Here is a 227,640-nt window from a genome sequence, read left to right as displayed (position 1 = left end):
CGCCGATCTCGGTGACGAGGGTCGTGAGGTCGTCGAGGGCCCACGGGCTGTCGAGCGCGTTGATCCGCGTCCAGAGCTGCGTGTGCTCCCCGAAGTCCGTCGCCTTCGCGATCTCGACGAGCCCGGCGCGGGCGGCCTCCTTGCGGTCGGCCTTGACCGCGTCCTCGAGGTTGCCGAGCAGCACGTCGACGGTGCCGACCATGGCCGGCACCTTCGCCGCCATCTTGGCGTTGCTCGGGTCGAAGAAGTGGATGACTCGGGACGGGCGGGCCGGGACCTCGGTGATCGGGGTCGGCGCACCCACCGCCAGTGGACGGAAGAAGTCCTTCGCGCTGCGCATGGGCTGCAACGTAGCAACGCCCGGTGCGACCCGGTTATGACGACAGTCACGCCCGCCCGTCCTGAGGCATGGATCACTAGGGTGGTGCCGTGACCGCCCAGCCCGCCGAGCCCGTCGCGACCGCCGGACCAGCCGCGTCCGGCGACTCCGCCGCGACCTCCGCGACCTCCGCAACCTCCGCGCCGGCGGTGGTCGCGTTGCTGGGCGAGGCGATGACGAAGTCGGGGCTGCTCTGGATCGACGTCGCCGGCGACCGGGCGTGGCCCGCCTGGCACGTGTGGGACGACGGGGCGGCATACGTCGTCAGCGGACCCGGCGAGCAGCCGCTGCCCTGGTTGCCCGAGGAGGTGCGGCTCATCCTGCGCAGCAAGGACACCGGTGGCCGCCTCCTCACGCTCCGCGCGCACACCCACGTCCTCGAGCCCGGAACCCCGGAGTGGGCCACGGCCGCCGAGCTGCTGCGGGCTTCGCGCCTCAACGCCGTCGACGACTCGCTGACCCGCTGGGCCGACACGTGCACCCTCACGGCGCTGGTCCCCTTCGACGCACCGCTCGAGGCGCCGGGGGCGTATGCCGCCGACGACGCCCGCTCCGCGCCCGCACGGACCGCTGCGACGACGACGTCGTGGCGCCCCTGGCACTGGCGTGGCCGGGGTGAGGAGAAGGCAGCCCGGAAGCGGGCCAAGGCTGCCGAGCGGGCGACGCGCAAGGCCGCGCGGGAGCGCGCGAAGCTGCGGGCCAAGCGGCAACGTCGTGGCGGCCGTCGGCGCAGCGGCTGACCCCATAGCCTTGCCTCATGAGCGCAAGCACCCGCGTCTTCGTTGCGCGCCTCACCGGCCTCGCGGTCTTCGACCCGCTGGGTGACCAGGTGGGCCGCGTGCGCGACGTCGTGGTGATGTTCTCGTCCAGCCGCCCCCAGCCTCGTGTCATCGGTCTCGTCGTCGAGGTGCCCGGGCGCCGTCGTGTCTTCGTGCCGATGACGCGGGTCACCTCGATCGACGCGGGCGCCGTCATCACGACGGGCCTGGTCAACATGCGTCGCTTCGAGCAGCGCACCAACGAGGTCCTCGTCGCGGCCGAGCTGTTCGACCGCACCGTCACCGTCACGGCGCCCGAGGCGGTCGAGGCCGGCTTCGCGTCGGCGCTCGTCGAGGACCTCGCGATCGAGCAGGGGCCGCGGCGCGAATGGCTCGGGGTCAAGGTCTTCGTGCGGCAGGCCGCGACGGGCGTCTCGTCGGCGTCCAAGGCGATGTCGCGGCTCACGCGACGGCGCTCGGGCAAGACGATGCTCGTCGACATCCGCGACGTCGTGGGCCTCCACGAGCAGCTGGGGGCCCAGAGCGCCGAGCGCCTCCTCGAGACCTACGACGACCTCAAGGTCGCCGACCTCGCCGAGGTCATCCACGACCTCAACCCGAAGCGGCGCGCCGAGGTCGCGGCCGCGCTCGACGACGAGCGCCTCGCCGACGTCCTCGAGGAGCTGCCCGAGGACGACCAGGTCGAGATCCTCGCGGGCCTGGCCAACGCGCGAGCGGCTGACGTGCTCGAGGCGATGGAGCCCGACGACGCCGCCGACCTGCTCGCCGACCTGCCGCCCGAGCAGGCCGAGCAGCTCCTCCAGCTCATGGAGCCCGACGAGGCCGCCCCGCTGCGTCGCCTCCTCGCCTACGACGAGAACACCGCCGGCGGCATGATGACGACCGAGCCGGTCATCCTCGGGCCCGAGGCGACGATCGCCGAGGCCCTCGCGACCGTGCGCCGCGAGGAGCTGGCGCCCGCGCTCGCCTCGATGGTCTACGTCTGCCGGCCGCCGCTCGAGGCGCCCACCGGCCGCTACCTCGGGCTCGTCCACATCCAGCGGTTGCTCCGCGAGCCGCCGCACGCGGCGATCGGGTCGATCATCGACAAGGAGATCGAGCCCGTGGCAGCGAGCGACTCCCTCGAGCGGGTCACCCGCACGCTCGCGACCTACAACCTCGTCTCGCTGCCCGTCGTCGACGACAACGGGCGCCTCATCGGGGCCGTGACCGTCGACGACGTCCTCGACCACATCCTCCCCGAGGACTGGCGTGAGGAGCGGCACGAGATCGGGGTGCGCCCGTGAGCGAGCGTTCCGAGCGCCGCAGCGCCGCCCGCGCCGGGCACAGCGACAAGCTCGACCAGCCCCAGGAGCAACGCGCCCGGGTGCTGCCGCGGATCACGCTCTCACAGGAGGCCTTCGGGGTCCTGTCCGAGCAGTTCGCGCGCCTCATGGGCACGGCCGGCTTCATCATCGGCATGACGGTCTTCGTCGCCGTCTGGGTCGTCTGGAACATCGCCGCGCCGGTCAACCTGCGCTTCGACGAGTTCCCCTTCATCTTCCTCACGCTGATGCTCAGCCTGCAGGCGTCGTATGCCGCCCCCCTCATCCTCCTCGCGCAGAACCGCCAGGCCGACCGCGACCGCGTGACCCTCGAGCAGGACCGCGCCCGCGACGAGCGCAACCTCGCCGACACCGAGTTCCTCACCCGCGAGGTCGCCTCGCTGCGCATCGCCCTGCGCGAGCAGGCGACGCGAGACTTCGTCCGCTCCGAGCTGCGCAACCTTCTCGAGGAGCTCGAGGAGCGCTCGCTCATCCGCGGCGAGGACGAGGCCGCCACGGAGCGCTGAGCGTCGTCGCCGGGGGTGCACGGGGGCGCAGGACGCCCGCGGCCGTGAGCCCCCGTGGGTCGGCCTACGATGGAGGACATGTCTGTCCCCGCACTGCCCAGCCGTGACGCCCTGCTCACGGCACTGTCGAAGGTCAACGACCCCGAGATCCGCAAGCCGATCACCGAGCTCGGCATGGTCAAGTCGGTCGAGATCGACGACGCCGGCAAGGTCGACCTCGCCATCTTCCTCACCGTCTCCGGCTGCCCGATGAAGGAGACCCTCACCCGCGACTCGAGCAACGCGCTGCTCGCCCTCGAGGGCGTCACCTCCGTCGAGGTCGAGCTCGACGTCATGAGCGAGGAGCAGCGGGCCGCGCTGCGCTCCCAGCTGCGGGGCGGGGCCCCGGAGAAGGAGATCCCCTTCGCCAAGCCCAACAGCCTCACCCGCGTGTATGCCGTCGCGTCCGGCAAGGGCGGCGTCGGCAAGTCGTCGGTGACCGTCAACCTCGCCGCCGCGATGGCCGAGCAGGGCCTGCGGGTCGGGGTCGTCGACGCCGACGTCTACGGCTTCTCGGTGCCGCGGATGCTCGGGGTGGAGCAGCGCCCCACGCAGGTCGACGACATGATCCTGCCCCCCATCGCGCACGAGGTGAAGGTCATCTCGATCGGGATGTTCGTGCCGGGCAACCAGCCCGTCGTCTGGCGTGGCCCGATGCTCCACCGGGCGCTGCAGCAGTTCCTCGGCGACGTCTTCTGGGGCGACCTCGACGTGCTGCTCCTCGACCTGCCGCCGGGCACGGGTGACATTGCGATCTCGGTCGCACAGCTCATCCCCACCGCCGAGATCCTCGTCGTGACGACGCCGCAGCAGGCCGCCGCGGAGGTCGCCGAGCGTGCCGGCTCCATCGCCCTGCAGACGCACCAGCGGGTCGCCGGCGTCATCGAGAACATGTCGTGGCTGGAGCTGCCCGACGGCACCCGTCAGGAGATCTTCGGCTCGGGTGGTGGTCAGGCGGTCGCCGACTCGCTGACCAAGAGCATCGGTGCGCCCGTGCAGCTGCTCGGGCAGATCCCCCTCGACACGCGCCTGCGTGAGGGCGGCGACAGCGGCACACCGGTCGTGCTCGGCGAGCCGGACTCGGCCGCCGCGGTGGCCCTGCGCGGCATCGCCCGCGGCCTCGGCACCCGCGCCCGCGGCCTCGCCGGCCGCTCGCTCGGCCTCACGCCCGCCGGGCGCTGACCGCGCCAGCCGGGCTCCCGGCCGACGGTGCGCCGGGACGGGCGGGGCGGCATACGGACGCTGAGACGGCCGGAACGAGAGGTCGTTCCGGCCGTTCGGCACGTCAGGTGGCTTCGGCGTCCCAGGGCGTCGGCAGCGCGGGGTCGTGACCCCGCGGGGTGCTCACCGGCTTGTCGTATGCCGCCGGGGCCTCGTCCTCGTCGGGCGGGGAGTTGAGCGCGTCGCGGACGATCTTGCGCGGGTCGTACTGCCGCGGGTCGTACGCGCGCCAGTCGATGTCGGAGAACTCCGGACCCATCTCGTCCTTGAGCTGCTCCTTGGCCCGGTCGGCCATGCTGCGGGCCTGGCGCACGAAGCGGCCGAACTTCGCGGCATACTCCGGCAGGCGCTCGGGACCGAGCACGAGGATGGCGAGCAGACCGAGGAGCAGCAGCTCCCAGCCGTTGATGTCGAACACACGTCCTCGCTTCCCTGCGACCCTGGCTGCGTCATCATACGGATGTCGCCGGAACGTCAGCTGTCCGGATCAGCCTCGAGGGTCATCTGCAGGTCGATCTGCTTGCCGTCACGCTTCACGGTGAGCGTCACGGTGTCGCCCACGGCCCGCGAACGGATCGAGACGATGAGCTGGTCAGGGGTGCGGATGCGCTTGCCCTCGAAGCCGGTGATGACGTCGCCGGGCTTGACCCCCGCCTTGTCGGCCGGGCCTCCCACCGTGACTGCCGTCGACTTGTCGGACACCTGGGCGCCCTCGCCGCTGAAGGTCTGGTCGAGCTGCACCCCGATGATCGGGTGGGTCGCCTTGCCCGTCGAGATGAGCTGGTCGGCAGTGCGGCGGGCCTGGTCGCTCGGGATGGCGAAACCGAGCCCGATGCTGCCGCCCGTCGTGCCACTCGCCCCCGGCACCCGCGCGATCGCCGAGTTGACGCCGATGACCTTGCCGTTGAGGTCGAGCAGCGGACCACCCGAGTTGCCGGGGTTGATCGCCGCATCGGTCTGGATCGCGTTGATGTAGGAGGTCACGTCTCCGCCCCCGGACCCGGGGGTGACGGGACGGTTGAGAGCGCTGACGATGCCTGTCGTGACGGTCTGGTCGAGCCCGAGGGGCGCCCCGACCGCGATCACCTGGTCTCCGACGACGACCTTGCTCGACGGCCCGAGCTGCAGCGGCGTGAGGCCGGGACGGCTGACCTTGAGCACGGCGAGGTCGTAGCTGGCATCGCGGCCGACGATCGTGGCCTTCTCGGTGTCGCCGTTGCTCAGCACGACCTCGATGTCGCCGGCGGCAGCGCCCTCGACGACGTGGTTGTTGGTGAGGATGTGGCCCTTGGCGTCGATGACGAAGCCCGACCCGGTGGCCGCCCCCTCCGCCCCGCCGTCGACCTTGATGGTCACGACGCTGGGCAGGGCCGTGGCGGCGATGCTGGCGATGGAGCCGGCGGGGCGGTCGGTCGCACCCGGGCCCGGCTCGGGCAAGGTCGAGCCGGCGAGGTTGACCCGGTCGTCGAGCAGCTGACCCGCGACTCCGCCGACGAGGCCCGAGAGCAGGCACAGGCCGACGACGCCGGCCACGAGCAGCCCGGACCGCGAGCGCCGGCGCCGGCGCCGGGTGGGCGACGCCGCGTCGGGGTCACCCGGCGCGCCCGGACCGACGGGGGCATCCCTGAAGGTCACGGCCGCACCGGACGGGGCGGGCCACGCGAAGCCTCCACCTGAGCCGCCGATGGCTCCGGGCGCCGCCTGCCCCGGCTGCGTGGGGTCCTGCTGCATGCCCGCGCCATCGGCACCAGGAGCGCCGGACGCGATCACGGGCGGCGCGTAGGACGCGCGGTGGGCCTGCTCCGCGAGGGCGTCGGCCCGGTCGCTCCCCCATGCCTCGTCCGCGCGCGCCGGCACACCCGGGCCCTGCGTGGGGTGTTCGGGGCCGAAGACGTCGAACCAGGCGTCGTCGCGGGCATCGGACTGCTCCTGCGCATCCGGACCCGAGGGAGTCGCCTCGGTGCGAGGCACCGGGCGCGTGTGCTCGAGGTCGATGATGCCCGTCTCGTCCGGCTGGGCGTCGCGAGGGATCCCTGCGCCGGGCGTCGACTCGTTGGTCATGGCCCTGATTGTGCCGAACGTGCGACCGAGAGGCGCACCGGGCCCACCTCGGCGACGAGCGCGCTCGCGCGGTTGCGCACGACCCAGTAGGGGGTGGCGACCGAGCCGCGCGATGCGGCCGAGCCGGGAGAGCCGCTCGAGCCGGTCGAGCCGCTCGACCCCGCCGAGCGCGAGGAGCCCTCCGACAGGCCCGGACCGGCGACGGTCTGCCCCGTCGGAGCGGACGGCGCCGGGAAGGTCGTCGTCGCCCCGAGGGGTGCGGAGCCGAAGCCCGCCTCGCCGAAGCTGGCGACCGGCACCCGGGCGGTGGTCGTGCGAGCCCCCGGCAGCGGCGAGATGGCCAGACCCCACGCCGCCGCGACCGACGCCCCCGCCGCGATCGAGGCCACGACAGCAGCCCGCATCGGCGAACGGTGCAGCGGAGGAGCGGTGGGGCGCACGGTGGGCACGGGGTCGTGCGACGGGCCGGACGGCATACGGGAACCGAGCGGTGGGACGGGGATGCGCGGGCCGCTCGAGCGGATCGGCTCCTCCATCGGCGGCGGAGTCGCCGCGAGGCCCATGAGCGAGGAGCGCAGGCTCATCGGGACGCCGGTGTCCGAGCGGAGGGCCGCGACGATCCGGCGCTCCTGGTCGGCCGCGTGACGGCACATCGTGCAGCACACGAGGTGCTTGTCGTAGAGGTGCAGCAGTGCCGGGGGCAGCGACCGGTCGACGTAGGCCCGCACCTGTCCGCGTAGGTGTGGCGTCACGGCGTCACCTCCGGCTGCATCAGCGAGTCCCTGCTGCCACTCGTCGGCCGGGGAGGCGCAGACCCGGGCGGGTCGTGCGGGCCTCGGGCTTGCCGCCCTGCGACGAACCGGCGGCGACGACCTCAGGAGCGCGGTGGGCGAGCGCCTCGCGCAGCTGGGCGCGGCCACGGTGGATGCGCGAGCGCACGGTGCCGAGCTTGACGCCCAGGGTCGCGCTGATCTCCTCGTAGGAGAGGCCCTCGATGTCGCAGAGGACGACGGCCGCCCGGAACTCCGGCGCCAGGGCGTCGAGCGCACGCTGGACGTCGTCGTCGAAGCGGGAGTCGTGGTAGGTCTGCTCGGGCCCCTTCTCGAGGCTCGCGAGACGGCCGGCGGCGTCCTCGGGGAGGGCGTCGAAGCGGATGCGCTGCTTGCGACGCATCTTGTCGAGGAAGACGTTCGTCGTGATGCGGTGCAGCCAGCCCTCGAAGGTGCCGGGCTGGTAGGAGTGCAGGGAGCGGAAGACACGCACGAAGACGTCGTGCGTCAGGTCCTCGGCGTCGTGGGGGTTGCCGGTGAGGCGGTAGGCGAGCCGGTACACGCGCGCCGAGTGCTGCTCGACGATCTCCTCCCACGTGGGGGGAGTCCAGGCCGCGTCGGGCTCACCCGTGGCGGGGAGCTGGCTGCTGGTCACGCTGGAGGTCACGATGGGCTCACGCCTTTCACGGGGGCTGTGAGGTGGAGAACGTCGTCTCCCCCTCTTTCGTTCCCGATCAGCCTCTCGATGTCACCCATGAGTCCGCACATCGGAACCTGTCAGGAACCTGTGAATCCTGTGTGGGGGCTACGTCTCGGGGTTCTGCGGGGAGCGGGCCGCCGCGGACCCGCCCGGCACGGCCTCGTGGTGGGCGCGTCCGCGGGTGCGGCGGTCCTCCTTCATCTCCGCCTCGAAGAGGTGGCGGCGGCCACCCACGAGGTCGCCGCGCGCCTGCTCCTCGAGCCGCTTGAACGTCGCGTAGTAGTCGTCGTCGTACTCCTCGACGATCTGGAACGTCCAGCGGCCCTCGACGACGTTGCGCCCGACGAGCTCGCTCTCGAGGCGGTCGGCGAGGCCGTCGTGGCCGGCCGCACGGAACAGCTCGACGGCCTCCCCGAGGGTGAGGTCGGCCATGCCGGAGAGCCGGTGGAAGCCGTAGAGGTGGCCGCGCGCGTCCTCGACCACCTCAAGGGCCTCGGACAGCTTGCCGAGAGCCTCGACCGTCTTGTCGTCGACGCCACTCGGTCGGCGGTGCTCGGGGATCGGCTGGTCCGGGTGCTCGGTGCCCTGCGTGTCATCCATGACGAGATCCTTACACTCCACAGGCACGGCCCTCCCCGGCCCGTCCCATGCGTCACAGTAGGCTGGCGAGCATGAGCACCCAGAAGGTGGCCGCCTGGTCGCACGCCGAGGAGTTCGTCACCCCGGGCGCGCACGTCGAGGAGGCGTTGCGCCACGGCGAGGAGCTCGGAGCCCGCCCCGTCGGCAACGGGGTCGGGGCCGCACTGCAGCTGCTCGCCGCCGCCACCGGAGCCAAGGCGGTCATGGAGATCGGCACCGGCGCGGGCGCGTCGGGACTCTGGCTCCTCGGCGGCATGCCCGACGACGGCATCCTCACGACGATCGACCTCGAGACCGAGCACCAGCGCGCCGCACGCGACGCCTTCGCCGCCGCCGGCTTCGCGCACCAGCGCACCCGGGTCATCGCCGGGCGGGCGCTCGAGGTGCTGCCGCGCATGACCGACGGCGCCTACGACCTCGTCGTCGTCGACGCCGACCGCCAGGAGTATCCCGACTACGTCGAGCAGGGCGCCCGCCTCCTGCGCAAGGGCGGCACGCTCGTGCTGACGTGGTCGGACAAGGAGGCCGACCCGGCCAACCGCGACCCCGAGACCCGCACGCTGCGCGAGGTCGGCCGGGCGATCCGTGAGCGCGACGACTTCGTCACCGCGCTGCTGCCCGTCGGCGAGGGCCTGCTCGTCGCGGTCAAGCGCTGACCCCACCCTGACGGGGGCCGCCGGTGAGCCGCGGCCCAGCGGGCGGCATACCTGTCGGGCTGTCGGCACCCTGTGGGCGCACCCCTCAGGGCCCTGACGGGCCACCGCAGGGGTATGCCGTGTGCTCGGGGACATGCGAACGGCCCCCGACCGTGTGGTCGGGGGCCGTCGCCAAGCTGGATGGCCGGAGAGGTCAGCTGACGCCGGCGCAACCCTGGATCGCGTCGCGAAGTGCCGCGGCCTCGTCGGGGGTCATTTCGACCACGAGACGCCCACCGCCCTCGAGGGGCATGCGCAGCACGATGCCGCGACCCTCCTTGACGACCTCGAGCGGGCCGTCTCCGGTCCTCGGCTTCATTGCTGCCATGGTTCCCCTTCCCTAGGAATCCTCGGTCCTTCAAGGGACATTATTCCGTGTCTGTATTGCCAGACCTAATCCGGGATGTGACGGAGGGCACGCAGAGGGCGCTGCGGCTTCCGCAGGCGCCGCAGATGGGCCAGAGTTGCGGCCATGACCGAGTCACCCGCGACCGCACCCACCCGTCCCGACACCACCGGAGCCGCCGCCGCCGGGGCGCAGCCGCTGCTCGTCGAGGTGGACGGCGGCGTCGCCTGGCTGCGGCTCAACCGGCCCGAGGCGATGAACAGCCTCGACAACGCCCTCAAGGACGCGCTCGTGGAAGCGCTCTCCCGCGTCGGTGAGGACCCGGCCGTGCGATGCGTCGTGCTGACCGGGTCCGGTCGGGCCTTCTGCGTCGGGCAGGACCTCAAGGAGCACGTGCGCAGCCTCTCCGACCCCGACTCGACCCTCGCGACGACCGTGACCGACCACTACAACCCGATCGTCATCGCCCTCTCGACGATGAACAAGCCGGTCATCGCCGCCCTCAACGGGGTGGCGGCCGGCGCCGGGCTCTCCTTCGCGCTGGCGTGCGACTTCCGCATCGCGGCCGAAGGGGCGGGGCTCAACACCTCGTTCGCCGGCATCGCGCTCTCGTGCGACTCGGGAGCGTCGTGGAGCCTGCCGCGGCTCGTCGGTCCGGCTCGGGCGAAGGAGCTGCTCCTCCTGCCGCGCACGGTGCCGGCTGCCGAGGCCCTCGCCCTGGGGCTGGTGACGAAGGTCGTGCCGGCCGACGAGCTCGAGCAGACCGTGGGGGAGCTGGCGCGGACGCTCGCCGACGGTCCGACGCTGGCCTACGGCTCGATCCGCCGCGCCGTCGCCTACTCGGCGGGGACGGACCTCGCTGACGCCCTCGCCCACGAGGCCGAGCTGATGGCCCTCACCGGAGGCAGCAGCGACCACCGGGCAGCGGTCGACGCGTTCCTCGCGAAGGAGAACCCCACCTACAGCGGCCGCTGAGCCGGGTTCCCCACGACGACGATCGGGACAGCCGCGTTCTCGGCGCGTCACAGGAGCGTGCGAGCACCCTGGCCGCGTGGAGCGTCACGGTGGGTAGTCGCTCGGGGGGACGAACCGCCACAGCTCGTCGGTCCACCAGTACTGGCAGGCGATGAAGACGACGAGCAGCGGCACGGCACGCCACAGCAGCCGCCGCCAGCCGTTGCCCCGGGCGTCGGCCCAGCCCGCGCCGAGCATGACGACGAGCAGCGGGAAGAGGGGCACGAGGTAGCGGAAGATGCTCGTGTACGGGTCGAGCACCACGGCGAGGTAGGCCGGATAGGCGAGCGACCACGTGCGCAGGTCGGCGCCGAGCCGATCAGCCCAGGGTCCGGCCACCATGGCGATGAGGACGAGCGGGACCACGACGAGCCACACCGGCCCCCACGTGTCACCGAGGAAGTAGCGCGCCTTGTCGAGCCACGGCGTGAAGGGCTCGACGGTCGCGTAGCCGCGCCACGCCGCCATCGTGTCGGTGTAGGCGGTGCTCACACCCGTGCGCCACCAGGCGATCGCCGGCCACAGCAGCCCGGCGACGCCGCACCCGACAAGCGAAGCGGCCATCGCGGCATACTCGCGGGCGGGGATCGGTCGCTCGGCGCGCTGCCGCCAGCGGATCGCGAGCACGACGAGCGTCACGACCCCGAGCGGCACGGCGATCGGGCGCGAGAGCCCGACGAGCAGCGCGACGACCGCCGCGACGAGCCACCGCTCCCTCGACAGCGCGTAGAGGTAGCCGACGAGGAGCAGCATCGCGAGCGACTCCGTGTAGGCGAGCTGCAGCGTCACCGATGCGGGGAAGCTCGCCCAGAGCGCGACGACGAGGTATGCCGCCGGGTCGCCGATACGGCGGCGGAGGAGCAGTCCCATGATCACCGCGGCAGCGAAGCCACAGAGCAGCGCGATCGTGGAGGCGACGACGGGGAAGCCGAGCCCCGTCACGGCCATCACGCCGCGCGCGATGAAGGGGAAGAGGGGGTAGAAGGCCCACGGGTTCTCCCCCACCTTGCCGGAGTCGGTGATCGGCAGCGTCGAGGGGTAGCCGTGCTCGGCGATGAGCTGGTACCACTGGCCGTCCCACAGCGCCGTGAACGGGAAGTAGGTGACCGGCACGTCCTCGCCGCCGGTCATGCCGCTCGGCACCTGGTGTCCCATGACGACGACGAGGATCGTCGTCGTGACGACCCGCGCGAGTGCATAGATCGCGAGCACCCACAGCACGAACTCGCGGCGCGGCCGCAGGGAGAGAGCCTCGGTCATGGACGGGGTTCGGCGCCGTCCGGACCGTCGCTCGGTGCCGACGGACTGCTCTTTCGATCGGGAGTGGTGGCGGTGCCCGCCTCGCCGCGGAGCACCGCGATCTCCTCGTCCTTCTCGCGCAGCTCGCGCCGGAGCCGGTCGACGACGCCGTCGACCTGGCTCATCCGGTAGCCGCGCAGGCCGACGTCGAAGACGAGGTCGTCGAAGTCGGAGTCGACGATCGGCTCGTCGGGCAGCGGCTCGTGCGAGAGACTCCGCGTCTCGCCGCCCAGGCCGCCGACGGAGCCACCGCCGATGAGACCGAGGACGAGCGCCGCGATGAAGCACACGACGACGACGCCGACGAAGAGGATGAACCAGGTCACGGGGCGGGCTCCTCGTAGGCCGTGATCGCAGCGACCGCCTCGGCGGGGTCGTCGGTGAGGATGAGGCGGTCGAGGTCCTCCGGGCCGATCATGCCGTCCGCGAGCACGGTGTCGCGCAGCCAGTCGATGAGGCCCTGCCAGTACGAGGTGCCCATGAGCACGACGGGGAACTCGGTCACCTTGCGCGTCTGCGCGAGGGTCACCGCCTCGAAGAGCTCGTCGAGGGTGCCGAAGCCGCCGGGGAGCACGATGAACCCGTGCGAGTACTTGAGGAACATGACCTTGCGCGCGAAGAAGTAGCGGAAGTTGATGCCGAGGTCGACGAACTCGTTGAGGCCCGTCTCGAAGGGCAGCTCGATGCCGAGCCCCACCGACGTCCCGCGGGCCTCGAAGGCTCCGCGGTTGGCCGCCTCCATCGCACCCGGCCCGCCACCGGTGATGACGGCGTAGCCCGCCTCGGCGAGCAGGCGACCCACCTCGACCCCCATGGCGTATGCCGGGTCGCTCGGTCTCGTACGCGCCGAGCCGAAGACCGCCACCGCCGGACCGAGCTCGGAGAGCGAGCCGAAGCCCTCGACGAACTCCGACTGGATGCGCATCACCCGCCACGGGTCGGCGTGCAGCCAGTCGACGCGGGTCGGGCCCTGAAGCAGTCGCTGGTCGGTCGTCGTCGTGGGCACCCGGCCGCGCCGCAGGGTCACCGGGCCGGTCTGGCGCCGGTCGCCCGCGTCGGGTCGGGCCGCGCCCGGCTGCTCGTCACTCACAGCGTCACCCTATGCGTCCGGGGTGAGCCCCAGACCTCGCAACCCCGTGCCGGCCTCAGGCGAGCCAGCGCAGCAGGGCGGCCTCTGCGGCGGTGTACTGCTCGACGGGGCAGCTCTCGTCGTCCATGTGGGCGAGGTTGGGGTCGCCCGGGCCGTAGTTGACGGCCGGGATGCCGAGTTCGGAGAAACGGGCGACGTCGGTCCAGCCCTCCTTGGGGTTGACCGGCACCCCGAGCGCCTCGACGAAGGCCTGGGCGGCCGGCAGGTGCAGACCGGGGCGGGCGCCGTCGGCGGCGTCTCCGAGCGTCACCTCGAAGCCGTCGAAGACCTCGCGCACGTGGGCGAGGGCCTGCTCGGTGTCCTTGTCTGGTGCGTAGCGGTAGTTGACGGTCACCGTGCACCGGTCGGGGATGACGTTGCCGGCGATCCCGCCGGTGATGCCGACCGCCTGGAGCGCCTCGTGGTAGTCGAGACCGTCGACGGGGACCGTGGCCGCTTCGTAGGCTGCGAGGCGCGACAGCACCTCGGCGGCGTCGTGGATCGCGTTGTGGCCCTTCCACGGCCGCGCCGAGTGGGAGGCGACGCCCTTCGTCACGACGTCGACGCGCAGCGTGCCCTTGCAGCCGCCCTCGACCGCACCGTCGGTGGGCTCGAGCAGGACCGCGAAGTCTCCGCGGAGCAGCTCGGGACGGTGCTCGGCGAGACGGGCGAGACCGTTGAAGCGGGCGTCGATCTCCTCGCACTCGTAGAAGAGGAAGGTGAGGTCACGCGTCGGCTCGGTGACCTGGGCGGCGATGCGGAGCATGACCGCGACGCCGCCCTTCATGTCGACGGTGCCGCGGCCCCAGAGCAGCCCGTCGACCTGCCTCGTCGGCAGGTTGGGCGCGGCGGTCAGCGGCACGGTGTCGATGTGCCCGGCGAGCACGACGCGCTCAGCCCGGCCGAGCGAGGTGCGCGCCACGACCGTGTTGCCGTCGCGCTCGACATCGAGGTGCTCGAGCGGACGCAGAGCCGCCTCGATCGCGTCGGCGAGCGCGGCCTCGTCCTGGCTGACCGACTCGATGTCGCACACGGCTGCGGTCAGCGCGACGACGTCGGCAGAGAGGTCGAGAGCGGTCACGGAGGTGGCCTGGGCGGCATCGGTCGGGGACGGCATACGGGGAAGGCTAGCGGCCAACGCCGCCCGCCGGCCGCCCCGCTCGCGCCCAGCCCGCGAGCCGGGTTGGGCGGGCGCGAGCGCCCACCCCTACCCTTGGGCGCATGTCTGAGCAGCGCGGTGCATGGGGATTCGGCCTGGCGACGGTCACGGACGGCGGGCAGGTGCTCGACACCTGGTACCCCGCCCCAGCGCTGGGGACGACGCCGGACGACGCGACCGCCCCCGACGCGCTGCAGGCGCTCGCCGGGAGCGACCCGCTGCGCGGGGTGCGCACCGAGGTCGTGCGCCAGCAGATCGACCTCGACGCCGCGCCCGTCGGCACGTCCGACGCCTACCTGCGCCTCCACCTGCTCTCGCACTGCCTCGTGCGGCCGAACGAGCTCAACCTCGACGGCATCTTCGGCGCCCTGCCCAACGTCGTGTGGACGAGCGCGGGCCCCTGCGCCGTCGACGGCTTCGAGCAGACGCGGCTGCGGCTGCGGGCAGCCGGCCACGTCGCCGTCTACGGCGTCGACAAGTTCCCCCGCATGACCGACTACGTCGTGCCGCAGGGCGTGCGCATCGCCGACGCCGACCGGGTGCGGCTCGGCGCCCACCTCTCCCCCGGCACCACGGTGATGCACGAGGGTTTCTGCAACTTCAACGCCGGCACGCTCGGCACCTCGATGGTCGAGGGCCGCATCGTGCAGGGTGTCGTCGTCGGCGACGGGTCCGACATCGGCGCCGGCGCCTCGATCATGGGCACGCTCTCCGGCGGCGGCACGGAACGCGTCAGCATCGGTGAGCGTTGTCTGGTCGGAGCCAACGGTGGCATCGGCATCGCGCTCGGCGATGACTGTGTCGTCGAGGCGGGGCTCTACGTCACCGCCGGCACCAAGGTGGCGCTGCCCGACGGCTCGGTCGTCAAGGCACGCGAGCTGTCGGGATCGAGCAACATCCTCTTCATCCGCAACAGCGTCACCGGGGCCGTCGAGGCTCGCGACCGCGCGGGCACCGGCATCACGCTCAACGCGGCCCTGCACGCCAACGACTGACCGACTGCCGCCGGCCCCGCCGCCGGCACCCGACGAAAGACGCCCCTCCACCATGTCGAAGACCCGACCCGCCCCGGACCGGGCCGGGCCGAGCCGTCCCGTCACCCGGCCGCCCGCACGGCGCCGCCGGCGGGCGATCACGCTGCTCGTCGTCGCCGCCCTCATCGCGACCGCAGGCTGGTTCGGCGCGCGCTTCCTGCTCGACAGCGTCATCAACCCGCAGTGCACGATCACCGCCGGTGGCATGACCGAGACCTTCGACCCCGAGCAGGCCGGCAACGCCGCCCTCATCGCCGCCGTGGCGATCAAGCGCGACCTGCCGCCCCGTGCCGCGACGATCGCGCTGACGACGGCCATCCAGGAGAGCAAGATCCGCAACCTGCGCTACGGCGACCGTGACTCGCTGGGCCTCTTCCAGCAGCGACCGAGCCAGGGGTGGGGCACCGAGAAGCAGATCCTCGACCCCATCCACGCGACGAACGCCTTCTTCGACGCCCTCGTGAAGTACAAGGGCTACGAGACCGCCGACATCACGAAGATCGCCCAGCGGGTGCAGAAGAGCGGCTTCCCGGAGGCCTATCGCGACCACGAGGGCGAGGGCCGCGTGCTCGCCTCGACACTGACGGGTCACTCCCCCGGTGGCCTCGTGTGCCGGCTCGACACGGCCAAGACCCACGCGAGCCCCTCCGCGGTCGCCGCCGACCTCGAGAAGCAGATGGGGGTGACGACCTCGACCGTCGGCGACGGCGTGCTCACGGTCGAGGCGGCCGACGTCACGACGGCCTGGGCCGTGGCCCACTGGGCCGTCGCGCGGGCCGAGCAGTACGGCGCCACCGCGGTCACCATCGGCGATCGCACGTGGGATCGTTCCGACCGCGAGCCAACGTGGTCACCGGGCGCCGACGGCAAGACCGTGAGGATCACCCTCGCCTGACGCCGGAGCGTCCACGGAGTTCAGGTCGAGTGCCCACTTCTCCACCGCGCGCGGGCCCGCCTGAGCGAGGGGAAATGGGCACTCGACCGGGACGAGGTACGTGGCCATCGACCCCGCATGTCCCAGCCCGAGCCGGCCGGACGGCATACGGGCTCGGGCATGCGAACGGCCCGCCCCGCAACCGCGGGACGGGCCGGATGCCGCCGGGCTCAGCCCGGGTAGTTGCGCTCGGGGGCGCCGGTGTAGATCTGGCGCGGGCGACCGATCTTGGTCTCCGGGTCGTTCATCATCTCGCGCCACTGGGCGATCCAGCCCGGGAGGCGGCCGATGGCGAACAGCACGGTGAACATCTTCGACTCGAAGCCCATGGCCTTGTAGATGAGGCCGGTGTAGAAGTCGACGTTCGGGTAGAGCTTGCGCTCGACGAAGTAGTCGTCGGCGAGCGCGATCTCCTCGAGGCCCTTGGCGATCTCGAGCAGCGGGTCGTTGTGGCCGAGCTTCTCGAGGATGTCGTCGGCAGCCTTCTTGATGATGGCGGCGCGCGGGTCGTAGTTCTTGTAGACCCGGTGCCCGAAGCCCATGAGGCGGACGCCGTCCTGCTTGTTCTTGACCTTCTCCATGAAGTGCTTCGGGTCATCGCCCGAGGCGTGCAGCTTGCCGAGCATCTCGAGGACGGCCTGGTTGGCGCCGCCGTGGAGCGGGCCCGAGAGGGCGTGGATGCCGGCAGAGACCGAGTTGAAGAGGTTGGCGTGGGCCGACCCGACGAGACGCACCGTCGAGGTCGAGCAGTTCTGCTCGTGGTCGGCGTGCAGGATGAAGAGCAGGTCGAGGGCCTTGGCGACGGTCGGGTCGACCTCGTACGGCTCGACCGGGTAGCCGAACGTCATCCGCAGGAAGTTCTCGACGAACGACAGCGAGTTGTCGGGGTACATGTAGGGCTGGCCGACGCTCTTCTTGTGGGCCATCGCCGCGATCGTCGGCAGCTTGGCGAGCAGGCGCACCGTCGAGATCTCGACCTGCTCCTGGTCGAAGGGGTCGAGGCTGTCCTGGTAGAACGTGCCGAGCGCCGAGACGGCCGAGCTGAGCACGGGCATCGGGTGGGCGTCGCGCGGGAAGCCGTTGAAGAAGGCGCGGAGGTCCTCGTGCAGCATCGTGTGCCGGCGGATGAGGTCCTCGAAGCGGCCGAGCTCGTCGGGCGAGGGGAGCTCGCCGTAGATGAGCAGGTAGGCGACCTCGACGAAGGACGACTTCTCGGCCAGCTGGCCGATCGGGTAGCCGCGGTAGCGCAGGATGCCCTGGTCGCCGTCGATGTAGGTGATGTCGCTCTTGCACGACGCGGTGTTGACGAAGCCGACGTCATAGGTGACGCGCCCCGTGTCCTTGAGAAGCGACCCGATGCTGACCCCGTCGTTGCCGTCGACGGCCTCGACGCCCGGGAAGGTGACTTCCTTGTCTGCGACCCTGAGTGTCGCGTCCACTGCCTTCGTCACTGTTCCTCGCCTCCTGTCGATCCGGCCAGGGGTCGCCGGACGTGTCCGCGTGCGACGTTACCCCAGCGGCGGGTCCGAGGACCAAACAGGGTCCATCCCTGAAGAACCGGTCGACGAGCACCAGCCGCAGGCCGGGTGGCGGGTCGAGGCGCCGGTCAGGATGCCGGTGCGAGCCGGGAGCACGCCGCGGCGATGCGCTCGTCAGTGGCCGTGAGGGCGATGCGCACGTGCTGGCCGCCGGCAGCTCCGTAGAACGAGCCGGGAGCCACGAGGATGCCGAGGTCCGCGAGCGCGGAAACCGTTGTCCAACAGTCCTCTTCGCGAGTCGCCCAGAGATAGAGGCCAGCCTCGGAGTGGTCGACGCGGAGGCCCGCCGCGGTGACGGCCGCGAGCAGCCGCTCACGCCGTCGGCCGTATGCCGCCCGCTGCGCATCGACGTGGGCGTCGTCGCGCAGGGCGGCCGCCATGGCGTGCTGCACCGGTGTGGGCATGATCATGCCGGCGTGCTTGCGCACCTCGAGGACGGACCCGATGATCTCGGGGTCGCCGGCGACGAAGGCGGCCCGATAGCCCGCGAGGTTGCTCTGCTTGGACAGCGAGTAGACGGCGAGCAGGCCGCGGTGGTCGCCGTCGCACACCTCGGGGTGCAGGACGCTCGGTGTCGTCGTGCCGAGCTGCCCGTCGCGCCAGTCGAGCTCGGCGTAGCACTCGTCGCTCGCGACGACGACGTCGTGCTCCCGGGCCCACTCGACGACCTTGCGCAGGTGGGCAACTCCGAGCACCTGGCCGTTGGGGTTGCCGGGACTGTTGAGCCACAACAGTTTTGGCGTTGTCGCCGCCGTCAGCGGGCCGAGGCTCGTCAGCGACTGGGCCACGACCGAGGTCGCACCGGCGAGCCGGGCACCGATGTCGTAGGTCGGGTAGGCCACGGCGGGGATGCCGACGAGGTCACCTGCCCCGAGGCCGAGGAAGGTCGGCAGCCACGCGACGAGCTCCTTGCTGCCGATCGTCGGCAGCACCGCCTCGGGCTGCAGCCCACTGACGCCGCGACGGCGGGCGAACCACTCGCAGATGGCTGCCCGCACGTCTGCCGTGCCGACGGTGAGCGGGTAGCCGGGCGCGTCGGCGGCCGCCACGAGGGCGTCGCGCACGACGGCAGGAGTGGGGTCGACCGGGGTGCCGACCGACAGGTCGACGAGGCCCCCCGGATGTGCGCTCGCCCGCGCCTTGTAGGGCGCGAGCGAGTCCCAGGGGAAGTCCGGCAGCGCCGGTGGCGAGAGCCTGGGGGCCACGCGTCAGCTCGCTCGGCTCACTCGTCGTGCTCCTGCGGCGGCAGGGCTGCGATGAGCGGGTGGTCCTTGTCGATGACGCCCATCTTGGCCGCACCGCCGGGGCTGCCGAGGTCGTCGAAGAAGTGGACGTTCGCGTCGTAGTAGTCGGCCCACTGCTCGGGGACGTCGTCCTCGTAGTAGATCGCCTCGACGGGGCACACCGGCTCGCAGGCACCGCAGTCGACGCACTCGTCGGGGTGGATGTAGAGCGACCGCTTGCCCTCGTAGATGCAGTCGACCGGACACTCCTCGATGCACGCCCGGTCCTTCAGGTCGACGCAAGGCTGGGCGATGACGTAGGTCATGGGGTGCGGACCTCCTGCTGTGGAGCGTTCGGGGCGAATGCGTGCACCGCTTAGTATGCCGGACATGACTGGCGACCCCACGCATGACCCCGCCGCTGAGACGCCCGACGAGAGCGCCCGGCTGAGCGCGGTCCCCGCCTCGGGCGAGGGGTCTGCTGCACCGGCGACCGACACCCCCGGGCACCGGCTCTCGGCGGGCCTGACCATCGGCAGCAGGGTCGTCGTGCGCTACCGGCTCGAGGAGGGGTCGCGGGCGCGCGCCACCGACTTCATCGGCGAGCTCATCGCCCGCAACGACGACTTCCTCATCGTCGACACGAAGAAGGAGCGGGTGAAGCTCATCCGGGCCGACGTCATCGCCGCCAAGGACGTGCCGCCGCCGGCGAGCCGCCCGGGACCGGCGCACGAGCGGGTCTCGGCAGACGACCTCGAGAAGCTCATGGCCAAGGGCTGGGTCGCCATCGACACGGCGGGACTCGGCGACTGGGTGCTGCGGTCGGCCAGCGGCTTCACGGGTCGGGCCAACTCCGCCCTCGTGGTGGGCGACCCCAGCCTGCCCGTCGACCGGGCCATCGACTACGTCGAGCGGTGGTATGCCGAGCGCGACGCCCCGCCGCTCTTCCAGGTCCACGGCGAGCCGGGCTTCGCCGTCGAGGACGTGCCCACCGGGGCAGCCCTGCTCGAGCGGGGGTATGCCGCCGGCGGTGGCCGCCCTGACTGGGCACGGGTCCTCGTCATGACGGGCCTCAGCGCGAACGTGCCGCCCCTGACGACCGAGTCGGTGCCGGTGACCGCCGACGCCACGCTCTCCCCGGAGTGGCTCATGACCTACGGCCGCAGCCGTTCGGTGGTGCCCGGGGCGACCGAGGCCGTGCTGACGGGCAGTGACGGCCAGCTCTTCCTGTCGGTGCGCGACGAGGCCACCGGCCAGATCATCGGCATCGGCCGCATGGCGATCCACCCGGGGTGGGCCGGCATCTTCGGGGTGTGGGTCGACCCGGAGCACCGCCGCCGCGGCATCGCCTCGACGATGGTCTCGGCCGTCGCCATGGTGGCGCGCGAGAACGCCATGCCGGCGATCTACCTCCAGGTGTCTGGCGACAACGCCCACGGCGTCGCCTTCTGGCGGGGCCTCGGCTTCGGCGTCCACCACGAGTACACCTACCTCGCCCAGCCGTCGGCCTGACGCCGGGCTCGCACGCCGGACCCACAAAGCCCGGTGGAAGCGTCCGGCCGCCGCACAGCACCGCCGACCCGGAGGCACATCGTGGGTCTGGCGGGCCTCGAAGGCTCGCTTCGCGGTCGGCGGCGGCGGATCAGGCGAGGAGCGAGGTCCGGCGCTCGGCGACGGGGACCGGCTGCCAGGTGCGCGGGTCGACGCGCCGGAAGCCCTCACGCCCCGTCGTGCGGGCAGCGACGAGGTTGGACAGCGCGTGCACGTCGTCGCTGACGACGAGCACCTGGGTGACGTGCGCGCGCAGGGCGTCGTTCTTGACGGCCCGCGCGGCGTCGTCGGCGACGACGTGGGTCACGAGCGCGTCGTCGACGACCGACGGCGGGTAGGCGTCGTCGTCACCGAGGAGCACGAGCGGCCAGGCCTGCTCGCCCGAGGTGTCGCGACGACGCGCGTGCTCGCTCCACCACGACGCGCTGCGGTATGCCGCCGGGTCGGCTCCGCGCAGCCAGGCGCGGTCCTCGCGGGCCCAGCTCGCCGGAGTCAGGATCTCGTGGACCCGCGCCGGCAGGACCTCGTCGGGCACGAGCTCGAGGGCCCGACGGGTGACCCGGTGTGCCTGGATGTGGTCGGGATGGCCGTAGCCGCCGTGCTCGTCGTAGGTGACGACGACGTCGGGGCGCACCTGCGCGATGACGTCGACGACGAGCCGCGCGGCCTCGTCGAGGTCGGCGGCGGTGAACGCCTCGGGCCGGGCCGCGGCGGCCGATCCCACCATGCCGGAGTCGCGGTAGAGCGAGAGCCGCTCCGAGTCCGCCCCGAGCACGTGCATCGTCGCGCCCACCCGGCGCAGGGCCTCGGCGAGCTCGCCGTGGCGGAACGGCCCGAGCGCGTCGTCGGGCGCGGCCTCGAGGTGGGCGAGTGCGGGCGGGATGACCTCGCCCTCCTCTCCGAGCGTGCACGTCAGCACGTGCACCTCGTCACCGCGCGCGACGTGGTGCGCCATGGCGATGCCGCAGGTGAGCGACTCGTCGTCGGGGTGGGCATGGACGAAGAGCAGGCGTGCGGGCCGGCCCGACGCAACCGCCTCGCATGACTCCTGTGTCACGGATCGCTCCTCAGCGCACGGCGACGGTGGCGAGGTCGACGATGCCCCCGACCGCGTGGTCCTCGTAGTGGCGCACCCCCGCGCCGTGCAGGTAGAGCGCCTTGGTCGCCGAGAGCGCGACGTAGCCGCCCTTCTCACGGATCGCGTCGTCGACCTGGGCCCACACTCGCCCGCGGGCAGCGGGGTCGACGGTGCGGTCGGCCTTGTCGATGAGGGCGGCGACACCGTCGTCGGTGAAGTAGCCGACGTCCTGGCCCGGCCCCGAGGAGTCGATGTTGATGCGGGAGTCGAAGAGCGCCGGAAGCACACCGCTCGGCGAGGGGATGTCCGAGGTCCAGACGCCGCGGAAGACGTCGTAGCGCTCCACGGACGACTTCTGCTCGATCGTCTCGTAGTACTTCTCGGGCGCCACACCGGTGAGCTGCACGTCGAATCCCGCGCGTTCCCACCCGGCGGCGAGGGCGGCATACGCCTTGTCGATGAGGCCTGACTTTGCGTGCACGACGCGCACCGTGACGGGCAGGCGCACCCCGGCGTCGGTGAGCACCTTGCGGGCGGCCTCGGGGTCGCCCATGACCGACGAGCCCCGCGGCGGCTCGACCCCGCTCGGGTCGATGCTCGGCGCGAGGATCGACCACGAGGGCGCGCCGGCACCCCCTCCCCCGTTGGCACTGACGTAGGTGGCGCGGTTCGTCGCCATCGCGAAGGCCTTGCGCACGGCAGGGTCCGACATGACGGTGCTGCGCATGTTGATCGCGAGGTAGTCGACGTTGCCGGTGAAGGGGAAGGTCAGCCGGGCCTGCAGGTCGGTGCCCGCCTGGTTGCGCAGGGTGGGCGACGCGGCGACCCATGACACGGCATACGTGTCGTCGTCCTGCTGGTTGAGCAGGCGCTGGATGACGGTGGCCTCGCCCAGCCCCGTCGTCACCTCGATGCGGTCCGGCAGTGCCTCACGGATGGGGTCGGTGCGGGGGTCCCAGTGCTCGTTGCGCACGAAGGTGCCGCCCTGCCCGACGACCCACGGCTTCTCGAGGCGGTAGGGCCCGCTGCTCACGACGTCGTGACCGGCCTTGTCGTCGTCGGTGTCGGCCGAGGCCTTGCGCGGCGCGAACTCCGGCAGGGCCACGATGTGGGCGAAGTCCGGCTCGGGCTCGCGCAGGAGGAAGGTGACGGTGCGGCCCTTGCACGAGACGGCACGGTCGAATTCGCGCTGGTGGCGCTTGTCGGACGGCCCTTCGTAGACCGGCTTGTCGAGCCCCTCGGGCGTCACCTTCGTCGGCACGTCGAGCAGGTAGGTCGCGTAGTTCGTGCCGCCGATGTGGGTCGTGCGGTCGAAGGTGCGGGCCACCCCGTGACGCACGTCCTCGCACGTGATCGGCGACCCGTCCTGCCACGTGAGACCGTCGCGGAGGGTGAAGCTCCACGAGCGCGAGTCCTTGCTCGCCCGTCCGGTGTCGGTCGCGAGGTCGCCCTCGAGGTCGCGCTGCCGGTCACCGGTGCCGTATGCCGTGAGGCCGCGCACGAAGGTGCGCTGGGCGAAGAAGGCCTCCGGGCCGACGTACATCAGCTGGGGGTCCCACGTGTCGATCGTGCCGGCGACGAGCACGCGCAACGTGCCGCCGGGCTGGCCGCCCCCGGCCGCGGCAACCCCGACGACGGGGTTGCCTGCGGCACCGGTGTCATCGGGCGGGGTGGCCGACGTGCACGAGGCGGCCCCGGTGGCCAGCGCGGCGGCGACCCCTGCGGTGAGGAGGCCGACGCCGAGCCGGCGCGTGGCACGGGGCCACCGCGACAGCACTGATCGCGCGCGCTCGAACCCGCGGCTCACACCCGATCAGCCCTCGGCCTTCGCCGCCGACCGGGCTCGCGCGGCCGAGCGGGCGCGCACGGTGGCGTCGAGCTCGACCTTGCGGATGCGGACCGCCTCGGGCGTCACCTCAACGCACTCGTCCTCACGGCAGAACTCGAGGCTCTGCTCGAGGCTCAGCTTGCGCGGCGGCACGATCTTCTCGAAGTTGTCGGAGGAGGAGGCGCGCACGTTGGTGAGCTTCTTCTCCTTCGTGATGTTGACGTCCATGTCGTCGGCGCGGGAGTTCTCGCCGACGATCATGCCCTCGTAGACCTCGGTCGTCGGCTCGGTGAAGAGGGTGCCGCGCTCCTGGAGGTTGACCATCGCGTAGGCGGTCACGACGCCCTTGCGGTCCGAGACGAGCGACCCGCTCGTGCGGGTCGTGATCGGGCCGAACCACGGCTCGTAGTCCTCGAAGACGTGGTGGGCGATGCCGGTGCCACGGGTCTCGGTGAGGAACTCGGTGCGGAAGCCGATGAGGCCGCGGCTCGGCACGAGGAACTCCATGCGGATCCAGCCGGTGCCGTGGTTGGTCATCTGCTCCATGCGGCCCTTGCGGGCAGCCATGATCTGCGTGATCGCGCCGAGGAACTCCTCGGGGGTGTCGATGGTGAGGCGCTCGACGGGCTCGTGGACCTTGCCGTCGACCTCGCGCGTGACGACCTGGGGCTTGCCCACGGTCAGCTCGTAGCCCTCGCGGCGCATCTGCTCGACGAGGATGGCGAGCGCCAGCTCGCCGCGGCCCTGGACCTCCCAGGCGTCGGGGCGCTCGGTCGGCAGGATGCGCAGCGACACGTTGCCGATGAGCTCCTTGTCGAGGCGGTCCTTGACCATGCGGGCCGTGACCTTCGAGCCGCGCACCTGGCCGACCATCGGGCTCGTGTTGGTGCCGATGGTCATCGAGATCGCAGGCTCGTCGACCGTGATGAGCGGCAGCGGGACCGGGTTCTCGGGGTCTGCGAGGGTCTCGCCGATGGTGATCTCGGGGATGCCGGCCACGGCGATGATGTCACCGGGGCCCGCCTGCTCGGCGGGCTTGCGCTCGAGGGCCTCGGTCATGAGCAGCTCGGTGATCTTCACCCGCTGCTGCGAGCCGTCGTGGCGGCACCACATGACCTGCTGGCCCTTCCTGATCGTGCCGTTGAAGACACGGAGCAGGGCGAGGCGGCCGAGGAAGTTGGAGGCGTCGAGGTTGGTGACGTGCGCCTGCAGGGGCGCCTCGTCGTCGTAGGTCGGGGCGGGGATGGTCTCGAGGATCGTCTCGAAGAGGGCCTCGAGGTCCTCGCCCTCCGGCAGGCCACCGTCGTCGGGGCGCTCGAGCGAGGCGCGACCGGCCTTGGCCGAGGCGTAGACGATGGGGAAGTCGATCTGCTCCTCGGTGGCGTCGAGGTCCATGAAGAGCTCGTACGCCTCGTCGACGACCTCGGCGATGCGCGAGTCGGGGCGGTCGACCTTGTTGATGCAGAGGATGACGGGCATCTTCGCGGCGAGCGCCTTGCGCAGCACGAAGCGGGTCTGGGGCAGCGGGCCCTCGGAGGCGTCGACGAGCAGGACGACACCGTCGACCATCGACAGGCCGCGCTCGACCTCGCCGCCGAAGTCGGCGTGGCCCGGGGTGTCGATGATGTTGATCGTGACGCCGTCGGTGAGGCCACGGTCGGCGGCCGCCTTGCCCGTGTAGTGCACCGCGGTGTTCTTCGCGAGGATGGTGATGCCCTTCTCGCGCTCGAGGTCACCGGAGTCCATGGCCCGCTCGTCGACGTGCTGGTGCTCGCCGAACGCGCCGGACTGCCAGAGCATCTTGTCGACGAGGGTGGTCTTGCCGTGGTCGACGTGAGCGACGATGGCGACGTTGCGGATGTCCGCACGGGTCTTCAAAGGCATGAGGGACATTCTCTCAGGGTTTTGGGGTGCCTTCGTACACGGTCGCCCGGCTCTCGCACGATGCGTCCTACCCGTGCTGCGCGACGAGCCGGTCCATCCGCGCGTCCATCCGCGCGTCGACGTGCTGCCTCGAGGGGTCGGCGTCGAACCAGTCGACGATCTCGGCGGCGCCACGGTGGAAGGGCACGATGGCCGTCCAGCCCGGCACGACGCGCTTGACCTTGGAGTTGTCGAAGACCATCGAGTGCGCCTTGTCGCCGAGGAGGGCGGCGCCCCAGTCGGCGTCCACGGCGGCGATGGCGTCGGAGCTCACGTGCACGAGCCGCGGCGTCACACCGGCTGCGGCGGCGACGGTCTCGTAGACCTGGTTCCAGCTCAGCCACTCGTCCGAGGTGATGTGGAAGCTGTCTCCGATGGCGGCCGGGTTGCCGAGCAGGCCGACGAACGCCCGGGCGAAGTCGGTGTGGTGCGTCAGCGTCCACAACGACGTGCCGTCGCCGTGGACGACGACCTCGGCACCCCGCCGCATCCGCTCGACGACCGTCCAGCCACCGTCGAAGGGCGGCGCCGTGTGGTCGTAGGTGTGCGAGGGGCGCACGATCGTCACGGGCAGGCCCTCCTCGCGGTACGCCCGGACGAGCAGGTCCTCGGCCGCGATCTTGCCGCGCGAGTACGCCCAGAACGGGTTGCGCAGCGGGGTCGACTCGAGCACCGGGAGCCGGGCCGGCGGGGTCTGGTAGGCCGACGCCGAGCTGATGAAGACGTACTGCCCCATCCGTCCGCGCAGCACGTCGAGCCGCGATGTCACGTCGCCGGGCCCGAAGGCACGGAAGTCGGCCACGACGTCGAAGTCGCGCTCGCCGACCGCCGCGCGGAACGACGCCGGGTCGTCGAGGTCGCCGGTGAGCAGGCGGCAGCCCTCGGGCGCCGGCCTCGTGGCGGTGAGCCCGCGGCCGAGGACGAAGACCTCGAAGCCCTCCTCGATCGCCCTGCGCGTGCAGGCCGAGCTGATGATCCCGGTGCCGCCGAGGAAGAGGACGGAGGGCGCGGGCATGCCAGCACCGTAGCCCGCCGGGGGCCACGACAGGGCGTTGCGAGCAGACGGACCGGGCCCCGCGGAGTCAGGACAGGACGGTCTCGAGCGCGCGCACGATGGGCAGGTCCGCGGGGAGCCAGGGCACGGCATACAGCTGCGACGGCTCCAGCCAGCGCAGCTCGTCGTGGTCCTCGAGCGGCGCCGGCTCCCCCTCGGTCACCTCGACGAGCCACACGAGCATCTCGTAGCGGTCACCGAGCGGCCAGGTGGTCCCGGGCAACGGCCCCGGCAGGTGGGGCCCGATGCGCACCTCGACGCCGAGCTCCTCGACCAGCTCGCGGCGCAGGGCCGCGAGCGGCATCTCGCCCTCGTCGACCTTCCCTCCGGGCAGCTCCCACCCGCCCGCGAGCGTCGACGGCTCCGTGCGACGGGCGGCGAGCAGGCGCGTGGGCCGCTCGAGGTCGTCGACGACGGCCGCACCGACGACGAGGCGCACGCTGGGACCGGCGGGATCGGGGAGGGTGGTCATGGCGGCCAAATCGTGCCACACGTCGCGCGGGGCGGCCCGCCGTGAGCCATCGACCGGTTGCCGGGTCGAGGTCGGGTCGAGGTCGGGTCGAGGTCGGGTCGAGGTCGGCAGGGGCCTCGCGCGCGATCGATCACTTAGGATGACTTTCATGCGATCGCACTCACGCCTCGACTCGCGCGCCGAGTCCCAGGAGGGCCATAGTCCCGAGCCGGACGGCCCCACGGCTGCCCGGCTCCCCCAGCCCCACTCGCTCGTGCGGGTGGTGATCGCATGAGCATCGCCCTCGGGATCGCGCTGATCCTCGCCCTGACGGCGGCGACCGGCTACTTCGTGGCGCAGGAGTTCGCCTACGTCGCCGTCGACCGCAACGCCCTCAAGGACCTCGCCGCCCAGGGCGACGAGCCCGCCGAGCGGGCCCTCCGGGTCACCTCGAGGCTCTCCTTCACCCTGTCGGCCGCGCAGTTCGGCATCACCGTGACGGCCCTGCTCGTCGGCTACATCTCCGAGCCGCTCGTCGGCGCCGGCCTCGCCGAGCTGCTCGACCCGTCGATGTCGTATGCCGCCCGCCTCAGCCTGTCGGTCACCGCCGTGCTCATCTTCTCGACCGTCGTGCAGATGGTCTTCGGCGAGCTGGCCCCGAAGAACCTCGCCATCGCGCGCACCGTGCCGCTCGCCCGGGCCCTGTCGCGCTCGACGCTCATCTACCTCACCGTCGCCGGGCCGGTCGTGCGGCTCTTCGACCGCGCCTCGACCACCCTGCTGCGCAAGGTCGGCATCGAGCCCGTCGAGGAGCTCGAGCACGGAGCCACCGCCGAGGACCTCACCCGCATCATCGACGAGTCCCACGCCGGCGGCCTGCTCGACGACGACCTCTCGGAGGTGCTCGAGGGCGGTCTGCGCTTCCGCGAGCTCGACGCCGGCGATGTCATGACCCCGCGCGTGCGGGTGCAGACCGTGCACGCCGACGACCCGGTGAGCCGGCTCGTCGAGCTGCTCGACACGAGCTGGTCGCGCTTCCCCGTGACCGGCTCCGACGGCGATGACATCGTCGGCGTGGCGGGCATCGCCGAGGTGCTCGCCGTCGCCCCCGAGCTGCGCGCGAGCACGCCGGTCGGCTCCGTGACGCCCGAGCCGACGGTCGTGCCGACGAGTGCACCGCTCCCCCGGGTGCTCGAGCAGATCCGTGCCGACCACCAGCAGATGGCGATCGTCGTCGACGAGCACGGCGGCTTCGCCGGCATCGTGACCTTCGAGGACATCGCCGAGGAGGTGGTCGGCGACATCCTCGACGAGGACGACACCGAGGTCCCTGCCGTCGAGCCCGACGGCACCGACGCCTGGGTCGTGCCCGGCCACCTGCGGCTCGACGAGCTCGACACCGCCACCGGAGTCCGGCTCACCGCCACCGACGAGTACTCCACGATCAGCGGCCTCATCCTCGAGCAGCTCGGCCGCACCGCCCAGGTCGGCGACGTCGTCGAGGCGCAGGGGCGCCGCGAGACCGACTCCGACGGGTATCGCCGCGACGACGTGGAGGCCGGGCCGTCCGAGACGGACGAGTCCGCCGGGTCAGCGACTGACCCGGCAGGCGGTCAGGGCGACCCCGAGCCCCGCGCCGAGCGGCAGAGTGCGCGTCACCGAGGCGAGGAGGGCGACGACCACCACTCCCCGCGCCCGCACGTCACCGTGCGCCTCACCGTGAACGCCGTCGACCGCCACGTGCCGGCCTCGGTGCGGGTCGAGGTGCTCGACCTCATGAGCGAGCTCGAGCTGCTCGACTCCGATAACTCCGACTCCACCTCAGATGCCGCTGACCATGTGAATGCCGCTGTGGGTGCCGGCTCCGGCTCCGACGACGATGACGAGCGTGAGTCCGTGTCCACCGCCGACCGGGTCCCGGCCCGCAACGAGAGGAGCGCCCGGTGATCACCGCCCTGCTCCTCTCGCTCGTCCTGCTCGTCCTCAACGCCTTCTTCGTGGCGGCCGAGTTCGCTCTCGTGGCGAGCAAGCGTCACCGGCTCGACGACCTCGCCGAACGCGGCAGCCGTGCCGCGGCCGCCGCTGCGGCCGGCAGCCGCGAGCTGTCCCTCATGCTCGCCGGAGCCCAGCTCGGCATCACGCTCTGCACGCTCGGGCTCGGCTCCGTGGCCAAGCCCGCGGTGGCTGACCTCCTGGCACCCGTCTTCACGTTCCTGCGCCTGCCCGACACGGCGGCATACGTCGTGGCCGTGGTGCTGGCGGTCGGCATCGTCGTCTTCCTCCACATGGTCGTCGGCGAGATGGCACCCAAGTCGTGGGCGATCGCCCACCCCGAGCGGTCAGCGGTGCTGCTGGCGCTGCCCTTCCGCGGCTTCGCGTGGGTCATGCGCCCGGTCCTCAGCCTGCTCAACGCGATGGCCAACGGCTGCCTGCGTCTCGTCGGGGTGCAGCCGCAGAACGAGCTCGCCCAGGTGCACGGGCCGAAGGAGCTCGCGCTGCTGCTCGAGAGCGCCCGCGAGCAGGGACAGCTCGAGGAGTCGGAGCACCGGGTGCTCGCCGGGGCCATCGACCTCGACACGACCCGACTGACCGAGGTCATGGTGCCGCTCGAGCGGGCCGTCGTCGTCGCAGGGTCCGCGCCGGCGCTCGAGGCCGAGCGCATCTCGCGCGACTCGGGCCGCTCGCGCCTCGTCGTCACCGACGGCGGTGTACCGGTCGGCATCGCCCACGTGCGCGACATTGTGCGCGCCCCGCGGGAGGCGCCGGTCACGACGCTGACGTCGGCGGCGATGCGGGCCTCGCAGGAGCTCTCGCTCCTCGACGCCATCAGTGCGATGCGCGCCGAGCGGGCTCAGCTCGTCCTCGTCGAGGGCCCCGAGGGCCCGGTGGGGCTCGTCACCATGGAGGACCTGCTCGAGCGGGTGCTCGGGCAGTTCGACGACGAGACCGACGCCGCGACACACCGGGCGTCCGTCACCACCTGACCGCTGGCCCGGAGCGCAGCCGGGTGTCGGCGCGCTGCGCCGTGAACGCCGCTCGGGGGGCGGCGACCGTGCGGGCGAGAGGCCGCTGACCGAGAAGTGTCACGCCGCGGGGGACATGTCGCCGGAAGATATCCGCCGAGTCACGATTCGGCATCGTCGGTTGTGAGTCGTGGTGAGTCGCAGAAAGATGGGGGCGCGGAGACGCCGGGGGGCCTAGGGTTGCGCCTGCCGCAGCGCATCGGAGGCTGACCCCCAGCCTTCGGCCCCGATCTCACCCGGAGGTGACGGCACGTGAGTTCACCCGTGGAGCTCGAGCCCGGTGGAGCGATGGCCCCTCCGGAGGCCGTGCTCGAGGGGGCGAAACGCATCGAGGGCCGATCTCTCGGCCAGATCGCGTGGATGCGCCTCAAGCGCGACAAGGTCGCGCTCGCGGGCGGAATCTTCGTCATCTTCCTCGTCGTCGTCGCCATTCTCGCGCCGGTCATCGTCGGGCTCCTCGGGCACCCGCCGGACGAGTTCCATCAGGAGCTGGTCGACGCCAACACCCAGATCCCGATCGGGCCCTACGGCGGCGTCTCGTGGGACTTCCTCTTCGGGGTCGAGCCCGTCAACGGGCGAGACCTCTTCAGTCGCGTTCTCTACGGCTCGCAGATCTCCCTGCTCATCGCCTTCTTCGCCACTCTGGTCTCGGTCGTCATCGGCACGACGCTGGGAATCATCGCGGGCTACTTCGGCGGCGGAATCGACAGCTTCATCAGCCGCCTGATGGACATCTTCCTCGCCTTCCCCCTGCTGCTGTTCGCCATCGCCCTCGTCGGTGTCATCCCCGACCAGGCGTTCGGCCTCAAGGGCGACTCGCTCCGCATCGCCGTCATCGTCTTCATCATCGGGTTCTTCAACTGGCCCTACATCGGCCGCATCGTCCGCGGTCAGACCCTGTCGCTTCGCGAGCGCGAGTTCATCGACGCCTCCCGCAGCCTGGGTGCCCGGGCGACCTACATCCTGCGCAAGGACCTGCTGCCCAACCTCATCGCGCCGATCCTCGTCTACGCGACCCTTCTCATCCCGACGAACATCCTGTTCGAGGCGGCACTGTCCTACCTCGGTGTCGGTGTCCAGGCCCCACGGGCCACCTGGGGCGGCATGCTGTCCGACGCCGCGACGTGGTACCAGATCGACCCCTGGTTCATGATTCCCGCAGGCATGGCCATCTTCGTGACGGTCCTCGCCTTCAACCTCTTCGGGGACGGACTGCGTGACGCCCTCGATCCTCGGACGCGGTGACCACTGCGACCGCATGCACCACCTGAAAACACAAGGGAGCGCAAAGCACATGAAGAAAACGCGCATCATGGCCGTCGCAGGTGCGATGGCCCTGGCGCTGGGGTTGACCGCCTGTGGCGGCAGCAACACCAGCGGCACCGGGACCGGCAGCTCTGGCGGAAGCGGAGGTGGCGCTGCCGCGGGGGGCGCCAACGCGGCGATCGGCAAGATCTACAACCCGTCGGATGCCAAGGGCGGCACGCTTCGCTTCGGCGCTGCGGGCGACTGGGACTCCGTCGACCCCGGTGACACCTACTACGGTCTGTCGTGGAACTTCCTGCGCAACTATGCGCGCACTCTCGTCGTCTTCAAGGCGGCACCGGGCAGTGAGGGCACCAAGCTCGTCCCCGACATGGCCACCTCCCTCGGCAAGGCGAGCGACAACAACCAGACGTGGACCTACACGCTCCGCGACGGTCTGAAGTACGAGGACGGCACGCCGATCACGTCCAAGGACGTGAAGTACGGCATCGCGCGCTCGCTCGACAAGGACACCTTCCCGAACGGCCCGACGTACTTCAACGACTTCCTCAAGGACGTCCCCGAGGGCTACTCGGTCTACAAGGACAAGGACCTCGCGAACCTCAAGTCGATCGAGACGCCGGACGACAAGACCATCGTCTTCCACCTCAACAAGCCGTTCTCCAGCTTCGACTACTTCGCGCAGCTCGCGTCGACCGCTCCCGTGCCACAGGCCAAGGACACCGGCACGAAGTACAAGGAGCACGTCATCTCGAGCGGTCCGTACAAGTTCACGACGTACCAGTCCGGCAAGCTCCTCGAGCTCGACCGCAACCCCAACTACGACCCTGCGACCGACCCCGACTCGGGCCGCAAGGCGCTGCCGGACAAGCTCACCGTCCAGATCGGCATCAACGCGGCCGACCTCGACAACCGGCTCATGTCGGGTGACCTCGATGTCGACATCGCGGGCACCGGTGTGCAGGCGGCCGCCCAGGGCAAGATCCTGGCCAGCCCGGACCTGAAGAAGAACACCGACAACCCGACGTCCGCGCGCAGCAACTACACGCAGATCAACACCGACGTCGCGCCGTTCGACAACATCGACTGCCGCAAGGCTGTGCTGCTCGCCTACGACAAGACGGGCTACCAGCGCGCCTACGGCGGCTCCATCGGCGCCGACATCGCCACCAGCCTGATGCCCACCGTCGTCCCGGGTCACCAGGACATGGATACGTACGGTTTCAAGGCGAAGCCGCAGGGCGACCCCGAGGCCGCGAAGGCCGAGCTCACCAAGTGCGGAAAGCCCGACGGCTTCGAGACGACCGTCGCCTACCGCAACGAGCGGCCGAAGGAGAAGGCCGTCGCCGAGTCGCTGCAGCAGTCCCTGGCCAAGGCGGGGATCAAGGTCACCCTCAAGGGCTTCCCGAGCGGCGACTACTTCAAGCTGTACGCCGGCAAGCCGGACTACGCCAAGGCGAACGGCCTCGGCCTCCTGGTGATGAGCTGGGGCGCTGACTGGCCCGACGGCTTCGGCTTCCTGTCGCAGATCGTCGACAGCCGCGTCATCCGCGCGGCGGGCAACACCAACCTCGGTATCAAGCTGCCCGAGGTCGACAAGCTCATCGACCAGGCGCTCGGCGAGAACGACACCTCCAAGCGAGAGACGATCTGGGGTCAGGTCGACAAGACCGTCATGGACAACGCTGTCGTCCTGCCCGGTGTGTGGCCGAAGGCGCTGATCTACCGGCCCGACTACCTCACGAACGTCTTCGTGACCGACGCGTACAACTTCTACGACTACGCGGCGATGGGCACGTCCAAGAAGTAAGCGGTCCCGCTCCGCCCACCCCATCCACCGAAGGAAGGTGAAGGCGTGGCCCTGGTGGCAGCCGACCACATGGTCGGCTGCCACCGGTGGGGCTGCCGACCACAGTGTTTGCGTACCTCGTCAAGCGACTCATCAGCGCCGTCGTGCTGCTGTTCATCATCACGGCAGTAGTCTTCGCCATCTTCTTCCTCCTCCCCCGCCTCGGTGGCGCCAGCGCCGACGACCTCGCGTCTCGCTACGTCGGCAAGTCAGCCGGGGCTGCGCAGATCCACGAGACGGCCGTCCGCCTCGGTTTCACCGACCCGATCTGGGTGCAGTACGGCCGCTTCGCCAAGGGCCTCGTGGCCGGCAGCGACTACTACACCGGAGCCGGCTACGACCACTGCCCGGCCCCGTGCCTGGGCTATTCCTTCATCACGCAGAATCCCGTCCTGCCCGACCTGCTGGACCGGCTGCCCGTGACGATGTCGCTTGCTGCGGGTGCGGCCTTCCTGTGGCTGCTCGGCGGTATCTCCACCGGCGTCGTGTCGGCCCTCAAACGCGGTAGCTTCATCGATCGCGCGGCCATGACCACGGCCCTCGCCGGCGTCTCCCTCCCCATCTTCTTCACCGGCTTGCTGTCCCTGTCGATCTTCAGCTACGGCCTGGGCTGGACCGCCCCAGGAGGCTCCTACACCCCGTTCCAGGAGAACCCGCTCATGTGGGCCTACGATTTGCTGCTTCCCTGGATCACGCTCGCCTTCCTCTACGCCGCCGCCTACGCGCGCCTGACGCGAGCGGGCATGCTGGAGACCATGAACGAGGACTACATCCGCACCGCCCGGGCCAAGGGCCTCAGGGAGCACGATGTCGTCGTGCGGCACGGTCTGCGTGCAGCCCTCACCCCCATCGTCACCATCTTCGGGCTCGACCTGGGCCTGCTCCTCGGTGGCGCCATTCTCACAGAGACCACCTTCTCCCTCCCCGGCATCGGCCAGTACGCCGTGCAGGCCGTGGCCAACAACGACCTCCCGAAAGTCCTCGGCGTGACGATCCTGGGTGCCCTCTTCATCGTCATCGCCAACCTCGTTGTGGACCTGCTCTACGCCGTCGTCGACCCGAGAGTGCGCACCGCATGAGCCAGCCCAGCAAGCCCACCACCGAGGCGTCCGTCGCAGCCCAGCCCGACACGTCCGAGACCGGCGACCGCGCAGGTCGCCGCCGCCGCAAGAGCGCCGCCACGGTGAACGCGCTCGACGGCATCGGCGGACTCGGCGCGCCGGCGCCCGACAGCTTCCTGTCGGTCCGCGACCTGCGCGTCCACTTCCCGACCGACGACGGCCTGGTGAAGTCGGTCGACGGCCTGTCGTTCGACCTGAGTCGCGGCAAGACCCTCGGTATCGTCGGCGAGTCCGGCTCGGGCAAGAGTGTGACGAGCATGGCGATCATGGGTCTCCACAAGCCGGGCACGGTGCAGATGACCGGCTCGATCCGCCTCGACGGCCAGGAGCTCGTCGGCTCCAGCCCCGAGGCCGTGCGACTGCTGCGCGGCAAGAAGATGGCGATGATCTTCCAGGACCCGCTCTCGGCGATGCACCCCTTCTACACCGTCGGCCACCAGATCGTGGAGGCCTACCGGATGCACAACGACGTCAGCACCTCGGTGGCGAAGAAGCATGCCGTCGAGATGCTCGACCGGGTCGGCATCCCCCAGGCGAGCAGCCGCGTCGACGACTACCCGCACCAGTTCTCGGGCGGTATGCGCCAGCGCGCCATGATCGCGATGGCGCTCTCGTGCTCGCCCGACCTGCTCATCGCCGACGAGCCGACCACCGCGCTCGACGTCACGGTCCAGGCGCAGATCCTCGATCTCGTCCGCGACCTGCAGAGCGAGTTCAACTCGGCCGTCATCATCATCACCCACGACCTCGGCGTCGTCGCCGAACTCTCCGACGACATCATGGTGATGTATGCCGGCCGGGCGGTCGAGTACGCGGCGGCGGAAGAGGTCTTCGAGCGGCCGAAGCACCCCTACACGTGGGGCCTGCTCAGCTCGATGCCACGCCTCGACCGGGCGCGCATCGACCGCCTGAGGCCCATCCCGGGCGCCCCGCCGAGCCTCATCAACGTCCCGTCGGGCTGCCCGTTCCACCCGCGGTGCGCGTATGCCGATCGCACCGGGGGACTCTCCCAGAGCCAGCGGCCGCCGCTCGAGGAGAAGGCGCCCGGGCACTATGCCGCGTGCCACCTCACCCCGGAGCAGCGCACGGCCATCTGGGAGACCGACATCAAGCCGACGCTGTGATGACTCCCACGACGACCGCTGTGATGACCATGACGACTTCAGGAGCACCCTCATGACGGCGTCGACCGCCCCCTCCCCCGATACCGCCGCCACGCGCGGCGACGCGCTGCTGCGGGTGACCAACCTGACCAAGCACTTTCCGATCCGCCGCGGCCTGCTCCAGCGGACGGTCGGTGCGGTGCAGGCTGTCGACGGGCTCAACTTCGAGGTGGCCAAGGGCGAGACCCTCTCGCTCGTCGGCGAGTCAGGCTGCGGCAAGACGACGACAGGCCGCATGCTGACCCGTCTCATCGAGCCGACCGACGGCCTCCTCGAGTTCGAGGGCAGGGACGTCACCCACATCTCGATGAGGCAGCTGCGCCCGCTGCGTCGCGACGTGCAGATGATCTTCCAGGACCCCTACGGCTCGCTGAACCCGCGCCACACCGTCGGCACCATCGTCGGTGCGCCCTTCAAGCTGCAGAACATCAAGACCGAGAAGGGCATCAAGCGCTCGGTCCAGGATCTGCTCGAGCTCGTCGGTCTGAGCCCCGAGCACTACAACCGCTACCCGCACGAGTTCTCGGGCGGCCAGCGTCAGCGCATCGGCATCGCCCGGTCGCTGGCCCTGCGCCCCAAGCTCATCGTCGCCGACGAGCCGGTGTCGGCCCTCGACGTGTCGATCCAGGCCCAGGTCATCAACCTCCTCGAGGACCTGCAGAACGAGTTCGACCTCACCTACGTCGTCATCGCCCACGACCTGTCGGTCGTGCGTCACATGTCCGACCGCGTGGCCGTGATGTATCTCGGCAAGCTCGTCGAGGTCGCCGGACGCGACGAGCTCTACACCCGCCCGATGCACCCCTACACGACGGCGCTCATGTCAGCCGTGCCGGTGCCCGACACGAGCCGGCGCACCAAGCGCGAGCGGATCCGGCTCACCGGCGACGTGCCCAGCCCGATCAACCCGCCGCCGGCCTGCCGCTTCAACACGCGGTGCTGGAAGGCGCAGGAGGTCTGTCGCACCATCGAGCCCCCGCTCGTCGAGCTGGCACCGGGCCACCAGGTCGCGTGCCACTTCCCCGAGAACCCCGACGGCCCGGCCGCAGGCCCGGTGCTGCTCGACACGCCCCGCACGCGCGACGACGACGCAACCGCCTGAGCCTGCCGGTCTGGGCACCGCGGTGGAGGAAGGATGGAGCTACCAGCTGGACCCGATCTGCTGCACCTCGCCACGGCGGGAGGCGTGCGCGATCTGACCGCGGCCGCCCCGAGTCAGGCCGTGGCCGCGACGAAGCGCGCGACGGGACTCAGCTGGAGCACCTCGTCGAGCCGCCTCGTCACCGTCGTCGGCCCCTGCACGGTGACGCGACCCGCCCGCAGCGCTACGGGCAGCGGCACGTGGCCGAGCCACACGGCATACAACGACGCGACGTCGGAGGAGATCGTGAGGTCGACCGGATAGCCCGGGTCGGCCATGCAGACCGACGGCACGCCGCGCTCGACGAGGATCCAGAAGCGGCGCGCGTCATCGGCGAAGCGCACGTGCAGGACGTGGCGCTCCCCCTCGAGGCTCGAGGTGTCGACGCGCGTGTGCATCCACCAGACGAGCAGCTGGGCGTCCAGCTCGTCGGGCTCCGGGTCACCGAACGTGAAGCGGGCGCCCCACTCGGCCATGCCGAAGACGATCTGCTCGAGGGCGCGGCCCGACGGCGTGAGCACGTAGTGCTGGCCCGTCCGCGTGACGACCCCCGCGCGCTCGAGGTGCCGCAGCCGCTTCGTCAGCAGGCTCCGCGAGAGGCCCGGGAGCCCGCGCGCGAGGTCGTTGAAGCGCGTCGTGCCCACGAGCAGGTCACGCACGATGAGCAGCGTCCACCGCTCCCCCACGACATCGAGCGTGCGTGAGACGGGGCAGTACTGCCCGGCGCCGGGATCGTGTCGGCCCATGGTCAACCTCCTGTCGGTCCTCTCATTGTCGGTCTCGGATCTGGACCGCGTCAGTCCACTTTCAGGACTGGGGTGCACCGGAGTGCGGGCGGATGCTGGTGCGACGGGCAGGCAGCGAGGGGCTGCCGACAGTCGCCCGGACCAGGGAGGAAACCCGCATGACCACACAGACCCAGACCCCGCCGACGGCCGACGACACGGCCCTCAAGGCGAAGCACGCCGCGATGTGGGCGCTCGGCGACTACGCGGCCGTCGCCCGGGAGCTCATCCCCGAGCTCGGCCACGTGCTCGTCGACGCCTGCGCCATCGGGCCGGGCCAGCGCGTCCTCGACGTCGCTGCCGGCACGGGCAACGTCGCGATCCCCGCCGCTCAGGCGGGCGCCGAGGTCGTCGCCTGCGACCTCGCGCCCGAGCTGCTGGACATCGGCCGCGGGCTTGCCCGCGAAGCCGGCACATCGCTCGACTGGCGCCGCGCCGATGCCGAGTCACTGCCCTTCGGCGACGGGTCCTTCGACGTCGTCACCTCGTGCGTCGGCGTGATGTTCGCCCCGCACCACCAGCTCGCCGCGGACGAGCTCGTGCGGGTGCTGCGCCCCGGGGGTCGCCTCGGCCTCGTCGCGTGGACGCCGGCAGGCTTCATCGGCCAGATGTTCGCCACGATGAAGCCGTATGCCGCACCGCCGCCTCCCGGGGCCCAGCCCCCGCCGCTGTGGGGCGACGAGAGCCACACCCGCGAGCTGCTCGGCGGGCGGGTGGAGGACATCGTGACCGAGAAGCGCTCTCTGACAGTCCATTTCGACCAGCCAGAGGACTTCCGCGACTTCTTCAAGCGCACCTACGGGCCGACGATCGTCACCTATCGCGGCATCGCCGACGACCCCGCCAAGGTCGCCGCCCTCGACGCGGCTCTGACGGAGCTGGCCCGCGAACACATGGACGGCTCCGGGCGCATGGGCTGGGAGTACCTGCTGCTCACCGCGCGCCGCACCGCCTGACCCCGCCGCCCTCCCGCCGCTGGGGGTGGCGGGAGGACCGAGGTCAGATGCGGCTCTCAGCGGCGTCCGCCCCGGCGAGACGCTGCGCCAGCCACACCGGCACGATCGAGACGATGATGAGCACCACGGCCACGACGTTGACGACGGGCGCCTGGTTGGGCCGGAAGAGGTTGTTGAAGATCCAGATCGGCAGGGTCTGGCTGTCGGGCCCGGCCGTGAAGGTCGTGACGACGATCTCGTCGAAGCTGAGCGCAAAGGCGAGCAGTGCCCCGGCCAGCAGGCTCGAGCGCAGCAGGGGAAAGGTGACCCGGCGGAACGTCGTGAACGGCCTCGCTCCGAGGTCGGCCGACGCCTGCTCGAGCGAGCCTCCCATCCGACGCAGCCGCGCGGTCACGTTGTTGAAGATGAGGACGATGCAGAAGGTCGCATGGCCGACGATGATCGTGAAGAGTCCCGCGCCGATGCCGAAGACGGGGGTGAGGAGGTTCTGGATCACCGACTGCAGCGCGATACCGGTGACGATGCCGGGCAGCGCGATCGGCAGGACGACGAGGATCGAGATCGCGTGCTTGCCGAAGAAGTCGAAGCGGCTGAGGGCGAGGGCGAGCAACGTGCCGAGCACGAGCGCTATCGCCGTCGCCCCGAGGCCGGCCTTGACGGAGACGAGCAGCGCATCGCGCGGACCCTGCGCCTGGAGGGCGAGGTTCCACCACTGCGTCGTGAAGCCCGGCGGCGGCCAGCCGAACGTGCGGTCGCTGTTGAAGGAGTTGAGCGTGACGACGAGGATCGGCACGTAGATGAAGGTGAACACGACGGTGGCAAAGGCGGTCAGCGCGATCTTGGCGCCGCGTCCGAGTCTCATCGCCGCCTCCGGCCGGTTGTCGGGTTCACAGGTTGTCGAGCGCGCCCGTGCGGCGCACGGCGAGCAGGTAGAGGACCATGATGAGCGCCGACACCGTGCCGAGGGCGGCGGCGAAGGGCAGGTCGAGGGTGATGTTCTGCAGCACGGCCGTCCCCAGCACCTGGAGCTTGCCGCCGACGATCTGCACCGCGATGTAGTCGCCGAGCGACAGCGAGAAGGTGAAGATCGAGCCCGCAGCGATCGCCGGCAGCAGCGCGGGGACGACGACGCGGCGGAAGGTCGCGAGGGGACGGGCCCCGAGGTCGGCGCTCGCCTCGAGGTGGGTCTCGGGCAGCCGCTCGAAGGCGGCGTAGACCGGGAGCACCATGTAGGGCAGCCAGAGGTAGGTCAGCGTCAGCACGAGGGCACCGAAGCCGTAGCCCGGCGTCGCGCCGAAGGCGTTGTCGAGCACGCCGTCGGGCTGCACCATCGTGCGCCACGCGTACGCCTTGACGAGGTAGCTCGCCCAGAGCGGCACGAGCACTGCCGCGAGGAGCAGCCCCCGCAGCCGCCGCGGCGCCACGCGCGCCATGAAGAACGCCAACGGCACGGCGATGGCGATGCAGAGCACCGTGACGAGCGCGGCGATGAGCAGCGTCCGGCCGATGATGCGCAGGTAGGTCGGTGAGAAGAGGTCGGCGAAGTTCTCGAGCGTGAAGGTGCGCACGACCTGGTTGGTGAACGGGTCGGTCGTCCAGAACGCCGTCGCGAAGATCACCGCCAGAGCACCGAGGTAGGCGACGACGAGCCACAGCAGTGGTGGGCCCAGCAGGGCAGCGAGCCCTCTGCGTCGGCTCATGCGTCGCCTCCCTCGGTGGTCTGGATCAGTCGGTGGGTGAAGTGGTGGGTGCAGTGGAGCCGCCGGTCAGGGCGGCGAGATCAGCTGTTGCGGATCTCGGTCCAGGCCTTGGTCCACGCCGCGTAGTCGGTGCACTTGACGTCCGTCCGGCCGTCGAGGCACGTGGAGATCGGGGTGTTCCAGTAGCGCACCTTGGAGAAGTACTCCTCGTCCTCGGCGTGGAAGACGGTGCAGTGGTTCTTGTCGGCCGTCTCGGCGCACGCCTTCTTGTTGGCCGGGGCCTCACCGAAGTACTCGGCGATCTGGGCGTTGACCTTGGGCGAGACGATGTGGTCGATGAACTTGTAGGCACAGGTCTTGTGCTGCGACTTCGCGCCGACCATCCACGTGTCCGACCAGCCGGTGGCGCCCTCCTTGGGCAGCACGGCCTCGACGGGTGCCTTCTCGCCCTTGGCGACGTTGGCGATGACCTGCCACGTCGTCCCGATCGTCGACGAGCCGCTCTTGAAGGCCTGGACCTCCTTGAGGTAGTCCGACCAGTACTCGCTGATATTGGCCTTTTGCGCCTTGAGCAGGTCGACGGCGGCGGCGAGCTGGGTCTCGTCGAGGGCGTAGGGGTCCTTGATGCCGAGCTCGGGCTTGGTCGCCATGAGGTAGAGCGCGGCGTCGGCGATGTAGATCGGCGAGTCGTAGGCCGTCACCTTGCCCGCCTGCGCTCCCGCCTTGTCGAAGACGGCACCCCACGAGTCGGGGGCGGGCTTCACGAGGTCGGTGCGGTACATCAGCAGGTTGGCCCCACGACCGTGCGGGATGCCGTAGGGGACGCCGTTGACGGAGTTCCACGGCTTCATCTTGAGCGACTCGAAGATGTCGGGGTAGTTCGTGACGAGCGAGGTGTTGACCGGCTCGACGTCACCTGCGGCGATGAGGCGCAGGGTCGCGTCGCCCGAGGCCGAGACGGTGTCGTACTGCCCCGTGCGCATGAGCTGGACGGCCTCGTCCGAGGTGCCGAAGGTCTTGACGTTGACCTTGCAGCCCGACGACTTCTCGAAGTCGCTCACCCAGTCGACGGCAGGGTCGTTGCTGCCGTCCTCGACGTAGCCCGGCCAGGCGAGGACGTTGACCTCGCCCTCCGGCGTGCCCAGCTTGTCCATGGCCTTGAGGTTCGGCACCTGCATGCCCCCGGGTGCGGCGCTGGCCCCGGTGGAGCCGGAGTCGGCCGAGCTGCCGCAGCCGGCGAGGGCCAGCACGGCCACGGCGGCAACTGCTCCGAAGCCCTTGATCTTTGACGAACGCACGCCAATCTCCTTCATCTGCTTGCTGATTCGGGCACGTCGATGACGTGCTCCGGGTTCCACTGGATCCGGACACGCTCGCCACGGCGCAGGTTCGCTGCGGCATGGCTCGCTCCGGTGTTCTGCTCGAGCGCGGTGAGTCGCGCGCCGGCGTCGAGTGCGACGACGTAGCGCGTGATGGGGCCGCCGTAGACGACCTCCTCGAGCACCGCTTCGGCCCCCATGAGCCCATCGCCCCGCTGTGTGTCCCCCGCGGGAGCGATGAGGAGCTTCTCCGGGCGGATCGCGAACGAGCCCTCCCGGCCGATGACGGCCCGCGCGGCGTCGCCGGCGAGCAGGTTCGACGTGCCGACGAAGCCGGCGACGAAGGCGGAGGCGGGGCTCTCGTAGACCTCGCGGGCGGTGCCGACCTGCTCGATGCGGCCGGCGTGGAAGACGGCGACCCGGTCAGAGAGGGTCAGCGCCTCCTCCTGGTCGTGCGTGACGAAGAGGAAGGTGATGCCGACGTCGCGCTGGATGCCCTTGAGCTCGACCTGCATCTGCTCTCGCAGCTTGAGGTCGAGGGCGCCGAGCGGCTCGTCGAGCAGCAGCACCGTGGGCCGGTTGACGAGGGCCCGGGCGAGGGCGACCCGCTGGCGCTGGCCGCCCGAGAGCTGGGAGGGCTTGCGCTTGCCGTGGTCGCCGAGCCGCACCTGCTCGAGCGCCTCGGCGACGCGGGTCCGGCGCTCTGCTCGGCTGACCTTCTTGACGAGCAGGCCGTACTCGACGTTCTCCGCGACCGACATGTGGGGGAAGAGGGCGTAGTCCTGGAAGACCGTGTTGACGTCGCGGTCGAACGGCTGGCGCTTCGTGACGTCGGCGCCGGCGAGCTCGATGCGCCCGGAGGTCGGCTCCTCGAAGCCGGCGATCATGCGCAGCACCGTCGTCTTGCCGGACCCCGACGGGCCGAGCATCGAGAAGAACTCCCCCGCGCGCACGTCGAGGTCGACGTCGTCGACGGCCACCACCGGGGGCGTCCCGGCGAACTCCTTGCGCAGCGACGTGAGCCTGATGGCCGGGGTGCCCGGCCCTGCCGGCCCTGTCCGCTCTGCCATGGTTCTCCTCGACGACGTGTGGTGTCCTACCTCTGGACGCAAAAGGTATGGCTCCATATGTTTAAGCGCAAGGGATTCGTCGAAACTGATGCGGAGGCTCCATGGCGGACCGGTCGTTGCCCCTCGGCCCGTATGCCGCCGTGTTCGCCCCGCTGCCCGTCGAGGGGCGCGCCGAGACCGTCCGGCGCCGGCTCGGCGAGGCCATCACGCTCGGCCTGCTGCCGGACGGGAGCATGCTCCCGCCGGAGAGCGACCTCGCCGACCGCTTCGGCGTGGCGACCGTCACCGTGCGCGAGGCCCTGGGCGCCCTGCGCGACGACGACCTCATCGTCACTCGCCGCGGACGCGGTGGCGGGTCGTTCGTCAAGGCCCCGAGGGACGGCGGCCGGGCCGCCCTGCTCTCCCGGCTCTCACGCGTCGGCCTCGGCGAGCTGCGTGACCTCGCCGACCACTACTGCGCCATCAGCGGGCACTGCGCGGCGCTCGCGGCCGGTCGCGCCGACCCCGACGACGTCGCGCGACTGCGCCGGCTCGCGACGGCACGACCTGCGCCCGACGACGCCAGCGGCATACCGCGGCACGAGGGCACCTTCCACCTCGAGCTCGCCGCGACGGCGCAGTCCGCGCGGCTGACGCGCGAGGAGATGGTGCTCCAGCGTGAGATCGGGCCGGTCCTCTGGCTCGCCGACGCTGAGGCCGGCGAGGGATGGGGGGCGCTGCGTCAGGCCGACCCGCACGGGTCGATCGTCGAGGCCGTGGCACTCGGCGAACCGGTGACGGCCCGGGCCCGCGCGGAGGATCATGTGCGAGAGCTCTTCGACGCGGTCAAGTCCCTGCACCGCGTCGCCCGATCGCGGAGGCGCCGATGACGACCACGACGACGGCCACCGATGTGGCCGGCTGGGTCGCGAACTTCGGTGCGCGGCTCTTCGACCAGCTCGACGAGCTCGGGGCCTGCCTCGCCGAGTCCCTCTCCGGCGAGGCGCCCCGTCGCTCCGACCTCGACATCGAGGAGCGCTGCCGCGCTCTCCTCGCCGACCCGACGACGCCCATCGCGGGTGCCGGCGCGGTCATGGCACCCGGTGTGCTGGCGGACGCTGCCTACTGGCTCGAGTGGTGGACGGTCGAGTCCCGCGGCGGGTCGGTGACGATCGCCAAGCTGGCCGCCGAGACCGACCCGCGGGCCGTCGGCTTCCGCGACTACACCGAGCTGCCTTGGTACACCAAGCCCTTCGAGACCGGCGGGCGGCACGTGACCGGCCCCTACGTCGACTACCTGTGCACCGACCAGTACACGCTGACGTTCACCCAACCGCTCCTCGTCGGGGGGACGTTCGCCGGCGTCGTCGGCCTCGACGTGCTGGTGGCGTGGTTCGAGGAGCACCTGCTCGACGTCATGGAGGGCCTCGAACGCGGCTGCGTCCTCGTCAACGCCGCCGGCCGCGTCGTCACGTCGTCCGACCCGGCCTGGGTCACCGGCGACCTCGTGCGCGACCTCCCCCTGGAGGCGTGGCGTGCCGGCGCCGACGACGCGTCGCCGCACTGGCGGGCGACGCCGTGCGACGGGTTGCCCTTCTTCGTCCTGACGCCGCGCTGAGCGCCTGACCACGGCGCACGCCCGAGGGCCAGCCACCGGCGTGTGCCGCGGGGCCCGGCTCCGGACATGAGGAGAGGCGCCACTCGCTCGGGGGTCCGAGTGGCGCCTCTTCACCCCCTCCATCGTGCGAGCTCCGGGAAGCGTTACAGGCCCTGACAAGAAATCTTCAGCGACCTGTCGTCGTCACCCGGAAGCCGCTGAAGACGCCTGTGGCGCCCTGACCGAACGCGCGCTCCTCCGGCGAGATCGACACGCTGTAGGCCGCCGACTCCGGCGCGCAGGAACCCGCCCCGGGCAACGCCCCGGGCGGCGTGCAGCCGTACTGGAACGGGAAGGCATCGAGCAGGCTGAACAGGCCGTGGCCGATGGAGAACGAGGTGATCTGGTCGGCGAGCTTCTCCCCAGCGCCCAGGGACGGGTAGGTGCCGGACCATGCGACACCCTTGCCCTGACGGTCCAGCGGGATACCGACGTTCGTGACTGCAGCCACCACCTTGCCGTCGAGCGCATAGCTGACGGTGGCCTGACCGGGGCTGCGGGAGAAGGTGATCGCGACGTGGTGAGGCTCGCCAGGGCTGACCGGGATGTTCTTGATGATCTGGGTGTAGGCCCTGTCGAGGCCGACCTCCGTCGCGCCGGGGCACGAGGGGTTGCTCGTGTTGCCCGTGACCGTCGTGGGCAGTCGCTCGATGAGCGGGAAGGCCGAGTTGCCGGCGACGAACCAGTCGAAGAGCTGTCCGGTGCAGAAGTCGATCATGTTGAGCACGACCCCGGCCTGCTGACCTTCGAGCACCGTCGCCGTGTACGGGCGCGCCTGCGGGTCCGCGAGGCTCCACGACCCCGGCGGACCGTAGACGCCGTTCACGACGTGTCCGGCCTCGGCGCCCGGGGTGCTCGCGGCGATGTCGACCTCGAAGGTCACGGTCCCCACCTTGGGCACCGCGAATGTCTGGGTGCTCACCCCGATGTACTTGAGGTGGTCGAAGACACTGAAGTCCGTGCCCGGCTTGAACGGCACGTCGCTCAGGGTGACCGCGCCCGACGGCGCGACCTGGGGCACCACCCCGTCGAGGGGGCCGTACGGGTTGGCCCAGCGGCCGGCATACTCCGCCGCAGTGTGCGAGTCGTAGTCGACGACCGCTACGGGTACCCCGGGGGGTGCCACCGCGCCTGCCTGCGGCGGGCCGAGGACCACGAGCGCTCCGGCTGCTCCCGCGGCAGCCGCAGACAGGAGGACGCGGCGCGCGCGCCGCGATCGGGAAAGGGGAGGCATGAGCGGACTCCTTCACACGATGGCTGAGGTCGCAGCGGGCGTATGCCGCGGGCCTGGGCGCCGCCGCCGGGTGGTCCCCCGGCCCGGGCGCGTCCGCAACCATGCTTCGCCGCTGTGGAGACCGCCGACAATGGTCACCGGTGGCCAGGGCTGACTAGTCCCTCCGCGGCGGCCGAACGACCCACGCCACGGGCGGTGCGTGGCGAAGGACACGAACCGATCGTGGAGGCACATCGCCGCCGTCGGGCTAACCTCGACAGAGGAGCCCAACCGACCCGAGGAGGTGTCGTGATGTCGCTGACTCCTCACGTGATCTCGCTGCGCGGCCACGCGCTGTCCTACGTCGAGAGCGGCGAGGGCGAGGCCGTGCTCTTCGTCCACGGCCTGCTCGGCTCGCACCGCAACTGGGCGCACCTCATCCACCGGCTCGACGACCGCAACCGGGTCATCGTGCCCGACCTCTTCGGCCACGGTGCCTCCGCAAACCCCACGGGCGACTACTCGCTGGGCGCACACGCCGCGACCCTGCGCGACCTGCTCGACCGCCTCGGCATCGACCGCGTGACCCTCGTCGGGCACTCGTTGGGCGGCGGCATCTCCCTCGAGTTCTGCTACCTCTTCCCCGAGCGCGTCGAGCGGCTCGTGCTCGTCGGCAGTGGTGGCCTCGGCCCCGAGGTCATCGCCGCGCTGCGCGCGGCCACGCTGCCCGGAGCCGAGTGGGTCCTCCCCGCGCTCGCGTCGGGGTGGGTCCGCGGCCGGGTCGAGACCGTCGGCAAGACCCTGGCGAAGGCCGGCTGGCGCGCGAGCAACGACATGCGCGCCGTGTGGGAGGGCTTCGCGAGACTGAGCGACGCGGACAGCAGGCGAGCCTTCCTCGCGACAACGCGCGCCGTCATCGACGCCCGGGGCCAGAGCATCACCGCCCACGACTACCTCCCCGACCTCGTCGACATCCCCGTCCTCGTCGTCTGGGGCACCAATGACATGGTCATCCCCGCGACGCACGCGGCGCGGGCCAAGGAAGCCATCCCCGGCTGCCGGGTCGAGCTCTTCGAAGGGGCCGGGCACTACCCCCACCTCGATGATCCCGACCGCTTCGCCGACCTCATCCGCGACTTCATCCGCTCGACCGGACCCAGCGAGGGTCACGGCCACGAGGTCACGGAGTCAGCGAGCTGACGAGCCCGCCGGGATCACACCGGTCTCACACCGGGCTGACACTTGCGCTGACACCCGGACCGGGACCTTGGTTGGTGCCGGGCGGCCAGCGACTCGTCGTGTCGTCGGGCAGGAACGACGATGCGAAGATGCCGACCCCGTAGGCGAGGATCGTCGCCACGACGACACCGGTGAAGATGCCCTTGCTGATCGACTCCGGGTCGAAGACCGCCGCGATGCCGACGATGCCGGTGGCGTTGAAGCTGACGTTGGCGGCAACGCTCACGATCGTCTGGACGCTGGTGTTGTGCGACAGCGCCCAGATGGTCGGAACCATCCAGGCCGTGCTGATGACGTACTCGACGAAGGGCGAGGCCTCGGACCAGAAGGTGAGGAAGGCGCCGTTCTGGCCGCCCTTGACGAACGTGAAGAGGCTGATGTCGACGAGCGCCTTGACGATGCTGATGCCGGTGATCGCCTCGTTCATGATCTGGTCCCAGGTCTGCGCCGACGCGATGCCGAAGTCGGGCGAGCAGTACGGGATGTAGCACAGGGCGTTGCCGATCGACGCGACGGCGTTCGTGGGGTAGTAGATCTTGATGGCGGAGAAGGTCGAGACCCCGAAGCTCGCCGCGAGCGCCAGCACGTTGGCCGAGAACTTCCACCTGTCGCCGGCGCTCCCGAGCGCCGGGGCCACCAGGGCGCCGGCTGGGTCCACTGAGCCCGAGAGCGTGGCCCGGACGGCCGCGTTGGCCGGCTCCGCCGCCGGCTGGGCGAGGATCGTGCGGATCGTCGCGAAGTCCGGAGCGTCGATGAGCGCGGTCGTCGTCGCGTCGTCGGGGAAGGGGGCGGTCCCGTGGGCGATCTTGTAGATGACCGTCGCGGGGATGGCCGTGATGAGGCACGCGAGGTCCATGAAGCTGAGGGGCGCATGGGCGAACTTCTTGTACATCCACGACAGCACCGGGATGTCGATGGTGGCGTCCAGCGTCGACAGCACCCCCTGCACCACGGCGGCGAGCACGTCGATGACGGCGATGACGATGTTCTCGAGGCTCTCGACGACGAGGTCGGCGATGATCGCGAAGAGCCGCTCCATGATGGTCTCGACGCTGAGGGTGGCGAGCTGGTCGACGATCTGCGTCTTGATGGCCGTGTAGGCGGCATGGATGTCGTCGCGCTCCCGGTCGATGGCAGCGAGGATGTCCTCGAAGACGGCGGCGAAGCCCGACACGTCGGGCTCGTCGGTCGAGGCGGTCGTGGTGGCTCCCGACGCGTTGCTGTGCAGCTGGTGGGTGCCCCAGTTGGCGGCCGGGCTGCTCTGGCCGGGAGGCGACCCGGCTGCGGCGACCTCGCCGCCGAGTGACTGGCTCGGCTGGGGCAGGCCGGCCCAGGTGTTGATCGTGTCCTGGAGGGTGGTGCAGAGGGTGATGAGCCCCGCCTTGTAGGTCTCGAGGTTGTCGATCGAGTAGGTGATGTAGCAGTTGAAGAACGTGCGGATGACGGCGTGCGTCCGGAGGATGTCGTTCCACGAGAAGATGAAGCCGAGCCACTGCACGAGCTTGTCGAACGCGACGCCGATCTTCTGGAAGACGAACTGCACCCCACGCATGACGTCGCTGACGCACGTGAGGATGAAGTGGTAGATGTCGTCGCCGAGCGTCACGAAGAAGTGGGCGACGTCGTCGGCCACCTGGACGACGAACTTCACGACGTCGTCGACGACGCCCTCGATCCAGCGCAGCACGTCGCCGGCGAAGGCCTCGATGGCCCCGGTCACGTCGCCGACCTCGGTGATGAACTGCACGTCCGCGTCGGCGAACGACAGCCCGAAGGCACCGCCCCCTCCCCGCGCGGTGAGGGCTGACGGCCGGTATGCCGCCGCGCTGGTCACGCTGCCGTCGCTCGGTAGCGACTGGGCGACCTGGGAGAACTGCTGGACGCACTGGGCCACGGCGTCCTGCTGGGCGGGAGTGACACCGGCGGGCACGAGGGGCGCGGTGTTGCCGAGCTCGTCGGTGACCGTGACGTCGAGGTCGGTGCCCGTGGTGACCCCGCTCAGGGTGGCGAGCGGGCCGGTCATCGGGTTGATCGTGGCCGTCGTGCCGTCGTCGGCCACGATGGCGTAGCAGACGGCCCCGATCGTCTGGGTCTCCTGGACGATGGTCACCGTGCCGACGTCGGTCGCCGCCACCGTGAGGGGCGCTGCGTCGGTGAGGGTCGTGTAGACGTCATTGAGGTAGACGGCGACGGGACTCGTCGCCGTGATCGTCACGGGTGACGCCGCGGCAGGCATCGAGGAGGCATCGAGCACGTTGATGTGCGTCGTGAAGGTGTAGGCCTCGTAGACGTCATCGGTCGCGAGGGGCGGCAGCAGCAGGGGCCGCGAGCTCCACTGGGTGGTCACGGGGTCCTGCGCCAGCTGCTGCAGGTTCTCCCCGCTCGTGTGCAGGAAGAGCGAGCTCGCGCCGGTCACGAGGTTGAGCGACGAGGCCACCTGGTCGGCGCCCTGCCCGATGGGGATGGGTGCCGACCACGCCGCGGGGTCCGCCTGGCCCTCGACGGTGCAGCGCGAGTAGAAGACGGTGCCGTCGCTGTTGCGGGCCCACAGCGTCACGAGGTCGCCGACGACGTTGACCTCGACGAGGTCGACCCCGGTGACGAGCGCGTCGGTGATGACCGCGACGGAGGTGCCGGTGTTGGTCTGCTGTGCGGGCGCGAAGAGGTTGATCGAGCCCTCCGCGGCGACGTAGAGGTTGGTGTGCCCTTGCGCGTCGACGGGCAGGACGGCGATCGCCGAGGCGCCGCCGGGCGGGTCGAGCTTCGTCACGACGACCGGGCCCGGGCCGTAGAGCGAGCCCGAGGGCGTGAAGGTGAGGCTCGTGTTGCCCGAGAGCGTGTAGAGCTCGTAGAGGCCGAAGACGAGGGAGGACTGCGGCATGCCCAGCGCCATCCCGAGCAGCTGCGTGTAGTTCTCGGCGGTGACGTACTCCTGCCACACCCCCGTCGTGACCCCGGGGTCGAGGCTCACGAGGTAGTTCGAGACGTAGGACGTCTGCGGGGCGAGGACGCCGGCCACGAGGTAGGGCACGAGCTGGGTGTCCTGGCTCGACTCGAGCCTCACGTAGGAGAGGGTGACGGGGTCGAGGGGGTTGGCAGCGTCGTCGTAGGCGCGCGGGACCCACGTACGGTTCATGGAGGAGGCCAGCCACGGAGCGTCCGGCGCGTACGAGAGGCCGGTGAGCACGAAGAGGCGGTCCTGGCCGTCCTCGGCGGTGTGGACCACCTGGGCCACCACGATGTCACCGGTCGACGACGCCTGCGAGACCGCGAAGGTCTTGGCCGACACGGTGAGGCCCGGCAGCAGCGCCGAGAGCTCGCTCGTGAGGTCGACCGGGGTCCATCCCGTGGTGACGCTCTGCTGCTCCTGGGTGACGTAGAGGATGCCGGTGTCGCCGATGCCGAAGAAGAGCGCATTCCCGTCGGAGGTCTGGAGCGCGTCGAACTCGGACTGGTCCGAGAGCACCTGCGCCGCCTTCTGGTTCTTCATCAGCTCGGTGGAGACCTGGAAGGTGGTCATCGTCGCCCCTAGGCCGTGTAGGTGATGTTGGCCGCGAGGTCGTCCGACGGGGCGAACTGCGGGTTGGCGAAGAGGAAGGTCTGGGCGCCGGGGAAGACGAAGTGGTTCGCGGAGGCGAGGCTCCCCTGGAGCGCTCCGAGGATGTTGTCGACCACCTGTGTCTCGACGGCCGCCCTCAGCTGCGTCATGCCGGTGGCATAGTTCTGCACCTGCCCGGCCAGGCCGCTGAGGAAGCGGTCCCACCCGTCCGGCGGCTTGCCCGTGACGACGGGCGGACTCGTGAAGTCGGTGTTGCCGAGGACGAGGTCGAGCTGGCCGTTGTTGGCGAGGTCGGCCTGCACGAGCAGCTCGGCGAACCACGAGTAGGTCGTGTCGGGGATCGTCGTGTCCTGTCCACCGCCCATGGTGCTCGACTGGATGTCACCGCTGAAGGTCGCGGTGCCGCTGACGAGCACGGTGGAGGGGCTCGCGGCTCCGGCGCCGTTGACGCCGACCTGCACCTGGCACGTGCTGGCGTACTGCGCCGAGACTCCGGTCGACCCCCCGAAGAAGCCGACCTCGTCGCTGACGGCAGCGGGGGCGTAGCTGTAGGTCGCGACGACGGAGCCGCTCGGGCTGGGCAGCACGGTGAAGGTCGCCGGCTGACCGGGGTTGACGTAGATCGCCCCGTCGTCGCCGTCGGCATGGGCGTCGGCCTGCAGCACCGGGCTGATCGTCTGCAGGATGCCGTTCAGCTCGGAGACGACCTGGCCGATGATGAAGTCGTGGCGGATGGCGATCGCCCCCGACACCGTGATGTCGTCGACGAAGTTGAAGCCGAAGCTCGTGGGCGGGTAGGCCGGCAGCGGGTTGCCCTGCACCATGACGAGGTAGTTGAGGGTGTCGAGGGGCGCAGAGGTCGACGTCTGCGGGCTGTAGGGCGTGACGCAGAAGTTGAGCGCCGTCGGCATGAACGTCGGTGCGAGCGCCGTGCCGCCGGTGAACTGGGCGGCGTAGCCGAAGACCATCGCTGCCGCAGCCTGCTGCTGGAGCAGGTACTGCTTCATGACGCCTTCGACGATGGCCGACCCGAGCGCCGAGAGGCCGTCGAGGCCCTCGAAGGAGGCCAGGGCTGCGGTGTTGAGGTCGACCCACAGCTGCTGGATCGAGAACATGTCGGGCCCGAGGTTCTCGACCTCGGTCTGGATCTGGGTCTGCACGTTCGCGGGCAGCGCGTCGATCGTCGTCGCCTGCAGTGCGAGCTGGACCTCGAACTGCATGACCCACGGAGTGCTGCCCTGCACGAGGTGGATGCCGAGCTGGCTGGCGGAGAAGACGCCGTTCTGGAAGGTGGCGTTGTACTGCACCATCTGCGGCCCGGCCTCGGTGTAGAGGGTGATGAGGTCGATGGGCTGCCGGGTCGTCGGGTCGAGGGTGGGGGCCAGCGTCCCCGTGAAGACGATCGTCGCCGTCTCGGCCGTCGCCTCGACGTAGTTCCCGTTGGAGTCGGTCGTGTAGTAGAGCGCGACCTGGGGCTCCTGCTGCAGCAGCCATCCGTCGAGTGCGACGTTGAGCGCTCGTTCGGTGACAGCGACGACAGTGTCGTAGTCGGTCAGGTTGATCTGCTGCAGACCCATGACGTCGTCTCCCTGCTGACCGCGTCTGGGACCGCGCGCCGTGGGGACGCCCAGACGAGAACGAGATCGCACCTACCCGAGGAGAGCCGAGGCTCATCCCCACTGTCGACCTCGGGCCGTCGGGTGTCAACGGGTTCGAGCGCGGAGCGGGTCAGGCAGCGGCGGCGTCGTCCACCGTCCGGCGGGTCGGCACGGGCAGCATCGGCAGCACCTTGGCCCGCGCCTTGCGGCCGAAGTTGTTCGGCAGCGAGAGGCGGATGACCTTCTTCCACGCCGAGGCCACCTGCCGCGGAAGGGAACCCGTCGTGTAGGTGAGACCGTACTTCTCGAAGAGCGCCTGCACCTGCGGCGCGATCTGCTGGTAGCGGTTGCTCGGCAGGTCGGGGAAGAGGTGGTGCTCGATCTGGAAGCTGAGGTTGCCGGTCATGAAGTGCATGGCCTTGCTGCCGCTGATGTTGGCAGAGCCGAGCATCTGGCGCAGGTACCACTCACCGCGGGTCTCTCCCACGATCGACTTGCGCTCGAAGGTCTCGACGCCCTCGGGGAAGTGGCCGCACATGATGACGGAGTGCGTCCAGAGGTTGCGGATGAGGTTGGCGGTCGCGTTGGCGGCCAGCGTGTTGAGGAAGGAGGGCCCGGACACGAGCGGGTGGATGACGTAGTCCTTCGTCATCTGGTTGCGGATCTTCTTCAGGGTGACCTTGGCGCGCGCCCGGAACTCCGGGTCGTTGCGCCGCTCCTTCGTCGCGAGGTTCTTGCCGAGCTCGAGGTCGTAGGCCGCGATGCCGTACTCGAAGAAACACGCGTTGACGAAGTTCCAGAGCGGCTGAGCCGTGTAGAACGGCACCCACCGCTGGTCCTCGTCGACGCGCATGATGCCGTAGCCGAGGTCGTTGTCCTTGCCGATGACGTTCGTGTAGGTGTGGTGCAGCTCGTTGTGCGAGTGCTTCCACTGCTCCGAAGGGCTCGCGTTGTCCCACTCCCACGTCGTCGAGTGGATCTTGGGGTCACGCATCCAGTCCCACTGGCCGTGCATGACGTTGTGGCCGATCTCCATGTTCTCGATGATCTTGGCGACCGCGAGGCCCGCCGTGCCGACGACCCAGGCGGGCGGGAACATCGAGATGAGCAGGATGGCGCGGCTGCCGAGCTCCAGCTTGCGCTGGGCGTCGATGACCTTGCGGATGTATGCCGCGTCGTCGGCTCCGCGCGTGTCGATCACCGACTGCCGGATGGCGTCGAGCTCGACACCGAGCTGCTCGATGTCCTCGGGCGTCAGGTGGCCGATGGGGTTGTGGGCCTTCTTCTGCAGGACGGTCATGGCACTTCCTCAGGTCGTCGTGGAGCGGGGTGTCCGCGAGCGGTCGCGGTGGTGGTTGTCGGGGGGTGGCGCGGCGGCGTCAGTGGTCGATGACGCAGGCGCCGGCGGCGGCAGAGATGCAGGTCTGGATCGGCACGCCGCTGCCCTCGGTCTCGCCGGGCGTCGCGGTCGTGACGGCGCCGGTGCGCAGGTCGCGCACGGCGCCTTCCTTGAGCGGCAGGACGCAGCCGAAGCAGATGCCCATCCGGCACCCGGACGGCATGAGCACACCGGCCGCCTCGGCGGCGTCGAGGATGGGAGTCGCGCCGTCGGCGTCGACCGTGGTGCCGGCGCCCGAGCTCGAGCCGGTGAAGTCGACGGTGCCGCCTTCGCCGACGACGAGCGTGGTGACGCGGAACTGCTCGGTGAGCAGGTCGAGCCCACGGGCGTCGTGGTGGTCCTGGAGCGCGTCGAGCAGGCCGCCGGGACCGCAGGCGAGGGTCGAGCGCTCGTGCAGGTCGGGCACGAGCGTCTCGAGGTCGGCGACGTCGAGGACGCCGTGCTCGTCGTCGTAGCGGGCGACGAGCCGGATGAGCCCGGCGGCATCGAGCGCGCGCAGGTTGTCGATGAAGATCGAGTCGGGCTCGCTGGGTGCCACGTGGAGCACGACGATGTCGTATGCCGCGGCGCGGGCGAGGCGCACGACGCCGCCGTCGGCGACGGGATAGAGGTTGCGCAGCATCCCGATGACGGGCGTGACGCCGGAGCCGGCCGTGACGAAGAGGAACTTGCCTCCGTCGGTCGGCAGGACGAACTCGCCCTGGGCCTGCTCGAGGTGCACGAGCGTGCCGGGGCGAGACTCGCGCACGAGGTGAGTGCTGACGAGGCCGCCGGGCACCGCCTTGACGGTGATGGAGATGAAGCCGTCGGGGCGCGGACCGTGGGTGAGCGAGTAGGCCCGCCACTGGCGGATGCCGTCGACGTCGACACCGATGCGGACGTACTGGCCGGGCACGTGACCCGCCCAGTCGGCACCCGGTCGGATGACGATCGTGGCGGCGTCGGCGGTCTCGGGGTGGACCTCGACGATGCGCCCGCGCAGGTCGGCGCCCGGACGCAGGGGGTCGAAGAGGTCGAGGTAGTCGGCCGGCAGCAGCGGCGTCGTCGCACGCTCGGCGAGCCTGACCAGTCGTCGGCGCAGCGACGGTCGGTCCGGTCGGGTGGAGGGTGCGGTCAGGCTCATGTCTTCAGCATGACTGACAGGCAAGGGTAATATCCTGACCGCTGAGCGTGAAGTGTCCGGGAACTCTTGTGCGGAGGGAACAGTTATGGCCGCGAAGGTGACCAGCGCCACAGTGCGCGGGGCTGCCGCCCTCCAGATGGACGACGCGGTGCTCCGTGTCCTGCGCGAGCGACTGCCTGCCATCGCGACGACGACGATGGCGGCGGTCGTCGACGAGGTCCCCGACTACGCAGGCGCCCTGGGAGGCGCCGCCGGAGACACCATCGAGAAGGCCGTGCAGATGGCGATCGCCGGCTTCCTCAAGCTGGCCGGCGGTGGTCGCGACGTCGACCCCAGCACACCGCTCGGCCCGACGCGCGAGGGCGCCTACGCGCTCGGAAGGGGGGAGGCGCGGGGCGGGCGTTCGATGGACAGCCTGCTCGCGGCATACCGCGTCGGGGCGAGGGTGTCGTGGCGCGAGCTCGCCCGGACCGCTGCGGAGGCGGGCACGCCCGCGACGACCATGGCGAAGTTCGCCGAGCTGCTCTTCGCCTACATCGACGAGCTGTCGGCTGCGAGCGTCGCCGGCCACACCGACGAGCTGACGACGAGCGGGCGCGTCCGTGACCGCTACCGCGAGCGCCTCGGCCAGCTGCTGCTCTCCGGCGCCGGCGCCGACGTGCTGACCGCTGCCGCGGCGCGGGCCGAATGGACTCCCCCGACCTCGCTCACCGCAGTGCTGCTGCCGGCGGCCGAGGCCCGGCGCGCGCTCGCGCCGCTCAGTGTCGACACCCTCATCGTGGGCGAGGACCTCCAGGGGATCGAGGAGGTCGACCCCGACCACCCCCTCACCCTCCTGCTCGTCCCCGACGCCGACGGGCCGGGCCGGCGCCACCTGCTGCGAGCGCTTGCAGGTCGCCATGCCGTTTGCGGTCCGCCCCGTCCGTGGATCGACGCACGGTCGTCCTTCGACCGGGCGGCACGCGCCCTCGCGCTCCACCCGGTGTCTCGGGGCGGCGAGCCGATCGACAGCGAGCGGCATCTCGCCGACCTCGTGCTCACGGCGGACCCCACCGCGGTCGCCGACCTTCGCGGCCAGGTCCTCGAGCCGCTCGCCGAGCTCGCCCCCGCGACCCGCGACCGGCTCGCCGAGACGCTGCTCTCGTGGCTGCTCCACCAGGGGCGTCGCGAAGAGGTGGCGGCCGAGCTGCACGTGCACGCGCAGACGGTGCGCTACCGGATGGCTCAGGTGCGCGAGCTCTTCGGCGACAGCCTGGCCGACCCCGCGGTCGTGCGCGAGCTCGTCATCGCCCTGTCGGCTCCGAGTGCGGCGCCGGCGACTCGGCGCTGAGGGCGTCGGGCCCATCCGGCGGCGGGTGCGCACAAGAGTGCTCCGTTGTCGTCTGCCTGCACCGGGTCGTGGCTACGCTGCACAGCATGGCCATCGAGCTGATCGAACACCGGATCACCGCGCGCGTGCCCGAGCTGACGAACCCCACGAACACCCTCGAGGTGCCCCTCAGCATCCGGGTCGACCCGCTCACCGGGCACACCTCACGCATCGTCTCGGGCACCAAGCTGTCGCCGACGGAGCGCCCGGACCTCACCGAGCTCACGGCCGACCCCCCGTTCTGCCCGTTCTGCGCCGGCATGATCGAGCGGGCCACGGGGACCTTCCCGACCGAGGTGGTGCCACAGGGTCGCGTCCGCCGCGGCAAGGCTGTCGTCGTGCCCAATGTCCTTGCGTACTCAGAGTTCTCGTCGGTCGGTCTCTATGACACGACCCGGCACTTCCTCGACCTGCCGGACCTCACGGCGTCACGCGTCGGCGACCTGCTCGGCGCCCTTGTGGAGTACACCTCGGCGCTGCACCGCATCCGCCCGATGTGGTCGTCGATCAACGCGAACTACCTTCCCCCGAGCGGGAGCTCGCTCATCCACCCGCACGCGCAGTCGGCCCACGACGACATCGGCACGACGCTGCAGCGGCTGCTCGTCGAGCGGTCGGCGGCCTGGCGCGGCGATCAAGGAGGCTCCGCGTCGGGCGCGGGCTCGTTCTGGGACGAGCTGCTCGCGCAGGAGCAGGGCGGGCCTCGATGGGTGGGCCGGGTCGGGCGCGTCTCGTTCCTCACCCCGTTCGCCCCGATCGGGTTCCACGAGGTGTGGGCGGTCGTCGACGGGTGCCGAGACGTCGACCAGCTGACCGACGCCGACTGCGCCGACCTCGGCACGGGGATGTCGCGAGTCTTCGGCACCTACCGGGACCTCTCGCTCACGTCCTTCAACTGGGCGCTCTACGGTGGCGGTCCGACCCCGCCCGACGGCTGGTCGACGCTGCTGCGGATCGTCAGCCGCAGCAACGCCGAACCCATGTATCGCAGCGACGTCACCTACTTCGAGAAGCTGCACGCCGAGGCGATGATCGACCTCACGCCCGAGGATCTCGCGACGACCCTGCGCCCGCACTTCGGCGGCTCAGCGACGTGACTGACCGGATCTCAACACGTCGCCGGAGCAGGCCCCGCGGCGGACTCGCGCGGGGCGTGCCGGTGGCGCTCGGGGTGGCGGCGCTGTTCTTCGCCCTCCTGCTCTGCCTCGCGCTGCTCGGCGAGCTCTCCGCCATCGTGCTGGCCGTCTACGGCGTGCTCAGCCTCGTCGCGTTCCTCATGTACCGAGCAGACAAGTCCGCTGCGACACAAGGACGTCGGCGCACGCCGGAGTCGACCCTGCACACGATCTCCCTCCTCGGCGGATGGCCGGGCGCACTGGTCGCGCGGCCGGCCTTCCGGCACAAGACGAGGAAGCAGCCGTTCCGCAGCATCTTCTGGGGAACGGTGGTCGCCAACTGCGTCGCACTCGCTGCGATCGTCTGGTCCGGGCCGATCCTGCTCCTGAGCGCGTCGAGTTCAGGCCGCCGGGGAGAGCCTGACGGTAGGCCGATTGCTCAGGTCGTCGGGATGAGCCCGCCGTCGATGGTGACATCGGCTCCGGTGATGTTGCCGGCAACGTCACTGGCGAGGAACGCGACCAGGTTGGCGACCTCGTCCGGGCGCGTGAAGCGTCCGGTCACGGAGTCCCGCGCGGCGGCGGCTGCGACGGAGGACGGATCGGTGCCCTCTCGCGCGGCCACGGCGGCCGCGACCCCCTCGGTTCCGAGCCACAGGTCGGTGCTGACCGGCCCGGGGCTGACGGTGTTGACCCGTATGCCGTGTGGTCCGAGCTCCTTGGAGAGCGACTTGCAGAAGCTGCGCAGTGCCGCCTTGGCAGCGCTGTAGTCGATGACCAACGGGTCGGCGAGAGTCGCGTTGACCGAGCTCGTCGAGATGATGACGCCCCGACCGCGGGCGAGCATCATCGGCAGCGCCGCGCGGGTGGTGCGCACCGCCGCCATGAGGTTGAGGGTGTAGGACATGGACCACTGCGCATCCGTCACGGCCATGAACCCGTCGAGTCGCGGCGCGACCGCTCCCACGTTGTTGACGAGGATGTCGAGCCGGCCGCGTCCGGCGGCCGCGTCGACGAGGTGCCCGACGCCGTCCGGCCCGCTGAGGTCGGCGGCGACCCAGGTGACCGCGCCGGACCTGCTGAGGGCGTCGAGCTCAGCGGACGTGTCACGAGCTCCTGCGACCACCGTCACACCCTCGTCGGCGAGCACCCGGGTGATCGCGAGGCCGATGCCCTTGCTCGCCCCGGTGACGATGGCGACTCGCCCGGCGAGACCCAGGTCCATGGTCAGAGCCCGTGCTCGTCGAGCCAACCGAGCACGGCGGTGGCGACCTCGCTCCACCCGCTGTCGATGGTCAGCGAGTGGCCGCGACCCTCGAACTGGCGCAGCTCGGTGACAGCGGTGGACGTGCGGTACTGCTTCAGGGTGGACCTGGTCACGACGTCAGGCACCGTGTGGTCCTCGAGGCCCGAGATGAGCAGGAGTGGTCCGCGCGCGCTGTTCTTGGTGTCGACGGCTGCCTCGGAGTGCATCGAGAAGTTGGCGGCGGCCGCCTGGAAGAGGGGCCTCGCAGGAGACGGGATGGTCCACTTCTCGTACAACGCGTCCGACTCCTCCTGGGTGAGGGCATTGCCGAAGCCGTAGCGGAACTCCTTGGAGGTCAACGAGACTGCCTTGTTCCGGTTGGCGGGGTTGCCCAGGGCAGGGAGTCCTGCGCGGAGCTGCGCGAGCGGCAGTGGCAGGACCCCCTTGATCTGCGCGGGGTCGATGGCCACGGCTGCTGCGCCCTTGCCCTGGCCGAGCAGCTTCTCGGCGATGAGCCCGCCGAACGAGTGCCCGACGAGGACGGGCGCGTCCGGGAGCTTCTCGATGATGGAGGCGTAGTGGTTGGTGACGTCGTCGATGCCCAAGCCGGCGACGTCGTCAGCCTGCTGCCTCGCGAGCTCGACGGTCTCGCCCTCCCGGGGCCACCCGGGCGCGCTCGGGGCATAGCCGGTTTCACGGAAGGCCTCCACCCAGGGACCCCAGCTCGAGGAGTGGAGCCAAAGGCCATGGATGAAGACGACGGGACGCTGTGCTGCAGTCATGACGAGCCTTTCGACGAGGGGTTCGACCGGCCCACCCACGAGGCCGACCAAGGTGTCGCACGAGGCGACGCACTCAAGGCTGACGTGGCCGGGCGAGCGGTGTCCAAGACCTGTTGGGCCGCAATCGATAACCACGAGGCCTCCTCATGAGGCGGTCTGCTCACTACGGTGGGCCCACAGGGCTCGCGGAGGGCTGGCACCCGTCCGGTGCCTCACACCACGGAGGGTCGGATGGAGCTGGACCTGCGGTTGGTGCGCTACTTCGTGGCGGTCGCCGACGAGCTGCACTTCGGGAGGGCCGCCGCGCGGCTCTACGTGAGCCAGCCGGCGCTGTCGAAGCAGATCCGCAAGCTGGAGGACCAGCTCGGGGAGACGCTCCTCGTCCGCGACAGCCGCCACGTCACCCTGACCGCCCGGGGGGAGCACTTCCTCGAGCATGCCAGGCGCCTGCTGGCCCTGGCCGACACGATGTCGCAGCCGGCCCGTCAGGAAGGCGTGAGCATCGCCCACGTCTTCGAGCTGTCGACGAGCCGGCTGGTTGCCGACGCCTTCAGCCGGGCAGAGCCCGACATCCAGCTGCGGGAGCATGCGATGGACAGCATCACGCAGCTCAACGCACTCATGCAGGGACGCCTGGACGTCGCCATCCTCCGGGTCACCCCTCGCATGCGCATCGCACACCCGAGCGGGTGGCGGCACCGGCTGCTCCGCCTGGAACCCTTGGTCCTCGTGGGGTCGGAAGCCGGTGACGGAGCATCGACGGCCTCGTTCCACGAGCGACCTCTCAGCGTCTTCGCCGACCCACCCGACTCCGGCAGCTACAACGCCCACGGGCAGTACCTCACCGCGCTCGAGCACCGCGTCGGTGTCACCATGCGATGGCTGGGCACTCCCGGCGCCTTCAGCCACTGCGTCGCCCACGTGCGGCGTGCCCCCAGCTCCCACCGTTACCTCGAGTTCCTCAGCTACGCAGAGAAGTACGTCGAGGTCGGGCTGCCGATGTTCTGGCCCGAGGAGATCCAGCCCTACTACCCATGGTCCCTGGCATGGCGCAGCGACGACGTCGCTGCCACGACGACCGCGCTCATCGAGGCCGCCGTCGGACTGGCCGAGGAGCTGGACTGGCTGACGCTGGAAGGGGGCGCGCCGCATACCCCTGCGTGGATGCCCGACGACGAGCCCGCGTGGCGCGACGTCCCGCGGTGACGCACACGGCCCGGGAGCAGCTCAGGCGTCCGTCCCCGCACGGCTGTGCCACCATGAGAGGAGACAGGGACCACCGCATGAGGAGCAGGCCATGAGCTCTACCCGGATTCCCGCGTCCGACGTCCCGCCCGGCTCCGTCACCGGCTCCGGTGACTATGCCGTCGGCAACAACGGCGAGTACTTCGCCGTTGGCCGCAAGTGCCGCCACCTGCGAGCGGACCTCGCCGAGGGCAGCATCGACGAGAACGGCTGCCTCGTGTGCCCGTGGCACCAGGCGGCATACGACGTGAAGACCGGGCAGATGACGCGTGGACCCCAAGGCATCTTCGCCAAGATGCCCGGCCTCGACTCGTTCTACCTCGCCCTCACCAAGCGGTGGCCCTTGCGCCGCGGCAGGGTCACCGTCGACGGTGACGACCTCCAGGTCGACTGACGTCGACGCGTCATGATGTGGCCAGGCCTCAGCCTGGCCACACCGTGGCCTCTCACTTGGTTGCCGTGACCGACGTCGTCACCGTGCTCGCCGGACAGTAGGAGCGCAGGTTCCCCGAGCTACCGGCCGCCGTGTAGGGGCTCGCCACTGTCAGCGTTCCCTTCCACGAGGTGACCGACCAGATGTTCGACTCGAGCGCCGCCTTGGTCACGGTGAGGTTGAGCCGGATCGTGTTCTTGACGTCCACGGTGCCGCTCAGGCCCTCGCAGTGCGAGACGTGCACCTTCGTGGAGCCCTTGTAGGTGCCGTTCGACGGGCTGACGGTCACGGTGAAGGGGTGCGAGGCGAACACGCCGGACACCACGGCGGGGCAAGGCCCGACCGTGCACTTGGAGGCGAAGTCCCATGTCCACTCGAACGTCTGACCTTTCGCGGCAGACCCGCCGAGAGTGACGCCGCCCGACACCTTGGTGACCTTGCCGTTGACCGGCCACGAGCCCGCGAGGTGTGCGCTCGATACGGGCGGCGTGCGCGTCTTGACCTTCAGCGCGGCCGGCGGGTCGGAGCGAACGCCGGCCTTGATCGTGAGCACGGTGTAGGCGTAGGTCGTGGCCGGCGTCAGACGGCGGTCCGTGTAGGAGAGCGTCGACGCGGGGACGGTCCTGATCTCGGTGCCGTCACGCACGACGGCATACCCGTCGGAGGGTGGACCCGCTGTCGGAGCCGACCACTGCAGCGTGACCGCGTCCGGCGTCACCGAGCTCGCCCTGAGCCCGGTGGGCGGCGCCGGGAGAGTCTCGGCGAAGAGCTCCGCCGACGGCTCCGAGCGGCCCGCGCCCGACACCGCGACCACGACGTAGCCGTATGCCGTGGCGGGTGTGAGGCCGACGTCCACGTAGCTGGTCTGCGCGCCGGGCACGGACCCCACCTCGGCACCATCACGAGAGATGACGTACTGCTCGGGCGCGATGCTCTGGGCCGGCGACCAGCCGATCGTCAGGCTCGTCGCGCCGCTCAGGCTCACCGTGAGGTCTGCGGGGGTCGCCGGCAGGGTGCGCACGACGACCTCGGCGGACGGCGCGGAGCGCTTGCCCCCCGACGCCCCGATGACGACGTAGCGGTACGAGGTGTCCGGGGTGACGGTGTTGTCCACGAAGCTCGTGACGCCCGCGTCCACCGAGCCCACCTGGGTCCCGTTGCGCTGGATGAGGTACTGGTCGACGCTCGGGCCCGATGTCGACGGGCTCCAGCTGAGCTGGACCGAGGTCGCGGTGATCGTCTGGCTGGTGGGGGCCCCGGGGGCCGAGGGGACCCAGTTGCGCCACACCATCCAGCCGACGAGGGCAAGCACGACTGCGAGACCGGCGGCAAGGGCCACGAACCACCACCGACGCCGGTGCGTGGGCTGGCTCGGAGGACTCGGCGGAGGGGCAGACGAGAAGGTCGCAGGTGGGGTACCTGCGACCGGGAGGGCGAGCGTGGGCTCTGACGGCGGGGGTGAGGCTGCGGGCCCCGCTCCCCCAGAGCTGTCCGGACCACGGGGCTCGGCATCGGAACCCGGAGGGAAGATCGTCGGCGTTGTCATGACGCACCTCCTGCGGTGGGCCGCCCTGCACGGCTCGTGAGGGGCCGCGTCTCGCTGCCACTTCCAGACCACTGCCTGCAGCCTCCCGGCGCCAGAGGAGAAGGTCCCGGAGGCCGCGGCGCGGCTCAGTGAAGGGAGGAGTCGGGCTCGCCCGTCCGGTATCCGGTGAAGGTGACCACGAGGCCCGAGCGCGTCGGGGACGCGCAGTAGAGACCTCCGGTGACGGTCGCGTCGGGGTCGAGGTGCGCGACGCGGACCAGACGCCAGGCGTCCCCGTCGACGCGAGCCCGGACGGTGATCGCGTCACCGCTCCGGCTGGCACGGATCGTCACCTCACGCCCGGCCCACTCCGGAACGGGCGCGACCGACCAGTCGGAGGTGCCGTGCGTGACCACGGCGCCGACCTGCGGCAGCCCGTCGGACACCTCGACCCCGGCCTTGATCCACTCCGTCGGCGACTCCCTGATGAGCAGACCCGCCTGGTCGAACTGCTGGTCGTAGTCGAGGACGAAGGACACCTCGATGGCGACCTCCGTCGTCATCGGCGCGAGGAGCCCGTGCTCCGTCTCGTGCACGAAGCCGTATGCCGTGTGGCGCCAGGCGTCGCTCCCGCGGGCAGCGGTGACGAGAAGTCCGCCGGCTCCCCACTCGACACCGACCGGGCGCGTGGTCCAGCTGCCGAGGGCGGCGAGGCTCTCCAGATCGGAGATGGTGGCATCGGCGGGCGTCATGGTCTCTCCCTCGTCAGGTCGCTCAGCGGTCGAGCCGGTCATGCGGTCCAGGACAGATCCTGCTGAACGCAGACAGGTTCTGCCAGTGACCTCCGCCTCAGAGCCCCAACAGCTATGCGCCGGCGAAGATGGCGAGCCAGAGCAGCAGCACTGCGAGTCCGGCCAGGGCGAGGGAGAGCAAGCCGGGGAACGGTCGGCGCTTCTCCTTGCGGTCCAGGATGATCGACGTCACGGCGACGGCGATCGCGGGGGTCGCCACCACCACCGGGATCAGCGCCTCCTGCAGCCCCGGGGCGTAGTCGGCTCGGATCCGGGAGTCGGCGATCCCGATGAGCATCATCGGGGCGACGTAGCAGGCCGTGAACGCAGCCAACCCGATGGCGATGTTGCCCCAGACGCGATATCGCTGCGAAGGAACCGGGACCCACGAGACGCCATCCCACCATGCCTTTCCGTCGGGGCTCAGGTGCGGCGCCGGCACCCACTCATAGCCGTTCCAAAACCTTGGGACACCGGCGCCCATGACGAGCGGCGGTTCCCGCGAATCGATCTCTCTCTGAGCCGCATCCTGCGGTCGTGGTTCCCGGCGGCGTCTCCGGCCGGGAGCCGGCGGCGGAACGGGGTCCGGATATCGATAGGTCATCCCCATCACCCCTTGGCGCAGGCCCGATCGGTCTTCACGTCGTGTGCGCCTTGATCAGCCCGTTGAGGAACGACTCGGCCTCACGTTGTGAACGGCCGACGACGAGGGCGGTGGTCTCGTCGCCCGGCCAGACCAGGGCAACCCTCTCCTGTCCGTCCACGGTGACGTGAGCGGCGCCGACCCACTGTCCGGCAAGGGTCAGCTCGCTGAACTGCGGGGTCGCTGAGCCCACCGCCCACTGAAGCAGGCCCTCCGCGAACAACGGGCGCTGAAGGTCGCCCGCGGCCGCCTTGTTGACCTTCAGGAGCAACATGTTGAGCACGTGCTCGCCATCCTTGAGCACCTTGTGCTCCGGGGTGGACTGGTTGATCGACTCGACGAGGGCCTTTGCCATCCCCGGCAGGGCGCTGTCAGCCTCGACGTCTCCGTAGGAATAGCCAGCGACCTCCGGGGGCACAGGAAGACTGGTTGAGGCCGGTGACGTCGGCGAGGCGGTTGGCGTCGGAGCGGTGACGGACACCGCCGCGGTCGGCGTGTCCCCCGCCGAGCCCGACACGGCAGTGCCGCAGGCACCCAGAACGGCCACGAGGACTCCTGCTGTGACAGCCGCCGCAGCCTGCGTCGGTGATCGCGATTCTCTCCTCATGGCCGCCTCCCGGACCGTTTCCTCGATGCCTGACCCGACGCTATGAGGCTCGCCGGGTCACCCGTAAGAGGCTTAGGTCCCCGCATCCGGGGCTCTAGGAAACGGTTGCGACGGCTGCGGATCAGACGTTGAAGCGGAACTCCACCACGTCTCCGTCGTGCATGACGTAGTCCTTGCCCTCGATGCGCACCTTGCCGGCCGCCTTGGCCGCCGCCATCGACCCGGCCTCGACGAGGTCGTCGAAGCTGACAACCTCGGCCTTGATGAAGCCGCGCTGGAAGTCGGTGTGGATGACGCCGGCGGCCTGCGGGGCGGTCCAGCCCTTGCCGATCGTCCAGGCCCGCGACTCCTTCGGGCCGGCCGTCAGGTAGGTCTGCAGGCCGAGGGTGTGGAAGCCCTGCCGGGCGAGCTGGTCGAGACCGGACTCCTCGGCACCGAAGCTCTGAAGCAGCTCGAGGGCCTCCTCGGGCTCCATCTCCATGAGGTCCATCTCGAGCTTGGCGTTGAGGAAGACCGAGTCAGCCGGCCCCGCCAGCTCGCGCAGCGACGCCTGCAGCTCGGTGTCGGCAAGCTGGTCCTCGTCGAGGTTGAAGACGTAGATGAACGGCTTCGTCGTGAGCAGCCCCAGCCCCTTCGCCTCGGCGAGGTCGACCCCGGCGGCCGGTCCGGCGGCATACAGCGTGTGGCCCTCCTCGAGGACCTTCTGCGCGGCGACGGCGTTGTCGAGGGCCGCCTTCTTGTCCTTGTTGATCCGCGCCTCCTTCTCGAGGCGGGGCACCGCCTTCTCGAGCGTCTGGAGGTCGGCGAGGATGAGCTCGGTGTGGATCGTCTCGATGTCGCTCGCGGGGCTCACCTTGCCGTCGACGTGCACGACGTCGCCGTCCTCGAAGGCGCGCACGACCTGGCAGATCGCGTCGGCCTCGCGGATGTTGGCGAGGAACTTGTTGCCGAGCCCCTCCCCCTCCGACGCGCCTCGGACGATGCCGGCGATGTCGACGAAGCTCACCGTCGCGGGGAGGATCTTCTCCGATCCGAAGATGCCGGCGAGCACCGCGAGGCGCGGGTCGGGCAGCGGGACGACCCCGACGTTCGGCTCGATCGTCGCGAACGGGTAGTTCGCGGCGAGCACGTTGTTCTTGGTCAGCGCGTTGAAGAGCGTCGACTTGCCGACGTTGGGGAGCCCGACGATTCCGATGGTGAGTGCCACGAGGACAAGAGTTTAGTGGCGTTCGGCGGCCTCTCCGACCACGCTGCCGTATGCCGTCCGCCCGGGTCTCACCGCAAGGTCCACTCCCAGCCCGGTTGCCAGTCGAACGGGGCGGTGACCGCGTCGGCCAGCGGCGTGCCGTCGAGGAGGTGCTGGAGGGCCCAGCGGTTCGCCGAGTGCGCGACGAGCAGGACCCGGCCGCCGTCGAATTCGGCCCGGATCTGGTCGAGCAGGTCACGGGTCTGGTCGACGACCTGGGCATAGCTCTGTCCGCCCGGGAACGGCTCGTCGACGTGCCGCAGGCGCTCCCGCTCGAGATCGCTGACGCGGCACCCATTGAGCTCGCCGTAGTCGCACTCGCGCAGGCGGGCGTCCTGCCGGATCGGCACGTCGGAGCCGACGAAGGCGATGGCCACCGTCTCGACAGCCCGGGCGAGATCGGAGACGAGCACGGCGGCATACCCCTGCGGTCGTCGTCGCTCGCCCATCAGGGCGGCCTCGCGTCGACCCCGCTCGGAGAGCCGGCCCGGAAGCCAGCCGGTGGCGACGCCCTGCTCGTTGTCCTCTGTCGTCGCGTGCGTCTCGTAGGTCAGCCGGACGGCCACGGGCTCAGCCGTTGCGGCCGGTGGAGAGGCGGACCCCGCAGAGCTGCCGAGACTGGGCGACGAGGGCTCCGGTGCTGTCCCAGATGCTCGCGTCCTCCTCCATCATGCCGCCGCCGACGTTCTCGCTCGAGAGCGACACCTGCAGCCAGCCCGGGGCCGGGCGCCGGCGGATGTGACCGGTGAACTCCAACGTCGGCGTCCAGCCGAGGATGCCGAGGTCGAAGGCCACGGGCGGCAGCGCGTCGAGCGCCATCATGAGCATGGTCGTGTCGGGCTCGCGGGCGTCCTTGAGGCGCAACCACCCTCGGATGACGCCCTTCATCGACGGCTTGCCGAGTGCCCAGCCGGCCGTGGCCGGGTCGAGGCGCAGGTCGAGCCGCTCGAGGAAGCGCATGTTGGCGAGGAACTCCGGCGGGGCCTGCTCGGACGACACGCACTGCTCCGGCGGCGGCATGTCGGGCGGTGTCGACTGCTTGAATGTGTCGACCTGCTCGAGGTTGCCGAACGAGGCGATGGCGCGCATCCGCTCGACGGGGGTGCCGTCGGAGCCCGGCTGGCTCAGCGAGATCTGCCCGGTGGAGAGCATCCGCCCGCACCGCATGAGATCCGTGGTGACGGTGAAGGGGCCCGGCGCCGAGGCCGTCATGAAGTAGGCGGACATGACGACGGGGTCGCTGTGCTTCGTCTCCTCTGCCGGGTCCGCGGCCAGGTGCTCACCGAGCGCCTGCAGCCCGGCCGCCATGACGAAGCCGCCGTTGACGGCGTTGCCGATCATCCAGTCCTCGGTGAAGGTGCCCGTCCTGCGCGTGGGGCCATCGCCCGGCTCGAGCCGGATCGCGTCGTCGTACTCGCTCACGGGCTAGGTGTAGCACGGGTGTCGCACCCGGGCGCTTCCGAGCCCGTCGAGTGCCCACTTCCCGACGCGAGGGAACTGAGCACTCGACCACCCCCGCCACCCCCTCCCCGTCGAGTGCCCACTTCCCGACGAGAGGAACTGAGCACTCGAGTGCTGGGGTGTCACGGGTGTCGCACCCGGGCGCTGTCGGTAGGGTCTGCGACGGTTGCCCCATGGATGCGACCGCGCTGCTCATCGGGCTCCTCGTCGGGGCCGTCATCGGGGCAGTCATCGCCGGTCTGTGGGCTCGCTCCAGCCTGCTCGGCCGGTCGGCAGCCGCCGAGGCCGAGCGCGACGTGCTCCGCGAGCGCGTCGGCGACCTCGAGGCCAGCCGTGCCGGCGAGGCCGAGACGGCGGCGCTGCTCGCTCCGCTGCGCGACACGATCAGCCGTGTCGAGCGCCAGGTCGGCACCCTCGAGCGGGACCGCGTGCAGCAGTTCGGCCAGCTCGGCGAGCGCCTCACCGAGGTGAGCCGGTCGACCGAGTCGCTGCGCTCCGAGACCGCGACGCTCGCCACCGCCCTCAACGCCTCGACGGTGCGTGGCGCCTGGGGCGAGGTGCAGCTGCGCCGGGTACTCGAGCTCTCGGGCCTGCTCGCGCGCTGCGACTTCGACGAGCAGGTCACGCGGGTCAGCAGGCACGGTGCCACGGTGCGGCCCGACGCCGTCATCAACCTCCCCGGCGGCCGTAACGTCGTCGTCGACAGCAAGGCGCCGATGTCCCACTTCCTCCAGGCGCACGGCGACACGGTGTCCGAGCTCGAGCGCGGCGAGCTGCTGGCCGCGCACGCGACCGCCCTGCGCCGTCACGTCGAGAGCCTCGCGGGCAAGGCCTACTGGACCGCCTTCACCCGCTCCCCCGAGGTCGTCGTCTGCTTCGTGCCGGGCGAGGCCATCCTCGCCACCGCGCTGGCCGACGACCCCGGACTCTATGAGCACGCTCTGTCGCGCAAGGTCGTGCTCGCCTCCCCGGGCACGCTCTATGCCGTGCTGCGCACCGTCGGGGCCATCTGGCAGCAGGATGCCCTCGAGCAGAACGCCCGTGAGCTGCTCGCCATCGGGCAGGAGCTGCACGCCCGGCTGGCCACCCTCGGCGGGCACGTCACTGCGATGGGACAGTCGCTCACCCGCTCGGTCGAGCAGTACAACCGTTTCGTCGGCACGCTCGAGTCACGGGTGCTCGTCACCGCCAGACGTATGCACGAGCTGCACCTCACGAGCGAGCGGCCGCCGACCCTCGCGCCCCTCGAGGTCGCACCGCGCTCGCTCAGCGCCCCGGAGCTCGCCGGCGAGCCCGAGTCGGTGCAGCAGCACGTCGCTGAGCACGACGACAGGCTCGACGACGGGTTCGGACGCGACGCGCGCGACACGGCATACCTCGAGGGCGAGCGCCCCGGCGCGAGCGCGCTCGCCCGAAGGGCTGACTCGGCCACCGGTTGACGTTCACCCGACCTTGGGCAGCAGGGTGGTCAGGGCGGCCGAGGTGAGCGGGGCGAGGATGAACACGGCGGCCTGCAGCTGTGACCCGATGGTCACGTTGGCTTCGGTCAGCGTGTCAATGCGCTTGCGGCCGTTGAGCCAGGTCTCGAGCTCGGCTGACGTCGGCGGCGGCATGCCCTCCAGCGGGAACGACGCCTCCCGGATCTCGGTGCACAGCCGCCTGAGCGACAGGTGTGCCGGCACGTAGACCACGATGAGCAGAGCGCTGAAGAACGCCCCGTAGAGCAGCACGCTGATGGCCGGGAAGGAGGTCGCGGGCACGAAGGCGGGAACGACTGCGAGACGCAACGACCCGGAAGCCAGCACCGCCAGACCTATGACCGCACCGGCGGAGCCCAGGAAGCGGCGGATGCGACTCCGCGACACGAGCGCCATCTGGATGGACTCGGTGTCGTCACTCCTAGGCACCGTGCGACGGACCAGGTCCTGCACGAGGCCGATGCCGAACACCGCGGGAAGGCCCACGCCCAGGGCGGCCAGGGCGGTCAGCAGCCAGACCTTGACGTGGTGCCCGACGAGAGGCCAGTCGAAGCCTGCGGCCGGCGAGAACACGGCGAGCATCACGAGTGCCAGCGCGACCACCGCCGGGATGGCCCACACCGTGCGCCCGACCGCGTTGTGCCGCACGAGGTCGACGATCTCCGACCACAACGGCACTGCCACCACTGCCCAGACGGCCACCTGCACAGCCATGACAGAAGCCCAAACGATGAACCCCGACGTGTGAATGAACTGGAGGCTGCGCGGATCCGACCCGGCCCCCACGAGAAGCACCCCCGCACCGGCGAGAGCCCCGCCCAGGGCCAAGAGGATCACGACCAGCGGATTCCAGCGCTCCAGACGACGGTCCCAAGCCTCTTCGAGTCCGGGCGGAGGGGACGGGTGCGGGCTCGAGGGTTGACGACTCACGGGCACCTCCCGAGATCGGACGGGCCGACGCGGTCCGGACTCCCAGCGTCGCACAGGAATGGACACCGGGACACGCGCAACGGACAATACGCCGCGTGAGATTGGGTAGAGCATGACCGGGGTTGGGGGTCCGGATCAGCAGGGTCAGCAGGCTCCGCCGCCGAGCAGCACCGGCAGGCGGATCGGTCCGTACGAGCAGAGCCTCATCGACTCGCGTGAGCGGGTCGAGGCGCGGGCCCGTGAGCGAGCACGGCGGCAGCGCCGCACGCGGACGCTGGCTGCGGTCCTCGTGGCCGTCCTCGTCGCCGGCGCGGGGTATGCCGCCTGGCGCATCGTCGGACAGCCTGACGTCGCGACCTCGGTGCCCGAGTCAGCCGCCCAGCCCACATCGTGCGCCGAGCCGACCACCGTGCGCCTCGCTGTCGCGCCCGTGGTGGCACCCGTCGTCGCAACCGCGGCGGAGGCCCTGAGCAAGCACGCCGACGGGCCCTGTGCGGCCTACGAGATCGAGCCCGCCCAGGCGTATGCCGTCGCCGGCTCGCTCAGCGGTTCGGCCGTGCCGGACGGCTGGGTCACCGACTCGCTCGGTCTGCTCGACCGGGTCGAGCAGACCTCGGGCAGGAAGCTGACGGCCACCGAGCCCTTCGCGTCGACCGGCCTCGTCGTGGCCATGCCGGCAGCGGCCGCCGATGCCGTGGGTGACGACCTCAGCTGGGCGCGCCTGCTCACGACCTCCACGCCCGTGCGCGTGCCGGACCCCAACCGCACGACGATCGGGCGCCTCGCGCTCGGGGCAGCGGCCTCGACCCTCGACGAGGCCAAGCTGCGGGCAGCCTTCTACGGCAGCGCCCGGGGCGGCATCGCCACCGTCGCGCTCGACGGGGTCGCCACCTCGGCGCAACCCGTCGGCGCCGTCGTCACCGAGGCCGAGGTGAGCGCCTGGAACGCTGCCCACCCCGAGGAAGCCCTCACCGCGATCGCGCCGCGCGAGGGCTCCGCCGCCGTCGAGTACTCCTTGATCCCGGTCGCGACCACCTCCGCCACCCGCTCGCTCGTCACCGCTCTCGGCGACTACCTCAAGAGCGATGAGGCACGAAAGCTCTTGCAGGACAGCGGCTTCCGTATGCCGTCCGGTGGCGACGCCAAGGCGCCCACCCCCCTCATCGGCACCGTCTCCATCGTTGCCACGCCGAGCCCCGCCGCCATCGCCAAGGCGACGGCGGCGTGGAACGCCAGCGCGCCGAAGGCCCAGACGCTGCTCGCCCTCGACGTGTCGGGCTCGATGCTCGAGCGCACGAAGGAGGGGACCCGGCTCGCTGTCGTGCAACGCGCGACGGCGCGGGCACTCGGCGCCGCGGCACCCCAGACCCGCACCTCGTTGTGGGCCTACTCGCAGCACATCGGCACCAAGGGTGACGACCAGAAGCAGCTCGTCGGCTACGACACGCTCGGCGACCCGGCTCAGCTGACCGCGATCGAGGACTCACTCGCCAAGCTCAACAAGATGGTGGGCGGGGGCAGCGGGCTCTACGACACAGTCGCCGCGGCCTACGACCGCGCCAAGGGCACCTTCGCGCCCGGGCACACCAACTCCGTCGTCATCGTGGCCGACGGTCCGAACGAGGACGACTACGGCCTCTCGCTCGACCTGCTCAAGCAACGGCTCGCGAGCGCCAAGGACCCGGCTCGGCCGGTGCGCGTCGTCATCATCGGTCTCGGGACCGCGGTCGACGAGAAGGCGATGAAGGACATCGCCGCGACGACCGGCGGCTCCTACCTCGCGGCGCCCACGGTCGACGACCTCGAGCCGGTCCTGCTCCGGGCCCTCGGGGGCTGAGGCACCGTCTCAGTCAGCGACCCGCAACCTGCGTGCGACGGACCTAGGGCTCGGGAGCCGGCGACCCGCCAGCGGCGGGGCCTGGCAGTCAGTGCAGCGAGCCGGCGTCCTCGAAGGAGCCGTCGTGGCGCAGGGTGCCCGCGTCCTCACCCTTGCGGGCCTTGAGGTCACGGCGCAGCTCGGTGGGCAGGGAGAAGAGCAGCGACTCCTCGGCGGCGATGACGGCCTCGACCTCGCCGTAGCCGCGCTCTGCCAGCCAGGCCAGCACGTCGCGCACGAGCACCTCCGGCACGCTCGCGCCGGAGGTGACACCCACGGTCGAGACACCCTCGAGCCAGGCGTCGTCGATCTCGTCGGCGAAGTCCACGAGGTGACCGTCACGGGCACCGTGCTCGATGGCCACCTCGACGAGGCGCACCGAGTTCGACGAGTTGCGCGACCCGACGACGATCATGAGGTCGGTGTCCTTCGCCATCTGCTTGACGGCGAGCTGGCGGTTCTGCGTGGCGTAGCAGATGTCGTCGGACGGGGGGCTCTGCAGGGCCGGGAACTTCTCCTTGAGGCGCGCCACCGTCTCCATCGTCTCGTCCACGGAGAGGGTGGTCTGCGAGAGCCAGACGACCTTCTCCGGGTCGCGCACGGTGACGTTGTCGACGTCGTCGGGCCCGTCGACGAGGGTGATGTGCTCGGGTGCCTCACCGGCCGTGCCGACGACCTCCTCGTGGCCCTCGTGGCCGATGAGCAGGATGTCGAAGTCGTCGTCGGCGAAGCGCACGGCCTCGCGGTGCACCTTCGTCACGAGGGGACACGTCGCATCGATCGTCTTGAGGCTGCGGGCCTTCGCCTCCTCGTGCACCACGGGAGCCACACCGTGGGCGGAGAAGATGACCGTCGCGCCCTCGGGCACCTCGTCGGTCTCGTCGACGAAGATCGCGCCGCGCTTCTCCAGCGTGTTGACGACGTGCTTGTTGTGCACGATCTGCTTGCGCACGTAGACGGGCGGGCCATAGAGCTCGAGCGCCTTCTCGACGGTCACGACGGCCCGATCGACACCTGCGCAGTAGCCGCGCGGTGCCGCGAGGAGGACCTTCTTGACGGACGTCTGGTCGGCTGGCTCACTCATGGCCCCCATCGTACGTGGCGGGCCACCACCGCCTGCTCCCCCGCTCGGCTCGCGGCGCACGGGCCGTGCGGAGCATAGGGTGACCCGGGTGAGCATGACGAGCCCGCTGCCGGAGAAGGCCGCTGACACGACGGCCGAGCAGCCGTGGCCGGTGCGGGTGCTCAGCCTCAAGATCAGCGACTACGTCGACCGGATGAGCCAGCTCTGGGTCGAGGGCCAGGTCGTGCAGTTCAACCCGCGCGGCGGCACGGCGTTCCTCACCCTGCGTGACCCCGACGTCGACATGTCGCTGTCGGTCTCGGTGCCGATGAACGCCGTCAACGCGATGCCGATCCCCCTCGCGCAGGGCTCGCGGGTGGTGCTCCAGGCCAAGCCGACCTTCTGGACCAAGCGCGGCACCCTCCAGCTCGAGGCGCGACAGATCCGCCCCGTCGGCATCGGCGACCTCCTCGCCCGGGTCGAGATCCTCAAGCGCACCCTCGCCGCCGAGGGCGTCTTCGCCGCGGAGCGCAAGCGCCCGATCCCCTTCCTGCCCAAGCGGGTCGGACTCGTGACCGGGCGCAGCTCCGCTGCCGAGAAGGACGTCGTCGAGAACGCCCGCAGGCGCTGGCCGGCCGTGCGCTTCGAGATCCGCGAGGTCGCCGTGCAGGGCACCACCGCCGTGACCGAGGTCATCGAGGCGCTGCGCGAGCTCGACGCTCATCCCGAGGTCGAGGTCATCGTCATCGCCCGCGGAGGCGGAGCCCTCGAGGAGCTGCTGCCCTTCTCCAACGAGGCCATGGTGCGAGCCGTCGCTGCCGCGCGCACCCCAGTCATCAGCGCCATCGGCCATGATGTCGACCAGCCACTGCTCGACCTCGTCGCCGACTGGCGCGCCTCGACCCCCACCGACGCCGGCAAGAAGGTCGTGCCGGACGCCCAGCGCGAGCTCGCCCTCGTCGACGGCGGGCGCGACCGCCTCCGTCGCGCCGTCGGGCGTCGCCTCGAGAGCGAGCGGGCAGGTCTGCGGGCGCTCCTCAGCCGGCCGGTGATGGCCGACCCCGTTGCCCTCGTGCGCGTGCGGCGCCAGGAGATCGCCACCTTGCGCAGCCGCGCCGCGATGCGCCTCGAGACGCGTCTGCACCGGGCGGCCGACGAGGCCGAGCACCTGCGACGTCAGGTCGTCGCGCTCTCGCCCCAGTCGACGCTCGAGCGGGGGTATGCCGTCGTGCAGCACCGCGACGGACGCATCGTCATGGACCGCGACGAGGTGGGCATCGGCGAGCTCCTGCGGGTGCGGGTCGCGCGCGGCGACTTCGGTGTGAGGCCGGTCAGCGACGGCATCGCCGACGACCCCGCTGCGGACGCTGGCGACCCTCCGGTGAAGGCCGCGCCGAGACGCCGGGCGCCACGCACGGCCAAGGCCACCGCGCGCCCGACGACGAAGAAGTCGTCGTAGGGTGGCGGCCATGCCCGACCCCGTTGCCTCGACCGACCCGTCGCAGAGAGCCGCCGAGGCGGCCGGTGGCACCGAGGTCGCCTTCCCCGACATCGCCGGGATGCGATACGAGGACGCCCGCGAGGAGCTCGTCTCGATCGTCTCGCGTCTCGAGACCGGCCAGGCACCGCTCGAGGACTCGATGCAGCTGTGGCGGCGTGGAGAGGCTCTCGCCGCGCACTGCGCCCGGTGGCTCGACGACGCGCAGACCGAGATCGAACAGGCCACCCGACCGGCGCCGCCCGCAACCTTGCACGCCGACGACGAGATCTTCGACGAGTCCTGACCCGCGGCCTCTGATCGGGCCGACGTGTCCGGCCCCGCTCGACCTGGATCTACCTGCAGATCAGTCTGCGTCTGCTGCTGCCCCGACAACCAGGAATGCAGACTGATCCGCAGTCAGACGCTTCAGCCCGATCAATCCGCGGATCAGTCTGCGATGGAGGTCGTGCGCCCAGATCTGTCTGCGGATCAGTCTGCGATGGCGGTCGTGCGGCGGATCAGTCTGCGGATCTGTCCGCGGATCAGTCTGCGGTTGGGGTCGTGGGTTGCGCCTCGGGTCAGGGCGCGGTCGGAGTGACCGGCTTGAGGGCCGCGACGAAGGTCTTGAGCTCGTCCTCGCTCGCGTTCGTCGTCGCGACGAGGGTGAGGCCGCCCGAGGCGGAGGGGCGCACGACGTAGCTGACCTGCGCGGTGCGCCCACCGGCATACCGCTCCACGGTGCGGCCGCCGACGGCGACAGTGCCGGCCATGGGGTTGTCGGTGACCGACGTCGAGAGCCAGGTGTCGCTCGGCGCGGCGGCCTGCTTGAAGGCGATGTCGCCACCGGCAGGGGTCTTCCAGACCGTCGTGAAGGTGGGCACCTTGTCGGTGCCGGGCGCGTAGGTCGCCGTCGTCGGCACCCAGCCCGAGCCGAGACCGGTCGGCATCTCGATCGGCCAGCGTGTCTGCGCGGCGACGCTCGAGGCCTTGCCCGCTGCGTCGACGGCCGGCCGCTCGACCTCGCTCATGCGCGGCACGATCGCGACGAGCACGAGCAGGAAGAAGCCGATGACGAGGAGCGAGCGCAGCATGTTGGGCATCGAGCCCAACGAGTAGCGGCTCGCGGGGGCTGCGGGCGGGGGCGCTGAGCTGCCCGGTGCGGTCATGGCCCCATCGTCCCCCGCCGTTGGACGCGCGTCCAAACCGCCTCTCCCCGCCCGATAGGCTGTCGCCCACTCGCGACAGTGCAACGGAGCCTACGGAGGACTCGATGAAGCACAGCCAGCCCGACCGCAACCTCGCTCTCGAGCTGGTGCGGGTCACCGAGGCGGCCGCGATGGCCGGAGGCCGATGGGTGGGCCGCGGAGAGAAGAACAAGGCCGACGGCGCCGCGGTCGAGGCGATGCGCGCCATGATCTCCACCGTCAGCATGAACGGCGTCGTCGTCATCGGTGAGGGCGAGAAGGACAACGCCCCGATGCTCTACAACGGCGAGCACGTCGGCGACGGCACCGGCCCCGAGGTCGACGTCGCCGTCGACCCGATCGACGGCACGACCCTGACGGCCAAGGGCATGAACAACGCGGTCGCCGTCATGGCCGTGGCCAACCGGGGCGCGATGTACGACCCGTCAGCCGTCTTCTACATGGACAAGATCGCCACTGGCCCCGAGGCGGCCGACGTCGTCGACATCCGCCTGCCCGTGGCCGAGAACATCCGGCGAATCGCCAAGGCCAAGAAGGAGACTCCCGCTGACGTCACGGTCGTCATGCTCGACCGGCCACGGCACGACGCCCTCGCGCAGCAGATCCGCGACACCGGCGCCCGCATCCGCTACATCGTCGACGGCGACGTCGCCGGCGCGGTCATGGCCGCCCGACCCAACACCGGCGTCGACCTGCTCCTCGGCATCGGCGGCACCCCCGAGGGCATCATCGCCGCATGCGCGATCAAGTGCACCGGCGGTGTCATCCAGGGCCGGCTGTGGCCCAAGGACGACGACGAGCGCCAGCGCGCCCTCGACGCCGGCCACGACCTCGACCGCGTGCTCTCCACCGACGACCTCGTCGTCGGCGACTGCTTCTTCGTCGCCACGGGCATCACCGACGGTGAGCTGCTGCGTGGCGTGCGCTACGGCGCGAAGTCGGCCCGCACCAACTCACTCGTCATGCGCTCGCGCAGCGGCACCATCCGCACGATCGACAGCGAGCACCGCTTCGACCGACCCGGCTGGTTCGGCAGCACCGACATGATCGAGCCCTGAGGAGAGCCGCCATGAGCCCCGTCCCCGTGCGCACCCTCGTCATCGGCGAGGCCCTCGTCGACGCGGTGACCGACGCGTCGGGCACCGTGACCGAGCACGTCGGCGGCAGCCCCGCCAACGTTGCCTTCGGGCTCGCGGCGCTCGACCACCCCGTCGACCTCGCCACGTGGATCGCGACCGACGAGCGCGGCCGCCGCATCGAGGCCGTATGCCGTGAGCGCGGGGTCGCCCTGACCCCCGGCTCCCAGGACGCTCCCTTCACGACCGTCGCCCACGCCACGCTCGACGCGACCGGGGCGGCGACCTACGTCTTCGACATCGACTGGCGGCTGGCGCCGATCGCCGACCTCACGGCATACGGCCACGTGCACACGGGGAGCATCGCCGCGGTGCTCGAGCCCGGCGGCGCGGACGTGCGCGCCGCCCTGACTGCCGCCAGGGCGACGGGAGCGACCGTCTCCTACGACCCCAACGCGCGACCGAGCCTCATGGGCGCCCCCGCCGACGCGCGACGCCTCATCGAGGAGGCCATCGCGAGCGCCGACGTCGTGAAGCTGAGCGACGAGGACGTCGAGTGGCTCTGCCCCGGTGAGCCGCTCGAGGACGTCATCGCGACGTGGGGCACCCTCGGCCCGGCGCTGCTCGTCGTCACGCTCGGCGGGGCGGGTGCGGTCGTCAGCGTGCCGGCCACCGGTGAGGTGGAGTCGCTGCCGGCCCCCGTCGTCGACGTCGTCGACACCGTCGGCGCCGGCGACTCCTTCATGGCGGGGCTCGTCTCGGGTCTGCTCGACGCAGGCCTGCTCGGGGGTCGCGCCCAGCGCGAGTCGCTGCGGGCAGCCGCCCTCGCGGACGTCGCCCCGGCCGTGCGGCGCGCCCTGCGCACCGGCGCACTGACGGTCGAGCGCGCCGGAGCGCACGCCCCCCACCGGGCCGACCTGGCCGAGACCGGCTGACCCGGCCCGTCCGGGAGCACCGCCAACGGTGGTGCGTCACAATTCGGGCATTCGACAGAACGGTCAGGGGTCAGGCACCATTCTGCGCGGCCCGCCGGGTACCTTTCACCGGTGGATCATCCTGACGCCCCGGGCTGCCGGGGAGTCCACATGTGAGGAACCCCGTTGACCAGCCCCACCCCTCCACAGCGCCCGGTCGGCCCGTACGAGAAGAGCCTCGTCGAGAGCCGTGCCGCGCGAAAGGCTCTCGAGGCCAAGCTCGCCGCACGGCGCCGCAACCGCGTCATCGCGTCGATCCTGGGCGTCGTGCTGCTTGTCGGCGCCGGCGTCGGCGGCGCGATCTGGTGGACGGGCCGCGACACGGCGATCCCGCTCTCCGCCCTCCCGTCGGTGACCGGCAAGGCCTGTCCTGACCGCACGCCCGTGACCCTGTGGGTGTCCGAGGCCGCACAGCCGGCGACCCTCGCGCTCGCGAAGCAGTACCAGGCCGACCCGTCGTCGCCGTGCGTCGACTACCTCGTCAAGGGCAAGACGCCGATCGAGGCCATGATCGGCCTCGGCCAGGGCCAGCCCAACCGGCCCGACGGCTGGATCCCCGACTCCCCGCGCTGGGTCGAGCGGGTCAACCAGACGGCCAAGATCAACGCCAAGGTGGCGCAGCCCTTCGCGAAGAGCCCTCTCGTCATCGCGATGGACCCGACCGAGGCGACGTCGCTCGAGGGCCAGCCGCAATGGCTCGACCTCGTCGCCTCCGATGCGCCGATCCGCCTCAGCGACCCCCGTACGACGACGGCCGGCATGCTCACGCTGGCGTCGGCCCTGCCGCAGCTGAGCGCCGAGCAGGGGCGCACCGTCATCCCCAAGCTCGCCCAGGGCGCGGCGGCCTCCATCGACGACCTCTTCGCGACCTACAACGAAACTCCTGACAAGGCGCGGGCCTTCCCCGTCGCCGAGGCCGACCTCATCGACCACAACCGGCTCTACCCCGACCACAAGATGGTGTCGGTGACGCCGGCCGAGGGCACCCCGGCCTTCGAGTTCTCGCTCGTCAACGTCGCGACCGACCCGGTGCGCGACCAGGCCGTCGAGCTGCTCCGCGCCTACCTCCAGGGGCCCAAGGCGGCGACCATCTTCGCGCAGTACGGGATCCGCTCGACATCGGTTCCCGTCACGATGCCGACTCCTCAGGGCAGCATCGGCGACGTCAAGGTGGGTCCTCAGCCCGACGCTCCGACCGTCGCCCGGGCCACCGACACCTGGCAGTCGGCCACGACCGACTTCTCGCTGCTCGCCGTCTTCGACGTCTCCGGGTCGATGAACGAGAAGGTGGGCAACACGACCCGCGTCGCCATCACCCAGGAGGCAGCCGGCATCGCCCTCTCCGCGCTGCCCAGGAGCACGAAGCTCGGGCTGTGGTTCTTCTCCATCGGCATCGGCGCCGGGGGCACCGACTACAAGCAGGTCGCGCCCATCGGCCGCCTCGACGACCCGGCGCACCGCGCCACGGTCGCCGCCGGCGCCGCCGCCCTCAGCAAGAACGTCGGGGGCGGGACGGGTCTCTACGACACGATCTGGGCGGCATACCAGACCGCGATGAAGAGCTACGACCCCGACCGTGTCAACGCCGTCGTCGTCATGACCGACGGGCGCAACGACGACCCGAACGGCATCTCGCTCGAGCAGCTCAAGGCCAACCTGCGCGCGGCGAGCAACCCGGCGAAGCCGATCGCGATCACGACGATCGGCATCGGGCCGGACGTGGACCCCAAGGCGCTCACGGCGATCTCCCGGATGACCTACTCCGACTTCTACTCGGCGCCGAGCCCGGGCGACATGACGACGGTGCTCGCGCGCGCCCTCTTCGACCACGAGTGCAAGGACGGTCGCTGCGTCTGAGCGGGTACGGGACGACGGCAAGGCAGTTCGTCCCTTTCACACCGCTTCACGAAGGCCCGCCGAACCGCGGGCACGCCCGCTTCGCGCCCGCTTGACGTCCGTTCCTGCCCGAAGGTCACGCACTGGTCACTGTCGCGTGTCTGTCACTGGACCGGCCCCCGGCGACGCGGTAGGAATGGTCTAGTCCGCGTGACCGTGGTCACGTTGATCGGTGGGGATCGACGCACAACTCAACGACGAGGAGCGACCATGAGTGGAATTCCCAGACGTGCACTGAGGGCTGGCGGGGTGGTCGCCGCTGCGGCTCTCGTGCTCACCGGATGCCTCCAGAACCCCAACGCCGGTGGCGGTGGATCCGGCGCGGCCGGTGCTGCGGGCGGCTTCATCGACGGCGGCACCGCCGACGGCGACAAGGTCGTGACGATCCTCGGTGCGTTCGGCGGCGACGAGGAGAAGAACTTCAACGCCTCGCTCGCCGACTTCGAGAAGAGCAGCGGCATCGATATCCAGTACACGTCCGACCAGGACTTCACGACGACGATCAAGCAGAAGGTCAACTCCGGCGACGCCCCCGACATCGGGCTCTTCCCCCAGCCCGGCGGCATGCTCGAGTTCGCGAGCCAGAAGAAGGTCTGGCCGATCGACACCTACCTCGACTACGACAAGCTCCAGAGCACCCTGCTGCCCGGCTTCCTCGACGCTGGCCGCTACAAGGGTCGCGTCTACGGCGCGCCGATGCGCAATGCCGTCAAGAGCATCGTGTGGTACCCCAAGGCCGCCTACGAGAAGGGCGGCTGGACCACCTCGCCCGAGACCATCCAGCAGCTGCAGACCGATGTCGCCGACAAGATCATCGCCACGGGCGTCACGCCGTGGTGCATCGGCTGGGGCTCCGACCAGGCCACGGGCTGGGTCGGCACCGACTGGGTCGAGGAGCTCATGCTTCGCATGTACGGCCCGGACGTCTACGACCAGTGGACCTCGCACCGCATCCCCTTCAACGACCCCCGTGTCGTCAAGGCCCTCGACGAGGCGGCGAAGTTCAACAAGGACCCGAAGATGGTCCTCGGCGGCACGAAGGGCGTGCTCAACACCCCGTTCGGTGACGCCATGACCCCCGCCTTCTCCAACCCGCCGAAGTGCTACCTGCACCGCCAGGGCAACTTCGCGACGACGTTCTACCCGAAGAACGTCCAGGCGGACCTCGACAACCAGGTCGGCATCTACGTCTTCCCGAAGTTCGAGGGCGGCTACGACGGCCAGGCGATCCTCGGTGGCGGCGACCTCGCAGCCCTCTTCAACGGCACCGACCCCGACGCCCAGAAGGTCATGCAGTTCCTCACCTCCGACCAGTTCGGCGGTCCGTGGGCCAAGGCCGGCGGCTGGCTCTCGCCCCACAAGACCTTCGACCTGAGCAACTACCCGAACGAGACGACGAAGAAGATCGCCGAGATCGCCAACAAGGCCAACGTCCTGCGCTTCGACGGCTCCGACCTCATGCCCAAGGCCGTGGGCTCGGGCACCTTCTGGACCGAGATGGTCAAGTGGGAGAGCGGGCAGAGCTCCAAGCAGACCGCAGACAACATCGAAGCCTCCTGGCCCAAGTCATGACCGCCGACACGAGCGCGGCAGCGCCGCGCCAGAAGATGCGGGTCGACGATCCGAACGCCGCCCTGCGGGCCCACCCCGCGAAGATGGCGCTCGGGCTCGGCGGCATGGTCGTGGTCATCTGGTTCCTGGCGAACCTCTTCCTCGCCTTCGGCTACTACCCCGAGAAGTTCGGGAGCAAGTTCGTCATCGCCGTCCTCGCGATCATCGGAGGGGTGGGCGGCGCCGCGCTGATCTTCTACTTCCTCAACATGTTCGTCGAGGCCCTGCCACGGCGGCTCTCGGAGGGCGTGATCCCCTACGCGTTCCTGCTGCCGGGGCTGCTCCTCGTCGGGCTCATGCTCATCTACCCGACCTTCCAGACGATCAACTACTCGTTCGCGAACTCCGACAGCACCGCCTACGTCGGGTTGCAGAACTACAAGACGATCTTCAGTGACCCCGAGTTCTGGCAGTCCGTCGTCAACAACATCCTGTGGCTGCTCATCGTGCCCGCGGTCGTCGTGGCGTTCGGTGTCATCGTCGCGGTGCTGTCCGACAAGCTGTCGGCCGGTGGTGAGAAGGTCGCCAAGAGCATGATCTTCCTGCCCATGGCCATCTCGGCCGTCGGCGCGTCGGCCATCTGGCTGCTGATCTACGCGTACAACAACCCGGGCCAGCCGCAGACCGGCCTGCTCAACGCGATCTGGGTCGGGCTCGGCGGCGAACCGCAGACGTGGCTCGCCATCGACACGCTCAAGCTCAACTCGATCCTGCTCATGGTGATCCTCATCTGGCTGCAGGCCGGCTTCGCCATGGTGCTGCTCAGCTCGGCCATCAAGGGCGTGCCCGAGGACACCGTCGAGGCCGCACGCATCGACGGCGCGACCGAGCTGCAGATCTTCTGGAAGGTCATCATCCCGCAGATCAAGGGCACGATCATCACCGTCTTCGTGACGGTCTTCATCACGGTGCTCAAGATCTTCGACATCGTCTACGTCACGACCAACGGCGCCTACGGCACCAACGTCATCGCGAACCTCTTCTTCAACAAGCTGTTCGCGGCGAGCGAGGCCGGCCAGGCGACGGCCATCGTCGTCGTGCTCCTCATCGCGGTGACCCCGCTCATCTGGTACCAGATCAAGCACTTCCGCGACGAGGAGGCAGGGCGATGAGCCGCAAGCTGATGAAGGACGGGCGACCGAGGAGCCCGTTCTCGATGGTCACCATGACGATCCTCGCGATCCTCTGGACCATCCCCACCCTCGGCCTGCTCGTCACGTCGTTCCGCACGCGCGACGACGCCGCGACGTCAGGTTGGTGGACGGCCCTCTTCCACCCGTTCAGCTCCGAGTGGACGACGGCCAACTACTCCGGCGCCTGGACCGGGGCCGACCTCAGCTCGGGGTTCATCAACAGCATCGTCGTCGCCATCCCGGCCACGGTGATCCCCATCATGTTCGCGGCGTTCGCCGCCTACGCGTTCACCTTCATGGACTTCCCGTTCAAGGAGTTCTTCTTCCTGCTCATCATCGCCGTCATGGTGGTCCCCATCCAGGTGGCCTTCCAGCCGATGCTCAACATCCTCGGTCCGCGCGGCCTCGGCATCAGCGGCCAGTACATCGCGGTCTGGCTGCTCCACACCGGGTTCGGCATGCCACTGTGCATCTACACGTTGCGCAACTACATGAGCACCCTGCCGCGCAGCGTCGTCGAGTCGGCAAAGATCGACGGGTGCAGCCACTTCCAGACCTTCTGGAGGCTCGTCGCGCCGATGTCCATCCCGGCCATCGCGGCCTTCGCGACGCTGCAGTTCCTCTGGGTCTGGAACGACCTGCTCATCGCCAAGCTCTTCCTCAAGAGCGAGAACACGACGGTGATCGTCAAGCTCCAGCAGCTGCTCGGCACGCAGGGTCAGGGCCAGGAGCTCCTCACGGCCGGCGCGTTCATCACGATCATCGTGCCGATGATCGTCTTCGTCACGCTCCAGCGGTTCATGATCCGCGGCATGACCTCGGGCGCCGTCAAGGGCTGACCCGCCCCACGTCCGTCCACCGGCGTCCGTCCGCGGACCTGCGACCCGTCCCCTCCCAGCCGTTCACTAGGCTGGGAGGGGTCTGTCGTATGCCGCGGGGCTCGGCGGCATACGGCCCTCACCTCGAGCCCACCCGTGATCGCAAGGAGCGTGTCGTGGCCGACTTCGCCTACGAGGACCTGCTGCCGATCGGCGCCGACGAGACGCCGTACCGGCTGCTGACGACCGAGGGCGTGCGCGCCGTCGACGGGCCGGGGGGGCGCACGTTCCTCGAGGTCGACCCCGAGGCGCTGCGGCTGCTCACCGAGACCGCGATGCACGACATCGCCCACTACCTCCGGCCCGGCCACCTGCAGCAGCTGCGCAACATCCTCGACGACCCCGAGGCGAGCAACAACGACAAGTTCGTCGCGCTCGACCTGCTCAAGAACGCCAACATCGCCGCCGGTGGGGTCCTGCCGATGTGCCAGGACACCGGCACGGCGATCGTCATGGGCAAGCGCGGCCAGCACGTGCTCACCGCGGGCACCGACGAGCGGGCCATCAGCGAGGGTGTCTACGACGCCTACACCCGCCTCAACCTGCGCTACTCGCAGATGGCACCGATCACGACGTGGGAGGAGAAGAACACCGGCTCCAACCTGCCGGCCCAGGTCGAGATCTACGCCGACACCGCCGAGGGCCACGAGGCCCAGTACAAGTTCCTCTTCATGGCCAAGGGTGGCGGCTCGGCCAACAAGAGCTACCTCTACCAGGAGACCAAGGCCATCCTCAACGAGGACGCGATGATGCGCTTCCTCGACGAGAAGCTCCGATCGCTCGGCACGGCTGCGTGCCCGCCCTACCACCTGGCCATCGTCATCGGCGGCACGAGCGCCGAGTTCGCCCTCAAGACAGCGAAGTACGCGTCTGCGAAGTACCTCGACACCCTCCCGAAGTCCGGCTCGATGACCGCGCACGGCTTCCGTGACACCGAGCTCGAGGACAAGGTGCTCGAGCTGACCCGGCAGTTCGGCATCGGCGCGCAGTTCGGCGGCAAGTACTTCTGCCACGACGTCCGGGTGGTGCGACTCCCCCGGCACGGCGCGAGTCTGCCTGTCGCCATTGCCGTCTCGTGCTCGGCCGACCGCCAGGTGCTGGGCAAGATCACCGCCGAGGGCGTCTTCATCGAGCAGCTCGAGTCCGACCCGGCCCGGTTCCTTCCCGATGCGGGCGCTGTCGACCTCGGCGAGCACGAGGACGACGCAGTGGGTGTGAGCTCGATCAGCAAGAACGTCGTCGTCAAGATCGACCTCACGCAGCCGATGGACGACATCCTCGCCGAGCTCTCGAAGCACCCGGTCAAGACGCGCCTGTCGCTCACCGGCCCGCTCGTCGTCGCCCGCGACATCGCGCACGCGAAGATCAAGGAGCGGCTCGACGCGGGCGAGCCGATGCCGCAGTACCTCAAGGACCACCCGGTCTACTACGCCGGTCCCGCCAAGACCCCCGCAGGTATGCCGTCCGGCTCGTTCGGGCCGACCACCGCGGGCCGCATGGACTCCTACGTCGACCAGTTCCAGGCAGCAGGCGGCTCCAAGGTGATGCTCGCCAAGGGCAACCGCAGCACGCAGGTCACCGACGCCTGTGCCGCCCACGGCGGCTTCTACCTCGGCTCGATCGGTGGCCCGGCCGCCCGCCTCGCCCAGGACTGCATCAAGCACGTCGAGGTGCTGGAGTACGAGGAGCTCGGCATGGAGGCGGTCTGGAAGATCGACGTCGAGGACTTCCCCGCCTTCATCGTCGTCGACGACAAGGGCAACGACTTCTTCGCCGAGGTCAGCAAGCCCATGGCCTTCACCATCTCCAAGAGACCAGGACTCCAGTGACCGAAAGGACAGCAATGACTGAGAACGCCACTGCCGGCAAGGGTTTCGACGACCTCATCGCAGCCAACCGCGCCTACGCCGAGGCCTTCGACCTGTCCGGCTTCGACGGGATCGCCAAGGCCGGCGTCGCGATCGTGACGTGCATGGACTCGCGCATCGACCCGCTGCGCCTCGTCGGCCTCGAGCCCGGGGATGCCAAGATCTTCCGCAACCCCGGCGGCCGCGTCGGCAGCGATGCCCTCGAGGCGCTCGTCCTCGCGACCCACCTGCTCGGCGTCGACCGCATCCTCGTCGTGCCGCACACCCGGTGCGCCATGGCGTCGAACAGCGAGGCCGAGCTTCGCGAGCGTGTCGGCGCGAGCGCCGGCGAGGACGCGTCGTGGATGAGCTTCCACGCCATCGCCGACCAGGAGCGGGCCCTGCGCGAGGACCTCGCCCGGGTCCGCACCCACCCGCTCATCGCGAAGGGTGTCGAGACCGCGGGCTTCATCTACGACGTGGACACGGGCCTGCTCCGCCGCGTCGACTGACCCGATCGAGAGAGCACTCCGTCGGGCTCCCCACCCATCGAGAGAGCAATCCGACGGGCTCCCACCCATCGAAAGAGCAATCCGTCGCCCACATGTGCGAACCCGCGGGGTCCCACGGTCATGGCGACGGATTGCTCTTTCGATTGGGCTGGGGGTGGTCAGGCTGCGCTGACGGCGCCACGCTCGGACCACACGTGCTGGGCGACGGCGAGGGCGAGCAGGATCCCGATGAACAGCACCGTGGCCCCCACCGACGTGCTCACCGCCGCGATGCCGATCGCCACGGCACCGACGACTCCCCCGATGAGGCGCTCGCGTCGCTCGCCGTCGACGGCTGCGTGCAGCACGGCGAGCGACCAGACGTAGACAGCGACCGCCCCGGCGAACGCGAGCCCGACCACCCGGGCGGTGGTGTGGGCGTCACCCTGCACGACGTCGACCGCGGCTGCGAGCGCCGCTCCGGTCGCCGCGACCGACGCGAAGATCGCGTAGTGCCCGTATCCGACGGCGAACGTGACCCGGGTCGAGCCCGCGAAGAGCACGGCGTGGTCTCGCTTGAAGTAGAGCCACCACATGGCGAAGACCGTCAGCAGGCCTCCGAGGATGACGAGCACGAGCCCGGGTTGGCGCCCCTGCCCCAGCGCACCCTGCACGGCCTGCACCGACGCGAGGATCACCTCCCCGAGCACGATGATGGTCAGCAACGCATAGCGCTCGGCGATGTGGTGCGGGTGGAAGGGCGTCACACCGTGCCGCTCGGCCAGCACGGGCACGAGAAGCTCGAGCACGACGAGCGCCCAGAACGTCGTCATGAGCACAGCCGGACCGTCGAGCAGCAGGCGGCCGATCCAGAGCACCTGCACGGCCGCGATCCCACCGGCATACCACAGTGCCGTGCGACGGCCCTCCGGGTGGTTCGCCGCGGCGCGCAGCCACATCGCGACCATCGCGAAGCGCATGACGGCATACCCGGCGACGACGAGGCCCGACTGGCCTGTCGCGAAGAGGGCGGGCGTGCCCGCAGCGAGCAGCAGCGAGCCCGACATGATCGTGAAGGTCAGCAGGCGGTAGACGACGTCGTCGCAGTCATAGGCCGAGGCGAACCACGTGTAGTTCATCCACGCCCACCAGATGGCGAAGAAGACCATGAGGAAGCCGACGAGGTCGCCGAGGTGGCCCTCCGCCAGACCGTGGTGCCAGCCCGCCGCGGCGCTGGCGATCGCGACGACGAAGACGAGGTCGAAGAACAGCTCGAGCGGCGTCGCGACCCGGTGCGTCTCACGGGGGTCGCGAGGCCGCATCCGGCGACGGAAGGGCACGACGTTGACGTGACTCACGGGGACGAGTCTGCCAGCCCCCTCGGGGCCCGACGGAGTGCTCTCTCGACTGCGCGGTGAGGGCGCCCTGGGCCGACGGAGTCCTCTCTCGACTGCTCAGCCGGCGACGTGGATCTGGGGGCGCCTCGTGTCGTCGGGCTCGGCCAGCCGGAGGATCTCGTGGGTGAGTGGCGGCACGTCGCCCTCCCCGGCGATGAGGAAGCGCAGCGCGTTCTCGCCCGGTCCCTTCTGGCTCCACTCGAAGTAGGCGTGGGGCGGGGCGGGCATGCGGTCGCGCACGTCGAGCAGGATGGCGGCGAGGACGTTCGGCACCGAGGGTCCGGTCGCCCGGAGCACCCGGTAGCCGTCGACGACGTCCGCCGTGACCGCCACCGTGGTCTCGAAGTCGCTCGCGTCGCTGATCGCCACCTCGAGGAAGATGGCGCCGGGGGCACTGAGGTGGTTGCTCGACCGCACGACCATGAGCTTGTTGCGGTACTCGTCCTCGTCGCCCGCCTGGCGCTTGTTGGCGATGAAGCGCACCGGCTGCAGCCCCGCGGCGGCCTCCTCGAGCAGGGTCAGCGCGGCGTCGTCGTAGGTGACCTGCTGCACCCGCAGCTCCGTGGAGCGGGCGATGCGCGACCAGACGCTGATGACGACGATGATCGCGATGAAGATCGAGGCGATGATGAGGCCACCCGGCCGCTCGATGACCGTGACGCCGAAGGTGTAGATGAAGATGGCGCTGACGACGGCGAAGAACGCGCCGGCGCGGTGGTGTCCCCGGCGCCACTCCGTGAGGAAGACCGCGATCGCGGCCGAGGTCATGAGCGCGAGCACACCCGTCGCATACGCCCCCGCCTGGGCGTCGACGCTCGCGCCGAAGGCGAGCGTCACGACGGCAGCGATGAACGACAGCACGAGCACGAGCGGACGGGTCGAGCGGGCCCAGTCCGGGGCCATTCCGTAGCGCGGGAGGTAGCGCGGCACGATGTTGAGCAGCCCCGCCATGGCGGACGCGCCGGCGAACCACAGGATGCCGATCGTCGAGGCGTCGTAGACCGTCCCGAAGCCGTCGCCGAAGAGCCCGTGCGCGAGGTAGGCGAGAGCGCGGCCGTTCGCCTCGCCGCCGGGCTCGAACTGCTCGTGCGGGATGAGCAGCGTCGTCACGAGCGAGCTGCCGATGAGCATGACGCTCATGATGAGCGCGGCGGCGGTGAGCAGCTTCTTCGCGTTGCGGATGCGGCCGGTCGGCGCGGCCTCGGTGTCCGTCGGGTCGCCCTTGACGAGGGGCATGACGACGACGCCGGTCTCGAAGCCGGACAGACCCAGTGCCAGGGCCGGGAAGACGAGCAGCGCAGCGCCGATGATGCCGAACGGCGCCGAGTGCTCCAGCGTCATGGCCTGGGTCCAGTCGCCCAGCAGGCTCGGCTGCCGCACAACCTCGAGGGCGGCCCGACCGATGACGACGAGGCTGAGGCCGAGGTAGAGCACGACGAGCACGACCGCGACCCCGATGGCCTCCTTGAAGCCCTTGAGGAAGACGGCCGCGAGCATGACGAGCAGCAGCAACGTCACCGGCACCTGCCGGCCGGTCAGCGCGTCGTGCAGGAAGGGGTTCTCCACGAGGTGCGCGGTCGCGTCGGCCGCCGACAGCGTGATCGTGATGATGAAGCCGGTCGCGACGAAGCCGATGAGCGAGAGCACGAGCACCTTGCTCGGCCAGTAGGCGAGCAGGCGCTCGAGCATCGAGAGGCTGCCGTCGCCGTGCGGGCTCTCCGTCGCCACGCGCCGGTACATCGGCAGCGCCGCGAAGAGGGTGATGAGCACGAGCACGAGCGTCGCGATCGGAGAGAGCGCACCCGCGGCGAGCGCTGCGATGCCCGGCTGGTAGCCGAGCGTCGAGAAGTAGTCGACACCGGTCAGGCACATGACGCGCCACCACGGCTGCACGTGGCGGTTCGCGACCGCTTCGCGCTCGCCCTCGTAGTAGCCGCCCGGGTCCGGCTCCTCGGCATCCAGGAACCAGCGCATGAACGGGGTACGAGCCCCTCGGGTCACAGTCACGTGGGAGAACTCTAGGGCCGCGGGGGCCGCAACTCACATTCGCGCCGGCCGTCGGCCCACCCCGTTGCCGTATGCCGTCCGGCGGGGTCCCCCGTCAGAGCGCGAGCTCGGAGCGTACGACGCCCACGAGGCGGTCGGCGACGGCTCGTGCCTGGTCGGTGTCGGCGGCCTCGACCATGACCCGCACCACGGGCTCGGTGCCCGACTTGCGCAGCAGCACCCGGCCGCTGTCGCCGAGCTCGCTCTCGGCCGTGCGCACGGCGTCGGCGACCGCCGCGTTGTGCTCGAGGGCGCCCTTGTCGACGTCCTTGACGTTCACGAGCACCTGCGGGAAGCGGGTCATGACGCTGGCGAGGTCGGCGAGGGGCCGGCCGGTGGCGGCCACCCGCGAGGCGAGCATGAGCCCGGTGAGCGTGCCGTCACCGGTCGTGCCGTGGTCGAGCATGACGACGTGACCCGACTGCTCGCCGCCGAGGGTGAACCCTCCGTCGCGCATGCCCTCGAGGACGTAGCGGTCACCGACGGCCGTCTGGAGCACCTTGATGCCGTGGCTGCCGAGGGCCTGGATCATCCCGAGGTTGGACATCACGGTCGCCACGAGGGTGTCTCCGGGCAGCGTGCCGTGCTCCTTGAAGGCCACGGCGAGGATGGCCATGATCTGGTCGCCGTCGACGAGTCGTCCGGTCGCATCGACGGCGAGGCACCGGTCGGCGTCGCCGTCGAGGGCGATGCCGAGGTCGGCGCCCGCCTCGACGACGGCCGCCTGGAGTGGCTCGATGTGGGTCGAGCCGTAGCCGTCGTTGATGTTGAGACCGTCCGGCTCGCCGCCGATGAGGGTGACGCGGGCGCCGGCCTCGCGGAAGGCCCGGGGAGCGACCTCCGACGCAGCACCGTGGGCGGCGTCGATGACGACGTGCAGTCCTTCGAGGCGGTGTGGCAGCACGGACAGCAGGTGCGCGACGTAGCGGTCGGCCCCGTCGGTGAGGCGGGTGATGCGCCCGACATCCGCGCCGGTGGGGCGGTCCCACTGCTCGCGCAGGCGCCCCTCGATGCGGTCCTCGAGGTCGTCGGCGAGCTTGTGGCCGCCCCGGGCGAAGAACTTGATGCCGTTGTCGGGCATGGGGTTGTGCGAGGCCGAGAGCATCGCGCCGAGGTCGGCGTCCTGCTCTGCGACGAGATAGGCGATGGCCGGGGTCGGCAGCACGCCGGCGTCGCGCACGTCGACGCCCGCCGACGCCAGACCCGCGACCGTCGCCGCGGCGAGGAACTCGCCCGAGGCTCGGGGGTCGCGCCCGACGACCGCGACGGGACGGTGACCGTTGAATGCGCCCACCTCGGCGAGCACGTGGGCCGCCGCGACCGAGAGGTCGAGGGCGAGCTCAGCCGTGATGTCCTGGTTTGCCACACCACGGACGCCGTCCGTGCCGAAGAGTCGAGCCACGCTGGTGTGCCTTCCCGATGAGGCGCCGCGGTCGGCCGCCCGGAACATGTGCTCGGACGACGATACCCCCACGGCACCTCCGAGCCACCTCGGCGGTCCGTGAGAGCCGCCTGTGGGCGAACACGCGCATTTCGCTCACTGCTGGACACTTCCGCCCATGACGCACCCCGGGAACTGGCAGGTCGCACACATCCCATTCCCAGACGGTCGGCACGACGATGAGCCCATTCCCCCGCACGCATGCGGGGCTCTTCGGGAAGGACCTTCATGAGCTCTCGATCCCGGCGGATGACCGCCGCTGCCGTCACCGCCTGCACCGCCCTGTCGCTGGCAGCGACCCTGACGGCGACCCTCGCCACCACCGCCTCGGCGTCGCCGGCGAGCACCGGCAGCACGACGGCCGGCGCCGTCACCAACCCCTACTCCCCTGCCTACGGCCACCCCTACCGGCACGGCGTCGTCCCGACCCGCGAGCTCAACACCCAGATGCAGCGCTGGGAGGCCCAGACCAAGGGGGCGAGGCCCACCGCGTCCAAGACGCTCTCCTACGGCGGCGGCGTCGACGGCATCGGCGTGACGAGCGGCGGCACCGAGAAGGTCTACCTCGTCTTCTACGGCAGCCAGTGGGGCACGCAGGGCACCGATGCCGGGGGCAACCTCACCTTCACCGGCGACCCGAAGTCCGGTGCTCCTGTGGTCCAGAAGCTCTTCAAGGGACTCGGCACCGGCGGCGAGGCCTGGTCCGGGGTCATGACGCAGTACTGCGACGGCCCGCTCGTGACCAAGGGCATGACCTCGTGCCCGACCGGCGCGGCCCACGTGCTCTACCCGACCGGCGGCGCTCTTGCCGGCGTCTGGTACGACAACGCTGTCCCCTCCCCGGCGAACGCGACGGCGAAGCAGCTCGGTGACGAGGCGGTGAGGGCCGCAGGGCACTTCACCAACACGACAGCCGCCAGCAACCGGGACGCGCAGTACGTCATCCTCTCGCCCACCGGCACCCACCCCGATGGCTTCAACACGGCGTCCGGGCAGTTCTGCGCCTGGCACGACTACAACGGTGACCCCTACGTCGGCTCGACGAGCCCCTACGGCGACATCGCCTTCACCAACATGCCCTACGTCATGGACATGGGCACGAGCTGCGGCCAGAACTTCGTCAACACCGGCGCTGCCGGCACCGACGACGGCTACACGATCGTCGAGGGCCACGAGTACGCCGAGACCATCACCGACCAGAACCCGGCCGGTGGGTGGACGAACACGACCTCGCGCACCTACTCCGGCGAGGAGAACGCCGACGAGTGCGCGTGGATCTCACCGGGCAGCGCCGGTGGCGCCGGGAACGTGACCATGGGCAACGGCAGCTACCCGATGCAGGCGACGTGGTCGAACGACACCAACCGCTGCGACCTCAGCCACCCGACGGTGAGCTGAGCGATCGGCGACCCCGCCTGACGGCACACCCCGCCTGACGGCATACCGCGTCGGAGAAGGGCGAAGGCCCCCGAGCAGTGCTCGGGGGCCTTCGCGCAGACTGCGGCAGCAGCCAGGTCAGCGCTTGCTGTACTGGGGAGCCTTGCGGGCCTTCTTGAGACCGGCCTTCTTGCGCTCCGGGACGCGGGGGTCACGGGTGAGGAAGCCGGCCTTCTTGAGGGCGGGACGGTTGAGCTCCTCGTCGATGCCGTTGAGCGAGCGGGCGACGCCGAGGCGCACCGCGCCGGCCTGGCCGGAGGGGCCACCGCCGTGCACGCGCACGAGCACGTCGTACGAGCCGTCGAGCTCGAGGAGCGTCAGCGGCTCCTTGACGATCTGCTGGTGCACCTTGTTGGGGAAGTAGCTGTCGAGCGTGCGGCCGTTGATCTTCCACTCGCCGGTGCCCGGGACGATGCGCACGCGGGCGATGGCCTGCTTGCGTCGGCCGGTGGCGGCACCGGGGGTCGAGACCTCACGGGCGCGCCGCGGCTCGCCGGTGACGGAGGAGTCGGACTCCGAGGTGTACTCGGTCAGCTCGGGCTCGTCGGTGTCGAGGACGTCCTCGTTCACGATGTCAGTCACGTGTCTTGTCGCTTTCTACGCAGCAGCCGGGGGCTTACTGCGCCACCTGGGTGATCTCGAAGGGGACGGGCTGCTGGGCCGCGTGGGGGTGCTCGGCGCCGCGGTAGACCTTGAGCTTGGACAGCTGCTGGCGGGCCAGCGAGTTCTTCGGGAGCATGCCGCGGATGGCCTTCTCGACGGCCTTCTCGGGGCTCTTGGCGAGCAGCTCGGTGTAGGAGGTGGACCGCAGACCGCCCGGGAAGCCCGAGTGGCGGTAGGCCTTCTTCTGCTCGAGCTTGGCGCCGGTGAGGGCGACCTTCTCGGCGTTGATGATGATGACGAAGTCACCGGTGTCGACGTGCGGGGCGAACTGCGGCTTGTGCTTGCCGCGGAGCAGCACGGCCGCCTGGCTGGCGAGCCGGCCGAGCACGACGTCGGTCGCGTCGATGACGTGCCACGTGCGAGTGACCTCGCCGGGCTTCGGGGTGTACGTGCGCAATGGAGTCTGCCTTCGTTGCTGGTGTGGTCGAGCTGGTGTGTATGCCGTGGGGCCGGGCCCGCGCCGATCGTCCGTCTCGCTCCGGCTGGGTCAGCACGGAGGTCGGGAGGCGGGGCGCTCGTTGCCGGTATGGCACAACAGTGGTCAAGTTTACGGGTCCGGCTCCCCGCACCCAAATCGGCGAGGCGAGGGCGCAAAATGCAGTCTGACCTGCAAAGACTTGGCGCCGGAGCGGACGTGCACAACTCTTGTGCAAACGTAGTGTGCAGAGGTATTATGCACAGTATGGCTGCACGAGACACCGCAAAGACCCCTGCACCACCCCCGTCGCAGGCGCCCGACGACGACAACCTCTGGCTCACGCCGGAGAGCCTGCGGGTCCTCGCCCACCCGCTGCGCTCGCGCCTGCTCGGCGCGCTCCGGCGCGGCGGGCCGGCGACGGCCACCGACCTTGCGGCGACGCTCGGCACGAACTCCGGCGCGACGAGCTACCACCTGCGCAAGCTCGAGTCCGTCGGCCTCGTGCGCGACACGGAGGAGGGCGAGGGCAAGCGGCGGCTGTGGCGAGCGGCGTCGGAGTACCACTCGTGGCACCCGAGCGACTTCGACGGCGACGAGGACTCCGAGACGGCCCTCAACTGGCTGACCCGCGACTACGCAAGGCACTTCAGCGAGCAGTACGACAAGTGGCTCGATGTGTCGACGACGTGGCCCACCGACTGGCAGGACGCGTGCGGCTCGAGCGACGCCTCGGTGCTCGTCACGGCGGAGGCCCTCCAGGAGCTGCGCGCCGAGATGTGGGAGCTCATCGAGCGTTATCGCCGCGTCGGGCAGGGCAATCCCCAGGCCCGCCGCATCGCCGTCTACGCCTTCGCCTACCCCCTCGATCTCGACCGGCCGCCGACACGGGGGGCCCGCTGATGGCCGCCGAGCATGGGTATGCCGTCCTCTCCCCCGCCGCGGCGCGCCGGGTCTTCCTCACGCTGAGCTTCACCCGCTGGTTCCCGGTCGGTCTCGTCGTGGGCCTGCTCACCCTGTGGCAGCTCGAGCGGGGGCTGTCCGTAGCCCAGTCGCTCACGGTGTCCTCGGCGGCAGGGCTCACCGTCTTCTTCCTCGAGCTGCCGACGAGTGGGTTCGCCGACGCCTTCGGCCGACGGCCGGTCTTCATCACGGCGGCGGCCGTCAACGTCGTGGCGAGCGCGATGCTCATCGTGGCGCAGTCCTTCTGGGCCTTCCTCGCGGCGGCCGTGCTCACCGGGGTCTTCCGGGCGCTCGACTCCGGACCCCTCGAGGCGTGGTTCGTCGACACGGTGCACGTCTCGACGCCGGGAGCCGACGTCGACGGGTCGCTCGCGGCCCAGGGCACCGTGCTCGGCTCGAGCATCGCGGCCGGGGCCCTCGTCTCGGGGGCGCTCGTCTGGTGGCACCCCTTCACCGGCGCATCCGCACTCCTGCTGCCGGTGCTCGTCTTCGTCGGGCTCAACCTCGTGCACCTGCTCGCCACTATCGTGCTGCTCAAGGAGCCTCAGACGAGGGCCGGCTCCTCGGCGCTGGCTCGCGCGGCCGCCTCCGCGAAGGAGGCGCCTACCGTGGTCCGTGACGGGCTCGGGCTGCTGCGCTCGAACCGGGTGCTGCGCGGCATCATCGTCGTCGAGGTCTTCTGGTCGGTCGCCATGATCGTCTTCGAGACCTTCCAGCCGATCCGGCTCGCCGAGCTCGTCGGCAGCGAGGAGCGGGCCGGCGCGATCATGGGCCCGGTCGCGGCCGGAGGCTGGGCGGTCTTCGCCATCGGGGCCGCGCTCGCCGGCTGGACGAGCCGACGGGTCGGCGCCGCCCGCACCGCGATCCTGGCCCGCGTGCTCAACGGCGTGGGCGCCGTCGTCATGGGGCTCGTGGCCGGTCCGGCCGCCCTCATCGCCGCCTACTCGGTGACCTACCTGCTGCACGGCTCGGGTGGCCCGATGCACGCCGCCCTACTCCACCGCGAGGCGAGGTCTGGCAACCGCGCCACCGTGCTGTCGATGAACTCCATGGTCGCCTTCGCGGCCTTCGGGCTGTGCGCACCGCTGCTCGGCCTGCTCGCCGAGCAGACGTCGACGCAGGTCGCCATGGTGGCTGCCGGCGCGGTGAGCATCGTCGGCGCGCTCTTCTACCTCCCGGCCCGCCGCGCCGAACGCGCCCACTCCCCCGCTGACGGCGCCGTGGCAGTCGAGACCGCTACCCCCTGACCCGGCCGCCCTCCCTCACCGTCGAGTGCCCAGTTCCCGACGCAGGAAAATGGGCACTCGACCACACCCACCCATCGAGTGCCCAGTTCCCGACGCAGGAAAATGGGCACTCGACCACACCCACCCATCGAGTGCCCAGTTCCCGACGCAGGAAAGTGGGCACTCGACGACACCTCAGGGTCGTCGGCGAGGGCGGGTCAGCCCTGCTGGGTGATCTCGTCGAGGGCGGCGAGGTCGGAGACGCTCGGCTGCCACGAGCCGGCGCGCACGTTGTCGAGCACCTGCTCGGGGGTCGTCGCCCCGGCGATGACCGAGGCCACGGCCGGCTGCGCCGCGAGCCCGCCGATGGCGACGTCGATGGGGCGCAGGCCCCGCTCGGCGGCATACCCCTCGAGGCGCTCGATGGTGTCCCAGTCGGCGGCCTCGAGACGCTCGCTCATCGACGCGAGCCGGCTGCCCTCCGGCGCCGCCTGGCCCCGGCGGTACTTGCCCGTGAGCAGGCCGGACGCGAGGGGGAAGAAGGGCAGCAGCCCGACCCCGACGTGCTCGCACGCGGGCACCAGCTCGTCCTCGACGTCGCGCTCGAGGAGGGAGTACTCGTTCTGTGCCGAGACGAACCGCTCGGTGCCGGCGCTGCGGGCGGTCCAGTCCGCGTCGACGACCTGCCATCCGGTGAGGTTGCTGCTGCCGATGTAGCGCACCTTGCCCTCGCGCACGAGCTCGTCGAGGGCGGCGAGGGTCTCCCCGATCGGGGTGTGCGGGTCGGGTCGGTGCAGCTGGTAGAGGTCGATCCAGTCCGTGCCGAGCCGGCGCAGGCTCGCCTCGACCGCCGTGCGGATGTAGCGCCGTGAGCCGCGCACACCCCAGTCGGGCCCGTTGGCGCCCTGCATGTCCATGCCGAACTTCGTTGCCACGACGACGTTCTCGCGCTGCTTGCCGAGGGCCGCGCCGAGCAGCTCCTCACTCGCACCGAGTCCGTAGATGTCGGCCGTGTCGAAGAGCGTCACGCCGGCGTCGAGCGCCGCGTTGACGACTGCGGTGGTGCCCTCCTGGTCGAGACGTCGCCCGAAGTTGTTGCAGCCCAGGCCTACCGCCGAGACCGTCAGGCCGCTGTCGCCGAGCTGTCGATAGGTCATGTCGTTCGTCGCACGTGTCGTCACCCGACCAACGTATGCCGCCTCGCCACCTCGCGACAGATGGGGGCTCGACGCTCCGCAGCGTCAGAAGGGGCGGGCGCAGGTCTGCGGCTCGGTGACCCGTCGCGCGAGCCCGAAGCCGGCCAGGGCGAGCGCGAGTGAGGCCGTGCCCGCGTCGAGTGCCGAGGTCAGCGCGAGCCACGCGCTGCCGACGGCTGCGAGCCCTCCGACGGCCGCGCACGGCCCGCACCCGAGGTGGACGTGCAGGCCCTCTCCCGGCAGCGGCACGAAGGTCGCCAGGGCGACCGAGGCCGCGGCGAGCGCTCCGAGCGTGAGGACCGACCAGAGCGGTTGGGTGGTGAACGCCCAGCCCGGCCCCGCCGCGACGAGCAGGACGAGAGCGGCCAGGAGGCCGACGCCCGACCAGACGCGGCGCGCGGGCCACCGGCCCGGCGGGGAGGAGACGACCCCGGGGTCCGCGCCGCCGAGGCGGGGCTCCTGCGAGATGCCTGTCACCCGGCCACCCCACACGCTCCGTCGACGCACGGACGGCGCCGGACGGCATACGCCACCGAGCCGAGCAGCGCCATGAGGGAGACTCCGGCGAGCCATGGGGCGGCAGAGGCAGGCAACTCGAGCTCTGGCATACCCCCGAGGGTATAGCACGGCCCTCGACTCCCGGGAGACCGGGAGCCGAGGGCGCGCGTGAGCCAGCCGATGAGCCTCAGTTCGGCTGGACGAACACCGCCACCGAGCGTGCCGGCACCTTGAGGGCCCCGGCGCCGGCGTCGTATGCGGCCTGCTTGACGACGCTGTCGGCCCCGTTCGCCTGCACCGGGCTGAGGCGCACCTGCCCCGTGAGGCCGGCCACCTTCTGGGAGACCGCCGACGGCGTCGCGTTGAACACGACGACGGCGCCTCGCAGGGCGGGGTCGACGTCGGCGCCCACGGTGTCGTCGATGCGCATGACGATGACGCCCTGGTGCGCGTCAGCCGTGCCCGACACCGGGAAGCTGACCTTGGCGTTGATCGCCGCGGCGCTGCCCAGGCGGAAGAGCGGCGAGCTGAAGCGCAGCTTGAGCAGGTCCTCCGCCATCGCGCTCGCCTCCTTGACGTCACCGGACGCCGGCTTGAGGGCCGGGTTGGCGAGCAGCGGCTTCATGAACGACCACTTCGCGGAGTTCTGCGCCTCCGGCGGCAGACCGTGGCCGAAGCCGTTGTCGGCGCCCGTCCAGTCGAGCCGGTTGAACCAGTCGCCGCTGTCGTAGCTGTCGCGGTTGAGCGACTTGCTGCGCAGCAGGTCGGCGCCGGCGTGCCAGAACGACGGCGTCTGCGCGAGAGCGGTCGTCGCGAGCGACAGGGTGTTCATGCGCACCCGGTCCTTCATCGTCGTCGCGACGGGCAGCTTGTACGTCAGCGAGTCGAAGAGCGTCTCGTTGTCGTGCGCGTCGACGTAGGTGACGACCTCGTCGGGCTGGTCGGCATAGCCGGCCGGCGACCCGTTGTAGTCGACCTCGGTGCCCTTGACGACCGAGCCGCTCGCCTGGCTGCGGAAGGTGAAGGTGCGCAGGTTGCCGGCGAGACCGAGCTGCACGAGGTCGGTGTCGTGAGCGAGGCGCGCGGCCGCGTCGACGTTGACGGGCTTGCCGTCCTTGTCGATCGCACCGTTGTCGTCGGTCGCCTCGCCCGAGCCGAAGCCCTGCTTGCGCGGGTCCTCGTCGAACGGGCCACCACCGCGCACCGCGTCACGCAGGCGGTCGCTGAAGGTGCCGATGCCGGTGCCGCCGAGCTGGCCCTGCGTCGCCTGGACGAAGAGGGCGTTGTTCGCGACCTCGCCGAAGTTCCAGCCCTCGCCGTAGAGATAGATGGCCTTGCCGTCGACCCCGTCCTTCGAGGGGGTCAGGGCGTCGAGGGCCGACCGCACGGCGAGCATGTTGGCCTTGCTGTGGTGACCCATGAGGTCGAAGCGGAAGCCGTCGACCTTGTAGTCCTTGGCCCACATCACGACCGAGTCGACCATGAGCTTCTGCGCCATCGCGTGCTCGGTGGCGACGTTCTGGCAGCACGTCGAGGTCTCGACGGTGCCCATCGCGTTGAGCCGCTGGTAGTAGCCCGGCACGACCTTGTCGAGCACCGACTTGTCGGCCTGGCCCGAGGCCGCCGTGTGGTTGAAGACCTGGTCGAGCACGACGCGCAGGCCGTCCTCGTGCAGGGCGCCGACCATTGTGCGGAACTCCGCGATCCGCGAACCGCCATCTGCCGCAGCGGCGCTCGAGGCATACGAGCCATCCGGCACGCTGTAGTGGTAGGGGTCGTAGCCCCAGTTGAAGGCGTCCTTGCTCGCGACCGCACCGACGCACTTCTGCTGCTCGGTGCTGTCGGGGGCATACGACGCGAGGTCGCACTGCGGCGTCTGCTGCTTGGCCGGGTCCTCCTCGATCGAGGCGATGTCGAAGCTCGGCAGCAGGTGCACCGTGTTGAGGCCCGCCTTGGCGAGCTCCTTGAGGTGCGTGCGCCCGTCACCGTTCTCGGCGAACGCGAGGTAGCTGCCGCGCTTGGCCGCCGGCACCTTGGCATCGCTCATCGAGTAGTCGCGGATGTGCAGCTCGTAGATCGTCGAGTCGACGTCCTTCGCGAGCGCGGGCGCCTTCGCCGTGCGCCACACCGAGGGCATGTATGCCGTGTCCTTGAGGTCCACGGCCACCGACCTCGTCGAGTTCAGCGTCAGCGCAACGGAGTTCGGGTCGGTGACGAGGTTCGTCTCGACCTTGCCCGTGCTCGGTGCGTAGACCTTCACCTCGTAGAGGTAGCGCACGTTGCGGGCCGAGGACGGCAGCGACGCCGACCACGAGCCGTCGCCGGCGCGGGTCATCGGCACGCGCTGGGCAGCACTCGCAGGCTGGTCGGGTGAGCCTGCCGGCCAGGTCAGCAGCGTGGCGGACTGCGCGGTCGGGGCCCAGAGGCTGAAGCCGACCTTGCCGCCCGTGAAGCTGACGCCGTAAGAGCGCGTCGCGGCCTTCGCGGCATACAGGCTGTCGAGCGCGATCGCGGTCTGTGCCCCGGTCGCGTCGAGCAGCTTGCCGGTGGAGTCGTACATCGCGACCGCGACCTGGCCCTTGAGGATCTCGGGCAGCTGCTGCGCGGTCTTCTTGTCGAGCCGTAGTGCGACGGCGCCCTTGAGCTCCGGGTGGTCGGCCACGAGCGAGGCGGGCAGCCCGGCGGGGTCGCGGGTCAGTGACGCCACGGAACCGCCGGTCACGGCCTCGGCGTCGACGGCGAGACCGCCGTCAGCCGACCAGTGCAGCCGCCACTTCAGCGTCGCCGGGTCGACCCCCGCAGGCAGGGCCGAGGCCGGCCAGGCCACGAGGTCGGGGCCGACGATGAAGGCCTTGGCCTTCGTCAGGTCGGGAGCGGCCCCGGCCTTGGACGTCTTGACGCTGACCTCGTGCGTCGAGCTCTTGTAGGTGATGGTCGTGACCACGCCGTCCGCTGGCACCGAGAAGGCGACGTTGTTGGCGGGGTAGGCCTCGGCCCAGCTCAGGCCGACCGCGACCTTGAACTCGTAGTTGCCGGCCGGGATCCGGTCGGTGCTGAAGGTGTAGGTGCCGTCACCGTCGGGGTCCTGCAGCCACGAGCGCATGCAGTCGGGCGCCCAGTCGCCGGGGCAGCCGAGCTCGCTCTGGAAGCTGCCCGGAGCCGTGATAATCGGGCCCTGCGCGGTGCTCGTCACCCAGTGGGTGCGGTGGTCGTAGTAGAAGCTGACCTGGCCGCCCGGAGCCTTGTAGGCGATGTTGCTGCCGTTGGCGGCTCCGCCGGCGCCGTAGTTCTCGTCCCACGTCTTGTCGATCGCGGCCTTGTACTCGTAGTCGCCGGCCGGGATCGTGTAGGTGCCCTTCCAGATGTCGTCCTTGGCGTCGAGGGCCAGCTGGGCCTCGGGGCAGGCGGGCTGCCAGTCGCCCGGGCAACCCATCTCGGAGTTGTGGTTGCCGGGGACGCTGACGGCGCCCGGCTGCGTGACGGGACCGACGCCGCCACCGCCGCCACCACCCGAGGTCTGCGGCTCGCCGACGATGCCGTAGGTGGAGGTGGCCGAGACACGGCCCGAGAGGTCCTTGGCGACCATGCGGTACTCGAGCAGGGTGCCCTTGGCGATGCCGCTGACGTCGTGGAAGACGCGGTAGGGCGCGTTGTCGTCGGTGCCGATCGGGGTCCACGTGCTCGTGCCGACCGGACGGTAGAGGAAGCTGACCTCGGCAAAGGTGTTAGCCGGCACGGCGGCACCGATCTCGGCGCGGCCGCCGACGACGCCACCGGCGCTCGGCGAGGTCGGGTAGATGGCCGGGGCGGCCGACGACGAGGTCATCGTGGCGTTGGCGCGGTAGACGGCGACCGACAGCGGCGGCAGCGTGACCGTGACGCGGCCGGCCTTGTCGGCGCGCAGGTCGCCCGAGCCGCCGAGCAGGGGCACGAACTTCGCTCCGGCAGAGTACGTCTCGAAGGTCGCCGACTTCGGGGTCGTCGCGTTGTTCGTCGCGACGACGTACTCGCGCTTGGCGGCCTTGTCGATGCGGCTGAAGGCGTAGATGCCGGCTGCGTCGGAGGCGTAGCGGTGGATCTGCGCGCCGTCGGCGAGCGCCGGGTTGGCCTGACGCAGGGCGGCGAGCTGCTTGATGTGCTGGTAGAGCGGCACGTCGGTCGAGTAGTGCGCACCGGTGCCCTGCAGGGCGGGGCTGCCGATGACGACGTCGTCCTGGTAGATCGAGGTCTTGGTGCCGAACATGTCCTGCCGGGCGCGCTTGTCGTCGAACCCGCTCGCCGGACCGGTGAAGCCCTGCTCGTCGCCGTAGTAGACGACGGGGTTGCCACGCGTGAGGAACATCAGGGAGTTCGCGAGCTCGGCGCGGTCGAGCAGGTTCTTGCGCTGCCCGGCGTCGGCGTTGTCGTAGCTGCCGCCGAGCAGCATCGCCCCGACGCGGCCCATGTCGTGGTTGCCGAGGAAGGTCGGCAGCTCGTAGGCGTTGGAGTCGGTGTCGGTGTAGTAGTCGTCACCGGCGAAGAGGTCGCGCACCCCGGTGGTCGCCTTGCCCTGGGCAAAGCCGAGCGCCGCGCTCTGGAAGCCGAAGTCGAGCGTCGCAGGCAGCTTGCCGGTCGTCGTGAACTGGCTCATGTAGGCCGGGTTGCTGTCGAACACCTCACCGAACATGTTGAAGCCCGGCTTGCCGATGTCCTTGGCGTGCTTGAGGATCGCCGGTGAGAACGCCTGCCAGAACTGCATGTTGACGTGCTTGACCGTGTCGATGCGGAAGCCGTCGATGCCGAAGTCGACCCAGCTCTTGTAGATGTCCTCCATGCCGGTGACGACGTCGGAGCGCTCGGTGAAGAGGTCGTCGAGGCCGACGAAGTCGCCGTAGCTCGAGGACTCGCCGGCGAAGGTCGAGTCACCGCGGTTGTGGTACATCGTCGGGTCGTTGAGCCAGGCCGGCACCTTGACGGTCTTGTCGGCGTCGGTGCGGAAGACCGGCTTGTACGGGAAGGACGAGGTCGCCGACAGCTCGGGGAAGCAGTCGGGGTATGCCGTCTGGGTCACCGCGCACATCGGCTTGCCCGCCACCACGGCGTCGTCGAAGACGGTACCGTCAGCCGCCTTGTAGGGGGCGGCCTCCTTGGAGATGTAGCTGTGCGCGCCACCCTCGTAGTCGACGACGTCGGCGGTGTGGTTCGTGATGATGTCGAAGTAGACCTTCATCCCCTTGGCGTGCGCCGCGGTGATGAGCGCCTTCATCTCGGCGTTCGTGCCGAGGTGCGGGTCGATCTGGGTGAAGTCGGTGACCCAGTAGCCGTGGTAGCCCGCGCTCGCGTCGGATCCGCTGCCCTGCACGGCGCGGTTCTTGAACGACGGCGTCAGCCAGATGGCGGTGGTGCCGAGGCCCTTGATGTAGTCGAGCTTCTGGGTGACGCCCTTGAGGTCACCACCGTGGTAGAAGCCCGCGTCGGTGGGGTCGTAGCCCGTCTCGAGCCGGCTGCCGGTCAGGCCACCCTGGTCGTTGCCCGTGTCGCCGTTGGCGAAGCGGTCGGCCATGACGAAGTAGAAGCGCTCGCGGGTCGCCAGCTGGCGCAGCGAGGCCGAGGCGAGCTTGGCGTCGGCAGGCGTTGCCGGTCCGGACAGCTCGAGCGGCGTGATCCCGATGGCGTGCGTCGCATCGTCGTAGGTGAAGCGCAACGTCGCGTCGCCACCGAGGACGAGAGGCAGGTTGGCGCTTCCCTGGCCGTAGCTCTCCTCCCACGAGTGGTTGATCGCGACCTTCAGCTCGTAGGAGCCCTTCGGCACGGTGAAGTCACGCGTGTAGGTCGTCGTGTCGCCGACCCTGGTGAGGTCGGTCGCCGTGCACTGGGGCTGCCAGTCACCCGGGCACCCGAGCTCGTCCTGCAGCGATCCGACGAGGGTGGCCGTGCGAGCCGGCTCCGCGGCCCGGGCGACCGTGGCGGTGATCGGCACCGCCAGTCCGGCGAGGACGAGGGCGGTGAGACTGACGGCGGTCGTGGCCGGGCGACGGCGCATGCGCACTCCTTCGTGCAGGGCGTGGTGCAGGGGATGGACGGCACCGTGGAGGCACACCGACCAGAGGGAACCGTATCTCCCCTTTTGCACCCTGCGCCAGATCTGGCTGCAAGAATTTTCAGACTTGGCCCACTTCTTGCGGATTCGCGGCCGCTTCTTTGCGCTCGACGCGCAAGGAAGCCCCAGCTCGGGCGTCGCTGCGTCGCGTCAGGACCGAGCCACCGGCACGATGTTGCCGACGGCGGTGCCGAGGTCGGTCGCGTGCACCACCGTGGCAGCGCCGCGCGTTCCCGTGACCTCGGGCGGCCATCCCGGGCCACCGATGACGACGGTGAGCGGCCAGTCGAGGGACTCGACCATCTCCCACAGCGGCTCCGTCGGCAGCCTGCGCAGCGACGCCCAGATGAAGACGGCCGGCGGTCGTGCCCTGTCGAGGGCCTTCGCGAGGGCTCGAACCGGCACCCGCGGACCGAGGAGCAGGCTCGCCACCCCGTGGCGGGCGAGCTCTGCCTCGACGGCGAGCAGGGGCAGGTGGTGCTGCTCGTCGTCCGCGCTGCCGAGCAGCACCGGCGTGCCGGACATGCGGAAGCGGTTGGCGCGCACGACCCCGCGCAGCTCGCCCTGCAGCAGCTCGCTCGCAAGGTGCTCGGACTCGATGCCGAGGGACCCCTCGCCCCACCGCTGCCCGATCGCGCGCAACGAGGGCACGAAGACGTCAGACCAGGCGTCGGCGAAGTCGAGGCGGCGCAGCGTCTGCCGGTAGAGGTGCACGAGCCCCGTGGCGTCGAGCTCGCGCGCTGCCGAGAGGATCGCGTCGACGGTGCCCTCGTCGGTGGTCGCGCGATCCCCCGCCAGCGCAGCGGCCCGCACCGGCCCGAAGACGCTGTCGACGCCGCCGTCCGTGGCGCCGCCGTCGATGCCGTCGAGGTCGCCATCCGCCGCTGTCTGCCGTGCTGACGAGGGCGCCTCGGATGCTGCACCGCCGACGCCGGACCCGAGGCGACGCGCGAGCTCCTCCGGCTCCATCGTCGTCACGCTCTCGGCAGCGGCCTGGGCCGGGATGCCTGCGGCCGTGAGGCGCGCCATGAGCTGCACGCGCTGCAGGTCGACCGGGCCGTAGCGCCGATGGTTGCCACCCGTGCGATGCGTGGGGCCGAGACCGTAGCGCCGCTCCCAGGAGCGCAGGGTGGAGGTCGAGACGCCGAGGCGGTCGGCGACGGCGCCCACCGGCCAGCTGAGGACGGGCACGGTCTCCGTCGCCGTGTCCGTCCGCTTCGCGGCATACGGCGAGTCGTCGGCGTCGCCACCGTGTTCGTGGTGCTGCCCGTCGCGCGCCCCACCCACGTCGTCAGTCATCCCTCATCACCACTTCTGCAGTCGCCCGCGGGGATCCTCGGAAGGCACGACTGTGCGTCCCGATTCTCTGCAGGCAAGCCCCACCATAAACTTGTGCAGGCATCTTGCGCAATGGCACCAGTTCTGCGTAAGTTCATTGCACAAGATCACTGCACAACTTCAGCGCAGGGTCGCCGCTCCGGTTCACGTGGAGGAAGCCATGACCGTCACTCGTCTCCCCCGGCCCGTCTACAGCTCCTACGAGTGGCAGGAGCAGGGCCTCTGCCGTGGCAAGGACGCCGAGCAGTTCTTCGTCGACGACCCCGAGATGGGCCAGATCCAGCGTCGCGAGCAGACCGAGGCCGCCAAGGCCGTCTGCAGCGACTGCCCCGTCGCGCGCGCCTGCCTCGAGCACGCGATGCGGGTGCCCGAGACCTTCGGCATCTGGGGCGGCACCACCGCCTCCGAGCGTTCGCGCCTGCTGTGGGACGTCGCGGGCTGATCGGAGCTGCTCTGCCGGGGGCCCAGATCGGCCCCCGGCTCAGGTCATGGCGAGCTCGAGCACCACGGCCCCGGGCAGCTCGGCGAGCGCCGAACCGTGCACGAGCAGCTTGGCGCCCCGCACCCCCGCGCCGATGACGACCGGCCCCGCCGCGACGACCCTGGCATCGACGAGCACCGGCCAGCCCTCCGGAAGCCCGACCGGGGTGATGCCCCCCTGCTGCATGCCGGTCAGCTCCTGCGCCCTCGCCTGGTCGGCGAAGGAGATCTTGCGCACCCCGAGATGACGCCGCACCACCCGGTTGATGTCCGCCCGGTCGGTCGCGAGCACCATGACGGCAGCGATGGTCACCTCGTCTCCGCGGCGGCCCTCCACCACCACGCAGTTGGCCGAGGCTTCCGGGGCGACGTCGTAGGCCGCGCAGAAGGCCGCCGTGTCGGCCAGCTCCGCATCGATCTCGGCGACTCGCGCCCCCAGGACGTGGTCGAGCGCAGCCGCGACGGGCTCCGCGAGCAGGTGGGGCCGGTCGGTGGCGAGCTGCCACGTGAGGTTTCCTTGGGCTGAGGGCATGGGGCACACCGTATGCCGCCAACCGTGCCCGTGGGAGGCCTGCCGTCCGATGTGTGTCCTGGCGTCAGCTGCTGCGGGCGACGCGCAGGCTGCTCAGCGGGCCAGCCCGCTCACGACGGTCGCTGCCGGCACCGCGCGCGCAGCACGCCATCCGGTGCCCGCCCACAGGGCGACGACATCGGGCTTGTCCGCCTGGGCGGACGCACGCCGCAGCGGCACCGTGACGTGGTGGACCTCGGGGTAGGCCGCCGGCGCCTCCTCGTCGTGCCGGCGCACGAAGTCGGTCTCGAGGCACCGCCCCAGGCGCCCGGAGAAGGCGCGGGTGACCCGGGTGCTGCCGTGCGCCGCATCGGCGAGGGCACGCCGGTAGGCGAGGCCGGTGCCCGCCTCCGGGGTGAGCAGCAGCGCCGTGCCGACCTGCACGGCGTCGGCGCCCGCCCCGCGCACGGCATCGGCACGATGACGCGTCGTGATGCCGCCCGCCGCCATGATGACGACGTCGGCCCGACCGAGGTCCCAGGCCGTCTGGCGCACCCGCTCGACGACGGCGGCGAGGTCGGAGTCGTCCGGCACCGTGGTCGGGTCGAGGGTGCCCCGATGACCACCGGCCTCCACCCCCTGCACGCAGAGCCCGTCGACCCCGGCCGCGAGCGCGGCGCTGGCCTCGTCGACATCCGTCACGGTGACGACGCTCTCGATGCCGGCGCGGGCCAGCTCCCCGAGGACGGCTGCGGACGGCAGCCCGAAGGTGAAGGACACGGCCGTCACCCGCTCGCGCACGACGAGGTCGAGCTTGCGCTCCCAGTCGTCGGTGTCACCCGGGCGTGGCTCCCCCGGCTCGACCCCGAGCGCCGCGGCGTCCGGTGCCAGCGACGCCTGGTAGGCGGCAACCGCGGCGGCGCGGTCCGCACCCTGCAGACCTCCGGGCCGGACGGCATACACGTTGGCGGTGTCGGGGACGAAGAGGTTGACCCCGAAGGGCCGCGACGTGAGGTCCCAGACGCCTGCGACCTGGGCCGCGAGCTGCTCCGTGGTCAGGTAGCCACCGGCGAGGAAACCGAAGCCACCCGCCTCGCCGACGGCGGCGACGAGATCCGGGGTCGAGGCTCCGCCGGCCATCGGGGCCGCGACCACACCGGCGTCGATCGAGCGCAGGGTCATCCTGCGACGCTACTCCCGCCGGAGCCCCGCGTCAGCGGGGGCGCACGACCCGCTTCTCGTCCCAGACCGGCTCGGGCGACTCGTAGACCCGGCCGTCGGAGCCGAACACGAGGAAGCGGTCGAAGCCCCGGGCGAACCAGCGGTCGTGGGTGACGGCCATGACGGTGCCCTCGAAGCGGTCCAGCCCCTCCTCGAGCGCCTCGGCCGACTGGAGGTCGAGGTTGTCGGTCGGCTCGTCGAGCAGCAGCAGGGTCGCCCCCGACAGCTCGAGCAGCAGGATCTGGAAGCGGGCCTGCTGCCCACCCGAGAGCGACTCGAACGTCTGCTCACCCGACCGCGCCAGCTCGTAGCGGTCGAGGGCCCGGGCGGCCTCCTCGCGGGGCTTGCCGTCGCGGTGCTCATCGCCCCGGTGGAGGATCTCGAGGAGCGTGCGGCCGAGCAGCGTCGGGTGCTCATGGGTCTGGGCGAACCATCCGGGCCGCACACGCGAGCCGAGCCGGACGACGCCGGTGTGCTCGACGGGGGTCGGGCGCACGTCACCGACCGGCTGGTGCTCCCGCTCGGGGTCGGTGCCGCCCGACGCGAGCAGGCGCAGGAAGTGCGACTTGCCGGAGCCGTTGCTGCCGAGGATCGCGACGCGCTCGCCGTACCAGACCTCGAGGTCGAAGGGCTTCATGAGGCCGGTGAGCTCGAGCCCGGTCGCGACGATCGCCCGCTTGGCCGTGCGACCACCGGTGAGGCGCATCCTCACCGACTGCGTCATCGGCGTCTCCTCCGGCGGCCCGGCCTGCTCGAACTTCGCCAGCCGGGTCTGGGCCGCCTGGTAGCGCGAGGACATGCCGTCGTTGTACTTCGCCTTGACCTTGAGGGTCTGCACGAGCGTCTTGAGCTTGACGTGCTCCTCGTCCCAGCGGCGGCGCAGCTCCTCGAGCCGCGCGTTGCGGTCGTCGCGCGCCTGCGCGTAGGTCGAGAAGCGTCCGGGGTGCACCCAGAGCGTCGCGCCGGCAGCGCCCGGCTCGAGGGTCGCGATGCGCGTGGCCACCCGGTCGAGCAGCTCGCGGTCGTGGCTGATGAAGAGCACCGTCTTGGGGCTCGCGACGAGGGCCTCCTCGAGCCAGCGCTTCGTCGGCACGTCGAGGTAGTTGTCGGGCTCGTCGAGCAGCAGCACCTCCTCCGGCCCGCGGAGCAGCGCCTCGAGGACGAGCCGCTTCTGCTCACCGCCCGAGAGGGTCGTCACCGCGCGCCACTGGGCCGACTCGTAGGGGATGCCGAGCGCCGCCATCGTGCACTGGTCCCAGAGAGTCTCCTGCTCGTAGCCACCGGCCTCGCCCCACTCGACGAGGGCGTGGGCGTACGCCATCTGGTCGGCCTCGGAGTCGCGCTCCATCATGAGCAGCTCGGTGCGGTCGACCTCCTCGGCGGCCTCACGGATGCGCGCGGGCGCCACCGAGACGAGCAGGTCGCGCACCGTCGTGTCGTCGCGGACCTTGCCGATGAACTGCCGCATGACGCCCAGTCCGCCGGAGCGGGTCACCGCACCTTCGTGCGCGTCGAGGTCGCCGGCGATGATGCGCGTCAGCGTCGTCTTGCCGGTGCCGTTGGGACCGATGAGCGCCACCTTGGCGCCCTCACCCACCCGCACGGAGACGCCACCCAGCAGCGGTCTGCCGTCCGGCAGGCTGAAGGAGACGGAGTTGACGTCGACGTGGCCCACGAGGGTCAAGCCTGACGTATGCCGGGTGCACCCGTCACGCCGTTAACGCGCGCTCGCGACGGGGCTGGGGTCCACGGCGTCACGACCAGGTCCACGAGGCGAGGATCTCGTCGAGCTCGGTCATCGCGTGGTCGGCCTCCTGCTCGGCCGAGCTGAGGGTGAGCAGGTAGACCTTGCCGCCGCGGGTGAGGCCGTAGGAGCGCGCGACGACCTTGACGCCCTGTTGCTCGAAGGCGGTCTGGAAGCCCGTGGCGGTGGACCCGGCGACCTGCTTGTCGGGCGTCTCGGTGACGGTGCGACCGGCGGCGCCCATCTGCTCGCGGCCCTTGGCGATCTCGGCCTCGAGGGCGGCGTCGTCACCGGCCGACGTGAGCACGACGAGGTTGGTGCTGAAGCCCCCGACCTTGCGCGACGAGAGCAGGACCATGTCGAGGCCCTGCACGTCGCCGGCCCGGTCGGTCGCCTCGGCCCAGGCCTCCGGCGGCACGACCCCGAAGTCACCGGAGCGGGCGCGAACGACGTCGCTCTCGGAGGTCTCCGGTGCCGTGACGCCGGTCGACGGCGAGGTCGACGCGGCTGCGGGGGCCGTGGCAGCGGCGGTGGGCGCCGTGGTCGCTGCCGGGTCCTTCGAGCAGCCGGTGAGCACGAGGGCGACGGTGAGCACCGAGACCGCCGACCAGCGGGTCCGCGCGGAGGTCCGGGTGCGTGAGGGTCGGCGCCTCGACCGAGGACCCGGCTGGCGACGTCGGGACGATCGCTCAGGCATGGGAGGAGTCAATCACAGGCCCTGCGACCCGCCGACCACGCCGTTCGACGCCTCCACGCTCGCGACCTGGTTTGGGCCGTCGCGTCGCGACCGGGCGACGCGGGCGCGCTCGCCGAGCTCGTCGTCGGCCGGGTAGAGCACCTCCTCGAGACTGAGCCCGTGGGGCGGCATGACATGGATCTCGGGAGCCCGCACGGCGCGCTCCTGGAGCACCTGCGGCCAGGCCACCTCACGACGGCCCTCCCCCACCGGCACGACGGCCCCGACGAGGGAGCGCACCATCGAGTGGCAGAAGGCATCCGCCCGCACCGTCGCGGCAAGCACCCCGTCGTCGAGCCGCTGCCACGAGAACTCGAGCAGGGTCCGGGTCGTCGTCGCCCCCTCGCGGCGCTTGCAGAAGGCCGCGAAGTCGCGCAGGCCCACGAGGCCCCTCGCCGCCTCGTCCATGGCGGCCACGTCGAGCGGGCGGCGCCACCACACGGTGTCGCGTCGCCGGAGCGGGTCACGCGGGCCGTCGACCCCGACGAGGCGGTAGAGGTAGCGCCGCTCCAGCGCGGCGAAGCGCGCGTCGAAGGCACCCGGCGCCTCGGTCGCGCTCCGCACGACGACGTCGGTGGGCAGCACGCCGGCAAGGCGCGAGACGAGTGCGGCGGCCGGTGACCGGTCCGAGCGGCCCGGCACCGCCGCCCAGGCCGGCGCAGGCACGTCGAGGTGCACGACCTGACCGCGTGCGTGCACGCCCGCGTCGGTGCGTCCCGCCACCGTGAGGCGGGCCGGCTCCGGCAGCCGCAGGACGGTGGCCAGGGCCGCCGACAGCGTGCCCTCGACGGTGCGCAGCCCCGGCTGCTCCGCCCACCCCGAGAAGTCGGTCCCGTCGTAGGCGAGGTCGAGCCGCACGCGCAGCAGCGGGGAGCTCGTCTCACTCATGCCGCCGCAGCCTAACGCTCACCCCGTGGCCGACGAACTGCAGAGCAGTTCCTCGGCACTCACCCGCACAACAGAGCAGCCCGCCCCCAGGGGGACGGGCTGCTCTGTCGATGGTCGCTCAGGCTCAGGAGCCGGAGCCGGCCTTCGTGAAGCCGGCCTTCTCGGCGTCCTCGGCGGACGCGAACCAGAACTCGGCGATCGTCTGGTCGTACCACTGGCCGTCGGGCTCGTGGTACTTGCCCGAGTCGGCGTTGCCCTTGACGGTGTAGGCCTCGTCGGGCGACGAGCCGTCCTCGTTCGCGGCGACGGCGCCCTCGGGCAGGGGAGCGGCCTCGGTCGCCTCGGTCTCGTCCGTGGACTCGACCTTCTCGGCATCCTCGGCGGCCTTGGTCTCCGCAGCGGCGGCCTTGGCCTCCTCCTGCTTGGCGGCACGACGGGTCGCGCCCTCGGCCTCCTTGACCGTCGCCTTCTTGGCCGACAGCGGCTCGCGGACGAGCTCGATGACGACCATGGGGGCGTTGTCACCCTTGCGGGCGCCGATCTTCGTGATGCGGGTGTAGCCACCCTCGCGAGCCGCCATGTCGGGGGCGATCTCGGCAAACAGACGGTGGACGACACCCTTGTCACGCACGACGGTCATGACCCGACGACGAGCGTGCAGGTCGCCGCGCTTGGCGAAGGTGATGAGGCGCTCGGCGAGCGGACGAAGACGCTTGGCCTTCGCCTCGGTCGTCGTGATGCTGTCGTGCTCGAAGAGCGACGTCGCAAGGTTCGCGAGGATGAGCCGCTCGTGGGCGGGGCCGCCACCGACGCGGGGACCCTTGGTGGGGGTGGGCATTTCGTTTCTCCTAGAAGGTCTGACCTCGCCGCTGCTGGCATCAGGCTGCGTTCAGGCTGCGCAGTGCGACTGGGTCAACAAGCGGTCGGTCAGAGCTGCTCGTCCTCGAGCGACGCCACGTCGTCGAGGTCGGTGTCGTCGTAGTCGTAGTTGTCGACGAGAGCCGACGGGTCGAACCCGGGAGGGCTGTCCTTGAGGGCCAGACCCATGCCGACGAGCTTGGCCTTGACCTCGTCGATCGACTTCGCACCGAAGTTGCGGATGTCGAGCAGGTCGGCCTCGCTGCGGCTCACGAGCTCACCCACGGTGTGGATGCCCTCGCGCTTCAGGCAGTTGTAGGAACGAACCGTGAGGTCGAGGTCCTCGATCGGCAGCGCCAGGTCGGCGGCGAGCGCCGCGTCCGTCGGCGACGGGCCCATGTCGATGCCCTCGGCCTCGACGTTGAGCTCGCGCGCCAGACCGAAGAGCTCGACGAGCGTCTTGCCGGCCGAGGCCATGGCGTCACGCGGGGTCATCGAGTTCTTCGTCTCGACGTCGACGATGAGCTTGTCGAAGTCGGTGCGCTGCTCGACACGCGTCGCCTCGACCTTGTAGGTCACGGTGAGCACGGGCGAGTAGATCGAGTCGACCGGGATGCGGCCGATCTCCTGGTCACCGGACTTGTTCTGCTGCGCGGAGACGTAGCCACGGCCACGCTCGACGGTCAGCTCCATCTCGAGCTTGCCCTTGTCGTTCAGCGTCGCGATGTGCAGGTCGGGGTTGTGCACCTCGACACCAGCCGGAGGCGTGATGTCGGCAGCGGTGACGGCACCCGGGCCCTGCTTGCGCAGATACATGACGACCGGCTCGTCGTGCTCCGAAGAGACGACGAGGCCCTTGATGTTGAGGATCATCTCGGTGACGTCCTCCTTCACACCCGGCACGGTCGAGAACTCGTGGAGCACGCCGTCGATGCGGATGGAGGTGACCGCCGCGCCCGGGATGCTCGAGAGCAGGGTGCGACGGAGGGAGTTGCCGAGCGTGTAGCCGAAGCCGGGCTCGAGCGGCTCGATGGTGAAGCGGCTGCGGTTCTCGACCACGACCTCTTCGGAGAGCACGGGACGCTGTGCGATGAGCACTGTTCATTTCCTTCCCACGGGCGACCGCCATATGACGCCTCGTGAAACTGCCCGGTCGCGATCCGGGCGGGCCGGCTCGGCTCTGTCTGCGAGCCGACCCCACGCGCAAGCGGGGCGTATGCCGTCCGGCTGGGCCGGACGGCATACGCCGTCTTGCATCAGTTCTTCGAGTAGAGCTCGACGATGAGCTGCTCGGTGAGCTGGCTGTCGATCTGGGCGCGCACCGGGAGCTGGTGGATGAGCACCTGGAGCGAACCGGGGACGACCTGCATCCAGGCCGGGACGGGACGCTCGCCGAACGTCTGGCGAGCCAGCTCGAACGGGAAGGTCTCGACCGACTGCTTGCGGACCGTGATGATGTCGTACTGCTCGACGCGGTACGAGGGCACGTCGACGCGCACGCCGTTGACCTCGAAGTGACCGTGGGTCACGAGCTGACGGGCGTGACGACGCGTGCGGGCCAGGCCCGCGCGGTAGACGACGTTGTCGAGACGGGTCTCGAGGATCTGGAGCAGGTTCTCACCGGTCTTGCCGGGGCGGCGGGCCGCCTCCTTGTAGTACCGGACGAACTGCTTCTCCATGACGCCGTAGGTGAAGCGGGCGCGCTGCTTCTCCTGGAGCTGGGTGAGGTACTCCTTCTCCTGGATCCGGCGACGGCCGTGCTGGCCGGGCGGGAAGGGACGGAGCTCGAAGTTCTTGTCGCCGCCGACGAGGTCCATCTTGAGGCGGCGGGACTTCTTGGTGATCGGGCCGGTGTAACGAGCCATGTGTCTAGTTCTCTCTCTCGCTCAGGCCGGGATCAGACGCGACGGCGCTTGGGCGGGCGGACACCGTTGTGCGGCGTGGGCGTGACGTCGCTGATCGCGCCGACCTCCAGGCCGGTGGCGGTGAGCGAACGGATCGCCGTCTCGCGACCCGAGCCCGGGCCCTTCACGAAGACGTCGACCTTGCGCATGCCGTGCTCCATGGCGCGGCGGGCAGCAGCCTCGGCGGCCATCTGGGCAGCGAACGGGGTGGACTTGCGCGAGCCCTTGAAGCCGACCTGGCCGGCAGAGGCCCACGCGATCACAGCACCCGTGGGGTCCGTGATCGAGATGATGGTGTTGTTGAACGTGCTCTTGATGTGAGCGTGCCCGTGGGCAACGTTCTTCTTCTCCTTGCGACGAACCTTCGTCACACGAGCCTTGGGAGGCATTTTTCTCCTACGTCAGAACTGAATGTCGGTGAGACCTGATCGCGTCGCGATCAGCGTCACTTGGCCTTCTTCTTGCCGGCCACGGTGCGCTTCGGGCCCTTGCGGGTGCGCGCGTTGGTCTTCGTACGCTGACCGCGCACGGGGAGACCACGACGGTGACGGAGACCTTCGTAGGAGCCGATCTCGACCTTGCGGCGGATGTCGGCCTGCACCTCACGGCGAAGGTCACCCTCGAGGCGGTAGTTGCCCTCGAGGAAGTCACGAAGCGCAACGAGCTCGGTCTCACCGAGGTCCTTGACGCGGGTGTTGGGGTCGACGCCGGTCGCAACCAGCGCCTCCTTGGAACGGGTGCGACCGACACCGAAGATGTAGGTCAGTGCGACCTCGACGCGCTTGTCACGCGGAAGGTCGACTCCAACAAGACGAGCCATGTTGGTGGTTCTCCTGGATTCTGTTTCGCGGAGGTCTGGAACAGTCACCGATCCGGGTTCGTGGACCGCCGCTCAGAAGGGCGGTCCTCCGGTCCCCGGCCTCCGTGCCGGGGGTGACGTCCTGCGCCGACACGACGGTCGGTCATCAGGGGCCGGGTGCTGCTTTCATTCACTTGTGGCGTGCTGTCGAAGTTCTGTCGACGGCAAGGGTGGTGGGTCTGCTCAGCCCTGGCGCTGCTTGTGGCGCAGGTTCTCGCAGATCACCATGACCCGACCGTTGCGGCGGATCACCTTGCACTTGTCGCAGATCTTCTTGACGCTCGGCTGAACCTTCATCTGCCTGCTGTCTTCAGATCGCGCACCTGTCCACCACGGGCCGGGGCCCGGACGAGCAGGAGCTGGGTTTTGTCAGGAGGTGCTTTCCACGCATGCCGGTCCGCTCCGCGTGTGAGCGGGGCGAGCCGGCCTCGTGGTCAGCGGTAGCGGAAGACGATCCGACCGCGGGTCAGGTCATAGGGCGAGAGCTCCACCACGACCCGGTCCTCAGGGAGGATCCGGATGTAGTGCTGGCGCATCTTGCCCGAGATGTGTGCGAGCACCTTGTGACCGTTGGAGAGCTCCACCCGGAACATCGCGTTCGGGAGAGCCTCGACGATCGTGCCCTCGATCTCGATGACACCGTCCTTCTTGGCCATATCCTCCGTCAATCTGTTGGTGGCCGACCCGGAGTGGACCGGCCTTGGGGCGTGCCGTAGTTGCCCGTGCACGCACAGGCGTGAGCTGGGCGCCGCGGCACACGACACCCAACGCACAAGAATACGCCACCGAGGGCGCTTCCCTGAAATCGGGCCGGGCGCTATCGTGAGCGCCCGTCCCCGGGGGTCAGCGCTCGATCTCGGCGCGCCTCAGGTCGACGACCCGCTCGACGACGCCGTCGGGCAGCGGCTGGTCCACCGTGAAGCGGATCGTGCCCTTCGACAGGCTGTAGCCCTCGAGGTCTGCAGCGACCGCCTCGACCACAGCGGGGCTGAACGGGAAGAGCGAGAGGTGGCGCGCCGATGCCGTCACCCCGACGAGCGGCTTGCCCGCGAGCCGCAGCGCCGCCATGCCGTAGCTGCGCCCCTCCTCCGCGTCCGGCGCCGCGCGCCGGGCCGCGTCGACGACGTGCTGGAGCGCCTCCCGCTGCGGCGAGGCCAGTGACTCCAGGTATGCCGTGAGCTCACCCATGCACCGATCCTCCCACCCGCGCGCGCCCGGGTCACGACGGACGCGGGACTCCGCCGGACGGCATACTGGCTCGATGAGCGACACGGGCGACGACACGGTGCGGGCAGACGCGGTGCGGGAGGATCCGGTGCTGGCGCAGGCCGAGAGCCCCGAGGACTACCACGCGCGCATCCTCGCCGCAGCCGATGCCGACGGGCGCCTGCCGGTCGCGGTGGAGGAGATGCCGGGCTGGGACATCTTCCCCTACGAGGTCGACAGCCTCCGCCTCAAGCCGCTGCAGCCGCTCGCCGCCGAGGAGCCGGCCCGTCGCGGCGAGGACGCGCGCGACTGCTGGTGCGCGACGGGGTTCGGCCCCGACGACGGGACGACGGTGTGGTCCAACGCCCGCTGGCGCCTCGGGCTCGCCGACCAGACGGGCCTGCCGGTGCAGCTCGTCCTCTCGCCGCTCGAGCACCACGACCTGCCGAGCCTGCCGGCCGCCCTCGCCGCGGAGATGGGCCAGCTCGTCGTCTCGATCGCGGACGCCGTCGAGCACGTGCCGAGCGTCGGTCGGGTGCACGTCGCGAAGTACGGCGACGGCAGCGCCCACCTGCACGTGTTCTTCTTCGGCCGCCCCGCGCGGGTCCCGCAGTTCCGGGGCTCGCCGCTGCTCGACTGGGAGGAGAACCTCCCCCGCGTGCCGCTGCCCGTGCTCCAGGCCAACGCCCGCGTCGTCGCCGAGCGGCTGCTCGTGCACGTCGGCGGCCAGGCCGGATCCCTCGGCCACTGAGCACTCGACCGGGACTCCGCGTCGAGTGCTCACTTCCGCACGGGAGACCCTTCGTCGACAACTGGGCACTCGACCGGGACTCCCCCGTCGAGTGCTCACTTCCGCAGGGGACCCCCTCGTCGAGAACTGGGCACTCGACACAGAGGTCAGGTGGCCCAGCGCGTCGAGAGCCAGAGCGGGTCGTCGCCGGTCAGCGGCACCATCCGCCACGTGAGGTCGGCATCTCCCCCGCGCAGCCGGGCCTCGACCCGGAAGCGGTGGGGCGTCTCGATGGCGATGACCTCGGCGCGGAAGACGTCCTCGTCGACCCAACCGCCGCTGCTGACGACGGGCAGGGTCGCGCCGCCGGCGACGAGGGCCGACTCGACCCACGCCCCCGAGGCCACCGACACCCGCAGCCACTCCCCGCGCCGCTCGAGCCCGAGGACGTGGCCGCCCTCCTCGCGGGTCACCGAGACGGCGGTGTAGTCACCGGACAGGTCGGAGCCCGACGACCGGGTGAACTCGGCGTGGTCGGGCCCGAGGGCACCGCCCGCCATCGCCGGGATCTCGCGGCCGGCCAGCACCGCCGCGAGCTCGGCGTCGGCCTGCTCGGAGCCGGGACGGTCGACGGCAGGCACGACGTGCTCCCACAGGGCGTCGAGCGTCGCCTGCATGTCGGGCTGCTCGGAGGTGATGGCGACGACGACGTCGTGCTCGGGCAGCACCGCGAGGAACTGGCCGTAGGCGCCGTCGCCGCGGTAGCCGTGACGCTGCATCCAGAAGGAGTAGCCGTAGCCGCGAGCCCAGTCGGGCGGGGTGAGGGGGTCCTCGTTGTGCGGGCCGAAGGCGACCGTCGCCTCGGCCACCCACGACGGCGACAGCAGCTGGCGGCCCTCCCAGCGACCCCGGTCGAGGTAGAGCTGCGCGATCGACGCGATGCCCTCCGTCGTCAGGTGCGCGCCGCTGAAGCCGAGCTCACGACCGAGCGGGTCACGGTGCCACGGGATGTCGGGCAGGCCGAGCGGCGCCAGCAGCCGCGGCCGCAGCATCTCGGACACGCCCTGACCGGCCACCCGGCCGACGATGACAGACAGGAGGTAGGTCGCGACCTGGTTGTAGGCGAAGACGGTGCCCGGCTCGCGCGTCGGTGCCGTCGCGAAGACTCGCGGCACCCAGTCGTCCGGTGCGGCGTAGTCGGTGCCGGCGCTGCGGTCGAACACCCTCGCCCACGCGTCGTCCTCGTGCCCCACGGTCATCGAGAGGCAGTGCTTGACCCGTACGTCGTGCCATCCCGAGGGCACCGAGCCGCGGTCGATCTCGGGGAAGTGGTCGAGCACCCGGTCCTCGAGCGAGAGCCGACCCTCCTGCACGAGGAACGCGACGGCCGTGGCCGTCACCGTCTTGGAGAGGGAGTAGGCGAGGTGGACCCGCTCGGCGGTATACGGCCGCCACCACCCCTGCGCGATGACCTGGCCGTGGCGGGCCACGATGAGGCTGTGGAGGCCGAGGCCGCCGCGCTCGGCGGCCTCGACGAAGGCGAGCAGCCCGAAGGCGTCGACGCCCTGGGCGCTGGGGGTGCTACGGGGAAGCGTCACAGCGCGAGGCTACGCGCCGCGCCCGACAGTCCGGGCGCTACGCCCCTGGTGACCTCGAGCGAACGCTCAGCCCAGCGGGGCGTATGCCGCGCCGTGGGCTGCCAGCGCCGCCTCGCCGCCGTCGATGGCCGTGAGGATCCACAGGCCCGCGTCGCGCACGGCCACCGAGTGCTCCCAGTGGGCGGCGCGGGTGGCGTCGGCGGTCACGACGGTCCAGTCGTCGGCAAGCACCGTCGTCTCGGTCGTGCCGAGGGTGACCATCGGCTCGATCGCCCCGGTGAAGCCGTTGACGAGCTTGGGGCCGGCGTCGCGGACGGCGTAGTTCGGGATCTGCGGATCCATGTGCATCTGCGTGCCGATGCCGTGACCGACGTAGTCCTCGATGATCCCGTAGACCCGACCGTCGCGCTGCGCCGCAGCTTCGATGCTCGCCTCGACCGCATCGCCCACCGCGTAGAGACGGTCGCCGACGCGCATGGCGGCGATGCCGGCATACAGGCTGGCCTCGGTGGCGGCGATGAGGGCGAGGTCCTCGGGTCGTCCGGCCTCGGGGCCGCCGACGACGGCGGTGAAGGCCGCGTCGCCGTTCCAGCCCGCGACCTCGGCGCCGCAGTCGACCGAGACGACGTCACCCTCGCGCAGCACCCGGCTGCCGGGGATGCCGTGCACGACCTCCTCGTTGACGCTCGTGCAGAGCGTGTGGCTGTAGCCGGGGACGAGCTGGAAGTTGGGGACGCCGCCGTGGCTGCGGATGAAGTCCTCGGCGAGGCGGTCGAGCTCGAGCGTGGTCACGCCCGGCCGCACCTCGGCGGCGAGCATCTCGAGGGTGCGCCCGACGAGCAGCCCCGCCTCGCGCATGAGGAGGAGCTGCTCGTCGGTGCGACCCTGGAGCTTGGTGCGGCGTCCGAACACGGTGTGGGCGCTCAGGGGCTCGGGTGGGCCGGCAGGGCCTCGACGAGCCGGTCGGTCACCTTGTCGAGCTCGCCCATCCCGTCGACGCGGACGAGCAGGCCGACCTCGTCGTAGTGGTGGCTGAGGGGCGCGGTCTCGCGGTAGTAGATCGCCTGGCGCTCGCGGATGACGTCCTCGGTGTCGTCGGAGCGACCCTCGGTCTCGGCCCGCTTGAGGAGGCGCTCGACGATGGCGTCGTCGTCGACCTCGAGCGCGAGGACGGCGTCGAGCCGGTGGCCGTGGCGCGCGAGCATCTCGTCGAGCGCCTCGACCTGACCTGCGGTGCGCGGGTAGCCGTCGAGGAGGAAGCCGCCGGCTGCGTCGGGCCAGTCGAGCCGGTCCTCGACGATCTCGTTCGTCACTTCGTCGGGGACGTAGCCGCCCGAGGCGAGGATGTCCTTGACCTTGAGACCCAGCTCGGTCTCGTCCTTGATGTTGGACCGGAAGATGTCGCCGGTCGAGATGGCCGGGATGGAGAGGCGCTCGGCGAGGCGGGCGGCCTGGGTGCCCTTACCGGCACCGGGCGGGCCGAGGATGATCAGTCGCATTTAACGGAGGAACCCTTCGTAATGACGCTGCTGGAGCTGCGCCTCGATCTGCTTGACCGTCTCGAGACCCACACCGACGATGATGAGGATCGAGGTGCCACCGAACGGGAAGTTCTGGTTGGCTCCGACGAGCACGAGTGCCACGAGCGGGATGAGCGAGATGATGGCGAGGTAGATGGCACCCGGCACGGTGATTCGGGTCAGGACGTAGTTGAGGTACTCGGCCGTGGGTCGCCCGGCGCGGATACCTGGGATGAAGCCGCCGTACTTCTTCATGTTGTCGGCGACCTCGGTCGGGTTGAACGTGATCGAGACGTAGAAGAACGTGAAGAAGAGGATGAGCGCGACGTAGATCGCCATGTAGATCGGGTGGTCACCACGCACGAGGTTCTGCTGCACCCACGTGACCCAGCCCGGGTTGTTGCCGTCGGCGCGCGTGTTGAACTGCGCGATGAGGCCCGGCAGGGCGAGCAGGGAGCTCGCGAAGATGACGGGGATGACGCCGGCCATGTTGACCTTGAGCGGGATGTAGGTCGAGGTGCCGCCGTACATGCGGCGACCGACCATGCGCTTGGCGTACTGCACGGGGATGCGGCGCTGAGACTGCTCGACGAAGACCACAGCAGCGATGACGAAGATGCCGAGCAGCACGATGCCGAGGAAGGTGCCCCAGCCCTTGTTCTCCTTGATCGCCCAGAGGGAGGCCGGGAAGCCGGCCGCGATCGAGGTGAAGATGAGCAGCGACATGCCGTTGCCGACACCCTTGTCGGTGATGAGCTCGCCGAACCACATGATGAGGCCGGTGCCGGCCGTCATCGTGAGGACCATGATGAGGATGGTCACCATCGAGTCGTCGGGCATGATCGTCGGGCAGCTGCCGCCGAAGAGGCTGGAGGGGTTGCGCGCGAAGGTGACGAGGGTCGCCGACTGGAGCACGGCGAGGCCGATCGTCAGGTAGCGGGTGTACTGCGTCAGCTTCGACTGGCCGGACTGGCCCTCTTCCTTGAGGGCCTCGAAGCGCGGGATGACGACGGTGAGCAGCTGGATGATGATGCTCGCCGTGATGTACGGCATGATCCCGAGCGCGAAGACCGACAGCTGCAGCAGCGCGCCACCACTGAAGAGGTTGGCGAGGTTGAGGAACCCGCTCTGGTCACTGCCACCGGCGGCCTGGCCAGCCTTGAGACAGTCCTGCACCAGCGTGTAGCTGATGCCCGGGGTCGGCACGTGCGAACCGAGCCGGAAGAGCGCGATGATGCCGAGCGTGAAGAGCAGCTTCTTGCGCAGGTCCGGGGTGCGGAACGCGCGGACGAAGGCGGCGAGCACTGGGTCCTCCTGGGGCCGCACGGGTGGCGCGGCGTTGGTCAAGCAATCCGTGGAAGGGTAACGCAAAGACGCAGCGCCCCGAGCATCCCGGTCCGGTGGCCGACGTCACGTCGGCCCTCGGAGCGGGCGCCCGGGGCGCTGCTCACACGAGGTGTGGGGTGGTCACGAGGACCGGTTCATGCAGCGACCCGGGTCAGGCGTCGAGCGCCGTGACCGTGCCGCCGGCGGCCTCGATCTTCTCCTTGGCGGAGGCGGAGAACTTGTGGGCCTCCACCTCGACCTTGACGGAGATGTCGCCGGTGCCGAGCACCTTGACCGGGAAGCCGTCGCGGACGGCACCCTTCTCGATGAGGTCTGCGACCGAGACCTGCCCGCCCTCGGGGAAGAGGACCTGCAGGCGGTCGAGGTTGACGACCTGGTACTCGGTGCGGAACGGGTTCTTGAACCCACGCAGCTTCGGCAGGCGCATGTGGAGCGGCATGGAGCCACCCTCGAAGCGCTCGGGAACCTGGTAGCGGGCCTTGGTGCCCTTGGTGCCACGACCGGCGGTCTTGCCCTTGGAGCCCTCGCCTCGACCCACGCGGGTCTTGGCGGTCTTGGCTCCGGGGGCCGGACGCAGGTGGTGGACCTTGAGGGCGGACTCGCTCTGGGCGTTGGGCTTCTTGTCAGCCATGGTCAGTCAACCTCCTCGACGGTCACGAGGTGCGTCACCGTCTTGACCATCCCGCGGATCTCGGGACGGTCCTCCTTGACGACGACGTCGCCAATGCGCTTCAGACCGAGGCTGCGCAGCGTGTCACGCTGGTTCTGCTTGCCACCGATCTCGGATCGGGTCTGGGTCACCTTGAGACGAGCCATCACGCACCTGCCTTCTCGGCGGCCTTGGCCTCGGCGAGACCGGCAGCGCGGGCGCGGAGCATGGCGGCCGGAGCCACCTCCTCGAGGGTCTTGCCGCGACGTGCGGCGACCGACTCGGGGCGCTCGAGCTCACGCAGGGCCTGAGCCGTGGCGTGCACGATGTTGATGGCGTTGTCGGAGCCCAGCGACTTGCTGAGGACGTCGTGGATGCCGGCGCACTCGAGCACCGCACGCACCGGACCACCGGCGATGACACCGGTACCGGGAGCGGCGGGACGGAGCATGACGACACCGGCGGCGGCCTCACCCTGGACGGGGTGCGGGATGGTGCCCTGGATGCGCGGGACCTTGAAGAAGTTCTTCTTGGCCTCCTCGACACCCTTGGCGATCGCCGCGGGGACTTCCTTGGCCTTGCCGTAGCCGACACCGACGGTGCCGTCACCGTCACCGACGACGACGAGAGCGGTGAAGCTGAAGCGACGACCACCCTTGACGACCTTGGCGACGCGGTTGATCGTCACGACGCGCTCGACGTACTGGTTCTTCTCGGCGTCACGACCGTCACGGTTGTCGCGGCCACCGCGGTTGTCACGGCGGTCGCCACGCTCGGTGCGCTCGCCGCCACCGGCGGGGCCGGTGCCTCGACGCTGCTGTCCGGGCATCAGATGTTCCTCATCTCAACAATTGCGTTCACGAAGTGCTTGGTCACAGGGACAGCCCACCTTCACGGGCGCCCTCGGCGATGGCCGCGACCCGGCCGTGGTACTTGTTGCCACCACGGTCGAACACGACGGACTCGACACCGGCGTCCTTGGCCCGAGCGGCGACGAGCTCGCCGACGCGCTTGGCCTTGGCCGTCTTGTCACCGTCGAACGCACGCAGGTCGGCCTCCATCGTCGAGGCGGACGCCACGGTCTTGCCGACCGTGTCGTCGACGACCTGGACGAAGAGGTGCCGGCTCGATCGGGACACGACGAGGCGAGGACGGGCCGGGGTGCCGGCGATCTTCTTGCGACCGCGCACCTGGCGACGGATGCGGGCGGCAGCCTTGCTCTTGCCGCGCTTGATGATCATTGCCATGGCTTACTTACCGGCCTTTCCAACCTTGCGACGGATCTGCTCGCCCGCGTAGCGAACACCCTTGCCCTTGTACGGGTCGGGCTTGCGCAGCTTGCGGATGTTGGCCGCGACCTCGCCGACCAGCTGCTTGTCGATGCCCTGCACCGAGAAGCGGGTCGGGTTCTCGACGGCAAAGCTGATGCCCTCGGGAGCCTCGATGGTGATGGGGTGGGAGTACCCGAGCGAGAACTCGAGGTTGCTGCCCTTCGCGGCGACACGGTAACCCGTGCCGTGGATCTCCATCTTCTTCTCGTAGCCCTCGGTGACCCCGAGGACCATGTTGTTGATGAGGGAGCGGGTCAGGCCGTGACGCGAGCGCGAGTCGCGCTCGTCGTCGGCACGCTTGACCTCGAGGTTGCCCTCGGCCACCTCGACGGTGATGGGGTTCGGGATGGTGAGCGAGAGCTCGCCCTTGGGACCCTTGACGCTGACGTCCTGGCCCTCGACCTTGACGTCCACACCCGACGGGATGGAGACCGGAAGTCGTCCGATTCGCGACATGTCAGTCTCTCCTTACCAGACGTAGGCGAGGACTTCCCCACCCACGCCCTTCTCGTGTGCCTGGCGGTCGGTCAGCAGACCGTTCGACGTCGACAGGATCGCGACGCCGAGGCCACCGAGAACCCGGGGAAGGTTCGTCGACTTGGCGTAGACGCGCAGACCCGGCTTGCTGACGCGGCGGACTCCGGCGATGGAGCGCTCGCGGTTGGGGCCGTACTTGAGGTCGATGGTCAGGGTCTGGCCGACCTCGGCCTCCTCGATCTTCCAGCCGGCGATGTAGCCCTCGGCCTGGAGGATCTCGGCGATGTTCTTCTTGAGCTTGGAGTACGGCATGGAGACAACGTCGTGGTGCGCCGAGTTGGCGTTCCGGACGCGGGTCAGCATGTCCGCAATCGGGTCAGTCATGGTCATGTGGGCTCTCCGCCCTTCCTCACCGGGGTTTCGACCTTCGGTTGCTGCGTGCAGCTCCCGCTCGGCGTATGCCGCGTGGCCGACCTACGGTGTCAGAGGTTTGCTTGGTCTGGGGTTTGGTGTCCGGCGGTGCCGGTCACCACGAGCTCTTGGTCACGCCCGGCAGCTGGCCCGCGTGAGCCATCTCGCGAAGGCAGATGCGGCAGAGGCCGAACTTGCGGTACACCGAGTGCGGACGACCGCACTTCTGGCAGCGGGTGTACGCACGGACCTTGAACTTCGGCTTCCGGTTCGCCTTGTTGACCAGTGCGGTCTTGGCCATGTCAGTTCTCCTTGAAGGGGAAGCCGAGCTGCTTGAGCAGCGCGCGACCCTCGTCATCGTTGGTCGCCGTGGTGACCACGGTGATGTCCATCCCACGGACCCGGTCGATGCGGTCCTGGTCGATCTCGTGGAACATCGACTGCTCCGTGAGACCGAAGGTGTAGTTGCCGTTGCCGTCGAACTGCTTCGGCGACAGGCCGCGGAAGTCACGGATGCGCGGGAGGGCGATCGTCACGAGACGGTCGAGGAACTCCCACATGCGGTCGCCGCGCAGCGTCGTGTGCGCGCCGATCGGCATGCCCTCGCGGAGCTTGAACTGCGCGATGGACTTGCGGGCCTTCGTCACGACCGGCTTCTGGCCGGTGATGGCGGTGAGGTCGCGGACGGCACCCTCGATGAGCTTGCTGTCCTTGGCGGCGTCGCCGACACCCATGTTGACGACGACCTTGACGACGCCGGGAACCTGCATGACGTTGGCGTAGGCGAACTGCTCGAGGAGCGCGCCCTTGATCTCGTCCTGGTAGCGCTGCTGGAGGCGCGGCTTCGCGGCAGCGGACTCAGTCACAGTGTTTGTCATTATCAGAGGTCCTTGTCCGACTTCACGGCGACCCGGACGCGAGCCGCCTTCGTGCGACCGTTCCGCTCCACCGTCTCGACGCGCGTCTTGATGCGCGTCGGCTTCTTCGACTCGGGGTCGACGATCGCCACGTTGCTCACGTGGATCGCGGCCTCGGTGTGCACGAGGCCACCGGTGCGCGTGCCGCGAGCGGTCGCGCCGGCCTTGACGTGCTTGGTGACGCGGTTGATGCCCTCGACCAGCACGCGCTGGGTCTCCGGGTACACCGCGATGACCTTGCCCTGCTTGCCCCGGTCGCCGCCGTTCTTCTGGCTGCGGCCGGAGATGACCTGGACGAGGTCACCCTTCTTGATCTTCATCTTGGCGTTCGCCATGTTCACAGCACCTCCGGGGCCAGCGAGATGATCTTCATGAACTTCTTCTCGCGCAGCTCGCGGCCGACCGGGCCGAAGATGCGGGTGCCACGGGGGTCCCCGTCGCCCTTGAGGATCACGGCGGCGTTCTCGTCGAACTTGATGTAGGACCCGTCGGCGCGGCGGCGCTCCTTGACGGTGCGAACGATGACGGCCTTGACGACGTCACCCTTCTTCACGTTGCCGCCCGGGATCGCGTCCTTGACGGTGGCGACGATGGTGTCGCCGATGCCGGCGTACCGACGGCCCGAACCGCCGAGAACACGGATGCAAAGGAGTTCCTTGGCACCGGTGTTGTCGGCGACGCGCAGTCGCGACTCCTGCTGAATCACTGTCTAACTCCTGTCGTCGTGCTGGTTCTCACGAGGAATCCGCGCTCAGCGCGCCTTCCTCGTGAGCCTTGCCGAACTGGATGGGGTGTGGTCGTGGTGCGAGCCGGACGGCATACGAGCACGTATGCCGCGGGGCCCGCTCCCCCAGCCACGCGGGCTTGTCGGGGGGGCAGTCGGGGGGCTGGCCCGCCAGGGCCGAACCCCCCGACCGGTTACTTGGCCTTCTCGAGGATCTCGACGACGCGCCAGTGCTTCGTCGCGGAGAGCGGACGCGTCTCCATGATGAGCACGCGGTCGCCGACGCCGGCGGTGTTCAGCTCGTCGTGGGCCTTGACCTTGCTCGTGCGACGGATGACCTTGCCGTAGAGGGCGTGCTTGACGCGGTCCTCGACCTCGACGACGACGGTCTTGTCCATCTTGTCGCTCACCACGTAACCCTGGCGGGTCTTGCGGTAGTTGCGGTCGCTGGTCTTGGTCTCGGTGGCCGAAGCGGCCTTGTCCTGCTCGCTCACGCGTCAGCCTCCTTGTCAGCCTTGTCAGCCTTGTCAGCCTTGTCGGCCTTCTTGGCCTTCTTCTCGGCCTTGTCAGCCTTGTCCTCGGCCTTGTCGGCCTTCTTGGCCTTCTTGTCGGCCTTGGTGTCCGTCACCACGGGCTCGGGCTCGGGCACGGGGGCCGAGCCGATGCCGAGCTCGCGCTCACGCATCTCCGTGTAGATCCGGGCGATGTCGCGCTTGACGGCGCGGAGACGACCATGGTTGTCCAGCTGGCCGGTGGCCGACTGGAAACGGAGGTTGAACAGCTCCTCCTTGGCCTTCTTCAGCTCGTCGGCCAGCTTGGTGTCGTCGAGACCACGCAGCTGGTTGGAAGCCAGGTCCTTGGTTCCGACTGCCATCAGATGTCACCACCCTCACGCTGGATGAACCGGCACTTCATGGGGAGCTTGTGCATCGCGAGACGCATGGCCTCACGAGCCACCGGCTCGGACACGCCCGACAGCTCGAACATGACGCGGCCCGGCTTGACGTTGGCGATCCACCACTCGGGCGAACCCTTACCGGAACCCATGCGGGTCTCGGCGGGCTTCTTCGTGAGCGGACGGTCCGGGTAGATGTTGATCCAGACCTTTCCGCCACGCTTGATGTAGCGGGTCATCGCGATACGAGCGGACTCGATCTGGCGGTTGGTGACGTAGGCGGGCTCGAGAGCCTGGATGCCGTACTCACCGAAGGCGATCGTCGTGCCACCCTTGGCCGCACCGTGGCGGTTGGGGTGGTGCTGCTTGCGGTGCTTGACTCGGCGGGGAATCAACATGGTCAGGCCTGCTCATTCTCGGTGCTGGCGGGGGCCGGGGCCTGCTCAGCAGCGGTGTCGGTCACGGCCGGCGCACCGGCGTTCTCGTTGCGGTCACCACGACGGGCGCGGTTCGGACGGTCACCGCCGTCACGGCGCGGGCCACGCGACGGGCGCGGGGCAGCGGCCTGCTGGGCAGCGAGCTCCTTGGCCGTCATGTCGCCCTTGTAGATCCACACCTTGACGCCGATGCGGCCGAACGTCGTACGAGCCTCGTAGAAGCCGTAGTCGATCTGCGCGCGCAGCGTGTGCAGCGGGACGCGACCCTCGCGGTAGAACTCGGTGCGGCTCATCTCGGCGCCGTTGAGACGGCCCGAGACCTGCACGCGGATGCCCTTGGCGCCGGCGCGCTGGGCGGACTGCATGCCCTTGCGCATCGCGCGACGGAAGGAGACACGAGCCGAGAGCTGCTCGGCGATGCCCTGGGCGACCAGCTGGCTGTCGATCTCGGGGTTCTTGACCTCGAGGATGTTGAGCTGGACCTGCTTGCCCGTGAGCTTCTCGAGCTCGCCGCGGATGCGGTCGGCCTCGGCGCCGCGGCGACCGATGACGATGCCCGGACGCGCGGTGTGGATGTCGACGCGGACGCGGTCACGGGTGCGCTCGATCTCGACCTTGGCGATGCCGGCGCGCTCCATGCCCTTCTCCATCAGGCGACGGATCGAGACATCTTCCTTGACGTAGTCGCGGTAACGCTGACCCTGCTTGGTGGAGTCGGCGAACCAGCGGCTCTTGTGGTCGGTGGTGATGCCCAGACGGAAGCCGTGGGGGTTGACCTTCTGACCCATCAGCGGGCTCCCTTCTTCTTCTCGGTCTGGGACACGACCACGGTGATGTGGCTCGTGCGCTTGTTGATCCGGCCGGCGCGACCCTGGGCCCGCGGACGGAATCGCTTCATGGTCGGGCCCTCGTCGACGAACGCGGCGCTGACGACGAGCTCACGCTCGTCGAAGGCGACGGACTCGCGGTCGGCCTTGACCCGGCAGTTGGCGATGGCGCTCTCGAGCACCTTCTTCACCGGGTCGGACGCCGACTGCGGCGCGAACGTCAGCGTCGTGATGGCGTCGGTGGCGCCCTTGCCGCGGATGAGGTCCACGACACGACGCGCCTTCTGGGGGCTGACCCGGACGTGCCGGGCCGAGGCCTTGGCTTCCATGGCTGCTTCCTTGGCTTCTTCGATTCGAGTGGCCATCAGCGACGACGACCCTTCTTGTCGTCCTTCACGTGACCCTTGAACGTGCGGGTCGGCGCGAACTCGCCGAGCTTGTGGCCGACCATCGACTCGGTGACGAACACCGGGACGTGCTTGCGGCCGTCGTGGACGGCGAAGGTGTGACCGAGCATGTCGGGGCTGATGACCGAGCGACGCGACCAGGTCTTGATGACGGTCTTGGTTCCCGCTTCGTTCTGGGCGTCCACCTTCTTCTGAAGGTGGTCGTCGATGAAGGGGCCCTTCTTCAGGCTACGAGGCATTCCAAAGGCTCCTTATCAGCGCTTCTTGCCAGTACGACGGCGACGAACGATGAGCTTGTCGCTTTCCTTGTGGCCCTTACGGGTCCGGCCTTCGGCCTGGCCCCAGGGGCTGACGGGGTGACGTCCACCGGACGTCTTGCCCTCACCACCACCGTGCGGGTGGTCAACCGGGTTCATCGCGACACCACGGACGGTCGGGCGCTTGCCCTTCCAGCGCATGCGGCCGGCCTTGCCCCAGTTGATGTTGCTCTGCTCGGCGTTGCCGACCTCGCCGACGGTGGCGCGGCAGCGCACGTCGACGTTGCGGATCTCACCGGACGGCATACGCAGCTGGGCGTAGGGGCCGTCCTTGGCGACGAGCTGCACGCGAGCGCCGGCGGAGCGGGCGATCTTCGCGCCGCCACCGGGCTTCAGCTCGATGGCGTGGATGACCGTGCCGACCGGGATGTTGCGCAGCGGCAGGCTGTTGCCCGGCTTGATGTCGGCGCCAGCGCCGTTCTCGATCGGGTCGCCCTGCTTGAGGCGGTTCGGCGCCAGGATGTAGCGCTTCTCGCCGTCGGCGTACTGGACGAGCGCGATGCGCGCCGTGCGGTTGGGGTCGTACTCGATGTGAGCGACCTTGGCGGGCACGCCGTCCTTGTCGTGGCGACGGAAGTCGATGACACGGTAGGCGCGCTTGTGGCCTCCACCGATGTGACGCGTCGTGATGCGACCGGCGTTGTTGCGGCCACCCGTCTTGGTGAGCGGGCGGACCAGCGACTTCTCCGGCGTGGAGCGCGTGATCTCGACGAAGTCGGCGACCGACGAGCCACGACGGCCCGGCGTGGTCGGCTTGTACTTACGGATTCCCATTGTGGTTCAGTCCTGTTCTTCGTCGGTCTCAGGCGCCCGCACCGAAGATGTCGATCGTGCCCTCGCGGAGGGAGACGATCGCACGCTTGGTGTCCTTGCGCTTGCCGATGCCGAAACGGGTGCGACGGCTCTTGCCCTGACGGTTCAGGGTGTGGACCTTGTCGACCTTGACGTCGAAGATCGACTCGATGGCGATCTTGATCTCCGTCTTGTTCGCGCGGGGGTCGACGATGAAGGTGTACTTGCCCTCGTCGAGCAGACCGTACGACTTCTCCGAGACGACCGGCGCGATGAGGATGTCGCGGGGGTCCTTGGCGTGGATGCTCACTTGGCGTCCTCCTTGGCAGCAGCCTTGTCAGCCTTCACGGGGCCCGCGACGAACGCGTCGAGGGCGGCCTGGGTGAAGACGATGTCGTCGGCGCAGAGCACGTCGTAGGTGTTGAGCTGGTCAGCCACCAGGACGTGGACGTTCTGCAGGTTGCGCACCGACTTCATCGCGACGTCGTTGCCACGCTCGATGACGACGAGCAGGTTCGGACGCTCGGTCAGGCCGGAGAGCAGGGCGGCGGCGTCCTTCGCCGAGGGCAGGTCGCCCGAGACGATGGAGTCGACGACGTGGATGCGGTCGAAGCGCGCCCGGTCGGAGAGGGCACCGCGCAGGGCGGCGGCCTTCATCTTCTTGGGGGTGCGCTGCGAGTAGTCACGCGGCTGCGGGCCGTGGACGACGCCACCGCCGGCGAACTGCGGCGCGCGGGTCGAGCCCTGGCGCGCGCGGCCGGTGCCCTTCTGGCGGTAGGGCTTGCGGCCACCGCCGCGCACCTCACCACGGGTCTTCGTCGAGTGCGTGCCCTGACGGGCGGCCGCGAGCTGGGCCACCACGACCTGGTGGATCAGCGGGACGTTCGTCTGCACGTCGAAGATCTCGGCGGGCAGGTTAGGGGTCTTGGTTGCCATCTGGATCATGCACCCTTCGCGGCCGTGCGGATCAGGACGATGCCGCCACGGGGGCCGGGAACGGCACCCTTGATGAGCAGCAGGCCCTTCTCGGCGTCAACGGCGTGAATCGTGAGGTTCTGGGTCGTCTGGCGGACGCCACCCATGCGACCGGCCATGCGCATGCCCTTGAAGACACGGCCCGGCGTGGAGCAGCCTCCGATGGAGCCCGGCTTGCGGTGGTTGCGGTGCGCACCGTGCGAGGAGCTGACGCCGTGGAAGCCGTGACGCTTCATGACACCGGCGAAGCCCTTGCCCTTGGTGGTGCCCGTCGCGTCGACGCGCTGGCCGGCCTCGAACAGGTCGGCCGTGATCTCCTGGCCGAGCTCGTAGTCGCCGGCGTCGGCCGTGCGCAGCTCGACGAGGTGACGGCGCGGCGTGACGCCGGCCTTCTCGAAGTGCCCGCTCATGGGCTTGTTGACCTTGCGGGGGTCGATCGCGCCGAAGGCGATCTGCACCGCGTCGTAGCCGTCGGTCTCGTCGGCGCGCACCTGCGTCACGACGCAGGGGCCGGCCTGGACCACGGTCACGGGGATGAGTCGGTTGTCGGCGTCCCACACCTGGGTCATGCCGAGCTTCTCGCCGAGCACGCCCTTGACAGTCTTCTGAGCAACAGTCATCTCAGTCACCGCCTCAGAGCTTGATCTCGATGTTGACGTCCGCCGGCAGGTCGAGACGCATCAGCGAGTCGACGGCCTTGGGCGTCGGGTCGATGATGTCGATGAGGCGCTTGTGCGTGCGCATCTCGAAGTGCTCGCGGCTGTCCTTGTACTTGTGCGGCGACCGGATGACGACGAAGACGTTCTTCTCCGTCGGAAGCGGCACCGGGCCCACCACAGTGGCACCGGCACGCGTCACCGTGTCGACAATCTTGCGCGCCGAGTTGTCGATGACCTCGTGGTCATACGACTTCAAGCGGATGCGGATCTTCTGTCCCGCCATCTCCGTTACGTCTCTCTCTCGCCGTACTCTTCCAGCCGGTTCCCTTGGATCACCGACCCCCGAGGTCGGGCGTGTCGCGCCCGCTTCGCGGTGAAAGTGCGCACCGAAGTGCCACTCTCGTCGTGGTGATCCCGGCCGAACCGGGTAACTTGCGCTTCCCTCGGGCCTCCGAGAGGAGTCCGGGCGAGTCCCCGTCAGGAGGCTCTCAAGGGGCGGCGCCACCGACATGGGTCAGCGACGCGCGACAAGCAACCTGAACAGTGTGCCAGAGGCGGCGACGCACTATCAAATCGACCCGGTCCGTTGCCGCAGGCCAGCGCCCTGCGGCGCGTCGCCAGGGCCGGCTCACCCCACCCCGGGGTATGCCGCCCTCCCGCCGAATCGAGGTGATCGCGCCACCCAGGCGGGGCTCGGGATCACCTCCACCCAGCCGGACGGCATACCGCATCGAGGTGATGCCGCCAGTCACGCGGAGCCCGGGATCACGTCGAACCGGCGGGGGCCTCAGGCCGGGGCGAGGAAGGCAGCCAGCGCGGCGGCATACATCGCGGGGTCCTGCGCGCCCATGAGCTCGCGGGCGCTGTGCATCGACAGGGCCGGCGCGCCGAAGTCGACCGTCGTCGCACCGGTCAGCGACGAGGTCACCGGGCCGACGGTCGAGCCGCACGGCAGGTCGCTACGCGTCACGAAGGTCTGCATCGGCACCCCGGCCTGCTCGCACGCGAGGGTGAAGGCGGCCGCGCCGACGGAGTCCGTGGCGTAGCGCAGGTTGGTGTTGACCTTGAGGACGGGGCCGCCGTTGACGCGGATCTGGTGGAGCGGCTCGTGACGGTCGGCGTAGTTGGGATGGGTCGCGTGGCCCATGTCTCCCGAGGCGATGACCGTGCCGGCGAGCGCGCGCCAGTAGTCCTCGCGCGTGCCGCCGGCGGCGATGACGATGCGCTCGAGGACCGACGGCAGCAGCGTCGAGGTCGCCCCGCGCTCGGAGGTGCTGCCGATCTCCTCGTGGTCGAAGAGCACCAGGACCGGCACCCGGGCGGGCTCGGTCGACACGGCGTCGAGCAGGGCCCGAACGCCGGCATACGACGTGGCGAGGTTGTCGAGGCGGGGCGCGGCGATGAGGTCGCGCTCTCGGCCGATGCGGGCCGACGGCTCCACGGGGTGGGTCATGACGTCCCACGCGAGCAGGTCGTCGTGGCCGACCCCGACCTGTGCGGCGAGGTAGCGGCGCACGTCACCGGGCCGGTCACCGACGCCCCAGAGCGGCACCATGTGCTGCTGCCGGTTGAGGGTCAGCTCGTCGTTCTGGCTGCGGTCGAGGTGGATCGCGAGCTGCGCGACCCGCAGGATCGGCGCGGTGTCGTGGAAGAGGCGTGACTCGATGCCGTCCGCGGTGCGCACCGTGACCCGGCCGGCGAGGCCGAGGTCGCGGTCGAGCCAGGAGTTGAGGATGAGCCCGCCGTAGGGCTCGACGGCGAGCATCTGCCACCCGGCCTTGACGTGGTCGGCGTTCGGCTTGAGGCGCAGGTTCGGGCTGTCGGTGTGGGCCCCGACGACGCGGAAGCCGGCCGCGGGGCCGTCCCCGGAGCCGTGCGCACCGGTCGTGTCCCAGGCGATGAGCGAGCCCCCGCGCACGAGGTAGTGGCGTCCTGGGTCGGTCGGCCACGGGGCGGTCTCGACGACCTCGGTGAAGCCCTCGGCGGCGAGGCGCCGGGCGGCCTGCTCGCAGGCGTGGAACGGTGTGGGGCTCGCGTCGACGTAGTCGATGAGTCCCCGGGCTTCGGTGTCGGTGTCGAACGAGTGCGCCATGGCCCACGACCCTATCCGCCGGCCTCCACCCGGGGCTGACAGGATCGCGACCATGCCAGACGCCACGCTCCGGGCGCTCGTCGACGACCTCGCCTCCCCCGACCCGGCCGTCCGCGACGACCGGGCGTATGCCGCCCTCGCCGGACTCGTGCGTGACGGCGGGCTGGGTGAGGACGACCGCAGGTGGCTCGGCTCCGCCATGGTCGATCGGCTCGAGCACGAACGCATCGAGGCCCGGCCCTTCGCTCCCCTCGTGCTCACCGGCCTCGTCGCGGCCGGCCACTCCACCACGTGCGCACGATGTTCGCGTCCGGGTCGCCCGGCCCTGTGCCCGCCGAGGCGAGCAACACGATGCGCACCCTCCGCTCGCTGCACGTGGCCCTCGGCGAGCAGGTGCTGCACGGGGCGAGCCGGTCACCGTCGGCGTCTCCGCCGCGGAGCGGGTTCGGAGCGAGCTTGCGGCCGTGCTGGCCGAGGTCACTCCGTGGTTCTGGCGGCCACGCGCCAGCTGAGGTCGCCGCTCGCGTGTGCCCACCTGGGTCTCCCCACGGACCTGCGCGCGCAGGGCATGCTGTCGCCATGACGATCGTGGGCCGAGGAGGTGACGTGGTGGGCGGCTCGGTGGAGCCCGGCTTCGAGCCGGTGCGCGAGGTCTTCCAGGACGTCGTGGCGCAGCAGAACGGCACCGGGGCGGCGGTGGCGATCTGGCACGACGGCCGCTGGGCCGCGGACCTCTGGGGCGGGTGGGCCGACTCGCGCCGCACCCGGCCGTGGCAGCGCGACAGCATCGTCATGCCCTACTCCGTCACCAAGGCCTTCACCGCCACGGCCGCCCTCGTTCTCGTCGACCGGGGCATCCTCGATCTCGACGATCCGGTCCAGCGCCACTGGCCCGAGCTGCGCGCCCCGGCAACCGTGCGCCAGCTCCTCTCGCACCAGGTCGGTCTCGTCGCCCTGTCCGAGCCCGCTCCCCCAGACCTGCTGCTCGACTGGAACGCCCTCTGCGACAGGCTCGCCCGCGAGGAGCCGCTGTGGCCCAGCGGCACCGCCATCGGCGAGAGCGCGCTCTTCTACGGGCACCTCGTGGGAGAGCTCGTCCGACGGGTCGATGGCCGAACCCTCGGCGCCGTGCTTCGCGACGAGGTCTGCAGGCCAGCGGGCCTCGACTTCCACATCGGCCTCGATGAGGAGGCAGAGGCACGCGCGGTCGACCTCACGGGGGTCGCCTCGCTCGTCGCGAGTCTCGACGACGGCGACCGCCCGACCCTCCTGCGTCAGGCCCTCCTCAACCCGCCCGGCGCCCTCGACGAAGCCACCGTCAACAGCCCCGCCTTCCGCCGCGCCGAGGTCCCAGCGGTCAACGGACACGGCACCGCTCGCGCCGTCGCGGGCCTGTATGCCGCCCTGCTCGCCGGACACGTCATCTCCCCGTCCCTGCGCGACGAGGCTGCGACCGCACAGGCCCACGGCATCGACCGGGTCATGGGCGGCCCGGAGCGGGCCTGGGGACTCGGCTTCGGGGTCGACGACGAGGGCTTCGGGATGGGCGGCATCGGGGGCAGCGTCGGGTGGGCCTGCACCCGTGACCACTATGCGTTCGCCTTCGTCACCGGGACCATGGGCGACCACGACCGAGCCGACGCTCTCGAGACCGCCTTCCGCGACGTGCTCGGGCTCCCACCCCTCTGACGCCCGCACGAGGCTCGGGCACGTCGGGGCGCACGAGCCGGCAGGACGGCATACCCCTGAGCGGCGGCTGCCGCCGGAAGGCCGAGCCCGTTCAGTCTGCAGATCAGTCGGCGTTCACTGCTGCCCTGACAACCCTCGGCGCAGACTGATCTGCAGCGTGATGGCAATCTCGGATCAATCTGCGAATCAGACGGCGCCTGGTGTCGTGGAAGCGGGGTGCGGGTGGTGATGCGGGCGGAATCGGGTAAAGGGGCGGGGCACCGCGACCGCAGCCCGCCTCACGTAACCGCTCGCCGGCGCGACCGAGCCACCTCGAGCGCACGAGAAAGGGCCCGGACCGCCGAAGCGGACCGGGCCCTTCCGAAGTGCTGCGTCAGCGGCGTCAGATCACTTGATGATCTTCGTGACGCGACCGGCGCCGACCGTGCGGCCACCCTCACGGATGGCGAACTTGAGGCCGTCCTCCATGGCGATCGGCTGGATGAGCTCGACCGTCATGTCGGTGTTGTCGCCGGGCATGACCATCTCGGTGCCCTCGGGCAGGTGCACGACACCCGTCACGTCCGTCGTACGGAAGTAGAACTGCGGACGGTAGTTGTCGTAGAACGGCGTGTGACGGCCGCCCTCGTCCTTCGAGAGGATGTAGACCTGAGCCTCGAAGTCCGTGTGCGGGGTGATCGAGCCGGGCTTGACGACAACCTGGCCGCGCTCGACGTCCTCGCGCTTGGTGCCACGAAGGAGCAGGCCGACGTTCTCGCCCGCGCGACCCTCGTCGAGGAGCTTGCGGAACATCTCGACACCGGTGACGGTCGTCTTCGCCGGCGGGCCGGTGTGGATGCCGACGATCTCGACCTCCTCGTTGACCTTGAGGACGCCGCGCTCGATACGACCGGTGACGACGGTGCCACGACCCGTGATCGTGAAGACGTCCTCGACGGGCATGAGGAACGGCTTGTCGATGTCACGCTCGGGCGTCGGGATCGCGGTGTCGACGGCGTCCATGAGGTCGAGGACCGACTGGCCCCACTCCGGGTCGCCCTCGAGGGCCTTGAGCGCCGAGACCTTGACGACCGGGAGGTCGTCGCCGGGGAACTCGTAGCCCGAGAGAAGCTCACGGACCTCCATCTCGACGAGCTCGAGGATCTCCTCGTCGTCGACCATGTCGGCCTTGTTGAGCGCCACGACGATGTAGGGAACGCCGACCTGCTTCGCGAGCAGGACGTGCTCCTTCGTCTGCGGCATCGGGCCGTCGGTGGCGGCGACCACGAGGATCGCGCCGTCCATCTGAGCCGCACCCGTGATCATGTTCTTCACGTAGTCGGCGTGGCCCGGGCAGTCGACGTGGGCGTAGTGACGACCCTCCGTCTGGTACTCGATGTGCGCGATCGAGATCGTGATACCGCGCTGGCGCTCCTCGGGAGCCTTGTCGATGTCCTCGAACGCGAACTGGGGGTTCAGGTCGGGGTACTTGTCGTGCAGAACCTTGGAAATCGCAGCCGTCAGCGTCGTCTTGCCGTGGTCGATGTGACCGATGGTGCCGATGTTGACGTGCGGCTTGGTCCGCTCGAACTTTGCCTTCGCCACTGTGGTGTCCTCCTCAGGACTTTATGTGTGACGCCTAACGACCAGGGCAGGACGTGGCGCTGTGGGTTGATTCCGGAGTAGAGACTACGGGATAGCCGGAGTGCGGCAGACCGCGGTCACTCTCCCCGGGTCTTCTTGATGATCTCCTCGGCGACAGCCTTGGGGACCTCTGCGTAGGAGTCGAACTCCATCGAGTAGTTGGCACGACCCTGGGTCTTCGACCGCAGGTCACCGACGTACCCGAACATCTCCGACAGCGGGACGAGGCCCTTGACGACCTTGGCACCGCTGATGTCCTCCATGGCCTGGATCTGGCCACGGCGGGAGTTGATGTCGCCGATGACGTCGCCCATGTACTCCTCGGGCGTGCGCACCTCGACGGCCATCATCGGCTCGAGCAGGACCGGGTCCGCCTTGCGGATGGCCTCCTTGAGCACCATCGAGCCGGCGATCTTGAACGCCATCTCGGAGGAGTCGACGTCGTGGTAGGCGCCGTCGACCAGGGTCGCCTTGATGCCGACCAGCGGGTAGCCGGCGAGCACGCCGTACTGCATGGCGTCCTGGATGCCGGCGTCGACCGACGGGATGTACTCACGCGGGACGCGACCACCGGTGACACCGTTGACGAACTCGTACATCGAGCCGTCCTCGGTCTCACCCAGGGGCTCGAAGGTCACCTGGACCTTGGCGAACTGGCCCGAGCCACCGGTCTGCTTCTTGTGCGTGTAGTCGTACTTCTCGACGGCGCGACGGATCGTCTCGCGGTAGGCCACCTGCGGCTTGCCGACGTTGGCCTCGACCTTGAACTCGCGCTTCATGCGGTCGACGAGGATGTCGAGGTGCAGCTCGCCCATGCCGGCGATGATCGTCTGGCCCGTGTCCTCGTCGAGGTGCACCTGGAAGGTGGGGTCCTCGGCCGAGAGCTTCTGGATGGCCGTGGAGAGCTTCTCCTGGTCACCCTTCGTCTTGGGCTCGATGGCGACCTGGATGACCGGGTCCGGGAAGGTCATCGACTCGAGCACGATCGGGTCGGCGATGTCGGACAGGGTGTCGCCGGTCGTCGTGTCCTTGAGGCCGATGGCCGCGTAGATGTGGCCGGCCATGGCCTCGTCGACCGGGTTCTCCTTGTTGGCGTGCATCTGGAACAGCTTGCCGATGCGCTCCTTCTTGCCCTTCGTCGAGTTGACGACGCCGGTGCCCGAGCTGATGTGGCCCGAGTAGACGCGGATGAAGGTCAGGGTGCCGAAGAACGGGTGCGTGGCGACCTTGAAGGCGAGGGCCGAGAACGGCTCGTCCTTGCTCGGCGCGCGCGTCAGCTCGACCTCCTCGTTGCCCGGCTTGTGGCCGATCATCGGGGGCACGTCGAGCGGCGACGGCAGGTAGTCGACGACGGCGTCGAGCATCGGCTGCACACCGCGGTTCTTGAACGCCGAGCCGCAGAACACCGGGTAGAGCTCGGAGTTGACCGTGAGCTTGCGGATGCCCGCCTTGAGCTCCTCGACGGTGAGCTCCTCGCCACCGAGGTACTTCTCCATGAGCTCGTCGTCGGCCTCGGCGACACGCTCGACGAGCGCCATGCGGTACTCGTCGGCCTTGTCCTTGAGGTCGGCCGGGATCTCGGCGATCTCGTACTTGGCGCCCATGGTCACGTCGCCCTTGGCGTCACCGGGCCACACGAGGGCACGCATGTAGATGAGGTCGATGACACCGACGAAGTCGTTCTCGGCGCCGATCGGCAGCTGCATGACGAGCGGCTCCGCACCGAGGCGGTCCTTGATCGTCTGCACGGTGAAGTAGAAGTCCGCGCCGAGCTTGTCCATCTTGTTGACGAAGCAGATGCGCGGCACGTCGTACTTGTCGGCCTGGCGCCACACCGTCTCGGACTGGGGCTCGACACCCTCCTTGCCGTCGAACACCGCGACGGCACCGTCGAGGACGCGCAGCGAGCGCTCGACCTCGACCGTGAAGTCCACGTGTCCGGGGGTGTCGATGATGTTGATCTGGGTGCCCTCCCAGAAGGAGGTCACGGCGGCAGACGTGATCGTGATGCCGCGCTCCTTCTCCTGCTCCATCCAGTCGGTCGTCGACGCACCGTCGTGGGTCTCACCGATCTTGTGGTTGACACCGGTGTAGAAGAGGATGCGCTCCGTCACCGTGGTCTTGCCAGCGTCGATGTGCGCCATGATGCCGATGTTGCGGACCTTCTTGAGGTCCGTCAGGACGTCGAGTGCCACGTCAGGTTTCTCGTCTCATTCGTCGTGGAGTGAAAATCGTGGGCGCCGTGAGCCACGTCGTGCGACGGGCGGGGCGCGTGCCCGGTCGGTATGCCGCGAGGCGGGCTCCCGGCATACCGACCGGACCGCTGGTCACCAGCGGTAGTGCGCGAAGGCCTTGTTGGACTCGGCCATCTTGTGGGTGTCCTCGCGGCGCTTGACAGCGGCACCGAGGCCGTTGCTCGCGTCGAGGATCTCGTTCATGAGGCGCTCGGTCATCGTCTTCTCACGACGCTGGCGCGAGTAGCCGACGAGCCAACGCAGGGCGAGGGTGGTCGAGCGGTTGGGCTTGACCTCGATCGGCACCTGGTAGGTCGCGCCACCGACGCGACGGCTCTTGACCTCCATGGCCGGCTTGACGTTGTCGAGCGCACGCTTCAGCGTGGCGACGGGGTCGGTGCCGGTCTTGGCGCGGACGCCCTCGAGGGCGCCGTAGACGATCATCTCGGCGATGGACTTCTTGCCGTCGAGGAGGATCTTGTTGACGAGCTGCGTGACGAGCGGGCTGGCGTAGACCGGGTCGACGACGAGCGGGCGCTTCGGAGCGGGTCCCTTACGAGGCATCAGCTCTTCTCCTTCTTCGCGCCGTAACGGCTACGAGCCTGCTTGCGGTTCTTGACACCCTGGGTGTCGAGCGTGCCGCGGACGATCTTGTAACGAACACCCGGGAGGTCCTTCACACGACCACCACGCACGAGCACGATCGAGTGCTCCTGCAGGTTGTGGCCGACGCCCGGGATGTAGGCCGTGACCTCGATGCCGCTGGAGAGGCGCACACGGGCGACCTTGCGCAGGGCAGAGTTCGGCTTCTTGGGGGTGGTGGTGTACACGCGGGTGCACACGCCACGACGCTGGGGCGAGCCCTTGAGCGCCGGGGTCTTGGCCTTCGTGGCCTTGTCCTGGCGGCCCTTGCGGACCAGCTGGTTGATGGTAGGCAACCTGGTTACTCCATAACGTTGCTCGTTGTCGGTCGTCCGGTCGGACGGCTCCTTGGCTGTTCGCTCCCACGACCCCCGATGTCGGGCGTGTCGGAACGGTGCTCCCCCCTGCACTCCCCACGCGTGCGATGGTCTTGCGACCAGCTGGTGGTGGGTTGCCCGGCGGGAGGTTCGCTCTGGACCTCAGTGATGTCGTCCGGTCAGACCGGGCGGACAGGGCACCAGGGCCGTCATCGCGCATGCGAGAGGGCTGCGCCTCAAGCACAGTGTTCAAGCGTACCGGGGCGCGGCACGCCGACCAAATCCGTCACACCCCGCCCGAGTCCGGCCGTGCCCCGGCGTGGAGCGGCGCCCGGCAGCGGCCGGGCACCGAGCACGCCCGGGGCACTCCGGTCAGCCGAGGCGCCAGTCCCCCGCGTACATGTGCAGCACGGGCAGGCCGAGGCTCTCGCGCGCCTTCGAGGCCCAGTCGCGGTGGAAGGTGTCCTCGACGGCCTGGGGCTCGGTGACGACGACGACCTCGCTCGCACCCAGGCGGGCGACCTCCTCGACGAGCGTCGGCAGCGGGTCGTCGGCGGTGATCTCACCCGTGGCCGGCACGCCGTGCGCCGCGAACTCCGCCAGCGTCGTGTCGAGGGCGCTCTGGGCGTCGGCGTGCGCCTCGTCTCGGTCGACGGGGCGCAGGCTGTCGAGCGCCTCCTTCATCTCGAAGAGGCTGAGGTGGTTGAGGAACGAGGAGAGCATGTTGCGCTCGGTGTCGGCCGGCACGAGCACCCGGTAGGTGGCCGACTCCTCCTCGTGCAACGCGATGATCTTGTCGACGTCGACGGGCTTGAGCGGCTCCTCGGTGACGACGAGGATCACCGTGGGGACCGGCGGGTTCGACTCGTCGCCGGCGCCGGCCTCACCCTGAGTCGCAGCGTCGGCCGCGGCGGGAGTCTCCGCAGCGGTCTCGGCGTCGGTGTCGGCGTGGGTCTCGGGGAGGGCGGGCACGTCCGCCGAAGGCTCGGTCATGGCTTCACCCTAGCGAGCCGGGCAGGTCCTCATCCCGCAGTCCCCCGAGGCGGGTCGACTCACCGCCGGATGTCATCGCGGCGCGACGGCGACCCAGCGACGGCGCCCGAGACCACGCCGTCCGGCCGAGCACGCCGCAGGGCCGACCCCCCTCTCGGGGAGCCGGCCCTGCGGCATACGGCGTGGTCAGCGACCACCGCTCACGCGGGGCCGCGACCGGTCAGAACTGGTCCAGGCCCAGCGCCTCGTCGTCGAGGCGGATCGCCTCGCCGGAACCCGTGCCGAAGCCCGCGTAGTCGTACGCGTCGTAGTTCGGCAGCGAGTACATGGCGGCCTTGGCCTCCTCGGTGGGCTCGACCTTGATGTTCCGGTAGCGGGGCAGGCCCGTGCCGGCAGGGATGAGCTTTCCGAGGATGACGTTCTCCTTGAGGCCGAGCAGCGGGTCGGACTTGGCCTCCATGGCGGCCTGCGTGAGCACGCGGGTCGTCTCCTGGAAGGACGCGGCCGACAGCCACGACTCGGTGGCCAGCGAGGCCTTGGTGATGCCCATGAGCTCGGGACGACCAGCAGCCGGGCGGCCACCCTCGGCCATGACGCGACGGTTCTCGTCCTCGAAGCGGCCGCGCTCGGCGAGCTCGCCCGGGAGGAGGTCCGCGTCGCCGGCCTCGATGATCGTCACGCGCCGCAGCATCTGCCGCACGATGACCTCGATGTGCTTGTCGTGGATCGACACACCCTGCTGGCGGTAGACCCGCTGCACCTCGTCGACGAGGTGCTTCTGGGCAGCCCGCGGGCCGAGGATGCGAAGGACCTGCTTGGGGTCGATCGCGCCCTGGACCAGCTTGTCGCCGACCTCGACGTGGTCACCGTCTCCGACGAGCAGGCGCGAACGCTTGCTGACGGGGTAGGCGTGCTGCTCGGAGCCGTCGTCGGGCGTCAGCAGGATGCGACGCGCCTTGTCGGTGTCCTCGATCTCGATGCGGCCGGTGGCCTCGGCGATCGGGGCCACACCCTTGGGGGTGCGGGCCTCGAAGAGCTCGACGACACGCGGCAGACCCTGGGTGATGTCGTCGGCCGCGGCCGCACCACCGGTGTGGAAGGTACGCATCGTCAGCTGCGTGCCGGGCTCACCGATCGACTGGGCCGCGATGATGCCGACGGCCTCACCGATGTCGACGAGCTTGCCGGTCGCGAGCGAGCGGCCGTAGCACTTGGCACACGTGCCGACCTTGCTGTCGCAGGTGAGCACCGAGCGGATGCGCACCTCGTTGACACCGGCAGCGAAGAGCGCGTCGATGACGACGTCACCGAGGTCGATGCCCGCGACGGCGAGCGTCTCGCCGTCGACGACGACGTCCTCGGCCAGCGTGCGGGCGTAGACCGAGGCCTCGACCGCGTCTCCGAGCGACCGGGTGCCGGTGGTCTCGTTGATCTCGGCGATCGGCAGCTTGAGCCCGCGGTCGGTGCCGCAGTCGTCCTCACGGATGATGACGTCCTGCGACACGTCGACGAGACGACGCGTGAGGTAGCCCGAGTCGGCGGTACGAAGCGCCGTGTCGGCCAGACCCTTGCGGGCACCGTGCGTCGAGATGAAGAACTCGAGCACCGTGAGGCCCTCACGGAAGTTCGCCTTGATCGGGCGCGGGATGATCTCGCCCTTCGGGTTGGCCATGAGGCCACGCATGCCGGCGATCTGACGGATCTGGAACCAGTTACCACCAGCACCCGAGGACACCATCCGGTAGATGGGGTTCGTGCGCGGGAAGTTGGTCTCCATCTCCTTGGCGACCTGGTTGGACGCCTGGGTCCAGATCTCGACGAGCTCCTGACGACGCTCGTCGTCGGTGATGAGACCGCGCTCGTACTGCGTCTGGACCTTGGCGGCCTTGGTCTCGTAACCCTCGAGGATGGCCGTCTTGTTGTCCGGCGTCGTGACGTCGGAGATCGCGACGGTGCAGCCCGAGCGGGTCGACCAGTGGAAGCCGGCCTCCTTCAGGGCGTCGAGCGACGCGGCGACCTGCACCTTGGAGTAGCGCTCGGCGAGGTCGTTGACGATCGCCGAGAGCCGCTTGCGGTCGACCGGGCGGTTCTCGAACGGGTAGTCGATCGGCAGCGTGTCGTTGAAGATCGCGCGGCCGAGCGTCGTCTCGAGCGTGATGCTCGTGACGATGCCGTCCTCGCCGGCCTCGACACCCTCGGGCAGCTCGAAGCCGGCCGGGGGCACCGCGTCGGTGAGGCGCAGCTTGATCGCCGAGCCGAGCTCGATCTCGCCACGGTCGAAGGCCATGCGGGCCTCCGACGGCGACGTGAAGGCACGACCCGCACCGATGCCGCCACCGTCGATCGCGTCGGTGAGGTGGTAGATGCCGGTGATCATGTCCTGCGTCGGCATCGTCACGGGACGACCGTCGGCAGGCTTGAGGATGTTGTTGCTCGACAGCATGAGGATGCGGGCCTCGGCCTGCGCCTCTGCCGACAGCGGCACGTGGACAGCCATCTGGTCACCGTCGAAGTCGGCGTTGAAGGCCGAGCAGACGAGCGGGTGGATCTGGATGGCCTTGCCCTCGACGAGCTGCGGCTCGAACGCCTGGATGCCGAGACGGTGCAGCGTGGGTGCGCGGTTGAGCAGCACCGGGTGCTCCGTGATGACCTCTTCGAGGACGTCCCACACGACCGGGCGGGCCCGCTCGACCATGCGCTTGGCCGACTTGATGTTCTGCGCGTGGTCGAGGTCGACGAGACGCTTCATGACGAACGGCTTGAAGAGCTCGAGCGCCATCTGCTTGGGCAGACCGCACTGGTGCAGCTTCAGCTGCGGGCCGACGACGATGACCGAACGGCCGGAGTAGTCGACGCGCTTGCCGAGGAGGTTCTGACGGAAGCGGCCCTGCTTGCCCTTGAGCATGTCGGAGAGCGACTTGAGCGGACGGTTGCCGGGGCCCGTGACCGGGCGACCACGACGGCCGTTGTCGAAGAGGCTGTCGACGGCCTCCTGGAGCATGCGCTTCTCGTTGTTGACGATGATCTCGGGCGCGCCGAGGTCGAGAAGCCGCTTCAGGCGGTTGTTGCGGTTGATGACGCGACGGTAGAGGTCGTTGAGGTCCGAGGTCGCGAAGCGGCCACCGTCGAGCTGCACCATCGGGCGCAGGTCCGGCGGGATGACCGGGATCGCGTCGAGGACCATGCCCGACGGGTGGTTCGTCGTCGTCTGGAAGGCGTTGACGACCTTGAGCCGCTTGATGGCGCGGGTCTTCTTCTGGCCCTTGCCGGTGGCGATGATCTCCTGGAGGATCTCGGCCTCGGCGTCGAGGTCGAAGGACTCGAGGCGCTTCTGGATCGCCGCGGCGCCCATGCCGCCCTCGAAGTAGAGACCGAAGCGGTCACGCATCTCGCGGTAGAGGATCTCGTCGCCCTCGAGGTCCTGGACCTTGAGGTTCTTGAAGCGGTCCCAGACCTGCTCGAGGCGCTCCACCTGCTGGTCGGCGCGCTTGCGGATGTTGTTCATCTCGCGCTCGGCCTGGTCGCGCACCTTGCGCTTGGCGTCGGCCTTGGCACCCTCGGCCTCGAGCTCGGCGATGTTGCGCTCGAGCGTCTGGGCGCGGGCCTCGACGTCGGCGTCGCGTCGGTTCTCGATCTCCTTCTGCTCGGCCTGGATCTGGGCCTCGAGCGAGGGCAGGTCGGTGTGACGCTGCTCGTCGTCGACGGACGTGATCATGTAGGCCGCGAAGTAGATGACCTTCTCGAGGTCCTTCGGGGCGAGGTCGAGCAGGTAGCCGAGGCGGCTCGGCACACCCTTGAAGTACCAGATGTGGGTGACGGGCGCGGCGAGCTCGATGTGGCCCATCCGCTCACGACGCACCTTGGCGCGCGTGACCTCGACGCCACAGCGCTCACAGATGATGCCCTTGAAGCGGACACGCTTGTACTTGCCGCAGTTGCACTCCCAGTCGCGGGTCGGACCGAAGATGCGCTCGCAGAAGAGGCCCTCCTTCTCCGGCTTGAGGGTGCGGTAGTTGATGGTCTCGGGCTTCTTGACCTCGCCGTGGCTCCACTGGCGGATGGAGTCCGCGGTGGCGAGGCCGATGCGCAGCTCGTCGAAGAAGTTGACGTCGAGCACGTGGTTCCTTCTCTCGTAACTCTCGTTAAGTCTTTGGTCTGAGTGGTGGTCGTTGACGAGGGGGCGTATGCCGCCGAGCGGGCTCAGCGGCATACGCACCGCCTGTCGTTAGGGGGCCTTCTCAGACCTCTTCGACGCTGGACGGCTCGCGCCGGCTCAGGTCGATGCCGAGCTCCTCCGCTGCGCGGAAGACCTCCTCGTCGGATTCCTTCATCTCGATCGTCGTGCCCTCGGAGTTCAGGACCTCGACGTTGAGACACAGGGACTGCATCTCCTTGAGGAGGACCTTGAACGACTCGGGGATGCCGGAGTCCGGGATGTTCTCGCCCTTGACGATCGCCTCGTAGACCTTCACGCGGCCCGGGACGTCGTCGGACTTGATCGTCAGCAGCTCCTGGAGCGTGTAGGCAGCGCCGTACGCCTCGAGGGCCCAGACCTCCATCTCACCGAAGCGCTGGCCACCGAACTGGGCCTTACCGCCGAGCGGCTGCTGGGTGATCATCGAGTAGGGACCCGTGGAGCGAGCGTGGATCTTGTCGTCGACGAGGTGGTGGAGCTTGAGGATGTACATGTAGCCCACCGCGACCGGCTCCGGGAACGGCTCGCCGGAGCGGCCGTCGAAGAGGCGGGTCTTGCCCGAGGCGTCGATGAGTCGCACGTCGTCGCGCGTCTTGAGCGTCGAGTCGAGAAGACCCGTCACGACGTCCTCCGACGCACCGTCGAAGACCGGCGTCGCCACGCGCGAGCCCGGAGGGGCCTCGTGCGCGTCGAGCGGGATCTGGTCGGCCCACTCCGGCTTGCCCTCGATCTTCCAGCCGCGGCTGGCAGCCCAGCCGAGGTGCAGCTCGAGGATCTGGCCGAGGTTCATGCGGCGCGGCACGCCGTGCGGGTTGAGCACGACGTCGACGGGGGTGCCGTCCTCGAGGAACGGCATGTCCTCGACGGGCAGGATCTTGGAGATGACGCCCTTGTTGCCGTGGCGGCCGGCGAGCTTGTCACCGTCGGTGATCTTGCGCTTGTTGGCCACGTAGACGCGCACGAGCTGGTTGACGCCCGGGGGCAGGTCGTCGCCGAGGTCGGAGCGGAACTCCTTGACCCCGATGACGGTGCCGGTCTCGCCGTGGGGCACCTTGAGGGAGGTGTCGCGGACCTCGCGCGCCTTCTCACCGAAGATCGCGCGGAGCAGGCGCTCCTCCGGCGTCAGCTCGGTCTCGCCCTTGGGCGTGACCTTGCCGACGAGCAGGTCGCCGTCGCGGACCTCGGCGCCGACGCGGATGATGCCGCGCTCGTCGAGGTCGGCCAGCACGTCCTCGGAGACGTTCGGGATGTCGCGGGTGATCTCCTCCGGGCCCAGCTTCGTGTCGCGCGCGTCGACCTCGTGCTCCTCGATGTGGATCGAGGAGAGCACGTCGTCCTGCACGAGACGCTGGCTGAGGATGATCGCGTCCTCGTAGTTGTGTCCCTCCCACGACATGAACGCGACGAGCAGGTTGCGCCCGAGCGCCATCTCGCCACCGTCGGTCGCGGGACCGTCGGCGATGACGCCGCCGGCCTCGAGGCGGTCGCCCTCGTTGACGACGACGACCTGGTTGTAGCTCGTGCCCTGGTTGGAGCGCGCGAACTTCGCGATCGGGTAGGTGCGGTAGGTGCCGTCGTCGTTGGCGACGGTCACGAGGTCGGCAGCGACCTCCTGCACGACGCCGGCCTTCTCGGCGCGGACGACGTCGCCCGAGTCGAGGGCCGCACGGAACTCCATGCCGGTGCCGACGAGCGGGGCCTCGCTCTTGACGAGCGGGACCGCCTGACGCTGCATGTTGGCGCCCATGAGCGCGCGGTTGGCGTCGTCGTGCTCGAGGAAGGGGATCATCGCCGTCGCGGCCGACACCATCTGGCGCGGCGAGACGTCCATGTAGTCGACCTCGTCGCCGGGGACGAGCTCGACCTCACCGCCCTTGGTGCGCACGAGCACGCGATCCTCGGTGAAGTTGCCCTCGAGGTCGATCGGCGCGTTGGCCTGGGCGACGACGTACTTGTCCTCCTCGTCGGCGGACAGGTAGTCGATGTCGTCGGTGACGACGCCGTTCACGACCTTGCGGTACGGCGTCTCGATGAAGCCGAACGCGTTGATGCGACCGTAGGACGCGAGCGAGCCGATGAGGCCGATGTTCGGGCCCTCAGGCGTCTCGATCGGGCACATGCGGCCGTAGTGCGACGGGTGGACGTCACGGACCTCCATCTGGGCGCGGTCACGGGAGATACCACCCGGGCCGAGCGCAGACAGGCGACGCTTGTGCGTCAGACCCGCGAGCGGGTTGTTCTGGTCCATGAACTGCGAGAGCTGCGAGGTGCCGAAGAACTCCTTGATCGACGCCACCACGGGGCGGATGTTGATCAGGGTCTGCGGCGTGATGGCCTCGACGTCCTGGGTCGTCATGCGCTCACGCACGACGCGCTCCATGCGCGACAGGCCGGTGCGGACCTGGTTCTGGATGAGCTCGCCGACGGAGCGGAGACGACGGTTGCCGAAGTGGTCGATGTCGTCGACCTCGACGCGGACGTCGATCTCGTTGCCGTTCTTGACGCCCTTCATCGAGTCCTGGCCGTCGTGCAGCGTGACGATGAACTTGATCGTCTTGACGATGTCGTCGACCGACAGCGTCGAGTCGCTGATCGGCGCGTCGACGCCGAGCTTCTTGTTCACCTTGTAGCGACCGACCTTGGCGAGGTCGTAGCGCTTGCCGTTGAAGTAGAGGTTGTCGAGCAGGGTCTGCGCGGCCTCCTTGGTCGGCGGCTCGCCCGGACGCAGCTTGCGGTAGATGTCGAGCAGCGCGTCGTCCTGGCCCTGCGTGTGGTCCTTCTCGAGCGTCAGGCGCATCGACTCGAACTCGCCGAACTCCTCGAGGATCTGGGCCTCGGTCCAGCCGAGGGCCTTGAGGAGCACCGTGACCGACTGCTTGCGCTTGCGGTCGACGCGGACGCCGACCATGTCGCGCTTGTCGATCTCGAACTCGAGCCACGCACCTCGGCTCGGGATGATCTTGGCCGTGTAGATGTCCTTGTCGGACGTCTTGTCGGGCGTGCGCTCGAAGTAGACGCCCGGGCTGCGGACGAGCTGCGAGACGACGACACGCTCGGTGCCGTTGATGATGAAGGTGCCGCGCTCGGTCATGAGCGGGAAGTCGCCCATGAAGACCGTCTGGCTCTTGATCTCACCGGTGACCGTGTTCATGAACTCGGCCGTCACGAAGAGCGGTGCGTCGTACGTCTGGTCGCGCTCCTTGCACGACTCGATCGTCTTGCGGGTCTCCTCGAAGCGGTGGTCGCGGAACGACAGCGACATGGAGCCGCTGAAGTCCTCGATCGGGGAGATCTCCTCGAAGATCTCCTCGAGACCGGAGCGGTCGGGGACGTCGGTGCGCCCCTCGGACTTCGCGGCAGCCACGCGGGCCTGCCAGCGCTCGTTGCCGAGAAGCCAGTCGAAGCTCTCCGTCTGGAGTGCAAGGAGGTCAGGGACCTCGAGGGGTTCGCGAATCTTCGCGAAGGACAGACGTCCCGAAGGGGTCTGTGCGGTGGACATGTTCGTCGCAGAACGCGCGGCAGCCAAGGAGGGTCCTTCCACGGGCCTTTTTTCGAATCTTCAGATCCGCGCTGACGCATGGCTCCGCTCGCGGGTCCCCGGGTCGTGGTCGTGCCGTTGAGCGGCACGGAGAGTCGGACCGGGGTCGCGAAAGGTGGGCATGGGCAGCGCAAAGGCCTAGCCTACCCCCAGAGGGCAGGAGTGTCCAGCCGGGTCAAGAGGCGGAGTTCGTCACCGAGGCACTCATCCGGCCTCAACAGGCCGGATGTCCTCGGCGTGACCTGCCACGCCCCCCGGACCGGGAGCTCGCGATGCGAACGCGACGAATATGGACCCTCGTCGGGCCCACGTCAAGAGCCCGCCCCCGATCGGCGCGTTCACCCGGGGTCGAGGCACCCCCCGGACCTAGGCTGGGCGTGTTCGGCTGCGGGCGTTCGAACCCGCGCCACCACCGCACAGAAGGAGATCGCACGATGTCCGACCAGAACCCCCCGGAGCAGGGCTCGTTCGGGTCGCCGCCCCCGGGCTCTGACCCCCTCGGCGCCGGGCCCGGTGCCACGCCGCCCCCCGGCGGCTCCACTCCTCCCCCGCCGCCTCCCGCGGCGGTCAGCCCGGCGGGTCCGCCGTCGCAGCCCGCCCAGCCGTCAATGGCGTCGTCCGCCGTGTCATCGGGCGCCGGGGCGATCGTCGACTCGTCGACGGGCTTCTTCCCGGCCCTGTTCGACTTCAGCTTCAACAGCTTCGTCACCCCGAAGATCGTCCGGTTCGTCTACGTGCTGGCAACGATCTGGGCGGCCGTCATGTACGTCATCGTCGTCATCTCGGCGTTCACCCAGAGCGTGACGTCCGGCCTCATCGCCCTCGTCTTCGGCCCGCTCGTCGCGATCATCTGGCTCGCCGTCGTGAGGATCGGCCTCGAGTTCGGCATCTCCGTCGTGCGCATGAGCGAGGACGTCCACAAGCGCCTCCCCCAGGCCTGAGCTCACACACCCCATCGAAAGAGCAGTTCGTCGGGAGGCCGCTCGCGGCCGAGCCGACGGACTGCTCTTTCGATTGAGGTCAGAGGGCGGGCTGCTGCTGCGTGATGCAGTGGATGCCGCCGCCGCGGTCGAAGAGCGGCCGGGCGTCGATGCCGACGATCCGCCGGCCGGGGTAGGCCTCGGCGAGGACCCCGAGCGACGCCTCGTCCTGCTCGTCGCCGAAGGTGCAGGCGATGACGCCGTCGTTGACGACGAGGTGGTTGAGGTAGGACCAGTCGACCGGACCCTCGTCGTCGGCCAGCGTGCGCGGCGCCGGGACGCCGACGACCTCGAACCGCTCACCGCGGGCGTCACGGGCGTCCTCGAGCACCTCGCGCAGCTGACGCGAGACCGCGTGGTCGGGGTGTGACGGGTCCTGCTGGTCGTGCAGGAGCACGACCCCCGGGCTCGGGATCGTCGCCACGATGTCGACGTGGCCGCGGGTGCCGAACTCGTCGTAGTCGCGCGTGAGTCCCCGCGGGAGCCAGACGTATGCCGTCGCCCCGATCGTGCGCGCCAGCTCGGCCTCGACGTCGGCCCGGGTGAGGCCCGGGTTGCGACCCGGGTCGAGCTGCACGGTCTCGGTGAGCAGCACCGTTCCGAGGCCGTCGACGTGGATGCCCCCGCCCTCGTTGACGAGCGGCGAGTCGATGAGCTGCGCCCCGGCCAGGCCTGCCACGAAGGCGCCGACCTTCGCGTCGTGCTCCCAGGACGCCCAGGACTGGGCGCCCCACCCGTTGAAGACCCAGTCGACCGCCCCGAGCGTGCCGTGGTCGGAGACGACGAAGGTCGGACCGATGTCGCGCATCCAGGCGTCGTCGAGGGCCGTGGGCACGAGCTCGACGTCACCGCGCAGGTAGCGCTCCGCGACCTCGAGGTCGGCCGGGACGACGGCCATGCGCACGGGCTCGAAGTCCGCGACGGCGTTGGCCACGGCGGCCCATGTCGTGCGCGCTCGCTCGACCTCCTCGGCGGTCTCGCCGAGGGTGTAGCCCTGACTCGGCCACGCCATCCACGTCGCGTCGTGGCGCGAGGTCTCGGACGGCATACGCCATCGGTCGGGGGCGCCGGCGGGGCCCGGCCGGCCAGCGGCCTCGCTCATCGCCGGGCCTCAGTCGGCCACGACGCGACGGTGCTCGTCGCGCACGGGCTCGGCCAGGGCGGCATACGAGTCGGGACGCCGGGTCGCGAGGAAGGGGAAGAGCTCGAGCCAGTCGTCGCGCTGCGCGAGGTCGAGGTCGGCGACGAGCACCGCAGCCTCGTCGCGCGGCGCCTGCACGAGGATGCGACCGTAGGGGTCGGAGATGAAGGAGCTGCCGTAGAAGGTGATGAGCCCTTCGGTGCCGTAGCGGTTGGGCACGACCATGAAGAGGCCGTTGGCGATGCCGTTGCCGACGATGACCTGCTGCCACAGCGGCTGGGTGTCGAAGTCGGGGTGGTCGGGCTCCGACCCGATCGCCGTCGGGTAGCAGAGCACCTGTGCGCCACCGAGGGAGTAGAGGCGCGCCACCTCGGGGAACCACTCGTCCCAGCACGTCGGGAGCCCGAGCCGCACCGACGGATCGTCAAGCGCCACAACGGGATACGCATCATCGGGCGGTCCTGGGCGGAAGTACTTGTCCTCGTAGTAGCCGGCGGTCACGGGGATGTGCGTCTTGCGGGTGCGGGCCACGATCTCTCCGCTCGGCGCGACGACGACGGCGGTGTTGAAGCCGAGCCCGTCGTCACTGCCGTCGGGGGCGGCGGCCCGCTCGTAGAGCGAGGCGTGCACGTGCACGCCGAAGTCGGCGGCCGCGGCCCGGGCGAAGGTGACCGTCGGACCGCTCTCGAGGTCCTCCGCGGTCGCGGACGGCGTGCCCTCGGGCAGCGTGTCTGCCGGGTAGCGCGACAGCGTCAGCTCGGGGAGGAAGACGATGCGGGCTCCGGCCTCGGCGGCCGTGCGGATGCCGTCGCGGAGCGTCTCGCGCAGCGCCTCGGGGTCGTCGACCCAGGCGTGCTGCACGAGGGCGACCCTCACGGGAGCATCTCCGGGCGCATCTCCGGGCGCATCTCCGGGCGCATCTCCGGGCGCATCTCCGGGCGCATCTCCGGGGGCGTCGACGCGGGCGAGGGACTCGAGGACGGCTTCGGCCTGAATGAGTTTCACGAGCGCAGTATGCCGCAGTGGCGCGAGGTCGGTCCCGGGCGCCGTGTCGGGCGCCCGGGACCTCCTCCCCCTGCGAGGGCGAGCACACACGAACCCGCGGCCCCCCGCCACGCGCTCGGGCCCCCTGCCGTGCCATGCCCTCGACCGATGCACGTCGGTCATGAGGTGAACGACGCGCGACCGGTGGGGTTACGCCTGGGCGTCGTCGTTCTTGTCGATCACGACCGAGTCACCCTCGACCCGCACGGTGAAGCGGCGCGCACCACGGGAGGCGTCGTCCTGCCCGGAGGGGTCGGGCGGCGCTCCGGCGGACCCCTCAGGGAGGCCGTTCAGACGCGCCAGGACCCTGTTGAGCTGCTCGAACGTCTCCGGTGTGGGCACGGGGGCCTCGCCGTCGGCGTTGCCCGACAGCCCGGCCAGCTGGCGATCCGCGCCGACGACGAGCGTCGCGCTCAGCCGTCCGACAGGGCGTCCGCGGTGAGCGGCCACGCCGTCGCGCAGCACCCGCGCGGCGTCCGCGACGACATCGTCGACAGTGGGCGCGGGCTCCGCCGTCGCGGGCTGTCCGTCGGCAGACGTGGCACCGCCCGCGTGTGCCTCGCTGAGGAAGCCTACGGCCGCGACCTCGATCTTCGAGAAGTCGACGACGGCGTCACGGGCGAGCGAGTTGTCGATGACGTAGGCGATGTTGACCGCAAGGTCGCGCATGCCCGGCTGCAGCTGCTGGCCGACGAAGCGCGCGCAGACGAGGAGGGCGTGCACGCGCACCATCGGCCGGCCCTTGCGGTCCTCGACGCGCTGGTCCGCCTCGACGCGCCCCAGGTCGAAGCCGGGAGCCGGGTAGAAGTGGAGCGGGCGCTCGAGGACGAGCAGCGAGTAGTCAGGGCGGTCGGACCCGGGGATGAGGCGGTAGAGCTCACCATCGAGGGGCAGCTGCCACTCGAGCTCCCTCGGCGCCGAGTCGAAGCGGGTGATGCTCACCAGCGGCCCGTACCGGCCCATGGGGGTCGCCGCGCTCGCCGGACCTGAGGCGCTCGCGGCGCCTGCGGAGCCCCGAGGCGCGGGGGCAGCCGGCTCCTGGTCGTGTGACACCGATCCCATGGCGGTCAACCTACCGGGCGGCACCTCGGCCGGAGCCGTCACCTCCCGGCTCGTCACCGGCCCCCTCTAGAGCGACCCCGTCACCGTCACCGTGAGCGGGTCCTCCTGAGCCGTGGCACGCATGGTGGCTGCCGCGCCCCTGCCGGACCGCGCGGTTACGGTGGGACCGTGACGACCGTGAGCAAGGACGCTCAGTCCGCCGACCAGACTGCCACCGCCCCAGACCCCTCCCCCGACCTCGCCGCCCTCGCGGCGGCGCTGGCGCCCGGGGCACTGCTCACGGACCCCGCCGGTGTCGCCGCCTACCGCTTCGACTTCACCGCCGACGAGGACGCCGGTATGCCGCTCGCCGTGGTCCGCGCCTCGTCCGCGGCCGACGTGCAGGCCACGGTGCGCTGGGCGGGGGCACACGGCATACCGCTCGTGCCGCGTGGGGCGGGCAGCGGACTGTCGGGGGGCTCCAACGCCGTCGACGGGTGCGTGGTGCTCAGCCTCGAGCGGATGCGTGCGGTCGAGATCGACCCGAGCACCCGCACTGCGGTCGTCGAGGCAGGCGCGCTCAACGTCGAGGTCAAGCAGGCTGCCGCCGAGCACGGCCTCTGGTATCCGCCCGACCCCTCCTCCTACGAGATCTGCTCGATCGGCGGCAACGTCGCGACCAACGCCGGCGGCCTCTGCTGCGTGAAGTACGGCGTCACGACCGACTACGTGCTGGGGCTCGACGTCGTGCTGGCCGACGGCACGCTCGTGCGGCTCGGGGGCCAGCGGATCAAGGACACCGCCGGGCTGTCGCTGCTCAAGCTCTTCGTGGGCAGCGAGGGCACGCTCGGGGTCGTCACACGGGCGACGCTGCGTCTCGTTCCGGCCCAGCAGCCGCCCGCCACCCTCGTGGCCACCTTCGACGACGTCGCGGATGCCGCACGCGTCGTCGTCGCGATCGGCGCCCGGCTGCGCGCCTCGATGATGGAGCTGATGGACCAGGCCTCGATCAACGCCGTCGAGGACCACAAGCCGATGGGCCTCGACCGCGACGCCGGGGCGATGCTGCTCGCGCAGTCGGACGCCCCCGGGGCCGCGCGCGGCGAGGAGATCGCGCTCATGGAGCAGCTGTGCTCCGAGGGCGGCGCCCGGGAGTGCTTCACGACGACCGAGCCCGATGAGGGCGAGCTCTTCGTCGCCGCCCGCCGGGCCGCGATCTATGCGATCGAGCGCCGCGGCACGATCATGCTCGAAGACGTCGGCGTGCCCGTGCCCCGACTGCCCGACCTGCTGACCGGCATCGCCGAGATCGCGCGGGCCTGCGACGTCGAGATCCCCGTCGTGGCGCACGCCGGTGACGGCAACACGCATCCGGTCGTCGTCTACCCTCCCGGTGACGCGGAGGCGAGAGCCCGTGCGGCACAAGCCTTCTCGCAGGTCATGAGTCTCGCCATCCGCCTCGGCGGCACCATCACGGGCGAGCACGGCGTCGGCCGTCTCAAGCGCGACGCCCTGCCCGAGCAGCTCGGCCCGGACGTCATGGCGCTCACCCACCGCATCAAGCACGCCCTCGACCCACAGGGCATCCTCAACCCCGGAGCCGGATTCTGATGACCTCTTCGAGCACGCCACCTCCCGCCACGACCCGGCCGATCGCCGAGCGTCACCTCTTCGGTCCGGGGCCCTGCAACCCCTACCCCGAGGCCACCCTGGCGCTGGCGTCGCCGCTCCTCGGTCACCTCGACCCCGACTTCCTCGCGATCATGGACGAGACGTGCGACCTCCTGCGCTACGTCTGGGGCACCGACAACCGCCGCACCCTGCCGCTCTCGGCCACCGGTTCGGCCGGCATGGAGGCGGCCTTCGTCAACACGGTCGAGCCCGGCGACGTCGTCGTCGTCGCCGTCAACGGCCTCTTCGGTGAGCGCATGGTCGACGTCGCCGGACGGCACGGCGCGCAGGTCGTGCGGGTCGACCACGAGTGGGGCCGGCCCGTCGACGTCGAGCGCGTCGTGGCCGCCCACCCGTCGCCGAAGATCATCGCCGCGGTGCACGCCGAGACCTCGACCGGAGTCCGCTCCGACATCGCCGCCCTGGGCGCCGCCAAGGGCGATGCCCTCCTCCTCGTCGACGCGGTCACGAGCATCGGCGGCATCGAGCTGCGCGCCGACGACTGGGGCATCGACATCGGCTACGCCGGCACGCAGAAGTGCCTCGGTGTCGCGCCCGGGCTCGCGCCCTTCACCATCAGCGACCGGGCCTTCGCCCGCCGCGTCGAGAAGCCGTCGTCGTGGTATCTCGACCTCGGCCTGCTCGGCGGCTACGTCGGCGAGGCGGCGGGTGCGGGCAAGCGGACCTACCACCACACCGCCCCGACGGCAATGGTCGCGAGCCTGCACGCCGGTCTGCGCCGCATCGCCGACGAGGGTCTCGAGAAGGTGTGGGACCGCCACGCCGAGGCCGGCCGGCTCCTGCAGGACGGGCTCGAGGCGATGGGCCTGACCCTCTTCGCCGAGGAGGGCTCGCGCCTGCCCGAGCTGACCACCGTCCGGGTGCCCGAAGGTGTCGACTCGGCCGCCGTGCGCGGCTACCTCCTCGAGCGACACAACCTCGAGATCGGTGCCGGCGCAGGCGCGTTCGCCTCGAGCGTCTGGCGCATCGGCCTCATGGGCCACAACGCCAGGCCCGACCGCGTCGCCCTCATCCTCGCCGCCCTCGAGGACGCCCTGGCCCACGCCACCTGAAGCAACTGAGCGCTCGATGCTGAAGGAAGCACGCCGCCGGAGGAAGTGAGCACTCGACGAGAGGGAGTGGGGTGCGGCGGTGGGAGCGGCATCGGCGGCGGCCAACGGCATACGGAACCGAGCGGTGACGCGGGAGCGGCCGCCGTCGCTCCACGCCGCGAGCGCCGTCGCGCCCACCCAGCCACAGATCGCCCCGCGCCCACCCAGCCACAGATCGCCCCGCGCCCACCCAGCCAGCCACATTCCGAGACCGACGTCCGGGCAAGCGAAAGGCGGGCCCGACCAGTGGTCGGACCCGCCTTCGCGGTGATGCTGGAGTCCCGGACTAGCCGGGACGGCTCACTTGAGCTCGACGGACGCGCCGGCGGCCTCGAGCTGCTCCTTGGCCTTCTCGGCCGCAGCCTTGTCGACCTTCTCGAGGACGGGCTTGGGGGCGCCGTCGACGAGGTCCTTGGCCTCCTTGAGGCCGAGGCTCGTGAGCGCGCGGACCTCCTTGATGACCTGGATCTTCTTCTCGCCCGCGGCGACCAGAACGACGTCGAACTCGCTCTGCTCCTCGGCCTCCTCGGCGGCGGCGCCGCCGGCGGCGCCACCAGCGGCCGCAACGGCGACCGGGGCGGCGGCGGTGACCTCGAAGGTCTCCTCGAACTGCTTCACGAACTCCGAGAGCTCGATGAGGGTCATCTCCTTGAAGGCGTCAAGGAGCTCGTCGGTGCTGAGCTTCGCCATGATGGCTTCCTTCCTGTTACTTGCCGTGAGTGGCTGATTGATGAATCGAGCGAACGCCAGCAGGCGTCAGCTCTCGTCGCCACCCTCGGCGACGTCGGTGGTTGCCTCGGCGGCCGGAGCCTCCGTGGCGGGGCCCTGCTCCTCGCGCTTCTGACGCAGAGCCTCGACCACACGGGCCGTCTGCGACAGAGGAGCGTTGAAGAGGTAGGCGGCCTTGGTGAGGGAGCCCTTCATGGCCCCCGCCATCTTGGCCAGGAGAACCTCGCGCGACTCGAGGTCGGCGAGCTTCGTGATCTCCTCGGTGGTCAGCGGCTTGCCGTCGAGGACGCCAGCCTTGATCACGAGGAGGGGGTGTGCCTTGGCGAAGTCACGCAGGCCCTTGGCCGCCTCGACCGGGTCACCGGTCACGAAGGCGATGGCGCTCGGGCCCTGGAACTGGCCGTCGAAGGCCGTGATTCCGGCCTCCTGAGCAGCCTTCTCCGTCAGCGTGTTCTTGACCACGGCGTAGGTGGCGTGCTCTCGGATCGAGTTGCGCAGCTGCGAGAGCTGGGCCACGGTCAGCCCGCGGTACTCGGTGAGAACGGCCGCGCCGGACTCACGGAACTGGTCCGCGATCTCGGCGATGGCGGCAGTCCTGTCGGCCTTTGCCATCTGGGCCTCCTTCCCTTGCGTGGTGCCACCGGAGAAGGGCCCTCACGAAAAAGGCCCCGGCGCAGGGCGCTCGGGGCACGAGACGGCATACGGTGTATGCCGTGTGGCTGAGGTCCTGCGCTGGCTGCCCGCATCGTGCGGAACCTTCGGGACTCTGCGTCAGCCACAGAGCCCAACCGGCGGTCATTGGTCTCCGCAAGAGTACGGGCTCTGGGGTGCCATGACCAAATCGGTCCTCGCGGGTCGCCCGTCGCCTCCGTGACCGCAACGGGTAGGTGGCCTAGCGTGGAGCACATGCGCAGGGGTGGCGGAGCAGGCGGACCTGCTGACTCTCGACGTCAGCAGGTGCACCGGCGTCGCGTCGTGGCGGCGGCCGCCCTCGTGGGGTGCCTCGTCGCCGACGTGTGGGCCGTCGCCGCAGCGGGCGCCGGTGAAGTGTCCGAGAGTGCGCTGTCCTCCGCGTCGCGCATCGCGATGACCGCTGGGTTCGCCGCGTCGGTGCCCCTCGGCGACGTCGAGCGAGTCCCGGAGACTGCCGCGACTCCCACCCCGGGCAGCACCGGCTCCTCCGCGAAGGGTGCGACCGCCACCACGGTCGTCGAGCGTGGCAGCGGCACCATGACCGCCGTCGCGGTGCCGGCGAAGGCGCTCGGCACCGCGCCCCGCAGCGGACGCACCGTGCGCTGGACCCTCGAGACCGAGGGAGGCCTGGGCGTCGACACCACGGCACTGGCCACGACGGTCGCCACCGTCCTCGCGGACCCCCGCGGCTGGCAGACCAAGGACGGCGTGCACTTCGTCAACGTCCCCCCGGCGGAAGCGGCGCAAGGGGCCCCTGTCGACCTGCGGATCACCCTCGCGAGCCCTGACACCACCGACAAGCTGTGCGCCCCCTTGCAGACCCGCGGACAGGTGAGCTGCCACAACGGCGGCCGCGTCGTGCTCAACGCGCGCCGATGGATCCTGGGGGCGCAGGCCTACGGCACCGACCTCGCGGGCTACCGCACCTACCTCGTCAACCACGAGGTCGGCCACGGGCTCGGCCACGGGCACGCCTACTGCGGCGGAGCCGGCAAGGTCGCGCCGGTCATGATGCAGCAGACCTACGGGCTGAAGGGCTGCACCGCCTGGCCGTGGCCGACCGCCAAGGCGAGCTGACCGCAGCGCCGGCAGCCTCCGACCGGACCCGAGGGGCGGGCCGCAGGGGGCACTGCGACAATCGGGGCATGACCACGCGGCGCGGCGACGGAGCACGATCGGGTCGCGGGCGGCCGCGCACTCCGGTCGCGTGGCCCCGCAGACGCTCGCTCGTTGCTGCGGTGGCGTCGCTCGCCCTGCTCGCCGGCTGCACGGGCTCATCGGGCCTGACGAGCGAGCAGGCGAGGGCGGAGTACGACCCGGTCCTTCAGGACGTCGCCAAGGCCGCGGCCGGCCCGCTCGGCGCGAAGTGGAAGGACGGCACCGGGGGCGGCACCAACCTCACGACGGAGGGCTGCCGGTGGTTCACCAAGACGATGACCGCCGAGCTCGACCCGACCGAGACGCCGGACTGGGATGCCGTGATCGCCGACACCAAGGCGGCGCTGGCTGCGCACGGCTTCCCGCCCGCGCAGCTGTCGCAGCTGACCGGCGGCTTCACCGGCATCGAGGCGCACGACGACAAGGGTGCCCGGGTCACGATCCAGTCGAAGGGCACGACGAACATCCGGGTCTCCGTGCCGGTCGCCGGCCCCTGCTGAGCGGGCCCCACCCGGGCACGCCGTGCCAGATGTGACGGAGCGGCCACTCGACGATCAGACGTCGAGTGGCCGCTCCGTCTCTGAGTCAGCGGTCGGGTCGTGCCGATCAGCGCTGTGGCTGGACGACCATGGCCGAGCCGCCGCCGCGGCGCACCGTCTCGGCAGCGGCCTCGAAGAGCCCGCCGTCCAGGCTGCGGATCGCCGTCACCGCGCCGATCTCTCCGGCGTTCGTCAGCCGGTGGCCGAGCGACGTCAGTCCGGCGGCGACCGGGCTCGCGAGCAGCGCCGGCTCGGCCCCCTCGGTGCCGTTGCGCGAGCTGAGGCGCGGGGCCGCGATGGCGTCGACGAGCGGCAGACCGCGGTCGAGGTAGCCCAGGATCGTCTGCGACACCGACGTGATGATCGTCGCACCGCCGGGCGAGCCGACCGCAAGGAACGGCCTGCCGCCGTCGAGCAGGATGGTCGGGCTCATCGACGAGCGCGGCCGCTTGCCCGGGCCGGGCAGGTTCGGGTCCGGGACACCGGCCGACAGCGGCACGAAGTTGAAGTCGGTGAGCTCGTTGTTGAGCAGGAAGCCGTAGCCCGGCACCGTGATGCCGGAGCCACCGGTCTGCTCGATCGTCAACGTGTAGGACGCGACGTTGCCCCAGCGGTCCGTCGCCGTGAGGTGCGTCGTCGACAGTCCCTCGTAGGGCTCCTGCTGAGCCTTCACGCCGGGGACGCACGACGTGTAGCTGCCGTCGGGCGAGCCGAACGGGATGGGTCGCTGCTGCGCCCGGGTCGGGTCGAAGAGGCAGGCGCGCTCGGCCGCGAAGGCCGGGCTCACGAGCTCCGACACGGGCACACCCGGCACGTCGCCGACGTAGCGGTTGCGGTCGGCGAACGCCGTCGCCGAGGCCTCCGAGAAGCGGTGGAGGTAGTCGACGTCGGACACCGCTGAGGTCGCGGTCCCCGTGCGGTCCTCGTAGGCCTTCATGAGGTTCAGGATCTCCGCCACGGCGATGCCACCCGAGCTCGGCACGGGCATGCCGTAGACGTCCAGACCCTTGTACTGCGAGTGGATCGGCGCCTTCGTGAGCGCCCGGTAGGCGGCGAGGTCGCCCAGCGTCATCTGACCACCCATGACACTGACCCCGGCGGCCGTGTGCGGAGCGTTCGACTCCCTGACGATCGCCTCACCCAGGCGCCCGCGGTAGAGGACGTCGACGCCCTGCGTCCGCAGCGTCCGGTAGGCCGTCGCCATGTCGGGGTTGGTGAACACCGTCCCCACTGCCGGCGCCCCGCCGCCCCGCAGGAACACCCGGGCCGTCTCGGGGAACTTCGAGAACCGGGCGGCGTTCTGGGCCGTCTGGTCGTGGAAGGTCTGGTCGACGACGAACCCCTTCGCCGCGAGCCGCTCGGCAGGCTTGAGCGCCGCGTTGAGCGAGAGCGTGCCGTAGTCGCGAAGCGCCTTGGCCCACAGGGCCGGCGTGCCCGGGACCCCGACGGACAGGCCGGAGTTGACGACGGTGGTGAAGTCCATCGCCGTGCCGTCGGGCTTGCGGAAGGTGTTGTCGGTGAAGGTCGCCGGCGCCGTCTCGCGCCCGTCGATGGTCGAGACCTCCTTGCTGCGGGCGTCGTAGTAGACGAGGAAGCCGCCGCCGCCGATGCCGGCGCTGTAGGGCTCGGTGACACCCAGGGCGGCCGCCGTCGCCACCGCGGCGTCGGCGGCGTTGCCACCTCGGGCGAGGACGTCGATGCCGACCTGCGAGGCATCTCGGTCGACCGACGCGACCGCTCCGCCGGAGCCCGTCATGACCGGCACCTTCGGCAGGTCGGCCGGCTTGCCGTGCCACCCGCGGTCGGTGCCGGGCGCCGCCGTGGGCGCGGCCTGCGTCTGCGCCCCGGCCGTGGCCGGCAGCAGAGAGAGGGGCAACCCGACGACGAGAGCGCCGAGAACCCATCTGGAACGTGTCGTGGTGCGTGCGCTGTGACGACTCATAAACCGACCGTACCCGCGCAAACGTCACCATTGGCGCTGAGAACGTCACCGATCCAGACGCTGAAACAGCTGTGACAACGCCCCACGCCGCGAGCGACCGTCGGTGTCCGGAGCGACCCCACGCCGCGAGCAGTGTGCGGGCGCCGTGGCGCCCAGCCGAACGCACGACGAGAGCCCGCCACCCCAACGGGTGACGGGCTCTCGGTGACGAGAGTCAGGCGATCAGGCCTGCTCCTCCTCGACGAGGAGGTTGCGCGTCTTGGAGAAGTCGAGCGGGATGCCCGGGCCCATCGTCGTGGAGACGGTGGCCTTCTCGATGTAGCGGCCCTTCGAGCTCGACGGCTTGAGACGCAGGATCTCCTCGAGCGCGGCGGCGTAGTTCTCGACGAGCTTGGCCTCGTCGAAGCTCGCCTTGCCGATGATGAAGTGGAGGTTCGCGTGCTTGTCGACGCGGAACTCGATCTTGCCGCCCTTGATGTCGGTGACGGCCTTGGCGACGTCCATCGTCACGGTGCCGGTCTTCGGGTTCGGCATGAGGCCACGGGGACCGAGCACCTTGCCGAGACGACCGACCTTGCCCATCATGTCGGGCGTGGCGACGACGGCATCGAAGTCGAGCCAGCCGCCCTGCACCTTCTCGAGCATGTCGTCCGAGCCGACGTAGTCGGCGCCGGCCTCACGGGCGGCCTCGGCCTTGTCGCCATTGGCGAAGACGAGGACCTTGGCGGTCTTGCCCGTGCCGTGCGGCAGGTTGACCGTGCCGCGGACGGCCTGGTCGGCCTTGCGCGGGTCGACACCGAGGCGCATGGCGACCTCGACGGTCTCGTCGTACTTGGCCTTGGCGGTCTGCTTGGCGACGCGGACGGCCTCGAGGGGGGCGTAGACCTTGCCGGGCGTGACGAGCTCGGCGGCTGCGCGGTAGTTCTTGCTGCGCTTCATGGAACTGCTCCTTGCATGGTGGTGGAGTCGTGGTGCGGACCAGCGCTGGCCCTCCCACGTGGCCGACGGCATACGGCCTGTATGCCGTGCGGCCGGGGGTGAGCTCTCAGAGCTCGGTGTCGATGCCCATCGAGCGGGCCGTGCCGGCGATGATGCGCGCCGCCATGTCCTCATCGTTGGCGTTGAGGTCTTCCATCTTCTGGCGGGCGATGTCGTAGACCTGGTCGCGCGAGAGCTTGGCGACCTTGGTCTTGTGGGGCTCGCCGGAGCCCTTGGCGACGCCGGCAGCCTTCTTGATGAGCTCGGCGGCGGGCGGGGTCTTCGTCACGAAGGTGAACGAGCGGTCCTCGTAGACCGTGATCTCGACCGGGATGACGTTGCCGCGCTGGGACTCCGTCGCGGCGTTGTACGCCTTGACGAACTCCATGATGTTGACGCCGTGCTGGCCGAGGGCCGGGCCGACGGGGGGCGCGGGCGTGGCCGCACCGGCCTGGATCTGCAGCTTGATGAAGCCGGAGACCTTCTTCTTGGGGGGCATGATGCCTACCTTCTTGTCTTGCTGGGCCTACGCCAGTGGTTCTGGATGGGCGATGACCCGGTTGCATGTCCTCGTGCGGGATGCCGCCCGAGGTGGAGCACCCTTCGGGTCAGATCTTGGCGACCTGACCGAAGGACAGCTCGACCGGGGTCTCCCGGCCGAAGATCGAGACCAGCACCTTGAGCTTCTGGGTGTCGGCGTTGATCTCGGAGATCGTGGCGGGAAGGGTCTCGAAGGGCCCCTCCATGACGGTGACGGACTCGCCGACCTCGAAGTCGAGGACGCGAATATCCTTGGGGGCCGTCTGCTTGGCGTCGGCCGCACCGGGACCGGCCGCGGCCTCGAAGGACGGCGCGAGCATCGTGAAGACCTCGTCGATCGACAGCGGCACGGGCTGGTGGGCGTTGCCGACGAAGCCGGTGACACCGGGGGTGTGCCGCACGGCGCCCCAGCTCTCGTCGGTGAGGTCCATGCGGACGAGGACGTAACCGGGCATGCGGACGCGGCGGACGAGCTTCTTCTGGCCGTTCTTGATCTCGGTGACCTCCTCCATGGGGACCTCGATCTCGAAGATGAAGTCCTCCATGTTGAGGGTCTGGATGCGCGTCTCGAGGTTGGCCTTGACCCGGTTCTCGTAGCCGGCGTAGGAGTGCACGACGTACCAGTCGCCGAAGCGCGAGCGCAGGTCGGCCTTGAAGTCGGCGACGGGGTCGCCGCTGCCCTGGGCAACCGGCTCCCCGGTGACCTCGACGTCATCGTCACCCTGAGCGTCGGCGTCGGCGTCGGTCTCGGCGTCGGTCTCGACGGCCTCGACGGCCTCGGCCCGGTCGAGCGCCTCGGGGCTGGCGGCGGTGTCCTGCTCCTCCGCGACGGCGTCGCTCGAGGCGTCGGCACCGACCGCGGGGTCGACGACGTCGCTCTCGGCGATCTCGCCGTTCGGGGCGCCCTCGTGGGCGAGCTGCTCGGACACGCTCTGACCTACTTCCTTGCTGGGGGACCAGCCGGGTGGGGCTGGCAATGGCTTCTGACGACTCGGGCCTGCGCCCTCCGCCGGCTCGTGGTCTAGCTCGTGCTCCCGGTGAAGACCCAGGACACGAGCTTGGTGAAGCCGAAGTCGAGTGCGGACACCAGAGCCATCATCACCACGACGAAGACGACGACGACGGTCGTGTAGCGCACGAGCTCGGGGCCCGTCGGGCGCACGACCTTGCGCAGCTCGTCGAGGATCTGCCGCACGAAGAGGCTGATCGCTCCGAAGAGACGCGAGATCGCGTTGCCGTCACGGGACTTGTCAGCCCGGTCGGACCCGCGCTTGGCGCTCGTCTCGGTCACGATTCCTTCTTTCTGCCTGGGTGTCGGCCCGCGACAGCCAACCCGTCTCGGTGGGATAACCCACCTCAGGGCAGAAGCCGCGTGCCGCCTTGCACGACGACCACATCATCAGATGCGCAGGGCAAGAGGGACTCGAACCCCCAACCGCTGGTTTTGGAGACCAGAGCTCTACCAATTGAGCTATTGCCCTTCACCGGCACCATGGGGTGGACACCGGAGGGACGGCATGCGTCAGCATGGCCAGCGAAGCCGTCCGAGCGTCGATCATACGTGACGCACCGGCCACAGCGCGAACCGGCACGAGGACCCGCCCACCGGCATACGGACCGGGCTGCCCGCGCGGCGAGGCACAGTGGCAGGATCGAGACGTGACGAACCCGCGCACCCCCCTCGCGTCCCTGTCCGACGACGACCTCGCCGCCTTCCTCACGCAGCAGCAGGCAGCCTACGCGGCGCTGCAGGGCCGTGGCCTGAAGCTCGACCTCACGCGAGGCAAGCCCGCGTCGGCGCAGCTCGACCTCTCGAACGACCTGCTGCACCTGCCGACGAGCACGACCGACCGGGCCGGGGTGGACGTGCGCAACTACGGCGGGCTCGAGGGCCTCGCCGAGCTGCGCGAGCTCTTCGCCGAGCTGCTCTGGGTCGAGCCGTCGCAGGTCGTCGCGGGCGGCAACTCGAGCCTCACGATGATGTACTCCACCATCGTCGACTTCCTGCTCTTCGGCGGCGTCGACTCCCCGCGGCCGTGGTCGCGCGAGGAGAAGGTCACCTTCGTCTGCCCGGTGCCGGGCTACGACCGGCACTTCTCGATGCTCGCAGAGTTCGGCATCGAGATGGTCACCGTCGACATGCACGACGACGGGCCCGACGTGGCCGCGGTCGAGGCGCTCGTCAAGGACGATCCCAGCGTCAAGGGCATCTGGATCGTGCCGACCTACGCCAACCCCTCCGGCGCGATCGTGTCGCAGGAGAAGGCCGCGCGACTTGCCGCCATGCCGACCGCCGCCCCCGACTTCACGATCTTCTGGGACAACGCCTACGCCTTCCACCACCTGACGGAGGACGAGGCGAAGAGCGCCGACATCCTCAGCCTCGCTGCGGCCTCGGGTCACCCGAACCGCCCGATCATGTTCGCGTCGACCTCGAAGATCACCTTCGCCGGCGCCGGCGTCGCCGTGCTCGCGGCCAGCGAGGCGAACGTCAGGTGGTGGCTCGGCCACCTCGCGATGGGCTCCATCGGCCCCGACAAGGTCAACCACCTGCGCCACGTGGAGTTCTTCCGCGACGCCGACGGCGTGCGCGCCCACATGCGCAAGCACCGCGAGATCATCGCGCCGAAGTTCGCCGCGGTCGACGAGGCCCTGACCGACGGGCTCGAGGGCCTCGAGGTGGCGGAGTGGACCCACCCGACCGGCGGCTACTTCGTCAACCTCGACGTGCTCGACGGCACGGCCTCGCGCGTCGTCTCCCTCGCCAAGGGGGCCGGCATCGCCCTGACGCCGGCGGGCGCGTCCTTCCCCCACGGCCACGACCCGCGTGACCGCAACATCCGCCTGGCGCCGACCTTCCCGGGCCTCGACGAGGTGCGCACCGCCATGGCGGGCGTGGCCACCTGTGTGGCCCTCGCGGCGGCAGAGAAGCTGACGCAGGATCGTGCCTCCGGGGTAGGAGCAGGCGTCGGAACCACCACCGGGCAGAGCGAGCCCACCACCGAAGGAGCGCCGCGATGAGCGACAACGAGCAGGGCGAGACCATCGGCGACGACCTCACCGTCTACAGCGTCGACGACGAGGACCAGCTGCAGCCCGAGGACACCCTCGACGGCGACGACCTCGAGGACGTGCTCGACCGCGGCTACTCCCCCAACGACCGTCCCCAGGGCGTCACGGCCCACGGCACGACGGCCTACGAGGAGTCGATCGACGAGACGATCGAGGAGCGCATCCGCCAGGAGGTGCCCGACCCCAACTCGGCCTACGGCGCCCCGGACAACGAGAGCGGCCTCGACGACGAGCGTCTCGGCGGCGACGACCCCGACTCCATCGACGCCGAGGACGACTGGCTCGGTGACTCCGAGGTCGGTGACCGGCGCGCGGGGCGTCTCGTGGCCGACGACGAGGGCGCGCACGACGACGAGGAGAAGCAGGCCTGGGCCAACGACGTGGGCATCGACGGCGCCGGCGCCTCGGCCGAGGAGGCCGCGATGCACATCGTCGACGAGATCGCCGACGAGCCCACCGACCGCTGACCCACGGGCCGGGTCACTCGCCGGCCAACCCTCCCGCCGCCCCTCCGGCCACCCCTCCGGTCGGGGCACCGGCCGGGTGACACACTGACCCGCATGACGCGCGAGGTGACGGCCCTTCCCAAGGCCCACCTGCACCTGCACTTCACCGGCTCGATGCGCGTGGAGACGGTGCGCGAGCTCGCCCAGCAGCACGGCATACGCCTGCCCGACGCGCTCGTCACGGGATACCCGCCGAAGCTCGCCCGAGCGACCGACGAGCGTGGCTGGTTCCGCTTCCAGCGCCTCTACGACGCCGCACGCGCCTGCGTCCGCGGCGAGGCGGACATGCGGCGGATCGTGCGCGAGGCCGCACACGACGACGCGGCCGAGGGCTCGCGGTGGCTCGAGATCCAGGTCGACCCGACCTCCTACGCGCCCTTCGTCGGCGGCATCACCCCGGCGCTCGAGATCGTCCTCGACGAGGCGAGGTCGGTGTCGTCCGACGGGCGCATCGGGGTCGCCGTCGTCGTCGCCGCGAGCCGGATGCGCCACCCGCTCGAGGCGCGCACGCTGGCCCGACTCGCCGCGCGGTATGCCGGTGACGACGCGGGCCACGTCGTGGGCTTCGGCCTGTCGAACGACGAGCGGCGTGGAGCGACCGAGGAGTTCGGCCCGGCCTTCGCCATCGCCCGCCGCGCCGGGCTCGCGCTCGTGCCCCACGGCGGTGAGCTGCTCGGCGCCCAGGCCGTCATGGAGACCCTCGAGCACCTCGACCCCGACCGCATCGGCCACGGGGTGCGCTCGGTCGAGGACCCGGCCGTGCTCGACGCCGTGGCGGAGTCCGGTGCCACGCTCGAGGTGTGCCCCGGCAGCAACGTCGCTCTCGGCGTCTTCGGCACGGCCGCGGAGGTGCCGCTGCGGCGGATCGTCGAGGCCGGCATACCGGTGGCGCTGGGGGCCGACGACCCGCTCCTCTTCGGCAACCGCCTCGCGGCGCAGTATGCCGCCGCCCGCGAGCTCGGCTTCGACGACGCCGAGCTCGCGGCCCTGGCCCGCGGGTCGCTGCGGGGCAGCCGCGCTCCCGAGCGGGTGCGGGCCGCGGCGCTCGCGGACGTCGACACGTGGCTCGCGACGCGCCCCATGCCGTGAGCCTCGACACGCTCGCACCCACCTCGAGAAGTCGGACCAATGGGACATCAGGACGTCCCTCCGAGTGAGCCGAGTTTGCTCCACGGCGACCCCGGCGTTCATGCTGGTCGGGAGATGAAGACCTTGACGCGATCCTCCGACGCCCCCTCCACGACCTCCCGCACCCGTCTGCGACAGCTCTGCGCGGTCGCCGTCGTGGTGCCCGCTCTCGCGCTCGCTGCGTGCAGCGGCGAGTCCGCGGTGACCGCCGACCCGACCGCCCCGGCGACCTCGGCCAACGCGGCGACGACGCCTGCGACGACCACGACGACGACCGCCCCCGCCACGGAGACGGCCACCCCGACGACGCCGCCGCCGGCAGCCGTCGAGAAGGTCAGCTACAAGAACATCAACGCGGTCATCAAGGACCCCGACCTCGGTCACACCATCACCGCCACCCGCATCGCGCGCCACCTCAAGTGGCCGTCGGGTCAGCCCGTGGGTGCCGAGCAGTTCGAGATCGTCGGGGTGCGCGTGCGCTTCGAGGCCGGCACGCGCTACTCCGCGACGCTCGAGCCGTCGATGCTCAGCCTCATCGCGGCGAACCCCAAGCAGACGGTTCCGTCGACGAACGAGTTCAAGGGCCTGTGGAGCGCCAAGGACCTCAGCACCGCCACCCGCGAGAAGTGGTCGTCAGGCTGGGTATTCTTCAAGGTCAACCGCGGCACGACCTCGGCCCTGACGCTGGCCTTCAACCGGCCCGCCTACCAGGTCAGCACGACCGACAAGGCCATCAAGGCCAAGACCTTAACGGTCGTCCTCTCGAAGTAGCCTCGAGGCCGCTCCCGTCGTCACGGGGGCGGCCTCGGCAGCTCACCGGGCCGGCCGTCAGAGGGTCTCGCCGACGAGCACCGGCTCGTTGACGAGGCGCACGCCGAAGGCCTCCTCGACCCCGTCACGCACCTCGCGCGCGAGGGCGAGCACGTCGGAGGTCGTCGCACCGCCACGGTTGGTCACGGCGAGGGTGTGCTTCGTCGACAGGGCCGCCGGGCCGGGCAGCCCGTGGCCCTTGCCGAAGCCCGCCCTGTCGATGAGCCACGCCGCGCTCGTCTTGACGCGGCCGTCGGGCTCGGAGAACCGCGGCGGGAGCGGCGCCTCCGGGCCGAGGCGGTCGCTGACCCGCTCGACGAGGTCGTCGAAGCCACGCGGGCTGAGGATCGGGTTGGTGAAGAAGGAGCCGCACGACCACGTGTCGTGGTCGTCGGCGTCGAGCACCATGCCGCGGCTGCGACGCTGGTCGAGGACGGCCTCGCGCGCGTCCGCGAGGGGCACACGGGTGCCGAGCGGCACCCCCAGACCGTCGGCCAGGGCGGCATACGCAACGGGACGGCTGAGGTCGGCGATCTCGAACTGGAAGAGCACGTCGAGCACGACGAAGCGGTCGGTCCCCTTGAAGCGGGAGCGGCGGTAGCCGAAGCCGCAGTCGCCGTTCGCGAAGGTGCGCACGGCCTGGTCGCGACGGTCCCACGTGCGCACCGACCAGATCGTCTGCGAGACGTCCTGGCCGTAGGCCCCGACGTTCTGGATCGGGGTGGCGCCCGTGAGCCCCGGTATGCCGGAAAGTCCCTCGACGCCGGCCCACCCCTCCGCGACAGCCCGCTCCACCAGCGAGTCCCAGCCCTCCCCCGCGGCGACGCGCACGAGCGCGCCCGCGCAGAAGTCGGCCGACTCGGGGGTCACCCCACCCGTCGCGACGTGCACGACGGTGCCCTCGAACCCCTCGTCGGCCACGATGAGGTTGGAGCCGCCGGACACGACGAGCAGCGGCTCGTCCGCGTCGTCGACCTCGCGGACCGTGTCGACGAGCTCGTCGATCGTCGAGACGGTGACGAGGCGGGCGGCAGGGCCACCTACCCGCATCGTCGTCAGGGACGCCAGGGGGACATCGTGGTCCTCGCGCACGCTGGTGGCGGCGTTCAGTCGAGCACGGCCACGGCGATGGCCCGGCCGAGGACCTTCTCGCCGCCAGCGGTCGCGGTCAGCTCGACGGTGACCCGCTTCGTCTCCGGGTCGAGGGCCTTGACGACGCCCGACACCTCGATGTCGGCGCCACCGTCGTAGGGCACGACGACGGGCTTGGTGAAGCGGGTGCCGTACTCGACGACCCGGCCGGCGTCGCCGACCCAGTCGGTGACGAGCGTGACGGCCGAGCCCATCGTGAACATGCCGTGCGCGATGACGTCGGGCAGCCCGACCTGCTTGGCGAAGGGCTCGTCCCAATGGATCCGGTTGCGGTCGAGGGAGGCGCCGGCGTACTGCACGAGGCGGGGCCGGTCGACGTGGATCGTCACGGGGGGCAGGGCCTCACCGACGGTGACGTCGGCCGCGGAGCGCACCGTGGCGGGGGCTGCGGGGGTGGTGGGGTGCTCGTTCATCACTCGCCTCCTCGGATGACGATGGTCGAGGTCGCGGTGCAGACCGGCTCGCCGGCCTCGGTCGCGAGCTCGGTGCGGGTGGTCACCATGGCGTGGCCTCCGGCCTCGCGCACGGTGTCGACGTGCAGGGTGCCGACGATCGCGTCACCCGCGGTGAGCGGACGGTGGTGGACGAAGCGCTGCTCGCCGTGCACGACCCGGCTGAAGTCGATGCCGGCGTCGGGGTCGCGGATGAGCTGGCCGTCGCACTGCTGCGCGATGAGCACGGCGAAGGTCGGCGGGGCGATGACGTCGGCGTAGCCGCGCGCCCGCGCGACGTCGGCGTCGACGTGCACGGGATCGGTCGAGCCGACCGCCTCGGCGAACTCGCGGATCTTGGCGGCACTGACCCGGTAGGGCTCGGTGGGCGGGTACTCCCGCCCCTGGAAGTCTGCGTTGACCGGCATACCGGCAACCCTATCGAGGCGACGACGACGAACGCTCCCCCGGCCACGGGCCGGAGGAGCGTTCGGTGCTGCTGAGGAGCTGACAGGCCGCCCACGCGCTCATGGGCGGGGCACAGGCGCTGGGGTCAGCGGGTCTCGCGGTGCTCGGTGTGCTTGCCGCACTTCGGGCAGAACTTGTTGAACGCGAGACGGTCGGGGTTGTTCCGACGGTTCTTCTTCGTGATGTAGTTGCGGTCCTTGCAGTCCACGCACGCCATCGTGATCTTGGGACGGACGTCGGTGCTCTTGCTGGCCACGGCAACCTGCTCTTTCGGGAACGTGCTTGCTGAAACGATGTCTTCGGGTGCTCCGCCGCGCACGTGAACAAGCGGGCACGCGGTCGCGACACACAAGGCTACGTGACAGCGGTGCCGATCGAGAAATCGTCTGTCGAGATCTCGGCCGGCACCGGGCGCCACGCAACGAAGGTGGTAGCGGGAGCGGGGCTCGATCCCGCGACCTCACGATTATGAGTCGTGCGCTCTAACCAGCTGAGCTACCCCGCCATGGGCTGCCACCCGGGTCCGCCTCAGTCTTGCGACGGACCGATCGGGTGACCGACCAGAGCCCCAATAGGGAATCGAACCCTAGACCTTTTCCTTACCATGGAAACGCTCTGCCGACTGAGCTATTGGGGCACGGCCAACGCGATGCGGCCCCCGTCGAGGAGCCGCGGCTGACCTGTTCTGCGACGGTGAGACTACACGGTCGCCGCGACAGAAACGAAATCGGCAGAGCGCCGGATCACGCGTCGTGGGGCGTCGGGCTGAGATGATCACCTCATGACCGGTCCCGTCACGGAGCCTCCTCTGCCGCCGACGCCCAGCGGTGACGTCGTCGTCCGCTTCGACCGGCGCAACGTGTGGCGCACCGGCTGGGTGCTCGCCGGGGTCGTGGCGCTCGCGGCCCTCGCCAGATGGGTGATCGACGACGGCGGAAGCGTCATCTTCACCCTCATCATGTCGATGCTCGCCGCCATCGCCATGGAGCCCGCGGTCGCCCGCCTCAGCCACCGCATGCGACGAGGCGTCGCGACGATCATCGTCATGCTCGGCGTCCTGGTCTTCATCATCGTCTTCCTGCTCGCCTTCGGACGCCTTCTCGGCGAGCAGCTCGCAACCTTCGTCAAGTCGGTGCCCGACATCGTCGAGCGGGCGGTCGCCTGGGCCAACGAGACCTTCGGGGCCTCCCTGACGGTGCAGTCGATCCTCGAGCAGTTCACCGGCGGGACTGCAGGGCTCGCCCGCGTCGCCGGCAACCTCGCCGGTGGCCTCATCGGCGTCATCGCGGCCGTGCTCGGCGCGTTCTTCTCCTCGATCACCTTCTTCTTCTTCACCTTCTACTTCTCGGCCGACAACCCCCGGCTGCGCATGTGGGTCGCGAGACTCGTGCCCCCGAAGCAGCAGGAGGTCTTCGGGGTCGCCTGGGACCTCGCGGTCATCAAGACCGGCGGCTACGTCTCGGCGCGCCTCGTGCTGGCAGCGATCTGCGGTGGCCTCTCGAGCCTCTTCATGCTCATCATCGGCATGGACTACTGGCTCGCCCTCGGCATCTGGACCGGCCTCGTCGCGCAGTTCGTCCCGACGATCGGCACCTACATCGCGATCGCGCTGCCCGTCCTCGTCGGCCTCATGGGGCCGGAGCCGTGGCAGGGGCTGGCACTGCTCGCCTTCGCCCTCGTCTACCAGCAGATCGAGAACGTCACGATCGAGCCCCGCATCTCGGCCGAGGCCGTCGACGTGCACCCGGCGGTGTCCTTCGCCGCCGTGATGTTCGGCGCGGCGCTCTTCGGGGTGGCGGGCGCCTTCGTCGCCGTGCCCGTGGCGGCGCTCATGCTGTCCCTCTTCGGCATCTACTCGCGCAAGTACGACCTCGTGCCCGAGCTCGCAGCCCTCCAGGCGGCGAAGGAACACACGAAAGAGCAGAAGAAGCGGACGCACCGGGCGAAGGCCGCCGCCGACCCCGCCGGACAGACCACGACCGGGGACAGCACGGGGCAGGCGTCCACCGAAGGCGTCTGAGCCTCAGGACGATTCGTTCTCGGCCAGTGCCGTGGTCGCGTCGGCCTCCCGTCGCTCGGCCCGATCGCGTATGCCGCTCGCCTCGTCGAGCTCTGACGTGACCTTCTCGAGGCGGGCCCGTGCCGTCGCGAGACGTCGCTCGAGGTCGGCGATGCCCTCGATGACCTCTTCCTGGCGGGCGGTCAGCACGGCGACCTGACGATCGGCCGTGCGCAGCTCGGAGCGGGCCTGCTCGAGCTCTGCCGTGAGGCGACTGCGCTCCGCCGCTCGACGTGCGCGGCGTCGCTCCTCGAGGTCGACGGCGGCAGCCGCCTCGCCGCCCTCCCCTCCGCCCTGCAGCACCTCGAGCGCGGGCCGCGCCCCCGCGGCGCCCCCGACGAGCCCCGTGTCGACGGCCACGACGTCGTCGATGTCGACCGACCCGAAGCCGGAGTAGGACAGGGCGCGCACGAGGGCACCGGTGAGGATCGATGCCTCGGCACTCTCGTCGGCGACGAGCGCGGTGAGCGTGTCGCGCACCTCCTGGGCGACTCCGGCACCGAGCCGCTGGCCCGCAGCGGCCGCCTCGGCGGCGACGCGCTCGGCAACGGCGTCGACGCGCCGCGCTCGCTCCCGCCCGAGCACGCGCAGCTGGTCGGCGTCGAGGGAGCGCTGGGCCTCGCGGAGCAGCTCGGCGAACGCCCTGAAGTCGGCGAGCTCCTCGCCGTGCTCGCGGACGAAGTGGTTGAGTGCCCACGCCGCGACGGTCGGCTTGCGTAGGGCGGTGATCTCCTTGGCGAGCGCTGCGTCGCCGGCGTCGCGCGCCTGCCTCACGAGCTGGGTGCGCAGCGTCGTGAACTCACCCGGCATCGCGGCATACAGCTGCTCGACGGCGGCGCGCAGGTGGAGGATCACCCCTGCATCCTCCCGCACCCACGCGGGTGGCGGGGTGGTGCAGACCCGGGTCGACGGGCCACAGTGGTGCCGTGATCTGGATCTGCGAGACGTGCGCCGTCGAGACGGCAGACCTGCCGCAGCCGCCCGCGGCCTGCCCCGTCTGCGAGGACGAGCGCCAGTGGGTCCCGGCCGACGGCCAGCGCTGGACCACCCTCGCGGAGCTGCGAGAGCGCGGCACCCGCATCGTGGCGACCGAGGTGGAGCCCGACCTGTGGGGGCTGCGCGCCGACCCCGCCGTCGGCATCGGGCAGCAGACGATGGTCGTGCGCACGACCGAGGGCAGCCTGCTCTTCGACTGCGTCGGCTACATCGACGACGCCGCCCTCGAGCTCGTGCGCTCGCTCGGTCCGACGCTGGCCGTGGCTGCGAGCCACCCGCACATGTACGGCGTGCAGACCGAGTGGGCGCACGCCCTGGGTGACGTGCCGGTGCTCGTCGCGGAGCGCGACCGGGAGTGGGTCCGACGGCCGAGCCCGCTGGTCGAGCTCTACGACGAGCGTCGCGAGGTCGCACCAGGTCTCACGCTGCACCGGGTCGGGGGGCACTTCCGCGGCCAGGCCGTCGTCGAGTGGGCGGCCGGGGCGGCAGGGGCAGGAGTGCTGCTCGCCGGTGACGCCGTGTTCCCCAACCCCGACCGCCGCTCCGTGAGCTTCATGCGCAGCTACCCCAACCGGATCCCCTTGTCGGGCAACGTGGTCCAGCGGATCACCACCCAGCTCGAAGGGCTTCACTTCGACCGGCTCTACAACAACTTCGGCGCGGTCGTGCCCTCCGACGCCAAGGGCGTGTTGCGCAGGTCCGCCGACCGGCACGCGGCGTGGACACGCGGGGACTTCGACCACCTCACCTGAGTCGGCGGGTGAGGTGGCGGGCGGCGTCAGTCAGTCAGTCAGTCAGCGTCGAGCGCCGACTCCTTGTGCGCCGCCCTGGCGCCCGTCTTGCTCGACTCGACGATCCAGTAGGGCTCGTCCTTCGAGGCGTTGAACTTCTGCCCTCGAAGGTGAACTCCGAGACGCGCTTCTCGACCGCTGTGCCGGTGGTGCGGCCCTGCGAGGTGTTCCATCGGACGGTGTCGCCCTTCGTGATCGCCATGGAGGCGATCACAACACGCGGCAGCGGGGTGTGCCAGTGGTGCCCCGAGCGGGTAGGAGACCCTCGACGGCGTCGTCCGGCGCCGCGCCGAACCCTGTGGAGGAGATGCCATGAGCGACAGCCCGCTGGACCCCATGAGCGATGACCCGACGACCGAGGGCCCTGCCGACGGCGGAGCCGACACGTCGTCGCACGACGGTGGCGCCGATGGCGGCGCCGACACGGAGGGGCCCGCCGACGGCGGAGCCGACACCTCCTCGCACGACGGTGGCGCCGACGGTGGCGCCGGCACGGAGGGGCCCGCCGACGGCGGAGCCGACACCTCCTCGCACGACGGTGGCGCGGACGGCGGGGCCGGAGCGGACCCGACCACCTCGATCTGATGACCGCTGGCACGACGAGCCGGGTGCCCACGCAGCTGCGTGGGCGCCCGGCGCTGCAGCGGCTCGTGCCCGTCGACGCCGCGGAGTTCGCGGCTGACACCTGGGCCCGCTCCCCCCTCGTCACGCGCGCCGCCGACCTACCCGGGGGACTGTCGGAGCTCTTCGGTGAGAGCGCGGTCGACGAGCTCGTCTCACGACGGGGCCTGCGGGCGCCCTTCCTGCGCGTCGCGCGCGACGGACAGACCCTCGGCGACCGCGAGTTCACCCAAGGTGGTGGCGTCGGGGCCACGGTCGCCGACCAGGTGAGCGACGACAAGCTGCTGCGCCTCTTCGCCGCGGGCGCGACGATCGTCCTCCAGGGCCTGCACCGCACCTGGGGCCCCCTCATCGACTTCACCCAGCAGCTGGCCGACGAGCTCGGCCACCCGGTGCAGGCCAACGCCTACGTCACGCCGCGCCAGAGCACGGGCTTCAGCGACCACTACGACGTCCACGACGTCTTCGTGCTGCAGGTCGGCGGCGAGAAGCGGTGGCGCCTCAGGCCGCCCGTGCACCCCGCCCCGCTTCGTGACGAGCCGTGGACCGACCACCGCGCCGAGGTGGCTCAGGCGAGTGCCGCCGAGCCGGCCTTCGAGTTCACGCTCCGACCGGGCGATGTGCTCTACCTGCCGCGCGGGTGGGTGCACTCCGCCACGGCGCTGGGCGGCGTCAGCACGCACCTGACCCTCGGGATCCACGTGTGGACGCGTCGGCACCTCGCCGACGCCCTCGTGACCTCGGCGCTCGCGGCGGTCAGCCGCGACGAGCAGGTGAGGGCCTCGCTGACCCCGTCGCCGGAGGGCTTCGGCCACGGCGCTCTCGCCACCGACATCGAGCTCGTGCGCGAGGCCCTCATCCGCGCCCTGCAGGAGGTCGAGCCCGACTCGGTCACCGACGCGCTCGAGACGAAGGTCCGCGCGGCCCAGCGACCCTCTCCCCTCGGCCCGCTCGCCCAGCTCGCTGCTGCCGAGGCGCTGACCGGCGAGACCTGCCTCAGGCTGCGTCCGTACGTCGACGCCCGACTCGTGCCGCTCGACGACGGGCACGCCGTGCTGACGAGCCGCCTCCCGGCCTTCGAGGTCGAGGCGCGAGACGTCGGCACCGTCGTGGCGCTCGTCGACGGCGGCGTGCTGCGCGCCGACATGGTCGGCGTCGACCTCGCCCGACGGCTCATGCTCGCCGGCCTCGCCGTCCCCGAGGACTGACCGCCCCGACGACTGGCCGGGCCGTCCTGACGCGTCAGGGCAGGACGGCCTGGGTCAGGGCCGCCCGGGCGCCGACGAGTGACGGGCCGTACCACGTCAGCAGGCGACCGCTGACGAGGGCCGTGCGGGCGCGCGAGAACGCCTCCGGACCGTCATCGGCCGTGAAGACGTACGGCTCGTCCGGCAGCAGGACGACGACGCCATCGCGGTCGAGGTCGGCGAGCTCGACGTGGGGGTAGCGGTCGGCATGGCCGCCGAGGACGTTGCGGCAGCCCAGCCGCGAGACGACGTCGCCCGTGAAGGTGTTGCGGCCGACGGCCATCCACGGATCGCGCCAGATGGCCACGGCGACCTCGAGGGTCGGGTCGGGCGCCGGAGTGTCCCACTCCGCCCGGGCCTCGTCGGGCCAGGCAGGCACGGGCACCCCGAGTGCCTTCGTGAAGAGCCGCTCGAGCGAGTCGAGCGCCCCGGGCACCGTCTCGATGTCCGTCACCCAGACCGGTATGCCGCTCGCCCGCAACCGCTGCACGTCGAGCTCGCGGTTCTCCTCCTTGTTGGCCACGACGAGGTCGGGCTCCAGGGCCGCGATGGCCTTGAGGTCGGGGTTCTTCGTGCCGCGGACCCGGTGCACCGCGAGGTCGCTCGGGTGGGTGCACCAGTCCGTCGCACCCACGAGCCGCTCGGGGCACGTCGCCGCCAGGGCCTCGGTGATCGACGGGACCAACGACACGACGCGCGTCGGCGACGTGGCCGACCGGACGGCATACCCCAGGTCATCGGTCAGCACCGCGCACCTCCCCACACCACACCCCGCCAACCTCCCGGTCGATGCATCTGCGCGAGCCTGAGGCCGCGCAGGTACATCGAACCACGCGGGGTGGTCTCAGACGTTGCGGCGGTACTGGCCGCCGACCTCGAAGAAGGCCTCGGTGATCTGCTGGAGCGAGCACACCCGCGCCGCCCGCATGAGGACGTCGAAGACGTTGCCGCCCTCGATCGCGACCGCCTTGAGCTCCTCGAGGGCGGCCGCCGCCTCGACCTCGTGCTCGGCCCGGAAGGCGCGGACCCGCGAGAGCTGGCCCCGCTTCTCCTCCTCGGTGCCGCGGGCGAGCACCACCGTGCGGGGCACCTCGCCCTCGTGCGGGTTGCGGAAGGTGTTGACGCCGATGATCGGGAGGCTGCCGTCGTGCTTGCGGTGCTCGTAGAGCATCGACTCGTCCTGGATGCGGCCGCGCTGGTAGCCCGTCTCCATCGCCCCGAGCACACCGCCGCGCTCGGTGATGCGGTCGAACTCCTTGAGCACGGCCGCCTCGACGAGGTCGGTCAGCTCGTCGATGACGAAGGAGCCCTGGAGCGGGTTCTCGTTCATCGCGAGCCCCCACTCGCGGTTGATGATGAGCTGGATCGCGAGGGCACGACGCACCGACTCCTCCGACGGGGTCGTCACGGCCTCGTCGAAAGCGTTGGTGTGCAACGAGTTCGCGTTGTCGTAGATCGCGATGAGCGCCTGCAGGGTCGTGCGGATGTCGTTGAAGTCCATCTCCTGCGCATGCAGCGAACGGCCGGACGTCTGCACGTGGTACTTCAGCTTCTGCGAGCGCTCGTTGGCGCCGTACTTCTCCTTCATCGCGACCGCCCAGATGCGGCGGGCGACCCGGCCCAGGACGGAGTACTCGGGGTCCATGCCGTTGCTGAAGAAGAACGACAGGTTCGGCGCGAAGTCGTCGACCGCCATGCCGCGGGCGAGGTAGCTCTCGACGTAGGTGAAGCCGTTGGCGAGCGTGAAGGCGAGCTGGCTGATGGGGTTCGCCCCGGCCTCGGCGATGTGGTAGCCCGAGATCGACACCGAGTAGAAGTTGCGGACCTGGTGCTCGATGAACCACTCCTGGATGTCCGCCATCATCTTGAGGCTGAACTCTGTGCTGAAGATGCAGGTGTTCTGGCCCTGGTCCTCCTTGAGGATGTCGGCCTGGACCGTGCCCCGCACGTTGGCGAGGGCGTATGCCGTGAGGTCGGCCCGCTCGGCGTCGCTCGGTGCGCGCCCCTCCCGCGCCGTGAAGGCGTCGACCTGCTGGTCGATGGCGGTGTTGAGGAAGAAGGCGAGGATCGTCGGGGCCGGACCGTTGATCGTCATCGAGACGCTCGTCGTCGGCGAGACGAGGTCGAAGCCGCCGTAGAGCACCTTCATGTCGTCGAGCGTGGCGACGGAGACCCCCGAGGTGCCGACCTTGCCGTAGACGTCGGGGCGCGGGTCGGGGTCTCGGCCGTAGAGGGTGACCGAGTCGAAGGCGGTCGACAGGCGCGTCGCGGGCTGGCCCTCGGAGAGCAGCTTGAAGCGTCGGTTGGTGCGGAACGGGTCGCCCTCACCCGCGAACATGCGGGCCGGGTCCTCCCCTTCCCGCTTGAACGGGAAGACCCCTGCCGTGTACGGGAAGTAGCCGGGGAGGTTCTCACGGCGCAGGAAGCTGACGAGCTCGCCGTGGTCGCGGTAGCGGGGCAGCGACACCCGAGGGATCTTGTTGCCCGACAACGACTCTCGCGTCAGAGCGTTGCGGATCTCCTTGCCACGGATGCTGACGACCTGCTCGTCACCGGAGTAGGACTCGACGATGGAGGGCCAGGCGGCGAGGGCACCGGCGACCTCGGCGGGCACGTCGGTGCGTGCGTCGTCGAGCAGGGCCTCCACGGCGCGGACCGCGCTCTCGGCGCTGTCGACGTCATCGGATGCAGCAGCGCCGGCGAGCTCGCCGCGCACGGACTCGAGGCGCTGCACCCGGCTGGCCGCGGCGGCATACCGCTCGGTGGCCTCGTGGTAGCCCCGGACCGTGTCACTGATCTCCGCGAGGTAGCGCACGCGGGCCGCGGGCACGACGGTCGCGATGCGCGTCGAATGCTTCGTCGCGACCGTGGGCAGGACGCCCTCCGCGATCGCCATGCCCTTGTCGGACAACAGGGTTCGCAGCTCCTGGTAGAGCGCGGTGACGCCGTCGTCGTTGAAGGTGGCAGCGGACGTGCCGTAGACGGGCATGTCGGCGGGCCCCTTGCCGAAGGCCTCGCGGTTGCGCACCATCTGGCGGCCGACGTCGCGCAGGGCGTCCTCGGCGCCACGACGCTCGAACTTGTTGATGGCCACGACGTCGGCGCGGTCGAGCATGTCGATCTTCTCGAGCTGGCTGCTCGCACCGAACTCCGGCGTCATGACGTAGAGCGACACGTCGGCGAAGTCGACGACGGCGGCGTCACCCTGGCCGATGCCCGGCGTCTCGAGGATGACGAGGTCGAAGCCGGCCGCGCGCACGACGTCGACGACGTCGTCGAGGTGCGTCGGCACCTGCGAGCCCCCGCGGGTGGCGAGGCTGCGGAAGAAGACACGGTCGCCGTCGAGCGAGCTCATGCGGATGCGGTCACCGAGCAGGGCGCCACCGCCACGGCTGCGCGTCGGGTCGACGGCGAGGACGGCGACACGGAGCTTGTCCTGCTGGTCGAGACGCAGCCGGCGGATCAGCTCGTCGGTGAGGCTCGACTTGCCGGAGCCGCCGGTGCCGGTGATGCCGAGCACCGGCACGCGCCGCCGGCCGGCCGCCTCGCGGATGCCAGCCAGGGTGGTGTCGTCGAGGCGACCCTCCTGCGCACCGGTCACGGCCCGGGCGACGGCGGCGCGGTCACCGGCCAGCACGGCCTCGAGCGAGGGGGCGCCGGTCTGCCAGAGGTCGAAGTCGCAGTCGGCCACGACGGTGTTGATCATCCCCGTGAGGCCGAGGCGCTGGCCGTCCTCGGGGCTGAAGATCGTCACCCCCGACTCACGCAGCCGCGCGATCTCCTCGGGCACGATGACGCCGCCACCGCCGCCGACGACGCGGATGTGGCCGGCGCCGTTCTCCTTGAGCAGCTGCACGAGGTACTCGAAGTACTCGACGTGCCCGCCCTGGTAGGAGCTGACCGCGACGCCCTGCACGTCCTCCTCGATGGCGGCGTCGATGACCTCCTGGACCGAGCGGTTGTGCCCGAGGTGGATCACCTCGGCGCCCTGCGACTGCATGATGCGCCGCATGATGTTGATCGACGCGTCGTGGCCGTCGAAGAGGCTGCTGGCCGTGACGAGCCGGACGTGGTGTGACGGCTGGTGGAGATCGCGCTTCGCTGCGTCGGACATGGAAAAATAGTAGGACTTCCTACTAATGGACGTCAACGCGTCGCGTGGCTACGATGACGGCATGAGCGCCGAGACGACGGGCCCGCGGCCCTTGACGGGCCCCGGGCTCGGTTTCGACCCCATCGCCCGCGCCCGGCAGCAGTGGGTGGAGCAGGGCTGGCACGCCGCCGCCGACGGCATGGCCGCCGTGACGTCGCTCATGCGGGCCCACCAGATCGTGCTCGCCCGCGTCGAGGCGACCCTGAGACCGCTCGGGGTGACGTTCGCGCGCTACGAGGTCCTCATGCTGCTGTGGTTCAGCAAGCGCGGGTCGCTGCCGATGAAGGTCATCGGCAGCCGCCTGCAGGTGCACCCCACGAGCGTCACCAACGCCGTCGACCGCCTCGAGGACGCCGGGCTCGTGACCCGTTCCACGCACCCCGAGGACCGGCGGGCGATGCTCGTCGCACTCACTCCCTCGGGCCGGGAGCTCGCCGAGCGGGCCACCAAGGCGCTCAACGCCGAGGTCTTCGAGCAGCCCGACCTCTCGAGCTCGGACGTCGACTCCCTCGTGGAGATCCTGACTCGCCTGCGCCGCGACGCCGGCGACTTCTGACCCGGCCTCCGCGGCTCAGCGAAGGTCCAGTCGCCTCCGAGCAGGCCCGCAGAAATCTCTCAGACGACGGGTCCATCGTCGGACCATGGTCCGTCCTCGCCGGGTCGCGCACGCGCCGCACCGCTCAGCCCGCATCCTCACCGGCACGTATGCCGTCGCCACCGTCGTCGCTCTCGTGCTCGCCCTCGTGGGGCGGCACAGACCGCATCCGACGGCGGTCGAGGAGTTCTTCGGGCTGCTCAACGTGCCGGTCGCGCCCACGGTGGTCTCCGTCGTCCTCCTCGGCATCACCACGCGCGCACTGTTGGGGCGCAAGCGGATCGGACTCTGGCTCGTCGCAGCCTTCCAGGTGCTCGGCCTCGCCCTGGGCACCGTCGAGCTGCTGCGCTCTCAGCTCCCGCTCGACGAGATGTGGGAGAGTCGCGGCTCGCTCGGCCGCGGCCTCGACGTCGCTGCGGCGCTCGTCGCCGTCGCCGCGCTGTGGTGGCTCCACCGCACCCGAGACGAGTTCACGGGCAGGCTCCAGCGCGGCTCGTGGTGGCCGACGCTCGCGGCGCTCGCGGTGGGCAGCGTCGCCACCCTGGGTGTCGCCTGGCTGCTCATCGGTGCCGTCGGCGCCCCGCGATCACAGGTGCGCGCCGTCGTCGCCACCGTCCTCGCCGCCCTGGGCGGGGTGAGCCGCCGCTCCCTCGGCCTCATCCCGCCCTGGGTCATCGACGTCGTCGCCGTGCTCGCCACGCTGACCATCCTCGGCGCGCTGCTCCTCTTCGTCGCCTCGGCCCGGCCCCGCAGCCGCTGGTCCCCCGACCGCGAGCTGTCGCTGCGCCGCCTCCTCTCGGCCCACGGCGCGGACGACTCCCTCGGCTACTTCGCGACCCGGCGCGACAAGTCGTCGGTCTTCTCTGCAGACGGCAGGGCCGCGGTGACCTACCGGGTCATCGGCGGCGTCTCACTGGCCTCGGCCGACCCGATCGGAGACCCGGACTCCTGGGCAGGCGCGATCGCCGCGTGGCGGGCCGAGGCCCGGGAGTTCGGCTGGGTGCCGGCCGCCCTCGGCGCCAGCGAGCGGGCCGCTCGCAGCTATGCGGCGGCCGGCATGCAGGTGCTGCTCATGGGCGACGAGGCGATCCTCGACCCCGCCCGCTACGACCTGCGCCGCACCTCGATGTCCGACGTGCGGCACGCCGTCAAACGGGCGGCCCGGGCCGGCCTCACCGTCCAGGTGCGCCGACAGGACGACATCGCCGCACCCGAGCTGCACAGCCTGAGCCGGCACGCGGACGCCTGGCGCGCCGGCGAGGTGGAGCGCGGGTTCTCGATGGCGCTGGGCCGCAGCGACGACCCCGCCGACGGCCGCATCGTGCACGTCACCGCACGAGACGGCGACGGCGAGCTCGTCGGCCTGCTCTCCTTCGTGCCCTGGGGGCGAGGCGGTCTCTCCCTCGACCTCATGCGCCGGTCGCCCGACGCACCGAGCGGCGTCACGGAGCTCATGGTCAGCGAGCTGATGGCTCGCGCCCGCTCCCTCGGGATCTCCCGGGCGTCGCTCAACTTCTGCCTCTTCCGGGGGGTCTTCGAGGACGCGAGCCGGCTGGGCTCGCGCCCCCTCACCCGCCTCAACGCCTCGGTGCTCGGGCTCTTCGACCGCTTCTGGCAGCTGGAGCGACTTCACCGCGCCACCCAGAAGTACGAGCCACAGTGGTCGCCACGCTTCCTCTGCCACGACGACACCGTCGCCCTGCCCCAGGTCGTGCTCGCGGCCGGAGCCGCCGAGGGCTTCATCCCGTGGCCGCACCGCCGCACGACGACGGGCGCGCTCGACGAGGCCCAGCTGCGCGAGGCCGCGCGCATCGACGAGGCGGCCGCCGATGCCCAGTCGCTGGAGCCGCGGCGCTCCGAGCAGTTCCGCCACCGCCTCGGCACCCTGGAGCGGCTGCGCCAGGACGGCTACGACGGCTACCCGGTCGGCGCCGGCCAGCCGTCGACGTCCATCGGAGCGCTCCCGCCAGAGGCATGGCGCCGGCCCACCCCCCTCGACGTCGTCGGCAGGGTGCGTGACGTCCGCGACCACGGTTCCGTCGTCTTCGCGACGCTCGTCGACGGTGCCGCCGCCGTCCAGCTGCTCCTCGACGCGGCGGTCGTCACCCGAGCCCGGCTCGACGCCTTCACGAGCACCGTCGACTCCGGCGACCTCATCCGGGTCGAGGCGGTCACCGGCGCGTCGCGCACCGGCACCCCCAGCCTCGTCGTGCGGGCCTGGCGGATGGAGGCGAAGTCCCTCCACCCGATCCCCTTCGGTGCCCTGCGCGACCCGGCCCTGCGCGCCCGGCAGCGCTCGACCGAACTGCTCGTGCACCCGTCCGGGATCGCCCTGCTGCGCACCCGGTCCGAGGTCGTGGCCTCCATCCGGCGGCTGCTCGGCGACGAGGGCTACCTCGAGGTCGAGACGCCGATGCTGCACACCGTGCACGGCGGCGCCACCGCCCGGCCGTTCCGCACGTACATCAACGCCTACGGCCTCGACCTGTCGCTGCGCATCGCGCCGGAGCTCTACCTCAAGCGCCTCCTCGTCGCCGGGATGGGCCCGATCTTCGAGCTCGGGCGCAACTTCCGCAACGAGGGCGCCGACGCCACGCACAACCCCGAGTTCACCTCGCTCGAGGTCTACCAGCCCCACGGCGACTACACGTCGATGCGCCTCCTCGCCGAGCGGATCGTGCGGCAGGCCGCTCGCCAGGCGCACGGGGCCGAGGTCATGCCGCTTCCCACCCGCGACACGGCGCGCACCGGTACCCAGGGCGCCGAGCTCGTCGACATCAGCGGAGAGTGGCCGGTGGTGCCGGTGCTCGAGGCGGTCTCCGAGGCCGTGGGTCGCCGGGTCGACCTCGACACCGACATGGACGTGCTCATCGGCCTCGCGCAGACCCACGACGTCGCGCTGCGGCCCGAGATGGGGGCCGGGGCCGTCATCGAGGCGCTCTACGCCGAGCTCGTCGAGCCGGCGACGATGCATCCGACGTTCTACACCGACTTCCCCGTCGAGACCTCACCGCTCACGCATCCCCACCGCTCGCGGCCGGGGCTCGTGGAGCGCTGGGACCTCGTCATCGCCGGCCTGGAGATCGGCACGGCATACAGCGAGCTGACCGACCCCGTGGACCAGCGCGCGCGACTCACGGAGCAGTCGCTCAAGGCTGCTGCCGGCGACGTGGAGGCGATGGAGGTCGACGAGGACTTCCTCCTCGCCCTCGAGCTGGGGATGCCGCCGAGCGGTGGCCTGGGCCTCGGGATCGACCGGCTCATCATGCTGCTCACCAACACCGCCATCCGGTCGGTCCTCACCTTCCCCTTCGTGCGCCCGGCCGCCGGCCGCACCGACCTGACGGAGGCCGGCACGTGGAGCTGACCGACTCGAGCCTCATCCTCCTGCTCGGCGGGCTCGGCCTCGTCGTCTTCGTGCTGCTCGTCATCGGCTGGCCGCACTGGGGCAACCGCTACGCACGGGCCGCGACCCGGGGCGTCCAGGTGCTCCTGCTCAACGTCCTCGTCGTGGCGCTCTGCGGCGCGGCCCTCAACGACCAGTACCTCTTCTACTCGAGCTGGGCCGACCTGCTCGGCTCGCGGGCTGCCTCGGTGCAGACGCACCACGGCGGCACGAGCCACGACGTCGTCGTGGCGAAGGTGGCGGGGACGGGCCTCACCCACCTCCCGGCGACGCCCGTCACGCTGCCGCCCCTGCCGCGGCCCGGGGCCCGGCTGCAGAGCTACGGCGTCGTCGACCAGCGCGCCAACGCCCAGGGCCAGGTGCTCGTCTACCTGCCGGTCGGCTACAACCCCAGGTCGACCCACGCCTACCCCGTCATCGTCGGACTGCACGGCTTCCCCAGCGGGCCGATGGGCTTCGTCCGGCTCAACATGCTCTCGACCATCGACACCCTGACGGCAGAGCACAAGATGGCGCCCTCGATCGTCGTCATCCCGCGCATCGACACGCCTGCGGGCCTCGACACGGAGTGCGTCAACGGCGGCCCGGGCCAGCCGCAGACCGACACGTGGCTCGCCCACGACATCCCGGCCTGGACCGCGAAGCACTTCCACGTGCAGCGGGTCCGCACCTCGTGGGCGACCTGGGGCTACTCCTACGGCGCGTGGTGCGCCGCCTCCCTGTCGATGCGCCACCCGGACGTCTTCGGCGCGTCCATCGGGATGCAGGGCTACTTCCGGCCCGACTTCAGCTCCCGCTACGACCCGCTGACCAGCGCCACCCTCGGCGGCTACGACCTCGTCAACATGGCGCACACCGCTCCACCCGCTCTCGCCATGTGGATCCTCACCTCGCGCGAGGACAGCCTCTCCTACCCGACGACGTCGAAGTTCCTCAGCGTCGCGAGGCCGCCCCTCGACGTGACCGCGACCGTGCTGGCCCACGGTGGCCACCGCGACTCGGTGTGGGAGTCGTTCGTCCCTGCATCGTTCCTCTGGCTCGCACAGACGATGCCCGGCTTCCATGGCTGAGGGCGGCGCTCGGCCACGGCGCCTCCTCGCCGTGGCGGGCGGTGTCGCCGTGCTCCTGCTCGTCGGCTGGGCCCTGGGCGGCGGCCACCTGGGAGCCCTCACGTCCTCTCCTGCCTCCGGTATGCCGTCCGCGACGAGTGCACGCGCCTCGCCGTCTGCGAGGACCTCTCCCTCGCCCACCACACCCTCGTCGCCCACGGCCGCCCCGACCACTCGCAGCGGCCCTGCCCCCGGCGACCCACTGACCGTCGTGGCCCTGGGCGACTCCGTGCCGTCGGCCGCTTCGTGCGACTGCACGGGCTACGTCGAGCGGCTCGGCGCCTCGCTCCAGCGCGAGACCGGTCGTCCGGTGACGGTGCACAACGACGCCACCGGCGGCTGGACGACCTCCGACGTGGAGGAGGACCTCGGCTCGCCGTCGACGTCGCGACACCTGTCCAGCGCCGACCTCGTCATCATCGAGGTCGGTGCCAACGACTTCGACCTCGACCGCGTCGACGACCCGGCGTGCCTGCCCGCCGCCACGTCCTCCTGCTGGAGCTCCACGATGAGCGACCTGCGAACCGGCCTCTCGCACATCGTGTCCGACATCCGTGCGGCGGACCGCAACGCGCAGGTGAGGATCGCCGTCGTGGGCTACTGGAACGTGACGGTCGACGGCGCAGTCGGCCAGGCCCGGGGCAAGTCCTTCGTCGCCGGGAGCGACGCCCTCACACGCGCGGTCAACACGACGATCGCCGGGGTCGCGAGCAGCCTGCAGGCGATCTACGTCGACGCCTACACCCCCCTCAAGGGCGACGGCTCGCTCGACCCCACCTCGGCCCTCCTCGACGACGGCGACCACCCCAATGCCAAGGGGCACGCCATCATCGCCGGGGCCGTGCTCGACGCCCTCACCTCGGCCGGCGCCGTGGCGACCTGGACGCCGAGACCCTGACGACGGAGGTCTGACGCCGAGCCCTGAGCACGGAACGCCCGCCGGGAGCTCAGCCGATGACGCGGTCCAGGAAGGCGTTGCCGAACTTGACCTCGGGGTCGACCCGCCGGCGCAGGTCGCGGAAGTCGCCGATCCGGGGGTAGAGCGGCTCGAGCTGCGCCGCACCCGCGACGAAGCACTTGCCCCAGTGCGGTCGGGCCCCGAGCGGCAGGAGCGCGTCCTCGATGAGGGGGAGCACGGCATACACCCGCTCCACGTCGCGCACCCACGTGAAGTGCACGCCGACGACGTCGTGGCCGTAGGAGCTGCTGAGCCAGTGGGAGTCGGCGGCGACGGTGCGCAGCTCGGTCACCATGAGCACCGGCGCCATGACCTCGGCGAGCGCGCGCAGCCGCGTGACGGCCTCGAGCGTGTGCTCGCGCGGCAGGAGGTACTCGCTCTGCAGCTCCTCGCCACGGCTCGGGGTGAAGTCCATGCGGAAGTGCGGCAACCGGTCGAGCCACGCCCCCGGCACGCCACCCTGCTGCGTCACCGCCGCCGTCTCGCCGCCCTCGAGCATGTGCATCGTCGAGGTCGCGGCGAGGGCTCCGAAGAGCTCGCGCGGCGGCTCGGTCGCCCCGTCGCCGACCCGGCTCTTGAGCCACACCTGGTCGATGCCGGCGTCGGTCCAGCGGGTGAAGAGGCTGACGCTGTAGGCACTGCTCGTGATCGTGTCGACGTGCTCCGCGAGGGACTGCCAGCCGAGATCGGTGAAGACGTCCTGGCGCACGTCGTAGGTCGGCTCGATGTCGAGCGTCACCGCGGTGACGACCCCGAGCGCACCGAGGGCGACGACGCTCCCCTCGAAGTCGGCGTCGCCGCGCGCGACCCGGCGGATCTCGCCGTCCGGTCCGACGACCTCGAGTGCAGCGACGGCCGTTGCGAGAGAGCCGTTCTCGACTCCAGAGCCGTGCGTGCCCGTCGCGACCGCGCCAGCGACCGAGATGTGCGGGAGCGATGCGAGGTTGGCGAGGGCCCAGCCCTCCGCCTGCAGCCGGGTCGCGACCTCGCCGTATGCCGCCCGCCCCGTCACGCGCGCCGTGCGGGTGCCGGCGTCGACCTCCACGGTGGTGGGAAGGTCGGCCAGCGAGACGAGCACGCCTCCGGCTCCGGTTTCGTCGGTCGTGTCGGTGAGGTCGGTGAAGCTGTGCCGCGAGCCCAGCGCTCGCACCCGCGGTGATGCGGCGACGACCTGCTGCACCTGCTCGAGCGACTGCACCCGCTCGACCCGGGCGCGATAGGTGTGGTTGCCCGCCCAGTTGGTCTCGACCTGCGTCATGGCTTCTCGTTCTCCTCGTCTCCGGTGACGACCCACCTCGCCGAGGGGTGGGCTGGTCCAGCTCGGGGTCGGTCCACCCTAGGCTCAGCAGGCCGACGGAGCCGGTGCGGATCATCTCGTGGATCACCTGCTGGATGACGTGGCCCGTGGTCCGTCGCGGGAGGGGCAGACTTGCCCCGTCACCGCCCCGGTCACCACCCCCTGCAGGAGCTGCCTGTGTCTGCCGACGTCGTCCCGCCCACGTCCATCGAGCTGCGGGCCGAAGGGATCTTCCTCGAGGTGCTGACGGCCGGGGCCGCCGTGCGCCGGCTCGAGGTGCCCGGTGCCGACGGGCGACCGGTCGGCGTCGTGCTCGGCCACGCCGACACCCGCACCTACGTCACGGCCGGCGGCTACCTCGGAGCGACGATCGGCCGGTTCGGCAACCGCATCGCCGGGGCGAGCTTCGAGCTCGGTGGCACGACGCACCGGCTCACCGCCAACGAGGGCACGACTACCCTGCACGGGGGCGTCGACGGCTTCGACCACCGGCCGTGGAGTGTCGTCGACCAGAGCGCGACAAGCGTGCGCTTCGGGCTGCACAGCCCGGACGGCGACCAGGGCTTCCCGGGCGCGCTCGATGTCACCGTCACGTATGCCGTCGCCCCGGGCGAGGTGCGCATCGACTACACCGCGACCACCGACCGCGAGACGCTCGTCAACCTCACGAACCACAGCTACTTCAACCTCGACGGCGAGGGCAGCGGGCCCGTCGACGACCACGAGCTGACCCTCTCATCAGGTCGCTTCACCCCCACCGACACTCTGCTCATCCCCACCGGGGAGCGGCGGGCGGTCGACGGCACGCCGTTCGACTTCAGAGCGCCCCGCCGCATCGGCGAGGCGCTCGCGCACCGCGACGAGCAGCTCGACCACGGTCAGGGCCTCGATCACAACTTCGTCGTCGACGGCGAGGGGCTGCGGCACGTGGCCACGCTGCGTGGGCGGTCCGGGCGCACCCTCGACATCGAGAGCGACCAACCCGGCGTTCAGGTCTACACCGGGGCGCACTTCGACGGCACGGTCATCGGGACGTCGGGCACGGCATACGGCCCCCGGTCGGGAATCGCCTTGGAAACACAGGGCTTTCCCGATGCGCCACACCACGCTGACTTCCCGTCGACGGTGCTCGAGGCAGGCGAGACCCTCCGGTCGACGACGGTGTGGCGGCTGCGGTGACGACGTCAGTGGCGGCCGTGGCGGCGGTCGCTGTCGTGCTTGTCGGGGTGGACGTCCTCCGGGAGCTCGTCCGGCTCGGCTCCCTCGCCCGGTCGGGCCGCGCCCCAGCCATCGGTCGTGATGGTGTCGATGGGTGGGTTGCCCACGAGGTGTGAGCGCTCCGCACCTTCAGGGTGGTCCTCGCGCTGCTGGAGCGTCTGGTCCTCGTGGGTGTTGAGGGTGTCGTTGTCGCCCTGGCCACGCATGCCCAGGAAGATCGCGAAACCACCCGCCAGCACGACGATGACGCCGAGGAGCACGAAGAGTCCGACCTGGTCGCCCATGGCGCCTCCTTCATCGATTCGCCCCGCACCCGAACTCCGGCGGGGGACGACTGCCCTCGATGGCGATCGGCTCCAGAGCGTCGAGTGGAACCTGTCAGTGCACTGCGCTTCGGAGTCTACTCGCGTGCGAGCCCCGGGTCCGGGACCTCTGGAACCTCGTTGTTGCGCCGAGCTGCCTTGTCTCCCAACGTCGTGAGCCGACGGATGATCCCGCTGACGGCGCGCGCGGCGTCGCGACCCTCGACCCCGTGTCGGCCACCCCGAGACGGCCGGCCCGGCAGGAGCCGACCTGCCCAGCCCATGACACGCGTCGTGGTCGCGGGTGCGAGTCCTCTCACGCGGATGCCGACCCAGGCGAGCGGGGTGAGCACGACCATGGGACGACCGGCCAGGACTCCACTGACGATGCGCCGGGCTGCGCGGTCTGCGTCCATCGACACCAGTGGCAGCGACGCGGCCGGGGCGAACCACGAGTACTCGGCCTGCGCGTCACCACTGAACCGCGCACGCTGGTGGGAGCCCGTGCGCATGAGTCCCGGCACGACGGTGGTGGCCGTCACACCCGTGCCGCTCAGGGCGGCTGCGAGCCCGTCGGAGAAGCCGACGGCTCCGAACTTGGCTGTGGCATAAGGCAGTAGGTGGGGAGGCGAGACCATGCCGCCGATCGAGGTGACGGTGCCGATGCGCCCGCGACCGCGCAGCCGCATGGCCGGAAGCACGGCGAGGGCCGCGTGGATCGGCCCTCGGGTCATCGTGTCGATCGCGTCGTCGAACGTCTCGGCCGACATCGCCTCGGCAGGACCGACGTCGATGATGCCGGCCACGGTGACGAGGACGTCGATGGGCCCCAGGGTGCGCCCCACCTCGTCGACGACAGCCTCGACGGCGGTCCTGTCCCGCACGTCGCAGGCACGGGTGTGCACCTGGCGACCGCGTCCGGACAGGCGACGGGCAGCCGCATCGAGCTCGTCGGCACCGCGCGCCGTCATGACGACGTCGTGACCCCGGTCGAGCAGCTCGCGGGCGATGAGCAGTCCGAGTCCGCGAGAAGCCCCCATGACGAGGGCCAGCCCCCTGGACGGTCCGGTCGGGCGGATCATGGCGTTCTCCTCCGTGTCGGGGTGAGGTTTCCGTGCGAGCCGGCCGGGGTAGTCAATGGTCATGCGAGCACTCACCTGGCACGGCATCGAGGACGTCCGTGTGACCGAGGTACCCGATCCCGTCATCGAGCAGACCACCGACGCCGTCGTGCGCGTCACCTCGACGGCGATCTGCGGGTCGGACCTGCACCTCTACGCCACCCTGGCCCCCTACCTCCAGCCGGGCGACGTGCTCGGGCACGAGTTCATGGGCATCGTCGAGGAGGTCGGCTCGGACGTCGCGACCCTCCAGCCCGGCGACCGGGTCGTCGTGCCCTTCAACATCTCGTGCGGACGCTGCTGGATGTGCCAGCGGGGCCTCTTCGCCCAGTGCGAGACGACCCAGAACGTCGACCAGGGCAAGGGCGCCAGCCTCTTCGGCTACACGAGCCTCTACGGCTCGGTGCCCGGCGGCCAGGCCGAGCGGGTCCGGGTGCCGCACGCCGACTTCGGCCCCATCGAGCTGCACAGCGACCTGCCCGACGAGCGCTTCCTCTACCTGTCCGACATCCTGCCGACGGCGTGGCAGGCGGTCGAGTACGCCGACGTCAACGGCAACGACACGCTGGCGGTGCTCGGCCTCGGACCGGTGGGCCAGCTGGCGGTGCGCAGCGCCCTCCACCGGGGAGTCGGCCGCGTCATCGCGGTCGACCTCGTCGACGAGCGGCTCGACCTCGCCCGCTCCTGGGGCGCGGAGGTCGTCGACGTGCGCGACGCGGGTGAGGTCGCCGATGCCCTCAAGGACCTCACGGCCGGCCGTGGACCCGATGGCGTCATCGACGCCGTCGGCATGGAGTCTCACGAAAATCCGCTGTCCGAGAAAGTGATCGGGGCTGCCAGTCGGCTCCCCAAGCCTCTTGCACGCACGGCGATCGAACACGTCGGCATCGACCGCCTCTCCGCCCTCCACACGGCGATCGCGTCCGTGCGCCGCGGCGGGACCCTCTCGATCAGCGGCGTCTACGGCGGCATGGCCGACCCGATGCCGATGATGGAGCTCTTCGACAAGGGCCTGACAGTCCGCATGGGCCAGTGCCACGTGCGCCGCTGGTCCGACGACCTGCTCGACCTCGTGAGCGGACCGGACGACGTGCTCGGGCTCGAGTCGCTCGCAACCCACCGCGCACCCCTCGAGGCCGCGCCCGACCTCTACCGCACGTTCCAGGAGAAGAGCGACGGCTGCCTCAAGGTGGTGCTCCAGCCGTGACCGTGACGGACCCGGCGTCCGTCGCCCTCACGGAGGCTGCGGCCCGGGCGCGCGGGAACGTGGCCGCGGCGCTGCGCCTTCCCGAGCTGCACCCTGACGCGTTCCCGCTCCCGGGGTCGGGCAACACGTGGAGGCTCTGGACCTCGCTCGCCGTGCTCGGGTCGGTCGACCTCACCGTCGCCCGTGCGGTGGAGCCGCATCTCGACGCGGTGGCCATCCTGTCGGAGGCTCGCGCCGGAGGGCACCTGGCCGACACCGACTCATCCAACGGCGATGACGAGGCACGCTGGGGCGTCTTTGCGGCCGAGGGGCCCGGCGCCCGTCTCGTCGCGGACGAGTCCGGCCCGACGCCCGTGCTCGACGGCCGCAAGCCCTGGTGCTCCCTCGCCGGCTCGCTCGATCGAGCGCTCGTGACGGCCTGGTGCGACGGCTCCACCCGCAGGCTGTATGCCGTCCGCCTCGGCCCCACGAACGGCGTGGCCGTCGACGAGGCGGCCTGGGTGGCCCGTGGCCTGCCGGACGTGCCCAGCGGACCGGTGACCTTCACGCGCTCCGAGGCGAGCGCCGTCGGGCCCCCGGGCTGGTATCTCGAACGCCCGGGCTTTGCCTGGGGCGGCATGGGGGTGGCCGCGATCTGGTGGGGCGGCGCCGTGGGCGTCGCCCTCCGGCTGCGCGAGCAGCTGCGCCGACGAGAGCCCGACCAGGTCGGGCTCATGCACCTCGGAGCGGTCGACGCCGCGCTGCACGCCGCCGAGTCGGTGTTGCGCGGCGCAGCCGTGGCGGTCGACTCGGGCGCTGCCACCGGTCCGGCCGGGTCGGCTCTCGCGCTGCGGGTGCGGCGGGTCGTGGCCGGGACGGCGGAGGACGTGCTGGAACGCGTGGGCCACGCGCTCGGGCCGGCACCGCTGGCGCTCGAGGAGGAGCACTCCGGGCGCGTCGCCGACCTCCAGCTCTACGTCCGGCAGGAGCACGCCGAGCGTGATGCAGCCCAGCTCGGTCGGCAGCTGCTCGACCACGACACAGACAGGGAGGTGCTCTGGTGAGCGACACCCTCGCACCCTTCCATCACGCCGACACGGGCACGCCCGAGCACGAGTGGGCCGGCCGTCCCGAGTGGAGCTCCGTGCCCACCCTGGAGGTCGACGGGACCAGCACGACCCGCCTCGTCCTCGTCGCCGCCCACCCCGACGACGAGACGCTGGGGGCGGGCGGCCTGCTGGCCACGGCGGCCGCTGGCGCCCTGTGCATCGACCTCGTCCTGCTCAGTGCCGGTGAGGCGTCGCACCCCGACTCGCCCAGCCACACGCCGGCCGACCTCGCGACCCTGCGCGTCGAGGAGACGCGAGCAGCCCTCGCCCTGCTCGCGCCGTCAGCCCGCCTGCATCTCGTCGGCCTGCCCGACGGAGAGCTCGGCTCCCACGAGGACGCGATCGTCGAGGCGATCGTGCGCACGGTCGGCGAGCACGGGCCGACGACGGTGCTGGCAGCACCGTGGCGCCACGACGGGCACGCCGACCACGAGGCAGCCGGCCGCGCGGCCGCGGTCGCGGCTCACCGGACCGACGCCCGCCTCGTGGAGTACCCGATCTGGCTGTGGCACTGGGCGGCACCGCACGAGGCGCCCTGGACCCGATTCAGGGCGCTCCCCCTTGCCAGCGGCGTCCGTGCGCGCAAGTCGCACGCGATCTCCGTGCACCGCAGCCAGGTCGGTCCGCTCTCCGACGATCCCGGCGACGAGGCCCTCCTGCACCCCGGAATGCTCGAGCACTTCGTGCGCGACCGCGAGACCTTCATCGTGGAGCCATTCGCGGTCGACACCGTCTTCGACCGGGTCCACGGTGACGCGGCCGATCCCTGGCGGGTCGACGACAGCTGGTACGAGGAGCGCAAGCGCGACCTCACCCTCGCCGCCCTCCCCCGCCGACGCTTCCGGCAGGCCCTCGAGGTGGGGTGCTCGATCGGGGCCCTCACCGCCCGGCTCGCCACCCGCTGTGACGCGGTGCTCGCGGTCGACGAGAGCGCCGTGGCACTCTCGTCTGCAGCACGTCGTCTGCGGGAGCTGCCCCACGTCCGCACCGCCCGGGGGCACCTCCCGGAGGAGTGGCCGGACGGGCAGTTCGACCTCGTCGTCGTGTCGGAGGTCGGCTACTTCCTCAGCCCCGACCGCCTGCGCCGGCTCATCGCCCGGGTCGAGGCGAGTCTCACGGACGACGGCGTCATCGTGCTCTGCCACTGGCGCCACCCCGTCGTCGGGTGGCCGCTCGACGGCCCGAGGGTGCACGAGCTCTGGCGAGCCGCCTCCCGCCTGGGCGTCGTCGCCGAGCACCGCGAGCCCGACTTCCTGCTCGACCTGCTCGGCGACACCGCGGACCACCGGCAGGGCGCGGTGTGAGGCAGCTCGAGAGCGCCGGCCCGAGCGGGCTCACCGGGGTCGGCGACGTCATCCGAGCACCCGGGCGGGCAGACAGCATCTGCCACATCACCGTGGTCGTTCCGGCTCGAAACGAGGAGCGGCTCATCGAACGGTGCCTCGACGCGGTGGAGCAGGCCCGGCGGCACCTCACCCACCATCGCCCGGACGTCTCCGTCGAGGTGGTCGTCGTCCTCGACGCGTGCACCGACCGGACGGCACAGCTCGTCGCCCGCCGGGAGGGCGTGACGGCCGTGGCAGTCGTGGTGGCGCGGGTGGGCGCGGCCCGGCACGCCGGCATACGCGAGGTGACGGAGCGGGGCACCCACGGGGGCGAGCGGGCCGGGCGCCACCTCGACGACGTCGCGCACTGGGTGGCGAACACCGATGCCGACACTGTCGTCCCCCCGTCGTGGTTGCTCGACCAGCTGGTCCTCGCGGAGCACCCGACGGGGGGCTGTGACGTCGTCGTCGGTGTCGCCCTGCCCGATCCGGCCGAGCTCACCGACGACGTCCTGGCCCTCTGGCACGACCGCCACCATCTCGTCGAGGGCCACGAGCACGTGCACGGCGCCAACCTCGCCTTCCGCCTGTCGAGCTACCTCGATGCCGGCGGGTTCGACCCCCTCCCCGTGCACGAGGACGTGCGGCTCGTGGAGCGGATGCGTGCGCGGGGCGCCCGCATCGTGGCAACCGCACTGGTGCGGGTGCGCACCTCGGCGCGTACGACCGGGCGCGCCCCTCGGGGCTTCGCGGCATACCTCGGTGACCTCCGGGGCGGTGCCGCCGTCGTCGACGTAGGCCGGACGCGATCGGGTACGCCGCACGTGGGGTGCGTCGCCGTCGCCGTCGCTCCCCCGACCACTCACCACCCGGAAGGACCACCATGACGCGCTTCGGCTACACGCTGATGACCGAGCAGAGCGGACCCAAGGACCTCGTCCGCTGGGCCGTGGCCGCCGAGCAGGCAGGCTTCGACTTCGAGGTCTCGAGCGACCACTACTCACCGTGGCTCACCGAGCAGGGCCATGCGCCGTATGCGTGGTCCGTCCTCGGCGCCGTGGCGCACGCCACCGAGCGGGTCGACCTCATGACCTATGTCACGTGCCCGACGGTCCGCTACCACCCCGCCGTCATCGCCCAGAAGGCCGCGACGCTGCAGCTGCTCGCCGACGGCCGCTTCACCCTCGGGCTGGGCAGCGGCGAGAGCCTCAACGAGCACGTCGTCGGCGAGGGCTGGCCCGGCGTCATCACCCGCCAGGAGATGCTCGTCGAGGCGATCGACATCATCCGGCAGCTGCACACCGGTGACCTCGTGACCCACCACGGCGACTACTTCGACGTCGACTCCGCCCGCATCTGGGACCTGCCCGACGAGCCGGTCGAGATCGGCGTCGCCGTGGGCGGCGACAAGGGCATCGACCGCCTCGCCCCGCTCGCCGACCACCTCATCGCGGTCGAGCCCGACACCGACCTCGTCTCGTCGTGGAACGACACCAGCGGCGCACCGCGCATCGGTGCCAAGGCGCGGGCGATCGGGCAGATCCCGATCTGCTGGGGCCGCGACCGCGAGGCCGCGATCCAGCTCGCGCACGAGCAGTTCCGGTGGTTCGGAGGCGGGTGGTCGGTCAACTCCGACCTGCCGACGCCCGCGGGCTTCGCGGGGGCGAGCCAGTTCGTGCGCCCGGAGGACGTCGCCGAGTCGATCCCCTGCGGTCCCGATCTCGACGCCATCGTCGAGGCCGTCAGCGCCTACTGGAAGGCCGGCTTCACCGACATCGCGCTCGTGCAGGTGGGCGGGGACACCCAGCAGGCGTTCTTCGACGAGGCTGCGGGCCTGCTGCTCGACAAGCTGCGGGCGGCGGCACCGTGAGTGGCGGCGCGTCGAGCCGGGGCGCGGGCGTGACGCCCCAGGTGGCGGAGGCGCGCCGACTGCTGCGAACCTACCTCCGCGACCATGACTCCGGGGCGGTCGCTGGTGCCCGTCGGCTCGGGTCCACGGCACGGAGCCACCGTGACCCGCAGGTTCGCGCGGAGCTCAGCCGGCTGCACACCGAGGTCGAGGAGGACAGGCGCAGCCTCGCCGCGGTGATGGAGCGTCTCGACATCACGCCCGACCCGGTGAAGCGCCTCGCCATCCTCGCCGGGGAGCAGCTGGGGCGCCTCAAGCCCAACGGCTTCCTCAGCCAGCGCAGCCCGCTGACCGACGTCGTCGAGCTCGAGGCGCTCTCGATGGCCGTGACCGGCAAGCTGCGGCTCTGGGAGACCCTGGAGGCGCTCGGTCCAGACGCCACCCTGACCGACCCTGCCGAGCTGAGGCGACTCCGTGATCGCGCCCTCGACCACCGGGAGCGGCTCGGGCGCCTGCACGCAGCCAGCGCCAAGGCGCTCACACAGGCCTGAGCCGCGGCAGACGACCCGGTGGATCAGCGCGGCCGGCTACGCGTTCGTCAGAGCCGTATCCGGCGTCCCCATGACCCCGATCGACAGAGCAGCTCGTCGGCTCCTGCCGACGAGCTGCTCTGTCGATCGTGTGGACGCCGGGTCAGAAGACTGCGCCTCCGCCGGTGACCCCGATGACGGTGCCGGAGACGTAGCTCGCGTCCGACGGAGACGCGAGGAAGACGTATGCGGGCGCGACCTCACCCGGCTGACCGGCGCGCCCCAGCGGCGTGTCCGCCCCGAAGGTCTCGATCTTGTCCGTGCCCCGGGTCGCGGGCTGGAGCGGGGTCCAGATGGGGCCGGGAGCGACGGCGTTGACGCGAATCCCCTTGGGGCCCAGCGATGCAGCGAGGTTGACCGTGAGGTTGTTGAGGGCCGCCTTGGTCGCCGCGTAGTCGAGCAGTGACGGCGAGGGGTCGTAGGCCTGGATCGACGTCGTCATGATGATCGACGACCCCGGCGCGAGGTGGGGCTCTGCGGCCTGCGTGATCCAGATGACGGCGTGGAGGTTCGTGCGCAGCACGCGCTCGACGTGCTCGGGCTCGAGTCCCTCGATGCCGGACGGCCCTCGGTCCCAGTGGTAGCCGGCGTTGTTGACGAGGATGTCGAGACCCCCGAGACCCTCGACCGCGTCGGCGACGACCTGCTGGCAGGTATCGCGTTCGACGAGGTCGCCGGGGACGAGGACCCCGTTGCGGCCGGCCCGCCGCACCCAACCCAGGGTGTCCTCGGCGTCGGACTGCTCCTCGGGAAGGTAGCTGATGGCGACGTCGGCGCCCTCCCGCGCGAAGGCGATCGCGACGGCGCGGCCGATGCCGGAGTCGCCACCGGTGATGAGGGCCTTGCGGCCCTCGAGCTTGCCGTGCCCGACGTAGGTGTCCTCCCCGTGGTCGGGCACGGGATCCATGGCGCTCGTCAGGCCGGGCGGTTCCTGCTGCTGGGGCGGGAAGCCGCCCTTGGCGTCATGGCGCACGAGGGCCTCGGCGTGGTCTGCGATCTCGGACATCGGGGTGCCTCCGGTGGGTGGGGTCGTTCAGGTGGTCGGGTCTGTCCTGTGGTCAGCGGGACGTCGTCAGCGGGACGACTTCTTCACCGCCTTCTTCGCCGTCCTGCGTGCGGGCTTGCTCGCCACGCGGGCGGCCTCGGTCTCCCGCGTGGCGCCGGCGTTGCTCAGGCGGCCCGACGTCGACTCGAGGTGGGCGCGGACGAACCACTGGAAGAGCTCGAGCTGAGCCACCTGGCCGATGAGCATGTCCTGGGTGACGAGGTCGAGGTCGTCCGTGAGCCCGATGACGGAGCGATGGTCCTCGATGACGCCCGTGTAGACGAGGTCGAGCGCCGCGAGGTGCGCGGTCGTGTCGTCACGCAGCAGTGCATAGTCGTCCCACGAGCGGCTCGCGACGAGGTGGCCAGGAGTGCCGACCGGGGCGACCCCGAGAGTCGCCATGCGCTCGGCCGTCGTGTCGACCATGGCTCGCACCGCATCGATCTGCGGGTCGAGCATCTCGTGCACGCCGATGAAGTGCGGTCCGACGACGTTCCAGTGCACGTGCTTGAGGGTGAGCTGGAGGTCGTTGAGGGCGTGCAGGCGAAGCTGCAGGGCCTGGCCGACCCGATGGCCGTCCTCGAGCGTGAGACCGGGGACGGTGAACTGAGAGGTGTCTGGCATGCAGGGCCCGTACCCACCGGCGGACAGCGCTCACCGACGCGGCACGCCCTCCAGCCGGGCCCGCACCATCTGCGTCAGCTCGTCGACCGCCGCATCCGCCGCCGGGCGGTCGCCGTCGATGAGCAGCTGGAGCAGCAGGCCGTGCCCGACCGCCAGCGTCAGCCGCGCGAGGACCTCGGCGTGCGCGTCGTCCGTCACCGTCGCATAGGCGCGACGGAACGCCGCGACATGCGCGGTGACGACCACCTCACCCAGCCGGACGGCATACGGCCGACCTCGCATGGCGTGCGACGCGAGCTCGAAGAAGAGCGGCCCGAAGGCCTGCGCGGTGGTGGCCGCCCCCTCCCAGTTGCGGCGCCCGGCCTCGAAGGGGTCGTCGACCTCGGCGAAGAGGCGGTCGAGCGTCGCGATCTGCTCGGTGACGACGCTCTCGATCACTGCGGCGAGGAGATCCTCGCGCGAGCCGAAGTGGTAGTGGAGCATGCGCTGGCTGGTCCCGATGGACGCAGCGAGCGTGCGCAGGCTGGTGTCACCGACTCCGTGCGCCGCGTAGTAGCCGATCGCCTTGTCCAGCAGCACATCTCGCGGTCGCGGACGTGTCACTCCCGCTCCGCGAGCTGGCACATCGTCGTGGCCTCCGACTCGACCATGCGCTGGGACTTGCGGCCGAGCAGCAGCCGGATCACCGCAGCGAGGGGACCGCTCCAGTCGAGGGCGAGGTCGACGGTCGACCCACCCTCGCTGGCGCCGACCGTGTGCGTCGCGGTGGTGACGACCCCCCGCGAACGGGCGACCCAGGTGAAGCTGCGGCCGGGCTCCCAGGCCGTCATCTCGTAGGTCGCGCTCGGCAGCCCGGGCTGTCTGACCTCGAAGCGCGACCCGACCCCGACGGCACGCCACGGCTCCAGCGCCCGCACCGACGTGAACGTCGGGAGACGCTCGCCCCACCGCTCCACCTCGCTGACGACGAGCCAGAGGCGCTCGGGGGCCGCGCTGCTCATCGATGAGGCGGCGATCATGTATCAGATGATACATGATCGGGACGCGAGCGTGCCCGGTTCGGCAGTGGGTGGTGCGGCGGGCGCGGCCTCTGGTTAGCCTTGCGCCAAGGTCGCCGCCCGGTTGACCAGTCATGTCTCTAGCCGAGGAGCGCACGTGGTGGGCAGCGAGGACGAGCAGGTCGTGCTCGTCGCCGAGGACGGGAGCGTGCTCGGCACGGCCCCGAAGGCGACCGTCCACGGGCTGCACACTCCGCTGCACCTCGGCTTCTCGTGCTACGTCTTCGACGCCGACGACAACCTGCTCGTGACGCGCCGCGCCCACGACAAGCGCACCTTCCCCGGCGTGTGGACCAACTCGTTCTGCGGCCACCCCGCCCCCGGTGAGCCGCTGCCGTATGCCGTCCGGCGGCGCGCCGCCGACGAGCTGGGTCTCGAGGTGGGCGAGCCACGCCTCGTACTGCCGGGCTTTCGCTACCGCGCCGAGATGGCCGGCGTCGTCGAGCTCGAGCTGTGCCCGGTCCTCGCCGTGCACGTCGACCGGGAGCAGCCGCTGCAGCCGCGGCCGGTCGAGGTCGCGGAATGGGCCTGGGAGCCGTGGGACGACGTCCTCGCCTCCATCGCAGGCGGCCGGGAGGTCTCGGTCTGGTGCCGCGAGCAGGTCGCCCAGCTCGAGTCCCTCGGTGCCCCGCGCACGTGGCCCGACGCCTCCCCCGACCTGCTGCCGGCGGCTCTGCGGCCACCGCTCGTGGCTGCTCCCACCACCAACGTTGGACAACTTCTTGATCGCTGGGGCTGATGTGACCCAAGGTGAGAGCCCACTGGCCCCGAGGCGCCGCCGGCTGCACCCCACAGCCCGCGACGCCTCGCCCATGCCCCACCGCCGATCAGCCAGGAGCGACATGAGTCCACATCGGCCCGCCCCGACCGCCAACGACGACGAGGTCCTCGTCGCGAGCTGGGCGAGCGACGTGCAGGCCGACGTGCCGGACTGTGACGAGACCCTGCGTCGCACGGATCTCGTGCTGGACCGCGTCTGCGTCGAGCTCGAGCGGCAGTGGCGGGCCCGATGCCCTGAGGCTGCCGACGTGCTGCGCACCGACCTCCCAGAGCACCTGAGAGGCTGGCTGCTGCCCGCCACGGGCAAGCGGCTGCGTCCCGTCATGTGCCACTGGGGGTGGGTGAGTGCCGGCGGTCCCGCCCGAGGCGTGGGCCGCGACGACACCGTGACGGTGTGCGCAGCCCTCGAGCTCGTCCACCTCTTCGCGCTCGTGCACGACGACGTGATGGACCGCTCGGACTCGCGCCGGGGGCGCCCCACGACGCATGTCGAGGCAGCCGAGGAGCACACGGCCGCAGGCGCGCTCGGCGACCCGGCGCTCTTCGGCGACAGCATCGCCATCCTCTTCGGCGACCTCGCTCTCACGGAGTCCTGGGTCCTGACGGCAAGCCTCGACGCCCCCCTCCAACGTGCCTGGGCCGACATGCTCCGCGAGCTCGTGCAGGGCCAGCTGCTCGACGTCACCGGCGCCGCCGCCCGCCGTCGCGACCTCGCCCAGGCCCGCCGGGTGGCGCGGCTCAAGTCAGGTGCGTACACCGTGCAACGGCCACTCCTGCTCGGAGCCCTCGCCGCGCGGGCCGAGGCCGACACCCTCGCCGCGCTCGAGACCTTCGGGGGGCACCTCGGCGAGGCCTTCGCCCTGCGTGACGACGTGCTCGGGATCTGGGGCGACCCGGCCCGCACCGGCAAGCCCGTCGGCGACGACCTGCTCCGCGGCAAGGCGACCGTCCTGCTCGCCGAGGCACGGCGTCTCCTGCCCGACGACGTCGCCGAGCGCTACCTCGGCCACCGTTCGGTCATCACGGACTCCGACGTCGGTGTGCTCCAGCAGCTCATGCTCGATGCCGGGGTCCTCGACCAGGCCGAGCAACGCATCACCCGCGAGGTCGAGCTCGCCCTCACCGCACTCGACCACGTCGACCTCGACCCCAAGGGGGCGGACGCCCTGCGGTCGCTCGCCCGATCGATCGCCTGGAGGGACGCATGAGCGTCATCGTCATCGGAGCCGGCCTGTCGGGCCTCTCCGCCGCCTGCCACCTCGCCGGTCGGGGCCACGAGGTGACGCTCGTCGAGCGGCACGACCTCCCCGGGGGCCGCGGCCTGCGTCGCCGGCAGGAGGGCTTCGTCTTCGACACCGGGCCCACCGTCATGACGATGCCCGGTCTCGTCGACGACGCGCTGCGTGCCGTCGGCACGACGATCGAGGCCGAGCTGCCCATGACGCTGCTCGACCCGGCCTACCGCGCCGTCTACGCCGACGGGTCGACGATCCACGTGCGGCACGGCATCGAGGCGATGCGCGACGAGATCGCGCGCACGTGCGGCCCCAAGGACGCAGAGGCGTTCCCCCGCTTCGCGGCGTGGCTGAAGCGCCTCTACGAGGTCGAGATGCCGCACTTCATCGACCACAACTTCGACTCCCCTCTGGGGCTTGCCTCCTCACCGCGAGCAGCAGCAACGCTCCTGCGGCTCGGTGGTTTTCGCCGGCTCGGCCCCGTCGTGCGCGGGTGGTTCGACGACGAGCGACTGCACCGTCTCTTCTCGTTCCAGGCGCTGTATGCCGGGCTGTCGCCCGAGGACGCGCTCGCGCTCTACGCCGTCATCACCTACATGGACTCCATCGAGGGCGTGTGGTTCCCGCAGGGCGGCATGGACGCCGTGCCGGCGGCACTCGCGTCCGCGGCCGCCGCTGCCGGCGTCGAGCAGCACTACGGAGCAACGGTCGAGCGCCTGCTGCTCGACCGCCGTGGAGCGGTGAGCGGTGTCGCCCTCGAGTCCGGCGAGCAGCTGCGCGCCGACGCCGTCGTGTGCACCCTCGACCTGCCCACGGCCTACGACCGGCTGCTGCCCCAGCTGCGGCCCCCACGCGCAGTGCGCTCGGGCACCTACTCCCCCTCGGCCGTCGTGTGGCACGTCGGAGCCCGAGGACTCCCCGTCGACGGCACCGCCCACCACAACATCCACTTCGGTGACGACTGGGTCGGCAGCTTCAAGGCCCTCATCGACGACCGCAGCCTCATGCCGGACCCGTCACGGCTCGTCACGGTGCCCACGGTCACGGATCCGAGCCTGGCCCCCGACGGCTGCTCGACGCTCTACGTCCTCGAGCCGGTGCCCAACCTCACCGGCACCGTCGACTGGGACACCACCCGCCCGCAGATGGCCGAGCGGCTCACGAACTTCCTCGACACCTTCGGCTACCCGACCGACATCGTCACCGACCACCTCATGACCCCGCTCGAGTGGCGCGACCTCGGCATGCACCAGGGCACGCCCTTCGCGCTCGCGCACACCTTCGGTCAGACCGGCCCGTTCCGGCCGGGCAACCTCGAGCGTCGCGTGCCCGGGCTCGTCTTCGCCGGATCGGGCACCGTGCCCGGCGTCGGGGTGCCGATGGTGCTCGTGAGCGGCAAGCTGGCGGCCGACCGCGTCGACGACTACCTTCCGGCCCCAGCCCGTCGCGGTCTCGGCCGCACCGGCGCGGCGCAGACGGGCGCAGCGGCCGGGTCACCGCACACGGCTGGCGGACGGGGCGGGAGCGTGGCGTGAGCACCGTCGACGACACCGTGACCGAGCAGGTCGCCGAGGGCTACCGGGTCTGCGCGCGGATCACCCGGCAGCACGGCACGACCTACTACTGGGGCACGATCCTCCTGCCGCGCGAGCGGCGTCGTCACGTGTATGCCGTCTATGCCCTCTGCCGCCTCGCCGACGACATCGTCGACGCCCCGGGAGCGACCGGCGCGGTCCAGGTCGCCGACACGACGGAGCGGCTGCACCGCTTCGCAGAGCACTTCCGTGAGGTGACCGCGGGCGCACCGACGCAGGACCCCGTCATCGCCGCGGTGGCGCACAGCGTGCGCACGTGCGGCATCGCCGACGAGTGCTTCGACCGCTTCTTCGGCGCGATGGCTCAAGACCTCACGCAGACGACCTACGAGACGTGGGACGACCTCCTCGGCTACATGGACGGCTCGGCCGCCGTCATCGGCGAGATGATGCTGCCCGTCCTGCGCCCGCTCTCCCCCGATGCGCTCGGCCCGGCGCGTGCACTGGGTCAGGCCTTCCAGCTGACGAACTTCCTGCGCGACATCGGCGAGGACCTCGACCGCGGACGTGTCTACGTGCCGCAGGAGGACCTCCGCCGGTTCGGTGCCGACCCGCACGCGCGGCGGGTCGACGCCGCGTGGCGCGAGCTCATGCGCTTCGAGATCGAGCGCAACCGCGCGCTCTACGTCGAGGCCGACCGCGGCATACCGCTGCTCCCTCCGTCGTCGGCGCGGTGCGTGTCTGCGGCGCGCACCCTCTATGCCCGCATCCTCGACCGCATCGAGGCCCGCGACTACGACGTCTTCTCCGGACGCGCGCGAGTGCCGACGTGGCACAAGGCGGCGCTCAGCACCCGCGTCCTCATCCTCGGACCCACAAAGCAAGGGGTGGTCACCTCATGAGCCTGCGCTCCCTCCTCCGAGCCGCTCCCGACACCGGCCGCGGCGCCGCCGATCCTGCTCGCCGGCCGATCAACCCCTTGCGGCGCATGCCTGCCGAGCCGCGCGACCGCCTCGCCGGCACCTGGCGAGAGGCTCGGCCGGCCCGCATCCGGCGTTCGTTCCTCGACGCCCAGCAGCGCGACCCCGGCGGCTGGCACGTCGTCGGCGCCTCCTCCGACCTCGGTCCGACGCGGTCGGTGACCCGCACGGTCGACGACCGCGAGGTCGTGCTCTGGCGGGGTGAGGACGGTGGCCTGCTCGCCGGGCCCGGCGCCTGCCCGCACCTCGGCGCACTGCTCGAGGACTGTGAGGTGATGCACGGCCAGGTCTACTGCCGCTGGCACGGGCTCGCCCTCGGCCCGGGTGTGCGGCGCGACTGGCTCACCTTCCCGGCCCACGACGACGGGGTGCTGCTCTGGGTGCAGCTGCCGACCGAGGGCGAGACGCCCACTGTCGCACCGACGCTCACGGTGCGACCGCCGGTTGAGCAGTCGTTCGCGACCGTCATCACCGTGCGCGGCGTCTGCGAGCCCGCCGACGTCATCGCCAACCGCCTCGATCCCTGGCACGGCACGTGGTACCACCCGTACGCCTTCAGCCACCTCACGGTCGACGACGCCGCCTCGACCGACGACCGCCTCGTCGTCGACGTCGCCTTCCGCGTCAGCCGCACGTGGGGGGTCCCGGTGCGCGCCGAGTTCGCCTGCCCCGACGCGCGCACCATCGTCATGACGATCGTCGAGGGCGAAGGCGCAGGCAGCGTCGTCGAGACCCATGCCACGCTCATCGGCCACGACCGCTCGGGCCGGCCGTGCACCGTCATGACCGAGGCGACGATCGCGCACTCCGACCGTCAGGGCTTCGCGCTCGCTCGGGCCGCCGCGCGTCTCATCCGCCCCGCGGTGGCATCGACGGCGCGCCAGCTCTGGGTGGACGACATGGCATACGCAGAGCGTCGCTGGCTGCTGCGCGACCGCGGCGAGTCCTACGGCACCTGACGGCCACCAGCCCCACGAGGGAGGGCCACCGGCACCGGGTGCCGGTGGCCCTCCCTACGTCGGCTCACGCGCGCGGCAGCCGACGAACTGCTCTTTCGATCGGTCTTGCTGACGGACTGCTCTTTCGATCGGTCTTGCCGACGGACTGCTCTCTCGATCGGGTCAGGGGTGTGCGCCGAGGAGGCGACGGGCGGCGTGGGCGGCGCCTCGTCCGCGTCCGCGGGTGGGCACCGTCCAGAGGTCGTGGCCGGGCAGGCCCCGCCGGGCGAGCAGCTCGTTGGCGGCCATCCACCCGGTCGTCGCGGCCCGCTCCATGAGCGCCACGGGATGCTCGCAGCGCACGCCGTCGCCGGCGAGCACGACCCGCGGGTCGGGGGTGACGACGCCCGGCCGCTCCGCCCAGGGGTCGGTGCCGGCCAGGGGGCAGTCGCGGGCGAGCAGCCACTCCTCGTGCAGCACGGCCGCCCCGGACAGCTCCGGGTGGAGCCGGTGCAGCTGGCGACTCAGCTCGGCGCGCAGGTCACTGTCGTCGGTGCCGTCGGGCACGGCATACGCGTGCAGCTCGACGACGCACCCGCCCGTGCGCGCGGCCCACGTCGACGCTCCCGTTTCCATCTGGTCGACGAAGGTGACGTTGTCGAGCGGACCGTAGCCGCTGGTTCCGAGGAAGAGCGGGCTCCCTGGTGCCGCGGGCCGATCCAGCCACTGACGCCACACCGCAAAGGAGGGCGCGATGCGCTGCCGGGCGAGCGCGTCACGCCACGCCGCGTCCCCGAGCCACGGCGCACCGGCGACGATCCGCTGCAGCGGCTCGCGGTCGGTCGCGAGCACGACGCCACCCGCAGCCAGCGTCGAGCCGTCGCCGAGCCGCACCCGTATGCCGTCCGGCCCGCTCTCGAGGGCAGCCACCTCCGTGCCCGTGCGCACGTCGACCCCGAGACCCGCGAGGTGGGAGCCGAGCGGGGCCCACAGTGCGCTGTCGTAGTCGGCGGCGGGCACGTCGAAGAGCAGCCCCTCGGCGGAGCCGGTGAAGTAGGTGTGGAACATCGCGACGAGCTCGCCGCCGGAGAAGTCGCGCGGGTCGGCGAAGAAGCTGCGGGCGAAGACCTCGAGGGCCAGGTGACGCGCCTGCTCGGGGAAGCGAAGCCGGTCGAGCACGTCGGCGGCGCTCACCCCGTCGTAGGCGGCATACGTCTCGGGGAACTCGACGTCGAGCAGCCCGAGCGCGGCGCCGACGTCGACGTTGCGCAGGGCGCTCACGGGGAAGCTCGGGCTCTGGGCCACGAACGCCGCGATGCTGAGGGGAGGCGTGCGCGGGATGCGCGCGAAGGAGTCGGTCGGGCCGTCAGCGAGCGTCAGCGGGTAGTCGGGCACCGCGACGAGCCGCTCGAGGGCTGGGTCGGTGCGGCGCAGCAGCGCGCGGAGGTTGTAGTACTGCCGGAAGAAGGCGTGGAAGCCGCGGCTCATCGAGAGCGGCTCCCCGCGATCGGACTCCACCGGCCACGAACGCACGCGACCGCCGAGCGTCGCCTCGCGCTCGACGAGCACCACGGGCACGCCACGCTCGGAAAGCCCTGTCGCAGCAGCGAGTCCGGCGATGCCGCCCCCGACGACGACGACGGGCGACGGATCCGGGTCTGGCGCAGCAGCCGGCGGACGAGGGGCATGGCGCTCGGCACGGGGGTCGAGGCCGGGCGTCCAGCGGGCGCGGCCGGGGAGGCGTGACATGCCGGGGCGGCCGCTGCGTGGGCTCATGCGCCGACCGGCCGGCGACCGACCACCGTGTGCACGATGCCGCGCTGCCAGCCGCTCGCGTGGAGCGTCGTCACGTCGACGAAGCCCGCGCGCCGCAGCCGCTCCTCGAGCTGGGCGGTGGAGTCCATGTCGAGCACGCTGCGCCACAGGTAGCGGTAGAGGCGCGTGCGCCGTGAGGTCAGCCAGCCCAGCGGGATGATGATGCCCCAGCACATCGCCGTCCACAGCGCCGTCGACACGGGGCGTCCGCGCACGGAGTAGTCGTGCAGGGCGACGACGCCGCCCGGGCGGAGCTCGTCGCGGATCGCCGCGACGACGGCGTCGCGATCCGGCACGTTGCGCACGAGGTATGCCGCGAGCACCCCGTCGAGGCCGCCCGCGGCGCGCGCGTCGGCCAGCTCCAACTGGTCGGCGAGGTCCTCGGCCCGGCCCTGCGCGAACGCGACCCATGACGGCCAGGCCTTGCTGCGCGCCGCGTCGAGCATGCCGGCCGAGCCGTCGACGGCGAGGACCGCCGCCGGCCGGGCCGTCGTGCGGGCGCCCGGCGCCGCGTGGCGACGCACCGACTCGACGAGCGCGCGGGTCGAGGCGCCCGAGCCGCAACCGAGATCGAGCAGACGCAACGAGGCAGTCGCTGACAGCGAGGATGTGTCCGGTGCCGACGGTGCCGACGATGCCCGCGGCGCGGCGACATCGGGGACGGCGTCGAGGAGCGCATCGGCCGAGGCCCTCAGCTGCGCGTGGTAGCCCGGGCTCATGCCCACCATGAGGTCGTAGCGGTCTGCCACCTCGTCGAAGGCCTCGGGCACCTCCGTGCGCGTCACCTGCCCTGCGTCCAACGGTCCTCCTCGTCGTCATCGTGCCCAGCCGTCGGCTCGTGCTCGGCGGGGGTCTGCCGGAGCCGCTTCGCACGCTCCCACAGGATGATCGTCCCCGCCACCATCGCGAAGCCGAAGAGGTAGTCCTCGACCGGCACGTCCCACGGCCAGCGAAGGCCCAGGTGGTGCTCCGGGTTGTAGATGACGATCGGCGCGCTCAGCTTCGTCAGCCAGCCGTCGACGATCATCTGGAAGGCGAAGACGATCGCCATGGCCAGCCAGAACTGGAGCGTGGCGAAGACCCGCGTGCCCGACCATCGCTCGAGCACGACCGTGGCGACGACCGCCACGACGGCGAGCACGGTGTACTCAGGCATGGACGTCCGAGCCCGAGCGCAGGCGGCGCACGAGGCGCAGCACCTGCCCCACCGCCTCGTAGGTCAGCAGCCCGCAGATCGGGATGACGAGGAAGAAGACGAGCTCCTCGAGCGGCATCCGCAGCGGCAGCTCGATGCCGGTGACGTAGAGCGGGTTGTAGGACCAGTGACCACGCCAGATGCCGACGATGTCCCACACCGAGAAGGCGACCACCACGGGCACCATCGCCGTCACGAGCAGGGCCGGCCTGCGGTAGACCCGCGCGCCGAGGACGAACTCCAATGGCAGCGTGATCGCAATGCAGGCCGCCATGAGGAGCAGGTACTGGTAGCGATCCACGCCGTTCCTCCACGATGACCGGTCGTCGGGGTCGGTGCGGCCCGGAGGGCTGCGAGCACCACCCTACGTTGCGGCCGGCCTCGATGCGGCGGCGGCCTGTCTGAACGCCGCCGCTGCGGGTACGTCGTCCGTCATGGGGGTGGTGCGGGTCCGCATTCCGGCCCCCGACGGCGAGGTCGAGGAGGTGGGTCATGCAGCCCCGGGCAGCGGTTGCCGACGTCGTGCGCGTCGTCGCCCGCCAGCACACCAGGATGCGCGGCCTCGTCTGCGAGGTCGCCCAGACGACCGGTGCCGAGCGCGCGGCAGCGTCCCGGTGGCTCTCGCACTACGTCGTCCTGCACACGGTCGCGGAGCAGCTGGGCCTCAGTCGCGAGCCCTCCGCCGACGTCCAGCGCGTCGTCCCTCGCAACGGTCTCCTCCTGGAGCTCGCCCTCGGGCTCGCGGCCGCCCCGCCACTCGAGGAGGCGGCGATCTGTCGCTGCGCGGCCGCGCTCGAGGAGGCCGTGGTCCAGCACGCTCGCGCCCAGGAGCGCACGATCCTGCCCCGCCTCCTCGCCAGCTGGCGGGCCGCCGACCTGCTCCGGGCAGGCGCCGCGTTCGAGGCCGCCGACCTTCTCTTCGACCGCGGACCGTCCGAGCAGTCAGAGCCGACCACCCCGTCCGCGCCGCCCACCCCGTTCACCCCGATCGCACCGGTGGCGCCGACGGAGGTCACCTGGCGCCGTGCCGTCGCCGACATCGAGCGGCTGCTCGGCTCGGGCGACGACCAGCAGAGCCGGCGTGACCCGAGGTCGGTTCAGCCGCCCGCTGCCCGCACGGAGATGACGACGGCTGCCACCGTCGCGGTGACCCCGACGGCGACGGTCACCACGGCGGTGCGCAGGACATAGCCCCCGCCGCCGAGCGGCACGCTCGCGCCCGCACGCGTCGAGGCCCGCGCCTCAACGTGGCGCCGCCGGCCGATCCGGGCGAGGTCGGCGCTCCACACGAAGCCGAGCGCCGCGAGCGCCCACCCCGGCGGCCCGAGCACCGGGGGGAGGACCTTGAGGCAGAGAAGCGCACCGACCGCGACGCTGACGGCCGTCCGCCGCCACGCGAAGGCGGTGCGCTCCTCCGCGAGACCCGGCCCGCTCGGCTGGCTCACACCAGCAGCCCCAGCACCACCGCGACGCACACGATGCCGAGGATGACGACGATCGGCAGCTTGAGGCCCGACGAGGGCAGGACCCCGACGCGCCGCATCGCCCGCTCGGTGCGGGTCCACCCGAACCACGCCTGCACGGCCGCAGCCAGGCCCGCGAGGATGAGCATGAGCGAGATGACGAGACGGAGCGGTGCCGAGACCGGCAGCTGGAGGGCCTCCACCGCGAGGCCAGCGGCGACGAAGGCGAGCGAGGTGCGCACCCAGGCGAGGAAGGTGCGCTCGTTGGCCAGGCTGAAGCGGGGGTCGGGATCCTCCCCGTGCTCGTAGACGGATCGGGGGAAGCGACGCTCCTCGCTGGTCATGGGCGGGAACTCCCTTCGGCGTGAGGCGGATCCGGTGTCCGGCTACTCGGATGTGCCCGGCCGGCGGCGTGGCCCGGCTGCCACCGTGACGCGCGACGCTCACACTGTGCCACCTCGCGGCCCAGCCATCACGGACGCCGACGACCGGGGTGTGCCGCCCACCCGCCCTCATCCGGACGTCACGGAGACCCGCCACCGTCACCCGAGGGCAGCCGTCGCGGCCTTGATCTGGGCGAGCTGCTCGGCGCTGATGCCTGCCGGACGCATGACGGCGTTCCAGGCGTCGACGTACTCCGTCGTGTACTTGTGCCCGTGCCCGGCGGGCACCCCCGTCGAGAAGGGGAGGTCGGCGGTGACCTGCCAGAAGGTGATGAAGGGCATCCAGACCATCCCCTCGAGCACGTCGCGCCCGGGCGGCTCGCCGATCCAGTCGGGCTCGGTGAGCATGAGGTTCGGGCTCCACCAGACGATCGGGTCGGAGGGGTGCATGAGGTAGATGACCCGCGTGCCGTCCCACGGCTGGCCCGCGGGCGGGATCGAGGAGGCGGCATCGGTCGCGAACCGCACCGTCCGGCCGTTCTTGTAGACCGGCTCGATCTCGGGGCTGCCGGGCTCGCGGTGGTCGCTGAAGTCGCGGAAGAGCGTGTTGAAGTTGGGCGGCCCGGCGAAGACGGTCCCGGCCGTGCGGTTGCGCAGGTCGTACTCACCGCTGAAGGCGGTCTCGCCGCCGAACGTGCCGAGGCTCTCTCCGGCGATGAGGAGCCGTGGCCGCGTGTCCTGGGGCAGCTTCGACCACCGGTCGTAGACGGCGTCGAAGAGGGCGCGACCGGCCTCGCGGGCCTTCGTCTGGTCGACGAGGAAGGAGAGCCACGAGGGCAGGTAGGAGTACTGCATCGACACCGTGGCGGCATCGCCGTCGGTGAGGTACTCGAAGGGGGCAACGAGCGCGGGGTCGACCCAGCCGCTGCCGGTCGTCGTCACGACGAGCAGGTTCGCGCGCTCGAATCCGCCTGCCCGCGTGAGGTCCTCGACCGCGAGCGCTGCCCGGGCCTCCGCGTCGTCACCGGAGTCGAGGCCGGCATACGCGCGGATGGGCTCCTTGGCCGGCTGACCGACGACAGCGGTGATCTCGCTCGCGGTGGGGCCGGATGCGGCGAAGGTGCGGCCCTCACGGCCCAGGGTGTCCCACGGCACCACCGAGCCCGGCCCGCCGGAGCGAAGGCTCGTCGTCGGCTGCACGACACCCTCCTCGGTGATCGTGTTGCGCACCGAGAACGCCTCGTCCATGGCGCTCACGAGCCCGTCGAGCAGGACGCCACTGACGACGAGGTAGACGGTCGCGGTGACGAGCACCCAGCCGGTGGCGTGCGCGGCGCGCTTGCCGAAGCGCCGGCTCAGCAGCTCGGCCACCCAGCGATAGACACGGCGGATGCCGCGACCGGTGAGGACGAAGAGCGCGAAAAAGAAGACCGCGACGAAGGGCGAGAGGGCCACGAGCGCGAGATTGTGGTCCGTCACCCCCATGAGGGCCCTGATCTCGGCCTGCCAGTACTGCCCGAGCCCGAAGGCGACGACGAGCAGCAGACCCCCACCGAGGAGCAGGATCCGCCACGACGACGGTTTGGGCTCACGCGGCTCGCGGTCGGCGAAGGCACGCCACAGCCACGCAGCGAGCACACCGAGGCCGTAGCCGATGGAGGCGGTGATGCCGCAGACGAGTCCTTGGATGAAGCCGCCCCTCGGGAGCAGCGAGGGCGTGAACGACAGCGCGGCGAAGAGCACGGCGCCCCAGCAGCCCGGCAGGGTCGCATGCAGCAGGCTCCGAAGCCGTCCGCGGCGAGGCGTCTGCTCCTCGGGTGGTGGCGGCGCGCCGTCCCCCTCGTCCGGGCTGAGGGTGTGGGCCGCGACCGGTTCCGCGGCATCCGTCGTCTGGGCCATGCTCGCTCGTCTCGGCTGGAAGGGTCCGACTGTGAAGGACACGCTCCCACAGCAACACCGCACGCGCGAGCACCTGCCGTGGCACCGTGTCCTCATGGCGGAAGACATCGACGTCGTCGTCGTGGGGGGCGGCCAGGCGGGTCTCGCGACCAGCCACGAGCTGTCCGCACGCGGCGTCGAGCACGTGGTGCTCGAGGCCACCACGCCCGGTTCCTCGTGGCTCGGCCGGTGGGACAGCTTCACGCTCGTCGGGCCGAACCACACCGTCACCCTCCCGGGCGCGCACTACCGCGGCGACGACCCGGACGGCTTCATGACGCGCACCGAGATCGCCGACCACCTCCAGCGGTATGCCGGCCGGCTGGGTGCCGAGGTCCGCACCGGCACCCCGGTGCACCGGCTCACCCCCTTCGGGGACCCCGCCGACCCCAGCCACCCCACCGGCCGGGGCGGGCGGGGCAAGCGGGGCTATCGCCTCGACACCGACGGCGGCACCATCCGCAGCCGGGCCGCCGTCATCGCGACGGGTGCCTACCAGCAGCCCCTGAGGCCGGCGGTCCTCACCGGGCTGTCGCCCGACATCGCGGTCCTCGACGTCGCGACCTACCGCAACCCGGCGGGCCTTCCCGACGGGTCGGTCCTCGTCGTGGGAAGCGGCCAGAGCGCCTGCCAGATCGCCGAGGAGCTCGCCCTTGCCGGCCGTGACGTCGTCATGGCGTGCGGCAGGGCGCCGTGGTTCTACCGGCGCCTCGAGGACCGCGACCTCTTCGACTGGCTCATCTCCGCCGGCTTCTTCGAGCAGCGGCCCCACGAGCTCGCGAGCCCGGCCGCGCGGCACGGTGCGAACGTGCAGGCGAGCGGCGCCCGCGGCGGTCACGACCTGCACTACCGCACCCTCGCGGCACTCGGGGTGCGGCTCACGGGTCACCTTGCGGGAGTGGCCGACCGGACGGCATACCTCAAGCCCGACCTCACGGAGACGATCGCTGCGGGCGACGCGGGCTTCCGGCTCGTGAGCGGCGCGGTGGCGCGCGCCTGCGCCCGTGAGGGGCGGCCGCTGCCCGAGATCCCACCGCCGACAGCGCTCGCGACCGACGCCCCGACCGAGCTCGACCTCCACGGCTTCGGTGCGGTCGTCGTCGCGTGCGGCTTCCGGTCGCGCTACGCGGAGTGGATCGACGTGCCGGGCATCGTCGACGAGCAGGGCTTCCCGGTGCACGACGACGGCGAGAGCACCGTCGCGCCGGGCCTGCACTTCGTGGGCGTGCACTTCCTGCGCCGGCGGCGGTCGTCACTGCTCTTCGGAGTGGGCGACGACGCGACCGCGACCGCGGCCCGCATCGCGTCACAGGTGTGACGGGGGGCAAACTGCCTCGACAGCCGGCGGGCCCGGGTGTGGAATCGGCCCATGGACGCCGACGAGATCCGCCGGGCCTTCCTCGGCTTCCTCGTCGAGCGGGGTCACACCGTCATCCCTCGTGCGCGGCTGACTCCCGAGAACGACCCGACGACCCTCTTCACGGGCAGCGGCATGCAGCCGCTGCTCCCCTACCTCCTCGGCGCCGACCACCCGGCGGGGAAGCGCCTGGCCGACAGCCAGACCTGCCTGCGCGTGCAGGACATCGAGGAGGTCGGCGACAACCGGCACACGACCTTCTTCGAGATGCTCGGCAGCTGGAGCCTCGGCGACTACTTCAAGGACGTGCAGATCCCGCAGTTCTGGACCTTCCTCACCGAGAAGGTCGGGCTGGACCCCGCCCGCCTCTACGTCTCCTGCTTCAGCGGGGACCCGGCCCACGGCATCCCGAAGGACGAGGAGACGGCCACCATCTGGACGGGGCTCTTCGAGGCGGCCGGCCTCACGGCCGGTCAGATCGACGTCGGCACCGACGAGCACGCCGCCTCGGTCGGCACGGGCGAGGCGCGCATCGTCTTCTACGGCGCGAGCAACTGGTGGACGCGGTCCGGCGGTGCGGAGCAGATGCCGGTCGGGGAGCCCGGTGGCCCCGACTCCGAGGTGTTCTACCTCTTCCCGCACGTCGAGCACGACCCGGCCTACGGCGCCCACTGCCACCCGAACTGCGACTGCGGCCGCTTCATCGAGCTCGGCAACTCCGTGTTCATGGAGTACCGCCGCACCGAGACCGGCTTCGAGACACTCCCCCGTCGCAACGTCGACTACGGCGGCGGGCTCGAGCGCATCGCCGCCGCGGCGCTCGATTCCTCCGACGTCTTCCGCATCGGGCTGCTCTGGCCGATCGTCGAGCGGCTCGAGGCGCTCTCCGGCCGCAGCTACGACGACGAGACCCACGCCATGCGCGTCATCGCCGACCACCTGCGCGGCGCCACCTTCCTCGCCGTCGACGGGGTGCGGCCGAGCAACAAGGCCCAGGGCTACGTGCTGCGCCGGCTCGTGCGGCGAGCCGTGCGCCACGCCTTCGCCCTGGGCCTCGAGGACAGCTTCTTCCCCGAGATCATCCCGGCGATCGCGGGCATCTACGCGACCGACTACCCCGAGGTGGCCGCGCACACCGACGACGTCATCGCCCTGCTCTCCGCGGAGGAGCGCGCCTTCCGCCGGACCCTGCGCAAGGGCCTCGCGCAGCTGCACGGCCACCTGCACGAGGGCGCGACAGGCGCCGACCTCTTCGTCCTCTACGACACCTTCGGCTTTCCCGTCGAGCTGAGCACCGAGGAGGCGGCGCGCCTCGGGATCACCCTGAGCCCGACGTGGCGGGCGGAGTTCGACGAGGAGATGGCCGCCCAGCGAGCGCGTTCCCGCGGCACGCGACCCTCGGGGCCGACGGGGACGACGCGGCCCACGGGGCCGACGCGGCCCACGGGGCCGGGGGGCTGACCGCCCCCGGCCCGCTTTCGGCCACCCTTCGGTATCAGCACCGCGATCGTCGCCCTCTCACAGGTGATCGGCAGTTCGGCTGCGGTGCGGGTCTTCGCCGGACCACACTGGAACTGGCGGAGGCAGTGGGAGAAGTGACATGGCCCTGTTCAAGAACGACGTGTCCGAGTACGTCACGCCGGGGCGGCCGGAGCCGGCGCGCCTCGTCGTGACGATCGAGCCGAGCGAGGGCGACCCCGACCGGCACGACGTGACCGCGCACGTCGATGACGGCGCGGTGGTCGCGACGGGTTCGTTCGTGCTGAGCCCGGAGTGGCGCACACTCGGCACCCGCACGCCGACCACCAAGACCTTCGCGCCCGAGCCGAACCGTCCCAAGGTCGGCGCCCAGCTCTTCAGCGCCCTCTTCTCCGGCGCCCTCAGCCGGTGCTGGGCGCAGGCCGTCGAGCGGGGTCGCGAGCAGGGGGCGCTGCACATCATCATCCGGAGCACGTCGTATGCCGTCCACGCCCTTCCGTGGGAGCTGATCGCCGACCCGACGCTCGCCTCCGGGTCGCAGTACGTCGGCATGTCGGAGGGGTGGTCCGTCATCCGCGAGCGCCACGAGCCGCACTCGGACGCTGCCGACCACGAGGGCGCGGCCGTCGAGCCGCTCGAGCCCGCGCAGCTGCGGATCCTCGCCCTCACCTCCTCGTTCTACGGCGTCGACCAGACGAACGACCCGCACCTCATCGAGGAGGCCTTCCCCGCAGCCGACCTCGTCACGTTCCCGGACGTCCGAGCGAGCCAGCTGACACAGGCGCTCCAGCGTGACGACGTGCACGTCGTCCACGTGCTGGGGACCGGCCAGCGGGCCCGGCAGGGATGGCAGGACCTCGTCATCGGGACGGCCGACCGGCCCGAGGTGGTGTCCGGCCGGACCCTGTCGAAGATCCTTCGCGGCTCCACCCTGAGGCTCCTCGTGCTCGCCGCGTGCGACAGCGACCAGCTCGCCGCCCAGATCGCCCCGAGCGTGCACGCCGTGATCGGCATTCGCGCCGCCATCAGCGACGCGAGCTGCCTCGCCTTCCTCGGAGGTCTCTACTCGGCCCTCGCCTCCGGGGCGACCACGGCCCAGGCGGTGGCGTCGGGACGGGCCCAGCAGGTCGCGTTCGCCTCGTCCCTCGGGGACGAGTGGGCCCAGCCCGTTCTCTTCCAGCACGCCGACCGGGCGCTCGTGCTGGCCACGTCACCGGGGGACTCGGTCACCCTGCCCGCCGTCCCCGACGTGCCCGACGCGCAGAGCCCCGAGGACCGGGTGCGCCTGCTCGAGAGCACCATCCGCCAGGCCAACCTGCGAGCACTGCGCGAGCAGTGGGACCCGGTCGGGGAGGCAGACACCCCCGCCTTCGTCCGTCAGCAGCTCGAGGAGCTGGCCGCCGCGCACGGCACCCCGGCCGGGGTGACCCGGTGAAGCGGGCCGCCGACACTGCTGCCCAGCAGCCGGTGAGCCGCGGGGCGGGATCCCCGCGGTCACACGACCCGCGCCCCACGCATACCGCGTCCACACGCACCGCGCCGCTCTCCGTCGCCCGCCTCGCCGAGGCCACCCGGCAGCTCAACGACTGCCGGGCGCTCGTCGAGGACCTGCGCACGCTGACGGAGGCGATGGCCCAGACCCGCCTCACGTCGGTGGTCGGGGAGCAGGAGCTCATCACCACGCTCGTGGCACTCATCACCCGTGCGGACGACCAGATCGCCCGCATGGCCTCCGGCGCGGCCGGTCATCGCCGCTCCTGCATGACGACCCTCGAGGGGCTGCTCGCCGAGCCCGAGTGGACCGTCGCGCGCTCGTCCCGGCAGCAGCTGCGCGCCCGCAAGGCCGCCCTCGACACCGTCACGGCGTCCATCACCGAGGAGTACCGGAGCCTCCAGCTCAACTTCGAGCGACTCCACCACGTCGTGGAGCGGGCGAGCGAGCTGCGCTACGACGACGCCGAGTCCGAGGCCGAGCTCGCCCTCGACGTCGTGGGCAAGTTCCGCACGAGCGACCTCGACTTCAGGTCGGGCCGCTACGACACCGCGGCCGTGGCCGTCCAGCACGCCAAGCGCCGGCTCGCCGAGAAGGGCCTCACCCTGCCCCGCGGCCACCCCGACGAGGTCGATCCCGACCAGGTCGACGTCGACGCGGCGAAGTTCGAGACGTACACCGCGGAGCTGGAGCGCAAGGTCCGCGACGCCGAGCTGCGCGACAGCAAGCTGGCCCGGCGGACCGAGCTCTTCCTCATCTCCGGGGCCACCGTCGACCTCAGCGTGCCCTACAAGGTGCTGCTGCGGCGTCCGAACTTCGGCACGATCCAGGAGAGCAACCTCTACGACGACGTCGAGGTGCTCCTCACCGACCAGGACCTCTTCAGGGAGACCATCGACACGATCGCGGAGAGCTCGATCCAGGGCATCCGCTCGGCGGCGGCCGCGACCAACGCCCCGGTGCAGGCGTCACCGGTGGCTCAGGAGGGCCCCGCGGCGCCCGAGGCCCCCGCGGCTCCCGCGGCTCCCGCGGGCCTCGCGGCCCCTGTCGGGGCACCGGCGGTGCGGCGGGCGGCACCCGTCCGCGCCATCTCGACCGACCACCTCGACCAGCTCGACACCGCGGGACGGCTCGAGCGCATCGGCCGACGGATGTACAGCCTGCTCATCCCGGACGCGATGCAGAGAATCATCGACGAGACGGACGAGTTCCCTCTCACCATCACGTCCAACAACCCCGAGCTCCCCTGGGAGCTGCTGCACGACGGCACCGAGTTCCTGTGTCTCAAAAGGACATTCGCTCGTATGCCGGCTCAGCAGACTTTCCCGCGGCGTACGCGCGACGCCGCCTTGACGGTGGAGCGGCGCAAGACGACGGTGCTGCTCGTCCACTCGGTCCACGGTGAGCCGCTCCAGCAGGCCGAGAAGGAGATCAACGACATCGAGGCCCGTCTCGCCGAGATGTCGCCGGCGCCGATCGTCACCAAGCTCACCGGGTCCGACGTCACGGCCAGCCGGTTGACCGACGAGCTGAGCCTCGGCGACTACGACCTCATCCACTACGCCGGGCACGCCGGCTTCGATGCCGGGCGCCCGGAGCTCAGCTACCTGCTGCTCTCGACCGGCGAGCACTTCCGCGCCGAGCGCGTCCAGCGCCTCCTCGAGGGCCATCCCGTCGTCTTCCTCAACGCCTGCGAGTCGAGCAAGTCCGCGCCCCAGGCGCAGGGACGCTCCACCGGCGGAACCGTCGCCCAGGCCCAAGGGCTGGCATCCGCGTTCGTCTACGGCGGAGCCCAGGCCTGCGTCGGCTCCCTCTGGCCGGTCTTCGACGACACGGCCGCCGACCTGGCCGTCGAGTTCTACCGACAGCTCATCGAGAAGCGCCAGCGCGTCGGCGAGGCGCTGCGCCGGGCGCGCGTCATGAGCCACGACCGCCAGCAGGACCGCACGACGTGGGCGGCCTACGCCCTGTACGGCGACCCGTCGTCGCTGCTCGCGGCATCGGGAGGGCTGACCTAGGACACGACCGGGCACACCGCCCGGCCGCGACATCGCTGCTCGACCGGCCACCCGGCCACGACTCGGAGGCACGTCATGACACCCACGGCCACGCCCACGCCTGCGCCTGCGGCTGCGAAGCGCAACGTCTACGCCCTGCTCGTCGGCATCGATGCCTACCCCGCACCCGTGCCGGCGCTGAGCGGCTGCCGCAACGACATCGAGGCCATCGAGGCGCTGCTCACCGCCCGGGTGAGCGACAGCGGCCACGCCCTGCACGTCCGCACCCTCGTCGACGAGGAGGCGACCCGTGCAGCCGTCATCGCCGGCTTCCGCGATCACCTGACCCAAGCCACCGCGGACGACGTGGCGCTCTTCTACTACAGCGGCCACGGGTCCCAGGAGCCTGCTCCCGAGCAGTGGTGGCACCTCGAGCCGGACCACCTCGACGAGACCCTGGTGCTGCACGACAGCAGGACGGAGGGGCAGTGGGACCTCGCGGACAAGGAGCTGTCCGTGCTGATCGCCGAGGTGGCGGCCTCCGATCCGCACGTCGTCATCGTCCTCGACTGCTGTCACTCCGGCAGCGGCACCCGCGCCCCGCTCGAGGACGGCCTGGCGGGTCGACAGGCGCCGACCGACCGGCGGCCGCGCCCCCTCGAGAGCTTCCTGTTCGACCGCGACCACGTCGACGAGCTCGTGGGGTCGCGGCTGCCGGAGCGGGATGCCCTCGGCGACAGTGGCTGGACGATGCCAGACGCCCCCCACGTCCTGCTCACCGGCTGTCGCGCCAACGAGACGTCGAAGGAGGTCGTGCAGGGCGGTGCCCATCGCGGTGCGATGTCTGCCGCCCTCGAAGTCGCCCTGAGCACCGCGGGTGACGCCCTCACCTACCGTGAGATCCACCGCCAGGTCAGTGCCCAGGTGCGCCGGACGGTGCGCTACCAGTCGCCGCAGCTCGAGACCACGTCGACCGACGATCTCGACCGCCCCTTCCTCGGGGGCGCCGTCAGGGCGACGCCCCGCTACTTCGTCGTGACCCACGACGGCCGGAACTGGACCGTCGACGGCGGCGCGATGCACGGGCTCGCCGCCCCCGTGCGCGACGAGCAGACGCTGGTCACGATCACGGACAGCCACGACGCCGTCGTCGCCACCGGGGCCGTCACGGCGGCACGGTCGGCCGACGCCACCCTCACGCTCACCACCGGTGAGCTCGACCCGGCACGCAGCTACCGGGCCGTGGTGACGGCCACCCCCCTGCCACCGCTCCTGTCTCGCCTCGACCCAGGCCCCGGCACGGAGGCGCTCCGAGCAGCCCTCGCGGACCGCGACGAGCACGGACCGCTGCTCGTCGCCGAGGCCGACCCGGAGTCGGGCGAGCAGGCGCAGGTCCAGGTCACGCCGGACGGCTCCGGCTACGCCATCAGCCGCGTTGCCAGCGAGCGCGACCTGTGCCCCCGGGCCGGCACTCCGGACGAAGCCATCGGAGTGCTCGAGCACATCGCCGCCTGGCAGCGCGTGGCCGACCTGCGCAACCCGGGCACCCACCTTCCCCGCGACACCGTGGCAGTCACCGTCGAGGCGCAGACCGCACCCGGTGAGGAGCCGTTCGCCGAGGTGGACGGGCTGTGGCGCTTCGACTACGCCACGGACGGCTCCGGGCACCAGCAGCCACGTCCGTTCACCGTCACCCTCACCAACACGTCCCAGCGCCCGCTCTGGGTCGCGCTGCTCGACCTCACCGACACCTTCGGGATCTTTGCCGACGCGATCGCGGCCGGGTCGATGGAGCTCGGGAAGGGCCAGAGCCATCCCATCGAGCTCGAGACCAGCGTCCCCGACGAGCTGTGGGATGCCGGCGTCACCGAGGTCACGGACCTGCTGAAGCTCATCGTCAGCACGGACGAGTTCGACCCCCGGACGCTGGCGCAGCTCGACCTCGAGGTATCTGCACCCCTGCGTGGCGGGAGCACCGTGCGGGGGGCCGGCCCGATGTCGAGCCTCGACCGCCTCCTCGACCACGTCGGCACCCGCCGGGCCAAGCCGGTCGGCTCCGGCGACTCGAGAGCCGACTGGTTCACGGTCGACATCCAGGTCGTCGCCGTGCGGCCGCGCCCCGGTGTCGCGATCAGGTCCGACCGCCAGGTGGAGGTGGCCCCGGGCGTCCGCATCGCTCCGCACCCCAGCCTCCGCGCGACGGTCCAGCTCTCGGGGGCGCCCGACGCGACCCGGGACCTCTCGACCGCTCCCGTGCCCGGCCCTCTCCAGGAGGCCGGCACCACACCCTTCGGGCTCATCTCCACCCGAGGAGACGAGTCGCAGGCTGACGCTCTCGTCCTCACCCTCGACGGGGGCGCTGACCCTGCCGCCGTCACGGCCGCGCAGCCCCTCGTGCTGCACCTCGACCGGCCGCTCGACCCCGACGCCCACGTGCTGCCACTGGCGTGGGACGGCGAGTTCTACGTGCCGCTCGGCTTCGCCCGGCGGTCGGGCAACGGCACGGAGGTCGTCCTCCAGCGCCTGAGCGACCCCGTGTCGACCCAGCGCAGCCTGACGGGGTCGATCCGCATCCTCTTCCGCAAGCTCGTCGGCACGGCTCTCGGGCTGCCGCCCGCCTACCCGCTGCTGCGCATGGCGACCGTGGACGGCGACGGCTCCGTCACCTACGAGTCGGAGCCCTCCGCCGTGAAGCACGCGGTGCAGGCTGCCGATGCCGTCGTGCTCTACGTGCACGGGATCATCGGTGACACCGAGGGCATGGTGAGGAGCTCTCGCGTCAGCGGGGCGGTCGCACCCATCGGCGATCGCTACGACGTCGTCCTCGCGTTCGACTACGAGAACCTCGACACCCCGATCGAGGAGAATGCGGCGTCGTTGCGATCCATGCTGCGCGACGTCGGGCTCGCGAGCGGTCACGGCAAGCGTCTCGACGTCGTCGCCCACTCGATGGGCGGGCTCGTCAGTCGCCACCTCGTCGAGATCGACGGAGGGGTGGACGTCACCCACCTCATCACCCTGGGCACCCCGAACGCCGGCTCGCCGTGGCCGTCGGTGCAGCGCTGGGCGACGGCGGCGATCGCCTTGCTCGCCAACGGCTTCATCCCGGTGGCGTGGCCCGTCACGGCACTGGCGGCGCTGCTCGGCGCCGTCGAGAAGGTCGACACCGCCCTCGACGAGATGCAGGCGCAGTCCGCGTTCCTCAAGCGGCTTGCCGCAGCTCCTGACCCGAGTGCGCGCTACGACGTCATCGTCGGCAACCGTTCACTCGCCCCCTCGGCGGAGGGTGTGCCGACCGGGCGCGTCGCGAGGCTCATGGCCCGCCTCTCCCCCTCACGGATCGGCAGTGAGGTCGTCGACCTCGTCTTCTTCGACCAGCCCAACGACCTCGCCGTGTCGGTGAAGAGCGCCTCGACGCTGCCGGCGGGGCGCAACCCCGCCCCAGTGCTCCACACCGTCGCAACCGACCACGTGAGCTTCTTCGAGAACCCGGAGACCCTCGCGGTCCTCGCCGACCTCACCTCCTGACACGCGACGAAGGCCGGGGCCCACAAGGGCCTCCCGGGCGCACCCGCCGCACCGGTTGCTCCTAGATATCCCAGCGTCGTGGCGTGTCAAGCGGCGACGGGTTGGCGGTGTGCCCATGCGGTGTGTTCGTCGTAGGGGGTTCGGTGTTTGAGGCAGCCGTGCAGGATGCCGACCCATCGGTTGGCCAGGGCGCGTAGGGCTTGGTGGTGGGTGTCGCCTGCGGCGCGGCGTTGGTCGTAGTAGGCGCGGGCTCCTGGGCTGGGCTTGAGGGAGCAGAAGGCCCACTGGTCGAGTGCGTCGTACAGGCGAGTGTTGCGGGCGTGTCGGGCCAGGACCGCGCGTTTCTTGCCTGAGGCGATCGTGATCGGGGAGGTCCCGGCGTAGTTCCTGCGAGACTTGGTGTCGGTGAAGCGTTCGGGGTCGTCTCCGAACTCGCCGAGCACCCGGGCGCCGAGGACGTCACTCAGGCCTGGCAGCGAGAGAAGGATGTCGGCGTCCGGGTGCTGCTCAAAAGTGGCTTCCAGCTGCGCCTCGAGCTGGGCGAGCTGGGTGTTGATCGCGGTGATGACCCCGACCTGGGCGGTGACCACGCTCGCGTACGCGGCTGCTGTCGCCTCGGGTGCGTGCAGCTGCTGGGTGTGCAGCACCGCGTGGATCCGCTCGGTGGTGGTGTGCAGGTTGCGTCGTCGGCCGCCAGCGCGCAGGGCCGCTGTGAGCTGGGAGCGGGTCAGCCGGGCCGCCCTGTCAGGATCTGGGGCCCGGGTCAGGACCGCGAGGGCGTCGTGGTCGTGCAGGTCCTGAAACGCTGTCATCGCCGCGGGGTAGAACTCCCGCAGCGCGTTCCGCAGCCGGTTGGTCTCCCGGCTGCGCAGCCACACCATCGACTGCTGGGCACGGGCCAGGACCTTGATGGCCTGCACCTGGTCGCTGTCGCCGGCCACGACGCGATGGTTGTGCGCGTCGGTGCGGACCAGGTCGGCCAGGACCTTCGCGTCCCCGGGGTCGGACTTGCCGCCGCCGACGTGGTGCCGGTCGCGGTAGCGGGCCACCGCCTTGGGGTTGACCGCGTACACCCGGTACCCGGCCGCGACCAGCGACGCGACCCACAGCCCGTGGTCGGTCTCGATTCCGACGGCCACCTCGTGCGGGTCACCGGCGTGCTCGGCGAGCAGCGCGTGAAAGGCGCTGACCCCAGCCACGCCCTCGGGTAGTCGCCGGGCGGCAAGCTTGCTGCCCGCCTCGTTCATGACATGGACGTCGTGGTGATCCTCGGCCCAGTCGTTGCCGACGAAGATCAACGCGACCACCTCCTTCACCTCGATCGACACACTGCGGACACTGAGCCGGGATCGCCCCGGTAGCGACCTAATGGATCAGTGCTCACCACCGCTGGGGGCACGACATCCCATCAGCACTCGTCGGGCGACCTCCCCGCCGGTCGGGACACGATCTAGGCGTAGAGATCAGCGCCTCAGGCTGAGGTGGTGTTCACCGACCAACGGCTCGGCCAAACAGCCTCCCACCCCCGATCACACGTCGAAAGAGGGAGAACAACACCCCCATTAGGCTGGGTTCGAGCCCGAGCCGTGGAGGTGACCGGTGGCACGACGCATCCTCGTCGTCGACGACGAGCCGCAGATCCGCACGGTGCTGCGGGCCTATCTCGAGGCTGACGGCTTCGAGGTCGTCGAGTGCGGCTCCGGCCGTGATGCGCTTCGGCACGCGACCGGCTCACGGGGCGCACCGGACCTCGTGCTCCTCGACGTCGGGCTGCCCGACGTCGACGGGCTCGAGGTGCTGCGCACCATCCGGCAGCAGTCGCAGCTGCCGGTCATCCTCGTCACAGCACGCGCCGAGGAGGTTGACAAGCTCGTCGGCCTCGGCGTCGGTGCCGACGACTACGTCACCAAGCCGTTCAGCCCCCGCGAGGTCGTCGCCCGGGTGAAGACGGTGCTGCGCCGGGTCGGGCCGGACGGGCCGCAGGGCACCGCGACGCCGGATGACCCGGTGCTCCGCTTCGACGGGCTCGTCATCGACCCGGAGCGCCGGGAGGTCTCGGCGGGAGACGTGCCGGTGCCGCTGTCGACGCTGGAGCTCGACCTGCTCATCGCCCTCGCGAGCTCTCCCGGGCGGGTCTTCTCCCGCGCCCAGCTGCTCGAAAAGGTCTGGGGCTACGACTTCTACGGTGACGAGAGGGTGGTCGACGTGCACATCCGCAGCATGCGCAAGGCCCTCGGTGACGATGCCGCCTCGCCGCGCGTCATCGGCACCGTCCGCGGGGTCGGCTACAAGTTCCTCCTCGACCCGGCGCGGGTGACGTCGTGAACCGCCTCGACGTGCGCCTCGTGATCTCGCACCTGCTCGTCGCCGTCCTCGGCGCGGCCGCGACCTTCGTCATCGTCCGCCAGCTCGCGCCCGCGCTCTTCGACGAGAGCATGCGGATGAGCGGGATGGGCGGCATGGGCAGCGGCGGCCAGGGCCCCGGCACGCTGCGGCAGCAGTTCGCGGACGCCGTCTCGGGCGCCTTGCTCGTCGGGGCGCTCGTGGGCGCAGTGGCCGCGGCGGTGTTCGGCACGTTCGCGGCATACCGCCTCGTCCGCCCGCTCGCCGCGGTGCGCGCCGCGACGCGTGAGATGGCGCAGGGCAGGTATGCCGTGCCCGTGCCGGTCCCCCACGAGACGGAGCTGGCAGAGCTCGCCACCGACGTCAACACCCTCGGCCGCGGCCTCGCGGAGACCGAGGCGCGACGGGTGCGGCTGCTCGGCGAGGTGGCGCACGAGATGCGCACGCCGCTCACCGTCATCGACGGCTACGTCGAGGCGATGATCGATGGTGTCATGCCGGCCGGGGCCGACGAGCTGGGCCGGGTGAGCGACGAGGTGCGACGACTTCGGCGCCTCTCTGACGACCTGTCGGCCCTGTCACGGGCGGAGGAGGGCCGGCTGGGGCTCGAGCTGCGGGAGGTCGATCTCGGCTCCATCACCCGCGCAGCCGCCGAACGCCTCCGCCCCCAGGCCGAGGACTCCGGGCTGCGTCTCGTGGTGGAGGCCGGAGGCGAGCCCGTCGTCGTCCGTGCCGACGCCGACCGCATCTCGCAGGTCGTGACGAACCTGCTCGGCAACGCCATCCGGGCCACCCCGTCCGGTGGTGAGCTGCACGTGCAGTGCCGCGCCGAGCGCGGAGACGGGCTCGTCGAGGTCAGCGACACCGGTGAGGGCCTCGACGCCGCAGATGTCGAGCGGGTGTTCGAGCGGTTCTACCGCGTGCCCGGTCGGCGCGTGGCCGAGGGCGACACGGGGTCGGGCATCGGGCTGACCGTCGCCCGGGGGATCATGCGGGCCCACGGCGGCGACCTGACGGCGCGGTCCGAGGGTCGTGGCCGTGGCGCGACGTTCACGGCCCGGATGCCGCTCGGCGGGCGCCCGGGGAGCTAGCCCCTCTGGTGGATCGGCCCTGTGGAGGGTTGGCGCTGCCCTGGCAACGCCAACCCTCCACGGGGCCGGCGGCCGGCCCGCAGGCTGGGGACAACCACAGCGCGCCCGGGCCGACAGTGGTCAGCATGGCCCGATGCCCCAGGACCTCGCCTCGTTCGCACGGTCGCACTTCGGTCTCGTCACGCGCGAGAGGGCCCTGGCATCGGGACTGACCGACGCCGCGATCCGGTGGCGCGTGGGCTCCGGTCGGTGGGTCCAGCTGCACCGGGGCGTCTACCAGACGGTGCCCGGCCGAGACGACTGGCTCACCAGCGCCCAGGCCGCGCTGCTGCACATCGGCACGCCGAGCGCCCTCGCCGGCTCGAGTGCCGGCTATCTCTGGGGCATCGTGCCCAGCCCGGGGCCGCGGATCCACGTCGTCGTGCCGACCACGCGACGGCCGACCTCGACCGCAGACCTCGTCGTGACGCGAAGTCGCCATGCGCTGGCGCGGATGGATGAACGCGAGTGGCCCACCGGATCAGTCTCGACGACACGGTCTTCGACCTCGCCCAGGGCGCGTCCCTCGACACGGCGGTCGCGCTCATCGCGAAGGCCTGCCAAACCGGACGGACCACGGTGCACAACCTCCGGTTGACCCTTCAGCGCCGTCCGGACCAGACGCACCGGTCGGACCTGTCCGAGGTGCTGGACGACATCGGAGCAGGGGCCGAGAGCAGCGGCGAGCGCCGCTACCTGCGCGACGTCGAGCGGGCCCATGGCCTCCCGGCCGCTCGGAGGCAGGCACCCGGTCCAGGCCGCACGATCTGCGACAACGACTACGAGGAGCAGCGGCTCAAGGTCGAGGTGGACGGTCGGCTCGGTCACGCCAGTTGGCCAGCCCAGCAGAAGGACGGCCGCCGCGACCGCACCAACGCCACCTACGAATGGCTCACCGTGCGGGTCCACTGGCACGACGTCGCAGTCACGCCCTGTGTCACCGCGCGAGACCTGGCCGTCATCCTCAACCAGCGGGGCTGGCAGGGTGGCGCACGCCCGTGCCGGCGTTGTGACTGCGCCCTGCGCCGGTCCTGATGGGGGGGATCAGGACGGAGTCGCGTGGAGGGTTGGCGCTGCCCTGGCAACGCCAACCCTCCACGGGCCTGCGAGGCGATCACGAGTCGGTCGAGTCCGCCATCGGGCAGTCACCGACCGGGCCCGTCCCGTTGCCCGGGCCCATCCGGCCCTGGCCGGCTCCGGGACCGTTGCCGTAGCCACGACCCATCCCCGTGCCGGCCCCCATCCCCATTCCGGTGCCCGGCTCCATCGTGCGGCCGTCGACAGCGGCCTCGAACGCGGCGAGGTGGTGCTTCGACGCGTTCTGCAGCTGGGTGTAGAGGGCCTTGGCGTCCGTCGCCGTCGTGGCGGCGATCGCGGTGTCGAGGTCGGCGATGTCGCGCTTCTCGAGGGCGACACCGACGCCGTATGCCGCGGCCAGCGACTTCTTGCCCTCGGCCAGCCAGCCGTCGTAGAGCTTCTGGATCGTCGGGTCGGCATAGCTGCCTGCCGACTTCCCGGCAGACGGGTCGGCGATGCCGTAGCGGGTCAGCAGGGTGCCGACCGCGTCGTAGTGCCGCTGCTCGCTGTTGACGATCATGCGGAAGGGCATCGCCCCGTCGTACTGGTCGGAGAACGCCTGGTAGAGGTCACGGGCCATCCGCTCCTCCTCCCGGGTGAAGGCCAGCCCCGTCGCGGTCGCGGTGTCGACCGACGACGCAGTGGCGACGGTCGGCACGGTGCCCGTGACCGTGGTGGCACCGGCGATCGCCACCGACGCCCCGCCGGCGAGGACCAGGGTCGCGCCGGCAATGACGGCTGTGCGGGTCCTCCAGGTGGTCTTCATGGTCTGCTCCTTCATCGTGGTGGCTCTCGGGGGTCTTTCCGACTCCCTCTGGTTCGAGTCAACCTCGCGGCCGTGAAGGGCCTGGCCTCCCGCGTGTGAAGCCTCCGTGAAGGATCACGAGGGGAGTCGGAATATACCCCTAGGGGTATGGGTTACGATGGTGCCAAGAGCTGCTGCCGCAACCCGAAGGAGACTCATGTACTTCAGCCAGTACTACCTCGACTGCCTCTCGCAGGCGTCCTACCTCGTGGGCGACGAGACGACCGGCCAGGCTGTCGTCGTCGACCCGCGGCGTGACGTGGCGGAGTACCTCGACGACGCGTCGGCCCACGGCCTGACGATCGTCGGCATCATCAACACCCACTTCCACGCCGACTTCCTCTCCGGCCACCTCGAGCTGGCCCGCGAGACGGGCGCCTGGATCGGGTACGGCTCCGCCGCACAGCCCGAGTTCGAGGTGCGATCCCTCGAGGACGGCGAGCGGATCAGCCTCGGAGACGTGACGCTGGAGATCATGGCGACCCCGGGCCACACGCCCGAGTCCATCAGCGTCCTCGTGTACGAGCACGCCGAGGACGACACGGCATACGGCGTGCTCACCGGCGACGCCCTCTTCATCGGCGACGTGGGCCGTCCCGACCTGCTCGCCTCCGACGGCGTCACCGCCGACGAGCTCGGCCGGATGCTCTACGACTCCGTCCAGCACAAGCTCATGGGCCTGCCCGACGCCGTGCGAGTCTTCCCCGCCCACGGCGCCGGCTCCTCATGCGGCAAGAACCTCTCCACCGAGCGGCAGTCGACGATCGGCGAGCAGCGCGCCTTCAACTACGCCTGCCAGCCGATGAGCGAGGCCGACTTCCTCGAGGTCGTCACCGCCGGTCAGCCGCCCGCACCGGCCTACTTCGTCTACAACGCGACCCTCAACAAGCAGGGGCGTGACGTGCGCAGCACCGACGCGGCGATCCCCGCGCTCACCGACGACGAGGTCGACGCCGCCCTCGCCGCCGGCGCAGTGCTCGACGACGCGCGTGACCAGATGGAGTTCGCCGCCGGCCACGTCAAGGGCTCGGTCAACGTACCCTGGGACGGCCGCATGGCCGAGACCGTCGGCAGCGTGCTCACCCCCGAGCAGCGCGTCGTCATCATCGCGCCCGAGGGCCAGGAGCAGGAGGTCGCGACGCGCTTCGCGCGCATCGGCTTCGACAACGTGCTCGGCTACGTTCCCGACCCGGAGGCGTACTTCCTCTCGCACCAGGACCGCGTGGAGCGGGCCAGCCGGCTCACCGCGACCCAGGTCGAGGATGCCGCCGCGTCTGGCGACGTCCAGCTCGTCGACATCCGCAACGCCGGAGAGCTCGAGGCCGGCATGCTGCCCGGGGCACGGCACATCCCGCTCGCCGAGCTCGCCCGTCGCAGTGACGAGCTCGACCCCGCCAAGCCGGTCGTCGTCTACTGCGCCGGTGGGTGGCGCAGCAGCGTCGGCGCCAGCCTCCTGCGCGCCAAGGGGTTCCGCGACGTGTCCGACATCCTCGGTGGCTTCAACGCCTGGTCGCTCGTGCACGCCGTCGCGTCCTGATGGGCGACGAGGGCGTCACTCCAGCAGCGACCGCGTGTCGGCATAGCCGTCCGACTCGATGACGGAGGGCGTGTCGAAGACCCGGGTGGGCCGTTGGGGCTCAGACCACAACGGCCACCCGGGGTCGCCGTCCGCGACGAAACCGACTGCAGCGCCGTGGATCTCGTCTGCCAGAGCCTGCGGCGGAGTGGGCCCCGCCACCTGTGCGACCCGCTCGGAGTCGAGGCAGTCGAACCAGAACGGCACGTCGAGGCAGTGCACCGCATCGCCGAAGGCCGGCGAGGGCCACGCGAAGCGGTAGAGCCACGACCGGGCACCCGCCCGGGCCGCGAGGACCTCGAGCGTGGCGCTGCGGAAGAGCCGGTCGGTGACGTAACGGCCGACGAGGTCCGAGGTCGCCACGTCCGCGTGCGCCGCGAGGTAGGCGTCGAGGGTCGGCCCTGCCAGCCCGAGTGCGGCGAGGGCGTCCGACCCCGAGACGGCGTCCAGCGGCTCACGAGCCCCGTGGACGAGCAGCGAGAACTCGTCGTCCGTCGCCCCCAGCACCAGTGGCACGTCGCTGCCGACGCCGGCGCGGTAGGCGTCGAGCGTCGGCGTGGGCACGAGCTCGCCGTCAATGACCGGGCCCAGGCGCAGCCCCTCGGTCACGAGGTCACGGGCAGGCGACAGCGCCTCGTCGAGGGGCGACCGTCCCTCCCCATCCCCTCCTGCCGCGAGCGCGTCCTGGTGTGCGAGCAGCTCGGTCTCCTCGAGCGAGGCGAAGCCCGCCCGATCGGCCGTGACACCTGCAGCGGCAGCGAGCCGGACGGCATACCGCTGCGCCGCGACAGCGGTGATGCCCGGCACGAGCCCGGAGAGCGACCACGCCCCCGAGAAGAGGCCCTGCGCTGCCGGCATGCCGAGGAGCGTCAGCACCGCTGCGCCGCCGGCCGACTGGCCCGCGATCGTCACGCGGGAGGGGTCGCCGCCGAAGGCCGCGATGTTGTCCTGGACCCACCGGAGGGCGAGCAGCCAGTCGAGCACGCCCCGGTTCTGCGGTGCACCTTCGATCCATCCGAAGCCGTCGAAGCCGAGCCGGTAGGACACGGTTACGGTGACGACGCCGTCGCGGTTGAAGGAGCGGCCGTCGTACCACGGGCTCGCGGGCGAGCCGGCGACGAAACCGCCGCCGTGTATCCACACGAGCACGGGCAGGCCTGTGTCCGTTGGCCGCTCGGGGTTGGGAGTGAAGACGTTGACGTTGAGCGTCGACTCCCCCGGCACCGAGGGCTCGGGGATGAGCGTCGTCGCCGACAGCGCCTGTCGCTGCGGCGTCGGCCCGTATGCCGTCGCGTCGAGCACGCCGGGCCAGTGCCCCTTGGGCTGTGGCGCAGCGAAACGCCTCGTGCCGATGGGTGGCTCGGCGAAGGGGATGCCGAGGAACGCGGCGGATCCGCCGCGCCAGGAGCCGCGCACGCGGCCCGCCGCCGTCATCACCTCTGGCGCTGCGGTGCGCTCGTCGTCCATCGGGATCCTCTCTCGGCCAGTCGGTTTCACGTCAGGGCACGCGACACAGCGCAGCCCACAGGTGCTCGAGCCGTGCGGCCATGTCGAGGCCCGGCTCCAGCATCCACTGCGTCTGCAGCCCGTCGGCCGAGGCGAGCAGGATGGTGGCCACGGACTCCGCGTCCAGCGACGTCGAGAGCTCACCTCGCTCCTGCGCCGCCCGAACGGTCTCGCCGAGCTCGCGGCGCAGGACGGCATACCGCTGTGTGAAGAAGTCGTGCGCGGCGTGCTCGGGGTGCGACGCCTCGGTCGAGAGCTCCGCATAGAGCTGCACGAGGCCGGGCACGTCGGCGTTGTGCCTCATGATCTCGATGAGCCCCTCGACCCGGGCGGCGGGGTCAGCCGGCATCCGCTCCCGGTCGACCTCGTCGCGGCGACGCAGGACCTCGGCGAAGAGGGCCTCCTTCGACGCGAAGTAGTGCAGCAGACCCGCTTGGCTGAGGCCCACGGCCTCGGCGATGTCGCGCACCGAGGTGCGCTGGTAGCCGTTGCGGGCGATGACGGTCAGGGCGGCGTCGAGGATCTCCTCGCGCTTGGCGACACCCTTTGCGTATGCACCCCGCCGACCCATGTCGGCATCGTACGACCCTTGCGCCATGAAAACCGAACGTCGTATGGTTTTGGTTGGCCCGCGCCGGAGCGGCCCTTCGAAAGGACGACGATGACCGACCTTCAGCCTGACGCCACAGAGAACGGGCCCGGCCGCACCACCGGAGGGGCCCCCGGCGTGGCCGCGATGCTCGCCCTGCTCCCCGAGGAGGTCGTCGCCGGGCTCACGCTCGAGGAGAAGGCGTCGCTCACGAGCGGGTCGAGCTTCTGGTTCACCCAGGGCGTCTCACGGGCCGGCATCCCCGAGGTCCTGCTGACCGACGGGCCGCACGGCGTCCGCAAGCAGCGTGGGGGTGCCGACCACGTCGGTCTCGCCGACAGCGTGCCGGCCACGTGCTTTCCCCCGGCCGTTGCCCTCGGCTCGACCTTCGACCCCGACCTGCTCGAGCGTGTCGGCGTCGCGCTCGGCGAGGAGGCCGCGGCCGAGGGCGTCGGGGTGCTTCTCGGCCCCGGCATCAACATCAAGCGCTCCCCGCTGTGCGGACGGAACTTCGAGTACCTCTCGGAGGACCCTTTCGTCTCCGGCGTCCTCGGCGCCGCGCTCGTGCGCGGACTGCAGAGCCAAGGGGTCGGGGCCTCGCTGAAGCACTTCGCGGCCAACAACCAGGAGGCCGACCGCATGCGCGTCTCGGCCGACGTCGACGAGCGGCCCCTGCGCGAGATCTACCTCCGCGGCTTCCAGCGCGTCGTGACGGAGGCCGAGCCGTGGACGCTCATGTGCTCCTACAACAAGATCAACGGCACCTATGCGTCGCAGAACCGCTGGCTGCTCACCGACGTGTTGCGCGGCGAGTGGGGCTTCACAGGCCTCGTCATGTCGGACTGGGGTGCGGTCGATGACCGCGTCGCCGGCGTGGCTGCCGGACTCGACCTCGAGATGCCGTCGAGCGAGGGCCGCACCGACGCCGAGGTCGTCGCGGCGGTCCGCGACGGCAGCCTCGCGGAAGCGGCGCTCGACCTCGCCGCGACCCGCGTCGTCGACCTCGTGCAGAAGGCGTTGCGACGCG

General features: G+C 70.7%; 215 protein-coding genes, 3 tRNA genes and 3 pseudogenes (2 of these 221 cut by a window edge). 84 read left to right on the top strand and 137 right to left on the bottom strand.

The features are described 5' to 3' along the window. Positions 1-340 carry the start of an HpcH/HpaI aldolase/citrate lyase family protein gene (locus tag FBY41_RS11115; protein WP_141844341.1) on the bottom strand. Its footprint begins 788 nt before the window's first position, so 340 of the gene's 1,128 nt are visible here — the first part of the coding sequence; it begins with the start codon at positions 338-340; its stop codon lies beyond the left edge, outside the window. A gap of 89 nt (positions 341-429) precedes the next feature. Between FBY41_RS11115 and FBY41_RS23425 the strand changes: the two genes are divergently transcribed. The 4 genes from FBY41_RS23425 to FBY41_RS11095 all read left to right on the top strand — a co-directional run bounded on the left by FBY41_RS23425 (position 430) and on the right by FBY41_RS11095 (position 4,210). Further along, positions 430-1,119 carry a hypothetical protein gene (locus FBY41_RS23425; protein ID WP_185749024.1) on the top strand — a complete coding sequence of 230 codons (690 nt, stop codon included), beginning with the start codon at positions 430-432 and terminating at the stop codon, positions 1,117-1,119. Positions 1,120-1,136: 17 nt separating this feature from the next. Then, the gene (locus FBY41_RS11105) at positions 1,137-2,444 is read left to right on the top strand and encodes a magnesium transporter MgtE N-terminal domain-containing protein (protein WP_141844340.1); all 1,308 of its coding nucleotides are present in this window, start codon (positions 1,137-1,139) and stop codon (positions 2,442-2,444) included. Further along, the gene (locus FBY41_RS11100) at positions 2,441-2,989 is read left to right on the top strand and encodes a DUF1003 domain-containing protein (protein WP_141844339.1); all 549 of its coding nucleotides are present in this window, start codon (positions 2,441-2,443) and stop codon (positions 2,987-2,989) included. Before FBY41_RS11105 ends, FBY41_RS11100 begins: the two co-directional genes overlap by 4 nt. A 78-nt stretch (positions 2,990-3,067) precedes the next feature. Next, complete coding sequence (locus FBY41_RS11095) at positions 3,068-4,210, top strand: Mrp/NBP35 family ATP-binding protein (RefSeq protein ID WP_141844338.1); 1,143 nt, start codon at positions 3,068-3,070, stop codon at positions 4,208-4,210. A 103-nt stretch (positions 4,211-4,313) separates the two neighbouring features. Here the strand turns inward: FBY41_RS11095 and tatB are convergent, their stop codons facing one another. From tatB to FBY41_RS11070, 5 genes are all read right to left on the bottom strand, one after another. Then, positions 4,314-4,667 carry a Sec-independent protein translocase protein TatB gene (gene tatB, locus FBY41_RS11090; RefSeq protein ID WP_141844337.1) on the bottom strand — a complete coding sequence of 118 codons (354 nt, stop codon included), beginning with the start codon at positions 4,665-4,667 and terminating at the stop codon, positions 4,314-4,316. Between the two features lie 56 nt (positions 4,668-4,723). Beyond that, complete coding sequence (locus FBY41_RS11085) at positions 4,724-6,310, bottom strand: S1C family serine protease (RefSeq protein WP_141844336.1); 1,587 nt, start codon at positions 6,308-6,310, stop codon at positions 4,724-4,726. Next, positions 6,307-7,062, bottom strand: coding sequence for a hypothetical protein (locus tag FBY41_RS11080; RefSeq protein ID WP_141844335.1), 756 nt, complete (start codon positions 7,060-7,062; stop codon positions 6,307-6,309). The genes FBY41_RS11085 and FBY41_RS11080 overlap by 4 nt, the downstream gene beginning before the upstream one ends. A 19-nt stretch (positions 7,063-7,081) precedes the next feature. Next, a complete protein-coding gene (gene sigE, locus FBY41_RS11075; protein ID WP_446496950.1) occupies positions 7,082-7,747 on the bottom strand; it encodes an RNA polymerase sigma factor SigE in 666 nt (221 codons plus the stop codon). A gap of 138 nt (positions 7,748-7,885) precedes the next feature. Next, positions 7,886-8,380 (bottom strand): hypothetical protein, encoded by a 495-nt coding sequence (locus FBY41_RS11070; RefSeq protein WP_141844333.1) that lies wholly within the window; start codon positions 8,378-8,380, stop codon positions 7,886-7,888. Between the two features lie 71 nt (positions 8,381-8,451). On the opposite strand from FBY41_RS11070, the gene FBY41_RS11065 reads away from it, so the two are divergent. Next, complete coding sequence (locus tag FBY41_RS11065; RefSeq protein ID WP_141844332.1) at positions 8,452-9,075, top strand: O-methyltransferase; 624 nt, start codon at positions 8,452-8,454, stop codon at positions 9,073-9,075. 193 nt (positions 9,076-9,268) lie between these two features. Here the strand turns inward: FBY41_RS11065 and FBY41_RS11060 are convergent, their stop codons facing one another. Further along, complete coding sequence (locus FBY41_RS11060; protein WP_141823522.1) at positions 9,269-9,442, bottom strand: DUF3117 domain-containing protein; 174 nt, start codon at positions 9,440-9,442, stop codon at positions 9,269-9,271. 144 nt (positions 9,443-9,586) lie between these two features. On the opposite strand from FBY41_RS11060, the gene FBY41_RS11055 reads away from it, so the two are divergent. Further along, positions 9,587-10,435 carry an enoyl-CoA hydratase/isomerase family protein gene (locus tag FBY41_RS11055; RefSeq protein ID WP_141844331.1) on the top strand — a complete coding sequence of 283 codons (849 nt, stop codon included), beginning with the start codon at positions 9,587-9,589 and terminating at the stop codon, positions 10,433-10,435. Positions 10,436-10,519: 84 nt separating this feature from the next. Here FBY41_RS11055 and FBY41_RS11050 read toward each other — a convergent pair whose 3' ends face one another. Genes FBY41_RS11050 through dapE form a run of 4 tightly spaced genes read right to left on the bottom strand, consistent with a single transcriptional unit; the run spans position 10,520 to position 14,019 of the window. Continuing rightward, the gene (locus FBY41_RS11050) at positions 10,520-11,734 is read right to left on the bottom strand and encodes a hypothetical protein (RefSeq protein ID WP_141844330.1); all 1,215 of its coding nucleotides are present in this window, start codon (positions 11,732-11,734) and stop codon (positions 10,520-10,522) included. Beyond that, positions 11,731-12,099, bottom strand: coding sequence for a cell division protein DivIVA (locus FBY41_RS11045; RefSeq protein WP_141844329.1), 369 nt, complete (start codon positions 12,097-12,099; stop codon positions 11,731-11,733). The genes FBY41_RS11050 and FBY41_RS11045 overlap by 4 nt, the downstream gene beginning before the upstream one ends. Then, the gene (locus FBY41_RS11040) at positions 12,096-12,863 is read right to left on the bottom strand and encodes an LOG family protein (protein WP_141844328.1); all 768 of its coding nucleotides are present in this window, start codon (positions 12,861-12,863) and stop codon (positions 12,096-12,098) included. The genes FBY41_RS11045 and FBY41_RS11040 overlap by 4 nt, the downstream gene beginning before the upstream one ends. 55 nt (positions 12,864-12,918) lie before the next feature. Further along, positions 12,919-14,019: a succinyl-diaminopimelate desuccinylase gene (dapE, locus tag FBY41_RS11035; RefSeq protein WP_141844327.1), complete on the bottom strand. Its 1,101-nt coding sequence runs from the start codon at positions 14,017-14,019 to the stop codon at positions 12,919-12,921. Positions 14,020-14,123: 104 nt separating this feature from the next. Here dapE and dapD point away from each other — a divergent pair, with 104 nt between their 5' ends. Together dapD and FBY41_RS11025 are read left to right on the top strand one after the other, a co-directional pair. Beyond that, complete coding sequence (gene dapD, locus FBY41_RS11030) at positions 14,124-15,056, top strand: 2,3,4,5-tetrahydropyridine-2,6-dicarboxylate N-succinyltransferase (RefSeq protein ID WP_141844326.1); 933 nt, start codon at positions 14,124-14,126, stop codon at positions 15,054-15,056. Positions 15,057-15,108: 52 nt separating this feature from the next. After that, entirely contained in the window at positions 15,109-15,990 is an 882-nt protein-coding gene (locus tag FBY41_RS11025; protein WP_260439697.1) for a hypothetical protein, read from the top strand. Positions 15,991-16,199: 209 nt separating this feature from the next. Here the strand turns inward: FBY41_RS11025 and FBY41_RS11020 are convergent, their stop codons facing one another. From FBY41_RS11020 to fdxA, 3 genes are all read right to left on the bottom strand, one after another. Then, a complete protein-coding gene (locus FBY41_RS11020; protein ID WP_141844325.1) occupies positions 16,200-17,480 on the bottom strand; it encodes a citrate synthase in 1,281 nt (426 codons plus the stop codon). A gap of 155 nt (positions 17,481-17,635) precedes the next feature. Continuing rightward, on the bottom strand, positions 17,636-18,772 hold the full coding sequence (dapC, locus tag FBY41_RS11015; protein ID WP_260439696.1) for a succinyldiaminopimelate transaminase: 1,137 nt from the start codon (positions 18,770-18,772) through the stop codon (positions 17,636-17,638). 17 nt (positions 18,773-18,789) lie between these two features. Continuing rightward, complete coding sequence (fdxA, locus tag FBY41_RS11010) at positions 18,790-19,116, bottom strand: ferredoxin (protein WP_141823515.1); 327 nt, start codon at positions 19,114-19,116, stop codon at positions 18,790-18,792. Positions 19,117-19,180: 64 nt separating this feature from the next. Here fdxA and FBY41_RS11005 point away from each other — a divergent pair, with 64 nt between their 5' ends. Then, positions 19,181-20,302: a GNAT family N-acetyltransferase gene (locus FBY41_RS11005; protein ID WP_260439695.1), complete on the top strand. Its 1,122-nt coding sequence runs from the start codon at positions 19,181-19,183 to the stop codon at positions 20,300-20,302. A gap of 130 nt (positions 20,303-20,432) precedes the next feature. On the opposite strand, the gene mshB is transcribed toward FBY41_RS11005, so the two are convergent. From mshB to FBY41_RS10980, 5 genes are all read right to left on the bottom strand, one after another. Continuing rightward, the gene (mshB, locus tag FBY41_RS11000) at positions 20,433-21,398 is read right to left on the bottom strand and encodes an N-acetyl-1-D-myo-inositol-2-amino-2-deoxy-alpha-D-glucopyranoside deacetylase (protein ID WP_141844323.1); all 966 of its coding nucleotides are present in this window, start codon (positions 21,396-21,398) and stop codon (positions 20,433-20,435) included. 10 nt (positions 21,399-21,408) lie between these two features. Then, positions 21,409-23,226, bottom strand: coding sequence for an ABC transporter substrate-binding protein (locus FBY41_RS10995; protein ID WP_185749023.1), 1,818 nt, complete (start codon positions 23,224-23,226; stop codon positions 21,409-21,411). A gap of 6 nt (positions 23,227-23,232) precedes the next feature. Beyond that, entirely contained in the window at positions 23,233-25,131 is a 1,899-nt protein-coding gene (gene typA / locus FBY41_RS10990) for a translational GTPase TypA (protein WP_141844322.1), read from the bottom strand. 67 nt (positions 25,132-25,198) lie between these two features. Then, positions 25,199-26,185: an NAD-dependent epimerase/dehydratase family protein gene (locus tag FBY41_RS10985; RefSeq protein WP_141844321.1), complete on the bottom strand. Its 987-nt coding sequence runs from the start codon at positions 26,183-26,185 to the stop codon at positions 25,199-25,201. A gap of 67 nt (positions 26,186-26,252) precedes the next feature. Beyond that, positions 26,253-26,696, bottom strand: coding sequence for a (deoxy)nucleoside triphosphate pyrophosphohydrolase (locus FBY41_RS10980; RefSeq protein ID WP_141844320.1), 444 nt, complete (start codon positions 26,694-26,696; stop codon positions 26,253-26,255). A gap of 270 nt (positions 26,697-26,966) precedes the next feature. Here FBY41_RS10980 and FBY41_RS10975 point away from each other — a divergent pair, with 270 nt between their 5' ends. The 7 genes from FBY41_RS10975 (at position 26,967) to FBY41_RS10945 (ending at position 36,199) form a co-directional block, all read left to right on the top strand. Further along, on the top strand, positions 26,967-28,622 hold the full coding sequence (locus FBY41_RS10975) for a hemolysin family protein (protein WP_141844319.1): 1,656 nt from the start codon (positions 26,967-26,969) through the stop codon (positions 28,620-28,622). Further along, on the top strand, positions 28,619-29,659 hold the full coding sequence (locus FBY41_RS10970) for a hemolysin family protein (RefSeq protein WP_141844317.1): 1,041 nt from the start codon (positions 28,619-28,621) through the stop codon (positions 29,657-29,659). Before FBY41_RS10975 ends, FBY41_RS10970 begins: the two co-directional genes overlap by 4 nt. A 291-nt stretch (positions 29,660-29,950) precedes the next feature. Beyond that, positions 29,951-30,943 carry an ABC transporter permease gene (locus FBY41_RS10965; RefSeq protein WP_141844315.1) on the top strand — a complete coding sequence of 331 codons (993 nt, stop codon included), beginning with the start codon at positions 29,951-29,953 and terminating at the stop codon, positions 30,941-30,943. Between the two features lie 49 nt (positions 30,944-30,992). After that, entirely contained in the window at positions 30,993-32,774 is a 1,782-nt protein-coding gene (locus FBY41_RS10960) for an ABC transporter substrate-binding protein (protein WP_141844314.1), read from the top strand. Positions 32,775-32,860: 86 nt separating this feature from the next. Next, positions 32,861-33,892 carry an ABC transporter permease gene (locus FBY41_RS10955; RefSeq protein ID WP_260439694.1) on the top strand — a complete coding sequence of 344 codons (1,032 nt, stop codon included), beginning with the start codon at positions 32,861-32,863 and terminating at the stop codon, positions 33,890-33,892. Further along, positions 33,889-35,058, top strand: coding sequence for an ABC transporter ATP-binding protein (locus FBY41_RS10950; protein WP_141844312.1), 1,170 nt, complete (start codon positions 33,889-33,891; stop codon positions 35,056-35,058). Before FBY41_RS10955 ends, FBY41_RS10950 begins: the two co-directional genes overlap by 4 nt. A 52-nt stretch (positions 35,059-35,110) precedes the next feature. After that, positions 35,111-36,199 (top strand): ABC transporter ATP-binding protein, encoded by a 1,089-nt coding sequence (locus FBY41_RS10945; protein WP_141844310.1) that lies wholly within the window; start codon positions 35,111-35,113, stop codon positions 36,197-36,199. Positions 36,200-36,312: 113 nt separating this feature from the next. On the opposite strand, the gene FBY41_RS10940 is transcribed toward FBY41_RS10945, so the two are convergent. Beyond that, a complete protein-coding gene (locus FBY41_RS10940) occupies positions 36,313-36,984 on the bottom strand; it encodes a winged helix-turn-helix transcriptional regulator (protein ID WP_141844308.1) in 672 nt (223 codons plus the stop codon). Between the two features lie 158 nt (positions 36,985-37,142). Between FBY41_RS10940 and FBY41_RS10935 the strand changes: the two genes are divergently transcribed. Then, positions 37,143-37,979: a class I SAM-dependent methyltransferase gene (locus FBY41_RS10935; RefSeq protein WP_141844305.1), complete on the top strand. Its 837-nt coding sequence runs from the start codon at positions 37,143-37,145 to the stop codon at positions 37,977-37,979. Positions 37,980-38,022: 43 nt separating this feature from the next. Here the strand turns inward: FBY41_RS10935 and FBY41_RS10930 are convergent, their stop codons facing one another. The 4 genes from FBY41_RS10930 to FBY41_RS10915 form a co-directional block, all read right to left on the bottom strand. Then, a complete protein-coding gene (locus FBY41_RS10930; protein ID WP_141844303.1) occupies positions 38,023-38,841 on the bottom strand; it encodes an ABC transporter permease in 819 nt (272 codons plus the stop codon). 25 nt (positions 38,842-38,866) lie between these two features. Further along, positions 38,867-39,679, bottom strand: a complete 813-nt coding sequence (locus FBY41_RS10925; protein WP_141844301.1) for an ABC transporter permease — start codon at positions 39,677-39,679, stop codon at positions 38,867-38,869. Positions 39,680-39,759: 80 nt separating this feature from the next. Further along, positions 39,760-40,977, bottom strand: coding sequence for an ABC transporter substrate-binding protein (locus FBY41_RS10920; protein WP_260439693.1), 1,218 nt, complete (start codon positions 40,975-40,977; stop codon positions 39,760-39,762). 11 nt (positions 40,978-40,988) lie between these two features. Beyond that, positions 40,989-42,068: an ABC transporter ATP-binding protein gene (locus tag FBY41_RS10915; protein WP_141844296.1), complete on the bottom strand. Its 1,080-nt coding sequence runs from the start codon at positions 42,066-42,068 to the stop codon at positions 40,989-40,991. Positions 42,069-42,169: 101 nt separating this feature from the next. Between FBY41_RS10915 and FBY41_RS10910 the strand changes: the two genes are divergently transcribed. Beyond that, positions 42,170-42,937 carry a FadR/GntR family transcriptional regulator gene (locus FBY41_RS10910; RefSeq protein ID WP_221629257.1) on the top strand — a complete coding sequence of 256 codons (768 nt, stop codon included), beginning with the start codon at positions 42,170-42,172 and terminating at the stop codon, positions 42,935-42,937. Continuing rightward, positions 42,934-43,665 carry a cache domain-containing protein gene (locus tag FBY41_RS10905; protein ID WP_141844294.1) on the top strand — a complete coding sequence of 244 codons (732 nt, stop codon included), beginning with the start codon at positions 42,934-42,936 and terminating at the stop codon, positions 43,663-43,665. Before FBY41_RS10910 ends, FBY41_RS10905 begins: the two co-directional genes overlap by 4 nt. A gap of 166 nt (positions 43,666-43,831) precedes the next feature. On the opposite strand, the gene FBY41_RS10900 is transcribed toward FBY41_RS10905, so the two are convergent. After that, entirely contained in the window at positions 43,832-44,938 is a 1,107-nt protein-coding gene (locus FBY41_RS10900; protein ID WP_141844292.1) for a DUF6081 family protein, read from the bottom strand. Between the two features lie 291 nt (positions 44,939-45,229). On the opposite strand from FBY41_RS10900, the gene FBY41_RS10895 reads away from it, so the two are divergent. Next, positions 45,230-46,117: an alpha/beta fold hydrolase gene (locus FBY41_RS10895; RefSeq protein WP_141844289.1), complete on the top strand. Its 888-nt coding sequence runs from the start codon at positions 45,230-45,232 to the stop codon at positions 46,115-46,117. A gap of 25 nt (positions 46,118-46,142) precedes the next feature. Here FBY41_RS10895 and FBY41_RS10890 read toward each other — a convergent pair whose 3' ends face one another. From FBY41_RS10890 to FBY41_RS10875, 4 genes are all read right to left on the bottom strand, one after another. Continuing rightward, positions 46,143-49,676 carry a hypothetical protein gene (locus tag FBY41_RS10890; protein WP_141844287.1) on the bottom strand — a complete coding sequence of 1,178 codons (3,534 nt, stop codon included), beginning with the start codon at positions 49,674-49,676 and terminating at the stop codon, positions 46,143-46,145. A gap of 8 nt (positions 49,677-49,684) precedes the next feature. Further along, positions 49,685-51,292, bottom strand: a complete 1,608-nt coding sequence (locus FBY41_RS10885) for a hypothetical protein (protein ID WP_141844284.1) — start codon at positions 51,290-51,292, stop codon at positions 49,685-49,687. Positions 51,293-51,443: 151 nt separating this feature from the next. Beyond that, on the bottom strand, positions 51,444-52,613 hold the full coding sequence (locus FBY41_RS10880; protein WP_141844282.1) for a fatty acid desaturase family protein: 1,170 nt from the start codon (positions 52,611-52,613) through the stop codon (positions 51,444-51,446). A gap of 79 nt (positions 52,614-52,692) precedes the next feature. Continuing rightward, positions 52,693-53,835 carry a ferredoxin reductase gene (locus FBY41_RS10875; RefSeq protein ID WP_141844280.1) on the bottom strand — a complete coding sequence of 381 codons (1,143 nt, stop codon included), beginning with the start codon at positions 53,833-53,835 and terminating at the stop codon, positions 52,693-52,695. 97 nt (positions 53,836-53,932) lie between these two features. On the opposite strand from FBY41_RS10875, the gene FBY41_RS10870 reads away from it, so the two are divergent. The 3 genes and pseudogenes from FBY41_RS10870 to FBY41_RS23940 all read left to right on the top strand — a co-directional run. Continuing rightward, on the top strand, positions 53,933-55,165 hold the full coding sequence (locus FBY41_RS10870) for a helix-turn-helix domain-containing protein (protein WP_141844279.1): 1,233 nt from the start codon (positions 53,933-53,935) through the stop codon (positions 55,163-55,165). A gap of 86 nt (positions 55,166-55,251) precedes the next feature. Further along, entirely contained in the window at positions 55,252-56,301 is a 1,050-nt protein-coding gene (locus FBY41_RS23945; RefSeq protein ID WP_141844276.1) for a hypothetical protein, read from the top strand. Continuing rightward, positions 56,298-56,615 (top strand): annotated as a pseudogene (locus tag FBY41_RS23940) (DUF1294 domain-containing protein); the annotation flags it as partial. The gene FBY41_RS23945 and the pseudogene FBY41_RS23940, both read left to right, overlap by 4 nt. A 143-nt stretch (positions 56,616-56,758) precedes the next feature. Here FBY41_RS23940 and FBY41_RS10855 read toward each other — a convergent pair. Further along, positions 56,759-57,544, bottom strand: coding sequence for an oxidoreductase (locus FBY41_RS10855; protein ID WP_141844274.1), 786 nt, complete (start codon positions 57,542-57,544; stop codon positions 56,759-56,761). Between the two features lie 2 nt (positions 57,545-57,546). After that, complete coding sequence (locus FBY41_RS10850; protein WP_141844272.1) at positions 57,547-58,347, bottom strand: alpha/beta hydrolase; 801 nt, start codon at positions 58,345-58,347, stop codon at positions 57,547-57,549. 231 nt (positions 58,348-58,578) lie between these two features. On the opposite strand from FBY41_RS10850, the gene FBY41_RS10845 reads away from it, so the two are divergent. Together FBY41_RS10845 and FBY41_RS10840 are read left to right on the top strand one after the other, a co-directional pair. Beyond that, positions 58,579-59,553: a LysR family transcriptional regulator gene (locus tag FBY41_RS10845; RefSeq protein WP_141844269.1), complete on the top strand. Its 975-nt coding sequence runs from the start codon at positions 58,579-58,581 to the stop codon at positions 59,551-59,553. A 91-nt stretch (positions 59,554-59,644) separates the two neighbouring features. Continuing rightward, on the top strand, positions 59,645-59,986 hold the full coding sequence (locus FBY41_RS10840) for a Rieske (2Fe-2S) protein (protein WP_141844267.1): 342 nt from the start codon (positions 59,645-59,647) through the stop codon (positions 59,984-59,986). Positions 59,987-60,038: 52 nt separating this feature from the next. Here the strand turns inward: FBY41_RS10840 and FBY41_RS10835 are convergent, their stop codons facing one another. From FBY41_RS10835 to FBY41_RS10800, 7 genes are all read right to left on the bottom strand, one after another. Continuing rightward, complete coding sequence (locus tag FBY41_RS10835; protein ID WP_185749021.1) at positions 60,039-61,364, bottom strand: fibronectin type III domain-containing protein; 1,326 nt, start codon at positions 61,362-61,364, stop codon at positions 60,039-60,041. A 332-nt stretch (positions 61,365-61,696) separates the two neighbouring features. Then, positions 61,697-62,302 (bottom strand): DUF1349 domain-containing protein, encoded by a 606-nt coding sequence (locus tag FBY41_RS10830; RefSeq protein ID WP_141844263.1) that lies wholly within the window; start codon positions 62,300-62,302, stop codon positions 61,697-61,699. A 112-nt stretch (positions 62,303-62,414) separates the two neighbouring features. Beyond that, a complete protein-coding gene (locus FBY41_RS10825; RefSeq protein ID WP_141844262.1) occupies positions 62,415-62,675 on the bottom strand; it encodes a hypothetical protein in 261 nt (86 codons plus the stop codon). Positions 62,676-62,979: 304 nt separating this feature from the next. Then, positions 62,980-63,531 (bottom strand): hypothetical protein, encoded by a 552-nt coding sequence (locus tag FBY41_RS10820; RefSeq protein WP_185749020.1) that lies wholly within the window; start codon positions 63,529-63,531, stop codon positions 62,980-62,982. Between the two features lie 181 nt (positions 63,532-63,712). After that, positions 63,713-64,798, bottom strand: coding sequence for a redox-regulated ATPase YchF (gene ychF / locus FBY41_RS10810; protein WP_141844260.1), 1,086 nt, complete (start codon positions 64,796-64,798; stop codon positions 63,713-63,715). 68 nt (positions 64,799-64,866) lie between these two features. Then, a complete protein-coding gene (locus FBY41_RS10805; RefSeq protein WP_141844259.1) occupies positions 64,867-65,403 on the bottom strand; it encodes a histidine phosphatase family protein in 537 nt (178 codons plus the stop codon). Positions 65,404-65,407: 4 nt separating this feature from the next. Next, complete coding sequence (locus FBY41_RS10800) at positions 65,408-66,259, bottom strand: thioesterase family protein (RefSeq protein ID WP_141844258.1); 852 nt, start codon at positions 66,257-66,259, stop codon at positions 65,408-65,410. A gap of 212 nt (positions 66,260-66,471) precedes the next feature. Between FBY41_RS10800 and FBY41_RS10795 the strand changes: the two genes are divergently transcribed. Then, positions 66,472-67,737: a DNA recombination protein RmuC gene (locus FBY41_RS10795; protein WP_141844257.1), complete on the top strand. Its 1,266-nt coding sequence runs from the start codon at positions 66,472-66,474 to the stop codon at positions 67,735-67,737. Positions 67,738-67,740: 3 nt separating this feature from the next. Here FBY41_RS10795 and FBY41_RS10790 read toward each other — a convergent pair whose 3' ends face one another. Further along, positions 67,741-68,490, bottom strand: a complete 750-nt coding sequence (locus tag FBY41_RS10790) for a hypothetical protein (protein ID WP_141844256.1) — start codon at positions 68,488-68,490, stop codon at positions 67,741-67,743. A 328-nt stretch (positions 68,491-68,818) separates the two neighbouring features. Here FBY41_RS10790 and FBY41_RS10785 point away from each other — a divergent pair, with 328 nt between their 5' ends. Then, the gene (locus FBY41_RS10785; RefSeq protein ID WP_141844255.1) at positions 68,819-70,543 is read left to right on the top strand and encodes a substrate-binding domain-containing protein; all 1,725 of its coding nucleotides are present in this window, start codon (positions 68,819-68,821) and stop codon (positions 70,541-70,543) included. A gap of 88 nt (positions 70,544-70,631) precedes the next feature. Here the strand turns inward: FBY41_RS10785 and FBY41_RS10780 are convergent, their stop codons facing one another. After that, positions 70,632-71,666, bottom strand: a complete 1,035-nt coding sequence (locus FBY41_RS10780) for a 4-hydroxy-3-methylbut-2-enyl diphosphate reductase (protein ID WP_141844254.1) — start codon at positions 71,664-71,666, stop codon at positions 70,632-70,634. A gap of 94 nt (positions 71,667-71,760) precedes the next feature. On the opposite strand from FBY41_RS10780, the gene xseA reads away from it, so the two are divergent. Both xseA and FBY41_RS10770 read left to right on the top strand, forming a co-directional pair. After that, positions 71,761-73,104: an exodeoxyribonuclease VII large subunit gene (gene xseA / locus FBY41_RS10775; RefSeq protein ID WP_141845072.1), complete on the top strand. Its 1,344-nt coding sequence runs from the start codon at positions 71,761-71,763 to the stop codon at positions 73,102-73,104. 10 nt (positions 73,105-73,114) lie between these two features. After that, positions 73,115-73,429 (top strand): exodeoxyribonuclease VII small subunit, encoded by a 315-nt coding sequence (locus tag FBY41_RS10770; protein WP_141844252.1) that lies wholly within the window; start codon positions 73,115-73,117, stop codon positions 73,427-73,429. A gap of 274 nt (positions 73,430-73,703) precedes the next feature. Here FBY41_RS10770 and FBY41_RS10765 read toward each other — a convergent pair whose 3' ends face one another. After that, entirely contained in the window at positions 73,704-74,291 is a 588-nt protein-coding gene (locus FBY41_RS10765; protein ID WP_141844250.1) for a DUF4245 domain-containing protein, read from the bottom strand. 104 nt (positions 74,292-74,395) lie between these two features. Here FBY41_RS10765 and glpX point away from each other — a divergent pair, with 104 nt between their 5' ends. The 8 genes from glpX to FBY41_RS10725 all read left to right on the top strand — a co-directional run bounded on the left by glpX (position 74,396) and on the right by FBY41_RS10725 (position 84,257). After that, entirely contained in the window at positions 74,396-75,388 is a 993-nt protein-coding gene (gene glpX / locus FBY41_RS10760; protein ID WP_141844248.1) for a class II fructose-bisphosphatase, read from the top strand. An 11-nt stretch (positions 75,389-75,399) separates the two neighbouring features. Continuing rightward, the gene (locus FBY41_RS10755) at positions 75,400-76,341 is read left to right on the top strand and encodes a PfkB family carbohydrate kinase (protein WP_141844246.1); all 942 of its coding nucleotides are present in this window, start codon (positions 75,400-75,402) and stop codon (positions 76,339-76,341) included. A gap of 165 nt (positions 76,342-76,506) precedes the next feature. After that, positions 76,507-78,237 carry a substrate-binding domain-containing protein gene (locus tag FBY41_RS10750; RefSeq protein ID WP_141844244.1) on the top strand — a complete coding sequence of 577 codons (1,731 nt, stop codon included), beginning with the start codon at positions 76,507-76,509 and terminating at the stop codon, positions 78,235-78,237. A gap of 249 nt (positions 78,238-78,486) precedes the next feature. Further along, positions 78,487-79,848, top strand: coding sequence for an ABC transporter substrate-binding protein (locus FBY41_RS10745; protein ID WP_185749019.1), 1,362 nt, complete (start codon positions 78,487-78,489; stop codon positions 79,846-79,848). Continuing rightward, positions 79,845-80,999, top strand: coding sequence for a carbohydrate ABC transporter permease (locus FBY41_RS10740; RefSeq protein ID WP_311769390.1), 1,155 nt, complete (start codon positions 79,845-79,847; stop codon positions 80,997-80,999). Before FBY41_RS10745 ends, FBY41_RS10740 begins: the two co-directional genes overlap by 4 nt. Further along, positions 80,996-81,859, top strand: coding sequence for a carbohydrate ABC transporter permease (locus tag FBY41_RS10735; RefSeq protein WP_221629256.1), 864 nt, complete (start codon positions 80,996-80,998; stop codon positions 81,857-81,859). Before FBY41_RS10740 ends, FBY41_RS10735 begins: the two co-directional genes overlap by 4 nt. A gap of 155 nt (positions 81,860-82,014) precedes the next feature. Next, positions 82,015-83,727 (top strand): fumarate hydratase, encoded by a 1,713-nt coding sequence (locus tag FBY41_RS10730; RefSeq protein WP_141844242.1) that lies wholly within the window; start codon positions 82,015-82,017, stop codon positions 83,725-83,727. 14 nt (positions 83,728-83,741) lie between these two features. Further along, positions 83,742-84,257, top strand: a complete 516-nt coding sequence (locus FBY41_RS10725; RefSeq protein WP_141844240.1) for a beta-class carbonic anhydrase — start codon at positions 83,742-83,744, stop codon at positions 84,255-84,257. A gap of 158 nt (positions 84,258-84,415) precedes the next feature. On the opposite strand, the gene FBY41_RS10720 is transcribed toward FBY41_RS10725, so the two are convergent. From FBY41_RS10720 to glmM, 3 genes are all read right to left on the bottom strand, one after another. Further along, positions 84,416-85,594 (bottom strand): low temperature requirement protein A, encoded by a 1,179-nt coding sequence (locus FBY41_RS10720; RefSeq protein WP_221629255.1) that lies wholly within the window; start codon positions 85,592-85,594, stop codon positions 84,416-84,418. A gap of 96 nt (positions 85,595-85,690) precedes the next feature. Next, positions 85,691-87,640, bottom strand: a complete 1,950-nt coding sequence (locus FBY41_RS10715; protein WP_260439691.1) for an amino acid permease — start codon at positions 87,638-87,640, stop codon at positions 85,691-85,693. 94 nt (positions 87,641-87,734) lie between these two features. Next, entirely contained in the window at positions 87,735-89,081 is a 1,347-nt protein-coding gene (glmM, locus tag FBY41_RS10710) for a phosphoglucosamine mutase (RefSeq protein ID WP_141844238.1), read from the bottom strand. Between the two features lie 267 nt (positions 89,082-89,348). Here glmM and FBY41_RS10705 point away from each other — a divergent pair, with 267 nt between their 5' ends. Beyond that, on the top strand, positions 89,349-90,518 hold the full coding sequence (locus tag FBY41_RS10705; RefSeq protein ID WP_260439690.1) for a hypothetical protein: 1,170 nt from the start codon (positions 89,349-89,351) through the stop codon (positions 90,516-90,518). Between the two features lie 117 nt (positions 90,519-90,635). On the opposite strand, the gene rpsI is transcribed toward FBY41_RS10705, so the two are convergent. Together rpsI and rplM are read right to left on the bottom strand one after the other, a co-directional pair. After that, a complete protein-coding gene (gene rpsI / locus FBY41_RS10700; protein WP_141844236.1) occupies positions 90,636-91,139 on the bottom strand; it encodes a 30S ribosomal protein S9 in 504 nt (167 codons plus the stop codon). A 34-nt stretch (positions 91,140-91,173) separates the two neighbouring features. Continuing rightward, positions 91,174-91,617, bottom strand: coding sequence for a 50S ribosomal protein L13 (gene rplM, locus FBY41_RS10695; protein ID WP_026864111.1), 444 nt, complete (start codon positions 91,615-91,617; stop codon positions 91,174-91,176). A 285-nt stretch (positions 91,618-91,902) separates the two neighbouring features. On the opposite strand from rplM, the gene FBY41_RS10690 reads away from it, so the two are divergent. Next, positions 91,903-92,538 carry a winged helix-turn-helix domain-containing protein gene (locus FBY41_RS10690; RefSeq protein WP_141844233.1) on the top strand — a complete coding sequence of 212 codons (636 nt, stop codon included), beginning with the start codon at positions 91,903-91,905 and terminating at the stop codon, positions 92,536-92,538. Continuing rightward, the gene (locus tag FBY41_RS10685; RefSeq protein ID WP_141844230.1) at positions 92,538-93,845 is read left to right on the top strand and encodes an MFS transporter; all 1,308 of its coding nucleotides are present in this window, start codon (positions 92,538-92,540) and stop codon (positions 93,843-93,845) included. The genes FBY41_RS10690 and FBY41_RS10685 overlap by 1 nt, the downstream gene beginning before the upstream one ends. A 197-nt stretch (positions 93,846-94,042) precedes the next feature. On the opposite strand, the gene FBY41_RS10680 is transcribed toward FBY41_RS10685, so the two are convergent. The 5 genes from FBY41_RS10680 to FBY41_RS10660 all read right to left on the bottom strand — a co-directional run bounded on the left by FBY41_RS10680 (position 94,043) and on the right by FBY41_RS10660 (position 102,896). Next, positions 94,043-94,981 carry an aldo/keto reductase gene (locus FBY41_RS10680; protein WP_141845065.1) on the bottom strand — a complete coding sequence of 313 codons (939 nt, stop codon included), beginning with the start codon at positions 94,979-94,981 and terminating at the stop codon, positions 94,043-94,045. Between the two features lie 84 nt (positions 94,982-95,065). Then, entirely contained in the window at positions 95,066-95,497 is a 432-nt protein-coding gene (locus FBY41_RS23420) for a hypothetical protein (RefSeq protein WP_185749018.1), read from the bottom strand. Further along, positions 95,494-95,628 (bottom strand): hypothetical protein, encoded by a 135-nt coding sequence (locus tag FBY41_RS23935; protein WP_260439689.1) that lies wholly within the window; start codon positions 95,626-95,628, stop codon positions 95,494-95,496. The genes FBY41_RS23420 and FBY41_RS23935 overlap by 4 nt, the downstream gene beginning before the upstream one ends. 77 nt (positions 95,629-95,705) lie before the next feature. Continuing rightward, on the bottom strand, positions 95,706-101,540 hold the full coding sequence (pulA, locus tag FBY41_RS10665; protein ID WP_141844225.1) for a pullulanase-type alpha-1,6-glucosidase: 5,835 nt from the start codon (positions 101,538-101,540) through the stop codon (positions 95,706-95,708). Between the two features lie 207 nt (positions 101,541-101,747). After that, positions 101,748-102,896 (bottom strand): MerR family transcriptional regulator, encoded by a 1,149-nt coding sequence (locus FBY41_RS10660; protein ID WP_141844223.1) that lies wholly within the window; start codon positions 102,894-102,896, stop codon positions 101,748-101,750. A 199-nt stretch (positions 102,897-103,095) separates the two neighbouring features. Between FBY41_RS10660 and FBY41_RS10655 the strand changes: the two genes are divergently transcribed. Then, entirely contained in the window at positions 103,096-103,377 is a 282-nt protein-coding gene (locus FBY41_RS10655) for a WhiB family transcriptional regulator (protein WP_141844221.1), read from the top strand. Positions 103,378-103,416: 39 nt separating this feature from the next. Here FBY41_RS10655 and FBY41_RS10650 read toward each other — a convergent pair whose 3' ends face one another. The 13 genes from FBY41_RS10650 to FBY41_RS10590 form a co-directional block, all read right to left on the bottom strand. Next, positions 103,417-103,947, bottom strand: a complete 531-nt coding sequence (locus FBY41_RS10650) for a YbaK/EbsC family protein (RefSeq protein WP_141844219.1) — start codon at positions 103,945-103,947, stop codon at positions 103,417-103,419. 93 nt (positions 103,948-104,040) lie between these two features. Beyond that, a complete protein-coding gene (locus tag FBY41_RS10645) occupies positions 104,041-105,108 on the bottom strand; it encodes an NAD(P)H-dependent flavin oxidoreductase (RefSeq protein ID WP_141844217.1) in 1,068 nt (355 codons plus the stop codon). Positions 105,109-105,139: 31 nt separating this feature from the next. Continuing rightward, complete coding sequence (locus tag FBY41_RS10640; protein ID WP_141845064.1) at positions 105,140-106,822, bottom strand: ABC-F family ATP-binding cassette domain-containing protein; 1,683 nt, start codon at positions 106,820-106,822, stop codon at positions 105,140-105,142. A 79-nt stretch (positions 106,823-106,901) separates the two neighbouring features. Continuing rightward, the gene (locus FBY41_RS10635; RefSeq protein WP_260439688.1) at positions 106,902-107,588 is read right to left on the bottom strand and encodes a hypothetical protein; all 687 of its coding nucleotides are present in this window, start codon (positions 107,586-107,588) and stop codon (positions 106,902-106,904) included. Between the two features lie 12 nt (positions 107,589-107,600). Then, positions 107,601-108,515 carry a tRNA pseudouridine synthase A gene (locus FBY41_RS10630; RefSeq protein ID WP_141844215.1) on the bottom strand — a complete coding sequence of 305 codons (915 nt, stop codon included), beginning with the start codon at positions 108,513-108,515 and terminating at the stop codon, positions 107,601-107,603. A gap of 124 nt (positions 108,516-108,639) precedes the next feature. Beyond that, positions 108,640-109,353, bottom strand: coding sequence for a 50S ribosomal protein L17, sunset domain variant (gene rplQ / locus FBY41_RS10625; RefSeq protein ID WP_141844213.1), 714 nt, complete (start codon positions 109,351-109,353; stop codon positions 108,640-108,642). An 89-nt stretch (positions 109,354-109,442) separates the two neighbouring features. After that, entirely contained in the window at positions 109,443-110,471 is a 1,029-nt protein-coding gene (locus FBY41_RS10620; protein ID WP_141823453.1) for a DNA-directed RNA polymerase subunit alpha, read from the bottom strand. A gap of 158 nt (positions 110,472-110,629) precedes the next feature. Next, on the bottom strand, positions 110,630-111,238 hold the full coding sequence (gene rpsD, locus FBY41_RS10615; protein WP_141844210.1) for a 30S ribosomal protein S4: 609 nt from the start codon (positions 111,236-111,238) through the stop codon (positions 110,630-110,632). A 32-nt stretch (positions 111,239-111,270) separates the two neighbouring features. Next, the gene (gene rpsK / locus FBY41_RS10610; protein ID WP_020143208.1) at positions 111,271-111,666 is read right to left on the bottom strand and encodes a 30S ribosomal protein S11; all 396 of its coding nucleotides are present in this window, start codon (positions 111,664-111,666) and stop codon (positions 111,271-111,273) included. Positions 111,667-111,722: 56 nt separating this feature from the next. Further along, on the bottom strand, positions 111,723-112,097 hold the full coding sequence (gene rpsM / locus FBY41_RS10605) for a 30S ribosomal protein S13 (RefSeq protein WP_141823451.1): 375 nt from the start codon (positions 112,095-112,097) through the stop codon (positions 111,723-111,725). Positions 112,098-112,319: 222 nt separating this feature from the next. Next, complete coding sequence (rpmJ, locus tag FBY41_RS10600; RefSeq protein WP_006592630.1) at positions 112,320-112,433, bottom strand: 50S ribosomal protein L36; 114 nt, start codon at positions 112,431-112,433, stop codon at positions 112,320-112,322. 137 nt (positions 112,434-112,570) lie between these two features. Further along, positions 112,571-112,792 carry a translation initiation factor IF-1 gene (gene infA / locus FBY41_RS10595; RefSeq protein ID WP_013493543.1) on the bottom strand — a complete coding sequence of 74 codons (222 nt, stop codon included), beginning with the start codon at positions 112,790-112,792 and terminating at the stop codon, positions 112,571-112,573. A gap of 187 nt (positions 112,793-112,979) precedes the next feature. Beyond that, positions 112,980-113,324 carry an iron chaperone gene (locus FBY41_RS10590; protein ID WP_141844208.1) on the bottom strand — a complete coding sequence of 115 codons (345 nt, stop codon included), beginning with the start codon at positions 113,322-113,324 and terminating at the stop codon, positions 112,980-112,982. A gap of 73 nt (positions 113,325-113,397) precedes the next feature. On the opposite strand from FBY41_RS10590, the gene FBY41_RS10585 reads away from it, so the two are divergent. Continuing rightward, on the top strand, positions 113,398-114,093 hold the full coding sequence (locus FBY41_RS10585; protein ID WP_260439687.1) for a hypothetical protein: 696 nt from the start codon (positions 113,398-113,400) through the stop codon (positions 114,091-114,093). A gap of 146 nt (positions 114,094-114,239) precedes the next feature. On the opposite strand, the gene FBY41_RS10580 is transcribed toward FBY41_RS10585, so the two are convergent. The 26 genes from FBY41_RS10580 to FBY41_RS10455 form a co-directional block, all read right to left on the bottom strand. Continuing rightward, positions 114,240-115,670: a serine hydrolase domain-containing protein gene (locus tag FBY41_RS10580; protein WP_141844206.1), complete on the bottom strand. Its 1,431-nt coding sequence runs from the start codon at positions 115,668-115,670 to the stop codon at positions 114,240-114,242. 66 nt (positions 115,671-115,736) lie between these two features. Beyond that, on the bottom strand, positions 115,737-116,582 hold the full coding sequence (map, locus tag FBY41_RS10575) for a type I methionyl aminopeptidase (protein WP_141844204.1): 846 nt from the start codon (positions 116,580-116,582) through the stop codon (positions 115,737-115,739). Between the two features lie 11 nt (positions 116,583-116,593). Further along, complete coding sequence (locus tag FBY41_RS10570) at positions 116,594-117,169, bottom strand: adenylate kinase (protein WP_141844202.1); 576 nt, start codon at positions 117,167-117,169, stop codon at positions 116,594-116,596. Next, positions 117,170-118,495 (bottom strand): preprotein translocase subunit SecY, encoded by a 1,326-nt coding sequence (gene secY, locus FBY41_RS10565; protein WP_141845061.1) that lies wholly within the window; start codon positions 118,493-118,495, stop codon positions 117,170-117,172. It abuts the gene before it with no gap. 193 nt (positions 118,496-118,688) lie between these two features. Continuing rightward, the gene (gene rplO, locus FBY41_RS10560; protein WP_141844200.1) at positions 118,689-119,168 is read right to left on the bottom strand and encodes a 50S ribosomal protein L15; all 480 of its coding nucleotides are present in this window, start codon (positions 119,166-119,168) and stop codon (positions 118,689-118,691) included. 2 nt (positions 119,169-119,170) lie between these two features. Beyond that, on the bottom strand, positions 119,171-119,353 hold the full coding sequence (rpmD, locus tag FBY41_RS10555; protein WP_045191891.1) for a 50S ribosomal protein L30: 183 nt from the start codon (positions 119,351-119,353) through the stop codon (positions 119,171-119,173). Next, complete coding sequence (rpsE, locus tag FBY41_RS10550; protein WP_141844197.1) at positions 119,353-120,015, bottom strand: 30S ribosomal protein S5; 663 nt, start codon at positions 120,013-120,015, stop codon at positions 119,353-119,355. Before rpsE ends, rpmD begins: the two co-directional genes overlap by 1 nt. Before the next feature lie 43 nt (positions 120,016-120,058). Continuing rightward, positions 120,059-120,433, bottom strand: a complete 375-nt coding sequence (rplR, locus tag FBY41_RS10545) for a 50S ribosomal protein L18 (RefSeq protein WP_141844194.1) — start codon at positions 120,431-120,433, stop codon at positions 120,059-120,061. 3 nt (positions 120,434-120,436) lie between these two features. After that, entirely contained in the window at positions 120,437-120,973 is a 537-nt protein-coding gene (gene rplF / locus FBY41_RS10540) for a 50S ribosomal protein L6 (protein ID WP_141844192.1), read from the bottom strand. Positions 120,974-120,985: 12 nt separating this feature from the next. Further along, the gene (rpsH, locus tag FBY41_RS10535) at positions 120,986-121,384 is read right to left on the bottom strand and encodes a 30S ribosomal protein S8 (RefSeq protein ID WP_141844190.1); all 399 of its coding nucleotides are present in this window, start codon (positions 121,382-121,384) and stop codon (positions 120,986-120,988) included. Positions 121,385-121,520: 136 nt separating this feature from the next. Then, positions 121,521-121,706: a type Z 30S ribosomal protein S14 gene (locus tag FBY41_RS10530; RefSeq protein ID WP_141823441.1), complete on the bottom strand. Its 186-nt coding sequence runs from the start codon at positions 121,704-121,706 to the stop codon at positions 121,521-121,523. A 1-nt stretch (position 121,707) separates the two neighbouring features. Then, positions 121,708-122,283 (bottom strand): 50S ribosomal protein L5, encoded by a 576-nt coding sequence (rplE, locus tag FBY41_RS10525; RefSeq protein ID WP_141844188.1) that lies wholly within the window; start codon positions 122,281-122,283, stop codon positions 121,708-121,710. A gap of 2 nt (positions 122,284-122,285) precedes the next feature. Continuing rightward, positions 122,286-122,657 (bottom strand): 50S ribosomal protein L24, encoded by a 372-nt coding sequence (gene rplX / locus FBY41_RS10520; protein WP_221629254.1) that lies wholly within the window; start codon positions 122,655-122,657, stop codon positions 122,286-122,288. 2 nt (positions 122,658-122,659) lie between these two features. Beyond that, positions 122,660-123,028, bottom strand: coding sequence for a 50S ribosomal protein L14 (rplN, locus tag FBY41_RS10515; RefSeq protein ID WP_034715247.1), 369 nt, complete (start codon positions 123,026-123,028; stop codon positions 122,660-122,662). Between the two features lie 212 nt (positions 123,029-123,240). Next, positions 123,241-123,540: a 30S ribosomal protein S17 gene (gene rpsQ, locus FBY41_RS10510; protein ID WP_141844186.1), complete on the bottom strand. Its 300-nt coding sequence runs from the start codon at positions 123,538-123,540 to the stop codon at positions 123,241-123,243. Then, a complete protein-coding gene (gene rpmC, locus FBY41_RS10505) occupies positions 123,537-123,920 on the bottom strand; it encodes a 50S ribosomal protein L29 (protein ID WP_141844183.1) in 384 nt (127 codons plus the stop codon). Before rpmC ends, rpsQ begins: the two co-directional genes overlap by 4 nt. Then, positions 123,920-124,339, bottom strand: coding sequence for a 50S ribosomal protein L16 (gene rplP, locus FBY41_RS10500; RefSeq protein ID WP_141823437.1), 420 nt, complete (start codon positions 124,337-124,339; stop codon positions 123,920-123,922). The genes rpmC and rplP overlap by 1 nt, the downstream gene beginning before the upstream one ends. Positions 124,340-124,341: 2 nt before the next feature. Next, positions 124,342-125,166 (bottom strand): 30S ribosomal protein S3, encoded by an 825-nt coding sequence (gene rpsC / locus FBY41_RS10495; RefSeq protein WP_141823436.1) that lies wholly within the window; start codon positions 125,164-125,166, stop codon positions 124,342-124,344. Beyond that, positions 125,166-125,534: a 50S ribosomal protein L22 gene (rplV, locus tag FBY41_RS10490; protein ID WP_141844181.1), complete on the bottom strand. Its 369-nt coding sequence runs from the start codon at positions 125,532-125,534 to the stop codon at positions 125,166-125,168. Before rplV ends, rpsC begins: the two co-directional genes overlap by 1 nt. A 35-nt stretch (positions 125,535-125,569) precedes the next feature. After that, entirely contained in the window at positions 125,570-125,851 is a 282-nt protein-coding gene (gene rpsS, locus FBY41_RS10485; protein WP_141823434.1) for a 30S ribosomal protein S19, read from the bottom strand. Between the two features lie 15 nt (positions 125,852-125,866). Continuing rightward, positions 125,867-126,703: a 50S ribosomal protein L2 gene (gene rplB, locus FBY41_RS10480; protein ID WP_141823433.1), complete on the bottom strand. Its 837-nt coding sequence runs from the start codon at positions 126,701-126,703 to the stop codon at positions 125,867-125,869. A gap of 28 nt (positions 126,704-126,731) precedes the next feature. After that, positions 126,732-127,031, bottom strand: coding sequence for a 50S ribosomal protein L23 (gene rplW, locus FBY41_RS10475; protein WP_141823432.1), 300 nt, complete (start codon positions 127,029-127,031; stop codon positions 126,732-126,734). Further along, complete coding sequence (rplD, locus tag FBY41_RS10470) at positions 127,028-127,666, bottom strand: 50S ribosomal protein L4 (protein WP_141844179.1); 639 nt, start codon at positions 127,664-127,666, stop codon at positions 127,028-127,030. Before rplD ends, rplW begins: the two co-directional genes overlap by 4 nt. After that, positions 127,663-128,316 (bottom strand): 50S ribosomal protein L3, encoded by a 654-nt coding sequence (rplC, locus tag FBY41_RS10465; protein WP_185749017.1) that lies wholly within the window; start codon positions 128,314-128,316, stop codon positions 127,663-127,665. The genes rplD and rplC overlap by 4 nt, the downstream gene beginning before the upstream one ends. Before the next feature lie 13 nt (positions 128,317-128,329). Then, a complete protein-coding gene (gene rpsJ / locus FBY41_RS10460; protein ID WP_009775966.1) occupies positions 128,330-128,638 on the bottom strand; it encodes a 30S ribosomal protein S10 in 309 nt (102 codons plus the stop codon). A 504-nt stretch (positions 128,639-129,142) separates the two neighbouring features. Further along, entirely contained in the window at positions 129,143-130,447 is a 1,305-nt protein-coding gene (locus FBY41_RS10455) for a M18 family aminopeptidase (RefSeq protein ID WP_141844177.1), read from the bottom strand. A gap of 579 nt (positions 130,448-131,026) precedes the next feature. Between FBY41_RS10455 and FBY41_RS10450 the strand changes: the two genes are divergently transcribed. Continuing rightward, positions 131,027-132,136, top strand: a complete 1,110-nt coding sequence (locus FBY41_RS10450) for a serine hydrolase domain-containing protein (protein ID WP_141844175.1) — start codon at positions 131,027-131,029, stop codon at positions 132,134-132,136. Between the two features lie 387 nt (positions 132,137-132,523). Here FBY41_RS10450 and tuf read toward each other — a convergent pair whose 3' ends face one another. From tuf to rpoB, 7 genes are all read right to left on the bottom strand, one after another. Next, positions 132,524-133,720 (bottom strand): elongation factor Tu, encoded by a 1,197-nt coding sequence (gene tuf, locus FBY41_RS10445; RefSeq protein WP_141844173.1) that lies wholly within the window; start codon positions 133,718-133,720, stop codon positions 132,524-132,526. A 116-nt stretch (positions 133,721-133,836) separates the two neighbouring features. Further along, positions 133,837-135,954: an elongation factor G gene (gene fusA, locus FBY41_RS10440; protein ID WP_141844171.1), complete on the bottom strand. Its 2,118-nt coding sequence runs from the start codon at positions 135,952-135,954 to the stop codon at positions 133,837-133,839. Positions 135,955-136,086: 132 nt separating this feature from the next. After that, the gene (gene rpsG, locus FBY41_RS10435; RefSeq protein WP_141823425.1) at positions 136,087-136,557 is read right to left on the bottom strand and encodes a 30S ribosomal protein S7; all 471 of its coding nucleotides are present in this window, start codon (positions 136,555-136,557) and stop codon (positions 136,087-136,089) included. Continuing rightward, a complete protein-coding gene (gene rpsL, locus FBY41_RS10430; RefSeq protein ID WP_141823424.1) occupies positions 136,557-136,931 on the bottom strand; it encodes a 30S ribosomal protein S12 in 375 nt (124 codons plus the stop codon). Before rpsL ends, rpsG begins: the two co-directional genes overlap by 1 nt. Positions 136,932-137,324: 393 nt before the next feature. Continuing rightward, on the bottom strand, positions 137,325-137,945 hold the full coding sequence (locus tag FBY41_RS10425) for a hypothetical protein (protein ID WP_141844169.1): 621 nt from the start codon (positions 137,943-137,945) through the stop codon (positions 137,325-137,327). A gap of 220 nt (positions 137,946-138,165) precedes the next feature. Further along, the gene (locus FBY41_RS10420; RefSeq protein ID WP_141845058.1) at positions 138,166-142,062 is read right to left on the bottom strand and encodes a DNA-directed RNA polymerase subunit beta'; all 3,897 of its coding nucleotides are present in this window, start codon (positions 142,060-142,062) and stop codon (positions 138,166-138,168) included. A 121-nt stretch (positions 142,063-142,183) separates the two neighbouring features. Beyond that, positions 142,184-145,639: a DNA-directed RNA polymerase subunit beta gene (gene rpoB / locus FBY41_RS10415; RefSeq protein WP_260439686.1), complete on the bottom strand. Its 3,456-nt coding sequence runs from the start codon at positions 145,637-145,639 to the stop codon at positions 142,184-142,186. Between the two features lie 473 nt (positions 145,640-146,112). Here rpoB and FBY41_RS10410 point away from each other — a divergent pair, with 473 nt between their 5' ends. Then, positions 146,113-146,619: a DUF4282 domain-containing protein gene (locus tag FBY41_RS10410; protein ID WP_141844165.1), complete on the top strand. Its 507-nt coding sequence runs from the start codon at positions 146,113-146,115 to the stop codon at positions 146,617-146,619. A 79-nt stretch (positions 146,620-146,698) separates the two neighbouring features. Here FBY41_RS10410 and FBY41_RS10405 read toward each other — a convergent pair whose 3' ends face one another. The 3 genes from FBY41_RS10405 to FBY41_RS10395 form a co-directional block, all read right to left on the bottom strand. Further along, complete coding sequence (locus tag FBY41_RS10405) at positions 146,699-147,760, bottom strand: agmatine deiminase family protein (RefSeq protein ID WP_141844163.1); 1,062 nt, start codon at positions 147,758-147,760, stop codon at positions 146,699-146,701. A 9-nt stretch (positions 147,761-147,769) separates the two neighbouring features. After that, positions 147,770-148,804 (bottom strand): nitrilase-related carbon-nitrogen hydrolase, encoded by a 1,035-nt coding sequence (locus FBY41_RS10400; protein ID WP_141844161.1) that lies wholly within the window; start codon positions 148,802-148,804, stop codon positions 147,770-147,772. Between the two features lie 189 nt (positions 148,805-148,993). Then, entirely contained in the window at positions 148,994-149,785 is a 792-nt protein-coding gene (locus tag FBY41_RS10395) for a hypothetical protein (protein WP_185749016.1), read from the bottom strand. Between the two features lie 288 nt (positions 149,786-150,073). Between FBY41_RS10395 and FBY41_RS10390 the strand changes: the two genes are divergently transcribed. Together FBY41_RS10390 and FBY41_RS10385 are read left to right on the top strand one after the other, a co-directional pair. Then, on the top strand, positions 150,074-151,495 hold the full coding sequence (locus FBY41_RS10390) for an FAD-binding oxidoreductase (RefSeq protein WP_311769388.1): 1,422 nt from the start codon (positions 150,074-150,076) through the stop codon (positions 151,493-151,495). Further along, positions 151,495-152,628: a pyridoxal-phosphate-dependent aminotransferase family protein gene (locus FBY41_RS10385; RefSeq protein WP_141844157.1), complete on the top strand. Its 1,134-nt coding sequence runs from the start codon at positions 151,495-151,497 to the stop codon at positions 152,626-152,628. Before FBY41_RS10390 ends, FBY41_RS10385 begins: the two co-directional genes overlap by 1 nt. Positions 152,629-152,967: 339 nt before the next feature. Here the strand turns inward: FBY41_RS10385 and rplL are convergent, their stop codons facing one another. Next, the gene (rplL, locus tag FBY41_RS10380; RefSeq protein WP_141844155.1) at positions 152,968-153,357 is read right to left on the bottom strand and encodes a 50S ribosomal protein L7/L12; all 390 of its coding nucleotides are present in this window, start codon (positions 153,355-153,357) and stop codon (positions 152,968-152,970) included. A gap of 66 nt (positions 153,358-153,423) precedes the next feature. Continuing rightward, a complete protein-coding gene (gene rplJ / locus FBY41_RS10375) occupies positions 153,424-154,008 on the bottom strand; it encodes a 50S ribosomal protein L10 (protein WP_141844153.1) in 585 nt (194 codons plus the stop codon). A gap of 294 nt (positions 154,009-154,302) precedes the next feature. Here rplJ and FBY41_RS10370 point away from each other — a divergent pair, with 294 nt between their 5' ends. Beyond that, positions 154,303-155,166, top strand: coding sequence for a DUF3152 domain-containing protein (locus FBY41_RS10370; protein WP_141844151.1), 864 nt, complete (start codon positions 154,303-154,305; stop codon positions 155,164-155,166). A 68-nt stretch (positions 155,167-155,234) separates the two neighbouring features. After that, positions 155,235-155,747: a hypothetical protein gene (locus FBY41_RS10365; RefSeq protein WP_141844149.1), complete on the top strand. Its 513-nt coding sequence runs from the start codon at positions 155,235-155,237 to the stop codon at positions 155,745-155,747. A 106-nt stretch (positions 155,748-155,853) separates the two neighbouring features. Here the strand turns inward: FBY41_RS10365 and ggt are convergent, their stop codons facing one another. From ggt to FBY41_RS10335, 6 genes are all read right to left on the bottom strand, one after another. After that, positions 155,854-157,728 (bottom strand): gamma-glutamyltransferase, encoded by a 1,875-nt coding sequence (gene ggt / locus FBY41_RS10360; protein ID WP_260439685.1) that lies wholly within the window; start codon positions 157,726-157,728, stop codon positions 155,854-155,856. 222 nt (positions 157,729-157,950) lie between these two features. Further along, complete coding sequence (gene rplA / locus FBY41_RS10355) at positions 157,951-158,667, bottom strand: 50S ribosomal protein L1 (RefSeq protein WP_141844147.1); 717 nt, start codon at positions 158,665-158,667, stop codon at positions 157,951-157,953. Between the two features lie 106 nt (positions 158,668-158,773). Continuing rightward, entirely contained in the window at positions 158,774-159,205 is a 432-nt protein-coding gene (gene rplK, locus FBY41_RS10350; RefSeq protein ID WP_141844145.1) for a 50S ribosomal protein L11, read from the bottom strand. A gap of 109 nt (positions 159,206-159,314) precedes the next feature. Further along, positions 159,315-160,175, bottom strand: a complete 861-nt coding sequence (gene nusG / locus FBY41_RS10345) for a transcription termination/antitermination protein NusG (RefSeq protein ID WP_141844143.1) — start codon at positions 160,173-160,175, stop codon at positions 159,315-159,317. A gap of 92 nt (positions 160,176-160,267) precedes the next feature. Further along, the gene (secE, locus tag FBY41_RS10340; protein ID WP_141844141.1) at positions 160,268-160,537 is read right to left on the bottom strand and encodes a preprotein translocase subunit SecE; all 270 of its coding nucleotides are present in this window, start codon (positions 160,535-160,537) and stop codon (positions 160,268-160,270) included. 117 nt (positions 160,538-160,654) lie between these two features. Next, positions 160,655-160,727, bottom strand: a tRNA-Trp gene (locus FBY41_RS10335). 178 nt (positions 160,728-160,905) lie between these two features. Between FBY41_RS10335 and FBY41_RS10330 the strand changes: the two genes are divergently transcribed. From FBY41_RS10330 to FBY41_RS10315, 4 genes are all read left to right on the top strand, one after another. Beyond that, positions 160,906-162,267 carry an aminotransferase class I/II-fold pyridoxal phosphate-dependent enzyme gene (locus FBY41_RS10330; protein WP_141844139.1) on the top strand — a complete coding sequence of 454 codons (1,362 nt, stop codon included), beginning with the start codon at positions 160,906-160,908 and terminating at the stop codon, positions 162,265-162,267. After that, positions 162,264-162,785, top strand: a complete 522-nt coding sequence (locus tag FBY41_RS10325) for a DUF5709 domain-containing protein (protein WP_141844137.1) — start codon at positions 162,264-162,266, stop codon at positions 162,783-162,785. Before FBY41_RS10330 ends, FBY41_RS10325 begins: the two co-directional genes overlap by 4 nt. A 93-nt stretch (positions 162,786-162,878) precedes the next feature. Then, positions 162,879-163,913, top strand: a complete 1,035-nt coding sequence (locus tag FBY41_RS10320) for an adenosine deaminase (protein ID WP_141844135.1) — start codon at positions 162,879-162,881, stop codon at positions 163,911-163,913. Positions 163,914-164,036: 123 nt separating this feature from the next. Beyond that, positions 164,037-164,723 (top strand): hypothetical protein, encoded by a 687-nt coding sequence (locus FBY41_RS10315; RefSeq protein ID WP_141844133.1) that lies wholly within the window; start codon positions 164,037-164,039, stop codon positions 164,721-164,723. 57 nt (positions 164,724-164,780) lie between these two features. Here FBY41_RS10315 and FBY41_RS10310 read toward each other — a convergent pair whose 3' ends face one another. The 6 genes from FBY41_RS10310 to FBY41_RS10285 form a co-directional block, all read right to left on the bottom strand. Then, a complete protein-coding gene (locus FBY41_RS10310; protein WP_141844131.1) occupies positions 164,781-165,854 on the bottom strand; it encodes a UDP-N-acetylmuramate dehydrogenase in 1,074 nt (357 codons plus the stop codon). 14 nt (positions 165,855-165,868) lie between these two features. Beyond that, complete coding sequence (locus FBY41_RS10305) at positions 165,869-166,327, bottom strand: MaoC family dehydratase (RefSeq protein ID WP_141844128.1); 459 nt, start codon at positions 166,325-166,327, stop codon at positions 165,869-165,871. Next, complete coding sequence (locus FBY41_RS10300; RefSeq protein WP_141844126.1) at positions 166,327-166,773, bottom strand: FAS1-like dehydratase domain-containing protein; 447 nt, start codon at positions 166,771-166,773, stop codon at positions 166,327-166,329. The genes FBY41_RS10305 and FBY41_RS10300 overlap by 1 nt, the downstream gene beginning before the upstream one ends. Before the next feature lie 125 nt (positions 166,774-166,898). After that, entirely contained in the window at positions 166,899-167,069 is a 171-nt protein-coding gene (gene rpmG, locus FBY41_RS10295) for a 50S ribosomal protein L33 (protein WP_141823397.1), read from the bottom strand. Positions 167,070-167,241: 172 nt separating this feature from the next. Continuing rightward, positions 167,242-167,318: transfer RNA gene (locus FBY41_RS10290), tRNA-Met, on the bottom strand. 59 nt (positions 167,319-167,377) lie between these two features. Then, a tRNA-Thr gene (locus FBY41_RS10285) sits at positions 167,378-167,450 on the bottom strand. A gap of 144 nt (positions 167,451-167,594) precedes the next feature. Between FBY41_RS10285 and FBY41_RS10280 the strand changes: the two genes are divergently transcribed. Then, on the top strand, positions 167,595-168,833 hold the full coding sequence (locus tag FBY41_RS10280; protein WP_141844124.1) for an AI-2E family transporter: 1,239 nt from the start codon (positions 167,595-167,597) through the stop codon (positions 168,831-168,833). Between the two features lie 3 nt (positions 168,834-168,836). Here the strand turns inward: FBY41_RS10280 and FBY41_RS10275 are convergent, their stop codons facing one another. Continuing rightward, positions 168,837-169,727, bottom strand: coding sequence for a hypothetical protein (locus FBY41_RS10275; protein ID WP_141844122.1), 891 nt, complete (start codon positions 169,725-169,727; stop codon positions 168,837-168,839). 71 nt (positions 169,728-169,798) lie between these two features. On the opposite strand from FBY41_RS10275, the gene FBY41_RS10270 reads away from it, so the two are divergent. Continuing rightward, entirely contained in the window at positions 169,799-170,620 is an 822-nt protein-coding gene (locus FBY41_RS10270) for a hydrolase (RefSeq protein WP_141844120.1), read from the top strand. Positions 170,621-170,658: 38 nt separating this feature from the next. Here the strand turns inward: FBY41_RS10270 and FBY41_RS10265 are convergent, their stop codons facing one another. Then, positions 170,659-170,832, bottom strand: a complete 174-nt coding sequence (locus FBY41_RS10265; protein ID WP_375869868.1) for a DUF2945 domain-containing protein — start codon at positions 170,830-170,832, stop codon at positions 170,659-170,661. Beyond that, positions 170,805-170,873: pseudogene (locus tag FBY41_RS24265) on the bottom strand (hypothetical protein); the annotation flags it as partial. The gene FBY41_RS10265 and the pseudogene FBY41_RS24265, both read right to left, overlap by 28 nt. Before the next feature lie 98 nt (positions 170,874-170,971). On the opposite strand from FBY41_RS24265, the gene FBY41_RS10260 reads away from it, so the two are divergent. After that, entirely contained in the window at positions 170,972-171,244 is a 273-nt protein-coding gene (locus FBY41_RS10260; protein ID WP_141844118.1) for a BatC protein, read from the top strand. Next, positions 171,244-172,488, top strand: a complete 1,245-nt coding sequence (locus FBY41_RS10255) for a cupin domain-containing protein (protein ID WP_141844116.1) — start codon at positions 171,244-171,246, stop codon at positions 172,486-172,488. Before FBY41_RS10260 ends, FBY41_RS10255 begins: the two co-directional genes overlap by 1 nt. Before the next feature lie 34 nt (positions 172,489-172,522). Here FBY41_RS10255 and FBY41_RS10250 read toward each other — a convergent pair whose 3' ends face one another. Continuing rightward, a complete protein-coding gene (locus FBY41_RS10250) occupies positions 172,523-173,275 on the bottom strand; it encodes a helical backbone metal receptor (RefSeq protein ID WP_141844114.1) in 753 nt (250 codons plus the stop codon). A 96-nt stretch (positions 173,276-173,371) separates the two neighbouring features. Next, positions 173,372-176,641, bottom strand: coding sequence for a fused isobutyryl-CoA mutase/GTPase IcmF (gene icmF / locus FBY41_RS10245; protein ID WP_141844112.1), 3,270 nt, complete (start codon positions 176,639-176,641; stop codon positions 173,372-173,374). Between the two features lie 61 nt (positions 176,642-176,702). On the opposite strand from icmF, the gene FBY41_RS10240 reads away from it, so the two are divergent. The 4 genes from FBY41_RS10240 to FBY41_RS10225 all read left to right on the top strand — a co-directional run bounded on the left by FBY41_RS10240 (position 176,703) and on the right by FBY41_RS10225 (position 182,688). Next, on the top strand, positions 176,703-177,236 hold the full coding sequence (locus FBY41_RS10240) for a MarR family winged helix-turn-helix transcriptional regulator (RefSeq protein ID WP_260439684.1): 534 nt from the start codon (positions 176,703-176,705) through the stop codon (positions 177,234-177,236). An 85-nt stretch (positions 177,237-177,321) separates the two neighbouring features. Then, on the top strand, positions 177,322-180,642 hold the full coding sequence (lysX, locus tag FBY41_RS10235) for a bifunctional lysylphosphatidylglycerol synthetase/lysine--tRNA ligase LysX (RefSeq protein WP_141844108.1): 3,321 nt from the start codon (positions 177,322-177,324) through the stop codon (positions 180,640-180,642). After that, the gene (locus FBY41_RS10230) at positions 180,633-181,751 is read left to right on the top strand and encodes an alpha/beta hydrolase (protein WP_141844106.1); all 1,119 of its coding nucleotides are present in this window, start codon (positions 180,633-180,635) and stop codon (positions 181,749-181,751) included. The genes lysX and FBY41_RS10230 overlap by 10 nt, the downstream gene beginning before the upstream one ends. Next, positions 181,744-182,688, top strand: coding sequence for an SGNH/GDSL hydrolase family protein (locus FBY41_RS10225; protein WP_141844104.1), 945 nt, complete (start codon positions 181,744-181,746; stop codon positions 182,686-182,688). Before FBY41_RS10230 ends, FBY41_RS10225 begins: the two co-directional genes overlap by 8 nt. A 49-nt stretch (positions 182,689-182,737) precedes the next feature. Here FBY41_RS10225 and FBY41_RS10220 read toward each other — a convergent pair whose 3' ends face one another. Then, complete coding sequence (locus tag FBY41_RS10220; protein ID WP_141844102.1) at positions 182,738-184,006, bottom strand: D-arabinono-1,4-lactone oxidase; 1,269 nt, start codon at positions 184,004-184,006, stop codon at positions 182,738-182,740. Between the two features lie 216 nt (positions 184,007-184,222). On the opposite strand from FBY41_RS10220, the gene FBY41_RS10215 reads away from it, so the two are divergent. Next, positions 184,223-185,224 carry an aldose epimerase family protein gene (locus tag FBY41_RS10215; RefSeq protein WP_185749015.1) on the top strand — a complete coding sequence of 334 codons (1,002 nt, stop codon included), beginning with the start codon at positions 184,223-184,225 and terminating at the stop codon, positions 185,222-185,224. Between the two features lie 5 nt (positions 185,225-185,229). Here the strand turns inward: FBY41_RS10215 and FBY41_RS10210 are convergent, their stop codons facing one another. Together FBY41_RS10210 and FBY41_RS10205 are read right to left on the bottom strand one after the other, a co-directional pair. Then, the gene (locus FBY41_RS10210; RefSeq protein WP_141844098.1) at positions 185,230-185,547 is read right to left on the bottom strand and encodes a hypothetical protein; all 318 of its coding nucleotides are present in this window, start codon (positions 185,545-185,547) and stop codon (positions 185,230-185,232) included. Positions 185,548-185,663: 116 nt separating this feature from the next. Beyond that, positions 185,664-186,647, bottom strand: a complete 984-nt coding sequence (locus FBY41_RS10205; protein ID WP_141845055.1) for an SDR family NAD(P)-dependent oxidoreductase — start codon at positions 186,645-186,647, stop codon at positions 185,664-185,666. A gap of 61 nt (positions 186,648-186,708) precedes the next feature. Between FBY41_RS10205 and FBY41_RS10200 the strand changes: the two genes are divergently transcribed. Genes FBY41_RS10200 through FBY41_RS10175 form a run of 6 tightly spaced genes read left to right on the top strand, consistent with a single transcriptional unit; the run spans position 186,709 to position 192,706 of the window. Then, complete coding sequence (locus tag FBY41_RS10200) at positions 186,709-187,893, top strand: zinc-dependent alcohol dehydrogenase (RefSeq protein WP_141844096.1); 1,185 nt, start codon at positions 186,709-186,711, stop codon at positions 187,891-187,893. Then, positions 187,890-188,936: an acyl-CoA/acyl-ACP dehydrogenase gene (locus tag FBY41_RS10195; RefSeq protein ID WP_141844094.1), complete on the top strand. Its 1,047-nt coding sequence runs from the start codon at positions 187,890-187,892 to the stop codon at positions 188,934-188,936. Before FBY41_RS10200 ends, FBY41_RS10195 begins: the two co-directional genes overlap by 4 nt. Then, positions 188,933-190,285, top strand: a complete 1,353-nt coding sequence (locus FBY41_RS10190) for a bifunctional PIG-L family deacetylase/class I SAM-dependent methyltransferase (RefSeq protein ID WP_141844092.1) — start codon at positions 188,933-188,935, stop codon at positions 190,283-190,285. Before FBY41_RS10195 ends, FBY41_RS10190 begins: the two co-directional genes overlap by 4 nt. Continuing rightward, entirely contained in the window at positions 190,282-191,193 is a 912-nt protein-coding gene (locus tag FBY41_RS10185; protein WP_260439683.1) for a glycosyltransferase, read from the top strand. Before FBY41_RS10190 ends, FBY41_RS10185 begins: the two co-directional genes overlap by 4 nt. Further along, entirely contained in the window at positions 191,190-192,176 is a 987-nt protein-coding gene (locus FBY41_RS10180) for an LLM class F420-dependent oxidoreductase (protein WP_141844090.1), read from the top strand. Before FBY41_RS10185 ends, FBY41_RS10180 begins: the two co-directional genes overlap by 4 nt. A 29-nt stretch (positions 192,177-192,205) precedes the next feature. Next, positions 192,206-192,706 carry a hypothetical protein gene (locus FBY41_RS10175; RefSeq protein ID WP_141844088.1) on the top strand — a complete coding sequence of 167 codons (501 nt, stop codon included), beginning with the start codon at positions 192,206-192,208 and terminating at the stop codon, positions 192,704-192,706. A 142-nt stretch (positions 192,707-192,848) separates the two neighbouring features. On the opposite strand, the gene FBY41_RS10170 is transcribed toward FBY41_RS10175, so the two are convergent. From FBY41_RS10170 to FBY41_RS23410, 4 genes are all read right to left on the bottom strand, one after another. Continuing rightward, complete coding sequence (locus FBY41_RS10170) at positions 192,849-193,751, bottom strand: SDR family oxidoreductase (protein ID WP_141844086.1); 903 nt, start codon at positions 193,749-193,751, stop codon at positions 192,849-192,851. Between the two features lie 66 nt (positions 193,752-193,817). Continuing rightward, positions 193,818-194,414, bottom strand: coding sequence for a Dps family protein (locus FBY41_RS10165; protein WP_141844083.1), 597 nt, complete (start codon positions 194,412-194,414; stop codon positions 193,818-193,820). Positions 194,415-194,444: 30 nt separating this feature from the next. Next, complete coding sequence (locus FBY41_RS23415; protein WP_185749014.1) at positions 194,445-195,017, bottom strand: TetR/AcrR family transcriptional regulator; 573 nt, start codon at positions 195,015-195,017, stop codon at positions 194,445-194,447. Next, on the bottom strand, positions 195,014-195,433 hold the full coding sequence (locus tag FBY41_RS23410; protein WP_185749013.1) for an SRPBCC family protein: 420 nt from the start codon (positions 195,431-195,433) through the stop codon (positions 195,014-195,016). Before FBY41_RS23410 ends, FBY41_RS23415 begins: the two co-directional genes overlap by 4 nt. 136 nt (positions 195,434-195,569) lie before the next feature. On the opposite strand from FBY41_RS23410, the gene idi reads away from it, so the two are divergent. From idi to FBY41_RS10135, 5 genes are all read left to right on the top strand, one after another. Next, on the top strand, positions 195,570-196,211 hold the full coding sequence (gene idi / locus FBY41_RS10155) for an isopentenyl-diphosphate Delta-isomerase (protein ID WP_221629253.1): 642 nt from the start codon (positions 195,570-195,572) through the stop codon (positions 196,209-196,211). A gap of 103 nt (positions 196,212-196,314) precedes the next feature. Beyond that, positions 196,315-197,460, top strand: coding sequence for a polyprenyl synthetase family protein (locus tag FBY41_RS10150; RefSeq protein WP_185749012.1), 1,146 nt, complete (start codon positions 196,315-196,317; stop codon positions 197,458-197,460). Beyond that, positions 197,457-199,022 carry a phytoene desaturase family protein gene (locus tag FBY41_RS10145; RefSeq protein WP_141844076.1) on the top strand — a complete coding sequence of 522 codons (1,566 nt, stop codon included), beginning with the start codon at positions 197,457-197,459 and terminating at the stop codon, positions 199,020-199,022. The genes FBY41_RS10150 and FBY41_RS10145 overlap by 4 nt, the downstream gene beginning before the upstream one ends. Continuing rightward, entirely contained in the window at positions 199,019-199,924 is a 906-nt protein-coding gene (locus FBY41_RS10140) for a phytoene/squalene synthase family protein (protein ID WP_260439682.1), read from the top strand. The genes FBY41_RS10145 and FBY41_RS10140 overlap by 4 nt, the downstream gene beginning before the upstream one ends. Then, entirely contained in the window at positions 199,921-200,961 is a 1,041-nt protein-coding gene (locus FBY41_RS10135) for a DUF5914 domain-containing protein (RefSeq protein WP_141844074.1), read from the top strand. Before FBY41_RS10140 ends, FBY41_RS10135 begins: the two co-directional genes overlap by 4 nt. Before the next feature lie 162 nt (positions 200,962-201,123). Here FBY41_RS10135 and FBY41_RS10130 read toward each other — a convergent pair whose 3' ends face one another. From FBY41_RS10130 to FBY41_RS10115, 4 genes are read right to left on the bottom strand one after another with little or no spacing between them, the layout of a single operon-like run. Next, entirely contained in the window at positions 201,124-202,716 is a 1,593-nt protein-coding gene (locus FBY41_RS10130; RefSeq protein ID WP_141844072.1) for an FAD-dependent oxidoreductase, read from the bottom strand. After that, on the bottom strand, positions 202,713-203,555 hold the full coding sequence (locus tag FBY41_RS10125; RefSeq protein ID WP_141844069.1) for a class I SAM-dependent methyltransferase: 843 nt from the start codon (positions 203,553-203,555) through the stop codon (positions 202,713-202,715). The genes FBY41_RS10130 and FBY41_RS10125 overlap by 4 nt, the downstream gene beginning before the upstream one ends. After that, a complete protein-coding gene (locus tag FBY41_RS10120) occupies positions 203,537-203,911 on the bottom strand; it encodes a lycopene cyclase domain-containing protein (RefSeq protein WP_141844067.1) in 375 nt (124 codons plus the stop codon). The genes FBY41_RS10125 and FBY41_RS10120 overlap by 19 nt, the downstream gene beginning before the upstream one ends. Further along, positions 203,904-204,251, bottom strand: a complete 348-nt coding sequence (locus tag FBY41_RS10115) for a lycopene cyclase domain-containing protein (protein WP_141844064.1) — start codon at positions 204,249-204,251, stop codon at positions 203,904-203,906. Before FBY41_RS10115 ends, FBY41_RS10120 begins: the two co-directional genes overlap by 8 nt. 191 nt (positions 204,252-204,442) lie before the next feature. Between FBY41_RS10115 and FBY41_RS10110 the strand changes: the two genes are divergently transcribed. After that, complete coding sequence (locus tag FBY41_RS10110) at positions 204,443-205,141, top strand: hypothetical protein (RefSeq protein WP_141844062.1); 699 nt, start codon at positions 204,443-204,445, stop codon at positions 205,139-205,141. Here FBY41_RS10110 and FBY41_RS10105 read toward each other — a convergent pair. The 3 genes from FBY41_RS10105 to FBY41_RS10095 form a co-directional block, all read right to left on the bottom strand. Further along, positions 205,048-205,395: a DUF202 domain-containing protein gene (locus FBY41_RS10105; protein ID WP_141844060.1), complete on the bottom strand. Its 348-nt coding sequence runs from the start codon at positions 205,393-205,395 to the stop codon at positions 205,048-205,050. The two genes, FBY41_RS10110 and FBY41_RS10105, sit on opposite strands and share 94 nt — an antisense overlap. Further along, positions 205,392-205,757 (bottom strand): YidH family protein, encoded by a 366-nt coding sequence (locus FBY41_RS10100; protein WP_141844058.1) that lies wholly within the window; start codon positions 205,755-205,757, stop codon positions 205,392-205,394. The genes FBY41_RS10105 and FBY41_RS10100 overlap by 4 nt, the downstream gene beginning before the upstream one ends. Before the next feature lie 198 nt (positions 205,758-205,955). After that, positions 205,956-207,695, bottom strand: a complete 1,740-nt coding sequence (locus tag FBY41_RS10095; RefSeq protein WP_185749011.1) for an alpha/beta hydrolase — start codon at positions 207,693-207,695, stop codon at positions 205,956-205,958. Positions 207,696-207,726: 31 nt separating this feature from the next. Here FBY41_RS10095 and FBY41_RS10090 point away from each other — a divergent pair, with 31 nt between their 5' ends. The 5 genes from FBY41_RS10090 (at position 207,727) to FBY41_RS10070 (ending at position 217,587) form a co-directional block, all read left to right on the top strand. Then, a complete protein-coding gene (locus FBY41_RS10090; protein WP_185749010.1) occupies positions 207,727-209,052 on the top strand; it encodes a flavin-containing monooxygenase in 1,326 nt (441 codons plus the stop codon). Positions 209,053-209,103: 51 nt separating this feature from the next. Beyond that, positions 209,104-210,552 carry an alanine--tRNA ligase-related protein gene (locus FBY41_RS10085; RefSeq protein WP_141844052.1) on the top strand — a complete coding sequence of 483 codons (1,449 nt, stop codon included), beginning with the start codon at positions 209,104-209,106 and terminating at the stop codon, positions 210,550-210,552. 139 nt (positions 210,553-210,691) lie between these two features. Then, a complete protein-coding gene (locus FBY41_RS10080) occupies positions 210,692-212,005 on the top strand; it encodes a CHAT domain-containing protein (RefSeq protein ID WP_141844049.1) in 1,314 nt (437 codons plus the stop codon). Further along, complete coding sequence (locus FBY41_RS10075) at positions 212,002-214,080, top strand: CHAT domain-containing protein (RefSeq protein WP_141844047.1); 2,079 nt, start codon at positions 212,002-212,004, stop codon at positions 214,078-214,080. The genes FBY41_RS10080 and FBY41_RS10075 overlap by 4 nt, the downstream gene beginning before the upstream one ends. Positions 214,081-214,155: 75 nt before the next feature. Next, a complete protein-coding gene (locus tag FBY41_RS10070) occupies positions 214,156-217,587 on the top strand; it encodes a caspase family protein (RefSeq protein WP_141844045.1) in 3,432 nt (1,143 codons plus the stop codon). A gap of 86 nt (positions 217,588-217,673) precedes the next feature. Here the strand turns inward: FBY41_RS10070 and FBY41_RS10065 are convergent, their stop codons facing one another. Beyond that, entirely contained in the window at positions 217,674-218,885 is a 1,212-nt protein-coding gene (locus FBY41_RS10065; RefSeq protein ID WP_141843027.1) for an IS110 family transposase, read from the bottom strand. Between the two features lie 301 nt (positions 218,886-219,186). Here FBY41_RS10065 and FBY41_RS10060 point away from each other — a divergent pair, with 301 nt between their 5' ends. From FBY41_RS10060 to FBY41_RS10045, 4 genes and pseudogenes are all read left to right on the top strand, one after another. Continuing rightward, positions 219,187-219,912 carry a response regulator transcription factor gene (locus FBY41_RS10060; RefSeq protein WP_141844043.1) on the top strand — a complete coding sequence of 242 codons (726 nt, stop codon included), beginning with the start codon at positions 219,187-219,189 and terminating at the stop codon, positions 219,910-219,912. Continuing rightward, positions 219,909-221,021: a sensor histidine kinase gene (locus FBY41_RS10055; protein ID WP_141844039.1), complete on the top strand. Its 1,113-nt coding sequence runs from the start codon at positions 219,909-219,911 to the stop codon at positions 221,019-221,021. Before FBY41_RS10060 ends, FBY41_RS10055 begins: the two co-directional genes overlap by 4 nt. Before the next feature lie 133 nt (positions 221,022-221,154). After that, positions 221,155-221,289: pseudogene (locus FBY41_RS24260) on the top strand (type IV toxin-antitoxin system AbiEi family antitoxin domain-containing protein); the annotation flags it as partial. Positions 221,290-221,528: 239 nt separating this feature from the next. Then, complete coding sequence (locus tag FBY41_RS10045; protein ID WP_260439681.1) at positions 221,529-222,095, top strand: hypothetical protein; 567 nt, start codon at positions 221,529-221,531, stop codon at positions 222,093-222,095. Positions 222,096-222,174: 79 nt separating this feature from the next. On the opposite strand, the gene FBY41_RS10040 is transcribed toward FBY41_RS10045, so the two are convergent. Continuing rightward, positions 222,175-222,903 carry a ferritin-like domain-containing protein gene (locus FBY41_RS10040; RefSeq protein WP_141844032.1) on the bottom strand — a complete coding sequence of 243 codons (729 nt, stop codon included), beginning with the start codon at positions 222,901-222,903 and terminating at the stop codon, positions 222,175-222,177. 196 nt (positions 222,904-223,099) lie between these two features. On the opposite strand from FBY41_RS10040, the gene FBY41_RS10035 reads away from it, so the two are divergent. Beyond that, entirely contained in the window at positions 223,100-224,479 is a 1,380-nt protein-coding gene (locus tag FBY41_RS10035) for an MBL fold metallo-hydrolase (RefSeq protein ID WP_141844030.1), read from the top strand. Positions 224,480-224,494: 15 nt separating this feature from the next. Here the strand turns inward: FBY41_RS10035 and FBY41_RS10030 are convergent, their stop codons facing one another. Together FBY41_RS10030 and FBY41_RS10025 are read right to left on the bottom strand one after the other, a co-directional pair. Next, positions 224,495-225,985 carry a carboxylesterase/lipase family protein gene (locus tag FBY41_RS10030; protein WP_141844028.1) on the bottom strand — a complete coding sequence of 497 codons (1,491 nt, stop codon included), beginning with the start codon at positions 225,983-225,985 and terminating at the stop codon, positions 224,495-224,497. A gap of 31 nt (positions 225,986-226,016) precedes the next feature. Beyond that, positions 226,017-226,595 (bottom strand): TetR/AcrR family transcriptional regulator, encoded by a 579-nt coding sequence (locus FBY41_RS10025; RefSeq protein WP_141844026.1) that lies wholly within the window; start codon positions 226,593-226,595, stop codon positions 226,017-226,019. 165 nt (positions 226,596-226,760) lie between these two features. Between FBY41_RS10025 and FBY41_RS10020 the strand changes: the two genes are divergently transcribed. Beyond that, positions 226,761-227,640: the beginning of a glycoside hydrolase family 3 C-terminal domain-containing protein gene (locus tag FBY41_RS10020; protein WP_141845051.1), read on the top strand. The gene runs 1,403 nt beyond the window's last position; 880 of the gene's 2,283 nt are visible here — the first part of the coding sequence; it begins with the start codon at positions 226,761-226,763; the stop codon falls past the right edge of the window.

Source organism: Humibacillus xanthopallidus (genome assembly GCF_006716675.1).
GTDB lineage: Bacteria > Actinomycetota > Actinomycetes > Actinomycetales > Dermatophilaceae > Humibacillus > Humibacillus xanthopallidus_B.
Note: the sequence above shows the minus strand (reverse complement) of the source record. Positions and strands in the feature narration are given on the sequence as shown.

Coding starts and splice junctions, on each gene's coding strand:
- FBY41_RS11105 (WP_141844340.1), top strand. CDS start 1,137: ATGAGCGCAAGCACCCGCGTCTTCGTTGCGCGCCTCACCGGCCTCGCG.
- FBY41_RS11095 (WP_141844338.1), top strand. CDS start 3,068: ATGTCTGTCCCCGCACTGCCCAGCCGTGACGCCCTGCTCACGGCACTG.
- FBY41_RS11085 (WP_141844336.1), bottom strand. CDS start 6,310: ATGACCAACGAGTCGACGCCCGGCGCAGGGATCCCTCGCGACGCCCAG.
- FBY41_RS11070 (WP_141844333.1), bottom strand. CDS start 8,380: ATGGATGACACGCAGGGCACCGAGCACCCGGACCAGCCGATCCCCGAG.
- FBY41_RS11065 (WP_141844332.1), top strand. CDS start 8,452: ATGAGCACCCAGAAGGTGGCCGCCTGGTCGCACGCCGAGGAGTTCGTC.
- FBY41_RS11060 (WP_141823522.1), bottom strand. CDS start 9,442: ATGGCAGCAATGAAGCCGAGGACCGGAGACGGCCCGCTCGAGGTCGTC.
- FBY41_RS11055 (WP_141844331.1), top strand. CDS start 9,587: ATGACCGAGTCACCCGCGACCGCACCCACCCGTCCCGACACCACCGGA.
- FBY41_RS11050 (WP_141844330.1), bottom strand. CDS start 11,734: ATGACCGAGGCTCTCTCCCTGCGGCCGCGCCGCGAGTTCGTGCTGTGG.
- dapE (WP_141844327.1), bottom strand. CDS start 14,019: ATGCCGTCCCCGACCGATGCCGCCCAGGCCACCTCCGTGACCGCTCTC.
- dapD (WP_141844326.1), top strand. CDS start 14,124: ATGTCTGAGCAGCGCGGTGCATGGGGATTCGGCCTGGCGACGGTCACG.
- FBY41_RS11025 (WP_260439697.1), top strand. CDS start 15,109: ATGTCGAAGACCCGACCCGCCCCGGACCGGGCCGGGCCGAGCCGTCCC.
- fdxA (WP_141823515.1), bottom strand. CDS start 19,116: ATGACCTACGTCATCGCCCAGCCTTGCGTCGACCTGAAGGACCGGGCG.
- FBY41_RS11005 (WP_260439695.1), top strand. CDS start 19,181: ATGACTGGCGACCCCACGCATGACCCCGCCGCTGAGACGCCCGACGAG.
- typA (WP_141844322.1), bottom strand. CDS start 25,131: ATGCCTTTGAAGACCCGTGCGGACATCCGCAACGTCGCCATCGTCGCT.
- FBY41_RS10985 (WP_141844321.1), bottom strand. CDS start 26,185: ATGCCCGCGCCCTCCGTCCTCTTCCTCGGCGGCACCGGGATCATCAGC.
- FBY41_RS10980 (WP_141844320.1), bottom strand. CDS start 26,696: ATGACCACCCTCCCCGATCCCGCCGGTCCCAGCGTGCGCCTCGTCGTC.
- FBY41_RS10975 (WP_141844319.1), top strand. CDS start 26,967: ATGAGCATCGCCCTCGGGATCGCGCTGATCCTCGCCCTGACGGCGGCG.
- FBY41_RS10960 (WP_141844314.1), top strand. CDS start 30,993: ATGAAGAAAACGCGCATCATGGCCGTCGCAGGTGCGATGGCCCTGGCG.
- FBY41_RS10950 (WP_141844312.1), top strand. CDS start 33,889: ATGAGCCAGCCCAGCAAGCCCACCACCGAGGCGTCCGTCGCAGCCCAG.
- FBY41_RS10945 (WP_141844310.1), top strand. CDS start 35,111: ATGACGGCGTCGACCGCCCCCTCCCCCGATACCGCCGCCACGCGCGGC.
- FBY41_RS10940 (WP_141844308.1), bottom strand. CDS start 36,984: ATGGGCCGACACGATCCCGGCGCCGGGCAGTACTGCCCCGTCTCACGC.
- FBY41_RS10935 (WP_141844305.1), top strand. CDS start 37,143: ATGACCACACAGACCCAGACCCCGCCGACGGCCGACGACACGGCCCTC.
- FBY41_RS10930 (WP_141844303.1), bottom strand. CDS start 38,841: ATGAGACTCGGACGCGGCGCCAAGATCGCGCTGACCGCCTTTGCCACC.
- FBY41_RS10925 (WP_141844301.1), bottom strand. CDS start 39,679: ATGAGCCGACGCAGAGGGCTCGCTGCCCTGCTGGGCCCACCACTGCTG.
- FBY41_RS10915 (WP_141844296.1), bottom strand. CDS start 42,068: ATGGCAGAGCGGACAGGGCCGGCAGGGCCGGGCACCCCGGCCATCAGG.
- FBY41_RS10910 (WP_221629257.1), top strand. CDS start 42,170: ATGGCGGACCGGTCGTTGCCCCTCGGCCCGTATGCCGCCGTGTTCGCC.
- FBY41_RS10905 (WP_141844294.1), top strand. CDS start 42,934: ATGACGACCACGACGACGGCCACCGATGTGGCCGGCTGGGTCGCGAAC.
- FBY41_RS10900 (WP_141844292.1), bottom strand. CDS start 44,938: ATGCCTCCCCTTTCCCGATCGCGGCGCGCGCGCCGCGTCCTCCTGTCT.
- FBY41_RS10895 (WP_141844289.1), top strand. CDS start 45,230: ATGTCGCTGACTCCTCACGTGATCTCGCTGCGCGGCCACGCGCTGTCC.
- FBY41_RS10890 (WP_141844287.1), bottom strand. CDS start 49,676: ATGACCACCTTCCAGGTCTCCACCGAGCTGATGAAGAACCAGAAGGCG.
- FBY41_RS10885 (WP_141844284.1), bottom strand. CDS start 51,292: ATGGGTCTGCAGCAGATCAACCTGACCGACTACGACACTGTCGTCGCT.
- FBY41_RS10880 (WP_141844282.1), bottom strand. CDS start 52,613: ATGACCGTCCTGCAGAAGAAGGCCCACAACCCCATCGGCCACCTGACG.
- FBY41_RS10875 (WP_141844280.1), bottom strand. CDS start 53,835: ATGAGCCTGACCGCACCCTCCACCCGACCGGACCGACCGTCGCTGCGC.
- FBY41_RS23945 (WP_141844276.1), top strand. CDS start 55,252: ATGGCCATCGAGCTGATCGAACACCGGATCACCGCGCGCGTGCCCGAG.
- FBY41_RS10855 (WP_141844274.1), bottom strand. CDS start 57,544: ATGGACCTGGGTCTCGCCGGGCGAGTCGCCATCGTCACCGGGGCGAGC.
- FBY41_RS10850 (WP_141844272.1), bottom strand. CDS start 58,347: ATGACTGCAGCACAGCGTCCCGTCGTCTTCATCCATGGCCTTTGGCTC.
- FBY41_RS10845 (WP_141844269.1), top strand. CDS start 58,579: ATGGAGCTGGACCTGCGGTTGGTGCGCTACTTCGTGGCGGTCGCCGAC.
- FBY41_RS10840 (WP_141844267.1), top strand. CDS start 59,645: ATGAGCTCTACCCGGATTCCCGCGTCCGACGTCCCGCCCGGCTCCGTC.
- FBY41_RS10830 (WP_141844263.1), bottom strand. CDS start 62,302: ATGACGCCCGCCGATGCCACCATCTCCGATCTGGAGAGCCTCGCCGCC.
- FBY41_RS10795 (WP_141844257.1), top strand. CDS start 66,472: ATGGATGCGACCGCGCTGCTCATCGGGCTCCTCGTCGGGGCCGTCATC.
- FBY41_RS10790 (WP_141844256.1), bottom strand. CDS start 68,490: ATGGCTGTGCAGGTGGCCGTCTGGGCAGTGGTGGCAGTGCCGTTGTGG.
- FBY41_RS10785 (WP_141844255.1), top strand. CDS start 68,819: ATGACCGGGGTTGGGGGTCCGGATCAGCAGGGTCAGCAGGCTCCGCCG.
- FBY41_RS10780 (WP_141844254.1), bottom strand. CDS start 71,666: ATGAGTGAGCCAGCCGACCAGACGTCCGTCAAGAAGGTCCTCCTCGCG.
- xseA (WP_141845072.1), top strand. CDS start 71,761: ATGACGAGCCCGCTGCCGGAGAAGGCCGCTGACACGACGGCCGAGCAG.
- FBY41_RS10770 (WP_141844252.1), top strand. CDS start 73,115: ATGCCCGACCCCGTTGCCTCGACCGACCCGTCGCAGAGAGCCGCCGAG.
- FBY41_RS10765 (WP_141844250.1), bottom strand. CDS start 74,291: ATGACCGCACCGGGCAGCTCAGCGCCCCCGCCCGCAGCCCCCGCGAGC.
- glpX (WP_141844248.1), top strand. CDS start 74,396: ATGAAGCACAGCCAGCCCGACCGCAACCTCGCTCTCGAGCTGGTGCGG.
- FBY41_RS10755 (WP_141844246.1), top strand. CDS start 75,400: ATGAGCCCCGTCCCCGTGCGCACCCTCGTCATCGGCGAGGCCCTCGTC.
- FBY41_RS10745 (WP_185749019.1), top strand. CDS start 78,487: ATGAGTGGAATTCCCAGACGTGCACTGAGGGCTGGCGGGGTGGTCGCC.
- FBY41_RS10740 (WP_311769390.1), top strand. CDS start 79,845: ATGACCGCCGACACGAGCGCGGCAGCGCCGCGCCAGAAGATGCGGGTC.
- FBY41_RS10735 (WP_221629256.1), top strand. CDS start 80,996: ATGAGCCGCAAGCTGATGAAGGACGGGCGACCGAGGAGCCCGTTCTCG.
- FBY41_RS10725 (WP_141844240.1), top strand. CDS start 83,742: ATGACTGAGAACGCCACTGCCGGCAAGGGTTTCGACGACCTCATCGCA.
- FBY41_RS10705 (WP_260439690.1), top strand. CDS start 89,349: ATGAGCTCTCGATCCCGGCGGATGACCGCCGCTGCCGTCACCGCCTGC.
- FBY41_RS10690 (WP_141844233.1), top strand. CDS start 91,903: ATGGCTGCACGAGACACCGCAAAGACCCCTGCACCACCCCCGTCGCAG.
- FBY41_RS10685 (WP_141844230.1), top strand. CDS start 92,538: ATGGCCGCCGAGCATGGGTATGCCGTCCTCTCCCCCGCCGCGGCGCGC.
- FBY41_RS10680 (WP_141845065.1), bottom strand. CDS start 94,981: ATGACCTATCGACAGCTCGGCGACAGCGGCCTGACGGTCTCGGCGGTA.
- FBY41_RS23935 (WP_260439689.1), bottom strand. CDS start 95,628: ATGCCAGAGCTCGAGTTGCCTGCCTCTGCCGCCCCATGGCTCGCCGGA.
- pulA (WP_141844225.1), bottom strand. CDS start 101,540: ATGCGCCGTCGCCCGGCCACGACCGCCGTCAGTCTCACCGCCCTCGTC.
- FBY41_RS10660 (WP_141844223.1), bottom strand. CDS start 102,896: ATGACTGACGACGTGGGTGGGGCGCGCGACGGGCAGCACCACGAACAC.
- FBY41_RS10655 (WP_141844221.1), top strand. CDS start 103,096: ATGACCGTCACTCGTCTCCCCCGGCCCGTCTACAGCTCCTACGAGTGG.
- FBY41_RS10650 (WP_141844219.1), bottom strand. CDS start 103,947: ATGCCCTCAGCCCAAGGAAACCTCACGTGGCAGCTCGCCACCGACCGG.
- FBY41_RS10645 (WP_141844217.1), bottom strand. CDS start 105,108: ATGACCCTGCGCTCGATCGACGCCGGTGTGGTCGCGGCCCCGATGGCC.
- FBY41_RS10635 (WP_260439688.1), bottom strand. CDS start 107,588: ATGCCTGAGCGATCGTCCCGACGTCGCCAGCCGGGTCCTCGGTCGAGG.
- FBY41_RS10630 (WP_141844215.1), bottom strand. CDS start 108,515: ATGAGTGAGACGAGCTCCCCGCTGCTGCGCGTGCGGCTCGACCTCGCC.
- rplQ (WP_141844213.1), bottom strand. CDS start 109,353: ATGCCCACCCCCACCAAGGGTCCCCGCGTCGGTGGCGGCCCCGCCCAC.
- rpsD (WP_141844210.1), bottom strand. CDS start 111,238: ATGGCTCGTTACACCGGCCCGATCACCAAGAAGTCCCGCCGCCTCAAG.
- rpsK (WP_020143208.1), bottom strand. CDS start 111,666: ATGCCTCCCAAGGCTCGTGTGACGAAGGTTCGTCGCAAGGAGAAGAAG.
- rpsM (WP_141823451.1), bottom strand. CDS start 112,097: ATGGCTCGTCTTGTTGGAGTCGACCTTCCGCGTGACAAGCGCGTCGAG.
- rpmJ (WP_006592630.1), bottom strand. CDS start 112,433: ATGAAGGTTCAGCCGAGCGTCAAGAAGATCTGCGACAAGTGCAAGGTG.
- infA (WP_013493543.1), bottom strand. CDS start 112,792: ATGGCCAAGAAGGACGGTGTCATCGAGATCGAGGGCACGATCGTCGAG.
- FBY41_RS10590 (WP_141844208.1), bottom strand. CDS start 113,324: ATGGGTGAGCTCACGGCATACCTGGAGTCACTGGCCTCGCCGCAGCGG.
- FBY41_RS10585 (WP_260439687.1), top strand. CDS start 113,398: ATGAGCGACACGGGCGACGACACGGTGCGGGCAGACGCGGTGCGGGAG.
- FBY41_RS10570 (WP_141844202.1), bottom strand. CDS start 117,169: ATGCGACTGATCATCCTCGGCCCGCCCGGTGCCGGTAAGGGCACCCAG.
- rplO (WP_141844200.1), bottom strand. CDS start 119,168: ATGGCTGACAAGAAGCCCAACGCCCAGAGCGAGTCCGCCCTCAAGGTC.
- rpmD (WP_045191891.1), bottom strand. CDS start 119,353: ATGGCTCGTCTCAAGGTGACCCAGACCCGATCCGAGATCGGTGGCAAG.
- rpsE (WP_141844197.1), bottom strand. CDS start 120,015: ATGCCCGGACAGCAGCGTCGAGGCACCGGCCCCGCCGGTGGCGGCGAG.
- rplR (WP_141844194.1), bottom strand. CDS start 120,433: ATGGCAATGATCATCAAGCGCGGCAAGAGCAAGGCTGCCGCCCGCATC.
- rplF (WP_141844192.1), bottom strand. CDS start 120,973: ATGTCGCGAATCGGACGACTTCCGGTCTCCATCCCGTCGGGTGTGGAC.
- rpsH (WP_141844190.1), bottom strand. CDS start 121,384: ATGACCATGACTGACCCGATTGCGGACATGCTGACCCGCGTCCGGAAC.
- FBY41_RS10530 (WP_141823441.1), bottom strand. CDS start 121,706: ATGGCCAAGACCGCACTGGTCAACAAGGCGAACCGGAAGCCGAAGTTC.
- rplE (WP_141844188.1), bottom strand. CDS start 122,283: ATGACAAACACTGTGACTGAGTCCGCTGCCGCGAAGCCGCGCCTCCAG.
- rplX (WP_221629254.1), bottom strand. CDS start 122,657: ATGGCGAACGCCAAGATGAAGATCAAGAAGGGTGACCTCGTCCAGGTC.
- rpmC (WP_141844183.1), bottom strand. CDS start 123,920: ATGGCAGTCGGAACCAAGGACCTGGCTTCCAACCAGCTGCGTGGTCTC.
- rplP (WP_141823437.1), bottom strand. CDS start 124,339: ATGTTGATTCCCCGCCGAGTCAAGCACCGCAAGCAGCACCACCCCAAC.
- rpsC (WP_141823436.1), bottom strand. CDS start 125,166: ATGGGTCAGAAGGTCAACCCCCACGGCTTCCGTCTGGGCATCACCACC.
- rplV (WP_141844181.1), bottom strand. CDS start 125,534: ATGGAAGCCAAGGCCTCGGCCCGGCACGTCCGGGTCAGCCCCCAGAAG.
- rpsS (WP_141823434.1), bottom strand. CDS start 125,851: ATGCCTCGTAGCCTGAAGAAGGGCCCCTTCATCGACGACCACCTTCAG.
- rplB (WP_141823433.1), bottom strand. CDS start 126,703: ATGGGAATCCGTAAGTACAAGCCGACCACGCCGGGCCGTCGTGGCTCG.
- rplD (WP_141844179.1), bottom strand. CDS start 127,666: ATGATCCAGATGGCAACCAAGACCCCTAACCTGCCCGCCGAGATCTTC.
- rplC (WP_185749017.1), bottom strand. CDS start 128,316: ATGACTGTTGCTCAGAAGACTGTCAAGGGCGTGCTCGGCGAGAAGCTC.
- rpsJ (WP_009775966.1), bottom strand. CDS start 128,638: ATGGCGGGACAGAAGATCCGCATCCGCTTGAAGTCGTATGACCACGAG.
- FBY41_RS10455 (WP_141844177.1), bottom strand. CDS start 130,447: ATGGCGCACTCGTTCGACACCGACACCGAAGCCCGGGGACTCATCGAC.
- FBY41_RS10450 (WP_141844175.1), top strand. CDS start 131,027: ATGACGATCGTGGGCCGAGGAGGTGACGTGGTGGGCGGCTCGGTGGAG.
- rpsG (WP_141823425.1), bottom strand. CDS start 136,557: ATGCCTCGTAAGGGACCCGCTCCGAAGCGCCCGCTCGTCGTCGACCCG.
- FBY41_RS10425 (WP_141844169.1), bottom strand. CDS start 137,945: ATGACCGAGCCTTCGGCGGACGTGCCCGCCCTCCCCGAGACCCACGCC.
- rpoB (WP_260439686.1), bottom strand. CDS start 145,639: ATGTCCACCGCACAGACCCCTTCGGGACGTCTGTCCTTCGCGAAGATT.
- FBY41_RS10410 (WP_141844165.1), top strand. CDS start 146,113: ATGTCCGACCAGAACCCCCCGGAGCAGGGCTCGTTCGGGTCGCCGCCC.
- FBY41_RS10405 (WP_141844163.1), bottom strand. CDS start 147,760: ATGAGCGAGGCCGCTGGCCGGCCGGGCCCCGCCGGCGCCCCCGACCGA.
- FBY41_RS10385 (WP_141844157.1), top strand. CDS start 151,495: ATGACCTCTTCGAGCACGCCACCTCCCGCCACGACCCGGCCGATCGCC.
- rplL (WP_141844155.1), bottom strand. CDS start 153,357: ATGGCGAAGCTCAGCACCGACGAGCTCCTTGACGCCTTCAAGGAGATG.
- rplJ (WP_141844153.1), bottom strand. CDS start 154,008: ATGGCAAAGGCCGACAGGACTGCCGCCATCGCCGAGATCGCGGACCAG.
- FBY41_RS10370 (WP_141844151.1), top strand. CDS start 154,303: ATGCGCAGGGGTGGCGGAGCAGGCGGACCTGCTGACTCTCGACGTCAG.
- FBY41_RS10365 (WP_141844149.1), top strand. CDS start 155,235: ATGACCACGCGGCGCGGCGACGGAGCACGATCGGGTCGCGGGCGGCCG.
- ggt (WP_260439685.1), bottom strand. CDS start 157,728: ATGAGTCGTCACAGCGCACGCACCACGACACGTTCCAGATGGGTTCTC.
- rplA (WP_141844147.1), bottom strand. CDS start 158,667: ATGAAGCGCAGCAAGAACTACCGCGCAGCCGCCGAGCTCGTCACGCCC.
- rplK (WP_141844145.1), bottom strand. CDS start 159,205: ATGCCCCCCAAGAAGAAGGTCTCCGGCTTCATCAAGCTGCAGATCCAG.
- FBY41_RS10325 (WP_141844137.1), top strand. CDS start 162,264: ATGAGCGACAACGAGCAGGGCGAGACCATCGGCGACGACCTCACCGTC.
- FBY41_RS10320 (WP_141844135.1), top strand. CDS start 162,879: ATGACGCGCGAGGTGACGGCCCTTCCCAAGGCCCACCTGCACCTGCAC.
- FBY41_RS10305 (WP_141844128.1), bottom strand. CDS start 166,327: ATGAACGAGCACCCCACCACCCCCGCAGCCCCCGCCACGGTGCGCTCC.
- FBY41_RS10300 (WP_141844126.1), bottom strand. CDS start 166,773: ATGCCGGTCAACGCAGACTTCCAGGGGCGGGAGTACCCGCCCACCGAG.
- FBY41_RS10280 (WP_141844124.1), top strand. CDS start 167,595: ATGACCGGTCCCGTCACGGAGCCTCCTCTGCCGCCGACGCCCAGCGGT.
- FBY41_RS10265 (WP_375869868.1), bottom strand. CDS start 170,832: ATGGAACACCTCGCAGGGCCGCACCACCGGCACAGCGGTCGAGAAGCG.
- FBY41_RS10260 (WP_141844118.1), top strand. CDS start 170,972: ATGAGCGACAGCCCGCTGGACCCCATGAGCGATGACCCGACGACCGAG.
- FBY41_RS10255 (WP_141844116.1), top strand. CDS start 171,244: ATGACCGCTGGCACGACGAGCCGGGTGCCCACGCAGCTGCGTGGGCGC.
- icmF (WP_141844112.1), bottom strand. CDS start 176,641: ATGTCCGACGCAGCGAAGCGCGATCTCCACCAGCCGTCACACCACGTC.
- FBY41_RS10240 (WP_260439684.1), top strand. CDS start 176,703: ATGAGCGCCGAGACGACGGGCCCGCGGCCCTTGACGGGCCCCGGGCTC.
- lysX (WP_141844108.1), top strand. CDS start 177,322: ATGGTCCGTCCTCGCCGGGTCGCGCACGCGCCGCACCGCTCAGCCCGC.
- FBY41_RS10225 (WP_141844104.1), top strand. CDS start 181,744: ATGGCTGAGGGCGGCGCTCGGCCACGGCGCCTCCTCGCCGTGGCGGGC.
- FBY41_RS10220 (WP_141844102.1), bottom strand. CDS start 184,006: ATGACGCAGGTCGAGACCAACTGGGCGGGCAACCACACCTATCGCGCC.
- FBY41_RS10210 (WP_141844098.1), bottom strand. CDS start 185,547: ATGGGCGACCAGGTCGGACTCTTCGTGCTCCTCGGCGTCATCGTCGTG.
- FBY41_RS10205 (WP_141845055.1), bottom strand. CDS start 186,647: ATGATCCGCCCGACCGGACCGTCCAGGGGGCTGGCCCTCGTCATGGGG.
- FBY41_RS10200 (WP_141844096.1), top strand. CDS start 186,709: ATGCGAGCACTCACCTGGCACGGCATCGAGGACGTCCGTGTGACCGAG.
- FBY41_RS10180 (WP_141844090.1), top strand. CDS start 191,190: ATGACGCGCTTCGGCTACACGCTGATGACCGAGCAGAGCGGACCCAAG.
- FBY41_RS10170 (WP_141844086.1), bottom strand. CDS start 193,751: ATGTCCGAGATCGCAGACCACGCCGAGGCCCTCGTGCGCCATGACGCC.
- FBY41_RS10165 (WP_141844083.1), bottom strand. CDS start 194,414: ATGCCAGACACCTCTCAGTTCACCGTCCCCGGTCTCACGCTCGAGGAC.
- FBY41_RS23410 (WP_185749013.1), bottom strand. CDS start 195,433: ATGATCGCCGCCTCATCGATGAGCAGCGCGGCCCCCGAGCGCCTCTGG.
- FBY41_RS10150 (WP_185749012.1), top strand. CDS start 196,315: ATGAGTCCACATCGGCCCGCCCCGACCGCCAACGACGACGAGGTCCTC.
- FBY41_RS10145 (WP_141844076.1), top strand. CDS start 197,457: ATGAGCGTCATCGTCATCGGAGCCGGCCTGTCGGGCCTCTCCGCCGCC.
- FBY41_RS10135 (WP_141844074.1), top strand. CDS start 199,921: ATGAGCCTGCGCTCCCTCCTCCGAGCCGCTCCCGACACCGGCCGCGGC.
- FBY41_RS10130 (WP_141844072.1), bottom strand. CDS start 202,716: ATGAGCCCACGCAGCGGCCGCCCCGGCATGTCACGCCTCCCCGGCCGC.
- FBY41_RS10120 (WP_141844067.1), bottom strand. CDS start 203,911: ATGCCTGAGTACACCGTGCTCGCCGTCGTGGCGGTCGTCGCCACGGTC.
- FBY41_RS10110 (WP_141844062.1), top strand. CDS start 204,443: ATGCAGCCCCGGGCAGCGGTTGCCGACGTCGTGCGCGTCGTCGCCCGC.
- FBY41_RS10100 (WP_141844058.1), bottom strand. CDS start 205,757: ATGACCAGCGAGGAGCGTCGCTTCCCCCGATCCGTCTACGAGCACGGG.
- FBY41_RS10095 (WP_185749011.1), bottom strand. CDS start 207,695: ATGGCCCAGACGACGGATGCCGCGGAACCGGTCGCGGCCCACACCCTC.
- FBY41_RS10085 (WP_141844052.1), top strand. CDS start 209,104: ATGGACGCCGACGAGATCCGCCGGGCCTTCCTCGGCTTCCTCGTCGAG.
- FBY41_RS10080 (WP_141844049.1), top strand. CDS start 210,692: ATGGCCCTGTTCAAGAACGACGTGTCCGAGTACGTCACGCCGGGGCGG.
- FBY41_RS10070 (WP_141844045.1), top strand. CDS start 214,156: ATGACACCCACGGCCACGCCCACGCCTGCGCCTGCGGCTGCGAAGCGC.
- FBY41_RS10040 (WP_141844032.1), bottom strand. CDS start 222,903: ATGAAGACCACCTGGAGGACCCGCACAGCCGTCATTGCCGGCGCGACC.
- FBY41_RS10035 (WP_141844030.1), top strand. CDS start 223,100: ATGTACTTCAGCCAGTACTACCTCGACTGCCTCTCGCAGGCGTCCTAC.
- FBY41_RS10030 (WP_141844028.1), bottom strand. CDS start 225,985: ATGGACGACGAGCGCACCGCAGCGCCAGAGGTGATGACGGCGGCGGGC.
- FBY41_RS10025 (WP_141844026.1), bottom strand. CDS start 226,595: ATGGGTCGGCGGGGTGCATACGCAAAGGGTGTCGCCAAGCGCGAGGAG.